This window comes from Streptomyces venezuelae, assembly GCF_008642315.1.
GTDB classification, from domain to species: Bacteria; Actinomycetota; Actinomycetes; order Streptomycetales; family Streptomycetaceae; genus Streptomyces; species Streptomyces venezuelae_D.
This window is the reverse complement of the sequence record NZ_CP029192.1, coordinates 618,855-849,540: the sequence shown is the minus strand read 5'-3', so window position 1 is coordinate 849,540 and position 230,686 is coordinate 618,855. Positions and strand designations below refer to the sequence as shown.

At 71.6% G+C, this 230,686-nt stretch carries 172 protein-coding genes, 1 pseudogene and 2 riboswitches (2 of these 175 only partly in view); of the genes and pseudogenes, 104 read left to right on the top strand and 69 right to left on the bottom strand.

The window, feature by feature from the left end; genetic code table 11:
• A protein-coding gene (locus tag DEJ48_RS03680) for an extracellular solute-binding protein (RefSeq protein WP_190537180.1) crosses the window boundary here: on the top strand, positions 1–748 show its end. Its footprint begins 884 nt before the window's first position; 748 of the gene's 1,632 nt are visible here — the last part of the coding sequence; the start codon falls outside the window, past its left edge; its stop codon occupies positions 746–748.
• Positions 749–754: 6 nt separating this feature from the next.
• On the opposite strand, the gene DEJ48_RS03675 is transcribed toward DEJ48_RS03680, so the two are convergent.
• Together DEJ48_RS03675 and DEJ48_RS03670 are read right to left on the bottom strand one after the other, a co-directional pair.
• On the bottom strand, positions 755–2,188 hold the full coding sequence (locus DEJ48_RS03675) for an amino acid permease (protein ID WP_150214410.1): 1,434 nt from the start codon (positions 2,186–2,188) through the stop codon (positions 755–757).
• A gap of 126 nt (positions 2,189–2,314) precedes the next feature.
• Positions 2,315–2,776 (bottom strand): universal stress protein, encoded by a 462-nt coding sequence (locus DEJ48_RS03670; RefSeq protein WP_150214408.1) that lies wholly within the window; start codon positions 2,774–2,776, stop codon positions 2,315–2,317.
• A 107-nt stretch (positions 2,777–2,883) separates the two neighbouring features.
• Here DEJ48_RS03670 and lysX point away from each other — a divergent pair, with 107 nt between their 5' ends.
• Together lysX and DEJ48_RS03660 are read left to right on the top strand one after the other, a co-directional pair.
• A complete protein-coding gene (lysX, locus tag DEJ48_RS03665) occupies positions 2,884–6,168 on the top strand; it encodes a bifunctional lysylphosphatidylglycerol synthetase/lysine--tRNA ligase LysX (RefSeq protein ID WP_150214406.1) in 3,285 nt (1,094 codons plus the stop codon).
• Positions 6,169–6,238: 70 nt separating this feature from the next.
• Positions 6,239–7,084 carry a polysaccharide deacetylase family protein gene (locus DEJ48_RS03660; RefSeq protein ID WP_150214404.1) on the top strand — a complete coding sequence of 282 codons (846 nt, stop codon included), beginning with the start codon at positions 6,239–6,241 and terminating at the stop codon, positions 7,082–7,084.
• 40 nt (positions 7,085–7,124) lie between these two features.
• Here the strand turns inward: DEJ48_RS03660 and DEJ48_RS03655 are convergent, their stop codons facing one another.
• Entirely contained in the window at positions 7,125–7,814 is a 690-nt protein-coding gene (locus tag DEJ48_RS03655) for a class F sortase (protein ID WP_150214402.1), read from the bottom strand.
• Positions 7,815–8,162: 348 nt separating this feature from the next.
• On the opposite strand from DEJ48_RS03655, the gene DEJ48_RS03650 reads away from it, so the two are divergent.
• Entirely contained in the window at positions 8,163–8,657 is a 495-nt protein-coding gene (locus DEJ48_RS03650; protein WP_150220933.1) for an LPXTG cell wall anchor domain-containing protein, read from the top strand.
• 142 nt (positions 8,658–8,799) lie between these two features.
• Here the strand turns inward: DEJ48_RS03650 and DEJ48_RS03645 are convergent, their stop codons facing one another.
• The 3 genes from DEJ48_RS03645 to DEJ48_RS03635 form a co-directional block, all read right to left on the bottom strand.
• Complete coding sequence (locus DEJ48_RS03645; protein WP_150214400.1) at positions 8,800–9,345, bottom strand: hypothetical protein; 546 nt, start codon at positions 9,343–9,345, stop codon at positions 8,800–8,802.
• A 245-nt stretch (positions 9,346–9,590) separates the two neighbouring features.
• Positions 9,591–10,895: an alpha/beta hydrolase gene (locus DEJ48_RS03640; protein ID WP_150214398.1), complete on the bottom strand. Its 1,305-nt coding sequence runs from the start codon at positions 10,893–10,895 to the stop codon at positions 9,591–9,593.
• Between the two features lie 173 nt (positions 10,896–11,068).
• Entirely contained in the window at positions 11,069–11,281 is a 213-nt protein-coding gene (locus tag DEJ48_RS03635) for a hypothetical protein (protein WP_150214396.1), read from the bottom strand.
• Positions 11,282–11,445: 164 nt separating this feature from the next.
• Here DEJ48_RS03635 and DEJ48_RS03630 point away from each other — a divergent pair, with 164 nt between their 5' ends.
• Complete coding sequence (locus tag DEJ48_RS03630; protein ID WP_150214394.1) at positions 11,446–12,216, top strand: polyprenol monophosphomannose synthase; 771 nt, start codon at positions 11,446–11,448, stop codon at positions 12,214–12,216.
• Between the two features lie 30 nt (positions 12,217–12,246).
• Here DEJ48_RS03630 and DEJ48_RS03625 read toward each other — a convergent pair whose 3' ends face one another.
• Both DEJ48_RS03625 and DEJ48_RS39605 read right to left on the bottom strand, forming a co-directional pair.
• Positions 12,247–13,011: a DUF4239 domain-containing protein gene (locus tag DEJ48_RS03625; RefSeq protein WP_150214392.1), complete on the bottom strand. Its 765-nt coding sequence runs from the start codon at positions 13,009–13,011 to the stop codon at positions 12,247–12,249.
• A gap of 15 nt (positions 13,012–13,026) precedes the next feature.
• A complete protein-coding gene (locus DEJ48_RS39605; RefSeq protein WP_223831877.1) occupies positions 13,027–13,590 on the bottom strand; it encodes a hypothetical protein in 564 nt (187 codons plus the stop codon).
• Between the two features lie 326 nt (positions 13,591–13,916).
• Between DEJ48_RS39605 and DEJ48_RS03615 the strand changes: the two genes are divergently transcribed.
• From DEJ48_RS03615 to DEJ48_RS03600, 4 genes are all read left to right on the top strand, one after another.
• A complete protein-coding gene (locus tag DEJ48_RS03615) occupies positions 13,917–14,888 on the top strand; it encodes an SCO0930 family lipoprotein (RefSeq protein WP_150214390.1) in 972 nt (323 codons plus the stop codon).
• Between the two features lie 214 nt (positions 14,889–15,102).
• A complete protein-coding gene (locus DEJ48_RS03610) occupies positions 15,103–15,915 on the top strand; it encodes an SAM-dependent methyltransferase (protein ID WP_150214388.1) in 813 nt (270 codons plus the stop codon).
• A complete protein-coding gene (locus DEJ48_RS03605) occupies positions 15,912–18,047 on the top strand; it encodes a putative bifunctional diguanylate cyclase/phosphodiesterase (RefSeq protein ID WP_150214386.1) in 2,136 nt (711 codons plus the stop codon). Before DEJ48_RS03610 ends, DEJ48_RS03605 begins: the two co-directional genes overlap by 4 nt.
• A 47-nt stretch (positions 18,048–18,094) precedes the next feature.
• Positions 18,095–18,835 (top strand): VOC family protein, encoded by a 741-nt coding sequence (locus DEJ48_RS03600; RefSeq protein ID WP_150214384.1) that lies wholly within the window; start codon positions 18,095–18,097, stop codon positions 18,833–18,835.
• Positions 18,836–18,845: 10 nt separating this feature from the next.
• Here the strand turns inward: DEJ48_RS03600 and DEJ48_RS03595 are convergent, their stop codons facing one another.
• Positions 18,846–19,721, bottom strand: coding sequence for a LysR family transcriptional regulator (locus DEJ48_RS03595; RefSeq protein WP_190537176.1), 876 nt, complete (start codon positions 19,719–19,721; stop codon positions 18,846–18,848).
• Positions 19,722–19,816: 95 nt separating this feature from the next.
• Here DEJ48_RS03595 and DEJ48_RS39600 point away from each other — a divergent pair, with 95 nt between their 5' ends.
• From DEJ48_RS39600 to DEJ48_RS03580, 4 genes are read left to right on the top strand one after another with little or no spacing between them, the layout of a single operon-like run.
• Complete coding sequence (locus tag DEJ48_RS39600; protein ID WP_190537174.1) at positions 19,817–20,524, top strand: succinate dehydrogenase; 708 nt, start codon at positions 19,817–19,819, stop codon at positions 20,522–20,524.
• Positions 20,525–22,474, top strand: coding sequence for a fumarate reductase/succinate dehydrogenase flavoprotein subunit (locus tag DEJ48_RS03590; RefSeq protein ID WP_150216581.1), 1,950 nt, complete (start codon positions 20,525–20,527; stop codon positions 22,472–22,474).
• A complete protein-coding gene (locus DEJ48_RS03585; protein ID WP_150214380.1) occupies positions 22,471–23,217 on the top strand; it encodes a succinate dehydrogenase/fumarate reductase iron-sulfur subunit in 747 nt (248 codons plus the stop codon). The genes DEJ48_RS03590 and DEJ48_RS03585 overlap by 4 nt, the downstream gene beginning before the upstream one ends.
• 41 nt (positions 23,218–23,258) lie before the next feature.
• Entirely contained in the window at positions 23,259–24,773 is a 1,515-nt protein-coding gene (locus tag DEJ48_RS03580) for an acyl-CoA synthetase (protein ID WP_150214378.1), read from the top strand.
• 23 nt (positions 24,774–24,796) lie between these two features.
• Here DEJ48_RS03580 and DEJ48_RS03575 read toward each other — a convergent pair whose 3' ends face one another.
• The 6 genes and pseudogenes from DEJ48_RS03575 to hppD all read right to left on the bottom strand — a co-directional run bounded on the left by DEJ48_RS03575 (position 24,797) and on the right by hppD (position 30,781).
• Positions 24,797–25,102, bottom strand: a complete 306-nt coding sequence (locus tag DEJ48_RS03575; protein WP_223831876.1) for a hypothetical protein — start codon at positions 25,100–25,102, stop codon at positions 24,797–24,799.
• On the bottom strand, positions 25,099–25,635 hold the full coding sequence (locus DEJ48_RS03570) for an ATP-binding cassette domain-containing protein (protein ID WP_190537172.1): 537 nt from the start codon (positions 25,633–25,635) through the stop codon (positions 25,099–25,101). Before DEJ48_RS03570 ends, DEJ48_RS03575 begins: the two co-directional genes overlap by 4 nt.
• Positions 25,636–25,768: 133 nt before the next feature.
• Positions 25,769–25,903: pseudogene (locus DEJ48_RS03565) on the bottom strand (LacI family DNA-binding transcriptional regulator); the annotation flags it as partial.
• A gap of 181 nt (positions 25,904–26,084) precedes the next feature.
• Positions 26,085–28,433, bottom strand: coding sequence for an ATP-binding cassette domain-containing protein (locus tag DEJ48_RS03560; RefSeq protein WP_150214374.1), 2,349 nt, complete (start codon positions 28,431–28,433; stop codon positions 26,085–26,087).
• Between the two features lie 178 nt (positions 28,434–28,611).
• Entirely contained in the window at positions 28,612–29,736 is a 1,125-nt protein-coding gene (locus tag DEJ48_RS03555; RefSeq protein WP_223831875.1) for an alpha-hydroxy acid oxidase, read from the bottom strand.
• Complete coding sequence (hppD, locus tag DEJ48_RS03550; protein ID WP_223831874.1) at positions 29,717–30,781, bottom strand: 4-hydroxyphenylpyruvate dioxygenase; 1,065 nt, start codon at positions 30,779–30,781, stop codon at positions 29,717–29,719. The genes DEJ48_RS03555 and hppD overlap by 20 nt, the downstream gene beginning before the upstream one ends.
• 281 nt (positions 30,782–31,062) lie before the next feature.
• Between hppD and DEJ48_RS03545 the strand changes: the two genes are divergently transcribed.
• From DEJ48_RS03545 to DEJ48_RS03425, 25 genes are all read left to right on the top strand, one after another.
• Positions 31,063–32,319 carry a prephenate dehydrogenase gene (locus DEJ48_RS03545; protein ID WP_190537170.1) on the top strand — a complete coding sequence of 419 codons (1,257 nt, stop codon included), beginning with the start codon at positions 31,063–31,065 and terminating at the stop codon, positions 32,317–32,319.
• Between the two features lie 157 nt (positions 32,320–32,476).
• Positions 32,477–34,723 (top strand): aminotransferase class I/II-fold pyridoxal phosphate-dependent enzyme, encoded by a 2,247-nt coding sequence (locus DEJ48_RS03540; protein WP_150214368.1) that lies wholly within the window; start codon positions 32,477–32,479, stop codon positions 34,721–34,723.
• 61 nt (positions 34,724–34,784) lie between these two features.
• Positions 34,785–35,870 carry a 3,5-dihydroxyphenylacetyl-CoA synthase DpgA gene (gene dpgA / locus DEJ48_RS03535; protein WP_150214366.1) on the top strand — a complete coding sequence of 362 codons (1,086 nt, stop codon included), beginning with the start codon at positions 34,785–34,787 and terminating at the stop codon, positions 35,868–35,870.
• A 14-nt stretch (positions 35,871–35,884) separates the two neighbouring features.
• On the top strand, positions 35,885–36,565 hold the full coding sequence (gene dpgB / locus DEJ48_RS03530) for an enoyl-CoA-hydratase DpgB (protein WP_150214365.1): 681 nt from the start codon (positions 35,885–35,887) through the stop codon (positions 36,563–36,565).
• Positions 36,562–37,944, top strand: a complete 1,383-nt coding sequence (gene dpgC / locus DEJ48_RS03525; protein ID WP_150214363.1) for a (3,5-dihydroxyphenyl)acetyl-CoA 1,2-dioxygenase DpgC — start codon at positions 36,562–36,564, stop codon at positions 37,942–37,944. The genes dpgB and dpgC overlap by 4 nt, the downstream gene beginning before the upstream one ends.
• A 12-nt stretch (positions 37,945–37,956) precedes the next feature.
• Positions 37,957–38,766, top strand: coding sequence for an alpha/beta fold hydrolase (locus tag DEJ48_RS03520; protein ID WP_150214361.1), 810 nt, complete (start codon positions 37,957–37,959; stop codon positions 38,764–38,766).
• A gap of 89 nt (positions 38,767–38,855) precedes the next feature.
• A complete protein-coding gene (locus tag DEJ48_RS03515; protein ID WP_150214359.1) occupies positions 38,856–39,080 on the top strand; it encodes an MbtH family protein in 225 nt (74 codons plus the stop codon).
• A 47-nt stretch (positions 39,081–39,127) separates the two neighbouring features.
• Positions 39,128–41,290 (top strand): ABC transporter ATP-binding protein, encoded by a 2,163-nt coding sequence (locus tag DEJ48_RS03510; RefSeq protein ID WP_150220930.1) that lies wholly within the window; start codon positions 39,128–39,130, stop codon positions 41,288–41,290.
• A 181-nt stretch (positions 41,291–41,471) separates the two neighbouring features.
• A complete protein-coding gene (locus tag DEJ48_RS03505) occupies positions 41,472–42,125 on the top strand; it encodes a response regulator transcription factor (protein WP_150214357.1) in 654 nt (217 codons plus the stop codon).
• Positions 42,126–42,271: 146 nt separating this feature from the next.
• Positions 42,272–43,552, top strand: a complete 1,281-nt coding sequence (locus DEJ48_RS03500; protein WP_150214355.1) for a sensor histidine kinase — start codon at positions 42,272–42,274, stop codon at positions 43,550–43,552.
• A 226-nt stretch (positions 43,553–43,778) separates the two neighbouring features.
• Entirely contained in the window at positions 43,779–55,046 is an 11,268-nt protein-coding gene (locus DEJ48_RS03495) for a non-ribosomal peptide synthetase (protein ID WP_150214354.1), read from the top strand.
• Complete coding sequence (locus DEJ48_RS03490) at positions 55,043–59,737, top strand: non-ribosomal peptide synthetase (protein ID WP_150214352.1); 4,695 nt, start codon at positions 55,043–55,045, stop codon at positions 59,735–59,737. The genes DEJ48_RS03495 and DEJ48_RS03490 overlap by 4 nt, the downstream gene beginning before the upstream one ends.
• Before the next feature lie 117 nt (positions 59,738–59,854).
• A complete protein-coding gene (locus DEJ48_RS03485; protein WP_150214350.1) occupies positions 59,855–73,993 on the top strand; it encodes a non-ribosomal peptide synthetase in 14,139 nt (4,712 codons plus the stop codon).
• 52 nt (positions 73,994–74,045) lie between these two features.
• On the top strand, positions 74,046–85,310 hold the full coding sequence (locus DEJ48_RS40155) for an amino acid adenylation domain-containing protein (protein ID WP_150214348.1): 11,265 nt from the start codon (positions 74,046–74,048) through the stop codon (positions 85,308–85,310).
• Between the two features lie 117 nt (positions 85,311–85,427).
• Positions 85,428–86,648, top strand: coding sequence for a cytochrome P450 (locus tag DEJ48_RS03475; protein ID WP_150214346.1), 1,221 nt, complete (start codon positions 85,428–85,430; stop codon positions 86,646–86,648).
• Between the two features lie 79 nt (positions 86,649–86,727).
• Positions 86,728–87,843: a cytochrome P450 gene (locus DEJ48_RS03470; RefSeq protein WP_150214345.1), complete on the top strand. Its 1,116-nt coding sequence runs from the start codon at positions 86,728–86,730 to the stop codon at positions 87,841–87,843.
• A gap of 31 nt (positions 87,844–87,874) precedes the next feature.
• A complete protein-coding gene (locus tag DEJ48_RS03465; RefSeq protein WP_150214343.1) occupies positions 87,875–89,080 on the top strand; it encodes a cytochrome P450 in 1,206 nt (401 codons plus the stop codon).
• A gap of 39 nt (positions 89,081–89,119) precedes the next feature.
• Entirely contained in the window at positions 89,120–89,332 is a 213-nt protein-coding gene (locus DEJ48_RS03460) for a ferredoxin (protein ID WP_150214341.1), read from the top strand.
• A gap of 56 nt (positions 89,333–89,388) precedes the next feature.
• Positions 89,389–90,951 carry a tryptophan halogenase family protein gene (locus DEJ48_RS03455; protein ID WP_150214339.1) on the top strand — a complete coding sequence of 521 codons (1,563 nt, stop codon included), beginning with the start codon at positions 89,389–89,391 and terminating at the stop codon, positions 90,949–90,951.
• A gap of 9 nt (positions 90,952–90,960) precedes the next feature.
• A complete protein-coding gene (locus DEJ48_RS03450; protein WP_150214337.1) occupies positions 90,961–91,482 on the top strand; it encodes a flavin reductase family protein in 522 nt (173 codons plus the stop codon).
• A gap of 5 nt (positions 91,483–91,487) precedes the next feature.
• On the top strand, positions 91,488–92,852 hold the full coding sequence (locus DEJ48_RS03445; protein ID WP_223831873.1) for a cation:proton antiporter: 1,365 nt from the start codon (positions 91,488–91,490) through the stop codon (positions 92,850–92,852).
• Between the two features lie 169 nt (positions 92,853–93,021).
• Entirely contained in the window at positions 93,022–93,615 is a 594-nt protein-coding gene (locus DEJ48_RS03440; RefSeq protein WP_150214336.1) for a hypothetical protein, read from the top strand.
• A complete protein-coding gene (locus DEJ48_RS03435; RefSeq protein ID WP_223831872.1) occupies positions 93,612–95,138 on the top strand; it encodes a peptidoglycan-binding protein in 1,527 nt (508 codons plus the stop codon). Before DEJ48_RS03440 ends, DEJ48_RS03435 begins: the two co-directional genes overlap by 4 nt.
• On the top strand, positions 95,135–95,917 hold the full coding sequence (locus DEJ48_RS03430; protein ID WP_223831871.1) for an ABC transporter ATP-binding protein: 783 nt from the start codon (positions 95,135–95,137) through the stop codon (positions 95,915–95,917). The genes DEJ48_RS03435 and DEJ48_RS03430 overlap by 4 nt, the downstream gene beginning before the upstream one ends.
• A complete protein-coding gene (locus DEJ48_RS03425; RefSeq protein ID WP_150214334.1) occupies positions 95,914–97,164 on the top strand; it encodes an ABC transporter permease in 1,251 nt (416 codons plus the stop codon). Before DEJ48_RS03430 ends, DEJ48_RS03425 begins: the two co-directional genes overlap by 4 nt.
• Positions 97,165–97,356: 192 nt before the next feature.
• On the opposite strand, the gene DEJ48_RS03420 is transcribed toward DEJ48_RS03425, so the two are convergent.
• Complete coding sequence (locus tag DEJ48_RS03420; RefSeq protein ID WP_150214332.1) at positions 97,357–98,361, bottom strand: LLM class flavin-dependent oxidoreductase; 1,005 nt, start codon at positions 98,359–98,361, stop codon at positions 97,357–97,359.
• 79 nt (positions 98,362–98,440) lie between these two features.
• On the opposite strand from DEJ48_RS03420, the gene DEJ48_RS03415 reads away from it, so the two are divergent.
• Complete coding sequence (locus DEJ48_RS03415; RefSeq protein ID WP_150214330.1) at positions 98,441–98,974, top strand: HAD family acid phosphatase; 534 nt, start codon at positions 98,441–98,443, stop codon at positions 98,972–98,974.
• 12 nt (positions 98,975–98,986) lie between these two features.
• On the opposite strand, the gene DEJ48_RS03410 is transcribed toward DEJ48_RS03415, so the two are convergent.
• Entirely contained in the window at positions 98,987–99,208 is a 222-nt protein-coding gene (locus DEJ48_RS03410; protein WP_150214328.1) for a dodecin, read from the bottom strand.
• A 305-nt stretch (positions 99,209–99,513) separates the two neighbouring features.
• On the opposite strand from DEJ48_RS03410, the gene DEJ48_RS03405 reads away from it, so the two are divergent.
• Positions 99,514–100,719 (top strand): extracellular solute-binding protein, encoded by a 1,206-nt coding sequence (locus DEJ48_RS03405; protein WP_150220926.1) that lies wholly within the window; start codon positions 99,514–99,516, stop codon positions 100,717–100,719.
• A gap of 39 nt (positions 100,720–100,758) precedes the next feature.
• Here DEJ48_RS03405 and egtD read toward each other — a convergent pair whose 3' ends face one another.
• The 4 genes from egtD to egtA are packed head-to-tail and all read right to left on the bottom strand — an operon-like array spanning position 100,759 to position 105,168.
• Positions 100,759–101,721, bottom strand: coding sequence for an L-histidine N(alpha)-methyltransferase (gene egtD / locus DEJ48_RS03400; protein ID WP_150214327.1), 963 nt, complete (start codon positions 101,719–101,721; stop codon positions 100,759–100,761).
• Positions 101,718–102,473, bottom strand: coding sequence for an ergothioneine biosynthesis protein EgtC (egtC, locus tag DEJ48_RS03395; protein ID WP_150214325.1), 756 nt, complete (start codon positions 102,471–102,473; stop codon positions 101,718–101,720). Before egtC ends, egtD begins: the two co-directional genes overlap by 4 nt.
• The gene (egtB, locus tag DEJ48_RS03390; protein WP_150214323.1) at positions 102,473–103,831 is read right to left on the bottom strand and encodes an ergothioneine biosynthesis protein EgtB; all 1,359 of its coding nucleotides are present in this window, start codon (positions 103,829–103,831) and stop codon (positions 102,473–102,475) included. Before egtB ends, egtC begins: the two co-directional genes overlap by 1 nt.
• Positions 103,828–105,168, bottom strand: coding sequence for an ergothioneine biosynthesis glutamate--cysteine ligase EgtA (gene egtA, locus DEJ48_RS03385; protein ID WP_150214321.1), 1,341 nt, complete (start codon positions 105,166–105,168; stop codon positions 103,828–103,830). The genes egtB and egtA overlap by 4 nt, the downstream gene beginning before the upstream one ends.
• Before the next feature lie 159 nt (positions 105,169–105,327).
• Here egtA and DEJ48_RS03380 point away from each other — a divergent pair, with 159 nt between their 5' ends.
• A complete protein-coding gene (locus DEJ48_RS03380) occupies positions 105,328–106,209 on the top strand; it encodes a TIGR02452 family protein (protein ID WP_150214319.1) in 882 nt (293 codons plus the stop codon).
• Here DEJ48_RS03380 and DEJ48_RS03375 read toward each other — a convergent pair.
• Both DEJ48_RS03375 and DEJ48_RS03370 read right to left on the bottom strand, forming a co-directional pair.
• Complete coding sequence (locus DEJ48_RS03375; RefSeq protein ID WP_150214318.1) at positions 106,184–106,639, bottom strand: type II toxin-antitoxin system PemK/MazF family toxin; 456 nt, start codon at positions 106,637–106,639, stop codon at positions 106,184–106,186. The genes DEJ48_RS03380 and DEJ48_RS03375 overlap by 26 nt on opposite strands.
• A 22-nt stretch (positions 106,640–106,661) precedes the next feature.
• Positions 106,662–108,074: an amidase gene (locus DEJ48_RS03370; protein ID WP_150214316.1), complete on the bottom strand. Its 1,413-nt coding sequence runs from the start codon at positions 108,072–108,074 to the stop codon at positions 106,662–106,664.
• A 249-nt stretch (positions 108,075–108,323) separates the two neighbouring features.
• Between DEJ48_RS03370 and DEJ48_RS03365 the strand changes: the two genes are divergently transcribed.
• Positions 108,324–109,361, top strand: coding sequence for a LacI family DNA-binding transcriptional regulator (locus tag DEJ48_RS03365; protein WP_150214314.1), 1,038 nt, complete (start codon positions 108,324–108,326; stop codon positions 109,359–109,361).
• A gap of 28 nt (positions 109,362–109,389) precedes the next feature.
• Here DEJ48_RS03365 and trxA read toward each other — a convergent pair whose 3' ends face one another.
• Positions 109,390–109,773, bottom strand: a complete 384-nt coding sequence (trxA, locus tag DEJ48_RS03360; protein WP_150214312.1) for a thioredoxin — start codon at positions 109,771–109,773, stop codon at positions 109,390–109,392.
• Positions 109,774–109,939: 166 nt separating this feature from the next.
• Between trxA and DEJ48_RS03355 the strand changes: the two genes are divergently transcribed.
• Both DEJ48_RS03355 and DEJ48_RS03350 read left to right on the top strand, forming a co-directional pair.
• Complete coding sequence (locus DEJ48_RS03355) at positions 109,940–111,364, top strand: dihydrolipoyl dehydrogenase family protein (protein ID WP_150214310.1); 1,425 nt, start codon at positions 109,940–109,942, stop codon at positions 111,362–111,364.
• Positions 111,365–111,441: 77 nt separating this feature from the next.
• Positions 111,442–113,559 carry a nuclease-related domain-containing DEAD/DEAH box helicase gene (locus tag DEJ48_RS03350; protein WP_150214308.1) on the top strand — a complete coding sequence of 706 codons (2,118 nt, stop codon included), beginning with the start codon at positions 111,442–111,444 and terminating at the stop codon, positions 113,557–113,559.
• Here DEJ48_RS03350 and DEJ48_RS03345 read toward each other — a convergent pair.
• Positions 113,544–116,810 carry a bifunctional cytochrome P450/NADPH--P450 reductase gene (locus DEJ48_RS03345; RefSeq protein ID WP_150214307.1) on the bottom strand — a complete coding sequence of 1,089 codons (3,267 nt, stop codon included), beginning with the start codon at positions 116,808–116,810 and terminating at the stop codon, positions 113,544–113,546. The genes DEJ48_RS03350 and DEJ48_RS03345 overlap by 16 nt on opposite strands.
• Before the next feature lie 773 nt (positions 116,811–117,583).
• On the opposite strand from DEJ48_RS03345, the gene DEJ48_RS03340 reads away from it, so the two are divergent.
• The 5 genes from DEJ48_RS03340 (at position 117,584) to crcB (DEJ48_RS03320) (ending at position 121,721) form a co-directional block, all read left to right on the top strand.
• Positions 117,584–118,315 (top strand): helix-turn-helix transcriptional regulator, encoded by a 732-nt coding sequence (locus tag DEJ48_RS03340; protein WP_150214305.1) that lies wholly within the window; start codon positions 117,584–117,586, stop codon positions 118,313–118,315.
• 28 nt (positions 118,316–118,343) lie between these two features.
• Positions 118,344–119,450 (top strand): M20 family metallopeptidase, encoded by a 1,107-nt coding sequence (locus tag DEJ48_RS03335; protein WP_150220925.1) that lies wholly within the window; start codon positions 118,344–118,346, stop codon positions 119,448–119,450.
• Between the two features lie 104 nt (positions 119,451–119,554).
• Positions 119,555–120,667 (top strand): glutamate--cysteine ligase, encoded by a 1,113-nt coding sequence (locus DEJ48_RS03330; RefSeq protein ID WP_150214303.1) that lies wholly within the window; start codon positions 119,555–119,557, stop codon positions 120,665–120,667.
• A gap of 230 nt (positions 120,668–120,897) precedes the next feature.
• Positions 120,898–121,350 (top strand): fluoride efflux transporter CrcB, encoded by a 453-nt coding sequence (crcB, locus tag DEJ48_RS03325; RefSeq protein WP_223831869.1) that lies wholly within the window; start codon positions 120,898–120,900, stop codon positions 121,348–121,350.
• Entirely contained in the window at positions 121,347–121,721 is a 375-nt protein-coding gene (gene crcB, locus DEJ48_RS03320; protein ID WP_150214301.1) for a fluoride efflux transporter CrcB, read from the top strand. Before crcB (DEJ48_RS03325) ends, crcB (DEJ48_RS03320) begins: the two co-directional genes overlap by 4 nt.
• A gap of 25 nt (positions 121,722–121,746) precedes the next feature.
• On the opposite strand, the gene DEJ48_RS03315 is transcribed toward crcB (DEJ48_RS03320), so the two are convergent.
• Positions 121,747–122,088: a tetratricopeptide repeat protein gene (locus DEJ48_RS03315; protein WP_150214300.1), complete on the bottom strand. Its 342-nt coding sequence runs from the start codon at positions 122,086–122,088 to the stop codon at positions 121,747–121,749.
• 160 nt (positions 122,089–122,248) lie between these two features.
• Here DEJ48_RS03315 and DEJ48_RS03310 point away from each other — a divergent pair, with 160 nt between their 5' ends.
• From DEJ48_RS03310 to DEJ48_RS03300, 3 genes are all read left to right on the top strand, one after another.
• Positions 122,249–123,214: a pirin family protein gene (locus DEJ48_RS03310; RefSeq protein ID WP_150214298.1), complete on the top strand. Its 966-nt coding sequence runs from the start codon at positions 122,249–122,251 to the stop codon at positions 123,212–123,214.
• Between the two features lie 292 nt (positions 123,215–123,506).
• On the top strand, positions 123,507–124,100 hold the full coding sequence (locus tag DEJ48_RS03305; RefSeq protein WP_223831868.1) for a TetR/AcrR family transcriptional regulator: 594 nt from the start codon (positions 123,507–123,509) through the stop codon (positions 124,098–124,100).
• 137 nt (positions 124,101–124,237) lie between these two features.
• Positions 124,238–124,945 carry a M24 family metallopeptidase gene (locus DEJ48_RS03300; RefSeq protein ID WP_411757416.1) on the top strand — a complete coding sequence of 236 codons (708 nt, stop codon included), beginning with the start codon at positions 124,238–124,240 and terminating at the stop codon, positions 124,943–124,945.
• Positions 124,946–125,021: 76 nt separating this feature from the next.
• On the opposite strand, the gene DEJ48_RS03295 is transcribed toward DEJ48_RS03300, so the two are convergent.
• Positions 125,022–126,164, bottom strand: a complete 1,143-nt coding sequence (locus DEJ48_RS03295) for an FAD-dependent monooxygenase (protein WP_150214295.1) — start codon at positions 126,162–126,164, stop codon at positions 125,022–125,024.
• A 152-nt stretch (positions 126,165–126,316) separates the two neighbouring features.
• Between DEJ48_RS03295 and DEJ48_RS03290 the strand changes: the two genes are divergently transcribed.
• Entirely contained in the window at positions 126,317–126,652 is a 336-nt protein-coding gene (locus DEJ48_RS03290; RefSeq protein WP_150214293.1) for an ArsR/SmtB family transcription factor, read from the top strand.
• Between the two features lie 47 nt (positions 126,653–126,699).
• Here the strand turns inward: DEJ48_RS03290 and DEJ48_RS03285 are convergent, their stop codons facing one another.
• Positions 126,700–127,761: a bifunctional NAD(P)H-dependent oxidoreductase/GNAT family N-acetyltransferase gene (locus tag DEJ48_RS03285; RefSeq protein ID WP_150214291.1), complete on the bottom strand. Its 1,062-nt coding sequence runs from the start codon at positions 127,759–127,761 to the stop codon at positions 126,700–126,702.
• 30 nt (positions 127,762–127,791) lie between these two features.
• Between DEJ48_RS03285 and DEJ48_RS03280 the strand changes: the two genes are divergently transcribed.
• The 3 genes from DEJ48_RS03280 (at position 127,792) to DEJ48_RS03270 (ending at position 130,220) form a co-directional block, all read left to right on the top strand.
• A complete protein-coding gene (locus DEJ48_RS03280; protein WP_150214290.1) occupies positions 127,792–128,310 on the top strand; it encodes a MarR family winged helix-turn-helix transcriptional regulator in 519 nt (172 codons plus the stop codon).
• 372 nt (positions 128,311–128,682) lie between these two features.
• Entirely contained in the window at positions 128,683–129,726 is a 1,044-nt protein-coding gene (locus tag DEJ48_RS03275) for a WD40 repeat domain-containing protein (protein ID WP_223831867.1), read from the top strand.
• 77 nt (positions 129,727–129,803) lie between these two features.
• Complete coding sequence (locus tag DEJ48_RS03270; RefSeq protein WP_150214288.1) at positions 129,804–130,220, top strand: hypothetical protein; 417 nt, start codon at positions 129,804–129,806, stop codon at positions 130,218–130,220.
• Here DEJ48_RS03270 and DEJ48_RS03265 read toward each other — a convergent pair.
• The 3 genes from DEJ48_RS03265 to DEJ48_RS03255 form a co-directional block, all read right to left on the bottom strand.
• Positions 130,206–130,691 (bottom strand): HIT family protein, encoded by a 486-nt coding sequence (locus tag DEJ48_RS03265; protein ID WP_150214286.1) that lies wholly within the window; start codon positions 130,689–130,691, stop codon positions 130,206–130,208. The genes DEJ48_RS03270 and DEJ48_RS03265 overlap by 15 nt on opposite strands.
• Before the next feature lie 106 nt (positions 130,692–130,797).
• Positions 130,798–132,513 carry a TIR domain-containing protein gene (locus DEJ48_RS03260; protein ID WP_150214285.1) on the bottom strand — a complete coding sequence of 572 codons (1,716 nt, stop codon included), beginning with the start codon at positions 132,511–132,513 and terminating at the stop codon, positions 130,798–130,800.
• Complete coding sequence (locus tag DEJ48_RS03255) at positions 132,510–133,601, bottom strand: toll/interleukin-1 receptor domain-containing protein (RefSeq protein ID WP_150214283.1); 1,092 nt, start codon at positions 133,599–133,601, stop codon at positions 132,510–132,512. The genes DEJ48_RS03260 and DEJ48_RS03255 overlap by 4 nt, the downstream gene beginning before the upstream one ends.
• Positions 133,602–134,132: 531 nt before the next feature.
• Between DEJ48_RS03255 and DEJ48_RS03250 the strand changes: the two genes are divergently transcribed.
• The 6 genes from DEJ48_RS03250 to DEJ48_RS03225 all read left to right on the top strand — a co-directional run bounded on the left by DEJ48_RS03250 (position 134,133) and on the right by DEJ48_RS03225 (position 143,255).
• Entirely contained in the window at positions 134,133–135,344 is a 1,212-nt protein-coding gene (locus DEJ48_RS03250; protein WP_150214281.1) for an FxsB family cyclophane-forming radical SAM/SPASM peptide maturase, read from the top strand.
• Positions 135,341–136,120, top strand: a complete 780-nt coding sequence (locus DEJ48_RS03245) for a hypothetical protein (RefSeq protein ID WP_150214279.1) — start codon at positions 135,341–135,343, stop codon at positions 136,118–136,120. The genes DEJ48_RS03250 and DEJ48_RS03245 overlap by 4 nt, the downstream gene beginning before the upstream one ends.
• A 26-nt stretch (positions 136,121–136,146) precedes the next feature.
• Positions 136,147–140,067 carry an FxSxx-COOH system tetratricopeptide repeat protein gene (fxsT, locus tag DEJ48_RS03240; protein ID WP_190537164.1) on the top strand — a complete coding sequence of 1,307 codons (3,921 nt, stop codon included), beginning with the start codon at positions 136,147–136,149 and terminating at the stop codon, positions 140,065–140,067.
• A gap of 82 nt (positions 140,068–140,149) precedes the next feature.
• Positions 140,150–140,977, top strand: a complete 828-nt coding sequence (locus DEJ48_RS03235) for a hypothetical protein (protein ID WP_150214275.1) — start codon at positions 140,150–140,152, stop codon at positions 140,975–140,977.
• Positions 140,974–142,023, top strand: a complete 1,050-nt coding sequence (locus tag DEJ48_RS03230) for a hypothetical protein (protein ID WP_150214273.1) — start codon at positions 140,974–140,976, stop codon at positions 142,021–142,023. The genes DEJ48_RS03235 and DEJ48_RS03230 overlap by 4 nt, the downstream gene beginning before the upstream one ends.
• 80 nt (positions 142,024–142,103) lie before the next feature.
• Positions 142,104–143,255 (top strand): hypothetical protein, encoded by a 1,152-nt coding sequence (locus DEJ48_RS03225; RefSeq protein WP_150214271.1) that lies wholly within the window; start codon positions 142,104–142,106, stop codon positions 143,253–143,255.
• Here the strand turns inward: DEJ48_RS03225 and DEJ48_RS03220 are convergent.
• From DEJ48_RS03220 to DEJ48_RS03210, 3 genes are all read right to left on the bottom strand, one after another.
• The gene (locus tag DEJ48_RS03220) at positions 143,171–143,443 is read right to left on the bottom strand and encodes a helix-turn-helix domain-containing protein (RefSeq protein ID WP_150214269.1); all 273 of its coding nucleotides are present in this window, start codon (positions 143,441–143,443) and stop codon (positions 143,171–143,173) included. The genes DEJ48_RS03225 and DEJ48_RS03220 overlap by 85 nt on opposite strands.
• Before the next feature lie 25 nt (positions 143,444–143,468).
• Positions 143,469–144,026 carry a DUF2975 domain-containing protein gene (locus DEJ48_RS03215; RefSeq protein ID WP_223831866.1) on the bottom strand — a complete coding sequence of 186 codons (558 nt, stop codon included), beginning with the start codon at positions 144,024–144,026 and terminating at the stop codon, positions 143,469–143,471.
• 424 nt (positions 144,027–144,450) lie between these two features.
• A complete protein-coding gene (locus DEJ48_RS03210; protein ID WP_150214266.1) occupies positions 144,451–146,031 on the bottom strand; it encodes an amidase family protein in 1,581 nt (526 codons plus the stop codon).
• A 309-nt stretch (positions 146,032–146,340) separates the two neighbouring features.
• Here DEJ48_RS03210 and DEJ48_RS03205 point away from each other — a divergent pair, with 309 nt between their 5' ends.
• Positions 146,341–148,014 carry a class I adenylate-forming enzyme family protein gene (locus tag DEJ48_RS03205; RefSeq protein ID WP_223831865.1) on the top strand — a complete coding sequence of 558 codons (1,674 nt, stop codon included), beginning with the start codon at positions 146,341–146,343 and terminating at the stop codon, positions 148,012–148,014.
• Between the two features lie 107 nt (positions 148,015–148,121).
• On the opposite strand, the gene eno is transcribed toward DEJ48_RS03205, so the two are convergent.
• Positions 148,122–149,438, bottom strand: a complete 1,317-nt coding sequence (gene eno / locus DEJ48_RS03200; protein WP_150214262.1) for a phosphopyruvate hydratase — start codon at positions 149,436–149,438, stop codon at positions 148,122–148,124.
• Positions 149,439–149,673: 235 nt separating this feature from the next.
• Between eno and DEJ48_RS03195 the strand changes: the two genes are divergently transcribed.
• Positions 149,674–150,123: a MarR family winged helix-turn-helix transcriptional regulator gene (locus DEJ48_RS03195; RefSeq protein ID WP_150214260.1), complete on the top strand. Its 450-nt coding sequence runs from the start codon at positions 149,674–149,676 to the stop codon at positions 150,121–150,123.
• Positions 150,124–150,142: 19 nt separating this feature from the next.
• Here DEJ48_RS03195 and DEJ48_RS40145 read toward each other — a convergent pair whose 3' ends face one another.
• The 4 genes from DEJ48_RS40145 to DEJ48_RS03180 form a co-directional block, all read right to left on the bottom strand.
• Complete coding sequence (locus DEJ48_RS40145; RefSeq protein WP_263399477.1) at positions 150,143–150,271, bottom strand: hypothetical protein; 129 nt, start codon at positions 150,269–150,271, stop codon at positions 150,143–150,145.
• Positions 150,272–150,368: 97 nt separating this feature from the next.
• Entirely contained in the window at positions 150,369–150,674 is a 306-nt protein-coding gene (locus DEJ48_RS40140; RefSeq protein ID WP_223831864.1) for a hypothetical protein, read from the bottom strand.
• 54 nt (positions 150,675–150,728) lie between these two features.
• On the bottom strand, positions 150,729–151,859 hold the full coding sequence (locus DEJ48_RS03185) for a CU044_5270 family protein (RefSeq protein ID WP_150214258.1): 1,131 nt from the start codon (positions 151,857–151,859) through the stop codon (positions 150,729–150,731).
• A complete protein-coding gene (locus DEJ48_RS03180) occupies positions 151,856–152,515 on the bottom strand; it encodes an RNA polymerase sigma factor (protein WP_190537162.1) in 660 nt (219 codons plus the stop codon). The genes DEJ48_RS03185 and DEJ48_RS03180 overlap by 4 nt, the downstream gene beginning before the upstream one ends.
• A 137-nt stretch (positions 152,516–152,652) precedes the next feature.
• Between DEJ48_RS03180 and DEJ48_RS03175 the strand changes: the two genes are divergently transcribed.
• The 3 genes from DEJ48_RS03175 to DEJ48_RS03165 all read left to right on the top strand — a co-directional run bounded on the left by DEJ48_RS03175 (position 152,653) and on the right by DEJ48_RS03165 (position 154,898).
• Complete coding sequence (locus DEJ48_RS03175; protein WP_150214256.1) at positions 152,653–153,027, top strand: VOC family protein; 375 nt, start codon at positions 152,653–152,655, stop codon at positions 153,025–153,027.
• A gap of 51 nt (positions 153,028–153,078) precedes the next feature.
• Complete coding sequence (locus DEJ48_RS03170) at positions 153,079–153,990, top strand: alpha/beta fold hydrolase (RefSeq protein ID WP_150214254.1); 912 nt, start codon at positions 153,079–153,081, stop codon at positions 153,988–153,990.
• A gap of 98 nt (positions 153,991–154,088) precedes the next feature.
• Positions 154,089–154,898 carry a MerR family transcriptional regulator gene (locus DEJ48_RS03165; RefSeq protein ID WP_150214252.1) on the top strand — a complete coding sequence of 270 codons (810 nt, stop codon included), beginning with the start codon at positions 154,089–154,091 and terminating at the stop codon, positions 154,896–154,898.
• Here the strand turns inward: DEJ48_RS03165 and DEJ48_RS03160 are convergent.
• Positions 154,876–155,778: an aminoglycoside phosphotransferase family protein gene (locus DEJ48_RS03160; RefSeq protein WP_150214250.1), complete on the bottom strand. Its 903-nt coding sequence runs from the start codon at positions 155,776–155,778 to the stop codon at positions 154,876–154,878. The two genes, DEJ48_RS03165 and DEJ48_RS03160, sit on opposite strands and share 23 nt — an antisense overlap.
• Positions 155,779–155,890: 112 nt before the next feature.
• Positions 155,891–156,739, bottom strand: a complete 849-nt coding sequence (locus DEJ48_RS03155) for a LysR family transcriptional regulator (RefSeq protein WP_150214248.1) — start codon at positions 156,737–156,739, stop codon at positions 155,891–155,893.
• A 127-nt stretch (positions 156,740–156,866) separates the two neighbouring features.
• Between DEJ48_RS03155 and DEJ48_RS03150 the strand changes: the two genes are divergently transcribed.
• On the top strand, positions 156,867–157,592 hold the full coding sequence (locus DEJ48_RS03150; RefSeq protein ID WP_150214246.1) for an SDR family oxidoreductase: 726 nt from the start codon (positions 156,867–156,869) through the stop codon (positions 157,590–157,592).
• A 43-nt stretch (positions 157,593–157,635) separates the two neighbouring features.
• Here DEJ48_RS03150 and DEJ48_RS03145 read toward each other — a convergent pair whose 3' ends face one another.
• Both DEJ48_RS03145 and DEJ48_RS03140 read right to left on the bottom strand, forming a co-directional pair.
• The gene (locus DEJ48_RS03145; RefSeq protein WP_150214244.1) at positions 157,636–159,057 is read right to left on the bottom strand and encodes a helix-turn-helix domain-containing protein; all 1,422 of its coding nucleotides are present in this window, start codon (positions 159,055–159,057) and stop codon (positions 157,636–157,638) included.
• An 84-nt stretch (positions 159,058–159,141) separates the two neighbouring features.
• A complete protein-coding gene (locus tag DEJ48_RS03140; protein WP_190537160.1) occupies positions 159,142–159,684 on the bottom strand; it encodes a sugar O-acetyltransferase in 543 nt (180 codons plus the stop codon).
• Here DEJ48_RS03140 and DEJ48_RS03135 point away from each other — a divergent pair.
• Complete coding sequence (locus tag DEJ48_RS03135; RefSeq protein ID WP_150214242.1) at positions 159,683–160,627, top strand: endonuclease/exonuclease/phosphatase family protein; 945 nt, start codon at positions 159,683–159,685, stop codon at positions 160,625–160,627. The genes DEJ48_RS03140 and DEJ48_RS03135 overlap by 2 nt on opposite strands.
• 20 nt (positions 160,628–160,647) lie before the next feature.
• Here the strand turns inward: DEJ48_RS03135 and DEJ48_RS03130 are convergent, their stop codons facing one another.
• From DEJ48_RS03130 to DEJ48_RS03120, 3 genes are all read right to left on the bottom strand, one after another.
• Positions 160,648–161,127, bottom strand: coding sequence for a hypothetical protein (locus DEJ48_RS03130; RefSeq protein WP_150214240.1), 480 nt, complete (start codon positions 161,125–161,127; stop codon positions 160,648–160,650).
• On the bottom strand, positions 161,124–161,870 hold the full coding sequence (locus tag DEJ48_RS03125) for an alpha/beta fold hydrolase (RefSeq protein WP_150220919.1): 747 nt from the start codon (positions 161,868–161,870) through the stop codon (positions 161,124–161,126). Before DEJ48_RS03125 ends, DEJ48_RS03130 begins: the two co-directional genes overlap by 4 nt.
• A gap of 100 nt (positions 161,871–161,970) precedes the next feature.
• Positions 161,971–162,768, bottom strand: a complete 798-nt coding sequence (locus DEJ48_RS03120; RefSeq protein WP_223831862.1) for an NPP1 family protein — start codon at positions 162,766–162,768, stop codon at positions 161,971–161,973.
• Between the two features lie 398 nt (positions 162,769–163,166).
• Here DEJ48_RS03120 and DEJ48_RS03115 point away from each other — a divergent pair, with 398 nt between their 5' ends.
• The 4 genes from DEJ48_RS03115 to DEJ48_RS03100 all read left to right on the top strand — a co-directional run bounded on the left by DEJ48_RS03115 (position 163,167) and on the right by DEJ48_RS03100 (position 166,102).
• Positions 163,167–163,361, top strand: coding sequence for an antitoxin (locus DEJ48_RS03115; RefSeq protein ID WP_150214238.1), 195 nt, complete (start codon positions 163,167–163,169; stop codon positions 163,359–163,361).
• A gap of 109 nt (positions 163,362–163,470) precedes the next feature.
• On the top strand, positions 163,471–164,100 hold the full coding sequence (locus tag DEJ48_RS03110) for a hypothetical protein (RefSeq protein WP_150214236.1): 630 nt from the start codon (positions 163,471–163,473) through the stop codon (positions 164,098–164,100).
• 186 nt (positions 164,101–164,286) lie between these two features.
• Positions 164,287–165,708 carry an NAD(P)/FAD-dependent oxidoreductase gene (locus tag DEJ48_RS03105; RefSeq protein WP_190537158.1) on the top strand — a complete coding sequence of 474 codons (1,422 nt, stop codon included), beginning with the start codon at positions 164,287–164,289 and terminating at the stop codon, positions 165,706–165,708.
• A gap of 124 nt (positions 165,709–165,832) precedes the next feature.
• Positions 165,833–166,102 (top strand): hypothetical protein, encoded by a 270-nt coding sequence (locus DEJ48_RS03100; protein WP_150214234.1) that lies wholly within the window; start codon positions 165,833–165,835, stop codon positions 166,100–166,102.
• A 621-nt stretch (positions 166,103–166,723) separates the two neighbouring features.
• Here DEJ48_RS03100 and DEJ48_RS03090 read toward each other — a convergent pair.
• The 6 genes from DEJ48_RS03090 to DEJ48_RS03065 all read right to left on the bottom strand — a co-directional run bounded on the left by DEJ48_RS03090 (position 166,724) and on the right by DEJ48_RS03065 (position 173,786).
• A complete protein-coding gene (locus DEJ48_RS03090) occupies positions 166,724–166,972 on the bottom strand; it encodes a helix-turn-helix domain-containing protein (RefSeq protein ID WP_150214231.1) in 249 nt (82 codons plus the stop codon).
• Positions 166,972–167,730, bottom strand: coding sequence for a hypothetical protein (locus DEJ48_RS03085; protein ID WP_150214229.1), 759 nt, complete (start codon positions 167,728–167,730; stop codon positions 166,972–166,974). The genes DEJ48_RS03090 and DEJ48_RS03085 overlap by 1 nt, the downstream gene beginning before the upstream one ends.
• Before the next feature lie 127 nt (positions 167,731–167,857).
• Positions 167,858–168,223, bottom strand: coding sequence for a hypothetical protein (locus tag DEJ48_RS03080; protein ID WP_150214227.1), 366 nt, complete (start codon positions 168,221–168,223; stop codon positions 167,858–167,860).
• Positions 168,220–168,681, bottom strand: a complete 462-nt coding sequence (locus DEJ48_RS03075; protein WP_150214225.1) for a hypothetical protein — start codon at positions 168,679–168,681, stop codon at positions 168,220–168,222. Before DEJ48_RS03075 ends, DEJ48_RS03080 begins: the two co-directional genes overlap by 4 nt.
• A 202-nt stretch (positions 168,682–168,883) precedes the next feature.
• The gene (locus DEJ48_RS03070) at positions 168,884–171,190 is read right to left on the bottom strand and encodes a M12 family metallopeptidase (RefSeq protein ID WP_150214223.1); all 2,307 of its coding nucleotides are present in this window, start codon (positions 171,188–171,190) and stop codon (positions 168,884–168,886) included.
• Positions 171,191–171,731: 541 nt separating this feature from the next.
• Entirely contained in the window at positions 171,732–173,786 is a 2,055-nt protein-coding gene (locus tag DEJ48_RS03065; RefSeq protein WP_150214221.1) for an ATP-binding protein, read from the bottom strand.
• A 256-nt stretch (positions 173,787–174,042) separates the two neighbouring features.
• Between DEJ48_RS03065 and DEJ48_RS03060 the strand changes: the two genes are divergently transcribed.
• Positions 174,043–176,778 (top strand): discoidin domain-containing protein, encoded by a 2,736-nt coding sequence (locus tag DEJ48_RS03060; protein WP_150214220.1) that lies wholly within the window; start codon positions 174,043–174,045, stop codon positions 176,776–176,778.
• A 28-nt stretch (positions 176,779–176,806) separates the two neighbouring features.
• Here the strand turns inward: DEJ48_RS03060 and DEJ48_RS03055 are convergent, their stop codons facing one another.
• Positions 176,807–177,670, bottom strand: coding sequence for an alpha/beta hydrolase (locus DEJ48_RS03055; RefSeq protein ID WP_150214218.1), 864 nt, complete (start codon positions 177,668–177,670; stop codon positions 176,807–176,809).
• A gap of 81 nt (positions 177,671–177,751) precedes the next feature.
• On the opposite strand from DEJ48_RS03055, the gene DEJ48_RS03050 reads away from it, so the two are divergent.
• On the top strand, positions 177,752–178,279 hold the full coding sequence (locus DEJ48_RS03050; protein WP_150214216.1) for a MarR family winged helix-turn-helix transcriptional regulator: 528 nt from the start codon (positions 177,752–177,754) through the stop codon (positions 178,277–178,279).
• 37 nt (positions 178,280–178,316) lie between these two features.
• Here the strand turns inward: DEJ48_RS03050 and DEJ48_RS03045 are convergent, their stop codons facing one another.
• From DEJ48_RS03045 to DEJ48_RS03035, 3 genes are all read right to left on the bottom strand, one after another.
• Positions 178,317–178,736: a hypothetical protein gene (locus DEJ48_RS03045; RefSeq protein ID WP_150214214.1), complete on the bottom strand. Its 420-nt coding sequence runs from the start codon at positions 178,734–178,736 to the stop codon at positions 178,317–178,319.
• Between the two features lie 144 nt (positions 178,737–178,880).
• A complete protein-coding gene (gene metE / locus DEJ48_RS03040; protein WP_150214212.1) occupies positions 178,881–181,205 on the bottom strand; it encodes a 5-methyltetrahydropteroyltriglutamate--homocysteine S-methyltransferase in 2,325 nt (774 codons plus the stop codon).
• A 163-nt stretch (positions 181,206–181,368) separates the two neighbouring features.
• Positions 181,369–181,588, bottom strand: a riboswitch (cobalamin riboswitch).
• A gap of 140 nt (positions 181,589–181,728) precedes the next feature.
• Positions 181,729–182,955, bottom strand: a complete 1,227-nt coding sequence (locus DEJ48_RS03035) for a phospholipase D-like domain-containing protein (protein WP_150214210.1) — start codon at positions 182,953–182,955, stop codon at positions 181,729–181,731.
• Positions 182,956–183,124: 169 nt separating this feature from the next.
• Here DEJ48_RS03035 and DEJ48_RS03030 point away from each other — a divergent pair, with 169 nt between their 5' ends.
• Positions 183,125–183,367 carry a DUF6411 family protein gene (locus DEJ48_RS03030; RefSeq protein ID WP_150214208.1) on the top strand — a complete coding sequence of 81 codons (243 nt, stop codon included), beginning with the start codon at positions 183,125–183,127 and terminating at the stop codon, positions 183,365–183,367.
• Between the two features lie 23 nt (positions 183,368–183,390).
• Here the strand turns inward: DEJ48_RS03030 and DEJ48_RS03025 are convergent, their stop codons facing one another.
• The 4 genes from DEJ48_RS03025 to DEJ48_RS03005 all read right to left on the bottom strand — a co-directional run bounded on the left by DEJ48_RS03025 (position 183,391) and on the right by DEJ48_RS03005 (position 188,527).
• Positions 183,391–185,616, bottom strand: a complete 2,226-nt coding sequence (locus DEJ48_RS03025; protein WP_223831860.1) for a hypothetical protein — start codon at positions 185,614–185,616, stop codon at positions 183,391–183,393.
• A gap of 77 nt (positions 185,617–185,693) precedes the next feature.
• The gene (locus DEJ48_RS03020) at positions 185,694–186,491 is read right to left on the bottom strand and encodes a hypothetical protein (RefSeq protein WP_150214207.1); all 798 of its coding nucleotides are present in this window, start codon (positions 186,489–186,491) and stop codon (positions 185,694–185,696) included.
• 164 nt (positions 186,492–186,655) lie between these two features.
• Positions 186,656–187,879: a hypothetical protein gene (locus DEJ48_RS03010; RefSeq protein ID WP_150214205.1), complete on the bottom strand. Its 1,224-nt coding sequence runs from the start codon at positions 187,877–187,879 to the stop codon at positions 186,656–186,658.
• A gap of 105 nt (positions 187,880–187,984) precedes the next feature.
• Positions 187,985–188,527 carry a GNAT family N-acetyltransferase gene (locus tag DEJ48_RS03005; protein WP_223831859.1) on the bottom strand — a complete coding sequence of 181 codons (543 nt, stop codon included), beginning with the start codon at positions 188,525–188,527 and terminating at the stop codon, positions 187,985–187,987.
• A 110-nt stretch (positions 188,528–188,637) separates the two neighbouring features.
• On the opposite strand from DEJ48_RS03005, the gene DEJ48_RS03000 reads away from it, so the two are divergent.
• Complete coding sequence (locus tag DEJ48_RS03000) at positions 188,638–189,510, top strand: LLM class flavin-dependent oxidoreductase (protein ID WP_150214203.1); 873 nt, start codon at positions 188,638–188,640, stop codon at positions 189,508–189,510.
• A gap of 77 nt (positions 189,511–189,587) precedes the next feature.
• Positions 189,588–190,595, top strand: a complete 1,008-nt coding sequence (locus tag DEJ48_RS02995) for a LysR family transcriptional regulator (protein ID WP_150214201.1) — start codon at positions 189,588–189,590, stop codon at positions 190,593–190,595.
• Between the two features lie 44 nt (positions 190,596–190,639).
• Here DEJ48_RS02995 and DEJ48_RS02990 read toward each other — a convergent pair whose 3' ends face one another.
• Both DEJ48_RS02990 and DEJ48_RS02985 read right to left on the bottom strand, forming a co-directional pair.
• Positions 190,640–191,290, bottom strand: a complete 651-nt coding sequence (locus tag DEJ48_RS02990) for a TetR/AcrR family transcriptional regulator (protein ID WP_223831858.1) — start codon at positions 191,288–191,290, stop codon at positions 190,640–190,642.
• 54 nt (positions 191,291–191,344) lie between these two features.
• Positions 191,345–192,286, bottom strand: a complete 942-nt coding sequence (locus DEJ48_RS02985; RefSeq protein ID WP_150214199.1) for an alpha/beta fold hydrolase — start codon at positions 192,284–192,286, stop codon at positions 191,345–191,347.
• A gap of 119 nt (positions 192,287–192,405) precedes the next feature.
• Between DEJ48_RS02985 and DEJ48_RS02980 the strand changes: the two genes are divergently transcribed.
• From DEJ48_RS02980 to pstS, 4 genes are all read left to right on the top strand, one after another.
• On the top strand, positions 192,406–193,113 hold the full coding sequence (locus DEJ48_RS02980) for an HAD family hydrolase (RefSeq protein ID WP_223831857.1): 708 nt from the start codon (positions 192,406–192,408) through the stop codon (positions 193,111–193,113).
• Between the two features lie 24 nt (positions 193,114–193,137).
• The gene (locus DEJ48_RS02975) at positions 193,138–194,358 is read left to right on the top strand and encodes an acyl-CoA dehydrogenase family protein (protein WP_150214197.1); all 1,221 of its coding nucleotides are present in this window, start codon (positions 193,138–193,140) and stop codon (positions 194,356–194,358) included.
• On the top strand, positions 194,355–195,125 hold the full coding sequence (locus DEJ48_RS02970; protein WP_150214195.1) for an SDR family oxidoreductase: 771 nt from the start codon (positions 194,355–194,357) through the stop codon (positions 195,123–195,125). Before DEJ48_RS02975 ends, DEJ48_RS02970 begins: the two co-directional genes overlap by 4 nt.
• Before the next feature lie 149 nt (positions 195,126–195,274).
• Positions 195,275–196,432: a phosphate ABC transporter substrate-binding protein PstS gene (gene pstS / locus DEJ48_RS02965; protein WP_150214193.1), complete on the top strand. Its 1,158-nt coding sequence runs from the start codon at positions 195,275–195,277 to the stop codon at positions 196,430–196,432.
• 34 nt (positions 196,433–196,466) lie between these two features.
• Here pstS and DEJ48_RS02960 read toward each other — a convergent pair whose 3' ends face one another.
• Positions 196,467–196,862, bottom strand: a complete 396-nt coding sequence (locus DEJ48_RS02960; protein WP_150214191.1) for a RidA family protein — start codon at positions 196,860–196,862, stop codon at positions 196,467–196,469.
• Positions 196,863–196,923: 61 nt separating this feature from the next.
• Between DEJ48_RS02960 and DEJ48_RS02955 the strand changes: the two genes are divergently transcribed.
• Positions 196,924–197,934 carry a helix-turn-helix transcriptional regulator gene (locus tag DEJ48_RS02955; RefSeq protein ID WP_150214189.1) on the top strand — a complete coding sequence of 337 codons (1,011 nt, stop codon included), beginning with the start codon at positions 196,924–196,926 and terminating at the stop codon, positions 197,932–197,934.
• On the opposite strand, the gene DEJ48_RS02950 is transcribed toward DEJ48_RS02955, so the two are convergent.
• Positions 197,883–199,076 carry a cytochrome P450 gene (locus DEJ48_RS02950; protein WP_150214187.1) on the bottom strand — a complete coding sequence of 398 codons (1,194 nt, stop codon included), beginning with the start codon at positions 199,074–199,076 and terminating at the stop codon, positions 197,883–197,885. The two genes, DEJ48_RS02955 and DEJ48_RS02950, sit on opposite strands and share 52 nt — an antisense overlap.
• A gap of 273 nt (positions 199,077–199,349) precedes the next feature.
• Here DEJ48_RS02950 and DEJ48_RS02945 point away from each other — a divergent pair, with 273 nt between their 5' ends.
• The 5 genes from DEJ48_RS02945 (at position 199,350) to mmsB (ending at position 204,835) form a co-directional block, all read left to right on the top strand.
• Positions 199,350–199,697 carry an SCO0607 family lipoprotein gene (locus DEJ48_RS02945; protein WP_411757415.1) on the top strand — a complete coding sequence of 116 codons (348 nt, stop codon included), beginning with the start codon at positions 199,350–199,352 and terminating at the stop codon, positions 199,695–199,697.
• A 68-nt stretch (positions 199,698–199,765) separates the two neighbouring features.
• A riboswitch (cobalamin riboswitch) is annotated at positions 199,766–199,945 on the top strand.
• A gap of 210 nt (positions 199,946–200,155) precedes the next feature.
• Positions 200,156–201,655: a CoA-acylating methylmalonate-semialdehyde dehydrogenase gene (locus tag DEJ48_RS02940; RefSeq protein WP_150214185.1), complete on the top strand. Its 1,500-nt coding sequence runs from the start codon at positions 200,156–200,158 to the stop codon at positions 201,653–201,655.
• 5 nt (positions 201,656–201,660) lie between these two features.
• Positions 201,661–202,815 carry an acyl-CoA dehydrogenase family protein gene (locus DEJ48_RS02935; protein WP_150214183.1) on the top strand — a complete coding sequence of 385 codons (1,155 nt, stop codon included), beginning with the start codon at positions 201,661–201,663 and terminating at the stop codon, positions 202,813–202,815.
• Positions 202,816–202,832: 17 nt separating this feature from the next.
• The gene (locus tag DEJ48_RS02930) at positions 202,833–203,912 is read left to right on the top strand and encodes an enoyl-CoA hydratase/isomerase family protein (RefSeq protein WP_150220911.1); all 1,080 of its coding nucleotides are present in this window, start codon (positions 202,833–202,835) and stop codon (positions 203,910–203,912) included.
• Positions 203,906–204,835, top strand: a complete 930-nt coding sequence (gene mmsB, locus DEJ48_RS02925; protein WP_223831856.1) for a 3-hydroxyisobutyrate dehydrogenase — start codon at positions 203,906–203,908, stop codon at positions 204,833–204,835. The genes DEJ48_RS02930 and mmsB overlap by 7 nt, the downstream gene beginning before the upstream one ends.
• A gap of 222 nt (positions 204,836–205,057) precedes the next feature.
• On the opposite strand, the gene DEJ48_RS02920 is transcribed toward mmsB, so the two are convergent.
• Positions 205,058–206,098 (bottom strand): hypothetical protein, encoded by a 1,041-nt coding sequence (locus DEJ48_RS02920; RefSeq protein WP_150214181.1) that lies wholly within the window; start codon positions 206,096–206,098, stop codon positions 205,058–205,060.
• 286 nt (positions 206,099–206,384) lie between these two features.
• Here DEJ48_RS02920 and DEJ48_RS02915 point away from each other — a divergent pair, with 286 nt between their 5' ends.
• From DEJ48_RS02915 to DEJ48_RS02870, 10 genes are all read left to right on the top strand, one after another.
• Positions 206,385–206,834 (top strand): ferredoxin, encoded by a 450-nt coding sequence (locus tag DEJ48_RS02915; protein WP_317850898.1) that lies wholly within the window; start codon positions 206,385–206,387, stop codon positions 206,832–206,834.
• A 123-nt stretch (positions 206,835–206,957) separates the two neighbouring features.
• Complete coding sequence (locus DEJ48_RS02910; RefSeq protein WP_150214178.1) at positions 206,958–207,725, top strand: class I SAM-dependent methyltransferase; 768 nt, start codon at positions 206,958–206,960, stop codon at positions 207,723–207,725.
• Positions 207,726–207,781: 56 nt separating this feature from the next.
• A complete protein-coding gene (locus DEJ48_RS02905; RefSeq protein ID WP_150214176.1) occupies positions 207,782–208,906 on the top strand; it encodes a FecCD family ABC transporter permease in 1,125 nt (374 codons plus the stop codon).
• The gene (locus DEJ48_RS02900; RefSeq protein ID WP_150214174.1) at positions 208,907–209,749 is read left to right on the top strand and encodes an ABC transporter ATP-binding protein; all 843 of its coding nucleotides are present in this window, start codon (positions 208,907–208,909) and stop codon (positions 209,747–209,749) included.
• Entirely contained in the window at positions 209,746–210,774 is a 1,029-nt protein-coding gene (locus DEJ48_RS02895) for an ABC transporter substrate-binding protein (RefSeq protein WP_150214172.1), read from the top strand. The genes DEJ48_RS02900 and DEJ48_RS02895 overlap by 4 nt, the downstream gene beginning before the upstream one ends.
• A gap of 8 nt (positions 210,775–210,782) precedes the next feature.
• Positions 210,783–211,979 carry a pyridoxal-phosphate dependent enzyme gene (locus tag DEJ48_RS02890; RefSeq protein WP_411757521.1) on the top strand — a complete coding sequence of 399 codons (1,197 nt, stop codon included), beginning with the start codon at positions 210,783–210,785 and terminating at the stop codon, positions 211,977–211,979.
• Positions 211,976–213,217: an ATP-grasp domain-containing protein gene (locus tag DEJ48_RS02885; RefSeq protein ID WP_150214168.1), complete on the top strand. Its 1,242-nt coding sequence runs from the start codon at positions 211,976–211,978 to the stop codon at positions 213,215–213,217. The genes DEJ48_RS02890 and DEJ48_RS02885 overlap by 4 nt, the downstream gene beginning before the upstream one ends.
• Complete coding sequence (locus DEJ48_RS02880; RefSeq protein WP_150214166.1) at positions 213,214–214,512, top strand: MFS transporter; 1,299 nt, start codon at positions 213,214–213,216, stop codon at positions 214,510–214,512. Before DEJ48_RS02885 ends, DEJ48_RS02880 begins: the two co-directional genes overlap by 4 nt.
• Positions 214,513–214,678: 166 nt before the next feature.
• The gene (locus DEJ48_RS02875) at positions 214,679–215,878 is read left to right on the top strand and encodes an acyl-CoA dehydrogenase family protein (RefSeq protein WP_150214164.1); all 1,200 of its coding nucleotides are present in this window, start codon (positions 214,679–214,681) and stop codon (positions 215,876–215,878) included.
• A 91-nt stretch (positions 215,879–215,969) separates the two neighbouring features.
• The gene (locus DEJ48_RS02870) at positions 215,970–216,923 is read left to right on the top strand and encodes a hypothetical protein (RefSeq protein ID WP_150214162.1); all 954 of its coding nucleotides are present in this window, start codon (positions 215,970–215,972) and stop codon (positions 216,921–216,923) included.
• Between the two features lie 157 nt (positions 216,924–217,080).
• Here the strand turns inward: DEJ48_RS02870 and DEJ48_RS02860 are convergent, their stop codons facing one another.
• Complete coding sequence (locus tag DEJ48_RS02860) at positions 217,081–217,740, bottom strand: CatB-related O-acetyltransferase (RefSeq protein ID WP_150214159.1); 660 nt, start codon at positions 217,738–217,740, stop codon at positions 217,081–217,083.
• A 388-nt stretch (positions 217,741–218,128) separates the two neighbouring features.
• On the opposite strand from DEJ48_RS02860, the gene DEJ48_RS02855 reads away from it, so the two are divergent.
• Positions 218,129–218,701, top strand: coding sequence for a TetR/AcrR family transcriptional regulator (locus DEJ48_RS02855; RefSeq protein WP_223831855.1), 573 nt, complete (start codon positions 218,129–218,131; stop codon positions 218,699–218,701).
• Positions 218,702–218,839: 138 nt separating this feature from the next.
• Here the strand turns inward: DEJ48_RS02855 and DEJ48_RS39575 are convergent, their stop codons facing one another.
• Positions 218,840–218,986 (bottom strand): hypothetical protein, encoded by a 147-nt coding sequence (locus DEJ48_RS39575; RefSeq protein WP_190537156.1) that lies wholly within the window; start codon positions 218,984–218,986, stop codon positions 218,840–218,842.
• A gap of 390 nt (positions 218,987–219,376) precedes the next feature.
• On the opposite strand from DEJ48_RS39575, the gene DEJ48_RS02850 reads away from it, so the two are divergent.
• The 3 genes from DEJ48_RS02850 (at position 219,377) to DEJ48_RS02840 (ending at position 222,511) form a co-directional block, all read left to right on the top strand.
• Positions 219,377–219,835: a hypothetical protein gene (locus DEJ48_RS02850; RefSeq protein WP_150214157.1), complete on the top strand. Its 459-nt coding sequence runs from the start codon at positions 219,377–219,379 to the stop codon at positions 219,833–219,835.
• Between the two features lie 364 nt (positions 219,836–220,199).
• Positions 220,200–220,946 carry a dienelactone hydrolase family protein gene (locus DEJ48_RS02845; protein ID WP_223831854.1) on the top strand — a complete coding sequence of 249 codons (747 nt, stop codon included), beginning with the start codon at positions 220,200–220,202 and terminating at the stop codon, positions 220,944–220,946.
• Between the two features lie 188 nt (positions 220,947–221,134).
• A complete protein-coding gene (locus DEJ48_RS02840; RefSeq protein WP_150214155.1) occupies positions 221,135–222,511 on the top strand; it encodes an erythromycin esterase family protein in 1,377 nt (458 codons plus the stop codon).
• Positions 222,512–223,632: 1,121 nt separating this feature from the next.
• Here the strand turns inward: DEJ48_RS02840 and DEJ48_RS02835 are convergent.
• Together DEJ48_RS02835 and DEJ48_RS02830 are read right to left on the bottom strand one after the other, a co-directional pair.
• Complete coding sequence (locus tag DEJ48_RS02835; protein ID WP_223831853.1) at positions 223,633–224,292, bottom strand: hypothetical protein; 660 nt, start codon at positions 224,290–224,292, stop codon at positions 223,633–223,635.
• 334 nt (positions 224,293–224,626) lie between these two features.
• Positions 224,627–226,720 carry an ATP-binding cassette domain-containing protein gene (locus DEJ48_RS02830; RefSeq protein ID WP_150214153.1) on the bottom strand — a complete coding sequence of 698 codons (2,094 nt, stop codon included), beginning with the start codon at positions 226,718–226,720 and terminating at the stop codon, positions 224,627–224,629.
• A 316-nt stretch (positions 226,721–227,036) separates the two neighbouring features.
• Between DEJ48_RS02830 and DEJ48_RS02825 the strand changes: the two genes are divergently transcribed.
• On the top strand, positions 227,037–230,210 hold the full coding sequence (locus tag DEJ48_RS02825; protein ID WP_411757414.1) for an NACHT domain-containing protein: 3,174 nt from the start codon (positions 227,037–227,039) through the stop codon (positions 230,208–230,210).
• A 268-nt stretch (positions 230,211–230,478) separates the two neighbouring features.
• Positions 230,479–230,686, top strand: the 5' end (the start) of a protein-coding gene (locus DEJ48_RS02820) for a type III effector protein (protein WP_150214149.1). It continues 452 nt past the right edge of the window; 208 of the gene's 660 nt are visible here — the first part of the coding sequence; the start codon lies at positions 230,479–230,481; its stop codon lies off the right edge, out of view.

Below are 230,686 nucleotides of genomic sequence, written 5' to 3'. Positions count from 1 at the left end.
GAAGCTCAAGAAGGCGGGCGTCTTCTACCCCGGCAACCCCAAGATGGCCGACGCCTACATCAAGATGGCGCAGGGCACGATCGGCGCGACCGTCCACGCCAACCCGTACAACGCGCGCAAGGAGATCCGCGTCCAGGACCCCGCCCTCGCCGCCGAGATCCTCATCCCCTTCGCCGCGGGCGGCAACAAGCCCAACCACCACTACCACCTGGGCACCATCGGCTACACCGCCATCAAGAAGGGCGACGAGAAGCGGGTCCGCATGCTTCTGCGCGTCCTCGACTACCTGGCCGCGCCGTTCGGCAGCAAGGAACGACAGTTCCTGGAGTACGGCACCGAGGGCGAGGACTTCACGTACGACAAGAACGGCTTCCCCGACCGCACCAAGCAGGGCAAGCAGCAGGTCGAGGGCCTCTTCAGCGGCCTGCAGACGTCGACGACCTCCCCCTTCGCGCTCATCGCGTCCAGCTTCCCCGGCACCGACCGCGTCCAGGACGTCAAGGACGTCTACGCGGCCGAGCAGAAGCTCCTGGAGACCGCGATCCGCAACCCCACGGTCGGCCACTACTCGGACGCGTACACCCAGCACTACGGGCGCATGTCCACCGAGGCGACCGACCTGGTCAACGACATCGTCAGCGGGCGCAAGAAGATCGGCGAATGGCGGCCCTTCTGGGCCGAGTGGAAGAACAAGGGCCTGGAGCAGATGGCCCGCGAGTACCAGAAGTCCATCGAGCGGAGCTCCTGACCCGCCTCACTTCCCGGTGGTGGTCCCGTCCGTCTTCGCCAGCTCCGACCTGCGGTACGAGTAGCCGAAGTAGACGACGAGGCCGAGCAGGAACCACACGGCGAACCGCACCCAGGTCTGCCACTGCAGGAACGTGATCAGCCAGATCGAGAAGACCACCCCGATGGCGGGCACCACCGGCATGCCGGGGCAGCGGAACGTGCGCGGCAGCTCCGGCCGCTTGTAGCGCAGCACGATCACCGCCACGCACACCACGACGAACGCCAGCAGAATGCCGATGTTGGTCAGCTCGGCCGCCTCGCCGATGGGCAGGAACCCGGCGATGGCGGCCGACGCGATCCCGACGATCCACGTCACGCGCGTCGGCACGTGCCGTGTCGGATGGGTCTTGGCGAACCACTTGGGAAGGAGACCGTCCCGGCTCATCGAGAACCACACGCGCGTGCAGCCCAGCATGAACGTGAACATCACGGTGAGGATGCCGATGATCGCGCCGACCGCGATGACGTCCGCGAGGCCGCCGAGGCCCACGGACTTGAAGGCCGTGGAGAAGCCGCTCTCCGGGTCGACGTCCTTGTAGCTCTGCATGCCGGTGAGGACCAGGCACGCGAGGACGTACAGCACCATCGAGATCGCGAGGGAGTAGAGGATCGCCTTCGGCATGTGCCGCTGCGCGTCCTTGGACTCCTCGGCCGCCGTCGACATGGCGTCGTAGCCGAACACGGCGAAGAACACCGTCGCCGCGCCCGTGAACGCGCCGCTGACCCCGTAGGGGAAGAACGGGTCGTAGTTCCCGGTCTCGATGTGGAAGAAGCCGACCGCGATCACGACGAGGACCACGATCACCTTCAGGACGACCACGATCATCTCGAAGCGCGCGGCGTTCTTGATGCCGAGCGTGAGCAGGTACGCGATGAACAGGCACAGGACAGCGGCGAACAGGTCGACCTTGTGCCCGTCGCCGGTGCCGGGCGCGCCCATCATCCAGTTCGGCAGCTCGGCGCCCATCTCCTCCACGAGGAAGCCGAAGTAGCCGGAGATGCCGATCGCGACCACCGCGACGATCGCGGTGTACTCCAGGAGCAGGTCCCAGCCGATGAACCAGCCGGTCAGCTCGCCGAGCACCACATAGCCGTAGGTGTAAGCCGATCCGGCCTTCGGGATCATGCCGGCGAACTCGGCGTACGAGAAGGCGGCGGCCGCGCTCGCGACGCCCGCGATCAGGAAGGAGATCAGTACCGCGGGGCCCGCCGTGCCGTTGGCGACGGCCCCGGCGAGGCTGAAGATGCCGGCGCCGATGATGCCGCCGACGCCGATGGCGGTGAGCTGCCAGAGCCCGAGGGACTTGGCGAGTCCGCCGCCCGCCCCCGCCTCGGTCTCCTCGATCTGCTCGATGGGCTTGCGGCGCAGCACGCCGTGTCCCATCCGTAGTCCCGACATGAGCTCCACCTCTTCGCAGACGGCCGTCGGCTGATGGCGGATCATGATGGCCCAGTGCGGGGCACTACGGAAGGAGCCACACCAGGCCGTGTCATGCGGGTCTCGCGGAGGATGCGGACGCGGGTCCTACGGCACCACTGTGACCGGCCAGCGGCCCGCCTTCACCAGGCGGACGGCGACCGAGCCCACGATGCGGTGGCCCGCCTGCTCGGAGGCGCCCACGACGACGGCGTCGGCCTTGAGGTCGTCGGCGGCGGTGACCAGACCGGTGTAGGGGTCCCCGCGGAAGGTGTGGAACTCCCAGCGGACGTCGAATATGTCCTTCACCCGCTCGGTCGCGGCCCGGATCTCCGCGATGAGACCCTCGGCGATCTCGTCGGTGGTCTCGGCGACCGGCACCCCGAACGCGGCGCCCGCCGCCATCACCGGCTGGACGTACACGACGGCGAGCAGGGCCCGCTGGCGACGGGCCAGGCCACCGGCATATGCCGCCGCTCTCAGTGAGGAGTCGGAGCCATCTACTCCGGCGACGATCACCTTGGGCCCGTCGGTGCCGCGTTCGAACTGCTGGGACTGGTCTTCACTCACGCCGGAAGATTAGCGGAGGCAGTCATACCGCCCGCGTTCCGGGCGGCCGTGCCCCGTCCCGCCGCGCTCGACCTGCGCGTCGGCACACCTCTTCCTAGAGTCGTGCCATGACGGTCAGCACGGAGGAGCCCGAGGCCAGAGGACGGATACGGGCCCGAGGCGGTTTCCTCGGCCGCGTCCCGGAGGGCTTCGCCGCCTTCTTCGGCGCACTCGGCGTCTTCTGCGCGGTCCTCGCGGTCATCTCGCCGCTGCGCCGCCTCCTCATGCCGGTCGTCCGTGTCCTCGACCTCCTCACGGTCCCGGTCAGCGCGAACCTCGCGTACGCCGTCTTCCTCTTCCTGCTCGCCGCCGCGACGGCCGCCCGCAAGAAGGTCGCCTGGTGGCTCGTCATCAGCTATCTGGGCCTGCTCCTCGCCTTCGACGTGCTCGGCGCGGCCCTCGGCTTCTGGGCGGAGTCGCTGCCCTCCTTCGTGATCTGCGGCGCCGCCTTCGTGCTGCTGATCCTCGCCCGCAAGGAGTTCTCCGCCGACTCCCGGCGCGGCGCCGTCCGGCGGGCCGTCGCGGTCCTCGCCGCGGGACTCGGCATCGCGATCCTGGCCGGCTGGGGCCTGGTCGAGCTGTTCCCCGGCACCCTGGTGCGCGGCGAGCGGCTGCTGTGGGCGGCGAACCGGGTCTGCGGCGGGCTGATCCACGGCCGCGACTACTTCGACGGCACCCCGCCGCGCGGCCTCTACTTCTGGCTCGGCCTGTTCGGCGCCCTCGCCCTGCTGAACGCCGCCGCCACCCTCTTCCGCTCCCAGCGCATGGAAGCCGCCCTGCACGGCGACGAGGAACCCCGCATCCGCGCCCTCCTCGGGGCCTACGGCGCGCAGGACTCCCTCGGCTACTTCGCGACCCGGCGCGACAAGGCCGTCGTCTTCTCGCCGAGCGGCAAGGCCGCCGTCACCTACCGCGTCGAGGCCGGCGTCTGCCTGGCCAGCGGCGACCCCGTCGGCGACCGCGAGGCCTGGCCGCACGCGATCGGCGCCTGGCTGGACGTGGCCCGGCGGTACGCGTGGGCCCCCGCCGTGATGGGCGCGTCCGAGGACGGCGCGACCGCGTACGCCCGCGCAGGGCTCGGCGCGCTGCAACTGGGCGACGAGGCGATCCTGCACGTCGCCGACTTCGACCTGGACGGCCGCGACATGCGCGTCACCCGCCAGGCCGTCAACCGCGTCCGCCGCACCGGCGCCACCGCCCGCATCCGCCGCCACTCCACCCTCACCGACGAGGAAATGGAGGAGATCGTCGACAAGGCCGACGCGTGGCGGGACACCGAGACCGAGCGGGGCTTCTCCATGGCCCTCGACCGCCTCGGCGACCCCGAGGACGGCGACTGCCTCCTCGTCGAGGCCCTGGATGCCGAAGGGAAGCTCCTCGCGCTCCTCTCCCTGGTCCCCTGGGGCAGGGACGGCATCTCCCTGGACCTGATGCGCCGCGACCGCACCGCACCCAACGGCGTCATGGAGTTCATGGTCGCCGAACTGTGCGCGGCCGCTCCCCGCTCCGGGGTGCGCCGCATCTCCCTGAACTTCGCCGTGTTCCGCTCGGTCTTCGAGGAGGGCGGACGCATCGGTGCGGGCCCGGTGCTGCGCCTGTGGCGCAAGCTGCTCCTCTTCTTCTCCAAGTGGTGGCAGCTGGAGGCCCTCTACCGCTCCAACGCCAAGTACCACCCCGAGTGGTACCCGCGCTTCATCTGTTACGGCGACAGCGGCGCCCTCGCCCGCATCAGCCTGGCCTCCGGCATCGCCGAGGGCTTCGTCTCGGTGCCGTCCCTGCGCAAGCTCTGGGGGAAGGGCCACAAGCCCCGGGGCGTCACCCAGCCCACGACCACCGAGGGCCTCCCTTCGATCGCCGCGCTCGGCCTGTCCGGCGCGGACGACGCCACCGACGCGGACCCGGCGTCGAGGCTCCCCGAACAGATCCGCATCCGGCACCGCAAACTCGACCGCCTGCGCGCCGAAGGCGTCGACCCCTACCCCGTGGGCATCCCGCCGCGCACGCACGAACTCACGTCCGTGCACCGCGACATGACGGGTTCCCAGGTCACCGTCGCGGGCCGCGTCATGCTCGTACGCGACTTCGGCGGCATCGTCTTCGTCGTGCTGCGCGACTGGTCCGGCGACCTTCAGCTCGCCCTCACCCGTGACGCCTCGGGACCCGACGTCCTGGACCGCTTCACCGCGGGCACCGACATCGGCGACCACATCACCGCCACCGGCACGGTCGGCACCAGCGACCGGGGCGAGCTCACCGTCTTCGTCACCGACTGGCACCTCACCGGCAAGTGTCTGCGCCCGCTGCCCGACAAGCGCCGCGGCCTGACCGACCCCGAGGCCAAGGTCCGGCGCCGCTACCTCGACCTGGTGGCGAGCCCCGGCGCGCGTGATGTGGTGCGGGCCCGCTCCACCGCCGTCCAGGCGCTGCGGCAGGGCCTGCTGGACCGGGGCTATCTGGAGGTCGAGACGCCGATGCTCCAGCAGATTCACGGTGGCGCCAACGCGCGGCCCTTCACCACCCACATCAACGCCTACGACCTCAATCTGTACCTGCGCATCGCCCCCGAGCTGTATCTGAAGCGGCTGTGCGTGGGCGGCATGGAGAAGGTCTTCGAGATGGGCCGCACCTTCCGCAACGAAGGCGTCTCCTACAAGCACAACCCCGAGTTCACGATGCTGGAGGCCTACCAGGCCTTCGCCGACTACGACGTGATGCTCGACCTGACCCGCGAACTCATCCAGGGCGCCGCGACCGCCGCGTTCGGCCGTCCGGTGGCCCACAAGGACGGCGTCGAGCACGACATCTCCGGGCCCTGGCCGGTCAAGACGGTGTACGGCGCGATCTCCGAGGCGCTGGGCGAGGAGATCGACGCGGACACACCGGTGGAGGCCCTGCGCCGTCACTGTGACCGGGCGGACGTGCCGTACACGACGGATGACGGCCGGGGCGATGTCGTCCTGGAGATGTACGAGCGGCTGGTCGAGGAGAAGACCCAGCTGCCCACCTTCTACAAGGACTTCCCGACCGACGTCTCGCCGCTCACCCGCCAGCACCGCGCCGACCCGCGCCTGGCCGAGCGCTGGGACCTCGTTGCCTTCGGCACGGAACTGGGCACCGCCTACTCGGAGTTGACCGATCCGGTCGAGCAGCGCCGCCGCCTCACCGCGCAGTCGCTGCTGGCCGCCGGGGGCGACCCCGAGGCCATGGAGATCGACGAGGACTTCCTCGACGCCCTGGAGTACGCGATGCCGCCCACCGGAGGCCTCGGCATCGGCGTCGACCGGCTGGTCATGTTCCTCACCGGACTCACCATCCGCGAGACCCTGCCCTTCCCCTTGGTCCGCCGCGTCTGAACGGGTGCTTTCGGGGGCCGCCCCGGTGTTGGTGTCCCGCCCCGGCCTGCCGCCATGCGACGGATTAGTCATGAAAGATGATCAGCTGACGCCAGGGCGGCGGGTCCTGCTCCGCGCCGCCGCGGTCCTCGGCCTGGGCACGACCGCGGCGTGCGGGGGAGCGGAGGGCGCGTCCGCCCCCGGCCCCTCCGCCTCCGCGGGCGGACCCGCCGGGGGCCCGCCCGCGGCACGCCGCCTCAAGCCCTCCGCGTACCGCCTGCAGCCCATCACCGGATACGGCCCTCAACGCGCCGGACGGGCCCTGCCCCAGGTGCGCAAGGCACCGATCCTGCGCATGCCGGGGCGTGAGCGGTCGATGGTGCTTTCGTTCGACGACGGGCCCGACCCGCGCTACACCCCGGACATCCTGCGCACGCTCCGCAAGCACGATGTGCGGGCGATGTTCTTCGTCTGCGGCGAGATGGCCGTCGACAACGCGGACCTGCTGCGCCGGATGGTCGACGACGGCCATGTCATCGGCAACCACACCTGGAGTCACCCGCTGCTGCCCCGCCTCGGCCGGGCGGCGATGCGCGCGGAGATGGAGCGCACCTGCGACGTCATCGAGGAGGCCACCGGAGAGCCTCCCGAGTGGTTCAGGGCCCCCTACGGCGCGTGGAACCGCAACGCCTTCCAACTGGGCGCCGAGCTCGGCATGGAGCCGCTCGCCTGGACCGTCGACACCCTCGACTGGACCGAGCCGGGCGCGGCGACCATCGTGCGGCGCGTCCGGGCCGGCGCGGCGCCCGGCGTCGTGGTGCTCTCGCACGACGCGGGCGGCAACCGCTCGGGCAGCGTCGAGGCGCTGCACGCGTACCTGCCGGAGCTGCTCGACTCCGGCTACCGCCTCACGGTGCCGAGCCGCTACATGTCCTGAGGCCCCGGGTTCCGAGTCCCCGCCCGTCCGGTCGCCCCGCTCAGCGCACGGCGACCAGACGGGCGAACACCACGACGTTCCCGTCGTATCCGGACTGCTTGGAGAAACCGCCGCCGCAGGTGATGACCCGCAATTCGGGAGTTCCGCTGTTCCCGTAGACGCGCTTTCCGGGGAACTTGTTCTTGTCGAAGACCTCGATGCCGTAGATTTCGAAGATCGCCGTCTTCTTGTCGGCGCGGCCGACCTCGATGTGGTTCCCCTTCTTCAGCGAACCGAGGCCGTAGAAGACGGCGGGGCCCCGCTGGTTGTCCACGTGGCCGACCACCACGGCCGTGCCCTTCTCGCCGGGCGACACGGCGCCGGTGAACCAGCCCGCGAGGTTCGGGTCCTCGGGCGGCGGCGCGTCCACCCATCCCTCGGAGTCCAGCCCCACCTGCATGATGGGCGCGTCCACCCGGATGCCCTTGATGCGCACGCGCTCGGCCGGCGAGAACGTGAGCGGCACCGGTGCGGCGGCCCTCGCGTCGGGCGCGCGGTCCGCGGCCGCGGCGGAGGCGGGCTGCGGCGGGCCCACGTCGAATTCCCCGGAACCGTTGCGGATCAGCGCCAGTCCGGTCAGCAGGACAAGCGCCATCACACCCCACGGGGCACGCTTCTTCTGCTTCTCCTCCTCCTGGAAATCCTGCAGGTCCTGGAATTCGAACTCATCGGCCGGATGGGACGAAGGCATGCTCTATCCCCTCTCGAACACGGCGGAGAGCCGTGTCCGTTGCGCGTACCGAAACGCTAAGCGCGGCGCGCGCGGCGTGCGAAAGGGCGGGAGCGAACGGGTGGCACCGGGCGCGGCGTGCGCCATCCGAGTCGCGCCGGACAGGATTTTTCTGACGGTCCGTGACCTGCGGAGATGTCGGGTTGCGCGGACGCGCCCCGGCGTGTCGTCTCACCAGGACGGCCGAGCCCCGACATGCGGGTCCACGCAGGTCATCTGAGGGTCAGTCTGGGAGGCGCTCTCGCCGATCGACCGGGGACGGTATCCCCGGGGCGTCTTCCGCGGAGGATTGCCATGCGTACTTCTCGTATGCGGACCACACGTGCCCTCGCGGTCGCCGCGGCGGCCGTCGGTGCCGTCGGGCTCGCCGCCCCGGCCGCGTCCGCCTGGGCCGACCCGACCAACATCGTGGCGATGCCCAGCGTGATCCCGAGAGGGGGGCATCTGACGGTCACCGTCGACGGGACGTCCTGCCAGACGGCCGGCAGCAAGATCACGTCGCCCGCCTTCCCGGACACGAACCTGCACCCGATCGCGGGTGGTTCGACGGCCAGCGGGACCGCGATCGTCCACAAGCACGCCCGCCCCGGCGCCTACGACATCACGGCCCACTGCGGCGGCAAGACGCTGACCCGTCCGGCCGCCTTCACCGTCATCCACGGCGGAGTCCGCGGTGGCGTCGGCGGCAGCGCGCAGTCGGGCGCGACCGGCACGGACATGGCGATCGGTGGCGCGCTGGTGGCCGCGGCGCTGCTCGGTGGCGGTGTGTTCTGGATGCGCCGCCGCTCGGAGAACAGGATCTGACACGCGGTCCCGTACCGCAGTCGGGCCGGCGCGACCCCCTTCCGCTCCCCGCCCGGCACCACCCTGCTCGCACGGCAGGTGAACGGCGTCGCGCCCCCGGGATCCGGAGACATCCCGGGGGCCGCGCGCTGCCCGGTCCCGATCAGGAGTTGTCCTCGCCGGTGCGCCGACGGGCCTTGTAGTACGCGGTGCCCAGCGTGCCGAGGATCAGGGCGCTGCCGAGGGCGATCTCGTGCAGGTCGAGCCCGCCGAGGCTGCCGCCGATACCGGCCTTGACGCCCTTGTTGTGCTGGTTGTGCTGGTTGTGGTGCGAGTTGTTGTCGGGGCGGCCCGTGGCGATGGTCAGATCGGTCTTGTCGCTGCCGGGGTTGCTGCCGTTGCAGGTGAACGTTACCTCGTACATCGCGCCGGGCTTCGCGTCCCAGAACACGTGGGCGGTGGCGGACTTCTGCCCCTTGGGAATGGTGGTGTCGTCGAAGACGCCCGAGGTGACCTTGGTGTCGCCGTCGTCGCACCCGTCGACGTTGAGGGTGACCTGGCCGCCCGCGGCGACCGTCTTGGGGGTGATGCTGAAGCCGAACGCGGTGACGTTCTCCTCGCCGACGGCGGCAGCGGAAGCGGCCGGTGCGGAGAGGGCCAGCGCGGAAGCGGTGAGCAGAGCGGCCGAAGCGACGCGTATCGCGCGCATGGTGAATCCTCCGGGTCTCCGAGGAGCAGCTGCGGACCTTCTTCCGCTGGCGCCTGGAATGCACCTCGATGCCCGAAACGCTAGGTACGGTCCCGGCGCGCCGCGATCCGTGTCGCGCGAACGGGGCAATCACGTGGGCCGGTCGGGCGAACGGCGCGGCGCGGCGCGGACGACGGGGGCCGGTGGTGTGCGAGGGCGCGTCCGGCGGGGACGGCGGCTCGCGGGCGAGCCTTTCAAGGGTGGCTTCAGGGGGTCAGGCCGGTGCGGGACGCGAGCCACGGGAGCTGCCTCTCCAGACCGGGGCGCCACACCTGCCAGCTGTGCCCGCCGGGCAGCTCGACGAGCTCGACCCGCATCCCCGCCTTCTTCGCCGCCGCGTACACCTTGAGCGCCTGTGGCCGGTACGTCGAGTCGTCGGTCCCCGCGACGACGGCTCCGGAGGTGTCGGGGAACTTCGTCCTCGCGAGCACGTCCATCGGGTTGACCTTCTCGTACGCCGCCTCGTCGCCGCCGAACGCCGCGTCCACGGTCTCCTTGCGGCTCCCGAGGGTCGGCTCGTCCTGGCCGGAGATGTCGAGGAAGGTGCCGTAGCGCCGCGGCGCGTTGACCGCCATCTGCAGGGCGCACGTACCGCCATTGGAGAGGCCGGAGACCGCCCAGTGCGCCCGGTCCTTCGCCGCCTGCAGATGGCTCGCCGCCCAGCCGGGCACGTCGTCGGCGAGATACGTCTGCACGTTGCCGAGCTTGGAGTCCATGCACAGCGGATTGTCGAAGGGGGAACCCAGCGGGTCCACCACCAGGACGACCGGCGCGAGCCCCGCGTGGCGTCCGGCGAAGTCGTCCATCATGTCCGGCAGCTGGCCCGAGGTGATCCAGTCCTGCGGGGAGCCGGGCTGCCCCGCCATGAGGACGAGCACGGGCAGGAGCGGCCGGGGCGAGGCGCGGTAGGCCGGCGGCAGATAGACGTAGGCGTCGCGGGCCTTGAATCCCGACTTCTTGCCCGGGATCGAGACCGTGGAGACGGTGCCCTTGCCGGGCAGCCCGGCCGGCGCCTTCCAGACGTCCGACAGCGCCTTGCCCTCCGGCACGTCGAGCGTCGGTTCGTTCTTGCCCGTCGCGTCCTTGAGGCTGACGGTGTCCTGCGGGCCGAGCATGGTCCGCAGCGTCGGGTAGTTGTCGAAGTGGATGTTGACCTCGGAGAGGCCCAGCACGACGACGAGCACCCCCGAGAGCAGTGCGCCCGCACGCCCGCGCCAGCGGAGCGTGGGCATCCGGAACAGCGCCAGACATACCCCCAGGATCGCCACCCCGAGCCACACGACGACATCACCGGGCAGCTTGTCGGGGAAGGGCTGCCACCAGTCGTCGACGGTCAGCTCGACCAGCAGGGTCAGCAGCGCCGCCGCGGCCACGGCGAGCGGGAGCAGCCGGGTCCACCAGCGGCGGTCGCGGGAGAGGATGAGCGCGGCGAGGGCGAGAGCGCCGAGGATCTTGACGGCGAGCGGAACCGCCCCGTCGACCAGCGACCAGTCCAGCGGCCCGACGGCCATCGGCACCCGCTCCACGCGCGTCCCCGTTCCGTATCTCGCTTCCCAGGAACGATAACAATTGGGGTGAATGCGGCAAATCAGACCGCCGGGTGGCGCGCGTGCCGCGCGGACGGGGGCGTGCCGCGCGGGCGGGGGCGTGTCCGGTGCGGGGCGGCGTGTGTCAGGAGGTGGCTTCAGGCGTGCGGCCATACGTGCGGGCCGCCGCGCCACTCGACGAGGTGCGGGTCGTCGAGCGCGATGTCGGCCTCGCCGAGCCCGGCCCGCCGCAGGAGTTGTGTCAGCTCGTCGTCGCTGCGGGCGACGCCCGCGTCCTGTCCGCGCACAGTGACCTGCCGGCCACCGTCGGCGGCGGGCGGGTGGACGACGATCGGTGATTGCCAGGCCATGGGACCAGAGTGCGCCGTTTCGGGCCGCGGCGCACTGCGGTTCACGGCCATCGCGGGCGATCGGCCACACAACTGAGCCTGTCCAGCGCGGAGTTGGCGGAATTCCGTGAGCCCTGCCGTAGGGTGAGGCCGACCGCACGGTGCGTCGCATTGGGGGGGTGATCGTGAGCCAGGCGTCCCGGGCCGCCGACACGCCCTCCCCGAAGGTCGTGGTGGTCGTCCCCACGTACAACGAGCGGGAGAATCTGCCCCTACTCGTCGGCCTGCTCACCTCGCTCGCCCTGCCGAACCTGCACGTCCTGGTGGTCGACGACGGTTCGCCCGACGGCACCGGCGCCCTCGCGGACCGGATCGCGGCGGAGTCCGCCGGAACCGTCACCGTCCTGCACCGGACGCACAAGGACGGCCTCGGCCGTGCCTACGTGGCCGGAATGACCCGCGCCCTCGCCGACGGCGCGGACGTCGTGGTCCAGATGGACGCGGACCTCTCGCACCCTGCGGAGACGCTCCCGCTGATGGTGCGCACCCTGCTCGCGGGCGGCGACGGCCCGGCCGTCGTGATCGGCTCGCGGTACGTGGCGGGCGGCGCGCTCGCCACCGCCTGGTCCTGGCACCGCAAGGCGCTCTCCGCCTGGGCGAACTTCTACGTCAACGCGGTCCTGCGGCTCGGCGTCAAGGACGCCACGGCCGGGTTCAAGGCGTGGCGCGGCACGGCGCTGGAAGCGATCGACCTGTCCTCGGTGCGGAGCAACGGCTACTCCTTCCAGGTCGAGATGAACCACCGCGTGATCCGACGCGGCCTGCACATCGTCGAGGTGCCGATCACCTTCGAGGAGCGCGTCAACGGCGAGTCGAAACTCAGCCTGCGCGTGCAGGCCGAGTCGGCGATCACCCCGTGGAGACTGCGGTTCGGCCGCAAGAGCGCGGGGAGTTGAGGTCTCTCCGCGCCCTTGCGGCCGGCCGGGTCAGCCCCCGAGGCCGGGGAAGAGCGCCTTGAACGGCTCCGCCGTCGCCGCGATGCCCCGGCTGTAGGGGGCGTCGAAGTCCCAGATGAGGAAGAGCAGGAAGGCGAAGAGGGCGGAGAACAGTCCGGCGAGGACCAGTTCGCGCGGCGTGCGGCGGATCTGCAGGGCGAAGATCATGCCGATGGTGACGAGGCCGCCCGTGATCAGGCCGAACCAGACCACACCGGGCATCGTCGCGCCGACGCTGTCGGCACGGGCGCTGCGCGCGTCGTCGGCGGCCGCCACCGAGTCGACCAGCGGCTGGTACGCCTGCGCCTCGAAGTCCGACTTCGGTTCGTAGTCGGTCACGTCATGACGTACGCGCGACAGGAGCTCCGCGCCCCGGTCGGTGAGCTCCCCCTTGGACTTCATCGCGTCCCACTCCGTGGTCACGACATGGCTGACATAGGTGTGGACGTCGTCCCGAATGCGCTCCCGCACATCCTCCGGATAGATCCGGGCACGCTCCGAGACCTCGTGCAACGACTGCGCCTCGACGCGGACGTGTTCCTGGGCGGCGCCGCGTGCCTCCCAGACACCCGCGATGGCCAGGCCCAACACGATGGCGTACACGACACCGATCATCATCGTCATGTACTCGATGACGTCCGGTGTCTCCGAGGCGTCGTAGTCCGCGCCGGTCCTCCGGTGCCGCAGCAGGGTCACGATGAGCACGACACCGCAAGCGGCCACCATCGCGAGGGTGAGAACAAGCCATTCCGACATGAATTCCTCCGGCGGTCAGCGCGGGCGCAGCGCGGCGACGGCGAGCACCGCGGGTGCCGTGACGAGCAGGGTGAGCGAGACGAGGGACGGGCCGTGGCGCGGCGGCCGCTTACGAGGCGGAGCGTGGTACTCCGGATATGTGACGGGCTTGGGCTCGGCCTTGGGCGGCTTCGGCGGGCGGGCGGAGGGCTTGGGTTTGGGCTTCGGCGCGGGGGCCGGTGCCGCGGCCTGCCTGGGAGGCGGAGGCGGTGGCGGTGGCGCCGCGGGGCGGACGGACGGCTCGGGCGGTGCGGGAGCCGGGGGCGGCGGGGGCGGTTCCGGGGCGGGCGGCTTGGGCGGCGGAGGCGGAGGCGGTGGTTCCGGGGGTGGGGGCGGAGGGGGCGGTTTCGGGGGATGGATGGGCCCGGCATGGCAGTCGGCGCCGTCGCCCGCGACGGCCACCGTGCCGCCACCCGTGGCGCCCTGGTCCACCGACGCGTAGGCACAGGCGTCGGCGGACGCCGAGCCGACGGCCGACGACGCGCCGAGCAGCAGGGCGAGCGCGACGAGCGCCAACACGCGTGTGACGAGGGGCGACAAGGCTCGCGGAGTTCCGTGCACGACGAGGAGCATGAGCCCCGCGCACGCCCGCTACGCCATCCGAGCCACCGAATGACCCGAAGGGAGGACGCGTGGGCGTCAGGTGTTTGACGCGGGGCGCGCGGGGCCCGGCTGGTGTTCGAACAGGGCCCGCGCGACGAGCCCGCACCCACCGCACCGGCCCCACGCACCGCACCCGCGCCACCCGCGCCGCGCAAAGAATCTTGTACCGCGGTTGAACGCGCCGCCCGGCCCGCCCCGTACCTAGGGCCATGTTGTGGCGCAACCGGGCGTCACGACACCTCTGCGGACAGTGGGAGTCAACGATGCTGTATCCAAGTGGGGGTTCCCCCAGGGCCTGGCGGAGCGCCTCGCTCGTGGCGACAGCCGCGGCCCTGCTGGCGCTGACGACGGCGTGCGGCCAGGAGAAGGGGGACCAGTCCCCGAACGGGCAGAACGTGGGCAACGAAGCGCCGGCGAAGGGCGACGGCTACGGCGGTTACGGAGACGACTCCGGCGCCGCGGACAAGGGCGCGGGCGCCAAGGCGAAGGCGGCCGGGCAACTCGCGGTGTGGGACAGCAAGAAGCTCGGGAAGGTCGTCACCGACAGTGAGGGCCGCACCCTGTACCGCTTCGACAAGGACACCGCCCAGCCGCCCGAGTCCAACTGCGACGCCGCCTGCCTCAAGGCGTGGCCCGCCGTCGCCGCCGACGGCGCCAAGGCCGCCCCCGGCGTCGACGAATCCCTGCTCGGCGAGGTCACCGCCGCCGACGGCACCAAGCAGCTGACCATCGACGGCTGGCCGATGTACCGGTACGCGCAGGACGCCGAGGCGGGCGACGCCAAGGGTCAGGGCGTCGGAGGCACTTGGTACGCGGCCGCCCCGGACGGCAAGAAGGCGGCGCCCGCCGCGGCCGAAACCGCCCCCGTGGACCCCGCGGGCCTGTCCACCCGCAAGGACCCGAAGCTCGGCGAGATCGTCGTCGACAAGAACGGCATGACGGTCTACCGCTTCACCAAGGACTCCGCCTGGCCGATGAAGTCCGCCTGCACCGGCGCCTGCCTCGACAAGTGGCCCGTGGTGGCGCCCGTGGACAAGAACGACACTCGAGGAATCCTCAAGAAGGGCTTCACCGTGTTCGACCGGCCGGACGGCGCGAAACAGCAGACGATCGACTGCTGGCCGCTGTACACCTTCTCCGGCGACAAGAAGCCCGGAGACACCAACGGGCAGGGCGTGGGCGGCACTTGGTACGCGGCGAGCCCCCAGGGCAAGCCCGTGGGCGCCTCCAAGTAGCCCGGCACGGCGCACGGACAGACCGGCCCGTCCCCTCCCATATCACAGGGAGGAGGCGGGCCGGTCGACGGTGTGGGACACGGCACTTGCCAAAGGCAGTGACCGAGAACGGACGGCCAATTTCCGTTTTGACTCGCTCCCTTGGCAGACGATCAGTAGCCTCACCCTCGAACACCGGATCGCCTGCGCCGTCCCCCTACGCCTTGGAGTCTTGATGGAGCGTCCCGCCTGGGCACCGCCCGGCATCGACCTCTCGATGCCCAGCGTCTCCCGCATCTACGACTACTACCTGGGCGGCTCGCACAACTTCGAGGTGGACCGGGAGGCGGCCCGCAGGGCGATGGAGTTCATGCCGGGGCTCCCGAAGATCATGCAGGCGAACCGCGCCTTCATGCGCCGGGCGGTGCACCACGCCGTGCGCGAGGGCGTCACCCAGTTCCTCGACATCGGCTCCGGGATCCCGACGTTCGGCAACGTCCACGAGGTGGCGCAGCAGGCCAGCCCCGAGGCCGCCGTCGTCTACGTGGACCACGACCCGGTGGCCGTCGCGCACAGCCGCGCCGTGCTGGAGGGCACCGAGCGCACTGCCGCCGCCTTCGCGGACCTGCGCAAGCCCCGGGACATTCTGGGCAGTTCGGAGGTCACATCGGTCCTCGACCTGGACCGTCCGGTGGCTCTTCTCCTCGTCGCCGTCCTCCACTTCGTCGAGGACGCGTACGATCCTTACGCGGCGGTCGCCGAACTGCGGGACGCACTCGCGCCCGGCAGCCTCGTCGTCCTCAGTCACGCCTCGTACGAAGGGATCCCCGTTCCCCCCGAGCAAGCCGGCCGGACGGTCGGTGTATACAAGGACATCCGCAATCCACTGATCATGCGCTCGCGCGACGAGATCGCGCGGTTCTTCGAGGGATACGACATGGTGGAACCCGGCCTGGTGCCGATGCCGCACTGGCGGCCCGACACGGCGCCCGAGGAGGAGGATCCGTACTCCTTCTCGGGATACGCGGGCGTGGGACGGAAGCGTTGAGCGGCGAGCAGGACGGACCCGAGGGCAGACTGCGCCGGTTCGCCACTATCTGGAGCCGTGCGATCTTTCCCGTGACGGCCACCTCGCTGACCCGTCCCGAATTCGAACAGCAACTGGTGCCGCTCGCCAGGCGGTTGAGTGACGCGCTCCAGGAGCGGGTCTTCGACGCGGCGGAGAGCCAGGCCGTCGGCGCCGCGCTCATCGGCACGCACTGCACGGACCCCGAGGCGCTCAGCCGCACGCTCGACTGCGTCGACGCCTACCTGGTCCTGTACTGCGGCGGCGACGGACCGCGCGAAGAGCTGCGGGCCCGCTCCGCCCGGATCCAGCACGCCATGGCCGCGGGCTTCGCCCAGGCCCTGCGCGAGCGCACCCTCGCCGAGCAGGAGGCCATCTCCCGGGCCGCGCTGAACGCGCGCAGCGCCGTCGCGGAGGCCCTGCACGCCAGCGAGGCACGCTTCCGCGCCGTCTTCCAGGGCGCCGCCATCGGCATCGGCATCGCCGACCTCGACGGCATGGTCCTCGAGGTCAACGACGCGCTGATCCGTATGTTCGGCGGCCTGGAACACCAGCTCCGCGGACGCAACGTCGGGGAGTGGACCCACCCCGACGACTCGCCGCACGTCTGGAAGCTCTACGAGGAGCTGGTGCGCGGCGAGCGGGAGCACTACCGCGTGGAGAAGGCTTTCTACCGCCCCGACGGCACGGTCCTGTGGACCAACCTCACGGTGTCGCTGCTGCGCGACGCGGACGGGGTGCCGCAGTACCAGCTGGCGCTGATGGAGGACACCACCGAGCGCAGGCTGCTCAACCTCCGCCTGCGGTACGAGGCGACCCACGACGCACTCACCGGGCTGCCCAACCGCACCCTGTTCTTCGAGCGCCTGGACAAGGCGCTCTCCGCGGGTCAGAACGCCCGGTTCGGGCTCTGCTACCTCGACCTCGACGGCTTCAAGACCGTCAACGACAGCCTCGGGCACGCCGCCGGCGACCGGCTGCTCGTCGAGGTCGCCGACCGGCTGCAGTCCTGCGCGACGGCACCCGGCGAGATGGTGGCCCGGCTGGGCGGCGACGAGTTCGTGGCGCTCACCACGGGTCCCGACACCGAGACCGAGGTGGACGAACTCGCCGGGCGCATCATGCACGCCCTGGCCACCCCGATCCGCGTCGACGGGCGTGAACTGACCGTGCGCGGCAGCATCGGCATCGTGGAGGGCCCGGCCGGTGAGCGCGGCGCGGCGGAGGTCCTGCGCAGCGCCGACATCACGATGTACCGGGCCAAGTCGGCGGGCGGCAACCGCTACGAACTCGCCGACCCCGAGGCCGATGCCCGCGCCATCACCCGGCACGGCCTCACCACCGCGCTGCCCGCCGCGCTGGAGCGCGGCGAGTTCTTCATCGAGTACCAGCCGCTCGTCCACCTCGGCGACGGCAGCGTGCGCGGCGCCGAGGCGCTGGTGCGGTGGCTGCACCCGCAGCACGGCATCATCGGCCCGGACCGCTTCATCCCGCTCGCCGAGCACACCGGCCTGATCGTGCCGCTCGGCCGCTGGGTCCTGGAGGAGTCCGTCCGCCAGGCCCGCCGCTGGGAGGCACGCCACAGCGAGGCCGGCCCGCTGCGCGTCAACGTCAACCTGTCGCCGATGCAGCTGACCCACCCCGGCCTGGTCTCCGACACGGTCGACATCCTGGAGCGCGAGGGGCTCGAACCGGGCGCCCTGTGCCTCGAGGTCACGGAGTCCGCGCTGATAGGAGCCGACGACGACCTGCTCAAGCCGTTGCGCAGGCTCGCCGAGATGGGCGTGGACATCGCCCTCGACGACTTCGGCACGGGCTACTCCAACCTCGCCAACCTGCGCCGCCTGCCGGTGAGCGTCCTCAAGCTGGACCGCTCGTTCACCCAGGGCATGCAGCACTTCCCCGCCGACCCGGTCGACCTCAAGATCGTCGAGGGGATCGTGGCGCTCGCCCACAGCCTCGACCTGGCGGTCACCGTCGAGGGCGTGGAGACGGGCGCCCAGGCGGACCAGCTGCGGGAGCTCGGCTGCGACACGGCACAGGGCTGGTACTACGCCCGCCCGGGCCCGCCGGACCGGCTCCACGAACTGGCACTCGCGGACGCGACGGGCTGAGCGGTGAGGACGAACGCGCCGATCACGACGGCGATCGGGGCCGCGGCGTGATCCGCTGGGCGTACGCGTTCATCGACCGGCCGCGCGACCGCTTCGCCGAGGCGGCCGCCTTCTGGGCGACGGCCACGGGCTCGCGCCTCTCCGCACCCCGCGGCGAGGCCGGCGAGTTCGTCACACTGCTGCCCACGGACCCCGCCGACGCGTGCGTGAAGGCGCAGGCCGTGGCGGGTCCGGGCGGCACACACCTGGACCTCGCCGTCGACGACATCGCCGTCACCGCGGCCGAGGCGCGCGCCCTCGGCGCCGCCCCGGTCCACGCGGAGGACGGCCTCGAGGTGCTCCGCTCCCCGGCCGGCCTCCTCTTCTGCCTGGTCCCCTGGTCGGGCGAGACCTCACGCCCGGCACCGCTCACCGCCCCCGACGGCGCGGTGAGCCGCCTGGACCAGGTGTGCGTGGACATCCCCCCGGAGTCGTACGAAGCGGAGATCACCTTCTGGGCGACCCTCACGCGCTGGGACTCCACGCCGGCCGCCCGCCCCGAATTCCATCGCGTGACACCCCCACCGACCCTCCCGCTCCGCCTCCTCCTCCAACGCCTGGACACCCCGGGCCCCACCGGAGCCCACCTGGACCTGGCCTGCTCGAACCCGAACGCGACCCGCACCCGGCACGAACAACTCGGCGCCACGTACGTGTCACGCGGCCCCAGCTGGCTCGTCATGCGGGGCCCGGCGGGCGTCGCGTACTGCCTGACGGGCCGCGATCCGGAGACGGGCAGGCTGCCGTAACCGGAGCCTCTCAGTGCTCCAGCAGCATCCGCTGGAGTTCCCGGGCCGCCCGCGGTGGTGCCACGTCGCTGCGGTGGGCCAGGGCGATGGTGCGGTGGAGGCTCGGTTTGGCCAGGGGGGTCATGCGGAGGTCGGGGCCCGAGCGTTCCGCGACCATGCGGGGGACCACCGCCACGCCGAGGCCCGCGCGGACGAAGCCGAGTACCGCGTCCATTTCGCCGCCCTCCACCGCGAACTCGGGCTCGAAGCCCTCGGCGCGGCAGGCGGAGACGGTGAGTTCCCGCAGGTCGTAGCCGTGCCGGAACATCACGAGGCGTTCGCCCTGGAGGTCGGCGATGCGGACCGTGTTGCCGAGGGAGCGCGAGCCGGGTGCGGAGACCACCACCAGGTCCTCGCGGAGCAGTTCGAGGGTGGTCAGGGCCGGTGAGGGGGAGGGGAGGGGGAGAACGACCAGCGCCAGGTCCAGGGCGCCGCGTGCCAGTTCGCGGACGAGGTCGTGCGAGCCGCCCTCCTCGATGAGGAGCTGGATGCCGGGGTGGCGGTCGTGGAAGGCGCGCAGGACGTCGGGGAGCAGGCCCGTGCACACGCTCGGTGTCGCGCCGAGCCTGATCCGGCCGCGCCGCAGCTGCGCCAGTTCCTGCACTTCGATGCGGGCCGTGTCCGCGTCGGCGAGGATCCGGCGTGCCAGGGGCAGCAGCGCCTCGCCCGCGTCGGTGAGCGTGATGTTGCCGCGCGCCCTGCTGAAGAGCTCGGCGCCCAGTTCCTTCTCCAGTGCCCGGATCTGCTGCGAGAGGGAGGGCTGGGAGACGTGGACCTCCTCCGCGGCCCGCGTGAAGTGCCGGGTCTCGGCGACGGCCACGAAGTAGTGGAGCTGCTGGAACTGCATACCCTGAGGGTACGGGCTTTCATAGGACCGGGCTATGGAGATGAGCCGAACCATCTCTTGGACCGATCGGGACCTTCGGCCGTAGCGTCGCTGGCATGGCTCTGGCAACCCGGACGGACAAACGGCCGTCCACGCCCCGCACGCTCTGGGACTCCACCATCGGCAAGAAGACGGTGATGGCGGTCAGCGGCTTGATCATGCTGCTCTACCTGTTCCTGCACATGATCGGGAACCTGAAGATCTTCTTCGGCCCCGCGGAGATCAACCACTACGCGCACTGGCTCCGCACCCTCGGCGAGCCCGTCATGCACTACGAGTGGTCACTCTGGCTGTTCCGCGTCGTGCTCGTCGTCTCCGTGGTGGCGCACGGCGTCTGCGCGTACCAGTTGAGCCGCCGCGACATCAAGGCGCGCCCCACCCAGTACGTGCACAAGCGGCGCGAGGCGAGCTTCGCGACCCGCACCATGCGCTGGGGCGGCATCATCATCGCCCTCTTCATCGTCTGGCACATCCTCGACCTGACGACCGGCACCGTGCACCCCGGCGACTACGAGCACCTGAAGCCGTACCAGAACGTCATCGACACCTTCTCCACCTGGTACAGCAACGTCGTCTACATCGTCGCCGTGGTCGCCGTCGGCTTCCATGTGCGGCATGGACTCTGGAGCGCCGCGCAGACCCTGGGCGTCGGCACCGCGACCCGCGACCGCGTCCTCAAGCCCCTCGCCAATGGGCTCGCGTTGGTGCTGACGGTCGGTTTCGTTTCTGTTCCCGTGGGTGTCATGACCGGAGTGGTGAGCTAGATGAGTGCCTTTGCCGAGTATGTGACTGGTGAGCCGGTCGTGGATGCCAAGGCTCCTGCCGGGCCGATCGCCGAGCGGTGGGACACTCGCCGTTTCGAGGCGAAGCTGGTCAACCCGGCCAACCGGCGCAAGCACACGGTGATCGTGGTCGGCACCGGTCTGGCGGGCGGGTCGGCCGGGGCGACGCTGGCCGAACAGGGCTATCACGTGGTGCAGTTCTGCTATCAGGACTCCCCGCGCCGGGCGCACTCGATCGCCGCGCAGGGCGGCATCAACGCGGCGAAGAACTACCGCAACGACGGTGACTCGGTGCACCGGCTGTTCTACGACACCGTCAAGGGCGGCGACTTCCGCGCCCGGGAGTCCAACGTGCACCGCTTGGCGCAGATCTCCGTGGAGATCATCGATCAGTGCGTGGCGCAGGGTGTGCCCTTCGCCCGCGAGTACGGCGGCCTGCTCGACACCCGCTCCTTCGGCGGCGTCCAGGTGTCGCGGACGTTTTATGCCCGCGGGCAGACGGGCCAGCAGTTGCTGCTGGGGGCCTATCAGGCGCTGTCGCGGCAGATCGCGGCGGGGAATGTGGAGTTGCATCCGCGCACCGAGATGCTGGATGTGATCGTCGTTGACGGGCGGGCGCGCGGCATCGTGGCCCGGGATCTGGTCACGGGGAAGATCGAGACGTATTTCGCGGACGCGGTGGTGCTGGCCTCGGGCGGTTACGGCAACGTCTTCTACCTGTCGACCAACGCGATGAACTCCAACGCGACCGCGGTGTGGCGGGCGCACCGGCGCGGCGCGTACTTCGCCAATCCGTGCTTCACCCAGATCCACCCGACCTGCATTCCGCGTACCGGTGATCACCAGTCCAAGCTGACGCTGATGAGTGAGTCGCTGCGCAACGACGGCCGGATCTGGGTGCCCAGGGCCAAGGGTGATGACCGGCCGGCCAACGAGATCCCCGAGGCCGAGCGCGACTACTACCTGGAGCGCATCTACCCCTCCTTCGGCAACCTGGTGCCCCGTGACATCGCCTCGCGCGCGGCGAAGAACGTGTGCGACGAGGGCCGCGGGGTGGGCCCGGGCGGGCAGGGCGTCTACCTCGACTTCGCCGACGCGATCAAGCGGATGGGCCGCAAGGCGGTCGAGGCCAAGTACGGCAACCTCTTCGACATGTACGCGCGGATCACCGACGAGGACCCGTACAGCACGCCGATGCGGATCTATCCCGCCGTGCACTACACGATGGGCGGCCTGTGGGTGGATTACGACCTGCAGACCACCGTGCCGGGCCTGTTCGCGGTCGGCGAGGCCAACTTCTCCGACCACGGCGCCAACCGGCTCGGCGCGAGCGCGCTGATGCAGGGCCTGGCCGACGGCTACTTCGTGCTGCCCTCCACCATCAACGACTACCTCGCCCGCAACCCCCACACCGACGAGGTGACCTCCGATCACCCCGTGGTCCGCGAGGTGCTGGACGAGACCGAGGACCGGCTGGCCAAACTCCTGGCCGTGGACGGTGACCGTACTCCGGACTCCTTCCACCGGGAGCTGGGGGAGGTGATGTGGGAGTTCTGCGGGATGGCGCGCACCGAGGCGGGGCTGCGCAAGGCGCTGGAGCGGATCCCGCAGATCCGCCAGGAGTTCTGGCGGCGCATCAAGGTGCCCGGCACGGGTGAGGAGTTCAACCAGTCGCTGGAGAAGGCCAACCGCATCGTCGACTACCTCGAACTCGCCGAGCTGATGTGCCTGGACGCGCTGCACCGCGCCGAGTCCTGCGGCGGCCACTTCCGCGAGGAGTCCCAGACTCCCGACGGGGAGGCGGCCCGCGTGGACGAGGAGTTCTCCTACGCCGCGGCCTGGGAGTTCACCGACACCGGCACCGCCCCCGTCCTGCACAAGGAAGACCTCCTCTTCGAGTACGTCCACCCCACCCAGCGGAGCTACGCATGAAGCTCACCCTGCGCGTCTGGCGCCAGAAGAACGCCGACGCCGACGGAGCGATGTCCACCTACCAGGTGGACGGCATCTCCTCCGACATGTCCTTCCTCGAAATGCTCGACACCCTCAACGAGACCCTCATCGTCCAGGGCGAGGACCCCGTCGCCTTCGACCACGACTGCCGCGAAGGCATCTGCGGCGCCTGCTCGCTGGTCATCAACGGCGACGCGCACGGCCCCGAGCGCACCACCACCTGCCAGCTGCACATGCGCTCCTTCCGCGACGGCGACACCATCGACATCGAGCCCTGGCGCGCGGCGGCCTTCCCCGTCGTCAAGGACCTGGTGGTGGACCGCTCCTCCTTCGACCGGATCATCCAGTCCGGCGGCTACATCAGCGCCAACACCGGCTCCGCCCCCGAGGCCCACGCCGCACCGGTGCCCAAGCCGGACGCCGACTACGCCTTCGAACACGCCGAGTGCATCGGCTGCGGCGCCTGCGTGGCGGCCTGCCCCAACGGCTCCGCGATGCTGTTCACCTCCGCCAAGGTCAACCACCTCAACGTCCTGCCACAGGGCGCACCCGAACGCGAGACCCGCGTCCTGGACATGGTCGCCCAGATGGACTCCGAAGGCTTCGGCGGCTGCACCCTCACCGGCGAATGCGCCACCGCCTGCCCCAAGGGCATCCCCCTCTTCTCCATCACCGGCATGAACAAGGAGTGGCTCCGGGCCAACCGGAAGGTCAGCCGGTAGGCACGGTTCCACCCGTCGCGGGGGGCGCGTAGCTTCGGACCATGTATCCGGGAGCGTACGACCCCGCCAGGCCGGCCGTCGTCACCGCCGACGGCACACGGGCCATCGGCTACGGACAACTCGAAGATCGTTCCCTGCGGCTCGCGGATCATCTGCGGGCCGCGGGTCTGCGCCGGGGTGATCACCTCGCCCTGCTCTGCGACAACGACCCGCGCGCCCTGGAGGTCTACTGGGCGGCCATGCGCTCCGGGCTCTATCTCACCGCCGTCAACCACCACTTGAGGGCGGACGAGGCGGCGTACATCGTGCGCGACTGCGGCGCGGGCGCGCTCGTCGTCTCCGGCTCGCTCGACGAACTGGGCCGGAGGGTGAGGGAGTTGGCGGGAGGACCGTCGCTCGTGCTCGGGCTCGACGACGGATCGTACGAGAAGGCACTGGACGCCGCCTCAGCCGTGCCGCCCGAACGGCAGCCGCTCGGCACCGACATGCTCTACTCCTCCGGCACCACCGGCCGTCCCAAAGGCATCGAACCGAGGCTTCCCGAAGGGGACGTACGGGATCAGCCGACGACATACACGGTGGTCTTCCAGACGATGTACGGCTTCGGCGAGGACACCGTCTATCTCTCGCCCGCGCCGATCTACCACGCGGCGCCGCTGCGGTTCTGCGGTGTGGTGACCGCGCTCGGCGGCACCGTCGTCCTCATGGAGTCCTTCGACGCAGAGGCGGCCCTCGCGGCGGTCCAGCGCCATCGGGTGACGCACAGCCAGTGGGTGCCGACGATGTTCGTCCGCATGTTGAAGCTCCCCATGGAGGTGCGCGAACGCTACGACCTGTCGTCGATGAAGACGGCCATCCACGCCGCCGCGCCCTGCCCCGTCGAGGTCAAGCGGCGGATGATGGAGTGGTGGGGGCCGGTCCTGTACGAGTACTACTCGTCGACCGAGGGGAACGGCATCACCTTCATCTCGCCCGAGGAGTGGCTGCGCAAGCCAGGGTCCGTCGGGCGCGACGGGTTCCTCGGAACGCTGCGGATCTGCGACGAGGAGGGGCGCGTCCTGCCGCCCGGCGAGACCGGCACGGTCTATTTCGAGCGCGAGGAACCCTCCTTCCGCTACCACGGCGACGAGGCCCGCACCCGCGAGGCCCGGCACCCCGAGCACGAGAACTGGACGACCACCGGCGACATCGGCCATGTCGACGACGACGGCTATCTGTTCCTCACCGACCGCAAGGCCTTCATGATCATCTCGGGTGGTGTGAACGTCTACCCGCAGGAGGCGGAGGACGTCCTCGTGCTGCACCCGGCCGTCGCCGACGTCGCGGTGGTCGGCGTGCCCGACGCCGAGATGGGGGAGGCGGTCAAGGCGGTCGTCCAGGTCGAGCGGGGCGTGGAGGCGGGCCCGCGACTGGAGCGCGAGCTCATCGACTTCGCTCGCGAACGGCTCGCGCACTACAAGGCCCCGCGCACCGTCGACTTCACCGACAGCCTGCCGCGCACACCCACCGGCAAGCTCGCGAAGGCGCGGCTGCGGGACGCCTACCGGGGCGGGTGATCCGCGGAACGCGCGGGGAGCGATCAGCCGAGCCGGGTGAGGACGTCGCCCGCGACGAGCGCGGAGAGCGCCATCACCGAGCCCACCGACAAGTCGATGCCGCCGACCAGGATCACGAAGGTCAGGCACACCGCCAGCATCGTGTTGAGGGTGATCTCGGTGGCGATGTTGGTGAAGTTGCCTGTCGTGGCGAACTTGGGCGCGGCGAGTGTGAAGACCGCCACGAGGGCGAGCAGTGCGATCCCGGTGCCGGCCTCGCCCATCGCCCGGCGGGTGAGGGAGCCGACGGTGGACCGGTCGTCGATGGGGCACGGGGGAGCGGAGGTCACGCGCGGGCCCCCTTCGTCGTGCCGGTCGTCCCGGTCGTGCCGTCCGTGCCCGTCGTGCCGTCCGTGTGGGTCGTACCGTCAGCGGCAGTCGTACCGTTCGTGTATCCGGAGTACGCCAGCTCCAGGATGTGCGAGCTGTCGAAGTCGGCGCGGGCCACCTCGCCCGCCACGCGGCCCCGCGAGAAGACGAGCAGGCGGTCGCAGATGCCCATCAGCTCCGGCAGGTCGGAGGAGACGACCAGGAGCGCCTTGCCGTCGGCGGCGAGGTCGACGAGCTGCTGGTGGATCTCGTACCGCGCGCCCACGTCGATCCCGCGCGTCGGCTCGTCCACCACCAGCACGTCGGTACCGGCGAGGAGCCAGCGGCCGAGGACGACCTTCTGCTGATTGCCGCCGGACAGCGTACGGACGACGGCGCGCACCCCGGGCGTCCGTACCCGCAGCCGCTCGACCGTCCCGCGCGCGATCCGGTCCTCCGCACGCCGCCGCAGCAGCCCCGCCCGTGACACCCGCCCGGTCGCGGCCGGCGTCACGTTCGCCGCGAGGGACAGGTCGAGGACCAGCCCCTGCCGCTTGCGGTCCTCCGTGAGCAGGCTCCGGCACGACCAGGCCGAGCGTCATCGTGTGGCGCATGCGCAGCGACCTGGCGACTCCGTTCGGCCGGTAGTCGAGCGCCCGGACGGCCGCGAGGACGCGCTCCCTCGTGGCGGGCGCGACGGACCGCGGCCCGTTGTTCACCACGTAGCTGACGACCGAGGGCGATGTGCCCGCGAGCCGCGCCACGTCCAGTCTCGTCGCCATGCGGGGCCTCCCGCGTGCGGGTGGGCGTGCACCAGAACCTGCTGACTGGCAGGTGGGCAACACGAGTTGACAACACGTGTTGCGTCAGGATCGGCCGGGCCCGCCGTTCGCCACAAGGCGCCGTTTCGGCCCTGTGCGGAGGTGCTGCGGTCCCGGCCGGCAGCGCTCGGCCCCGTTCGGATCAGGCGCCGCCCGCCAGCGCCCGTGCCAGATACGGCGCGGTGCGGCTGCCCTCCGCGCGTGCCACCTCCGTAGGTGGGCCCGCCGCCACCACGAGTCCGCCCCGGTCGCCGCCCTCCGGTCCGAGGTCGATGACCCGGTCCGCGCCCGCGACGACTGCCATGTCGTGCTCGACGACGACCACGGAGTTGCCGCCGTCGACCAGTTCGTGCAGACGGTGGACGAGGACTTCCACGTCGGCGGGGTGCAGGCCCGTCGTGGGCTCGTCCAAGAGGTAGAGCGTGTGGCCGCGCCGGACACGCTGCAACTCGCCGGCCAGTTTGATGCGTTGGGCCTCGCCTCCCGACAGCTCCGTGGCGGGCTGGCCGAGGCGCAGATAGCCGAGGCCGACGTCGAGGAGCGTGCGCAGGCTGCGTACGACGGCCGGGGTGTCGGCGAAGAAGTCCGCGGCGGCCTCGACGGTCAGGTCGAGCACCTCCGCGATGTTCCTTCCCCGGTACGTCACTTCGAGCGTCTCGGGGTTGTAGCGGGCGCCCGCGCAGTCGGGGCAGGGCGCGTAGGTGCTCGGCAGGAAGAGCAGCTCGACGCTGACGAAACCCTCGCCCTGACAGGTCTCACAGCGGCCGCCCGCCACGTTGAAGGAGAAGCGGCCGACCCCGTAACCGCGTTCCTTCGCCGTGTCCGTCCCGGCGAAGACCTTGCGCACGACGTCGAAGAGCCCGGTGTACGTGGCGAGGTTGGAGCGCGGGGTGCGCCCGATCGGCTTCTGGTCGACGCAGACCAGCCGCCCGACTCCCGGCAGGTCCTCGGTGATCTCACCGACGAGCGTGGACTTGCCCGAACCCGACACGCCCGTGACGGCCGTGAAGGCGCCGAGCGGGATCTCCGCCGTCACCCCGCGCAGGTTGTGCCGGGTGACCGGGCCGACCTTCAACCAGCCCTGCGGGGCGCGCACTTCACGTACGGGCGGGGCGGCACGGTCGAACAGGAAACGGCCCGTCGCCGACTCCTCGACGCCTTCGAGCTCCGCCACCGGGCCGCTGTGCAGGACCCGCCCGCCGTGCTCGCCCGCGTGCGGCCCGACGTCGACGAGCCAGTCCGCGTGCCGTACGACATCGAGGTGGTGCTCCACGACGAAGACCGAGTTGCCTGCCGCCTTGAGCCGGTCGAGGACCGTCAACAGGGCTTCCGTGTCGGCCGGATGCAGTCCCGCCGACGGCTCGTCCAGGACGTACACGACTCCGAAGAGCCCCGAACGCAGCTGCGTCGCGAGGCGCAGGCGTTGCAGTTCGCCCGCCGACAGGGTGGGCGTGGCGCGGTCCGGGCTGAGGTAGCCGAGACCGAGCTCGGTGACGGTCGCGATGCGGGCGAGCAGGTCCTCGGTCAGGACGTGCGCCGTCTCGGACGTGTCCGCCGCCCCGGTCAGGGCGTCGGCGAGCTCGGACAGCGGCAGCGCGGCGAGCTCGGCGATCGTGCGGCCCGCGAACGTCACCGCCATCGCCTCCGGACGCAGCCTGCTCCCGCCGCACGCCGGACACGGCGCGCTCGCCAGGAACCGTTCGGCCTTGGTGCGCAGCGTCTGGCTCTTGGAGTCCGAGAAGGTCTTCATGACATAGCGCCGTGCGCTCATGTACGTGCCCTGGTAGGGGCGGTGGATGCGGCCCGCCTCGCGCACCGGGTGCACGGTCACGACCGGCTGCTCGTCCGTGAACAGGATCCAGTCGCGCTCCGTCTGAGGGAGCTCGCGCCACGGCCGGTCCACGTCGTACCCGAGCGCGTCGAGCACGTCGCGGAGGTTCTTGCCCTGCCACGCGCCGGGCCAGGCCGCGATGGCGCCGTCCCGGATGGACAGCGAGGCGTCGGGGACGAGCAGCTCCTCCGTGGTGCGGTGCACGCGGCCCAGACCGTGGCACTCGGGGCAGGCGCCGGCCGCCGTGTTGGGCGAGAAGGCGTCCGAGTCGAGCCGCTCCGCGCCTTCCGGGTAGCGGCCCGCACGCGAGAAGAGCATCCGCAGGGAATTGGAGAGGGTGGTGACCGTGCCGACGGACGAGCGGGACGTCGGCGCCGAGCGGCGCTGCTGGAGCGAGACCGCGGGCGGCAGACCGGTGATCTCGCCGACCTTCGGCGCTCCCACCTGATGGATCAGACGCCGGGCGTAGGGGGCGACGGACTCGAAGTACCGCCGCTGCGCCTCCGCGTAGATCGTGCCGAACGCGAGCGAGGACTTCCCGGAGCCGGACACACCCGTGAAGACGGCCAGGACATCGCGCGGAATGTCCACGTCGACACCCCGCAGATTGTGCTCCCCGGCACCCCGGACACGTACGAACGGATCGTGGGGGCTGTGCATGGGCGGGGCTCCGTACGCGGCTCGGGGGCAAACCCCACGATTCTAGGCCGCGCTCTCGGCCGACTGCCAATCGTGCCGCTGTTCGCCGCGCCGCCGCCGGTCGGTTGTTTCGGGGAAGCATTTCTCCGTGCCGGGGCGAATCGATTCCGGCATTCCGCGGCGGCCGTTCGCATTTCCTTCAGCCGTCGTGCCGTACCGTCCGCAGTTCGCGCGCGGCGGCCGCGTTCACGCACCCCGCGAGGCCCAGGGCGTCCCGGAACTCGTCCGCCAGCAGGTCGAGGACTCGCCGCACCCCGCCCTCGCCGCCGACGGCCAGGCCCCAGAGCGCGGGCCTGCCCACCAGGACGCCGGACGCGCCGAGCGCCAGCGCCCGCAGCACGTCCGTACCGCTGCGGATGCCGCTGTCCAGGAGGACCTCGCAGCGTCCGGCGACAGCGGCCACCACCTCCGGCAGCGCGTCGACGCTCGGCACGGCACCGTCCAGCTGGCGGCCGCCGTGGTTGGACACCACCACGGCGTCCACCCCGCACGCGGCGGCGCGCACCGCGTCCTCGGCCGCCAGGATCCCCTTCAGGACCAGCGGCAGCCGGGTGCGCTCCCGCAATGCCTCCACCGACGACCACGTCAGGGCGGGTGAGAACACGGCCGCCGTGTGCGCGGCCAGCGCCGACGCGTGACCGGGACCGGACGGCGTCCGGTGTGCCGCGGACGGGCCCTGCGCCAAGTGGGCGGCGCGCACGCGGCCGGGCAGCGCGAACCGGTTGCGCACGTCGCGCAGTCGCCGTGCCATCCACGGCACGTCGACCGTGAGCATGATCGCCTCGGCGCCGGCGTCCTCGGCCCGCCGCACCAGGTCGAGGGAGCGGCCCGCCTCGCGCAACCAGTAGAGCTGGAACCAGACGGCCCCGCCGAGCGCCGTGAGCCGCTCGACGGGGACGCTGCTGAGCGTGCTCGCGGTGAACGGCACCCCGGCCTCCCGCGCCGCCCGGGCGGCGGCCAGCTCCCCCTCGGCGTGCACGAGCCGCTGGTAGGCGACCGGCGCGAGCGCGAGGGGCAGCCGGGCCGGGCGCCCGAGCAGCGTCGTCCCCGTCGTGCACGCCGACACGTCCCGGAGCACGCGAGGGACCACGAAGACCCGGTCCAGCGCCGTGCGGTTGGCGTCGAGCGTCACCTCGGCGCCGCTGCCCCCGGCCAGGAAGTCGCGGACGGCGGCGGGCAGTACGGCGGCGGCGGCGCGTTCGGCGTCGGCGAGGCAGTGCAGGTGCTCGGGGTGCACGGCGCGGTCATCGCTGGTCGAAGCCACGCTGCTTGGTCCGCTCCAGTTCCACCGCTTCGTAGAGCGCCTTGATGTTCGCGCTGCCGAAGGTCGCGGCGCCTTGGCGCTCGATGACCTCGAAGAACAGCGTCTTCCGCGGATGGGTCGAGGCGGTGAAGATCTGGAAGAGCCGCCCGTCGTGGTCCTCGTCCGCGAGGACGTGCGTCGACCGCAGGTCGGCCAGCCGCTCCTCGCCGAGCTCCACGCGCTGCCCGAGGAGGTCGTAGTACGAGGCCGGGGTGCGCAGGAACGAGACACCACGCCCGGACAGCGCCCGCACGGAGTCGACCGCGTCCCGCGAGGAGAACGCCAGGTGCTGGACGCCCGCGCCCTGGTGGCCCTTGAGGAACTCGTCGATCTGGCCCGTGGCGGCCGAGGTGTCGGGCTCGATGAGGGTCAGGGTCACCGTGCCGGAGCGGCTCTGCACGACCTTCGACTCCATGGCCTGCGTGCCCACGACGATGTGTTCCTCGAAGACGAACCGGAAGCCCAGGGCATCGCGGTAGTACGCGACCATCGCGTCGAGGTCGCCCGCCGGCAGGCACACGGCGACGTGGTCGAGCTCCAACAGGCCGACCGCGTCTGACCGTTCGGTGTCCGACTCCGCGCCATGCACCGGAACGTGGCCGACGGGCAGTCCGGGACCCTCGTCGGGACCCTTCCGCACGAGCGTGTGGACCAGGTCCCCGAAACCGCGGAACGCCGGGGACCCGGCCGTACCGCTCTCCGTGCGCCGGCGGGGGAACCGGTGGGCGATCGCGCCGCGTGCGAGCCCGGCGTGGAAGGCGGCATCGGGGTCGGCCGTGCGCAGCGCGATGTCCGCGACGCCGTCCCCGTGGCTCATGACGTACGCGGACGCGGGGTGCAGCTCCGACGTCGCCTGGGTCAGGACGAGCGTGATCCGCCCGTGCCGCACGGTCGCGCCGCGGTGGTCCGCGGACGTGCCGGTGCCGACGACCGTGAAGGCGTACCGGTCGGTCCAGTGCGCGACGGCCGCCTCCAGGTCCTCGACGTACATCTCCACGTAGTCCATGGAGAGATCCGCGAGCGGATCCGCTGCTTCTGGTGATTCCGCTGATTCTGCTGCTTCCGGTAAATCCCTCATGGGTGTCTCCAGATCCGGAGATAAATGAGCTTCTGGACTCTACGATCCGCTTTCGGATTTGGCCAAGCGCGCAATGGACGGCCAGCCGGTGTCCAGGACGCACACCGTCCAAGAAGTCGGCGGTGAAATACAGGGGCGAGATTCCGGCCGTAAAATCGGCGGGCCTTTCCGTTTATGGTCGGTGCCTTTCGAGCGGGTGATGACTAGTGATGCGCACCATGGCCGTCATCGGCACGGGCCTGATCGGGACCTCCGTCGCCCTGGCGGTGAGCCGGCACGGCGTCACGGTGTTCCTCGCCGACCGCGACCCCGCCGCGGCCCGCACCGCCGCCGCCCTCGGCGCCGGCATCGCGGACGTCCCGGGGGAACCGGTGGACCTGGCCGTGATCGCCGTCCCGCCCAGCCAGGTGGGCGCCGTGCTCGCCGAGGCGCAGGAGCGCGGGCTCGCCGCGACGTACACCGACGTGGCGTCGGTGAAGGCGGGCCCCGAGCGGGCCGCCCTGAGCCGCGCCCCCGACCCGCACCGCTACATCGGCGGGCATCCGCTCGCGGGCCGCGAGCGCTCCGGCCCCCTCGCCGCCCGTGCCGACCTCTTCCGCGGCCGCAACTGGGTGCTCACCCCGTCCCGGCTGACCTCCGACGATGCCTTCGACCGCGCCCTGGAACTGGTCGCCCTGTGCGAGGCCGTCCCGGTCGTGATGCACAGCCGGGATCACGACGCCGCGGTGGCAGTGACCTCCCACGTGCCTCACTTGATGGCCAGTCTGATGGCCGCGAGGCTGCGCGAGGGCCCGGCCGACCTGCCGAGCCTCGCCGGACAGGGCCTGCGCGACGCCACCCGTATCGCGGGCGGCGACTCGCGGCTCTGGGGCGACATCCTGCAGGCCAACGCCCCGGCGATCGCCGGCGTCCTGAAGGACCTGCACACGGACCTCTCCCGGCTCGTGCCGGCGCTGGACGCGCTCGCCAGGCCCGGCGACAGCGGGCGCGACCACGGCATGCGCACGCTCGTGGACCTCCTCGACCGGGGCATCTCCGGCCTCGCGGAGATCCCGGACACCCGGCACGGCGGGGCGTCCGGGGGCTCTCGGGTGCGGGTCGCCGTCGCGGACCGCCCCGGAGAGCTGGCGCGGCTGCTCGCCGCCGCGGCGGAGGCGGGGGTGGCCGCGGACGACGCCTGTGTCGAGAGCGTGGGCCCCGCGGGCGTCCCGGCCCTCTCGGGGTTCGCCGTACGCTTCGGCGTTCCGGCGCGCACCGCCGACCGCCTCGTGGCCGTGCTCGACGCCGGAGGCTGGGATGTCGTACGAGAAGGGGACCGCGACCCCGAGGACACGCCCGGCCGCGACCCGGAGGACATGCCCGGCCGCGACCCCGACAACGCGCTCGACCGCGCCCGCGACCTCGACCGCGATCTCGATGGAGTGCTGCTCGCCGACACGGTCCGATCCGGCCGTCGCCCACAGTGACCATCGGCGAGCATGTTCCGGCGTGTCCGTGCGTGTCCGCGCCTGTCCAACTGTGCGAATCGGCCGGTTGGACGCGTTGTTGGTCCGTCGAGAACCGTGTGACTCTGAGCGACGGATAGCACTTTCCCGATAACTTCCGGACGCCGGGGAGACATTCATGCCGGAACAGACGGCCGACAGCGGCGCATCGGCCGCGAACCGCGAGGCGTTCGAGCGCAGAGGGCTGCGACAGGGCGGTACGGGAACCGCCGGGCCGCCCGACACCACCGTGAAGGTCCTCGGCCGCGCGTGGCCGGCACCGCTGATCGTCGGGCCGCTCCACGCCCCCGCACGTCCCGGCGGCGAACTCGCCGTGGTCCGTGCGGCCGGAGCGGCCCAACTTCCGTGTGTCGTGGGCGCCTTCGCCGAACGGACCTTCACCGAGCTCGCCTCCGCCACCGAGGTCCCGCCGTGGCTGCGCACCTACGCCTTCCGGGACCGGACCACCGAGCGGCAGCTCGCCGAACACGCCGAGGGCGCCGGGTTCGGCGCCGTGCTCCTCGCGCTGGGCGGCCTCGACGACACCCGCTTCAAGAGGGCCGCGGCCCCCGCCAACCTCGCGCGCCAGGGCGCGCTGAGCGACGTACGCTCCCTGCTCGACGCCCGCGCCGACTGGCCCGACGTGGACCGTCTCCGCGCCGCGACCGCCCTGCCGCTGCTCGTCGCCGGCGTGCGCACCACGAGCGACGCGCTGCGCGCCCTGGACAGCGGCGCCGACGGCGTCGTCGTCACCTCCCTCGACGCGCTCCCCGGTATCGCGGAGGCCGTGGCGGGACGCTGCCCGGTCCTGCTGAGCGGTGGGGTGCGGCGCGGCGCCGACGTGCTGACGGCGGTCGCCGCCGGAGCCGACGCGGTGTTCGCGGGACGCCCGGTCCTGCACGGGCTGCGGGCCGGCGGGCGCGCGGGCGTGGCGGAGGTGCTCGACGTCCTCGTACGGGAGCTGGGCGACGCGATGACGTTCACCGGCACCGCCACGGTCGCGGACATCGGCCCCGGCCTCGTCCGCACCGGACCCCGCCCCGCCGATCCGGCGCCGCCCCCGGCCGCACGGCCGCTGCACAGGAGCGAACTGCACGCCAGCGTGTCCGACCCGGTCCTGGACACGATGACGTTCCTCAACGAGATCACCACCCGCTACCCCGAGGCGATCTCCTTCGCGCCGGGACGCCCCTACGACGGGTTCTTCGACAGCGAGCAGATCTTCACCCACCTGCGCCGCTACCTCAACCACCTGGAGGAACAGGGGAGTTCGCCCCAGCAGGTGCGGACCGCCATGTACCAGTACGGGCCCACCGCCGGCCTGATCCGCGAGATCATCGCCGACTCGCTGCGCGCCGACGAGAACATCGACGTACCGGCCGAGTCCATCGTGGTGACGGTCGGCGCGCAGGAAGCCATGCTCCTCGTGCTGCGCGCCCTGATCACAGGACCCGACGACGTGCTCCTCGTCTCCAGCCCCTGCTACGTCGGCATCACCGGCGCCGCCCGCCTCCTGGACATCGCCGTGACCCCCGTGGAGGAGCGGGAGGACGGCGTGTCCTGCGCCGACCTGGAGGCGGCGATCAGGAACGAACGGGCCCGCGGACGCAGGCCCCGCGCCTTCTACGTCGTCCCCGACCACTCGAACCCGTCCGGGACCACCATGGGCCCGCGGGCCCGCGCCGAGCTCCTCGAACTCGCCGCACGGCACGGCATCCTGATCCTTGAGGACAGCCCGTACCGCCTGGTCAGCCCCGGCCTGCCGCTGCCGACCCTGAAGTCGCAGGACCGCGCCCACACGGTCGTCCACCTCGGCTCCTTCTCCAAGACGGTGTTCCCCGGCGCCCGCGTCGGGTTCGTCGTCGCCGACCAGCCCGTCGTCGACGCGTCCGGGCGCACCGGCCTGCTCGCGGACGACCTCGCCAAGATCAAGAGCATGGTGACGGTCAACACCTCGTCGCTCAGCCAGGCGGCCGTGGCGGGCACGCTCCTCGCGGCGGGCGGCAAGATCTCTGAGCTCAACAGCGCGGCGTCCGCGTACTACGGAGACGCCATGCGCGCCACGCTCAGGGAGCTCGACGCCCACCTGCCGCCGGAGCGCCGCGAGGCCCTGGGCGTGCGGTGGAACGAGCCCACCGGCGGCTTCTTCCTCACCCTGCGGGTGCCCTTCCGCGCGGACAACGCCGCGCTGATCCGCTCGGCGCAGGACCACGGCGTCATCTGGACGCCGATGACGTACTTCCACCCCGGCGGCGGAGGCCTGCACGGCATCCGCCTGTCGACCAGCTATCTGACGCCCGCCCAGATCGGCGAGGGCGTCGCACGGCTCGTGCGGTTCATCGAGTCCGAGAGCGCACGAGCCTCCGCCACACGAGAGGGGACCTGACCGTGAACGGCAGCACGCGGCATCCGCGCAGCAAACCACGCATGTGGGGGTGGACCTTCCGATGACCACCACGTCCCTCGCCACCCGCCCTCGCCTCACCGGAGTGGGCACGGCCGTCACCCCCGCCTCCTACACGCAGCGGGAAGTGCTTGACGCCTTCGGGATCACCGACCCCAAGGTGCGCTCCGTCTTCCTCAACAGCGCCATCGAGCGCCGCAACCTCACCCTCCCCGCACAGGACGCACACGGCGTCCGCACCCCCGAGTCCCAGGGCGACCTGCTCGACAAGCACAGGGCACTGGCCCTGGAGATGGGCGGCGAGGCACTGCGCGCCTGCCTCAAGGAGGCGGGCGCCGAGCTGTCCGACCTGCGCCACCTGTGCTGTGTGACCTCCACCGGTCTCCTCACGCCCGGCATCAGCGCCCTGCTCATCCGCGAACTGGGCATCGACCGCCACTGCTCGCGCACCGACATCGTCGGCATGGGCTGCAACGCGGGCCTCAACGCCCTCGGCGTGGTGGCCGGCTGGGCCACGGCCCACCCCGGGGAACTCGCCGTCGTGCTCTGCGTGGAGGCATGCTCCGCCGCCTACACGGTCGACTCGACGATGCGGACCGCGGTCGTCAACAGCCTGTTCGGCGACGGCGCGGCGGCCGTCGCGCTGCTGGCCGACGAGAGCCCCGCGCCCTCCGCGACGGGCGCCGAGCCCCCGACCGTCCTGAAGTTCGCGAGCCGCGTCATCCCCGAAGCGGTCGACGCCATGCGCTACGACTGGGACCGCGCCCAGAGCAGGTTCAGCTTCTTCCTCGACCCGCAGATCCCGTACGTGGTCGGCGCGCACGCCGAGCCGGTCGTCGACCGCCTGCTCGCGGGCACCGGTCTGCGCAGGAGCGACATCCGGCACTGGCTGGTGCACTCCGGGGGCAAGAAGGTCATCGACGCGGTCGTGGTCAACCTCGGCCTCACCCGCCACGACGTGCGCCACACGGTCGGTGTGCTGCGCGACCACGGGAACGTGTCCAGCGGCTCGTTCCTGTTCTCCTACGAACGTCTCCTCGAAGAGGGCGTCGCACGGCCCGGCGAGTACGGAGTGCTCATGACGATGGGCCCGGGCTCCACGATCGAGACGGCGCTGATCCGATGGTGAGGACGGAAGAAGCCATGCACCCTCTGTACGCACTGGAGTTGGACGGCTCCGAGCCGATGTCGGCCACCGCCGTCAAAGCGGTCGCCGCCCTCTGCGAACGGGCCGAGGACGCGGCGGGCACAGGCGCAGACGGCCCCGTCGTCGCCCTCCGCGTCACGGGCGCGCCGGACGACGGCTGGTCCGGGAACCTCGACGTCATGCTGGTCACCAAGTGGGAACGTGTGCTGCGCCGCCTGGAGCGGCTGCCCCTCGCCACGGTCGCCGTGGCGCACGGCGACTGCGGAGGCACCGCGCTCGAGGCGTTCCTCGCCGCCGACGTCCGCGTCGCCGCCCCGGACACCCGGCTGCTGCTCCCGCACGACGCGACGGCGACCTGGCCAGGGATGGCCGGCTACCGCCTGGTCCGCCTCGCCGGGGTCGCCCGGATCCGCAGAGCGCTCCTGTTCGGCCGTCCGGTCGAGGCCGCCGACGCACTCGCCCTCGGCGTCGTGGACGAGCTGACCGACGACCCCACGGCGGCGGTGGCCGCCGTGGCCGGGATGGCCGGGAAGCTGTCGGGCAAGGAGATCGCGATCCGGCGGCAGCTGATGTTCGACGCCGCGACCACCGGATTCGAGGACGCGCTCGGCGCGCACCTCGCCGCCTGCGACCGCGCCCTGCGGCAGCGCGCGACGCCGGAGGTGCGCACCTCATGACGACGGTCCTGCCGTCCGGACAGCGCTCCGCGCGCGAAGCCGGCGGACAGCGGTGCGCGCACGGGTCCCGGAGCGACTCCGTCCAGGACGCGTGGTCCGGTCTCGTCGCATCGTGCGGAGCCCCGGCGCGCGTGGACGACCTGGTGGCCGCCTCGCCGGAACCGTCCGCGCGCACCCCTGGGCAACGCGCCCGGATCGCGGCGGCGAAAGACGCGGCACGCGCCCTGCGGTCCGCCTTCCTCGACGCCCACGCGGACGCCGTGTACGCCCTGCTGACCGAGGACCGCGCCGAGTCCCCGCGTATCGACGCACTCCTCGACGCGGCAGCCGCGGCCTTCCCGGGCTTGGTGCCCGACGAGACGCTGCTCGCCGCCGAACGGAGCAAGCCGCAGGCGGCCAAGGAGGGGCACGAGATCGACCAGGGCATCTTCCTGCGGGCCGTGCTCCGCTCGGCGTACGCGGGACCGCACCTGCTCGACGCCATGCTCCGGCCGACCCCCCGCGCCCTGGCGCTCCTGGACGAGTTCACGCGCACCGGCACCGTGGAGATGGACTCCGTGCGCGTCGAGCGGGGCGCCGACGGCGTGGCACGCCTGACCCTGTGCAGGGACGACTGCCTGAACGCCGAGGACGTCCGGCAGGTCGACGACATGGAGACCGCCGTCGACCTCGCGCTGCTCGACCCGGCCGTCCGGGTCGGCCTCCTGCGCGGCGGCGAGATGCGCCACCCCCGCTACCGGGGCAGGCGCGTGTTCAGCGCCGGCATCAACCTCAAGAGCCTCAGCTCCGGCGACATCCCGCTCGTCGGCTTCCTGCTGCGCCGCGAACTCGGCTACCTCCACAAGCTCGTCCGCGGCATCCGGACCGATCACCCCGGGCAGTGGCACTCGCCCTTCGTGGAGAAGCCGTGGGTCGCCGCCGTCGACGGCTTCGCCATCGGCGGCGGCACCCAGATCCTGCTGGTCTGCGACCACGTGCTCGCCGCGTCGGACGCCTACCTCAGCCTCCCCGCGGCCAAGGAGGGCATCATCCCCGGCGTCGCCAACTTCCGGTTCGGCCGGTACGCGGGTCCGCGCCTGTCCCGGCAGGTCATCCTCGAAGGTCGCAGGATCAGGGCGGCCGAACCCGACGCGCGGCTCGTCGTCGACGAGGTCGTGGAGCCCGAGGACATGGACGCCGCCGTCGAGGCGAGCCTGACGCGCCTCGACGGTGACGCGGTCCTCGCCAACCGGCGGATGCTGAACCTCGCGGAGGAGCCGCCCGACGCGTTCCGCGCGTACATGGCGGAGTTCGCGCTCCAGCAGGCCCTGCGCATCTACGGACAGGACGTCATCGACAAGGTCGGCCGGTTCGCCGCGGCCGCGCCGAGCGCCGGGTGAGGAGAGACCGCGATGCCGATCGCCCGGATCAACGGGACCCACCTCGGCTACGACGAGTACGGCACCGGTGAGCCGGTGGTCATGGTCACCGGCACCGGCGCGCCCGGCCGCATGTGGCGGACGCACCAGGTGCCGGCCCTCACCGTCGCCGGCTACCGAGTGATCACCCTCGACAACCGGGGTATTCCGCCGAGCGATCCGTGCCCGGAGGGCTTCACGCTCGCCGACATGGTGGCGGACGTCGCCGGGCTCATCGAGCACCTGGGGGAGGGTGCGTGCAGGGTCGTGGGCTACTCGCTCGGCGCGATGGCCGTACAGGAACTCCTGCTCGCCCGCCCCGACCTCGTCCACCAGGCCGTCCTGATGGCGACGAGCGGCCGCACGGACACCCTGACCGCCGCGATGACCGCCGCCGACATGGAACTCAGCGACACCGGCGGCAAACTCCCGCCGCGCTTCGCCGCCTACGTACAGGCCCTGCAGAACCTCTCCCCGCGCACCCTCGACGACGAGGAGCGGCTGCGGGACTGGCTCGCCGTCTTCGAGATGTCCGCCGTCGACGTGACGGGCGTACGCGGGCAGCTGGGCCTGCAACTCGTCCCCGACCGGCTGAGCGCGTACCGGAACATCACCAGCCGCTGTCTCGTCATCGGGTTCCAGGACGACCTCGTCATCCGCCCGCACCTCTCCCGCGAGGTCGCGCGGTCCATTCCCGGCAGCTGCTATACGGAGATCCCCGGCTGCGGCCACTACGGATATCTGGAGCGGCCAGCCGAAGTGAATTCCGCGATCACCGGATTCTTCGCCGGCCGGCAACCGTGAAAAGCGTGCTCTCTGGACGGCCTTGTCGGCCCTGAACCACCCGGCTAGCGTGAAACACGTCCTGCCGACGGAAATTGATCGGAGTGGTTATGCCGAACCCGTTCGACGACGAAAACGGCACGTTCCTGGTTCTCGTCAACGACGAGAACCAGCATTCGCTCTGGCCCGCCTTCGCCGAAGTCCCGGCCGGCTGGCGGACCGTGTTCGGAGAAGACACGCGGAAGGCCTGCCTGGACTATGTCGAGGAGAACTGGACGGACATGCGTCCGCAGAGCCTCATCGACGAGATGGAGAAGTCCGAAGCCGCACGCTAGGTGTTCCCCGACCGAAACGACAACGAAAACAGGAGGTTTTCGTGGCCATGATCGGCGGCCCGGGGCCGGTACTGATGCGGGGGATGGGTCCCGACGAGGCGGTGACCAAGCAGAAAATCAAGCGTGGCACGGCCAGGCGAATCCTCCCCTATACGAAACCGTATCGCTTCAACATAGGCGTTCTCCTGGTCGTCACCGTGCTCAACGCATGCAACGTGGTGGCCACTCCCATTCTCTTCAAGTACCTCATCGACGACGGCATCGTCGCCAGGGACACCTCGGTGGTCGTGTGGATCGCCGTGGCGGTCGCCGTCCTCGCGCTGTTCAGCACCGTCTTCGGCTTCGCGGAGGCCTGGTACTCGGGCCGCGTCAGCGAAGGGCTCATCTACGACCTGCGCACCAAGATCTTCGACCATGTGCAGCGTCAGCCGCTCGCGTTCTTCACCCGCGCCCAGACCGGGTCCCTCGTCAGCCGCCTCAACACCGACGTCGTCGGCGCCCAACAGGCGGTGACCGCGCTGCTGTCCACGGTGGTATCCGCCGGACTGACCCTGATCCTCGTCCTCGGCGCCATGTTCTACCTCTCCTGGGTGGTCACCCTGGTCTCCCTCGTGGTGATCCCGCTCTTCATCCTGCCGGGCCGCGTCGTGGGCCGCAGGCTGCAGCGGATCATGCGCGAGCACATGCAGGTCAACGCCGAGGTCGGCTCGTTCATGAACGAGCGCTTCAACGTCACCGGCGCCCTGCTCGCCAAGCTGTACGGCCGTCCCGCCAGTGAGACCGGCATGTTCTCCCGGCTGGCCCGCAAGGGACGCGACCTCGGGGTCCTGACCTCCGTCTACGGCAAGATGCTCTTCCTGACGATGACGCTCGTCGGCGCCATCGCCACCGCCCTCGTGTACGGCATCGGCGGCGCCCTCGTCATCGAGGGCACGTTCCAGATCGGCACCCTGGTGGCCCTGGCGACCCTGCTCACCCGGCTGATGGGCCCGATCAACCAGCTGTCCAGCGCCCAGACGAGCGTCCTGACGGCCCTCGTCAGCTTCGACCGGCTCTTCGAGATCCTCGACCTCAAGCCGCTCATCTCCGAGAAGGAGAACGCGGTGCCCCTGCCGGCCGCCTCGGCCACGGCAGCGGCGGACGGCAGCCGCATGGCGCCGGAGGTCAGCTTCGAGAACGTCTCGTTCCACTACCCGCAGGCCGCGGACGTCTCGCTCGCCTCACTGGAGTCCATCGCCCTGCCCTCGCAGGAGCGCACGCAGAACACCTGGACCCTGCGCGACCTGACCTTCACCGTCCCCGCGGGCAAACTCACCGCGCTGGTCGGCCCGTCGGGCGCGGGCAAGACCACCATCACCCACCTCGTGCCGCGCCTCTACGATCCCGTCGAGGGCGTCATCCGCATCGGTGGCCACGACATCCGCGACGTCACCCTGAAGTCGCTGAACGACACCGTCGGCATGGTCACGCAGGACGCACACCTCTTCCACGCGACCATCCGCGACAACCTCACCTACGCCCGGCCCGAGGCCACCGAGCAGGAACTCGTCGACGCGTGCAGGGCGGCGCAGATCTGGGACCTGATCTCCTCCCTGCCCGACGGCTTCGACACCGTCGTCGGCGACCGCGGCTACCGCTTCTCCGGCGGCGAGAAACAGCGCGTCGCGATGGCACGGCTGCTCCTCAAGGCCCCGCCCATCGTCGTGCTCGACGAGGCCACCGCACACCTCGACTCGGAGTCCGAGGCGGCACTCCAACGTGCCCTGCAGTCCGCGCTGAAGGGCCGCACCTCCCTGGTGATCGCGCACCGCCTCTCCACCATCAGGGACGCCGACCAGATCCTGGTCGTCGACAAAGGCCGGGTCCAGGAGCGGGGCACGCACGAGGAGCTCATGCAACTGGATGGGCAGTACGCGGAGTTGTACCGCACGCAGTTCTCCCGGCAGCCCGCCGAGAACAGCTCCGAGAACGGCGACGCTCCTGTTCCCGAGCCGGTCGGCGGCCCGCACGGCGGCCCGGGACCGGTGCTCACCGGCGGACCCGGGGGCCCGATGCCGGGCGGCCCGAACGGCGCCTTCCCCGGCGGGCCGGGCGTCTTCCTCGCGGGACCGGGCGGACCCGGTGGACCAGGCGGGCCCGGTGGGCCGGGAGGTCCACGTCACCACCACGGTCCCGGCCCCGGCGGCCCACCGCCGCCCGGCCACGGATGAGACCAGCCCTCCCCTCCCGCGGCATCCGCGGCGCGGCACCCCGCGCCGCGGATGCCGTACCGCCGTACCGGTCCCGCGCGGGCGCCCCGCCGGTACGCTGAGTGCGGGCGGCGGGCTGTGACCAGTGTGTGACCCCCGCTCGGAGATCCTGGTCAGCCATGATCCATCGGGGGGTGGGGCTGTGCGGGTGCTGGTGGCCGAGGACCAGACCGAACTGGCGGACTCCGTGGCCAGAGTGCTGCGCAGAGAAGGCATGGCCGTCGACGTCGTCTATGACGGAGAGGACGCGCTGGAGCGCGCGTCGGTCGTCGACTACGACGTGGTGGTACTCGACCGCGACCTCCCCACCGTGCACGGCGATGAGGTGTGCGGAGCCCTGATGGCGGAGCCCGCCCGCACCCGCGTCCTCATGCTCACCGCGTCCGGCACGATCGCGGACCGCGTCGAGGGTCTCAGTCTTGGCGCCGACGACTACCTCCCCAAGCCGTTCGCGTACGCCGAACTCGTCGCTCGCATCCGGGCGGTGGCACGTCGCGCCCAGCCGGCCGTCCCGCCGATCCTCGTCCACGGCGACCTGCGGCTCGACCCCGCCCAGCGGATCGTGACCCGCGCCGGGGACCGACTGGCGCTCACCCCGAAGGAGTTCGGGGTCCTCGAATACCTGCTGGCCGCCCGCGGCCGCGTCGTATCGGCCGAGGAGCTCCTGGAACGCGTGTGGGACGAGGCGACCGATCCGTTCACCACGACGGTCAAGGCGACCATCAACAGGCTGCGGCCGAAGCTCGGTTCCCCGCCGGTGATCGAAACCGTGCCCCGCGGCGGGTACCGGATCTGACGATGTGAAGCGAGATGACGATGCGCCTGCGCAGCGCGGCCCGCACGGCCCGGTCACGTAACGCCCGCTCACACGCGGCCCGTTCAGGTACAGCCGGGTCCCGCGCGGCCCGGTCACGCGAGGTCCGCCCTCGTACCGTCGCGGGGATGCGCTCGCGCCTCGTGCCCCGGCGGGTCCGCATGCGGCTCACCCTCCTGTACGGCCTGCTCTTCGTCATCTCCGGCGCCGTCCTGCTCACGATCACCTACCTGCTGGTCAACCGCCCCACCAGCACGGTCCTCGTCAGCCGCCGCGGCGGCTCCGGCTCACCCGGCGACGCGGGCGTCCACATGTACACGCGCGACGAGGTCCCCGGAGCGGTCGACAGCTTCGCGCACGCCCAGCAACAGCAGGCGATGCGCCAGCACGCAGCCGAAATGCAGCATCTCCTGACCCAGTCCGGCATCGCACTGGCGATCATGTCGGTGATCGCCATAGGCCTCGGCTGGCTCGTCGCGGGCCGGGTCCTGCGCCCCCTGCGCACCATCACCACCACCGTCCAGCGCATCTCCGCGCACAACGTGCACGAACGCCTCGCCGTCGAGGGGCCCGGCGACGAACTGAAGGACCTGGCCGACACCGTCGACGGCCTCCTCGGCCGCCTCGAAGCGGCCCTGGACTCCCACAAACGGTTCGTCGCCAACGCGGCGCACGAACTGCGCACCCCCCTGACCGTGGAACACGCGCTCCTGGAGGAGTCCCTCATCGACCGTGACGCCACGGTGGACTCCTTCAGGTCGAACTTCGAGCGCCTCCTGACCCTCAGCGAACAGCAGGCCCGCCTCCTGGAGTCGCTCCTGACCCTCTCCGGCAGCGAACGCGGCCTCGACCGCAGGGAGCCGCTGGACCTGGCCGAGCTGACCGGCAACGTGCTGGTCGGCGCCCAAAAAGAGGCCGAACACCGGAACCTGCGGGTCGAGGCGCACGTTCACCCCGCGGGCCTGTGGGGCGACGACGCCCTCGTCGAACGCCTCGTCGCCAACCTCGTGGACAACGCCATGGGGTACAACGTGCCCGACGGCTGGGTGACGGTCGTGACCGGCGTACGAGGCGGCTGCGCCTTCGTACGCGTCTCCAACACCGGCCCGACCATCCCGGCCGCGGGCGTCAGCCGACTCTTCGAGCCCTTCCAGCGCATCGGCAGGAAAGCCGACAACGGACACCACGGGCTCGGCCTGTCGATCGTGCGCTCCATCGCCGCTGCCCACGACGCGACGCTGAACGCGCACGCACGTCCGCAGGGCGGCCTCGTCGTGGAAGTGGGCTTCCCCTTGCGGACGACGGCACCACCCCTGCCGACCCCGCCGCAGACGCAGGGCCGGCCGTCGGCCCCGGCCACCGAGTCGTACGACACCGGGCCCCACTCCCTGAGCACCGCCTCGGAATAGGAATGGCCGGGCGCGCGCACCGGTGAATGCCAATCCCGGACGGTCGCGCCTTTTCCCGCCGCGGTCCTAGCATCTAATTCTCCGTGCGAGGCCGCGCGCATTTTCCCGGGCATGCCTTCCGGCATGCCCCGAGCGTGCTTTCCGCCTCTCCGTCCAAGTGCGGAAACTGAGCGGTTGGACGGCTCTCGCCCTCGTACGACTCAGCCGGTAGGAACGGCCCGGACAGATGGAACAGCCGAGGGACACCGCTCGGCCAGGGGGAATGATGAACGGCAACGCTGCTCGCACTCTGCCCCTCCTCGAGGCCCAGGAGGGAATCTGGCTGGCTCAACGCGTATCGGGCTCACGCCGGTTGTACAGCGTCGGGCAGTACGTCGACATAAGCGGGCCCGTCGAGCCGCACCTGTTCGAACGTGCGCTGCGGCAGTTGACGGACGAGACGGAAATCCTCCGCGCGCGATTCGAGGACGACGGCGCGGGCGGAGCGCACATGACGTTCTCCCTCCCGAAATCCGGAGACCTGAGCAGCCCACGCCCCCTCCTCGACTTCCACGACCTCACCGCGCACAAAAACCCGAAGAAGGCCGCCGAGGCGTGGATGCGGGCGGAACTCGACCAGGAGATCACCTCCCACGCCGACCGCCTCTTCTGTCACGCACTGTTCCGCCTCGCCCCGGATCACCACATCTGGTACCAGCGCTACGACCACCTCCTGATGGACGCCTACGGCTGCTCCCTGCTCGCCGACCGCGCAGCGGACATCTACACGGCGCTCCTCACCGGACGGCCCCACCCCCCGGCACGACACGCCCCGCTCCACGCCCTGCTGGAGGACGAATCGGCCCGCCGCACTGCGGAACGCCACGAGACCGACCGGCGGTACTGGCACGAGCGCTTCGCGGACCGCCCCGACCTGACCGGCGTCCCGGGCCACGCCACGCCCGGCGTGAGCGACGGCGAGATCCTGCGCGAGACCGGCCACCTGCCGTCGCACGCCGTCGCGGCACTGCGCGCGGCGGCCGCCCGCGCCGAGGCGAGCTGGCCACGCCTCGTCGTCGCGGCGGTCGCCGCCTTCGTCGGCCGCCTCGGCGGAACGGACGAGGCGATCCTGAGCCTCCCCGTAGCGGGCCGCACCGGCGACCGAGCCCGGCGCACGCCCTGCACGATGGCGAACATCCTGCCGCTCCGCGTCCCGGTGACCGCGGCCACGAGCCTCCTGGACCTCGCACGGACGACGGACGGGGAGATCGGCGCCCTCCTCGACCACCAGGGCATGCGAGGAGAACGGCTGCGCCGCGAACTCAACTGGCCGTCGGGCGACCGCTGGCACTTCGGGCCGTACGTGAACGTCATGCCCAGGGCCGGCGAAACCCTGTCGTTCGGCGGCCACCGGTCCGTCGTGCGCGACCTGTCGAGCCGCCGCGTCGAGGAGTTCGGCGTGCTGGTGAGCGGTGCGTCGGAGGGCCAGGACATGGAGATCACGTTCGAGGCCAACTCCGCGCTGTACGAACGAGATTGGCTCCGGGCCGCACTCGGTGCCTTCCTGTTCTTCCTGGAACGATCGACGGCCGACCCGTCGCTGCCGGTCGGGGCGGTACCTCTGATGGACGGGGCTGAGAGCGCCCAGGTGCTGAATCGCTGGAACGCCACGGAAGGGCCGTCCGCTCCCGCGGCGGACTCCGTGCCGAAGCTGCTGGCCCGCCACCTCGCCTGGTCGGCGGACGCGGTGGCGGTGGAGGACAGCGAACAGCGCCTCACCTACGTGGAGTTGGACCGCGCCGCGGGACGCCTGGCGTCGCATCTCGCGCACCAAGGAGTGGTCCGGGGCGACCGTGTCGCGGTCGTGATGGAGCGTTCCGTGGATCTGATCGTGGTGTTGCTGGGGGTGTGGCGGGCGGGGGCGGCGTTCGTGCCGGTGGATGTGGAGTATCCGGCGGAGCGGGTGGCGCTTCTGCTGGAGGACTCGGCGCCGGCAGCGGTGGTGTGCACGGAGGCGTATCGCGGTGTGATCCCTGCGGTCTTTGGCGGGCGGCGGGTGGTGGTGGACGACCCGCGTGTCCGTGCGGCTGTCTCGGCGTGCCGTGCGGACGGGCCTGCGGTGGAGGTGGGCGGCGGCGATGCGGCGTATGTGATGTACACGTCCGGGTCGTCGGGGGTGCCGAAGGGGGTGGTGGTGCCCCACGGCTCCGTGGCGGGCTTGGCCGGGGACTCCGGATGGTCGCTGACTCCCGGTGACGCGGTGCTGATGCATGCCCCTCACGCGTTTGACGTGTCGTTGTTCGAGGTGTGGGTGCCGTTGGTGGCGGGCGGCCGGGTGGTGGTCGCGGGTCCGGGGCCGGTGGGTGCAGGCCGTATCCGAGCGGCAGTTCGTGACGGTGTGTCGGCGGTGCATGTGACGGCGGGGATGTTCCGGGTGCTGGCGGAGGCGTCGCCGGAGTGCTTCGCGGGTCTGCGTGAGGTGTTGACGGGTGGGGACGTGGTGCCCGCGGGTGCGGTCGCACGGGTGCGGGAGGCCTGTCCTGAGGTGGCCGTACGGCACTTGTACGGGCCGACGGAGATCACCCTCTGCGCGACCACCCACCTGCTGGGCCCGGAAGCGGAGGCGAGCCGGACGTTGCCCATCGGCCGCCCACTGGCCAACCGGCAGGCATACGTCCTCGACGCGGCGCTGCAACCGGTGCCCGCCGGCCTGGTGGGGGAGTTGTACGTCGCCGGGTCGGGGCTGGCGCGGGGCTACTCGGGGCGGCCGGGGCTTTCGGCGGAGCGTTTCGTGGCGTCTCCGTTCGGTGATGGGGTCGGGCGGCGGATGTACCGCACGGGTGACTTGGTGCGGTGGACGGCGGGTGGTGAGCTGCTGTTCGTGGGGCGTGCGGACGAGCAGGTCAAGGTCCGTGGGTTCCGGGTGGAGCCGGCTGAGGTGGAGTCGGTGCTCGCCGGGCACGAGGGGGTCGGTCAGGCCGTGGTGGTGGCGCGGCAGGACGTGCCGGGCGGTGAGAAGCGGCTCGTTGGTTACGTCGTGCCGGACGGCGGCGGGTGTGCGGTGTCCGCCGAGTCGCTGCGCGCATACGTGGCGGGGCGGCTGCCGGAGTACATGGTGCCGGCGGCCGTGCTGGTCCTGGACGCGCTGCCGCTCACCGTCAACGGCAAGCTCGACCGGGCTGCTCTGCCGTCGCCCGACTTCGCGGGCACGGGGACGGTACGCGGCCCCGCGACCCCCGTGGAGGACGTCCTGAGCGGACTCTTCGGCGAGATCCTCGGCCTGGGCCGGGTCGGCACCGACGTCTCGTTCTTCGACCTGGGTGGGGATTCGCTGTCGGGGATGCGGTTGGTGGCTCGGGTGCGTGCGGTGCTGGATGTTGAGGTGGGGATCGGGGAGTTGTTCGGGGCGCCGACGGTTGCGGGGTTGGCGCGGTGGGTGGGTGAGCGTGCGGGCACGGCGGGGGGCCGTCCGGCGTTGGCGGTGCGGGTGCGGCCGGATGTGGTGCCGTTGTCGTTCGCTCAGCAGCGGATGTGGTTCTTGAACCGGTTGGAGGAGACGGTTCCGGGGGCGGCGTCCGCGTACAACCTGCCGGTGACCCTACGGATCTCGGGCGCGTTGGACGCGATCGCGTTGCAGGCGGCACTCGGGGACGTCGCGGATCGGCACGAGAGCCTCCGGACGGTCTTTCCCGAGACGAACGGCGTTCCCCGTCAGCAGGTCCTGGAGGGGGAAGCGGGCCGGCCTCCCTTGCTGATCGTGGAGTGCACCGCGTCCCGGACCGAGGAAGTGCTGGCGGAGGAGGCGGGCCACGGCTTCGACCTGCGCACCGAACTGCCGTGGCGCGTCTGCCTGGTGACGGCCGGTGTGGGTGAGTGTGTGTTGTCGGTGGTGGCGCATCACGTGGCGGTGGACGGCTGGTCGATGGGGGTGTTGGCCAGGGATTTGGAGGCGGCCTACGGGGCGCGGTGTGAGGGGCGGGCTCCGGGGTGGTCGGGGCTGCGGGTGCAGTATGCGGATTACGCGTTGTGGCAGCGGGAGGTGTTGGGTGAGCTGGATGACCCGGCGAGTGTCCTGAGCGGTCAACTGGCGTACTGGCGCGACACTTTGGCCGGGGTGTCGCAGGAACTGACGTTGCCGGTGGATCGGGTGCGTCCTGCCGTGCCGTCGTTCCGGGGGCGGTTGGTGCCGGTGGCGGCGGACGCGGAGACGCACGCTCGGCTGGTGGGGGTGGCGGGGCAGGGTCGGGCGACGATGTTCATGGTCGTACACGCCGCGCTCGTCCTGCTGTTGTCCCGTCTGGGTGCGGGCGATGACATCACGGTCGGTACGCCCACCGCGGGCCGTGAGGATGCGGTTTTGGAGGAGCTGGCGGGCTTCTTCGTGAACACGCTGGTGCTGCGCGCCGATGTGAGTGGTGATCCGACGTTCGCCGAGCTTCTTGAGCGGGTGCGGACCGCGGATCTGGCCGCGTATGCCCATCAGGACGTCCCCTTCGAGCGCCTCGTCGAAGAGCTGAACCCGACGCGGTCGGTGTCCCGCAACCCCCTCTTCCAGGTGATGCTCGCCCTGGACCACGTGCCCGAACCGCGGTGGCGGCTCCAAGGCGTGGAGGTGCGCTCCGCGTCGATGAAGGCGCCGGCCGCACGCTTCGACCTGGCGGTGACCCTGACGGAGCGCCGCGACGAGCGCGGGGTCCCGGCGGGCCTCGACGGCGAGATCCTCTACGCGTCCGACCTCTTCGACCACGACACGGCCCAGTCCCTGGCGGACCGGCTCGCCCGCGTCCTGGAACAGGTCGCCGCCGAGCCGAACCTCCGCCTCAGTGAGATCGACCTCCTGGCACCCGCCGAGCGCATGCGGATCGTGCGGCGCTGGAACGACACGGCGACCGACGTGCCGGAGGCGTCGGTGCCCGAACTCTTCGAGGGGTGCGCGTCCCGTGCGCCGGGGGCGGTCGCAGTGAGGTGCGGCGAGACGTCCCTGACGTACGGGGAGTTGGAGGTGCGGGCGAACCGGCTGGCTCGGTATCTGGTGGCACTGGGGGTCGGTCCCGAGTCGCGGGTGGGGTTGTGCCTGCCTCGGGGCGTCGTCATGGTCGTTGCGGAGCTGGCGGTGTGGAAGGCGGGCGGTGCGTTTGTCCCGCTGGACCCGGAGTATCCGCCGGACCGTCTCGGTTACGTGCTCGCCGACAGTGGGGCGTCCGTGGTCCTGGGCGTCGCGGACTCCCTCGCGGCGGTGCCCGTGGGCGGGGCGCACGTGGTGCTGCTGGACGACGCGGACGTCGCAGGGGCGCTGGAGGCCGAGTCGCCGTCCACCCCCGGTCGGCGGCCGACCCGAGACCAGCTTGCGTATGTGATCTATACGTCGGGTTCGACGGGTCGCCCTAAGGGTGTGGCTGTTGCGCATGGGGGCGTGGCGAATCTGGTGGCGGCGATGGGTCCGGTGCTGGGTGTGGGCGAGGGTGTCTCGGTGTTGCAGTTCGCGTCGTTCAGTTTCGATGCGGCGGTGCTGGACGTGGCGGTGACGTTGTCCGGTGGCGGCACGTTGGCGATCGCTTCCGCCGCTGAGCGGGCCGAGCCCTCCGCGCTGGCGGCGATGATCGAGTCGGCGGGGGTGACGACGGCCAGCGTGGTGCCTTCCCTGCTGGGTGTGCTGGATCCGGCCTCGGTGCCTGGCGTACGCAACTGGGTCCTCGGCGCCGAGCTGCTGACCGCCGACCTCGCGAGCCGGTGGACGCCACAGGCACGCGTGTGGAACACCTACGGCCCGACCGAAGCCACCGTGATGACCACCGCGGGACCCGTGCACGCCGGGATCCTGCCCGACGACGAGGCGCCGCCCATCGGACGCCCGCTCGGGAACGTACGGCTGTACGTGCTGGACGAGTTCCTGCACCCGGTCCCGCCGAAGGTCGTCGGCGAGCTGTACATCGCGGGGCCGGGCCTCGCACGAGGGTATGTGGGGCGCCCGGACCTGACGGCGGAGCGGTTCGTGGCGTGCCCGTTCGCCGAGGGCGAGGACGGGGGCGGCGGCGGGCCGCGCATGTACCGCACCGGTGACCTGGCCCGCTGGACGACAGACGGGCAGCTGTCGTTCGCCGGACGCGCGGACGACCAGGTGAAGGTACGCGGGTTCCGCGTCGAGCCCGGTGAGGTCGAGGCGGTGCTGACCCGGCACGAAGCGGTGGGCCAGGCGGTCGTCATGGCCCGACAGGACGGCGGACCGGGCAGCGACAAACACCTGGTCGCCTACGTCGTGCCCAACGAACGACTGCGTGAGGGCCAACAGCAACGGCAACGCTGCGACATCGATCCCCAGGAACTGCGCGCGTACGCGGCCGAAGCCCTGCCCGAGTACATGGTGCCGGCGGCCGTGCTGGTCCTGGACGCGCTGCCGCTCACCGTCAACGGCAAGCTCGACCGCGCCGCCCTCCCGGCCCCCGACTTCGCCGCCCGCGTCACCCGGCGCGAACCGAGGACGCAGACCGAGGAGATCCTGTGCGGCCTCTTCGCGGAGGTCCTCGGACTGGAGTGGGTCGGGATCGAGGACGGCTTCTTCGATCTGGGTGGGGATTCGCTGTCGGGGATGCGGTTGGTGGCTCGGGTGCGAGCGGTGCTGGATGTTGAGGTGGGGATCGGGGAGTTGTTCGGGGCGCCGACGGTTGCGGGGTTGGCGCGGTGGGTGGGTGAGTCCGCGGGTTCGGCGGGGGGCCGTCCGGCGTTGGCGGTGCGGGTGCGGCCGGATGTGGTGCCGTTGTCGTTCGCTCAGCAGCGGATGTGGTTCTTGAACCGGTTGGAGGAGACGGTCCCGGGGGCGGCGTCCGCGTACAACCTGCCGCTGGTGTTACGCATCTCCGGTCTGCTGGACGTGGCGGCGCTGGAGGCGGCGCTCGGGGATGTGGCGGATCGCCACGAGAGCCTGCGGACCGTCTTCCCCGATATCGACGGCGTCCCCCACCAGCAGGTGAGGCATGGCGACGCGGGACGCCCACCTCTGACCGTGCTGCGGGTCGATGAGGTGCAGGGCGAGGTGCGGGACGCGGACGGGACCGACAACGGCCCCGGCATCGGCATCGACCGCACGCTCGCCGCCCAGCTGGCGACGGGCTTCGACCTGCGCACCGATCTGCCGTGGCGGGTGTGCCTGGTAACGGCCGGTGTGGGTGAGTGTGTGTTGTCGGTGGTGGCGCATCACGTGGCGGTGGACGGCTGGTCGATGGGGGTGTTGGCCAGGGATTTGGAGGCGGCGTATGGGGCGCGGTGTGAGGGGCGGGCTCCGGGGTGGTCGGGGCTGCGGGTGCAGTATGCGGATTATGCGTTGTGGCAGCGGGAGGTGTTGGGTGAGCTGGATGACCCGGCGAGTGTTCTGAGCGGTCAACTGGCTTACTGGCGCGACACGTTGCAGGCCTTGCCACAGGAGTTGCTGCTGCCGGTGGATCGGGTGCGTCCTGCGGTGCCGTCGTTCCGGGGGCGGTTGGTGCCGGTGGCGGCGGATGCGGAGACGCATGCGCGGCTGGTGGGGGTGGCGGGGCAGGGTCGGGCGACGATGTTCATGGTCGTACACGCCGCGCTCGTCCTGCTGTTGTCCCGTGTGGGTGCGGGTGATGACATCACGGTCGGTACGCCCACCGCGGGCCGTGAGGATGCGGTTTTGGAGGAGCTTGCGGGCTTCTTCGTGAACACGCTGGTGCTGCGCGCCGATGTGAGTGGTGATCCGACGTTCACCGAGCTTCTTGAGCGGGTGCGGACCGCGGATCTGGCCGCGTATGCCCATCAGGACGTCCCGTTCGAGCGCCTCGTCGAAGAGCTGAATCCGACCCGCTCGCTCTCGCGCAACCCCTTGTTCCAAGTCATGCTCGCCCTCCAGAACATTCCCGAGGTCACCTGGGACCTCCCGGGCGTCGACGTCCGCCCGGCGCCCCTGCCGCCCGAACTCGCCGCCCGGTTCGACCTGGCCGTGTCCGTCGTCGAACGCCGCGACGAACACGGAGCTCCTGCCGGCCTCGACGGCGAGATCCTCTACGCCACCGACCTCTTCGACCACGACACGGCCCTCTCCCTGGCGAACCGGCTCGCCCGCGTCCTGGAACAGGTCGCCGCCGACCCGAACCTCCGCCTCAGCGAGATCGACCTCCTGGCACCCGCCGAACGCACGCGGATCGTGCGGAGCTGGAACGACACGGCGGCACCCGTCTCGGACGCACTGGCCCCCGAGTTGTTCGCCCGGCAGGTGTGTGTGTCGTCGGGTGGGGTGGCGTTGGTGTCGGGTGAAGTGCGTTTGACATACGAGGAGTTGGGGGTGGGGGCGGGGCGGTTGGCGCGGTTTTTGGTGGGGTTGGGTGTGGGGCCTGAGGTGCGGGTGGCTGTGGTGGGTGAGCGGTCTGTGTCTTTGGTGGTGGCGTTGTTGGGGGTGTCGTTGGCGGGGGGTGTGTTCGTTCCGGTGGATGGGGGTTATCCGGTGGAGCGGGTGGGGTTTGTGGTGGGTGATGTGGGTCCGTCGGTGGTGGTGTGCACGGTGGGGTCGCGGGGGGTGGTGCCGGAGGGGTTCGGGGGTCGGGTCGTGGTGGTGGATGACCCGGTGGTGGCGGCGGAGATCGGGCGGTGTGCGCCGGGTCCGTTGGAGGAGGGGGAGCGGTTGGGGGTGTTGTTGCCGTCGCATGCCGCGTATGTCATCTACACCTCGGGTTCCACCGGCACCCCGAAAGGCGTCACTGTCTCGCACGAAGGCCTGCGCAACCTCATCGCGGAGAACGTGCGGCGCTACGCCATCGACCCCGACAGCCGGGTCCTGCAACTCGTCTCGCCGAGCTTCGACGTCTCCCTGGCGGACATCTGGCCCACCCTGTGCGCGGGCGGCCGTCTCGTGCTCGCCCCCACCCGCCTCGACATCTCCGGCGACGAACTGTCCCGTCTCCTGCGCACCCGCCGCGTCACCCACGCCGCGATCCCCCCGACCTACCTCTCGCAGATGCCACCGGAAGAACTGCCCGACCTGGGCCTGCTCATCACCGGTGGCGAGGCCGTGCCGGCGGAGGTGCGCAGGCGCTGGTCGACCGGACGCGCCATGTACAACCAGTACGGGGTCACGGAGTCGACGATCATCTCGACGACCGCCCTGATCCGCGACAGCGAAGGGCCGCCCCCGATCGGGCGCCCGGTCTCCAACACCCAGGCGTACGTCCTGGACACGTCCCTGCGCCCCGTGCCCGCGGGCGTGGCGGGGGAGCTCTACGTCGCCGGTGCCGGGCTCGCCCGCGGCTACCTGGGCCGCGCGGGCCTGTCCGCCCAGCGGTTCGTGGCGAACCCGTTCGGTCCCGGCAGCCGGATGTACCGCACCGGCGATGTCGTCCGCTGGACCAACGAGGGTGAGCTCGTCTTCGCCGGCCGCGCCGACGACCAGATCAAGATCCGGGGACACCGCATCGAGCCCGGCGAGATCGAGACCGCCCTCGCGAGCTGCCCCGGGGTGCACCACGCGGCCGTGACGATCAGGGAGGACCGGCCGGGCGAGCGGCGCCTCGTCGGCTACGTCGCCGCGGACGGCGAAGCGGTCGACGGCCGGACGGTGCGCGAGTACGTCACCGGCGTACTCCCCGAGTACATGGTGCCGACGGCCGTGGTGGTCCTGGACGCCCTGCCCCGCACCGCCAACGGCAAGGTCGACCGGGCCGCGCTGCCCGCCCCCGACTTCGCGGGCCGCGTCACGAGCCGGGAGCCGAGGACCGCCACCGAGGAGATCCTCTGCTCGCTGTACGCCGACATGCTGGGGCTCGACCGGGTCGGTGCCGAGGACAGCTTCTTCGAGCTGGGCGGCGACTCGATCAGCTCGATGCAGCTGGTGTCCCGGGCCCGCCGCGCGGGTCTCGTCGTGACGCCCCGGCAGGTCTTCGAGGAGAAGACGCCGGAACGTCTCGCGGAGGTGGCCGAGCTAGCCGGACACGAGACCGCGGCGGACGACGTCGGCATCGGCGAGGTGCCGTGGACGCCGGTGATGCGGGCCTTCGGGGAGAAGGTCGTGGGCCCGGACTTCACCCAATGGATGACGTTGGGCGTACCGGCGGGGCTCGGCCTCGACGTCCTCACGGCCGGTGTCGCCGCGCTCCTGGACACCCACGACATGCTGCGGGCCCGCACGGTGCCCGGCGAACCGAAGCTGATCGTCGGCGAGCGCGGCTCGGTCGAGGCAGGGGCGGCGGTGTCCCGCGTCGACGCGGCCACCGCCGGGACCGGGGCCGGGGTCCTGGACGGACGCGTCTCCGACACCGGGGCTTTGGACGAGCTCGCCTCCGACCCGCGGACCCTGGACGAGATCGCAGGCCGGGCGGCACGGGAAGCGGCCCGCGGGCTCGACCCGGCGGCAGGAACGATGCTGCGGGCGGTATGGGTGGACGCGGGCCCGGACCGCACCGGCCGGGTGGTCCTCGTCGCCCACCACCTCGTGGTGGATGGCGTGTCCTGGCGCGTGCTGATCCCGGACCTGCGCGCCGCGTGCGAGGCGGCGGCCGCGGGCCGGACACCACGGCTCGACCCGGTGGGCACGTCCTTCCGCCGCTGGTCCGAACTGCTGACCGCGCAGGCGGCCGACGAGTCCCGGCTCGCGGAGCTGCCGGACTGGCTGACCTTGCTGGGAGAGCGGCAACAGCCCATGTGGGGCGGCCAGTTGGACCCGGCCGTCGACACGTCCCGTACCCTGTGCCGCCGCTCGTGGACCGTCCCGCCCGAGCACGTCGAGACGCTGGTCGGCCGGACACCGGCCGCCTTCCACTGCGGTGTGCACGAGCTGCTCCTCGCCACCCTCGCGGGCGCGGTGACGCACTGGCGGCCCGGCACCGCATCCGGGCTGCTGCTCGACATCGAGGGGCACGGGCGCGAGCCGCTGGACGGGACCGACCTGCTGCGGACCGTGGGCTGGTTCACGAGCTCGCATCCGGTGCGTCTCGACGTGACCGGCGCGGACCTGGACGACGCTATGGCCGGTGGCAGGGCTGCCGGTACGTTGGTGAAGGCCGTCAAGGAGCAGGTGAGGGCGGTCCCGGGCGACGGACTCGGCTACGGCCTGTTGCGCCATCTGAACCCCCGTACGGCCCCGGTTCTGCGGGCCGCACCGGCGGCGGAGATCGGCTTCAACTACCTCGGCCGGTTCGCCGCGGCGGCCGAGGCGGAAACCGCGGTCGGTGCCTGGCAGCTCGCGGGACCCGCCGGGGCCGGCGGCACCGACGGCTCGGACACACCGGCCCCGCACGTACTGGAGGGGATCGCGGTCGTCCGGGACACACCGGAAGGCCCGGAACTCACCGTCACGCTCAGCCGGCCGCGACGGCTCCTCGCCGAGGCCGACGTCGAGCGGATCGGCAGGACCTGGGTACGGCTGCTCGCCGGTCTCGCCGCCCACACCGACGACCCGGCCGCGGGCGGACACACCCCGTCCGACTTCCACCTCCTCGACCTGGAGCAGGACGAGGTCGACCAGTTCCAAGCGATAGCAGCGAAGCTCGAGGGAGGCCTGTCCCGGTGAAGTCTTCAACCGCCGCCCACGGCTCGGCCCTGGCCGAAGTGTGGCCCCTGTCGCCACTGCAGGAAGGGCTGCTGTTCCACGCGGACTTCGACGACCGGGGCCCCGACGTCTACGCCGTCCAGTTCCTCCTGGAGGTGACGGGCCCCCTGGACCCGGACCGGCTGCGCGCCTCCTGGGAGACGCTGCTCGACCGGCACGCGGCGCTGCGGGCCAGTTTCCACCGCAGGAAGTCCGGCGAGGCGGTACAGCTCATCACCCGCAACGTGCCGCTGCCCTGGCGTGAGGTCGACCTCTCGGACCTCACCGAGCCGCAGGACCTGGCCGACCAGGCCGGCAAACTGGCCGCACAGGAACGCGACCAGCGCCTGGACCTGACCGTCCCCCCACTGCTCCGCCTCCTCCTGCTCCGACTCGGCACGGACCGCCACCGCCTCGTCGTGACCTCCCACCACCTCCTGATGGACGGCTGGTCGATGCCGGTCCTCCTGAACGAGCTCTCACAGGTGTACGAGGCGGGCGGCGGCCCGTCCGTACTGAAGCGCGCGGCCTCCTACGGTGCATACCTGGCGTGGCTGGGACGCCAGGACAAGGAGGCCGCGCGCGCGGCATGGCGGGCGGAGCTGGCCGGAACCGACGAGCCGACGCTCGTGGCACCGGCCGACCCGAGCGGCGCGCTCGTCCTGCCGGAAGAGACACCCCTGCGCCTGTCCGAGGAGGACACACGGGCCCTGACGGAGACGGGCCGCGCCCACGGTCTCACCGTGAACACGCTGGTGCAGGGCGCGTGGGCGCTGGTCCTCGCCCGCCTCACCGGGCGCACGGACGTCGTCTTCGGTGCCACTGTCGCGGGCCGCCCCGCCGAACTGCCGGGCGTGGAGTCGATGGTCGGCCTGCTGATCAACACGCTCCCGGTCCGCGTACGTCTCGACGGCGCGCAGCCCATGACCGAGCTGCTGACCGGCCTCCAGGAGCGCAGCTCCGCCCTCATCGCCCACCAGCACCTGGGTCTCGCCGAGATCCAGAAGCTCGCGGGCCCCGGATCGGTCTTCGACACCCTCGTGGTCTACGAGAACTACCCCACGCCGCCCGTCCGCCCGACCCCCGCCGACCTGCCCGTCTTCACCGCGTCGGCGGGCCACCAGGCGACCAACTACCCGGTGACCCTCGGCATCCTCGCCACCGACCGCCACCTCCACGTGCACGTCACGTCCCGGCCGGACCTCATCCCCCAGGAGAAGGCCGCCGAACTGGGGCGGCGCCTCATCCGTGTCCTCCGACAGATCGCGGCCGACCCGACGACCCCGACGGCCCGCGTCGACATCCTGGACGCACCGGAACGCGAACGCGTCGTCCGGGAGTGGAACACCACCGCTGTGTCCCACCCGGACACCCTCGTCCCTGAGCTGTTCACGGCCCATGCGCGGAACGCGCCTGATGCGGTGGCGGTGCGGTGTGGTGGGGAGGCTTTGTCGTACGGGGAGTTGGAGGTGCGGGCGAATCGGCTGGCTCGGTATCTGGTGGCACTGGGGATCGGTCCCGAGTTACGGGTGGGGTTGTGCCTGCCTCGGGGTGTCGTCATGGTCGTTGCGGAGCTGGCGGTGTGGAAGGCGGGCGGTGCGTTTGTCCCGCTGGACCCGGAGTATCCGCCGGACCGCCTCGGTTACGTGCTTGCCGACAGCGGTGCGTCCGTGGTCCTGGGCGTCGCGGACTCCCTCGCGGCGGTGCCTGTGGGCGGGGCGCACGTGGTGCTGCTGGACGACGCGGACGTCGCAGGGGCGCTGGAGGCCGAGTCGCCGTCCACCCCCGGTCGGCGGCCGACCCGAGACCAGCTTGCGTATGTGATCTATACGTCGGGTTCGACGGGTCGCCCTAAGGGTGTGGCTGTTGCGCATGGGGGCGTGGCGAATCTGGTGGCGGCGATGGGTCCGGTGTTGGGTGTGGGCGAGGGTGTCTCGGTGTTGCAGTTCGCGTCGTTCAGTTTCGATGCGGCGGTGCTGGACGTGGCGGTGACGTTGTCCGGTGGCGGCACGTTGGCGATCGCTTCCGCCGCTGAGCGGGCCGAGCCCTCCGCGCTGGCAGCGATGATCGAGTCGGCGGGGGTGACGACGGCCAGCGTGGTGCCTTCCCTGCTGGGCGTGCTGGATCCGGCCTCGGTGCCGGGCGTACGCAACTGGGTCCTCGGCGCCGAGCTGCTCACCGCCGACCTCGCGAGCCGGTGGACGCCACAGGCGCGACTGTGGAACACCTACGGCCCGACCGAAGCCACCGTGATGGCCACCGCGGGACCGGTGGACGCCACGACCGGGTCCACCGATGAGCCGCCGCCCATCGGCCGCCCGCTGGACAACGTGCGGACCTACGTCCTGGACGGCTTCCTGCACCCGGTTCCGGTCGGGGCGACGGGGGAGCTGTATGTGGCCGGGCCCGGGGTGGCCCGTGGGTATGTGGGGCGGTCGGATCTGACGGCCGAGCGTTTCGTGGCGTGCCCGTTCGCCGAGGGCAGGGACGGGGGCGGCGGCGGGGAGCGGATGTACCGGACCGGGGATCTGGCCCGTTGGACGGACGACGGGCAGTTGTCGTTCGTGGGGCGTGCGGATGAGCAGGTGAAGGTGCGCGGGTTCCGGGTGGAGCTGGGTGAGGTCGAGGCGGTGCTGGCCGGGCATGAGGCGGTCGGTCAGGTGGTTGTGGTGGCTCGGCAGGACGTGTCGGGCGGTGAGAAGCGGCTGGTCGGGTATGTGGTGCCGGACGGCGGGCGTGAGGTGGATGCCGGGGCGTTGCGCGTGTATGTGGCGGGGCGGTTGCCGGAGTACATGGTTCCGGCGGCGGTGGTGGTGCTGGATGCGTTGCCGTTGACGGTGAACGGGAAGGTGGACCGGTGCGCGCTTCCCGCGCCGGACTTCGCCGGGCGGGTTACGGGGCGTGAGCCGCGTACGGAGACCGAGCGCGTGCTGTGCGGGCTGTTCGCCGAGGTGTTGGGGTTGGAGCGGGTCGGCGTCGGGGACGGGTTCTTCGAGCTGGGCGGGGATTCGATCAGCTCGATGCAGCTGGCTTCGCGGGCGCGCCGCGCGGGGCTCGTGATCACGCCCCGGCAGGTGTTCGAGGAGAAGACGCCGGAAGGTCTGGCGGCCGTCGTGCAGGTGCCCGAGGCGGCGCGTCCGGAGGTCGACGTCGGCGTGGGCGACGTGCCGTGGACGCCGGTCATGCGGGCGTCAGGGGAGCGGGCGGCGCGGCCGGGGTTCGCGCAGTGGGTGGTTCTCGGTGTGCCGGGCGGTCTCGGGCTGGATGTTCTGGTGGCGGGTCTGGCGGCCGTGCTGGACACGCACGACATGTTGAGGGCCCGCACCGTTCCCGGTGAGGCGCGGTTCGTGGTGGGGGAGCGAGGGTCGGTCGACGCGGCCTCGTCGGTGACGCGCGTGGATGCGGTGGGGGCCGGGCCCGCCGCGGTGCGGAGGCTGGCGGCCGGAGCCGCGCGGGACGCGGCGGCGCGGCTGGATCCGGTGTCCGGCGCGATGGTGCGGGCGGTGTGGGTGGACGCGGGACACGACAGGCCCGGTCAACTAGTTCTCGTAGTCCATCACTTGGTGGTGGACGGTGTGTCGTGGCGGGTGCTGGTGCCGGATCTGCGGGCGGCGTGCGAGGCGGTGGCCGGGGGGCGGGTGCCGGAGTTGGATCCGGTGGGTACGTCGTTCCGGCGCTGGGCGGAGTCGTTGGCGGCGGAGGCTGTCGATGAGGGGCGGGTCGCGGAACTCGACGGCTGGCTGGGCCTGCTCGGTGAGGCCGGGGCCCGAGTCCCGCTCGCGCGGCGGGGGTTGGACTCGCGCATCGACACGGTGGGCACCTTGCGGCAGCAGTCCTGGGTGGTGCCGCCGAAGGAGACGGAGACGTTGCTCGGCAGGACACCGACCGCCTTCCACTGCGGTGTCGAAGACGTCCTGCTGGCCGCCCTGGCCGGTGCGGTCGCGCACTGGCGGCCGGAGGCGGCCGCCGGCCTCCTGATCGACGTGGAGGGCCACGGCCGTGAGCCGCTCGGCGACAGCGGCATGGATCTGTCCCGTACGGTCGGCTGGTTCGCCGCCACCCACCCGGTCCGCCTGGACGCCTCGGGCATCGACCTCGTCGAGGCCCGCGCGGGCGGCCCTGCGGCGGGTGCGCTGCTGAAGGCGGTCAAGGAGCAGCTGCGCGCGGTCCCTGGCGGTGACGGGCTCGGCTACGAGTTGCTCCGCCACCTCAACCCGGAGACCGCACCCGTCCTCCGTGCCCGTCCCGCCCCCGAGATCGGCTTCAACTACATGGGCCGGTTCGCCCGCCATACGGACGGGTCCGCATCCGACGTCAGTGCATCCTCCGCAGGCGGTGCCTGGCAGTTGCAGGGCGAGACGGCCATCGGAGGCTCGGCAGACCCCGACACACCCCTGTGCCACCTTCTGGCCGCGGGCGCGATGGTCCAGGACGCCCCGGGAGGAGGACGGCCGGAACTCACCGTCACTCTCGGCCGGCCCGCGCACCTCGTGACGGACGACGAGGCCGAAGAGCTCGGCCGAACCTGGGTGGAGCTCCTGTGCGGCCTGGCCGCGCACACCGACGCGCCCGCCTCGGGCGGTCACACGCCCTCCGATTTCCCTCTTCTCGATCTGGCGCAGGACGAAGTCGACGAATTCGAAGGACCGCCGGGCCAGGCCGAGGGCTCCTGACCCTCCCGACGCACTCGTCACCCGCCGCCTCCGTGCCCCCTTCCTTCTTCCTTTTCCCTCTTCTTTCCACCCCGCTCGCGCACATCTCGCCGTTGCCGCTGTGAGGAGACAGAGACGATGACCCGATCCGTAGTCGAGGATGTCTGGCCGCTGTCGCCGTTGCAGGAAGGGCTCCTGTTCCACGCGGCCTTCGACGACCGGGGGCCGGACGTCTACCAGGGGCAGCGGATGCTGGAGCTGGTCGGCCCCCTGGACGTGGACCGGCTGCGCAGGACGTGGGAAGCGCTCCTGGCGCGGCACGGCGCGCTGCGGGCAAGCTTCCGGGGCCGCAAGTCCGGCGAGGCCGTGCAGGTCATCGCGCGCGAGGCGGAACTGCCCTGGAGGCTGGTGGACGTCTCTGGTCGCGGTCTCGCGGAGGACGAGGCTCTCGCCGAGACCGACCGGCTGGCCGCGGGCGAACGCGCCCGGCGTTTCGACCCGGCGGTCGCCCCCTTGCTGCGGCTGCTCCTGGTACGACTCGGCGAGGAACGACACCGCCTCGTCGTCACCAGCCACCACGTCGTCATGGACGGCTGGTCCATGGCGGTGCTGTTCAACGAACTGCCCGCCGTGTACGCGGACGGCGGCCACACGCGCGGCCTGCCCCGAGTGACGTCCTACCGGGAGTACCTGGCCTGGCTGAACCGCCAGGACAAGGAAGCCGCCCGGGACGCCTGGCGTGCGGAGCTCGCCGGGGCCGACGAGCCGACGCTCGTGGCACCGGCCGACCCGGGCCGGACACCCGTGACCCCGGAGAGCCTGATCACCTACGTCTCCGAGGAGCTGACCGCAGGCCTGGCGCAGGTGGCCCGCAAGCTCGGGGTGACGGTGAACACCGTGATCCAGGGGGCGTGGGCGCTGGTCCTGGCCCGCCTGGCCGGGCGCACGGACGTCGTCTTCGGCGCGACGGCGGCGGGCCGCCCGGCCGAACTGCCGGGCGTGGAGTCGATGATCGGCCTGTTCATCAACACCCTCCCGGTCCGCGTACGCCTCGACGGCGCGCAGCCCGTGTCGGGCATGCTCACCGCCCTGCAACGGCGCCAGGCCGGTCTCATGGCCCATCAGCACCTCGGACTGCCCGAGATCCAGCGACTCGCCGGGGCCGGATCGGTCTTCGACACGATCATCGTGTACGAGAACTATCCGCGGCCCCCGGAGCGGGAGCCCGCACCCGACACCTTCGCGATCCGCTTCCTCGGCGGCGAGGAAGCGGCGCACTATCCGCTGACGCTGGTCGTCGCCCCCGAGGGCGACCGCATGGGCTTCAAGCTCGACCACCGCCCCGACCTCTTCGACCGCGCACACGCTCGGTCGGTCGTCGACCGACTGACCAGGGTTCTTCAGCAGGTCGTGGCCGATCCGTCGGTACCGGTGGGCCACATCGACGTGGCCGGCGAGACCGAACGGTCGTTGGTCGTCGAGGAGTGGAACGCGACCCGGCGGCCGGTGACGGCCACGTCGGTCCCCGAGCTGCTCGCCCGACAGACGCACCACACGCCTGACGCACCGGCCGTGACGGACGGCGAACAGACCATGACCTACGCCGAGTTGAACGCAGCCTCCGCGCGCCTGGCCCGGCATCTGACGCACGTCGGAGTGCGGCGCGGGGACCGCGTCGCGGTGGCGATGGAGCGTTCCGCGGATTTGGTCGTGGTGTTGCTGGGGGTGTGGCGGGCGGGGGCGGCGTTCGTGCCGGTGGATGTGGAGTATCCGGCGGAGCGGGTGGCGTTCTTGCTGGCGGATTCGGCGCCGGTGGCGGTGGTGTGCACCCGGCACACGAGCCGGTTGGTCCCGGAGCGGGCAGCGGCCGGCCGCCGCGTGGTGGTCGACGACCCGGAGACCGTGTCGGTGATCGCCGCGTGTCATGGGGATGGGCCCGGGGTGTGGGTTGGTGCGGGGGACGCGGCGTATGTGATGTACACGTCGGGGTCGTCGGGGGTGCCGAAGGGTGTCGTGGTGCCGCATGGGTCGGTCGCGGGTCTGGTGGGTGATTCGGGTTGGTCGATGGGTCCCGGTGATGCGGTGTTGATGCATGCGCCGCATGCGTTTGATGTGTCGTTGTTCGAGGTGTGGGTGCCGTTGGTGGCGGGCGGCCGGGTGGTCGTCGCTGGTGGGGGTGTGGTGGATGCGGGGGGTGTGAGGTCGGCCGTTGCTGGTGGTGTCTCGGCCGTGCATGTGACGGCGGGGATGTTCCGGGTGCTGGCGGAGGGGGACCCGGGGTGTTTTGCCGGTCTGCGTGAGGTGTTGACGGGTGGGGATGTGGTGCCGGCGGCAGCGGTGGCGCGGGTGCGGGAGGCTTGCCCGGGGGTGGCGGTACGGCACTTGTACGGGCCGACTGAGATCACCCTCTGCGCGATCACGCACCTTCTGCCGCCGGGTGCGCCGATGGACGGCGTCCTGCCGATCGGCCGTCCGTCGGCCAACCGCCACGCATACGTCCTGGACGCCTTCCTCCGCCCCGTCCCGCCCGGCACGACGGGCGAGCTGTACCTCGCCGGGTCCGGCCTGGCGCGCGGCTACTCGGGGCGGGCGGGGCTGTCGGCAGAGCGGTTCGTGGCGTGCCCATTCGGTGATGGGGGCGGTGCAGGTGGTGGGGGCGGTGCCGGTCGGCGGATGTATCGCACGGGTGACTTGGTGCGGTGGACGGCGGATGGCGAGTTGCTGTTCGTGGGGCGTGCGGATGAGCAGGTGAAGGTCCGTGGGTTCCGGGTGGAGCTGGGTGAGGTCGAGTCGGTGCTGGCCGGGCATGAGGCGGTCGGTCAGGTGGTCGTGGTGGCTCGGCAGGATGTGCCGGGGGGCGAGAAGCGGCTGGTCGGGTATGTGGTGCCGGACGGCGGGCGTGAGGTGGATGCCGAGTCGCTGCACGTATACGTGGCTGGAGTGCTGCCCGAGTACATGGTCCCGGCGGTGGTGGTGCTGGATGCGTTGCCGTTGACGGTGAACGGGAAGGTGGACCGGTCCGCGCTTCCCGCGCCGGACTTCGCCGGGCGGGTTACGGGTCGTGAGCCGCGTACGGAGACCGAGCGGGCGTTGTGTGCGGTGTTCGCCGAGGTGCTGGGGCTGGAGCGGGTCGGTGTCGGGGACGGGTTCTTCGAGCTGGGCGGGGACTCCATCAGCTCCATGCAGCTGGCTTCGCGGGCGCGCCGCGCGGGGCTCGTGATCACGCCTCGCCAGGTCTTCGAGGAGAAGACCGTGGAGCGGCTGGCGCTGGTCGCGGAGGCGGCGGGGCGCGAGGTCGCGCCGGTCGCCGACGTCGGTACCGGAGTGGTGCCGTGGACGCCGGTCATGCGGGCGTTGGGGGAGCGGGCGGCGTGGCCGGGCTTTGCGCAGTGGGTGGTCGTGGGAACCCCGGCGGGGCTCCGTCCCGAGGTTCTGGCGGCGGGCCTGGGCGCGGTCCTTGACCGGCACGACATGCTGCGGGGCCGTGCGGAGCCGGGTGCGTCGCGGTTCATCGTCGACGAGGCGGGGGCGGTTGACGCCGGAAGCCTGATCGAGCGTGTGGACGCGTCGGCGGGTGGCGTGGGCATGGGCGCGTCGGCGATGGGCGTGGACATGGGCGAGCTGGCTCGCGAGGCGGCCGGGCGGCTCGATCCGGTGCGCGGTGAGATGGTACGGGCCGTGTGGGCGGACGGCGGGCCCGACCGTCCCGGTCAACTCGCCCTCGCACTGCACCACTTGGTGGTCGACGGCGTGTCATGGCGCGTACTGGTACCGGATCTGCGGGCGGCGTGCGAGGCGGTGGCCGGGGGGCGGGTGCCGGAGTTGGATCCGGTGGGTACGTCGTTCCGGCGCTGGGCGGAGTCGTTGGCGGCGGAGGCTGTCGAGGAGAGGCGGGCTGCGGAACTCGACGGCTGGCTCGGTGTGGTCGGTGAGGACAACGGCCAGACGCCCCTCACAACGCGGGAGTTGGACTCGCGCATCGACACGGTGGGCACCTTGCGGCAGCAGCTTTGGGTGGTGCCGCCGAAGCAGGCGGAGGTGTTGCTCGGCAGGATGCCGGCCGCCTTCCACTGCGGTGTCGATGACGTCCTGCTGGCCGCGTTGACGGGTGCGGTCGCGCACTGGCGGCCGGAGGTGGCCGCGGGGCTCCTGATCGATGTGGAGGGGCACGGGCGTGAGCCGTTCGGTGACAACGGTGTGGACTTGTCCCGCACGGTGGGCTGGTTCACCCGTGCGCACCCGGTGCGGACGAGCACGTCCGGGATCGACCTGACCCAGGTCCTCGACGGCGGACCTGCGGCGGGTGCGCTGCTGAAGGCGGTCAAGGAGCAGTTGCGCGCGGTCCCGGGCGGTGACGGGCTGGGCTACGAGCTGCTGCGCCACCTCAACCCGGAAACGGCGCCCGTCCTCGGTGCCCGTCCCGCCCCCGAGATCGGCTTCAACTACATGGGCCGTTTCGCGACGGCCGCCCCGACCTCGGGACCGGGTGCTGCCTGGCAGCTGACCGGCGAGACCACCGCCATCGGCGGCACCGTCCCCCCGGACATGCCGCTCCAGCACGCTATTGAAGCCAACGTCTCCGTCCGCGACACCCCCGACGGCCCTGAGCTGGAGCTGCGGCTTAGTTGGCCCGACGGCGTGCTGGCGCAGGGCGAGGCCGAGCGGCTCGGCAGTACGTGGGCCGCGATGCTGGGCGGCCTGGCCGCCCATGCGGCGGACGACCCCGGCGCGGGCGGGCACACGCCCTCCGACTTCCCGCTGCTCGGCGCCGCCGCACTCACGCAGGGCGACGTCGACAGGGTGGAGGCGGCGGTGCCGGCCCCGGCCGACGTATGGCCGCTGTCGCCGCTTCAGGAAGGCATGCTCTTCCATGCCACCTATGACGCGGAGGGTCCGGACGCCTATCAGAGCCAGCGCGTGCTCGCCGTCGACGGACCGCTGGACGCCCGGCGGCTGCGCGCGGCCTGGGAGTCGCTGGTCGCGCGGCACGACGCGTTGCGCGCCGGCTTCCACCGTCTCGCTTCCGGCGAAGCCGTGCAGGTCGTGGCCCGGGACGTACAACTGCCCTGGACAGAGGTCGACGTGTCGCATCTCGACCCGGACGAGGCACTCGCCGAGGCCGACCGCCTTGCCGAGAACGAGGCGGCGCAACGACTCGACCTGACGACCGCCCCCCTCCTGAGGCTTGTTCTGATCCGCCTGGGCGCGGAACGGCACCGGCTCGTCGTCACCAGCCACCACATCGTGGCCGACGGCTGGTCGACGCCCCTCATGCTCAACGAGGTGTCGGCGATCTACGCGGCGGGCGGCGCCGCGGCCGCTACGGCCAGGCCGGCCTCGTACGGGGACTACCTCGCGTGGCTGCGGCGGCAGAGCAAGGAGGCCGCGCGGGACGCCTGGCGGGCCGAGCTCGCCGGAGCCGACGAGCCGACCCTCGTGGCACCGGCCGACCTGCCCGGCGGCCTCGTCCTGTCCGAGGAGCGCTCCGTACGGCTGTCCGGCAGGGCCACGCGCGCCATCACCGCACTCGCCCGCTCGCACGGGCTGACCGTCAACACCTTCGTCCAGGGCGCATGGGCGCTCGTCCTCGCACGGCTCTCCCGGCGCACGGACGTCGTGTTCGGCACGACCGTGGCGGGACGGCCCCCGGAGCTTCCTGGCGTCGAGTCGATGATCGGGCTGTTCATCAACGCCTTGCCGGTGCGCGTACGCCTGGACGCGCGAGCATCCGTCCTGACACTTCTCACTCAACTGCAGGAGCGTCAAGCATCCTTGATGCCCCATCAGCACACGGGCCTCGCCGAGATCCAGGCACTCGGCGGACCCGGCGCCGTCTTCGACACGATGCTGATGGTCGAGAACTACCCCCGGAACGCCTCCCGCCTCTCAGATTCCGTCGATTCCGTCGCCCCGGTCACGCTCACCCAGCTCAGCAGTCAGGCGGGCACGCACTACCCCCTGGCCATCGGTGTCGTCCCCGAGGACCGCATCGAGGTCCGCGTGACGTACCGGCCCGACGTGTTCGACGGACAGCGCGCCCTCCAAGTGGGGCGGCAGCTGACGCGCGTCCTCGAACAGATCGCCGCCGACCCGACGACGCGGGTCGGTGACATCGACGTACTCGGAACGGCGGAGCGCACCGCCGTCGTGGAGCGGTGGAACGACACGGACCGGCCGGTCGCGGCCGGCACGCTGGGTGAACTGTTCGACGCCCAGGCGCGCCGCACCCCCGACGCGCCCGCCGTGATCGGGGCGGACCGGCGGTGGACGTACGCGGAACTCGGCCGGGCCGCCGACCGCGTGACGCAGGGCCTGCGTGCGCGCGGGGTGGGCAGGGGCGACCTGGTCGGCGTGGTCATGGAACGTTCCGTGGACGTGGTCGCGGTGCTGCTGGGCGTGGTGCGGGCCGGAGCGGCGTTCGTGCCGGTCGACCCGGCGTATCCGGCCGAGCGGATCGCCCACGTTCTCGCCGACGCGGATCCCGCGCTCGTGGTGTGCACGACCGCGACGGAGCCGGTGATACCGGAGACGCATGCGAGGACGGAGCGGTGGGTGTTCGACGCCCACGAGTCGGACGGCGGGTCGGGGAACGCCCACACCGCCGGGTCGGCCACCGAGACGGCAACGCTCCCCTCGCCCGCCGCCTGCCACCTGTCGGATCCCGTGTACGTCATCTACACGTCCGGCTCGACGGGCACGCCCAAGGGCGTCGTCGTCACGCACGGCGGCATCGGCAACCTCGCCGCCGGCCAGATCGAACGCTTCGCCGTACGCCCGGACTCACGCGTCCTGCAACTGGCCTCCTGGAGCTTCGACGCCGCGATCTCCGAAATGTGCATGGCCCTGCTCTCCGGCGCGGCACTCGTCGTGGCCGACGGCGACCGGTTGCCGCCGCACGGCTCCCTGGAGGAGATCGCCGCCGAGTTCGGCATCACGCACATGACGGTGCCGCCGTCCGTCCTGGGAACCGTGAACGCGCTGCCGGACACCGTGGAGACGCTGGTGGTGGCCGGCGAGGAGTGCCCGCCCCGGCTGGCGCGGCGATGGTCGGACCGCCGCCTCGTCAACGCCTACGGTCCGACGGAGGTGACCGTCTGCGCGGCCATGAGCGAGCCGCTCCGCCCCGGACGCGGACGAGGGCAGGCGACGGAGGACGTGCCCGTGCCGGTCGGCCGCCCGCTGATCAACACCCGGGCGTACGTGCTCGACGACTTCCTGAAACCCGTGGGGCCGGAGACCGTGGGCGAGCTGTACGTGACGGGGCCCGGTCTGGCGCGCGGGTACCTGCACCGGCAGGGGCTGTCGGCCGAGCGGTTCGTGGCGTGCCCGTTCGGTGATGGGGGTGGTGCAGGTGGTGGGGGCGGTGCCGGTCGGCGGATGTATCGCACGGGTGACTTGGTGCGGTGGACGGCGGATGGCGAGTTGCTGTTCGTGGGGCGTGCGGATGAGCAGGTGAAGGTGCGCGGGTTCCGGGTGGAGGCGGGTGAGGTCGAGGCGGTGCTGGCCGGGCATGAGGCGGTCGGTCAGGTGGTTGTGGTGGCTCGGCAGGATGTGCCGGGGGGCGAGAAGCGGCTGGTCGGGTATGTGGTGCTGGACGGCGGGCGTGAGGTGGATGCCGGGGCGTTGCGCGTGTATGTGGCGGGGCGGTTGCCGGAGTACATGGTTCCGGCGGCGGTGGTGGTGCTGGACGGGCTGCCGTTGACGGTGAACGGGAAGGTGGACCGGTCCGCGCTTCCGGCGCCGGACTTCGCCGGGCGGGTTACGGGGCGTGAGCCGCGTACGGAGACCGAGCGCGTGCTGTGCGGGCTGTTCGCCGAGGTGTTGGGGCTGGAGCGGGTCGGCGTCGGGGACGGGTTCTTCGAGCTGGGCGGCGACTCCATCAGCTCCATGCAACTGGCCTCCCGCGCACGTCAGGCAGGTGTGATCCTCACGCCACGCCAGGTGTTCGAGGAGAAGACCGCGGAGCGGCTGGCGCTGGTCGCGGTGACGGAAGCATCCGGGGCCGCCCCGCCGGTCGCCGATGTCGGGGTCGGCGCGCTGCCGTGGACACCGGTCATGCGGGCGTTCGGCGAGCGCGCCACGAGTGCGCAATTCGCGCAGTGGGTGGTGCTCGGCACACCGGCGGGGCTACGGCCTGACGTTCTGACGGCAGGCCTGGGCGCGGTGCTCGACGGGCACGACATGCTGCGGGCCCGTACGGTTCCGGGCGAGCCGACGCTGATCGTCGAAGAGCCCGGGTCGATCGACGCGGCGAGTCTGATCGAGCGTGTGGACGCGTCGGCGGGTGGCGTGGATGTGGGCGAGCTGGCACGTGCGGCGGCCGGGCGGCTCGATCCGGTGCGCGGTGAGATGGTGCGGGTCGTGTGGGCGGACGGCGGGCCCGACCGTCCCGGTCAACTAGCCCTCGTACTGCATCACTTGGTGGTCGACGGTGTGTCATGGCGCGTACTGGTATCGGATCTGCGGGCGGCGTGCGAGGCGGCGGCCGCGGGGCGCGAGCAGACGGTGGACGGCGTAGGTACGTCGTTCCGTCGCTGGTCGGAACTGCTGACCGCGGAGGCAACCGGCGAGCACCGGGTCGCCGAGCTCCCGGACTGGCTGGCCCTGCTCGGCGACGACGTACCGCCGTTGACGCACCGAGCGTTGAACCCGGCCGTCGACACCGCCCGTACCCTGCACCGGAGTTCCTGGGTGGTGCCGCCGGAGCAGGCGGGGGCGTTGCTCGGCAGGATGCCGGCCGCCTTCCACTGCGGTGTCGATGACGTCCTGCTGGCCGCGTTGACGGGTGCGGTCGCGTACTTGCGGCCGGAGGTGGCCGCGGGGCTCCTGATCGATGTGGAGGGGCACGGGCGTGAGCCGTTCGGTGACAACGGTGTGGACTTGTCCCGCACGGTGGGCTGGTTCACCCGTGCGCACCCGGTGCGGACGAGCACGTCCGGGATCGACCTGACCCAGGTCCTCGACGGCGGACCTGCGGCGGGTGCGCTGCTGAAAGTGGTCAAGGAGCAGTTGCGCGCGGTCCCGGGCGGTGACGGGCTGGGCTACGAACTACTGCGCCACCTCAACCCGGAAACGGCGCCCGTCCTCGGCGCCCGTCCCGCCCCCGAGATCGGCTTCAACTACATGGGCCGTTTCGCGACGGCCGCCCCGACGACGGAACCCAACGCTGCCTGGCAGCTGACCGGCGAGACCACCGCCATCGGCGGCACCGTCCCCCCGGACATGCCGCTCCAGCACGCTATTGAAGCGAACGTCTCCGTCCGCGACACACCCGACGGCCCTGAGCTGACGCTCACCCTGAGCTGGGCGGGCGATCTGGTGCCGACAGCGGAGGCCGAGCGGCTCGGCAGCACCTGGGTCGCCATGCTGGGCGGCCTCGCCGGGCACACCGTCGCCGACGCCACCGCGGGCGGCCACACCCCGACCGACTTCCCTCTCCTCGGCACCGCCCTGACACAGGCGGACGTGGAGGAACTGGAGGCGGCGGTGCCGGCCCCGGCCGACGTATGGCCGCTGTCGCCGCTGCAGGAAGGGATGCTCTTCCACGCCACGTACGACGAGAGCGGCCCCGACGTCTACGAAGGCCAGCGGGCCCTGGAGCTCGAAGGCCCGCTGGACGCCGCCCGCCTGCGCGCGGCCTGGCAGGCGGTGCTGCGCCGACACCCGATCCTCCGGGCGAGCTTCCACCGCCTCACCTCGGGCGAGGCGGTACAGATCGTGGATGGCGACGTCGAACTGCCGTGGCGCGAAGCCGACTTGTCCCACCTGTCGCCGACCGAGGCACACGCCGAGACCGAGCGCCTCGCCGAGCGCGAGCGGGCGCGGCGGATCGACGTCACCACGCCACCGCTGATGCGGCTGCTGCTGATCCGGCTCGCCGAGCAGCGTCACCACCTGATCATCACCAGCCACCACCTCATCATGGACGGCTGGTCCCTGCCCGTCCTCATCGGCGATCTGACCGCCGTGTACGAAGCGCCGGCCACGGGCGGCGACCAACGGGACCTCCCGGCGGCGACGTCCTACCGCGAGTACCTCGCCTGGCTCGGGCGGCAGGACGGTGACGTGGCCCGGCAGGCCTGGTGTGCGGAGCTCGCGGGCCTGGACGAGCCGACCCTCGTCGTGCCCGCGGACTCGGTGCGCGTGCCGGTCGTGCCCGAGCGCGTGCGGTTCGCGTTCCCCGAGGACCTGTCACGCGACGTCGCCGCGCTGGCCCGCGATCGGGGCCTGACGGTGAACACGCTGGTGCAGGGCGCCTGGGCGCTGCTGCTCGCCCGTCTCGCCGGGCGCGACGACGTGGTGTTCGGCGCGACCGTCGCGGGGCGGCCCACCGATCTGCCGGGCGCCGAGTCGGCGGTAGGCCTCTTCATCAACACGTTGCCGGTGCGCGTGCGACTCGACGCCCGGCAGCCCGTGGCCGACATGCTGGCGGAACTCCAGGATCGACAGGTAGCACTGATGGCCCATCAGCACGTAGGGCTGTCGGAAATCCGCCGACTCTTCGGCCCCGGAGCGGAGTTCGACACCCTCGTGGTCTACGAGAACTACCCTCACCCACCCTCCGCAGGCACCAGGCCCGCCTCCCTGACCATCCGCCCCACGGGCGCGCCGCAGGACATGGGCCACTACCCGCTGACCTTCGTCGTGTCGCCGGGCACGCCCATGCAGGGCGATCTCGTCCACCGGCCGGACGTGTGCGACCGCGCCCGTGCCGAGCAGATGATCGCCTCACTGACACGGATCCTCGAGCAACTGGTCGCCGATCCGCAGTCCCCCGTCGGGCAGTTGGACGTGGCCGACACCGCCGTGCGCGCGACGGTCGTACGGGAGTGGAACGCCACGGACGAGTCGGTCGCGGGGGTGCCGCTTCCCGAGTTGTTCGCCCGGCAGGTGGGTGTGTCGCCGGGTGGGGTGGCGTTGGTGTCGGGTGAAGTGCGTGTGACATACGAGGAGTTGGGGGTTGGGGCGGGGCGGATGGCGCGGTTTTTGGTGGGGTTGGGTGTGGGGCCTGAGGTGCGGGTGGCTGTGGTGGGTGAGCGGTCTGTGTCTTTGGTGGTGGCGTTGTTGGGGGTGTCGTTGGCGGGGGGTGTGTTCGTTCCGGTGGATGGGGGTTATCCGGTGGAGCGGGTGGGGTTTGTGGTGGGTGATGTGGGTCCGTCGGTGGTGGTGTGCACGGTGGGGTCGCGGGGTGTGGTGCCGGAGGGGTTCGGGGGTCGGGTCGTGGTGGTGGATGACCCGGTGGTGGCGGCGGAGATCGGGCGGTGTGCGCCGGGTCCGTTGGAGGAGGGGGAGCGGTTGGGGGTGTTGTTGCCGTCGCATGCCGCGTATGTCATCTACACCTCTGGTTCCACCGGCACCCCGAAAGGCGTCGTCGTCACCCACGCGGGCCTGCAGAACCTCGCGCGGGCCCAGATCGACCGCTTCGGTGTGCGGGCGGACTCGCGCGTCCTGCAGTTCGCGTCGCTCAGCTTCGACGCGGCCGTCTCGGAACTCTGCATGGCGCTGTTCTCGGGCGGCACGCTGGTCCTCGCCCCGGCGGACGAACTCCCGCCGAGGGTTTCGCTGGACGCCGCCCTCCGCGCCTCGCGCGCCACCCACGTGACGGTGCCGCCGAGCGTCCTCGCGGTCGAGGACACGCTGCCGGAGACCCTCGAAACCCTCGTGGTGGCCGGCGAGGCCTGCCCGCCCGGTCTGGTCGACCGGTGGTCGGCCGGGCGGCGCATGGTCAACGCGTACGGGCCGACCGAGACGACGGTCTGTGCCGCCATGAGCGAGCCGCTGGTGCCGGGGCGCGACATCGTGCCCCTGGGCCGCCCGATGGCGAACACGCAGGTCTACGTTCTGGACGACTTCCTGCTGCCCGTGCCGCCCGGCGTCACCGGTGAGCTGTACGTGACCGGGGCGGGGCTCGCCCGCGGCTACCTGGCGCGCCCCGGGCTCTCCGCGCAGCGCTTCGTGGCCTGCCCGTTCGGGGCGGGGGAGCGGATGTACCGCACGGGTGACGTGGCCCGGTGGACCGACGGCGGCGAACTGGTCTTCGCCGGCCGCGCCGACGACCAGATCAAGATCCGGGGACACCGCATCGAGCCGGGTGAGGTCGAGGCCGTGCTCGCCACGCACCCGGAGGTGGCCCAGGCCGTCGTCGTGGCCCGCCGCGACCGCACCGAGAACGCCCACAGCCTGATCGCGTACGTCGTCACAGGCGCGGCCGGGGCGGCCGGAGGGGCCGGGGGTACGGCAGCCACCGAAGTCACCAACCCCACCGCAGCCACCCGCAGCAACACCTCACCCCCCGCCCCGGTACCCCCTGGCCTCGCCGCGTACGTGCGCGACCGGCTGCCGGAGTACATGGTCCCGGCGGCGTTCGTCCCGTTGGAGCGGCTGCCGCTGACCCGCAACGGGAAGGTGGACCGGGCCGCCCTCCCGGCGCCCGACTTCGCCGAGCGGGTCACGGGACGTGCCCCGCGCACGGCGACCGAGCGGGCCCTGTGCGACCTGTTCGCCGAGGTGCTCGGCCTGGAACGGGTCGGTGTCGACGACGGCTTCTTCGAGCTGGGCGGCGACTCGATCATGTCCATGCAGCTCGCCTCGCGGGCGCGCGGGGCCGGGCTGCTGCTGACCTCACGGCAGGTGTTCGAGGAGAAGACCCCCGAACGTCTCGCGCAGGTCGCGGAGGCCGCCGAACCGGAGGAGGCGCCCGACGACATCGGCGTCGGCGAGGTGCCGTGGACCCCCGTGATGCACGCGCTGGGCGAACGGGCCACGAGCCCCGGCTTCGCGCAGTGGGTGGTCGTCGGCGCCCCGGCGGGCCTGGGCCTCGACACGCTGGCCTCGGGCCTCGCGGCCCTCCTCGACACCCACGACATGCTGCGCGCCCGCACGGTGCCCGGTGAGCCCCGGCTCGTCGTCGGCGAGCGGGGCTCGGTCGACGCGACGCCGCTCGTCTCACGCGTCGACGCGACAGCCCTCACCGCACGCGCCGACGCGGCCACCGGCATCCCACGCGTCGACGCGAACGACCCCACCGCGCCCGACGACCGCACCACCCCCGCCCCCTCACTCGACGCCACCGCCGCCCGAGCAGCCCAGGAGGCAGCGCGGCAGCTCGACCCCGCCGCCGGGGTTCTGGCCCGCGCCGTATGGGTGGACGCCGGGCCGGACCGCACCGGACGCCTCGTCCTCGTGGTGCACCACCTCGTCGTCGACGGCGTGTCGTGGCGCATCCTCGTCCCCGACCTGCGGGCGGCGTGCGAAGCCGCGGCCGAGGGGCGGGCGCCCCGCCTCGAAGCCGTCGGCACCTCGTTCCGGCGCTGGGCGGAGCTGCTTGCCGCCGAAGCCGTCGACGCGCGGCGCACCGCGGAGGCCGAGGAGTGGCTGGCGCTCCTCGGAACCGAGCAACAGCGCGTCTCCGTACATGCGTTGGACCCGGCCACGGACACCGTACGCACTCTGCGCCACCGCTCCTGGACCGTGCCGCCCGAGCACGCCGCCACGCTCGTGGGCCGTACGCCCGCCGCCTTCCACTGCGGCGTCGACGACGTGCTGCTCGCGGCCCTGGCCGGGGCGGTCGCGCGGGCACGGCCCGGTACCGCGTCCGGGCTCCTGGTCGACATCGAGAGCCATGGCCGCCACCCCCTCGACGGCGTCGGCACCGGCGTCGACCTGTTGCGGACGGTGGGCTGGTTCACCGGCGTGAGGCCGGTCCGCCTCGACGTGACCGGTGTCGACCTGGACGGCGCTAGGGCCGGTGGCAGGGCTGCCGGTACGTTGGTGAAGGCCGTCAAGGAGCAGGCGCGGGCGGTGCCCGGCGACGGACTCGGCCACGAACTGCTGCGCCACCTCAACTCCACGACACGCGCCGGATTCGAGGCCGCGCCGACGGCACAGATCGGCTTCAACTACCTGGGCCGGTTCGCCGCGGGCGGCGGTCGCGCCGCGGGCCCGCCCGGCCCGTGGGAGATGGCCGGCGACACCGCGATCGGCGGCTCGGTCGACCCGGACATGCCCGCCACCCACGCACTGGACGCCGGCGCGGTGGTCCGGGACACCACCGAAGGACCCGTACTGACGATCACCCTGAGCTGGGCGAACCGGCTGATCGAGGACGCCGACGCCGAACGGCTCGGCAGGGCCTGGCTGGACATGCTGGCCGGACTCGCGGACCACACCGCCGACCCCACGGCAGGCGGCCACACCCCGTCCGACTTCCGCCTCCTGGACCTGGCACAGCACCAGATCGAGGAGCTCGAAGCCGGATTCGCAGGCGAGAAGCCATAGATGCCATAGAAGCCGTGGCCGACAGGCCCGGGCGCTGTGAGGAGACAGAGCGATGACGACCCGACCCCGATCCCTCGTCGAGGACGTGTGGCCCCTCTCACCGCTGCAGGAGGGGATGCTCTTCCACGCCTCCTACGACGACCAGGGCCCGGACGTCTACACCGTGCAGTCGACCCTCGACGTCGAAGGGCCCGTGGACACGGACCGGCTCCGGACGTCGTGGCAGGCGCTGCTCACCCGGCACGCGGCGCTCCGCGCCTGCTTCCGCCCGGTGACCGGCGCCCGCATGGTCCAGGTGATCCCGCGCAAGGTCACGCTCCCCTGGAACGAGGCGGACGTCAGCGCACTCGTGGAGCCCGAGGCGCTCGCCGAGATCGGCCGGCTCGCCGCACGGGAACGCGCGCAGCGCTTCGACCTCGCCGTGCCGCCGCTGCTGCGCCTCCTGCTCGTGCGTCTCGGCGAACGGCGGCACCGACTCGTGGTGACGTTCCATCACATCCTCATGGACGGCTGGTCGATGCCGGTCCTCCTGAAGGAACTGGCCGAGGTGTACGCGGCGGGCGGCGACGCCTCCGTGCTGGGGCGGGTGGCGCCCTACGGCGAGTACGTGGCGTGGCTCGGCCGTCAGGACAAGGAAGCCGCGCGTGACGCGTGGCGGGCCGAACTCGCGGGAGCGGACGGGGCGACGCTCGTCGCACCGAAGGACCCGGGCCGCGCCCCGGTGCTGCCCGACCAGGTGCACAGGGAACTCTCGGCCGAACTGACGCGATCCGTGGGCGAGTTGGCGCGTACCAACGGGCTGACGGTCAACACCGTGGTGCAGGGTGCGTGGGCCCTCGTCCTCGCCCGCCTCGCCGGACGCACGGACGTCGTCTTCGGCGCCACCGTCGCGGGCCGCCCCGCCGAACTGCCGGGCGTGGAGTCGATGATCGGCCTGTTCATCAACACCCTGCCGGTCCGCGTGCGCCTCGACGGCGGACAGCCCGTCGCCGGACTCCTCGCGCGGCTTCAGGAGTCCCAGTCCGGCCTGATCGCGCACCAGCACGTCGGGCTCGCCGAGGTGCAGAAGCTCGCCGGGCCCGCCGCGGTCTTCGACACACTCGTCCTGTACGAGAACTATCCGCTGCCGCCCGCGGGCCCCGAGCCAGGGCCCGACGCCGTGACGATCAGGCCCGCGGAGGCGTCCCGCGACGCCTCGCACTATCCGCTCACCCTGGTCGCCGTCCCGGGCGGCGACCGCATGCGCTTCAAACTCGACCACCGGCCCGACCTGTTCGACCACGCCGCGGCGGAGTCCGTCGTCCGGCGCTTCGTACGGGTCCTCGAACAGATCACGGCCGACCCGACGGCCCGCGTCGGCGACATCGACGTACTGGAACCGGCGGAGCGGTCCGCGGTGACCGAGCGCTGGAACGCGACCGGTCGCCCGTCGGAGGCCGGGTCGGTCGTCGAGGCGTTCGAGGCGCGGGCGCGCAGGGCGCCGGACGCGGCCGCCGTGCGTTGCGGCGAGGACGTCCTGACGTACGGCGGACTGGAGGAGCGCGCGAACCGGCTCGCCCGCCACCTCGCGGGACTCGGCGTCGGCCGCGAACGCCGTGTGGGCCTCTGCCTGCCGCGCGGCACCGACATGATCGTGGCGGAGCTCGCGGTGTGGAAGGCCGGCGGCGCCTTCGTCCCGCTGGACCCCGACCACCCGGCCGACCGGCTGCACCACATGATCACGGACAGCGGCGCCGACATCGTCCTGGCCACCGGGACGACCCGCGCCGACGTGCCGGTGGGCACCGCCCGCCTCGTGGTCCTCGACGAGGAGCGGACCGCGCGGATGATCGCGGCGGAGCCCGCCGAACCGCTGGGCCTGCCCGTCGGCACCGAGCAACTCGCGTACGTCATCTACACATCGGGTTCCACCGGCGGCCCCAAAGGCGTCGCCCTCGCGCACCGGGGCGTCATGAACCTGGCTGAGGCGATGCGGCCCGCACTCGACCTGCGCGACGGCGTCGTGATGCTGCAGTACGCCTCCTTCAGCTTCGACGGAGCGGTCCTCGACGTGGCCGTCACCCTGGCCGCGGGCGGCACCCTGGCCATCGCGTCCGCCGAGGAGCGCACCGAACCCGACGCGCTCGCGGGCATGATCCGCGCGACCGGCGTCGCGGCGGCCAGCGTCGTGCCGTCCGTGCTGCGCACCCTGGACCCCGCAGCGGTCGCGGGCGTACGCAACTGGGTGCTCGGCGGCGAGTGGCTGACCGCCGACCTCGCGAGCCGCTGGGCGGGACGGGCCCGGCTGTGGAACACCTACGGCCCCACCGAGGCCACCGTGATGGCGACGGTGGGCCGCGTCGACGAGGGCATCAAGCCCGTGGACGCCCCGCCCCCCATCGGGCGCCCGCTCGGCAACATGCGGACCTACGTCCTCGACGGCTTCCTGCGGCCGGTGCCGCCGGGCGTCAGCGGCGAACTGTACGTCGCGGGGCCGGGCGTCGCGCGCGGCTACGTGGGACGGTCCGACCTGACGGCGGAGCGGTTCGTGGCGTGCCCGTTCGGCGAGGGCGGACGCATGTACCGCACCGGCGACCTGGCCCGCTGGACCGAGGAGGGACAGCTGTCGTTCGCGGGCCGCGCGGACGAACAGGTCAAGCTGCGCGGCTTCCGCATCGAACCCGGCGAGGTCGAGGCCGTCCTCGCCGCGCACCCGTCCGTGCGCGAAGCGGCGGTGATCGCCCGCGAGGACCTGCCCGGCGACAAGCGCCTCGTCGCGTACGTGGTGCCGGCGGCCGGGGACGCGCAGCCCGGCTCCGGAGCGCCGCGTGCGCTCGACACCGAAGCCCTGTGCGCCTTCGCCGCCACCCGCCTCCCCGCCTACATGGTTCCGGCGACGACGGTCGTCCTCGCCGCCCTGCCCCTCACCGTCAACGGCAAGCTCGACCGCTCCGCGCTGCCCGCCCCCGAGCTGGCCGTGCGCGGCGGCCGTGCCCCGCGTACACCCGTCGAGACCGTCCTGTGCGACCTGTTCGCCGAGGTGCTCGGCATCGAACGGCCCGGCGCCGACGACTCGTTCTTCGCGCTCGGCGGCGATTCCATCTCGTCGATGATGCTGGTGTCCGGCGCCCGCCGCGCCGGTCTCGCCGTCACCGCGCGCCAGGTCTTCGAGCACCGCACCCCGGCAGCCCTCGCGCTGGTCGCCGTCCCCACGCAGGCCACGCCCGCGGGCGGCGGCGACTCCGGCACCGGCGAGGTCCCGCTCACACCGGTCATGCACGAACTGCTCGACCGCGTCGGCGTGGAGGCGGCGGGCCGGGTCTTCCAGACCGCCGTCGTCGAGGCACCGGCAGGCCTCACCGCCGAGACCCTGGCCGACGCGGTGCGGGCGGTCGTCGACCACCACGACGTGCTGCGCGCCCGACTCGAAACGGAACCGGAGCGGCGCCTCGTCGTGTCCGGGCCGGGCACCGTACCCGCCGGGTCGTTCGTACGCCGCTACGACGCGACCGGCACGGTCCCCGAAGACCTGCCCCGCGTCATCGCCGAGGAGACCCGCGCGGCGGTGGCGCGGCTCGATCCGCGCGCCGGAGTCATGCTCCAGGCGGTCTGGATCGACCCGGGCCCCGACCGTCCCGGGCGGCTCGTCCTGGTCGTCGACCACCTCGTCATGGACGCCGTGTCGTGGCGGATCCTGCTGCCCGACCTGGAGCAGGCCTGCGCCGCGACCGCGGCCGGCCGCACACCCGAACTGCCCCCCGTGCCCACGTCGTTCCGGCACTGGGCCCGCGCCCTCGCCGACCGGGCGACGAGCTCCGAACGGACGGCGGAGCTCGACGCGTGGACGCGACTGCTCCAGGGCCCCGACCCGCGGCTGACCGCCCTGCCCCCGGACCCGGCGCTCGACCTCGCCGACACCGTGCGGCGCGTATCGGTCACCGTCCCCGCCCCCGTCACCTCCGCGCTCCTGACCGGCGTACCGGAGGCGTTCCACGCGGGCGTCGACGACGTGCTCCTGACCGGACTCGCCGCGGCCGTCGCGGAGTGGGCCGACGACGGCGTGCCCGAGGGCGGCTTCCTCGTGGACGTCGAAGGGCACGGGCGTGTCGCCCTCTCCGAGACCATGGACCTCTCGCGCACGGTCGGCTGGTTCACCGGCACCCATCCCGTGCGGCTCGACGTCGGAAAGCCCGACTTCGAGGACCTCCGGGAAGGCGGCCCCGACGCGGGCATCGCCGTCAAACGCGTGAAGGAACAGGTGCGCGCGGTGCCCGGCGACGGCCTCGGCCACGGCCTGCTGCGCCACCTCAACCCGGAGACCGCCGCAGGCCTCGCGGCCCTGCCCACCGCCCGGATCGGCTTCACCTACCTCGGCCGCCTCCCGTCAGGACCGGCGGACGGCGGCGCCGACGCACCGGTGGGCGACGACCGGGGCCCCGCGGACGGCCGGTTCCCCGTGGCGCACCCGCTGGAGCTCGCGGGCGTCGTCCACGACGGCCCCGAAGGACCACGCCTCACTCTCACCCTCGACGCACCGGACCGTCTGCTCGACGAGACGGCCGCCCGGGCTCTGGTCGAGGCCTGGGCCGCCATGCTGACCGGCCTGGCCGCTCACGTCGAAGAGCCCACCGCGGGCGGCCACACCCCCTCCGATTTCCCGCTCGTCACGCTCGACCAGCCGCAGATCGACAAGCTGGAGACGGCCGCACCGGACCTGGTCGACATCTGGCCGCTCTCACCGCTGCAGGAAGGCCTCCTCTTCCACGCCCTGTTCGACCGGCAGAGCACCGACGTGTACGTCGAGCAGATGATCGTGGGCCTGGAAGGGCCGCTCGACCCCGCACGCCTGCGCGCCTCCTGGCAGGCGCTCCTCGACCGGCACGCCAGCCTGCGGGTCGGCTTCCGCCAGGTGGCGGGCTCCGGGCAGTCCGTACAGGTCGTCGCGGACCGGGCGACTCTGCCGTGGCGCGAGGAGGACTTGTCCGAGCTCGATGAGGACGCGGCGTGGGAGGAGTCCGAACGGCTCGGCAAGGAGGACCGCGCCAAGGGCTTCGACCTGGCGAAGCCACCCTTGGTGAAGGTGCTCCTGGCCAAGACCGGCGAGAACCGCCACCGCATGATGGTGACGTTGCATCACATCGTGCTCGACGGCTGGTCGTTGCCCGTCCTGCGCCGCGAACTGTGGGCGTGCTACGAAGCCGGCGGCACCGCGGCCGGTTTGCCGCCCGTGACCCCCTATCGCGACTACCTGACCTGGCTGGGACAGCAGGACAAGGAAGCGGCGCAGGAAGCCTGGCGCGCCGAGCTGGCCGGAGCGGACGAGCCGACGCAGGTCGTGCCGATGGCGCCGGGCGCGGTCGCCGCGCCGGACCCGGACGCCGCGTCCGGCGAGGTCTTCGCCGTGGCGGGACCGGCGCTCGACCGCGGTCTCGGCGAACTGGCCCGCGCCCAGGGCGTGACGCTGAACACCGTCGTCCAGACCGCCTGGGCCCTGGTCGTCGGGCAGCTCGCGGGCCGCCAGGACGTCGTGTTCGGCGCCTCCGTCGCCGGCCGCCCGGCCGACCTGCCGGGCATGGAGAACATGCTCGGCCTGTTCATCAACACCGTGCCGGTACGGGTGTGGTTCGCGCCCGCACTCACCGTCGCCGAGGTCCTCGCGGACGTCCAGGGTCGGCAGTCCGCCCTGATGGACCACCAGTACTTGAGCCTGGGCGACATCCAGCGCGTGGCGGGACGCGGAGCGACGTTCGACACGCTCATGGCGTTCGAGAGCTTCCCCACCGGGGCCGACGCGTCCACACAGGAAGACGGCGGCACCCGCGAGCCGGGCCCCGCCGGAGTGGAACTCACCGAAGCGGGCATGCGCGAGTCGATCAACTACCCGCTCGGCCTGGTCGTGGACCCCCTCAACGGCCTGCGCATGCGCCTGACCTACCGCCCGGACGCCTTCGACGAGCCGACGGCCCACGCGCTCCTCGACCGGCTCCTGCGGGCACTGCGGCAGATGGCCGCCGATCCCGGGACACTCGTCGGCAGGCTGCAACTCTCCGACGCCTCCGACCGAGCACGCGTCCTGGAGGAGTGGAACACCACCGCCGTGTCCCACCCGCACACCCTCGTCCCTGAGCTGTTCACGGCCCATGCGCGGAACGCGCCTGATGCGGTGGCGGCGCGATGTGGTGAGGAGGCTCTGTCCTATGGGGAGTTGGAGGCGCGGGCGGATCGGTTGGCTCGGCGTCTGGTGGGGCTTGGGGTTGGTCCCGAGTCTCGTGTGGGGCTGTGTCTGCCGCGTGGTGTGGAGATGATCGTAGGGGAGTTGGGGGTGTGGAAGGCGGGCGGTGCGTTCGTTCCGCTGGATCCGGAGTATCCGGCTGATCGGTTGTCGTTCATGGTGGCCGACAGTGGTGCGCGGGTTGTGGTGGGTGCGGGGGAGAGTCTGGCGGGGGTGTCGGTCGGTGATGTGCGGGTCGTGTTGCTGGACGAGGAGGACGTCGGGTGCTCGGAGGCGCCCCTTGATGTGAGGCTGTCACCTGACCAACTCGCGTATGTGATCTATACGTCGGGTTCGACGGGGCGTCCCAAGGGTGTGGCTGTCGCGCACGGGGGCGTGGCGAATCTGGCGGCGGCGATGGGTCCGGTGCTGGGTGTGGCTGAGGGTGTCTCGGTGTTGCAGTTCGCGTCGTTCAGTTTCGATGCGGCGGTGCTGGACGTGGCGGTGACGTTGTCCGGTGGCGGCACGCTGGCGATCGCCTCCGCCGACGAGCGGGCCGAGCCCTCCGCGCTCTCGGACATGATCGAGTCGGCCGGTGTCACCACGGCCAGTGTCGTGCCCTCCCTGCTCACCATGCTCGACCCCGCCTCAGTGCCCGGCATCGGCACCTGGGTCCTCGGTGCGGAACTCATGACCGCGGCCCTGGCGAGCCGGTGGACGACACAGTCACGCGTGTGGAACACCTACGGCCCCACCGAAGCCACCGTGATGGCCACCGCGGGACCGGTGGACGAGAACATCAGGCCGCAGGACAAGCCCCCGGCGATCGGCCGCCCGCTGGACAACGTGCGGACATATGTCTTGGACGGCTTCCTGCACCCGGTTCCGGTCGGGGCGACGGGGGAGCTGTATGTGGCCGGGCCCGGGATGGCCCGTGGGTATGTGGGGCGGTCGGATCTGACCGCTGAGCGGTTCGTGGCGTGCCCGTTCGCCGAGGGCAGGGACGGGGTCGGCGGCGGGGAGCGGATGTACCGGACCGGGGATCTGGCCCGTTGGACGGACGACGGGCAGCTGTCGTTCGTCGGGCGCGCGGACGAGCAGGTGAAGGTACGCGGATTCCGCGTCGAGCCCGGTGAGGTCGAGGCGGCGCTGGCCGCCCATCCCGAGGTGCGGCAGGCCGCCGTGATCGCCCGCGAGGACCGGCCCGGCGACAAACGCCTCGTCGGCTACGTCGTGGCCGAGACCGAGGACCTGGACATGCAGTCGGTGCAGGACCACCTGGCGCGGGTGCTGCCCGACTACATGCGGCCCGCCTCCGTCGTGATGCTGGAGACGCTGCCGCTGACCGCCAACGGCAAAGTCGACCGCGCGGCCCTGCCCCGGCCCGACTTCGCCGGCCGCATCTCCGGCCGGGAGCCGGAGACCGAGCTCGAAGCGACCCTGTGCGCGCTCTTCGCCGAGGTGCTCGGCCTGGAACGGGTGGGCGTCGACAACAACTTCTTCGACCTGGGCGGCGACTCGGGCCTGGCCATGCGCCTCGCCGCGCGGATCCGTGAGGAGCTCGGCAGCGAGCTGAGCATGCGACGGTTCTTCGGCGAGTCCACGCCGCTCGGCGTGGCCCGCATGCTCACCTCCAAGGAGCTCCCGGAGCTGCGGCCCGTCGACCATCCGGAGGAAATACCCGTCACCGCGGGGCAGTTGCGGACGTGGCGGCTCGCCGCCGCCAACCCCGGCTCGGCCGCCCAGCGGGTGTCGATCGCGCTGAGCCTGGGCGGCAGGCTCGACCGGGACGCGCTGGCGGCGGCGCTCGGAGACGTCGCGGCACGGCACGACATCCTGCGCACGGTGTTCGTCGGCCCGGACACGGGTGCCGGCGGCCCGGACGAGGGTGCCGACAGCACCAACGCGTCGCTCGGCGCCGACGACGTACGCCAGTGCGTCCTGGAACCCGGCGCCGAGGCGGCCCGCCCCGCCCTGCCCGTGACCGACGCGACCGGGGAGGAGCTGCCCCGCCTGCTCGCCGACCACGCGGGGCACGAGTTCGACCTCGCCCGTGAGACGCCGTGGACGGCACGCCTGTTCGCGGTCACGGAGACCGAGCACGTGTTGCTCCTCGTCGTGCACCGCATCGCCACGGACGACGCGTCACTGATCGTCCTGGTCCGCGATCTGGCGGCCGCGTACGGCGCCCGGAGGGAAGGACGTGCACCCGAACGGGCGCCGCTGCCCCTCCAGTTCGCCGACTACGCCCTCTGGGAGCAGGAGATGCTGCGGGACGAGGAGGACCGCGACAGCCTGATCGGCGAGCAGTTCGCCTACTGGAAGAAGGCCCTGGCGGACGCCGGAGCCGAGCAGGAGCTCCCGGCCGACAGGCCCCGGCCCGCGCTGCCTTCGCACCGCGCCGACGAGGTGCCGCTGGAGCTCGACAGCGCCACCCACGTCCGCCTCACGGAGATCGCCGAGGCCGACGGCGCCACCTTCTTCATGGTGGTGCAGGCCGCGCTCGCGCTGCTCCTCTCCGGCCTCGGCGCGGGCACCGACCTCACCCTGGGCACGGTGCTGCCGCGCCGGGACGAGGAGGGCGACCTGGACGGCGTCGTCGGCCCGTTCGCCGACCCGCTGGTCCTGCGTACGGACGCGTCCGGCGACCCGACGTACCGCGAACTGCTGGGCCGCGCACGGGACTCGTACCAGCGCGCGGTCCAGAACCCGGACGTGCCCTTCGGGCGGCTCGTCGACGCTCTCGCGCTGCCCGCCGGGCACCGGCACCCGCTGTTCCAGGTGGTCCTGGAGATCCTCAGCGACTCCGCCGAGATGTGGGAGTCGCCGGAGCTGCCTGGTCTGCGCACCACACGTCTGCCGGTGGGCACCCCGGCAGCCCACCCCGATCTGGTCGTCGCCCTCACCGAGCGGCACGGCTCCGACAGCGGCCCGGACGGGGCCGACGGCGCGCTCCGCTACGCCACCGAGCTGTTCGACCGGTCCACGGCGTCCGCGCTCGCCCGGCGGCTGACCCGCGTCCTCCAGCAGGTGTCGGACGACCCCGAACTGCGGCTCAGCCAGGTGGAACTCCTCCTGGACGAGGCCGAGCGCGGCCAGGTCCTCGACGCCCGCGAAGCCACCGCGGCGCCGAACCCGGACGGCACGGTCGTCGAGCTGCTCGCCGAACAGGCGGCGCTGGCCCCCGACGCCGTCGCCGTCATGGACCACGACGGGCTGCTCACCCACGGCGCGCTGGACACCGCCTCCGAACGGCTGGCCCGGCGCCTCGCCGACCAGGGCATCGGAGCGGAGGACGTGGTCGTCCTCGCGCTGCCGCCCACCTCGGGGCTCGTCGTCGCGGTCCTCGGTGTGCTCAGGTCCGGTGCCGCCTGCCTGATCGCCGACCCGAACCGGCCCATGGAGGACGTGGCGTCGTGCCTGCGGCAGGTCACACCCGCCGCGCTCGTCTGCACGTTCGCCCTGGCCCCGCTCCTCGGCGACGGCGTGACCGTGCCCTTCCTGCTCCTCGACGACCCGAGGCTCCCCGCCGTCGACGGCGCGGCACCGCAGTCCGGCCCACCGCTGCCGGCGCCCCTGCCCCGGCAGGCCGCACTCGTCCTCGGCGCCCCGGCACCGGACGGCGCGGACGGCACCGTCGCGGGCGCCGTCGTCGAACACCGGACGCTCGTCGACCACGCCGTGCACCACCAGCACGCGGCGCCCACGCACGACGGGGTGACGTTCCTCGACGTACGGGCTCCTGTGTCCGCGCTCCTGACACCGTTGCTCTCCGCCCTGTGCGCGGGCGGCGGGGTCCGGCTCGGCGTACCGGGCGATGCCGCGGCACCGGCCGCCGGCCCGGCAGGCGCACAACGTCTGGTCACCTCCCGGGACCTGCTGGCCACTGCCGACGAGGTGTCCTTCGCCGAGGTGACCGTCGTCGACGGCGAAGGCGAAGCGGCCGTCGACGACACCCGTACCTGGCTGGCCGCACACCCGCGCACCACCCTCGTCACCGCCCGCGGCGCGGCGGAGACCGGCGGCCCCTGGCTCGACCACCGGACAGAGCCGGGGGAAGCCCTGCCCGGCCGCGCCCCCGCCGGCACCCCGGTGCCGAACACGCGCGCCTACGTCCTCGACGACTACCTCCGCCCGGTCCCGCCCGGCGGCACCGGCGACCTGTACATCGCGGGTCCGTCCCTCGCCCGCGGCTACGCGGAGGCGCCCGGCCTCACCGGTGAACGCTTCGTCGCCTGCCCCTTCACGGCGGCCGGAGGCGAGCGGATGCTGCACACCGGTGAACGCGCGAGGCGGGGCGCCGACGGTCTGCTCACCCTGCACGGCAGGGGGCGCGGCGGAACCCGCACGGTCGGACGTCGTGCGGGCGGCGACCACGGCGACCTGGAGATGCTGCTGCCGCTGCGGCCCAAGGGCGGTCTTCCGCCGCTGTTCTGCATGCACACCGGTACGGGACTGAGCTGGGCGTACGCGGCGCTGCTGCGGCACCTGCCGCAGGACCGGCCCGTGTACGGCGTGCAGGCCCGCGGGCTCGCCGAACCGGAGCCGCTGCCGCAGAGCCTGGAGGAGATGGCGGCCGACTACGCGGAGCGCATCAGGACCGTCCAGCCCGAAGGCCCCTATCACCTGCTCGGCTGGTCCCTCGGCGGCCTGATCGCCCAGGCCGTCGCCACACACCTGGAGGAACAGGGCGAACAGGTCGCGCTCCTCGCGGTGATCGACGGATATCCCGAGGAGTTCGGCGGGGCCCAGTACAGCGAGGTCCAGGCCGAGGGCGGCCGGGGCGACACCACGACGCCGCGCGCGAGCAACCTGGGGCTGCCGCCCGACGAGAACATCGGCCAGGACATGGACGAGGGACTCAGGGCCAACATGCGCGAGGTCATCGACAACGTGGGGCGGCTCACCCCGCGCCACACGCCGCGCCGCTTCGGGGGCGACCTGCTGCTCTTCGTCGCGACCGAGGACCGGCCCGCGGACACCACCGCGGCGCTCTCGGGCCAGAGCTGGCGGCCCTACATCGCCGGCGACATCGAGTCCCACGACATCGCCGCGAGCCACTACACGATGCTGCAGCCCGCGCCTTCGGCACGGATCGGAGGCATCGTCGCGGAAAAACTCCGGTGACGGAAACGGAATTCCCGGCACGGCAGGGCGGCGCTGTCACCGCCACGCGGAGAAAGAAAGAACGAAAGAGCCGAAGAACGAACGAGCCGAAGAGTGAAAGGGCGAAAGGGCCCCGGAATGTCGAAGGCAGTGAGCACGTCCGCGCACACCCGCAGGAACGGCATCGAACCCGTGCCGGAACTCGTCGAACTCGGCGCGCACACCCCGCTCGTGGAACTGGACACCGGCGGGCGCGCCCCGAGCCGTCACTGGCTCGCGACCGGATACGACGAGGTGCGGGCCGTCCTCGGCGACGACCGGTTCAGCATGCTGCCGGCCGACGACGGCAGGACCGGCGGCAAGCGCCAGATCGAGGTCGGCAACCTGCGCCAGTACGACCCGCCCGAGCACACGCGGCTGCGCAGGATGCTCACCCCCGAGTTCACGATGCGGCGCATCCGCAGGCTGGAGCCCTTCATCGAGGAGATCGTCGAGCACTGCCTCGACGCGCTGGAAGGGGCGGGCAGGCCCGCCGACCTCGTCCGGCACTTCGCCTGGCCCATCCCCGGCCTGGTCGGCTGCGCGCTCCTCGGAGTGCCCCGTGACGACGCGGCCGAGATCGCCCGAAACCTCAACATCAGCAGGACCGGCACCGGCTTCGGCCGGCACACCAGCCGTGAGGAACGCGAACGCCAACGGGCCGCGGTGAACGCGTACATGACGTACATGAACAGGCTGGTGCGGCAGAAGCGCCGCGACCCCGGAGACGACCTGCTCGGCATGCTCATCCGGCGGCACGGCGACGACCTGACCGACGAGGAGCTGGCCGGCATGTCCGCCGCCATCATGGGCTCGGGCCTGGAGGACATCGGCGGCATGCTCGGCCTCGGACCGCTCGCCCTCCTCGAACACCCCGACCAGCTCGCCCTGTTCCAGGACCGGCCCGACCTGCTCGACTCCGCGGTGGAGGAACTCATCCGGTACGTCTCGTCGGTGCAGAACGCCACACCCCGCACCGCCCTGGAGGACGTGACCGTCGGCGGGCAGCTGATCAGGGCGGGCGAGTCCGTGATCTGCTCGCTGCTCGCGGTGAGCCGCGACCCGGCGGGCGGCGCCCCGTCGAACGGCGTACCGCAGGGCACGCTCGACATCACCCGCGACAACTCCGGGCATCTGGCGTTCGGCCACGGCGTCCACCACTGCATCGGCGCGGTCCTTGCCCGCGTGGAACTCCGCATCGCGATTCCGGCGCTCCTGCGCCGGTTCCCCGAACTGACCCTCGCGGTGCCCGCCGAAGAAATCCGCTTCCGCACCTGGACGCCCAATTACGGCGTCGACGAACTCCTCGTGCGGTGGTGAGTGCGGCTTCCTGGACATCCTTGACGGGTGCGCGGAGCCGAATTCAAACTCGTGAGAAAGGGCGAAAGGATTCCGAGAAATGCCCAAGCCACTGGACGAAACCGAGCAGTCGCCGCTCGTCGAGACCACCCCTCCCGGGACACTGGACCGCGCATGGCTCGCCACCGGATACGACGAGGTGCGGGCGATCCTCGGCGACTCGGACCGCTTCACCACACTGCCGCCCGCCGACAACATCGAGGACTCCCGGCGCCTCGTGCAGCCCGGCAACCTGCTGCACTACGACCCGCCCGAGCACACCCGCCTGCGGAAGATGCTCACCGGCGAGTTCACGCTCCGCCGGGTGCGCGTCCTCGAACCCCTCGTCGAAGGCATCGTGACCGAGCGCCTCGACGCCATGGAGGGCGCCGCCCAGCCCATCGACCTCGTACCGCACTTCGTCTGGCCCACCACCAGCCTCATCGGGTGCGCGCTGCTCGGCATACCCCGCGACGACCAGGCCGAACTCGCCCGCCACCTCGACACCAACCGCATCGACAACCCCGACAGGGACCAGCGGGACGCGGCGGGCAACTCCTACCTCGTCTACCTCAGCAAGTTCACGGCACGAAAGCGCCGCGACCCCGGTGAGGACTTGCTCGGCCGACTCATCCAGCGCCACGGCGACGACCTCACCCCCGCCGAACTGACCGGAACCGCCGCGACCCTCCTCGCCTCCTTCATCCAGAACGTGGGCGGCACACTGGGTCTCGGCATCCTCGCCCTCCTGGAACACCCGGACCAGCTCGCCCTGCTCAAGGAGCGCCCGGACCTCATCGACCACGCGGTGGAGGAGCTGATCCGGAGCGTCTCGATCATCTCGCACGCCTCGCCGCGCACCGCCCTGGAGGACGTCACCCTCGCGGGCAGGACGGTCAAGGCGGGGGAGCCCGTGGCCTGCTCCCTGCTCGGCGCCAACAACACCCACTCGCCGGGGGAACCGACGGAACCCATCGACATCACCCGGGACAACAGCCGTCACATGGCGTTCGGACACGGCATCCACTACTGCCTCGGCGCGCCGCTGACCAGGATGGAACTGCGCATCGCGATCGCGGAACTGCTCCGCAGGTTCCCCGGGGTGCGGCTCGCCGCGCCGCGCGACGAACTCCGCTTCACGTCGAAGGCCGTGGAGACGCTGCCGGTGGCCTGGTAAGGGCGACATGCCGCACGAGGTAAGGGGCGACATGCCGCACGAGAGCGCACCGGTACCGCTGCACACCCGCCGCACCCACTTCGACCCTGCCGACGACCTGCGGCGCCTCGCCGCCGACGGGCCCGTCACCCGTGTCAGCCTGGCGCCCGGGGCGGGCGGTGAGCCCCTGTGGCTGGTCACGGGGCACGAGGAAGTGCGCCGGGTCCTCGGCGACCACACCAGGTTCTCCACCCGCCGCCGCTTCGGCTCGCGCCGAGCGGCCGAGGACGACGGGGAACGGCCCGACGAAGGCGTCGGGCTCCTGATGGACTACGACCCGCCCGAGCACACCCGGCTGCGCAAGATGCTCACGCCGGAGTTCACGGTACGGCGGATGCGCAGACTCCAGCCGCGCATCGAGGCCATCGTCGCCGAACGCCTCGACGCCGTGGAACGGGCCGGGCACCCCGCCGACCTGGCGGAGCTCTTCGCCTCGGCGATCCCGGGGCCTGTGCTGTGCGAACTCATCGGCGTGCCCCGCGACGACCGCGACGACTTCCTGCGCCGCTGCCACGCCCACCTCGCCACGGGACGCGGCCGCCAGGAGCGCACGGCCGCCGGCTCCGCCTTCACCCGCTACCTCGCCGCCCTGGTGGCACGGCAGCGCAAGAACCCCGACGACGGCTTCCTCGGCATGCTGGTGCGCGACCACGGAAGCGAGTTCACCGACAAGGAGCTGCGGGGCATCTGCGTCCTGCTGATGCTCGCAGGCCTCGACAACATCTCCGGCATGCTCGGCCTCGGAGCGCTCGCCCTCCTGGAGAACCCGGACCAACTCGCCCTGGTGCGCGACGATCCCGCCGCCCTGGACCGCGCCGTCGAGGAACTGCTCCGCTACCTGTCGGTGCCCCACGCCCCCACGCCCCGCACCGCCGTCGAGGACACCACCCTCGGCGGGCGGCTGATCAGAGCGGGCGACACCGTCGTCTGCTCGATCCCGCTGGCCAACCGCGACCCGCACCTGACCGCCGAGCCCGACCGGCTCGACCTGGCCAGGGATCCCGTGCCGCACGTCGCGTTCGGGCACGGCATCCACCACTGCATCGGCGCCGCCCTCGCCCGGATGGAACTGCGCATCGCGTACACGGCGCTGCTGCGGCGCTTTCCCGGCCTGCGGCTCGCGGTGCCCGTACAGGACGTGGCATTCCGCGTCCGGTCGACCGCCTACGGGGTGGAACGGCTGCCCGTCACCTGGTGAGAACAGAACACCTGGTGAGAACAGAGAGGAGGCAGAGGGATGGAGGTACACGTCGACCGCGGCCGGTGCGCGGGCTCCGGCCTGTGCATGAGCTACGTACCCGCCGTGTTCGACCAGTCGGACGACGACGGAAAGGTGCTGCTCAAGGCGGCGCGGCCCGCATCGGGAGCGGCCGCCGCGGTGCGCGGCGCCGCCGCGAGATGCCCGGCAGGCGCGATCACGCTGAGCGGCGGGGACGCGCGCGGCCGCTAGGACTTCATCACGAACGGTGCTCACACATCGCTCAAACATCACAGTGGGGTGGGGAAATGACGCATGCTCCCGTACGCGACGTCGTCATCGTCGGCGGCGGCACGGCCGGCTGGATGACCGCCGCGTATCTGACGGCGGCCTTCGGCGACCGGATCAACGTCACGCTCGTGGAGTCGGCGGACGTCGGCACCATCGGCGTCGGCGAGGCCACGTTCAGCGACATCAGGCACTTCTTCGAGTTCCTCGGTCTGGCCGAGCGGGACTGGATGCCCGCCTGCAACGCCACGTACAAACTCGCGGTCCGCTTCGAGAACTGGCGCGAACCCGGGCACCACTTCTACCACCCCTTCGAGCAGCTCAGGTCGGTCAAGGGCTTCCCCCTCACCGACTGGTGGCTGCGGTACCCCACGAGCGACCGGTTCGACGTGGACTGCTTCGTGATGGCCTCCCTCATCGACGGCAACCGCAGCCCCCGCTACCTCGACAACCGGCTCCTGGAACAGGACTTCGTCGAGGGCGAGGCCGCGCCGAACACCATCGCCGAGTACCAGGGCGCCCAATTCCCTTACGCCTACCACTTCGAGGCGCACCTGCTCGCCAAGTACCTGACGAAGTACGCCACTCAGCGCGGGGTGCGGCACGTCGTCGACAACGTCGTGGACGTGGGACTCGACGAGCGCGGCTGGCTCTCGCACGTGCAGACCGCCGAGCACGGACGCCTGGACGGCGACCTCTTCGTCGACTGCACCGGCTTCCGCGGCCTCCTGATCAACAAGGCCCTCGAGGAACCCTTCGTCTCCTACCAGGACACCCTGCCCAACGACAGCGCGGTCGCCCTCCAGGTCCCCATGGACATGGACAAGGAACCGCTCCGCCCCTGCACCACCGCGACCGCCCAGGACGCCGGATGGATCTGGACCATCCCGCTCATCAGCCGGATCGGCACCGGCTACGTCTACGCACGCGACTACATGGACCCCGAGGAGGCCGAACGCACCCTGCGCGAGTTCGTCGGACCCGCCGCGGCCGACGTGCCCGCCAACCACATCCGGATGCGGATCGGCCGCAGCCGCCGCTCCTGGGTCAACAACTGCGTGGCCATCGGCCTGTCCAGCGGCTTCGTCGAGCCGCTGGAGTCGACCGGGATCTTCTTCATCCACTACGCGATCGAGCAGCTCGTCAAGTACTACCCGGCGACCGACTGGGACCTCCCCCTGCGCGAGCAGTACAACAGCGCGCTGGCGAACGTCATGGACGGCGTACGGGAGTTCCTCGTCCTGCACTACCGCGGTGCGAAGCGGGCGGACAACCAGTACTGGCGGGACACCAAGACGCGTGCAGTGCCCGACGCGCTAGCCGAGCGCCTGGAGCTGTGGGAGAGCAAGGTCCCCGACGCCGGTACGGTCCACCCCCGCTACCACGGCCTGCCGTCCTACTCGTACAACTGCATCCTGCTCGGCACCGGCGGCATCCCCGTCCGGCCCTCGCCCGCCCTCGACCTGATCGACGAGAAGGCCGCGCTCGCCGAGTTCCAGGCCATCAAGGACAAGGCGCGGTCGCTGGTCCGCACCCTGCCCACGCAGAACGCCTACTTCAAACGCATGCGCGACGGGGTGTGACCGAGGCACATGGACATCGAGTTCCGCGACATGATGGCGTCGTTCCCGACCGGAGTGTCGGTCGTGACGGCCCGGGACGGCAGCGCGGGGCCACGGGGGATGACCTGCTCCTCGCTGTGCAGCCTCAGCGTGAACCCGCCGACGCTCCTGACGTGTCTGCGCAGCGGCAGCCCGACGCTGAGAGCCGTGCTCGACAGCGGCGCGTTCGCGGTCAACCTGCTGCACGGCGAGGCGGGCTGGGTCGCCGCGCTCTTCGCGTCGGGGGCGCCCGACCGCTTCGAGCGCGTCGCCTGGCGGCCCTTCGGACGCGGCCGCAGCCCCGCGCTCGTCGAGGCGGCGCACGCCGTCGCCGAGTGCGCCGTCGAGCGCACCCACCCCTCGGGCGACCACGTGATCGTCGTCGGAGCGGTGCGCTCGGTCGAGCGGCTGCGCCACGAGAGCGCCCTGCTCTACGGCTTCCGGCGCTACAGCGAACTCGCCCCGTCCCCGGGTGAACCGGCCGTGGGAGCCCTCTCCGAACAGGGCGGCTGAACGCCGTGCCCGCCGCCGGCCCGACCGCGGCCACCGAGATGCTCCTCGCCGCCCCCGTGCCGCCGATCGAGGCACACCCCCTGCTCATCTTCCTGCTCCAGATCGGTGTGCTGCTGCTCCTCGCCATCATGCTCGGCAGGCTGGCCTCGCGCTGCGGACTCCCGGCCATCGTCGGGGAGTTGAGCGCAGGAGTACTCCTCGGCCCGTCCCTCTTCGGGTGGGTCGCGCCGGACGCGGCGGCCTGGCTCCTGCCGTCGGACCCGGCCCAGGTGCACCTGCTCGACGCCGTCGGACAGATCGCGGTGCTCCTCCTCGTCGGGCTCACCGGCATCGAGATGGACCTGCGGATGATCCGCCGCAGGGGCGGCACGGCGCTGCGCGTCAGCCTCGCCGGGCTGCTCGTGCCCCTCGCCCTGGGGGTCGGGCTCGGCCATCCGGTGGCGCACATGCTCGGCATCGACACGTCCGACCGGCCGATGTTCGCGCTCTTCCTCGGCGTCGCCATGTGCGTCAGCGCCATTCCTGTCATCGCCAAGACGCTGATGGACATGGACCTCATCCACCGGGACGTGGGGCAGCTGACCCTTGCCGCGGGGATGATCGACGACACCTTCGGCTGGCTGATGCTCTCCGTGGTCTCCGCGATGACCGTGGGCGGCCTGACGGCGGGCGTGTTCGCCGAGGCGATCGGATCGCTCCTGCTGGTCCTCCTGGTCGCGCTGTTGATCGGCCGCCCGCTCGTGCGCAGAGCCCTGCGTCTGTGCAAGGGATCGGACGAGCGGACCGTGTCCGCGGCCGCCGCGATGATCCTGCTCGCGGCGGCGGGCACTCAGTCGCTCGGTCTCGAAGCGGTCTTCGGGGCGTACCTGTGCGGCATGCTCATCGGCTCCAGCGGGGAGTTCGACCGGGCCCGCACGGTGTCGCTGCGGATGGTCGTCCTCGCCGTCCTCGCGCCTGTCTTCTTCGCCACCGCGGGGCTCCGCATCGACCTGCGCGCGCTCACCGAACCTGCGGTGCTCGGGGCCGCGCTGATCGTCCTCGCCGTCGCCGTCCTCGGGAAGTTCGCCGGCGCCTACATCGGCGCGCGGCTGAGCAGACTGAGCCGCTGGGAGGCCCTCGCGCTCGGCGCGGGCATGAACGCCCGCGGCGTCATCGAGATCATCGTCGCGATGGTCGGGCTGCGGCTCGGCATCCTCGACACGAGGACGTACACGATCGTCGTGCTGGTCGCGGTGGTTACCTCCGTCATGGCGCCGCCCCTGCTCAAGGCGGCCGTGAAACGCATCGACTGCACGCCGGAGGAGCAGCGCAGGCACACCGCGTGGCGCGGGACGCCGGTGCGGGGGAGCCCGGAGCGGGCGGAGACCTGACCTGCCCTCGGCGCCCCCGGCGTCGCGGGCGAACCGGAACGGCCGCACACCCCGGGTGCGCGGCCGCTCCGGCCTGCCCGGGCGCACGGTCCCGCACCCTTCAGGGCACTGTGCGGACGGCCCGCTTTGTGCCCGCCGTGTGACCGGCCGCCGCGTAGAAGTTGGGTCCATGTCCACCTCATACAAGCGAGCATTCGCCCGCAGGCGAGCCATCGCCCCCGCACTCTTCGCCGCGTCCGCTCTCGTCACCGGAGCCGTCCTCACGGGCTGCTCGGGTGACTCCTCGGCCGCCTCGTCGGACAAGGATCCGTCCGCGTCCCCGACCAGCCCCTTCGACCAGGGACTCGCGTACTCCAAGTGCATGCGCGAGAACGGGGCGCCCGACTATCCCGACCCGCAGCAGGACACCGGCGGCGTCAGGCTCACGCCCGGAGAGGGCGTCGATCCGAACTCCGAGTCGTTCAAGAAGGCCGAGGAGGCCTGCCGCGACAAGGCCCCGCAGGGCCTCGGCGGTGGTGGCGGCGGTGGCGCCGCCCTCGACTCGGCGAAGGTGTCGGCCTGGGCGAAGTGCCTGCGCGAGAACGGGCTCCCCAAGTTCCCCGACCCGGAGATCGAGGGCAGCAACATGAAGATCGACATCAACGGCACCGGCATCACCCCGGGCAGCGCGGAGTTCACCAAGGCCATGGGCGCCTGCCAGAGCAAGTACCCCGGCGGCGGCATGATGATGAACAACGGTCAAGGGGGAGGCGTCCCGCAGTGACCAGCCGCGACGAGACCGAAGCGCTGTCCGTGGCCGCCGAGTCGTCAGGCGCGCTGGAACGGCACGGCTCCGGCTCCGGCTCCGGTGAGGTGTCGACGCAGCGGCACAGTTCCGGTGAGGTGTCGACGGAGCGGCACAGTTCGGGCGAGGTGTCGACGAAGCGGCCCGGCGCGGTCGACACCGCCGAGGAACCCTCCCCGGGCACCCGCCCCCGGACCCGCGACCTCGACACCTCCCTCATCGCGGAGGCCGCCACCGCGCCGGACACCGCGGCGGGCGGCGGTTCCGACGACGGTTCCGACGACGACGGGGCGCCACCCGGCGGCCGTAAGCGCCGCCCGCTGCGCACCTCGCTGATCGCCCTCGCCGCCATCACCGTGGCCGCGGCCGCCGGCGTCGCCGCCACCGGCACCATCGGCGGCGACGGCGGCGGCTCGGGGGGCTCCGCGCCCTCGGGCCCACCGGCCACGGCGAAGGTGGAACGCACGACGCTGACCGACACCGAGACCGTCGACGGCAACCTCGGCTACGGCGACGCGACCACCGTGCAGGCACCGGCCTCGTCCTCCGGCACGGGCGACGGACAGTCGGGCCAGGACCAGTCCGGCCAGGGCCAGTCAGGTCAAGGCTCCTCCGCCGCGGGGAGCGCGGGCGACGGCATCGTCACCTGGGTGCCCGAGGAGGGCAAGAAGATCGAGCGCGGCGACACCGTGTACCGCGTCGACCAGCAGCGGATCCCGCTCCTGTACGGCTCGTTTCCGCTCTACCGGACGCTGCGGTCCGGCAGCGAGGGAGACGACGTCAGGATGCTGGAGAAGAACCTCCGCGCCCTCGGCTACACGGGGTTCACCGTCGACGACACGTACAACTCCGCGACCGCCGAGGCCGTCAAGGAGTGGCAGGACGACCTGAACCGCGAGGAGACCGGCACCGTGGCCGCCGGGGACGCCGTGGTCGCCGACGGCGCGCGGCGCGTGGCCGACGTGAAGACCTCGCCCGGCGCCGCCCTGAGCGGCAGCATCCTCTCCTGGACCGGCACCGAGCGGATCGTCGGCGTCGACCTCGACGTGCAGTTCGAGGACCTGGTCGAGAAGGGCACCAAGGTCACCGTCGAACTCCCCGACAACACCACCGTCCAGGCCGAGGTCACGGACATCGGGACGCCGTCCACCTCTCAGGGCGACGACTCCGCGGACGGCTCCGGCTCCGGCGACTCCGGCTCCGGGGACTCCGACGACAAGGCCACCCTGCCCGTCGAGCTGACGGTGAAGGACCAGAAGGGCCTCGGCCGCTACCAGGCCGCCGCCGTCCAGGTCACGCTGAAGGCCGAGTCCCGCGAGGACGTCCTCGTCGTCCCCGTGAGCGCCCTGGTGGCGCAGCGCGGCGGAGGATACGCGGTGGAGGTCGTCACCGCGGACGGCACCGAGTACCGCCCGGTCAAGCTCGGCATGTTCGCGGACAGCAGGGTCGAGGTGTCCGGCAAGGGCATCAAGGAAGGCACCGTCGTGGGGGTCCCCAAGTGACCTCGTCCACCCCGGAGCTTCCCGCCGCCTCCGCCTCCGCCACGGACCGTCCCGTGGTCGAGCTGACGGGCGTCTCCAAGACGTACGAGGACGTCGCCGCCCTGCGCGGCGCCGACCTGGTCATCCGGCGCGGCGAACTCCTCGCCATCGTCGGCCCCTCGGGGTCCGGCAAGTCCACGATGCTCAACATCATGGGCACCCTGGACCGCCCGTCGGCGGGCCGCGTCCGCATCGACGGGCACGACGTGGCCGACCTGACCGACCGTGAACTGTCCGCGCTGCGCGCCGACACCATCGGCTTCGTCTTCCAGCAGTTCCACCTGGCCTTCGGCGTACCGGCGTTGGACAGCGTCGCGGACGGACTGCTCTACAGCGGCAGGCCGCGCGGCGAACGCCGCCGTCTCGCCGAGCTGGCACTGCGCAGGGTCGGCCTCGGCCGCCGGCTCCACCACCTGCCGCACCAGCTGTCCGGCGGCGAGAAGCAGCGCGTGGCCATCGCCCGCGCGGTGCTCGGCGACCCGCCGCTGCTGCTCGCCGACGAACCGACCGGCGCGCTCGACTCACGGTCGGGAGCCGTCGTCATCGAGCTGCTCCACGAGCTGCACGAGGCCGGGACGACCGTCGTGGTCATCACCCACGACCGGGACATCGCCGCGACCCTGCCCCGCGAGGTGCGCCTCAAGGACGGCCGGATCGAGCACGACTCGGTCACCGCCGACGGTGGCTCCTCCGCCCTCGTTGCCCAGGACGCCCGCCTGCCCCAGGAGGCCGTGCGATGACCGCGATCAAGGAGCTGGAGCGCGGCGCGGCCCCCGAGCCTTCCGGGCCCCCGCGGCGGCCGAAGCCCGCCCGGATGAACCCCGCGGACGTGCTGCGGGTCGGCGGCTCGGGGCTGCGCTCCCGGCCGATGCGGGTGTTCCTCTCGGCGCTCGGCATCGCCATCGGCATCGCCGCGATGGTCGGCGTGGTCGGCATCTCCACCTCGTCCACCGAGGACCTCAACCGCAGGCTGCAGGACCTGGGCACCAACCTCCTGACGGTGACCCCGGGGCAGAACTTCAGCGGCGGCGAGGCCCATCTGCCAAAGGAGTCGGTCGACATGATCGCGGCGATGGACGACGTCGAGTCCGTCTCCGCCATCGGAAAGACCGGCGCCAAGGTGTACCGCAGCGACTACACGCCCGTGGAGGAGACCGGCGGCCTCAACGTGTCGGCGGCCCGCACGGACCTGCCGAAGTCGGTCGGCGCGGAGATCGTCGACGGCCGCTGGCTGAACGCCGCCAACAGCCGCTACCCGGCGGTCGTCCTCGGGCCCAAGGCCGCCGAGCAGCTCGGCGTGCACCGGGCGGGGGACGACGTGAAGGTCTGGATCGGCGGCCGCTGGTTCACCGTCGTCGGCCTGCTCGCCCCCAACGAACTCGTGCCCTCCCTGGACTCGTCCGCCCTCGTGGGCTGGTCCGTCGCGGAGAGCGAACTGGACTTCGACGGCTCGCCGACCACCATCTTCACGCGCGCCGACGAGTCGTCCGTGAACGACGTGCAGGAAGTCCTCGGCGCCACGACCAACCCCGAGAGCCCCAACGAGGCCAACGTCTCCCGGCCCTCGGACGCGCTGGCCGCCAAGGAAGCCACCGACGACACCCTCAGCGGGCTGCTGCTCGGCCTCGGCGGGGTGGCCCTGCTCGTGGGCGGCGTCGGCGTCGCCAACACCATGGTCATCTCGGTCCTGGAACGGCGCTCCGAGATCGGCCTGCGCCGCTCGCTCGGCGCCACCCGGGGCCAGATCCGCACCCAGTTCCTGGCCGAGGCGCTGCTCCTGTCTGCACTCGGCGGCGTCGGCGGCGTCCTGCTCGGCATCGCCGTCACCGGCGGCTACGCCTCCTACCAGGGCTGGCCCTCCGTCGTCCCCGTCTGGGCGATGGCCGGCGGCGTCGGCGCCACGCTCGTCATCGGCGGCCTCGCCGGCTTCTACCCGGCGGTACGCGCGGCACGACTGCCCCCGACCGAGGCCCTGGCGACCACATGAGACCGCCACCACTCACCTGAAGACCCTCAAGACCCTCCGCGAGGCACCCGAGAAGCGCCTCAGGGACCGCGGTGCTCCTGCTGGAGCCATCCCCCGTGCCACAGGCGCACCGCGCCCGTCCGCGCCGCCTCCGGGCCGATCCCGGAACGCGACGCGGGCGGGACCCGGCGCTGTCCGGCCACGGTCAGGAAGTCAGGCGGTCAGGCCCGCCACCCGTGCCAGCCGCCGGAACGAGTCGAGAAGCCCCTGCCGGTCGTACGTACTGGTCGTGACCAGCACCTCCTGCGCCCCGCTCTCCTTGATCACCCGCTCCAGCTCGTCGGCCACCTGCTCCTCCGTGCCGTGCACGTGGCCGGTCAGCCCCGACTCGTAGAAGCCGCGTTCCTTGTCCGTCATGGTCAGGGACTCCACGCGCTCGGCGGGCGGCAGCGGCGGGAACGTGCCGTGCGTGCGCGAGTACGCCATCGACCAGGCCTCCGGCACGAGCAGCCGCCGCGCCGCCTCCTCGCTCTCCGCCACGGCGATGCTGCCCGCGATCATGACGTACGGCTCCGCGAGCCACGGCGAGGGCCGGAACCCGCTCCGGTACTGCTCGATGCCGCGCAGCATCTTCTCGCGGCCCCGGATGTCCCCGATGACCAGCGGAAGGCCCGCGTCGGCGGCGATCGTCGCGCCCTCGCCCACCGCGAGGACGTACGGCGGGACGCTCAGACCCTCGGCCGGCCGGGCCCGCACCCCCGTGTCCGACGTGCCGCGGAACCAGTCGAGGAGCTCCCCGAGCTGCGCCGCGAAGTCCGCCGCGTCGTGCTTGTCGCGCCCCAGCGCCTTGCGCACCCCGTCGGTGAAGCCGACCGAACGGCCGAGCCCCATGTCGATCCGGCCGGGGAAGAGCGATGCGAGCACCCCGAACTGCTCGGCCACCACCAGCGACTGATGGTTCGGCAGCATCACGCCGCCCGTGCCGACCCGGATGGTGCGGGTCGCCGCCGCGACGGCCGACGCGAGGACGGTGGGCGCCGAACCCGCGACCCCCGGTACCCCGTGGTGCTCGGAGACCCAGAAGCGGTGGTAGCCGAGCGCCTCGACGTCCTGCGCCAGGCGCACGGTGTCGCGCAGGGCCTCGGGCCCGTCGTGCCCCTCACGGGTGCGCGATCGGTCGAGGACGGAGAACCGGGTTGCCGCGATCACTGAGCTCACACAGGGTTCAACGCACGCGGCCCGCCAGGATTCCCGGCCCGCCTCGCGGATCCCCTCCGTACGCTCCTACGCTGTCGACGTGACGGAAGACAGCGGATCGCGCACACGGAACAGCAGGGCGTCCCGTACGGCGAACAGCCGGCCCCTGGCCGTGTTCGACCTGGACGGCACCCTCGCGGACACCGGGCACCGGCAGCGTTTCCTGGAGCGCAAGCCCCGCGACTGGGACGCGTTCTTCGCCGCGGCTCCCCAGGACCCGCCGCTGGCACGCGGCGTCGAGCTGGCCCTGGAGAGCGCGGGGGAGTGCGAGGTCGTCTATCTGACCGGCCGCCCCGAGCGCTGCCGCGCCGACACGGTCGACTGGCTGGCAGGTCAGGGGCTGCCGGAAGGGCGGATCTGGATGCGCCGCAACAACGACCGGCGCCCCGCACGCCGCACCAAGCTGGAGACCCTCCAGGAGATCGCCCGCAAGCGGACGGTCCGCATGCTCGTGGACGACGACGAGCTGGTCTGCGCCGAGGCGGAGCGTGCGGGATTCACCGTCGTCCGGGTGACGTGGGCGAACACGCCGGAGGCGTTGAAGGACGCCCAGGAACGCGAAGGGCGCACCTGAACGCCCCGGTTCTCACACCTCCGCGTCGTCCTCCAGCCGGAACCCCACCTTCAGGCCGACCTGGTAGTGCTGGATCTCGCCGTCCAGGATGTGGCCGCGGACCTGCGTGACCTCGAACCAGTCCAGTGAACGGAGCGTCTGCGAGGCCCGCGCGATGCCGTTGCGGATCGCCTGGTCGACGCCCTCGTGCGAGGTGCCGACGATCTCGGTGACACGGTACGTGTGGTCTGACATGAGGATGTTCCTCCGGGCCGTCGGATGAGGCCGCGCGGCACGGTGCCGCACGGCGCCGAGAAGTGCCGTCACTCCACCGTGCCCCAGTCCCTCCCGTGGCGCGAGACGGCGTACCCCCTTGACCAGCTCATTGGTACGGACCAAAATCCAGCCAGTACCCGTTCGAGCAGCGCTGCTCACCCCCCGCGTCGGGCTGACCTTCCCCTGTCCGCAGGCAGAAAGTGACCCACGTGAGACCGCACCACCGTGCCGCCGTGTCCCTGGCGCTCGCCCTTTCCTCCACCGTCCTGGTCGCCGGGTGCGGCATGCTCCCGGGCGGTGACGACACCCGGACCGTCACGGTCTGGCTGATGAAGGACAGTGCTTCCCCGGAGTTCGTCGAGCGCTTCACGTCGGAGTTCGAGAAGGAGCACGACGACATCGAGCTGGACATCCGCATCCAGGAATGGACCGGCATCGGCGCCAAGGTGAAGAAGGCGCTCAAGGAGGAGGGCGGCGACGGGCCCGAGGTCATCGAGGTCGGCAACACGCAGGTCGCGCAGTACGTCGACGAGGGCGGCCTGTACGACCTGACCCTGGAGTCCGCACGCGACCTCGGCATGGACGACTGGCTGCCGGGCCTCGCCGAGCCGGGCCGCTACCGCGGCGCCCAGTACGGCATCCCCTGGTACGCCGCCAACCGCGTCGTCATCTACAACAAGGACCTGTTCGCGGCGGCAGGCATCAAGACGCCACCCCGCACCCGCGAGGAGTGGCTGGAGGCCACGGAGAAGCTCAACACCGGCGGCAAGCAGGGCATCTACCTCGCGGGCCAGGACTGGTACACCCTCTCCGGCTTCATCTGGGACGAGGGCGGCGAGCTCGCCAAGGAGACCAAGGAGTCCTCCGGCGACTGGCGCGGCACTCTGCACACGCCCGAGGCGCTGCGCGGCATGGAGTTCTACCGGCAGCTGCAGGCGCTCGGCGAGGGCCCGCGCGACGCCGACGAGGAGCACCCGGCGCAGGCCGGGGTGTTCGCGGGCGGCGACGTCGCGCAGATCGTCGCGGTGCCCGGCGCGGCCCGCGCCATCGAGGAGAAGAACCCCGACCTCAAGGGCAAGCTGGGCTACTTCCCCATTCCGGGGAAGAAGGCCGGCAAGCCCGCCGCGGTCTTCACCGGCGGCTCCGACCTCGTGGTGCCCGAGCACAGCGACGACCACAAGGGCGCGGTCGAGGTGATCGAGGCGCTGGCGGGCAAGAAGTGGCAGACCGATCTCGCGCGGACCATGAACTACGTGCCGAACAAGGCCAAGCTGGCCCCTGCGGTCGCCGACGAGGAGGGCGCGGCGGCGATGGCCGTCGGCGCGGCGAACGGCCGGGCCACCCCCAACTCCCCGCGCTGGGCGGGGGTCGAGGCGGACAACCCGATCAAGGGATACATGACGAAGGTCCTGACCGGCGGCGACCCGGCGACCGAGGCCCGCAAGGCCTCGGCCCGGATCACCAGGGCCCTGGACGTCGGCGGCCTGTGACCGACGTCCAGTAGCCCCGCGGGCGCTACGCCGCCGCCGTCATGCCACGGTGCTCAGCGACAGGGCGAAGCGCCCCCTCTCGTCCGTCCACCAGTGCGCCAGCTCGAGCCCGGCGGCGGCCAGCTCGGAACGTACGCCGTCCTCGCGGAACTTCGCCGATATCTCCGTGCGGAGCTCCTCGCCCGCGACGAAGTCGACCGCGAGGTCGAGCGCGTGGATCTTCACCGTCTGGTCGGCCGTGGAGCGCAGCCGCATCTCGATCCACTCGTGCTCGCGGTCCCAGACGGCCACGTGCTCGAACGAGTCCGGGTCGAAGTCCCCGGCCAGCTCGCGGTTGATGACCGTCAGGACGTTCTTGTTGAACGCGGCCGTCACGCCCGTCCCGTCGTCGTACGCGGAGACGAGGACCGACTCGTCCTTGACCAGGTCCGTGCCGAGGAGCAGCGCGTCGCCGGGGGAGAGGAGGTCGCGTACGGACGAGAGGAACGCGGTGCGCTCGGCGGGCAGCAGGTTGCCGATCGTGCCGCCGAGGAAGGCGACCAGGCGCGGTCCGGGTGTGCCCGGCAGCGCGAGGCCGCGGGTGAAGTCGGTGATCAGGGCGTGCACGTCGAGCGAGGGCCGCTGCGCGAGCAGGGCGTTCGCGGCGCCGGTCAGCGCGCTCTCGCTCACGTCCACGGGGACGTAGGTGTGCAGGGACTCCATGGCGTCGATGAGGTGGCGGGTCTTCTCCGACGAGCCCGAGCCCAGCTCGATCAGTGTCCTCGCCCCCGTGATCGCGGCGATCCGGTCGGCGCGGGCGACGAGGATCTCGCGCTCGGCGCGGGTGGGGTAGTACTCGGGCAGGGTGGTGATCTCCTCGAAGAGGGCGCTGCCGCGCGCGTCGTAGAACCACTTGGGCGGCAGCGTCTTCGGGGTGCGGGTGAGGCCCTGGAGGACGTCGGCGCGCAGGGCGGCGCCCGTGGCGTCCTCGGGCAGGGTGCGGGTCAGCAGGAACGGGCTCACGCGGGGGGCTCCTTGAGCGGGGTCAGCAGTACGTCGGTGCGGCTGGCGGCGAGCAGGGTGCGGTCGGGCACCTCGCGCCAGTGGGGGTCGTCGTCGTAGGGCTCGGAGGCCACGACGGTGCGGCGGCCGGGCTCCGCGAGGTACCAGAGGGTGTCGCCCCAGGCGGTCGCGGCGATCGTGTCGCCATTGGTGAGCAGGAGGTTGAGGCGCGACCCTGGCGCGGCCTCGGCGACCTCCAGGACGGTGTCCGCGAGGGCCTGCGCCTCCTCGTCGCCGCGGCGCAGCCGGTTCAGGACGAGTGCCCACACCAGTGCGGAGTCGCAGCGCGCCTCCATCGAGAGCAGTCCGGCGGGCGGCAGGCCCTGGGCGAGCGGGGCGAGGGAGCGGGGCCAGCCGGTGATCGCGCCGTTGTGGCTGAAGAGCCACGGCCCTGCGGCGAAGGGTGCGGCCGCGGCCTCCCCGTCCGCCCCGGAGAGCGTGGCGTCACGCACCGCGCCGAGCACCGCCCCGGAGCGTACGACCCGCGCCAGATCGGCGAACGAGCCGTCGCCCCAGATCGGCCCGGAACGGCGGTAGCGGGCGGGCACGGGGTCCCCTTCGGCGTACCAGCCCACCCCGAAACCGTCGGCGTTGACGGTCCCGTGGCGCTGCATCCGGGGCGCCCACGACTGCCGGAACAGGCTGTGCGCGGGCGCCACGAGGAGACTCCCCAGCGTCTCGGGCGGTCCGAGGCAGGCGATGTGACGGCACATCAGGCGGGTCCCGGGGACGGCGTCTCGGTGGGTCCTGCGTCCCGCGCGGTGCGGAACCCGGCGAAGATCTGCCGCCGCACCGGGTGGTCCCAGTTGCGGAACGTGCCGCGGCACGCCACCTCGTCGACGGAGAACGCGCCGCCGCGCAGCACCTTGTAGTCGCCACCGAAGAACACGTCCGAGTACTCGCGGTAGGGGAACGCGGCGAAACCCGGATAGGGCAGGAAGTCGCCGGACGTCCACTCCCACACGTCGCCGATCAACTGGCGTACGCCGAGCGGCGATTCGCCGGCCGGGTAGCTGCCGGCGGGCGCGGGGCGCAGGTGTCGCTGGCCCAGGTTGGCGCGTTCCGGAGTGGGGTCCGCGTCGCCCCACGGGTAGCGCATCGACCGGTCGGTCACCGGGTCGTACCGTGCGGCCTTCTCCCACTCCTCCTCGCTGGGCAGGCGCCGGCCCGCCCACCGCGCGTACGCGTCGGCCTCGTACCAGCTGACGTGCAGCACCGGCTCGTCGTCAGGCACCGGCTCGACCGTCCCGAAGCGCCGCCGCAGCCACTGCCCGCCCTCGCGCCGCCAGAACAGCGGCGCGCTCAGGTTGTGACGGCGGACCATCGCCCAGCCCTCCGGGTCCCACCAGCACTGGTGCTCGTAGCCGCCGTCCTCGATGAAGCGCCGGTACGCGCCGTTCGTCACCGGAGTCGTGTCGATGAAGAACGGCGGGACGATGCGGTGGTGCGCCGGGCGTTCGTTGTCGAGGGCCCACGGCTCGGTGGACGTCCCCATGGTGAACGGGCCGCCGGGGACGAGGACTTCGCCAGGACCGGTGAACGGCTCGCCGGGCGGCGGGTCGGGGGCGGTGAGCGCGGTCCGCCCCGACCGCAGCTGATGCGTGATCAGCATCGTCTCGTCGTGCTGCTGCTCGTGCTGCGCGATCATCCCGAACGCGAAGCCCGCGTCGGTGAGCCGTGAGCCGCGGAACGGGGTTCTCTCCAGCACGTCGAGCGCGCGGCCCCGCACCTCGGCCGCGTAGCCGCGGGCCTCGGCGGGCGCCAGCAGCGGCAGGCTCGGACGCTCGGCGCGGGGATGCTCGAAGGCGTCGTACAGCGGATCGATCTCGGGCCGCATGGCCTCGCGCCCCGCGACCGCGCGCAGCAGCCACTGCTCCTCCTGGTTCCCGATGTGGGCCAGGTCCCAGACCAGCGGTGACATCAGCGGCGAGTGCTGCGCGGTCAGTTCGTCGTCCTCCACACAGGAGGTGAGGAGCGTCGTACGCTCCCGGGCGGCGAGGAGCGCGGCCAGGGCGCGCTCCCGCAGGGCTTCGGGGTCGGTCGCTTCCGGGTCGGTGGTGGAGCCGGTCATCGGCGGACATCCTTCCCAGGTGTGTCGTGGGGGGTGAGGTCGTCGCGCACCGCGTCGAGGAGGTCGTCGGCGGGGCAGCGGCCGTGCGCGACGTACTGCGCGGCGTACGTCGCCACGGCGTCCCGCACGGACGCGTCGGCGCCGAGCCGGGGCAGCGCGTCGACGGCGACGGCGAAGCACGCGGTCGCGGCCTCGCGCAGTTCGGGGTCGGCGAGGCCGTGGCGTGCCGCGTCCAGCCAGAGCGGATTGTGCGGCGCGGCGGTCGCGCCCGGCGGCCCGTACCGCTCGGCGAGCGGTTTCACGGCGCGGTAGGCGGTCTCGGCCGCCTCGGGATCGTCGAACAGGGCGCTCGTCACGGCGAGCGGCACGATCCAGCCGTCCTCGCCGGGCTGGGCGTCGACCATGCGCAGCTCCAGGTGGCCGCGCGGGCGCACCGGAGGGAACAGCGTGGTCAGGTGGTAGACGAGGTCCTCCCGGGTGGGTCTGCGGGACGCGCCGGTACGGGCCCACGCCCGGAAGCTCATCCCTTCCGGAACGCTCCACGGACCTTCGCCGGGCTCTCTCCTGACGCACATGACGGGCGCGTCCAGAGCGTGTCTGGTCCAGGTCTCGCGCGGCTCCCCGTCCAGCGGCGGGGCGCCGGACCTGCCGGGTTCGATGCCCGCCCACACGGCCTGCCGGGTGGAACGCCAGCCGGTGGGGCGGCCGTCCTGCAGCGGTGAGTTGGCGAACGCGGCGACCAGGACCGGGCCGAGCAGATGCGCCAGACGCCAGCGGCGCGCGTAGCCGAGCGGGCCCGGCTCCTCGTATCCGGCGTCGAGGCAGATCTGCACGGACGCCGTCGAGCACATCATGCGGCGTCCGGCGGGGCCGCCCCGGTCGAGGCACGACTCCAGCGCGTCGTAGCGGGGCTCGCGCAGGATCCGCGACGGCGGGCGCCACGGGTCGGCGCCGACCCCGCTGAGGGTGAGGCGGTGGGGACGTAACGCGTCGCGTACGACGTCGAGATCGGCCTGCATGGCCGAGATGCACTCCGTCAGCGAGTCGGCGGGCAGCGAGCTGAGCTCCAGCTGGCCGCCGGGTTCGACGGTGACGGACGAGTGCAGGGGCAGGGCCCGCAGTGCGGCGTAGGCCGCTTCGAGGCGGGCGACGGGTACGGGCAGGTGGGGCAGGCCCGGTTCGTGGACGAGCCATTCCAGTTCGACCCCGATGGTGCGGGGTGGCCCCGTCTTGAAGCAGATGCCCTGGACCAGGGCTTCCACTTCGGCTTCGGACACCGTGTCACGCGCCGTTGTGCGGCCCGCCGTCCGGTGTTTCCTACAGTCTCCCTCAGGCATGCGGGGATCCTTCCATCCGGTGCTGCTCGTCACACCCAAAACCTTCGAGGGCGTCCGCACAAGAGTGCCCCTCAGGCCGTTCACGTACCGGGAATTTCTGTTGCGCCGCCAGACGCATGCGGCTCACCATGCGTTCATGAACGACACGGGGGCGTGCACATGAGCGCCCGGCTGCGCGGACAGGCGCAGGAGACGGAGCGGATCGTCGCGGCGGGGGCGTACGTGACGCGGGACGGCCGCGAGACGGTGATCGCCGACGAGGTGGCCGCGGCACGCGCCGGCACGCGCATGTTCGGTCCTGACCCGGTGGAGGCGCCGCCCCGCGAGCGCGTGGAGCACACGCGCTTCGAGGTCACCGGCGAGAGCAGCCTGGAGGCGGCCCGCAGACTGACGGCCGGGCAGCCCCCGCAGCCGGACGGCTCCCCACTCGCGGTGCTGAACTTCTCCTCGGCGCGCAACCCCGGCGGGGGCTATCTGAACGGCGCGCAGGCACAGGAGGAGGCGCTGTGCCGTGCCTCCGCGCTGTACACCTGCCTGCTCGAAGTCCCCGAGTTCTACGCCCACCACCGAGCCGACCGGGACCCCTTCTACAGCGACCGCGTCACCCACTCACCGGGCGTACCCGTCTTCCGCGACGACCGGGGCGGCCTCCTCGACGAGATGTACACCGTCGGTTTCCTCACCTCCGCGGCACCCAACGCCGGGGTGATCCGACGCCAGGCACCGGAGCGTGCCGTCCACATCGGGCAGGCGCTGGCCGCGCGCGCCGAACGCGTCCTGGAGACGGCGGTCGCGTGCGGCTACCGTCGCCTGGTGCTCGGCGCCTGGGGCTGCGGCGTGTTCATGAACGACCCGGCGCAGGTGGAAGGCGCCTTCCGGGCACTGCTCGGCGAAGGCGGCCGGTTCGCCGGGCAGTTCACGCACGTCGTGTTCGGGGTGCTCGACCGGACGAAGGGCGCGGTGACGCGCGGCGCGTTCGAGACGGCGTTCGCGCACGAGCGGGGCGCGGGCCCGCTCAGCGCCAGCCGTAACGCTCCTTGAGACGCAGCACGACGAGGTTGAAGCGCATGCGGTCCAGCGCGCACGCCTCGCGCCGCATCCCGCGCTCGTGCACCCGCAGCACCCGGTCCACGTCCACCCAGGAGTCGCGCCCCTCCCGGTCCCACGGACCGCTCCCGATCGGCACCCACTCCCTGCCGTTGTGACGCTTGCTCGACAGCGGCACGGCGAGCAGCGTCCCCGAGGCCTCGCGGGCGACCACGAGCACCGGGCGGTCCTTGCCGCGGCCGTCGTTCTCCTCGTAGGGCACCCACGTCCAGACGATCTCCCCCGGGTCGGGGTCGCCGTCGCGGTCGGGCGCGTACTCCGTGCGGACCCGGCCCACTTCGCGCGGTTCCACCTCGGTGGTCGCGGTGGCGCCCGAGCGGCCGGGCGTCGCGGACAGGTGCGGGTCATCGGTGAAGGCAGTCACACAGGTCACCGTAGAACACGGATCACGGCAGAGGCGCGGGCCACTGCTCGTGCCAGCGCCGGTCCGCCTCCAACTGCGCCGCCAGGGAGACCAGAAGCGGTTCGCTCCCGGCGGGCCCGAGCAACTGGGCGCCGACGGGCAGCCCGCCCGGGGTGTGCCCCGCGGGCACGTTGACGCCCGGCCAGCCGAGAACGTTCCACGGCCACGCGTAGGGACAGGCGGCAATCATGGTCCGGTCGGTCTGCCAGCCGCTCAGCGCTGCGAACGTGCCGATGCGCGGCGGCGGCGCGGCCGTCGTCGGGGCGAGCACCACGTCGTACGTCGAGAAGATCGCGCCGACCCGGCGGTGCAGGACCGCCTCCGCGCGGCGGGCGAGCCGCAGCGGCGCACCCCCCAACACCCGCCCCATACGGGCCGCTTCGCGCGTCCGCCGGTCCAGGAGGGAGGCGTCGGGCACCTGCCGGGTCCACTCGGCGATGCCCGCCGTGGCACGCGGCACGAACGCCAGGCCGACCTGGCCGTAGCGCGGGTCGGCCGCCGCGACGTCGTGGCCCAGCGCGGCGAGCCGCTCGGCGAGGGCGACCACCCGGTCGCGCACCACGGGATGCAGCCGCTTGGGCGTCGCCGTGAACGGCATCCGCAGCGAGAGCGCGATCCGCAGCCGCCCCGGATCGCGGGTCGCTGCCTCGGCCGCCCGTACGGCGGGCGGCCGGTGGAGATCGCCCGCGTGGTTGCCGCTCGCCGCGTCGAGGAGCAGTGCCGCGTCCGCGACCGTCCTCGCGAGCGGACCGTTCACGGTGATGCCCTGGAACGCCTCCGGCCACGGCCAGGTCGATATCCGCCCGCGCTGCGGCTTGATCCCCACGAGGTGGGTCCAGGCGGCCGGGATCCGCACCGAGCCCGCGCCGTCCGAGCCCAGCGCCGCGGGAACGAGCCCGGCCGCGACGGCGGCCGCCGAACCGCCCGAGGACCCGCCCGGCGTGTGCCCGGTGTGCCACGGGTTGCGTGTGTCGCCGAAGCCGGGCCCCTCCGTGAACGGCCACTGCCCCAGCTCGCACGTGTTGGTCTTGCCGACGATCACGGCCCCGGCCGCCCGGAGCCGGCGCACGGCTTCCGAGTCCGCCGTCTTCGGCGGAAAGTCGCCCCTGCATCCGAACGCGGTCGGCTCACCCGTCACGTCCATGTCGTCCTTCACCGCCAGCGGCACCCCGAGCAGCGGCCGCCCGGGACCTGCTCCGCCGTCGGCGAGCCGCCGGTCGGCGGCGTCCGCCTCGGCCAGCGCCGCCTCCGCCCGCACCAGCTTGAAGGCGTTCAGGACGGGCTGCGCGGCCTCGATCCTGGCCAGCGTCCGCTCGGTCAGCGCACGCGAGGTCACCTCTCCGTCGGCCAGCGCGCGGGCGGTGCGCGTCAGGCCTTCGGCACGGTCGGCAGTCATGTGGGGGACACCTTCGCTCGACGACGGGTGCCCGAACGTTAACCGGCGAGTAGCTTGCGGGGGAACGGCACCACCGCCGGACGAGCGGCGCCCACGGAGATCGCACGCCGGACCAACGCGGCGCTTGAGCAGGGGAGTTCGTACCGGCCGCCCGCGCCACGCCCCCGCACCGCGCGCCCGCTCCCGCACCGGTCGGCTCCACCGCCCGCCTCAAGCGCCCCCGGCACCGTCTGCAAGGATTGCCCTGCCATGGTGCAGATACCGAAGCAGCCGCAGCCCGCACAGCCCTCCGTGCCGACGAGCGCCGACGTCGCCCGCCTGGCGGGGGTCTCCCGCGCGACCGTCTCGTACGTCCTCAACAACACCAGCGCCGTCCGGATCAGCGAGCCCACCCGCCGTCGCGTCCACGAAGCGGCCAAGGAACTCGGCTACGTCCCGCACGCCGCCGCCCGCAGCCTCCGCGCCGGACACAGCCGCATGGTGCTCATGCCGACGCCGGAGATCCCGATGGGCCCGCTCTTCAGCCAGTTCTTCAACGAGCTGCAATGGGCGCTCAGCAGGTTCGACTACACCGTCGTCCAGTACGCCAGCCTCGGCCTGACCGGCGAGGACGCGGCCCGCGCCTGGGCCGAACTGCGCCCCGTCGCCGTCCTCGCACCCGACGCCTCCGCGCTCAACCCGCGCGGTGTGACGGTACTGAAGCGGTCCGGCGCCAAGGCCGTCTTCACGCTCGGCCCGCACCGCGTCGAGGGCGCACACGCGCTGCTCATGGACGGCCGCAGGGTCGGCGAGGCGGCGGCCCTGCACTTCCTGGCCCGCGGCCGACGCACCATCGGCGTCGTCGTGCCCGAGGAAGAGGGCCTGGAGCCGTTCTGGGAGCCCCGCCTCGAAGGGATCCGCCAGACGGTCGAGCGGGCGCGCACCGCGGGCGCCTCGGTCACCGAGCTGCCCCTCGCCTACGACGAGGCGTCCGCCGCCCGGCTCGCCGCGCGCTGCCGCGCCCGGGGAATCGACGCCGTCTTCGCCTACAACGACGAGTACGCGATGCTCCTGATGCGCGCGTTGCAGGACGAGGGCATCGACATACCCGAGGACACCGCCGTGCTCGGCTCGGACGACCTGATGCTCGGCAGGCTGCTACGCCCCCGCCTCAGCACGGTCCGCATAGAGCTGCCGTCGGGCCGCGGCCTGGCCGAACTGGTCGACCGCGTGGTCCGCGACCCGGGTGCGGAACCCGAGGTGCACGACGTCCTCGGAGCGGACGTCGTGCACCGCGAGTCCAGCTAGCCCGCAGCCCCCACTGCTCCTGCCGGTCCTACTGCTGCTGGCCCTGCTGCTTGGCCTGCTCCTCGGCGACCTGACGGCGGACCTCGTCCATGTCCAGGTTCCTGGCCTGCCCGATGACGTCCGTGAGCGCGGCCTCCGGCAGCGCGCCCGGCTGGGAGAACACCGCCACCTGGTCGCGGACGATCATCAGCGTCGGGATGGACTGGATGTTGAAGGCCTGGGCCAGCTCGGGCTGGGCCTCCGTGTCGACCTTGGCGAAGACCAGGTCGGGATTGGCCTCGGCCGCCTTCTCGTAGACGGGGGCGAACTGCTTGCAGGGCCCGCACCACTCCGCCCAGAAGTCGATCAGGACGAATCCGTTGTCCGTGACCGTCTGGTCGAAGTTCTCCTTGGTGAGCTCCACAGTGCTCATGGTGTGTCCCTACTTCCTCATATGGGGCGTGGCCGCTGTGCACAACGGCCGATCGTGCGGACCTATTCCGCCTGGTCGCACGCGCGGAAGGTGCCGCGCGCGCAGGGGCGTGTCCGGCGCGCGTACCCATGTGGCCACGGCGCACACCTGCCGACACACTGTCCTCATGACGGATGCCATCACGTACGACGTTGTAGTCATCGGAGCCGGCCCTGTGGGGGAGAACGTGGCGGACCGGGCCCGCGCCGCGGGACTCAGTGCCGCGATCGTCGAGAGCGAGCTCGTGGGGGGTGAGTGCTCCTACTGGGCCTGCATGCCCAGCAAGGCCCTGCTGCGCCCCGTCATCGCCCGGGCAGACGCCCGCCGCGTCCCCGGCCTGCGCGATGCCGTGCAGGGCGCACTGGACACGTCCGCGGTCCTCGCGCACCGCGACGACTACACCTCGCACTGGAAGGACGACGGCCAGGTCGGCTGGCTCGAAGGGGTCGGCGTCGACCTGTACCGGGGCCACGGCCGCCTCACGGGCACCCGCGAGGTCACGGTCACCGGCACGGACGGCACCGCGCACACGCTCCGGGCCCGCCACGCCGTGGCCGTCTGCACCGGCACCCGCGCGGCCCTGCCCGACCTGCCCGGCCTCGCCGACGTCAAGCCGTGGACCAGCCGTGAGGCCACCAGCGCCGATCATGCGCCCGGCCGCCTCCTGGTGATCGGCGGCGGCGTCGTCGCCGTCGAGATGGCGACCGCGTGGCAGGCCCTCGGCTCGCAGGTCACGGTTCTCGTGCGCGGAGGGGGCCTGCTGCCCCGCATGGAGCCCTTCGCCGGGGAACTGGTGCAGGAGGCCCTCACCGAGGCGGGCGCCGAGGTCCGCTCGGGCGTCTCGGTCACCGCGGTGCGGCGCGAGGACGGCGTGGTGACGGCGACCCTGGACGACGGCTCCACCCTCCAGGCCGACGAGATCCTGTTCGCCACCGGCCGCGCCCCGCGCACCGACGACATCGGCCTGGAGACGGTCGGCCTTGAGCCGGGCTCCTACCTCAAGGTCGACGACAGCCTCCGCGTCGAGGGCAGCGACTGGCTCTACGCGGTCGGCGACGCCAACCGCCGCGCGCTCCTCACCCACCAGGGCAAGTACCAGGCCCGCATCGCGGGCGCCGCCATCGCCGCCCGCGCCCAGGGCGTCCCGCTCCTGGAGACCGACCGCTGGGGCGCCCACTCCGCCACCGCCGACCACGCCGCCGTCCCGCAGGTCGTCTTCACCGACCCCGAGGCGGCCTCCGCGGGCCTGACCCTCGCGGAGGCGGAAGCGGCGGGCCACCGCGTCCGCGCCGTCGACTACGACATGTCCGGAGTGGCGGGAGCGGGCCTCTACGCCGACGGCTACCGGGGCCGCGCCCGCATGATCGTCGACCTGGACCGCGAGATCCTCCTCGGCGTCACCTTCGTCGGCCCCGGAGTGGGCGAACTCATCCACTCGGCGACGATGGCGATCGCGGGCGAGATCCCCCTCAGCCGCCTGTGGCACGCGGTCCCCGCGTACCCGACGATCAGCGAGGTGTGGCTGCGGCTCCTGGAGACGTACAGGGGCTGAGTGCACCCTACGCACCCTGCCGTACCGGTGGCGGATCGTCCTATGATCGCTACTCCGCGTACGAGGGGGGTACTCGCATGACGGCAGGCGGGTCGGCGTCGCGTCGGGCACAGGACGCGCGACGCCAGGAGCGGCTGCTGCGGGAGCAGTGGCAGGCGGCCCGCCGCCAGGCGCTCAGGTGGGAGGCGGCGAGCGAGGGCGAGCAGCGCGTCGCCGCCCAGCTGCTCATTCTCACCGAGCGCGGGTGGCGGCTGCTCGTGGACCGGCGCTGGCCCGGCACGCGCGGCGCCAACGTCGACATGCTGCTCGTGGGACCGGGCGGAGTCTTCGTCATCGACGTCAAGAACTGGCGGTCCGCGCCGGAGGCACGGGACGGCGCACTGCGCGCCGGCGGCGAGCCGCGCGACGAACACGCCGCCAAGCTCCTCGCCGTCACCAAGACCGCGGAGAGCGCGGTGGCGTCCCTCGGCATGTCCCCGGTCGCCGTCCAGCCGCTCATGGTCTTCGCCGGGCGGCGCGTGGACGCCCGGCTCGGCAGGATCAGACTCCTCGGCGAGCACGAGGTCGGACCCGCGCTGCTCGCGGAGCCCCGCCGACTGGGCGCCGAGTCGGTCCGTGCCATGGCCGACCACCTGGAGCGCGCCTTCCCCGAACACGAGGGCTCGGCGGTGGAGCGACAACGGACGACACAGGTGCCCGCCCCGCGCCGACCCGCCGAACCCGACGGCCTGTTCGACCTCGAAGGCCTGCGGGACGCGGCGCTGGAAGACGCCCTGCGCGCCCCGATCGAACAGTGGATGACGTTCCTCCACCCCGACCAGGTCGCCCTGGTCCGCCGCAACTGGTCGGGACCGGCCCGCACCAGCGGCCCCGCGGGCACCGGCAAGACGGTCGTCGGCCTGCACCGCGCCGCCCACCTCGCCCGCCGCACCAACGGCCGCATCCTGTACGTCACGTACGCCAACAACCTGCCCCGCGTCCAGGGCACCTTCCTCAGGACCATGTCCCCGTCGATCGCGGACAAGGTCGACTTCAGCAGCCTGCACGCCTGGGCGCAGGAATTCCTGCGGGCACGCGGCGTCCAGGTGCGGCTGCACAAGGACAAGGCCGAGACGGCGTTCAGCCTGGCCTGGACCCACGTCGGCCGCACCGGCCCGCTGGCGGAGATCGACCCGGCGCCGCTCTACTGGCGGCAGGAGATCGACTACGTCATCAAGGGCCGCGGCATCACCACCTTCGACGAGTACGCGAACGTGCCGCGCCGCCGCCGCAGGACGGTCCTGCGCCGCCCCCACCGCCAGGCCGTGTGGGAGCTCTACGAGGCGTACGAGGCATTACGCGTCGAGAAGGGCGTGCACGACTTCAACGACGTCCTGTCCCTCGCCCTGGCCGAGGCGGCACGCGGCGTCGAGCGGCCGCCGTATTCGGCGGTCGTCGTGGACGAGGTCCAGGACCTCACCCTGGTCGGCGTGCGCCTGCTGCACACGCTGGTGGGCGACGCCCCCAACGCACTGCTGCTCGTCGGCGACGGCCAGCAGGCCGTCTACCCCGGCGGCTTCCGGCTGACCGACGCGGGCATCGACATCCGCGGCGACCGCGGACAGGTGCTGCGCACCAACTACCGCAACAGCGGGCCGATCCTCGACGCGGCCCTCGACGTCGTCGCCGACGACACGTTCGACGACATCGACGGGCTGCGCACCCTCGGCCGCAGGGACGTCGAACTCACCTACCACGACGGGCAGGTGGTCCGCGTCTCCAAGCCGACCGTGGCCGAGCACGACGAGGCGCTCCTGACCGCCCTGCGTGAACTGTCCACGGCCGAACTGGCCGATGCCGCCGTGCTGTGCCCCTCGGTGCGCGCCATCGGCGACTACCAGCGCCTGCTCACCCGCGCGGGCATCACGGTCTGCATGCTGGAGCAGTACGACGGACGCCCGGTCGACGGGGTCAAGCTCGGCAGCTACCGCAGGGCCAAGGGTCTCGAGTTCAAGCGGGTGTACCTGCCCCGCCACGACACCGCCCTCGGCCCGGCGGCGCCGGCCGCCGGCCCCGCCGCCCCACGGACCCCCGAGACGGCCGCGGAACACGAAGAGCTGCGCCGGAGCCAGCTGTTCGTGGCGATGACGAGGGCCCGTGACGTCCTGTGGCTGGGCAGTGTCGTGACGCCTCCGTCTCCTCAGGCGCTCACATAGACGTCCTCCACGTACCGCCCCTCGGCGACGAGCCCCTGCCACCACGCCTCCGCGGCCGTTCGGGCCGCCTCCCGGGACCCGTCGCCGCCCGCGTGTTTCCTGTGCAGGTCGTGGAACGCCTCGCGGACGCCGGGAGCCATGCGGGCGCCGTCTCCGCAGACGTGGACCCGGGCCCCGGCCTCCAGCAGGCGCCAGATCTCCTCGGACTCGGCCGCGATGCGGTGCTGGACGAAGAGGAGTTCGCCCTCGGGCGCCCTGGAGTACGTCGGGCGCATCGACACCGCTCCGGCGCGTTCCGCCGCTTCGAGTTCCGTGCGGTGCAGGTAGTCGACGTCGGGGTGGTCGCAGCCGAAGTAGCAGAGTGCCGGGGCCAGGCGTCCGCCGCCGCGGAGGATTTCCAGGCGGTCGGCGACGGCACCGCGGAAGGGGGCGAGACCCGTGCCCGCGCCGATCATGATGACCGGGGTGTGCGCGTCCGTGGGGATGCGGAACGCGTCGCGGCAGGGCTGCACGCGCGCGTGGAGCGTGTCGCCGGGCCGCAGACCGTGCAGGTACGAGGAACCGGTGCCGCGGAAGGTGCCGCGTCCGGAGCGGTCCGGTGCCGACAGGAGCGACACCATCAGGTCGGCGTGGCCCGGTGCGGCGGCGGGTGACGACGAGATCGAGTAGTGGCGGGGGCGGCGGGGCGGAAGCAGTTCGAGCAGGGCGGGCCAGGGGAGTTGGCCGCGCAGGGCCGGGTGGTCCTCGACGAGGTCGAGGAGGCTGTCGTGCCGTGCGGACAGCTCCTCCGGGGCGGCCGCCAGACGCTCCAGGGCGGCGCGCTCGGGCGGGCACGGGTTGTGCTCCGCGAGCAGGGCGACCTGAGCCGCCGTAGGCCTGTCACCCAACTCCACGTGACGAGACAGGAGTTCACGTACGGCTACCGGTCGGTCCAGCGGCAGGGTGGTGCGGCCGGGGCGGTGCGCCCGGATGTTGAGGACCACATCGAGGTCGACGCCCAGCACCGACGCCGCGCGCTCGATCGACGCGGGGTCGTTGGCCGGCAGCACGGCGAGGTGGTCGGCGGTGCGGTACGTGATGCCCTCGGGGAGCGCCACCCGCAGGAACCGCTTCGGGCGGCCCAGTGGATGGGCGAGGTCGACGAGGTCGGCCGCATCCGTGACGGTCATCGGCACCGTGCCGTGCCGGGCGTCCAGCGCGTCCAGCGGACCGCCGGACACCTCGACGACGTCGTAGACCCTGGCCTCCTCCGGCACGGCGGCGGTGGCCCCCGCACTCTCCGGGTCCCCGTACTCCCGCAGCAGCGTCTCGTGGAGCGCCGACGTGAAGCGCTCCACGGACCCGGTCAGGTCGCCGGACGCGTCGGCCTCGGCGCGCGCCAGGAGACGGGTGGCACCGGCGGCGGCGAGCCCGTCGTCGACGAGCGTGGGCACCTGCTGGTACGTCGCCGCCCAGTTGCGGTCGCCGACGCCGAGGACCGCGTACCGCACACCGTCCGCCGCGCCCGGCGCGGCCCCGCTCAGCCAGGACACGAACGCCCGCGCGTCGTCGGTGGGCCTGCCGTTGTAGGAGGCGGTGACGATCACGACGGGGGAGCCGGCGGGCAGCGCGCCCGCGGCGTCGTCCAGCGGGGCGACGCGCGCGTCGAAGCCGAGGCCTGCGGCGAGGTCAGCGAGCTGTTCGGCGTACCCGCGACAGGTCCCGAAGTTGGAACCGTGCAGCAGCGTCAGGGGAGTGCCGGGGACCGCGCGCGTGGGCAGGCCGTCCTCGGCAGGACCGGCCTGCGGCGTGACGGACCCGCCCTGCGTGCTCCCCGTCGCCGCCCGGCTCCGCGCCCGGTCCTCGGGGGTACGCGCCGCCAGCGTCATGGTGAAGCCGTCGGGCTTGAGGGTGAGGGTCTCCTTGACCTTCAGGCGGTAGTCGGCGCGGTCGATGAAACGGTAGCGGTGCACCAGCATGCCGAGCAGCATCGTCGCCTCGTGCAGGGCGAACTGCCGCCCGATGCAGGCGCGTTCACCCGTACCGAAGGGCTTGTACGCGTGCGGGGAGCGGGCGGCCTCCGTCTCCGGGGCGAAGCGTTCGGGGTCGAACGCCTCGACGTTGTCGCCCCAGACGGGGTCCCGGTGCAGCATGGGCGTCAGCACCACCACGTACTGCCCCGCCTTCACCGGGTGCCCGCCGAGCGTCGTGTCGACGCGGGCCCTGCGCTGGAACGCGGGCGCCGTGGGCCACAGCCGCAGCGCCTCGTTGAGCACCTGCCGCACGTACCGGAGCCTCCCCACGTCCTCGTACGTCGGCTCGGGGTCCGGCTCGTCGCCCCACAGGGCGTCGACCTCGGCCTGTGCGAGACGCAGGACCGTCGGGTTCTTCACGAGGTGGTGAAGGGCGAAGGCGAGCGTGCCGGACGTGGTCTCGTGCCCGGCGATCAGGAACGTGATGACCTGATTGCGGATGTTCGCCTCGTCCAGGGTCTCCCCGCTGCCGGGGTGCGGGGAGTTGAGCATCAGGCCGAGCAGGTCGTCGGCGGAGGTGTCGCCCGACGCCATGCGGGTCTCGATCACCTCGTCGACGACCCGGGCGAGGAAGGCGGCGTCGTCCTCGAACGCGGCGTCGTCGGCGGTGTGGTCATCGGCGGGATCCCGGGCCAGCTTCGCCTGACTGTGCGCCAGGCCCCGCACGAGAGCCTGCACGAAGGGGTGCGGATCGGTGCGGCCGAACGACTCGAAGTCGTAGCCGAAGCCGGACAGGCCGATGGTGTCCAGGGTCATCCTGGTCATGTCCTCCGAGACCTCCACCGGCGCGGACTCGGCCGCGCCCGGCGCGAACCGGCCGTCCCAGGAGGCGATGAGACGCCGGGCCACGCGCAGCATGTGCGGGTGGTACGTCCGCATCGAGTTCATGGCGAAGGCGGGGAGCAGGATGTCGTGCGCCTTGGCCCAGTTCGGCTCGTCGTTGTACGCCGTGAACAGGCCGTCGCCCGCGATGCCGCGGACGTTCTCCAGGGCGGGCCCGACCCCCTTCGCGAACCGCGTCTCGTCGGACAGCTCCTCGACGAGCTCGAGCGAGGACGCCCACACGGAATCGCGCCCGTGGTACCGGCGGACGAACAGGGGCCCGTGCCGCCGCGCGAGCTCCACGGCCTGCTGAATGGGGGTGGCGGTCAGCCCGACGGCCGTCACGTCGACGGTGGGCAGGACGAGATCCGGATCATCCCGGAGACCGCAGACCTCGACGATGTGTTCTTCGCTCATGGCGACAGGGCCCCTTCCCTTGGACACGGAGGAGTTGGGCGCCCGGCAGGTGGGGCGCGCTCTCCACGGTGGCGTCCGGCGAGCGGCGGTTCAGGGCGAGGACTACATAATCTTGTAGGGCGCTTTTCCGCCCCGGCGCTTGCGCGGCGGACGCGCATGCGTTGTGCGCGGCGGACGAGGGCGCGGATGTGAAGAGAGGGAGGAGCGGCGGTGAGGAGGCAGCCGAGGGGCACGCCGGCCCACGGGTCGGAGACACCGGCGACGAAGCACGGGGAGGCGGACGGCGCGGTGGCGGGGTCTGGGGAAGTCGGTGCGGCGGTGGTGAGGTCTGGGGAGGCCGGTGCGGCGGTGGCGGGGTCTGGAGCGACCGGCGCCACGGGGGCGAGGCCTGGGGAAGTCGGTGCCGTGGTGGCGGGGTCTGGAGAGGCCGGTGCCGCTTTGGCGGGGCCTGGAGCGGCTGGCGCCACGGTGGCGAAGCCCGGAGAGGCTGGTACCGCGGTGGCGAAGCCCGGAGAGGCGGCAAAGCCCGGAAAGGCGGCGAAGCCCGGAGGAGCCGGTGCCGCTGAGGCAAGCCCGGGGAGGCCGGTGCCGCCGTGGTGAGGCCCGGAGAGGCCGACGCCGCCGTGGTGAGGCCCGGGGAGGCCGGTGCCGCCGTGGTGAGGCCCGGGGAAGACGACGCCGCCGTGGTGAGGCCCGGGGAGGCCGGTGCCGCCGTGGCGAAGCCGGGAGGAGCCGGTGCCGTTGCGGCGAAGCCCGGAGAGGTCGGTACCGCTGTGGCGAAGCCCAGGGAGGCCGATGCCGTCGTGTGGCGTGGGCGGTTCCTCACCCTGCTGGATCGTTCCCCGACGCCGACCGCCATCGCGGGCACGAACGGGCTCGTCTCCGTCGCCAACCCCGCCTTCGCCGGCGCCCTGGGACTCCAGCCGGGCCGCGTGGCGAACCGGCTCCTGCTCGACCTGCTCACCCCCACCAACAGCGCCCAACTCCGCAAACTGGACGAGGCCATGCGCTCCGGCCGCCGGTCCCGCTACCCGGTGGAGGCGTGCTGGACGGCAGGCGGAGCCCTCCGTCACGGACAGGTCACCGTCGAACCCGTCACCGACCCGCTGGAGGACACCCCGCCCCTGATCGTGACGCTGCGCGTGGCGGAGGCGCGGGAGGAGGCCTCGGGGAACCGCGCCGCGGACCGCACCGGGCGGCCCGGAGGCGCCGGGGACGACGCCGAGGAGGAGCTCGCCCACCCCGCCCTCAGCGCACAGGAGGCCCGCATCCTGCGCCTGGTCGCGGGCGGCGCCACGACGGCCGTCGTCGCGCGCACGATCGGCATCGGCACCGACGGCGTCAACTACCACCTCACGCGCCTCTGCCGCCGCCTGCGCGTCCCGAACCGCACGGCGCTGGTGGCCAGGGCGTACGTACTCGGGCTGCTGGCCCCGGAGGCATGGCCGCCACAGGTGTCCGGTCCCGCCGGGCGCAGAGGCGGTCCCACCCGGGGCGGCGCGTGACCGCGCACGTACCCTGGCGGGCGTGACGATGTGCGAGCCGGTCGACGTCAGTGTCGGCGCGATGATCGAAGACCTCAGGACACTCGTAGAAGTCGAGTCGCCGTCGCGCGACCGCGACGCCCTGACGGAGTCGGCGAAAGCCGTCGCGGGCGTCATCGAGGCCCGCCTCGGCGGTAAGGCCACCCTCGTCGACAGCGAGGCGGGCCCCCACGTCCACTGGTCCGGAGGCGGCGACCCGCGCGTCCTGATCCTCGGCCACCACGACACGGTGTTCCCGCTCGGCACCCTCGCCCGCCGCCCGTTCCGGGTCACGGACGGCCACGCGACGGGCCCCGGCGTTTTCGACATGCTGGGCGGTCTGGTGCAGGCCGTGCACGGCCTCGCCGCGCTCGACGACCGCTCGGGCGTGGAGATCCTGGTGACGGCGGACGAAGAGGTGGGCTCCGGCTCCTCCCGCGCCCTCATCGAGGAACGCGCCCGTGCCTGCGGCGCGGTCCTGGTGTGCGAAGGCGCCGCCGACGGCGGGGGAGTGAAGACGGGACGCAAAGGCTGCGGCACGTTCGAGGTCTCCGTCACCGGCCGCGCCGCGCACGCGGGCCTCGAACCCGAGGCCGGTGTCAACGCGTTGGTCGAGGCGGCCCACCAGGTCCTCGCCATCGAGGCGCTCGGCGCCTCCGCCATCGGCACGACCGTCACCCCGACCGTCGCGTCCGCGGGCACGGTGGACAACGTGGTTCCCGCGGAGGCGACCGTCGTCGTCGACGTCAGGGTCGAGTCCCCGCAGGAGACGGAACGTATCGAGGCCGCGTTCGCCGCCCTGACTCCCCGCCTCGAAGGTGCGGAGATCACCGTCAGGGGAGGCGTCGACCGCCCCCCGATGCCCGAGTCGGCGGCGGCCGGGCTCTTCGCCGCCGCCCAGCGGCTGATCCCCGGCCTCGAGGGCAGAGCGGTCGGCGGCGGCAGCGACGGCAACCTGACGGCCGCGCTCGGCGTACCGACGCTGGACGGCCTCGGGGCGGTCGGCGGCGGAGCGCACGCCGACCACGAGTACGTGGTGGTCGAGGCGATGACCGAACGGGCGAACCTCGTGGCGGGCCTGGTGCGCGCGATCCGCGACGGCGAGGTCGCGCCGTAACCGGTCGGCGGAACCACCGGGTGGCCGTGCTGTCCCTGTGACCGCGCCCCAGTGACCGTGTTGCCCCCTGTGACCGTGCCGCCCGCCGTGAGAAGCTCCCGTTCATGAGAGCCGAGGGGCGGATGTCGTTCGGGGTGGAGGAGGAGTACCTCGTCGTCGACCCGGCGTCGCGCGAGGTACGGCCGTACGGCGCACAGGTGGCCGCGCTGGCCGCCGAGCGGCTCGGCGAGGAGCGGGTGGGCGACGAGATCACCCGCTTCCAGGTCGAGGCGAGGACGAGCCCGCACACCCGGCTCGCCGATCTCGCCGACGACATCACGGCGATGCGCGGCGCGGTGGCGGACGCGGCACGGAGGCGCGGGCTCGCGGTCGTGTCGTCCGGCGCGCCGGTGCTGGGGGAGGTGTGGCCGCTCCCGCTCACCCGCGGGCCGCGCTACGCCGACAGCCTGGCGGCGTTCCGCGCGCTGGACGACGAGCAGTGCGCGGCCGCCTGCCACGTCCACGTCGGCATCGCGGACCGGGCGGCGGCCGTCAAGGTGAGCAACAGGCTGCGTCCGTGGCTGCCGGTGCTGGTGTCGCTCACGGCTAACTCCCCTTACTGGGCGGGCCGTTGGACCGGCTACGCGAGCTGGCGCACCCTTTCCTGGGCGCGCTGGCCGGCGGCCGGGCCACCGCCGTACCTCGACTCCGTGGCGCACTTCGAGGACCTGGTGGGCCACCTGCACGCCGCCGGAGCGGTCATGGACCAGGGCGGCCTGTACTGGGACGTACGGCCCTCGGCGCACGTGCCGACGCTGGAGATCCGGGTGGCGGACGCGCAGATGACCGCGGGGGAGACGGTTCTGTACGCGGCGCTGGTACGGGCGTTGGCCCTGACGGAACTGCGTGCCGTCCACGCGGGCGACCCGGTCGTGAATCCCGCGCCGGAAGTGCTGCGGGCGGCGTACTGGCGGGCGGCCCGCGACGGCCTGCGCGGCCACGGCCTCGACGTGCACACCCAGCGGCTCCGGCCCGCTACGGTCCTGGCCGAGCGCCTCTACGCGCATGTCCGACCGGCCCTGGAGGACAACGGGGACGACGCCTGGATCCGGGCCGCCTGGGCGCGCCTCCGCGTACGCGGCACGGGCGCCGAACGGCAGCGGGCGGCCCACGGTGACGGCGACCGTCTGGAGGACACGGTGGACGCTCTCGTCGGCTGCTTCCGCGACGTGGCGTGATCCGGTGCCGGTGGGTGACGGTCGGTGCCGGTTAACCTGATCGAGCCGGTTAACCTGAACGAAGCGGTGCTCTCCCGGCAGCCGGACCAGGCACTTGCCCCCGGCCTCGGTCCGGGCGCGTCGCGCGGCGGTGGGGCTCGCCGTACCCGAACCGCGGCGACGACGCCGCCAACGGTCCCTACTTGCGAACGAGTGCGCCTCGCGAGGGGCGCCGGCGAGTAGGAGGAACGGTGAAGCGGGACGAGTCGGCCGCTGAGACGGCATATGTGACGCGGGGTGAAGGGAAGGTCGTCGCGGCGGTGGCCGTGGGCGGCGGCATGGGCGCGGTCGCCCGGTACGCCGTGTCGCTGTGGTGGCCGACGGCCCCCGGCGGATTCCCCTGGACGACGCTCGTGGTGAACGTCGCGGGCTGCGCCGCGATCGGCGTCCTCATGGTGCTGGTCACGGAGGTGCGGCCGACCCATCCCTTGGTGCGGCCGTTCCTCGGCACGGGCTTCCTCGGCGGCTTCACCACGTTCTCGACGTACGCGGTGGACATCGAACGCCTCGTACGCGAAGGCCACGCCCGTACGGGCCTCGCCTACCTGGCCCTGACCTTGATCGCGGCGCTCGCGGCGGCGTGGGGCGCGATGTGGGCGACGCGCCGGGCAGCGGTGTCCGTATCAACGGGGTGGCGGGCATGAACTGGCTGCTGGTGATCGTGGGTGGCATGATCGGCGCGCCCCTGCGCCACCTGACCGACGCGGCCCTGCGGAAGCGGTACGGCACCGGCTTCCCCTGGGGCATCCTCGCCGTCAACGTGGCGGGCAGCCTGATCCTCGGCGTGCTGACGGGCGCGGTGGTGGCGGGCGCCGCGTCGTCACACGTCCAGCTGTTCCTCGGCACGGGGCTGTGCGGGGCGCTGACCACGTACTCGACCTTCTCGTACGAGACACTGCGCCTCGCCGAGAACGGCTCGCGCTGCCACGCGGCGGCCAACGCGCTGGGAAGCGTGGCGGCGGGCCTCGGCGCGGCCTTCGCGGGGATGGCCGCTGCCGAGGCCCTGTGGGGGTGAGCGGGGGGAGAGGTGCCGCTGCCCCTCATACCTGCGTGAAGTCCCCGTCCAGCGCCGCGGCCATGCGCAGGTGGGGCGCCGCCTCGTCGGGACGGTTCTGCCGCTGCAGTGTGCGCCCGAGCATGAGCCGGGCGTAGCTCTCGACCGGGTCGAGCTCGATCACCTCGCGCAACGCGGTCTCGGCGCGCCCCAGTTGGGCGGAGTGGTAGTAGGCGCGGGCGAGCAGCAGACGCGGGGCGACCTGCTCCGGCGCCTCGTCGGCCAGGGTGTCGAGGATCCGGGCCGCGGTGGCGTACTCCTTGGCGTCGAAGAAGAGCTGCGCGCGCTCCCAGCGCTCGGCCGCGGTCCCGTGGTCGTAGTAGGTCATTACTTCCTCCTTGGTGGCCTGTAACGAGCCCTGATGGTTGAATATTCCACGACTGTGACGACCGTGGTGACGGCCGTGACTGCACCCAGGGATTCCGGCCGGAAGCGATGGCCGGACAGCCGACTGCCTCCCGAGCGCCCGTGGGGCTAGGTTGTGCGGCATGAGCAATCTTGACCGCGATGCGGTGCCCTCCCTCTGCGGCGGCCGGGGATTCGTCGTCGCGGAACCGGTACGGGAACTCCTCAGCCCGCGGCGCGTCACGCTCGGCGAGTCCACCGAGGTCCGTCGTCTGCTGCCGAACCTCGGGCGCCGTATGGTCGGAGCCTGGTGCTTCGTCGATCACTACGGCCCCGACGACATCGCCGACGAGCCCGGCATGCAGGTGCCGCCCCACCCGCACATGGGCCTGCAGACCGTCAGCTGGCTGCACGACGGCGAGGTGCTGCACCGCGACTCCACCGGCAGCGTGCAGACCGTCCGCCCCCGCGAGCTGGGCCTCATGACCTCGGGTCGCGCGATCTCCCACTCCGAGGAGAGCCCGCGCTCGCACGCCCGCTTCCTGCACGGCGCCCAACTGTGGGTGGCCCTCCCCGACAGCGACCGCCACACGGCCCCACACTTCGAGCACCACGCGGACCTCCCGCAGATCACGTCCCCGGGCCTGACCGCGACGCTCCTCCTGGGCACCCTGGACGGCTCGACGTCGCCCGGCACGACGTACACGCCGATCCTCGGCGCGGACCTCGCCCTGTCCCGCGGCGCGGACGTACGCCTCCCGCTGGAACGGGACTTCGAGTACGCGGTCCTCGCCATGTCGGGCGAGACCCACGTCGACGGCGTCCCCGTGCTCCCCGGCTCGATGCTCTACCTGGGCTGCGGCCGCACGGACCTCTCCCTGCGCGCGGAGTCGGACGCGGGCCTGATGCTCCTGGGCGGAGAGCCGTTCGAGGAGGAACTCGTCATGTGGTGGAACTTCGTCGGCCGCACGAACGAGGACATCGCACGGGCACGTGCAGACTGGATGAACGGCGACCGGTTCGGTGCGGTGCGAGGCTACGACGGCGACCGGTTGAGCGCTCCGGAACTTCCGGCGGTACCGCTGAAACCGCGCGGGCGGGTGCGCTGAGCCGGACCTCCTGCCCGTCCGCCGACCGGGCCGTACCGGCTCCCGCGACCCTCGACGCAACGGGGGAAAGGGAAGACACCCTTGCGGATGCGACGGGGTCTCAGCGCATGGCCCACTTCAGCCGTAGGTTCAGGGGAAGCCGCACATCCTCCAAAAGGAGGTGCGCACATGCGGCACTTTCTGGTCGATCAGCCAAGTATTCGTCAGGGTCGTACGGGATAGCATCTTGCAGATGCAAGATAGATAAGCCTGTGCACGACAAGGCGTATCCCGCGGAAGTGAGGCCGGACCCGTGCCCGATTCCCGTCCCGGCAGCGGCCAGTTGGCGCCACCCCGAGCGCGCCCGAGACGCTCGGACGCCGAGGGCAACCGGGCCCGCATCGTCGAGAGCGCCCGGACGGCGTTGACCAGCGCGCCGGACACGCCCCTGCACGCGATCGCGAAAGCGGCCGGTGTGGGCCAGGGGACCATGTACCGGCACTTCCCCAGCCGCGAGGCACTGCTCCTCGCCGTCTACCGGACTGACGTCGAAGCACTCATCGCGGCTGCGGCACGCCTGCTCGCCGAACACGAGCCTCTGGAAGCGCTGCGTCTCTGGCTCACCCGTCTCGCCGCCTACGGCCACGGCGATCGCGGGGCGTCCCAGGCCATGGAGGCCGCGACGCGCCCCGATCTCCGGAGCCACTTCCACCCACCGGTCGCCGCGGCCCTGGACCAGCTCCTCACCGCCTGCGGTGACGCGCAACAGGTGAGGCCGGGAACCGATGCCGATGAGGTCCTGCTGCTCGTGTCGTTCCTGTGGAAGGCCGGCAGCGGTCCTGACCGGCAGGGGCGCACCGAACGCCTGCTTCGCATCGTCATCGACGGGCTGCGCCCCTTTGAGTGAGGGGTTAGCCCCCCCGCATGGGGCGGGCCACCCTCTGTGAGACAGCTCGCACATGCGACGATGTCCGAAAGATCGGGCCGGCGGATGCACCCCTCAACCAGGGGTGTGCGCGGCCGAGATGGAGGGGGAGCTCAGCGGTGGAGGACAGTCGCACCGAGGTGACGGAGACGGACCGTGTGGCCGGTCTCGTGGCCGCGCAGGAGAACGCGATCGCTCTGTTCGCCGAGGTCGAGGCCCGCGAAATCGTCGCGCCCGGCGTCGGCGAGCGCGAGGCGAGCGACCGCATCCGTGACCTGGCCAACGAGATGTTCGGCACGACCAAGCACTGGCACAAACGCATCATCCGCTCCGGGCCCAACACCCTCGCCCCCTACCGGGACAATCCGCCGGACCGCGTGATCGCCGAGGACGACGTGGCCTTCGCGGACTTCGGGCCGATCTTCGAGGAGTACGAGGCGGACTTCGGCCGGACCTACGTCTTCGGGCAGGACCCCGGCAAGCGCCGCCTGCTGGAGGACCTGCCGGCCGTCTTCGACGCCGGTCGCGCCGTGTTCGCCGCCGACCCGGACATCACCGGCCGGCAGTTGTACACGGCGGTGGAGGAACTCGCGGCGCGCAGGGGCTGGGAGATCGGCATCTGGCACGCGGGGCATCTGGTCGGCGAGTTCCCGCACGAGACGATCGACGGGATGAAGGCGGAGTCGTACATCACCCCGGACAACGACACTCCGCTGCGTCGCACGGACCGGCTCGGCCGGACCTGCCACTGGATCCTGGAGCTGCACTTCGTGGACCGCGGCCGCGGATACGGCGGCTTCTACGAGCAGTTGCTCGACCTGGCCTGAGAGTTGTCGCGGAGCCGGGCACCGGCCGATGACAGGCCGGTGCGCGGTCGGTGACAGGTGGCGGCGCGGACCCGGTCTACCGGTTCGCGGCTTCGCGAGGGGCGATCCGGTTCGTACGACCGAACGCGCGGCCTGCCGCGTTGCGCACCGCGAGGCCCGGCCCGGTGCGGGGCAGCAGGAGCCTGGAGAGCGGACCGACGCGTCGCTGCCGCGGTCCTACCTCACGGCGGAGCCGCGACTCGTAGGCTGCGAAGGCGCGGGAGTGGTCCCCGGGATGGGCGGCGAGTTCTTCCGCCAGGGCGTACGCGCCCGCCATCGCCATGCTGGACCCGTCGCCCAGCAGGGCTGTCGCCGCCGCCGCGTCCCCGAGCAGTACGACCCGTCCGCGGGACCACGAGGGCATCCGGACGGTGGTCAGGGGGTCGAAGAACGGGGCCGGGTGGTCGAGGAACGCCGCCACGAGTTCCGGTGCCCGCCACCGCACGTCGGCGTAGGCGTCGGCCACGGTCTGCTTGTGCAGCGCGGTGTTCTTGCGGTCGTGGGGTGCCGGCAGGGCGGCCCGGAAGGTGAAGATCGCGAGCGGAGTGGTCCGCGAGGGGTGGACGACCAGCATCCGGTTCGGCACGGTCAGCATCGTCATCTCGCTCGGGTCCTCGATGGCGTCGGGTTCCAGCGGGACGGTCGCGCCGTACAGGCCCAGACCGCTCACGAACTCCCGCTCGGGTCCGAATGCCAGGCGCCGCACGGTGGAGTGCATTCCGTCGGCACCGACCACCAAGTCGAAGCGCCGTGGCGCGGACCGCCGGAAGGTGACGTCGACCCCGCCTTCGTCCTGGTCCAGCGCGGTGATCGTGTCGTCGAACAAGAACTCTGCCTCGGTCCGCGCCGACCGGTGGAGCACCTCGGAGAGGTCGGCTCGGGTCACCTCGACCGTCGGTGCCTTGTCCGAGGTGAGCGGGAGTCGCAGGATTCGCCTGCCGTCGGGGTCGAGCAGGGTTAGTGACCGATTGCGGGTGGCGAGCCCGCGGAGCTCCGCAAGGATGCCCATGCGGTCGGCGACCGGGATCGCGGGCCCCTTCACGACGATCGCGCTGCCACCGGAGCGCAACTGCCGGGCATGTTCGACGACCGTCGGCCGGTAGCCGTGCCGGGAGAGCCAGTACGCGAGTGCGGGCCCTGCGATTCCGGCACCGACTATCAGTACCTCGGGCTTCTTCATGACGGTGACCTCTCGGAGTGTCGATGGGCGCGGTGGCATGGGGACAGCGCAGCCGGGCCAATGGATCAAGGAACCTAGGTACGAAAAATTTCGTACCTCAGTGGAGCACACGCCTCAGGTACGATTCAAGTCGTACCTGAAGGGGGTGCCACATGGCCGGGAAGAACCGGACGGGTCCGGAGGCCGATGCGCTCGATCTGGGCGCGGTGTTCCGCGCCCTCGCCGACGAGCACCGCCGTTCGGTGCTGACGGAGTTGGTCGCCGACCGCGGCGACAGCGAGCGGGGCTGCAACTCATTTGATCTTCCGATCTCGAAGCAGACCCAGACCCATCACTTCCGGGTCCTGCGCGAGGCGGGCCTCATTGACGAGATCGACTACGGCAACCGCAAGGGCATCCGTCTACGGCGCGCGGACATCGACAAGAGGTTCCCCGGGCTGCTCGCGCTCCTGGGAGCAGAGCCCCCGGGTGGTGCCGCCCCTCGCTGAACACGGGTCGGGCGCCTCGACGTGTGACGGGAGCGGGTGTCCGCCTCTCAGGAGGTGAGGTCTTTGCGGAGACTGACCTCGCCGCTGTTCGCCGCGGGAAGCGGGGCATAGCCCTGCTTCTGATAGAAGGCCAGGTTCCGGACGCTGCCGGTGCCGGTGGTCAGCAGCAGGTGGTCGCACCCCTGGTGTCGGGTTTCCGCGGTGTGCAGCAGCCAGCGCCCCAGTCCTCGTCCCCGCAGGTCGGGGGCCACGGCGAGGCGTCCGATGTGCAGTGTGCCGCCGCGGCGGATCGTGCGGATCATGCCGAGAAGGCGTCCGGCGTGCCATAGCCCGGTGGTGTGCCATTCGGCCAGCCATGCCTGCACTTGGTCAGGCGTTTCGCGCAGTGCCGGAAGACGCAGGGTGTCGTTCGCGATCGCCTCGTCGACCCAGCAGCAGCGCTGGAGCACCGTGACGTGTGGCCCGTCGTCGGGGCGAAGACGTCGTACGTAGGAGCCGGGCAGGGGGCCCGGAGTCGCGCCGTCACCGTTGAGGTCACGGAGCGGAGCCAGCGCGTGCCCCGCTCGTACCAGCTCCTCCAGCATGTCCACGGCTGCCTGGCCGTGGTGGGCGGCAGGCTGGAACACGCCCTGCCGATGAGCTTCGGCGATCCGCAGGGCCACGGTCGAGCCCACCGAGACCAGGCGCAACGTGCTGGTCACTTGCTTGGCGTGCTGGACCGCCCGGGTGCCGGCCGAGGTGTTGCCGTAGCTGACGAACCCCACCGGCTTCCAAGCCCACTCGGCACTGAGGTAATCGAGTGCGTTCTTGAGCGTCGCGGGCATCCCGTAGTTGTACTCCGGGGTCACCACGATGAAGCCGTCCGCCCCCGTGACCGTCTCGCTCCAACGCCGTGTGTGCTCGTGCTGGTAGACGCCACGCGCCGGGTGCTCCTCCTCGTCGAGGAACGGCAGGTGGAGATCTCCGATCGCGACGGACGCGAGGTCGACATCGAGTGTGCGCGCGGTCGGCGCCAAGGCCGTGGTCAGCCACGTGCCGACAGTCGGGCCGAGCGCGTTGGGGCGGGTGCTGCAGACGAGGACGAGGACGCGCAACCGTTTCATTGACATGGAAACGAAGCTAGAGAGTAGATTGGTTACATGTCAACGAAACGGTCGAGCGCCGCGGAGCCGCAGCCCGGCGTCGCCTGGCTGACAGCCGACGAGGAACGTGCCTGGCGGGCCTACCGGCGGATGACGACCGAGGTCCAGGCGCACATCGGCCAGGACCTGGCCGACCTGGGGTTGTCCGAGGCCGACTACGAGGTGCTCAGCACGCTGTCCGAACATGCGGACGCGACCAGAACGCTGCGCGAGCAGGCCGCGAAGATGCAGTGGTCTCGCAGTCGGCTGTCCCGTCACGCCACACGCATGGAGGCCCGAGGGCTCATCCGGCGGGCGCCGGACCCCGACGACGGCCGAGGCTGTCTGCTGACCCTCACCGAGGAGGGCCTGGCCGCCCTCCGAGACGCCGCCCCTGCCCACCTCGCCTCGGTGCGCCACCACTTCATCGATCTCCTGAACGCCGAGGACCTTGCCGCACTCGAGCGCATCGCGGACAAGATCAGCGCTACAGGTGGTGACCGTCCAGGCCCACCTGAAGCCGGGGCCGGCGCCTGACCGGCCGGCGCTGATTTCGTCGTGTCTCCTGAGGTGGCGTGCGGGCGGGCACGCTGACGGGTCCCGGCACCCGCCGGGCGTCTGTCCGTGGGCCGTTGTGGCCCGCTCAGGAGAAGTTGCCCATGAGCGGGATCATGGGGGACGGCCCAGCCGTCGAATCGGCGTGTGCCTCTATGGCCGAAACGACACCTCTCACATGTCATGCGCCGCATTGACCCCTCGCCGCCGTCGCGGTTGCATGCTCGAAGCCGTCCGGTGGGGAGCCGGGGGGTGACACCTCTTCCTGAGTGAGTGGGGGAAACAACAATGAGCAGAAACGTGGACCGGAGCACCAGACGCGCGCGGCGTGCGTTAGCGGTGGGGGCGGTCGTCGTGGGGGCGGTTGCCGCGACGTTGCCCGGAGTCGCGTCGGCCGAGCCCGCGGGCGGGGCACGAGACGTCGGAGCCGGTGTCGAGCGGATCAGCGTCGCGGCCGACGGGGCTCAGTTGGACCGCGATTCCACCGGTGGCGCCATCACGACCGACGGAAACCGCGTCGTCTTCTCGTCGTCGGCGACCAACCTGACGCCCGGCAACGCCGCCGGAAGCGAACGCGTGTACCTGCGCGACGAGCCGTTGGGCCAGATCAAGCACGTGGGCAGCTACCCGATCGCCTCTCCGGTGATCAGCGGCAACGGGGAGTACGCCGCGTATTGGGTACTGCTGTTCAGGGACACCAAGGTCAAGCTGGCCCAATGGACCGCGGGCAGTTCGATCGGCCTCAACTGCGACGCGCTCAACTGCAGCCAGCCGTCGGCGAGCGGCGACGGCCGCTACGTCGCCAATGTCGCCACCATCGGCCGCCCGTCGACCAGCCAGCGCATCGACGTATGGGACTGGCAGGCCAACACCAAGCAGGAACTCGTCTGGTTCGCGCACACCGCGCCGTCCAGGCCGTCCATCAGCGGCGACGGCCGTTTCGTCGCCTACCAGGACGGCAAGGTCAAGGACGTCTTCGTGTGGGACCGGGACCACGGTTCGACCTCGGAACCGATCGAGGGTCCGTCGAAGGAGGCGACGATCGTCCAGATCAGCGAGGACGGCAGCAAGGTCGTCTATCTCTCCGGTTCCGACACCTACGTCCACGACGTCGGCTCGGGCACCGCCCGACGCGTGCCGGACGTGAAGGGCTTGGCCATCGACCCGACGGGCAACTATCTGCTGTACGCCCCGAACGACACGACCGGGCCGTCGCTCGTGCTGCGCGACCTGCGCACGGACACCGACGAGGTCATCTCGGACCGGCCCGCCTCGGCCGGGGTCGACGCGGTCAGCTCCGATGGCCGCGACGTGGTCTTCGCGTCCACGGCCGACGACATCGTGCCCGGTGACACCAACGGCAAGTCGGACGTTTTCGTCCGTCGCCTCTCCTCCTGATCCAGCACTGAACGGCGTTGGCCCCGCCGCGATCTCTGACTAAGCTCCCCCGCAGGCGAGTTGTCACGGGGGGACACATGTCGGCGGGGCTGGACGAGGGCCGGATGCGGCATCTGGAGCTGATCCAGACGATTGTGACCCGGATGGGCAACAACTCCTTCCTCATCAAGGGGTGGTCGCTCACGGTCACGGGCGCCCTGCTCGCCTACGCCGTCGGCAACGACAAGAGCGCCATCGCGTTGGTGGGCTTCGTGCCTGTGCTCGCCTTCTGGGCGCTGGACGGCTACTTCCTCTACCAGGAGCGGCTGTTCAGGCGCCTGTACGAGCGGGTGCGAAGCGCCTCCGCCGCGAACGCGATCGAGCCGTTCGCCATGGACGTGGCACCGGGCAGGGAGAAAGCGGGCGTGCTGAAGGCCGCAGGCTCCTTCACCGTCGCCGGGTTCTACGGAGGCCTCGCTCTGGCCCAGGCGTTCGCGCTGCTATTCGTGCTGTAGGAACGGACCCTCGCCCCGTAGGAACGGCTTCCCCGGCGCGTCCAGCGCCGCCCGCAGGCGCCGCGCCGAGTCGTCGAGGCGGTCCGCGTCCGTCTCGGCGGGCTCGGGCCACAGCCGCGGCATCCTGTCGCCCGTAAAACGCGGTACGACGTGGACGTGGAGGTGGAACACGGACTGCGTGGCGACCGCGCCGGACGACTGGATGACGTTCAGCCCCTCGGGGCGGTGGACCGCCCTCACCGCGTGTGCGGCCCTGAGCACCGCCTTCCCGACGCCCGCCGCCGTCGCCTCGTCGAGGTCCCAGATGTCCGCGACATGGCGGCTGGGCGCGACGAGGACGTGTCCCGGGTGGACCGGGTTGAGGGGGAGGAAGGTCAGGGTGTCAGGGGTCGTGGCGACGACACGGGCGGGCTGGGTCCCCGCTTCGACCCCGCAGAAGACGCAGTCGGGGTCATGGTGTTCGGCTCTCATGGGCGAACGATAGGCACGAGGAGCGGCGCGGTCGTGCAACGAAGGACAGCACGGGCGCCGGAACTCGACGCCTGCGATGCCGCCCTCAGCCGCCCGGGCGCAGCCCTCAGCCGCCCCCGGCCACGTCGCGGAACGCCAGCGGAACCTTCTTCACCAGGTCCCTGTCCAGGTGGGGCAGGCGTGTGCCGGCCTGGGCGACCATGGACTGGGCGAGCGTCGACACGTAGTTGTTCAGCTCCCGCTCCTTGTTGTCCGCCACCAGATCGAACACGTCCCCCTCGTACTGCGGCCTGCCCTCCAAGTGCACCGAGTACTGGTACGGCGCGAAGTCGGCCGGCATCTGCCAGTCCGAGAGAGGCCTGATCCAGAACACCGGCAGGATGGCGATCGGCTCCCGGCCGGGGGCCGCGTTGAGGTTCGCCATGCGCTGCACCATGACGGCCCACTCGCGACGGCACCAGTCCCGCTGGAAGTACCCCTCCGTGATCAGGGGGACCATGAGCCGCGTGGTGCGGATGGCCTCGATCATCTTGGGCTCCCACGTCGCCCCGTGCTGCATCAGCTTGTCGAAGAAGCCGGACCTCGTCACCCGCCCGCCGAGCTTCGCCGTCACCCGCTTCTCCAGCAGGTTGTGGAACCTGAGCGCCTCGTCGAAGTCGACGTCCCGGTTGTGCCAGCTGGTGAAGAAGAAGCACGAGGGCGCCTCGGCCTGCTCCGTCGACGCCGCCTGCCCCTCCGCCTGCCGCGCCCCCTGCCAGCGCCCCGCCAGTTCCTCGGCGATGGCCCGTACGCTGTCGGCCATCTGACGACCGGTCCGCGCCGCCGCGGTCGCCTCCGCCACCGTGTCGGCCAGCGCCCGCACCAGCCCGGGCTCCTCCCGCTCGAAGACGGTGTCGAGCAGCAGGTCGACGCGCTCCGCCATGGACAGGAGGTCCATGCCGACGCACGCCGCCTCGGGCAGCACCGCCGCCGCGGGCCGCGACCGCAGGGCCGTCATCCAGCGCAGGTAACTGCCGGTGTTCTCGCACACCGTGGAACGCAGCAGGCTGGACCGCAGACTCGTGCGCGCCTTGTCGGGTGCGTCGGCCCGGTGCGGCACGGGAAGCGAGGGCGACGGCGCGGGGCGTTCGGGCGGCGGGGGAGCCATGCGGGCTATCTCCGTCACCGTGGCGACCTGTTCCACGGTGACCTTGCCCGACAGGACCGCCTCGCCGGCGCGCACGATCTGGTGCGGATGCCCGTCGAAGGTGTCCGCGAGCCGTGCGGCCTGCCGCTTGTCGAGACCCATGTTCTCCATGAGGAGCCGGACCACGTCGGCGCGGGCCAGCGCGCCCACGGGCAGCCGGGCGTCCGGCTTCCACGCGCCGGTACCGCGCGACGTGACCAGAATGCGCGCGTTGCCCTCCGGGAAGTGCTGCCGCACCTCGTCCGGGTCCGCCGCGTTGTCGAAGATGTAGAGCCAGTCGGCCGCCGTGGGGCCGTCCAGCGGCCGCCCGGAGTCTCGCTCGAACCGCTCGCGCAGCCGCTCCGTCTCCTCCGCCACCCGGTCGGCGAGCCCGGCCGGGTCCGGGTCACGGGCGCAGTCGAAGACCCACATCAGTTCGTAGTGCTGGGTGAACAGGTGCGCGTAGGAGATGGCGAGCTGCGACGTCCCGTACCCGTGCGGGCGGTCCTCCGGGTCGTGCACCAGCACGGCGCGGTGGTCCATGAGCAGCCGGTGCGCGTCCGCGATCTCCTCGTCCCTGCCGACGAACGGGGCCGGCAGCGGCGGGAGGTTGTTGATCTGCGGCAGCTCCCGGGGCGGACGCCGTGACGGGCTCACCGGCCGCTCCCACGATCCGCCGACCGCTGCGGGGTCTCGGGGAGCACCTGCTCGATCAGGTGCTCGGCCTCCGCGGGGTCCGCGCCGGCCAGGACGACGACGTTCGCGTCACGGACGAGCAGCGGACGGGGCGCCGCGTCGATCTGCACCAGGACGGCCTGGGAAGCCCTGCCAGGGGAGTCGACGAACGTGTCCGCCCACTCGGTGGGGCTCGTGTTCCCCGCAGCGAAGTAGTTGCGCGAGAAGATGACGAGCATGCGCTCGGCGGCGGCCCGCGCCTGGGCGACCGCGTCCTGGAGGCTCTCCCGGCTGGCCCGCCAGCGGCGCTGCACGACGTCGTGCCCGCGCTGGCCGAGCACCTCCGACATCCAGTCGGCCCAGGGCTGGTCGGCGCCGACGTAGCTGATGGCGACCGAGCCCGGCACCCGCCGCTGCAGCGCCCCCGCGTCCAGGATCTCGGACCAGCGAGCCCAGTTCCGCACCTCTGCGTCGGCGGGCTGCCCGGTCTGCGCGGCGCTCTCGCTGCCGAACGCGGGGTCCAGCTCCTGGGCGTCGACCGGGTTCAGTCCTTCGAGTTCCGTACGCCCCGCCTCGGCGATGGTTTTGGCCAATTGTTCGAGCAGCGCGTAGTACCGTGCTTCGTTCTCCGCGTGCGAGGGGGCCGCGAGGGACTCCAGTCCGCACCGCCGGAGCCAGTCGAAGGCTCCGGGGCCCTCCACCGATGTGCGTACGCCCTCCGGAACCTGCTCGTCGGCGACGGGCTTCCAGCACAGCGGGACCAGGCAGCCGCGCGCCGGGACGCCCCGGATGTCCTCGTGGTGGCGCATACGGGCGTCGAAGACCGCCCATTCGAGACCCGCGCCGCGGTCCGTGAAGTACCGCGGGGAGTACAGCACGATCATGACTCCGGCCCTGGTCACGGCGGACTCGCGGACCGACTCGGGCTCCGCGACCGCGCCCAGGACGCCGCTGACGCCGAACCCCTCCTGGATCCGCAGCTGGTACTCCAGATCGGCGTGGAAGCGCGTCAGCGCACGCCAGCCATCGGCACGTACACAACTCGTATAGAAGAAAGCGGCTGGATCCACGCGCCCCTCACAAACTTCCGCCAACGGTCCGGCGTGATGGACATTCGCGCAGACTCGGTGAGAACGGATGGCCGGTCGGTCAGCGGCGGCTCCTCCGAGGCCGGTTCATACTCCCTCAATACCCCAGAGGATAGGCTTACTTGGCCCCGGCCGATATACTCACAGGCATCTGGGGGGAGCGCTCGGTGAGCGCACCGACGCATTCGCGAGCGGGGGGACGACCGGACCGAGGTTGCACGAGCCCCGGACTGTAGCAGCAGTGGCACGATTCCCTTCAGAGGCACTTTCGTTCGACCGTGGCATGTTGGACGGCCTCCGCGCGTCGCGGAGCCGAGCAGTCGGGGGGAGCCTGCGTTATGGCACATGACGCGGCACAGCACACGGCACACGGCGCCGCGTTATCCGCGGACAACGCACCGCACGGCCCGCCCGACGCCCTCACCCTGAGCCGCCTCCCCCGCAGCGCCCTCGTCGAGGCCCTCCTGCGCAACGCCGGCCGAGCCGCGGGACCCGAGCGGCCGAGGTGGGAAAGTGCGGTGTGAGACCGCACCCCGCGCCACACCGCCCCCCGGCGAACCGGCGGCGGCCTTCACGCAGTTCGTGGTGAAGCTCTACAGCCGCTGCAACTTCGGGTGCCCGGACTGCTACATCTACGAGCACCGCGACCGAGGCTGGACCGACCAGCCCCTCGTCATGGGCCCCGCCGTGATGAGCCGGCTGTCCGCCAGAATCACCGAACACCTGCGCAGGCACGCCCCGGAACGGGCGCAGGTCGTCCTGCACGGAGGCGAACCCCTGCTGGCCGGGCCCGCGATCGTGGAGCGCTTCGCCCGCCGACTGCGCGCCGACTGCGAGGGCCTCGCCACCCGGGTCGAACTGCTCGTCCAGACGAACGCCTCCCGCCTCGACCGGACCTTCCTGGAGATCTTCCGCCGCCACGACGTCACCGTCGGCGTCAGCGTCGACGGCACCCCCCGCTCGCACGACCGCAGACGTCCCGACCGGGCGGGCCGGGGAACGTACACCGAAGTGGCCCGGGCGCTGACGCTGCTGCGCAGCCCGCGCTACCGGCAGCTGTACGGCGGACTGCTCTGCGTCGTGGACATCGACGCCGACCCCGTGGAGACGTACGAGGCACTCCTCGAACACGAGCCGCCCACCGTCGACCTGCTGCTCCCGCACGCCACCTGGCAGTTCCCGCCGCCCCGGCCCCCGGGCGCGGACGAGGCGCCCTACGGCCGCTGGCTCGCCGCCGTCTTCGACCGCTGGTTCGACGCCCCGCGGCGCGAGACCTCGCTGCGGCTCTTCGACTCGCTGCTCGACCTGCACCTCGGCGGCACGAGCACCAGCGAGATGTGGGGCCCCTACGGCTCGGACGTCGTGGTGATCCAGCCGTCCGGACTCATCGAGTACAACGACATCCTCAAGACGGTGAGCGCCCGCGCCGCCCGCTCCGTGCTCCACATCGGTGCCCACGACTTCGACCACGCGGCCGCAGACCCGGGATTCGCCGCCGAGCGCGCCGGGCTCACCGGACTCTGCGCGCAGTGCCGGTCCTGCCCGGTCGTCGACATCTGCGGAGGCGGGCTGCGCGCCCACCGCCACCGCCCCGACAACGGCTTCGACAACCCGTCGTGCTTCTGCGCCGACCTCCGGTTTCTCATCGACCACGTACGGAAGCGGCTCACGCACGGCGTCAGCACGTTGCGCACGCACCTTGACCGAGAGGGGTGGAGCGCATGACCGCGCACCGCAGTCCAGACGCTCCCTACTACTACATCAGCCACGCCCTGCCGGTGCCTTCGGACCCCTGGCTGCGCGCGTTCCACACCGACGTCCAGACCGAGATGCACCGCCGTCTGGGCCCGGGACCCGGCCACTCGGGCCTCCTCTCCGATCCCTGCCGCGGTCATGCGGCGGCGGAAGGCCCGGACTGGACGCCCGCGATGCGCTGCCGCACGCTGCTCGTCCTGCTCACCGAGCGCTACTACAAAGAACCGCGCACCCTTCGCGATCTGGAGGTGTTCCGGCGGCGGCTGCTGTGGGGCCAGCACCAGACCGGTGAGCGGTCGCCCGCCCTGGTGCTCGTGCCGTGGAACACCAAGGGGCTCCCGCCGCGCAAGGAACCCGACACCCTGGCCGTGCCGGTCGGCGACTACACGCGATCGGGCCTCGGCGGACTCGTAGGGGCACCCCAGGCCCGCGGCGGCTATCTGAAGGTGCTGAGGGCGGTGGTCGAACGAATCGTCACCGGAGCCCGTCACTCGCCCCCCGTCATGACGCCCGAAGACCTGTACTTCACTGTTTCCCCAAGTGTTTCGGGAATGCCGAGAATTCCGCTCTCGGCCGGGAAATTCCTAGATAGGCAGTTCGCTCCGGTGCGGGTACCGTGGCAGCCAACGCACGCCGCACCACCGTCCCGCCCTGCCGAGGCATGGTGGGAGGCAGCCCCTCACCGTTCCTGGTTCTCCGCTCCGGAGAGCGACGAGCGGCCCATCCTCCGGGGGCCTCACAGCTGACGCGCACCCACGCTGGAGCGACATCGATGAGCAGTGCCGAGCCGTCCGGTTCCGTACGTGGTGGAAACCAGGCGACCGTCGTCACCTTCTACTCGTACAAAGGCGGAGTCGGGCGGACGATGGCGCTGGCCAACGTCGCCTGGCTGCTCGCCGACGCGGGCCGTCGCGTCCTCGTCATCGACTGGGACCTGGAGTCACCCGGCCTCCACCGCTACTTGCGCCCCTTCCTGCGGAACCCCGAACTGACCGAGTCCACCGGCGTGGTGGAGATGGTCCAGGACTACGGCCGTGCCGTCGAGGCACTTGCGGCCGAGGACCTCCCCGACGCCGAGAAGGAGGCCAGACTGGCGGAACTCCTTGAGCGGCACGCACAGGTGGGCATGCACACCGACTCGCTCTCCTACCGCTTCGCGCGCCCCACCGGCCGCATCGACTTCCTCGGACCGGGCTGCCAGGACGGCCTCTACGGCCGGCGCGTCGCGACCTTCGACTGGGCCCGCTTCTACCAGGAGCAGAGCGGACGGCTCTTCGCCGAGGCACTCAGGGAGAGCCTGCGCACCGCCGACTACGACTACGTCCTCATCGACAGCCGCACCGGTCACTCGGACAACGCCAGCCTGTGCACGCTGCTCCTGCCCGACGTGGTCGTCGTCGGCTTCAACTTCAGCAACCAGTCCATCGAGGGATCCGCCGCCGTCGCCCGGCAGGTGCGCGAGCAGTCCGGGGGCCGGATCAGGGTGCTGCCGGTCCCGATGCGCGTGGACCGCTCCCATCCCGAGCAGGCCGAGCGCCGCCGCTCCCGCGCCAGGGACCAGTTCACGGGCGCGGCGAGCCCGATCCTGCTCACCAGCGAGGAGCAGTACTGGCGCGAGGTCGAGGTGGGGCACCTGCCGAACGTCGCGTACGAGGAAGTCCTCATCCCCTTCGCCCTGCAGAACTACGAACCGTCCCTCCAGAAACAGGCCTACGAACGGCTCGGCCGCGAGATCAGCGGCGACGCCGACCTGCGCTTCGCCCCCGTCGCGGCCGACGTGCGCGAGAAGCACGCCGAGATGTTCGCCGAGGTCCCCGCGGCCTCGCGGGTCGTACGGCTCGTCTTCGAGCCGCAGGAGCGCCGGTGGGCGGACTGGATCCGGGCCGAGCTCTTCGCGAACGGCGTGATGTGCGAGTTCGACCGCGGATCCGGCGAGGGAGCCCCCCGGGGCGACACGACCGTCACCTATCTCGTCCTGATGTCGTCCGTCATGGTCGGCTCCTCCCGCCTCACCGGTCTGATGGCACACCTGAACCCGGACGGGCTCATCGGCCGCCGGAAGGTCGACGTGGCCTGGCTGGAGGACGTCGAGGTCCATCCGCCGTTCCGCGACCGGCCGGGCCCCAGGCTGCACACGCTGGAGGAGGGCCCCGCCCGCAATGCCCTCCTGACGCACTTCCTGCCCGGCGACCGCCGCGGCGTCCCGTGGGCCGACCGGTCCGGGCACGGGCCGCGCTTCCCCGGCAAACACCCCCAGATCTCCCACATCCCGCCGCTCCGCCAGGGCGAGTTCCTGGGCCGGGAGGACTGCCTGCAACAGGTGCGGAACGCGCTTCCCCCGGGCCAGGCGGCGAGGAAACCCGTCGTGCTGCACGGCCCGCCCGGCGTGGGCAAGCGGACCTACGCCCTGGAGTACCTCAACCGGTTCCGCGCCGACTACGACATCGTGTGGTGGATGCCCGCCGACAGCACCGAGAGCGTCGTACGCGAACTGGTGCTCCTCAGCGCCCAGTTGGGCGCTTCCCGACGGTCGTCGCCCCGGGCCGTGGACGCGCTGCGCGAGCTCCTGGAGGGCCGGCGCGGCGGACCCGAGCGGCTGCTCCTCGTCTACGAGGACGCACGCCACCCCGACGAGATCGAGAGCCTGCTCTTCAACAGCAACCAGGTGCACGCCCTCATCACGTCCGAGAACCCGGAGTGGGGCACGCTGGCCCACCCCATCTGCATCGAGCCGCCGTCCGCCGAGGAAGCCGTACGGTACCTGCGGCGCAAGGCACCCCAGCTGACCCCCGAACTCGCCGAGCAGCTGGTCGGGTTGGGCGAGACGCTGCCGCAGCTCCTCGACCAGATGGCCGCGTACCTGCAGAGCACGGCACGTCCGCCCGACGCGGCCGTGGCCGAGTTCGTGCAGGGGGTCGGCAACCGGCAGGCCGTCGGCCTGGAGTTCTCCTCCGCGGTGTGGCAGAGCGTCGTCGAGGACCTGGGCAAGGAGCGCCCGGCCTCCCTCGACCTGCTGCGGATGCTGACGGCGCTGTCGCCGGAAGGCGCGAGCTGGGACCTGCTGGAGTCCCCGGCCTCCCTGGAGTTCCTCGGGCTGCCCGAGGGCGCGGAGGGTCGTCATCAACTCGGCTTCGCGGCCCGCGGTCTGCTCAGCAGGTCCCAGGCGCGGCGCGGCCAGGACGGCAAGCGGCTCACGGCGTCCCGGATGATCCTCGCGGCCCAGCTCAGGGAACTCGAACCGGCGGAGGCGGACGAGATCGCCGCCGGGGTGCGCAGCGTCCTCGCCGCCTACGCGCCCCCGGACGACCGGGTCGACGACCAGGACATGTACCCGCGCTACGCGGAGCTGGACCTCCACGTCGAGTCCTCGGGCGCGGTCACGGACGACAGCCCCGAGGTCCGCCGCTGGCTGGTCAACCAGGTGCGCTACCGGCGCCGCACCCAGTGCCTCGAAGCCGCGTTCGCCCTGGCCCAACGCCTGGAGGAGGCCTGGACGGCGTCGTCCGGCGACGACGAACGCCTGCTCCTCCTGCTGCGCCTGCGCGTCGAACTGGCCAACATCCACACCGACGCCGGACGGTACCCGGAGGCCAACCGGATCAACGGCGCGGCGCTGGAGGAGCTGCGCAGGCTCCAGGACCTGGACGGCGAGTTCACGCTGCGCAGCGCGCTCGGGCGCGGCGGCGAGCTGCGGGCCCTGGGCCGCCCCCAGGACGCTCTCGCCGAGGACCAGTCCACCCGGGACATCCTGCGCTACAAGTACGGCCAGGAGAATCACTTCACCCTCATGGCGGGCAGCAACCTCGGACTCTCGCTGGACATGGTCGGCCTGCCGAACGACTCCCTGGAGCAGCACCAGGAGGTGCACGAGCAGCGGGTGCGGGTCCTCGGGGACCAGCACGAGCTGACCCTGCGCAGCTCGGTGCACGTGGCCAGCAGGCTGCGCGAGATCGGCCGGTACGAGGACTCGCTGACCCGGCTCCAGGAGATCTACCGCCTCACCCAGACGAACGAGGAGCTCGGCTGGGCCCACATGACGACGCTCCTCGCGGCCTGCTCGCTCGCCTCGACCCTGCGGCACATCGCCACGCTCTCCCCGGCGCTGTCCTCGCAGGCCAGGAAGGCGAAGGCGGACTCCGCCCGCATGCTCAACGCACGGGCACGGGACGCCTTCGTGGTGTACGGCGGCCCCCGGCACCCCGAGGCCCTGGTCTCCGGCGTGGGGCTCGCGGCCGACCTGCGGTTCCTCGGCCGGATCGACGGGCCGCACGGGGCACGGGCACTCGCCGAGGAGAACCTCGCGGCGTTCCGCGAGTGGGGCGAGGACCATCTCTTCAGCCGCATCTGCGAGGTCAACCTCGCCCTGGTGCTGCGCGACGCGGAGGACGAGACCGCCGCTGAACTCAGCGAGCGGGGCCTGCGCGGCCTCAGGGAGGTCCTCTACGTGGACCCGCACCACCCGCTGATCCTGACCGCGGCCCTGTGCCACGCCAACATGCTCGTCTTCGCGGGCGATTCACGGGCGGCGCGGGAACTCGACGAGGCGACGCACCAGGGCCTGGTGGAGAAGTTCGGCCCCGACCACCCCCTCACGTTGACCGTGGCCGCGCACCTGGGCCTGCGGGCGGACATCGGGGACCACGCGAGTCCGGACAACCGGATCAGCATCGAACTGGACGTACCGAAGATCTGAGCCCTACCGACGAACTGAGCCTTACCGAGGATCTGAGCCTTACCGAAGAACCGAGCGGACAGCACGGAACGAGGAGGACCCGATGGCGTATCCGTGGACGGGATCGATCGGCGTCCCGCACGCCGTGGCGGTGCTCGCCACGGCCCGCGGGTGCGGCGCGACGCTGCTCACGGCCGCGGCCGGACTCATCGTCGACGACGCGGTGGGCCGCGTCGGGCAGACGGTGGTCCTCATGGACGCCGACACCGACGGCGGCGGTCTCACCGAGCTGACCCGGTGCTGGAACGCCACCTCCGAGGCCAGGGTCGACGGCCTCATCGGGTTCGCCGAGGACCCCATCGAGCTGGCCAACCGCTCCGTGCACGGCTATCTGCGGCACGTGCGCACCGGGGACCCGCGCCGCCAGGACATGGCGGTGTTCCCCCTGGGTCCCGGCGACAAGCCCGGCGAACACCTGCCGACGAACGGAACGCTCCAGGAGACCGTAGGCGCCGCTGTCGAACGCCTGATGGACCTCCAGGGCTGTCTGATCGTCGACTGCGGTGTCGTCCGCACCCCGGTCACGCTCGAAGTGTGCCGCCAGGTCCAGCACATCGTCCTGGTCGGCCGGTCGGGGCCGACGAGCGACATGGAGACCGCCGAGCTCATGGCGTGGCTGACGGAGCGCGGCCTGCGGGAGAAGGTCCTCGGTCGGGTGTGCAACGACCCGCACGGCGCACGACCGGGGAGGGCCGAGGCCACGGAGGCCTCTCCCGCACTGATGCGACTGCCGTACGACCAGGGCGGCGCGGCCACGATAGCCCTGGGGCGGCTGCCGGGCACCGGCAGCCCGCTGGTCCTGGCGCTGTGCGAGCAGATGCTGGCACGGTGGCCGGACGTTCTCAACGACGGCGCCATGGGGGCGAGATGAGCGATGACAGGACCGTGACCGGTACCGGTGCGCCGCCGGAGGTGCGCCGCGCGTCGCACGTGACGGACGACAGCGACGTGTTCGTGGACCTGTGCGCGAACGCGCTCAGCGAGACCGGACTGCATCATGTGGCCCAGTACCGCTGGGGAGTCTTCGGCTACTCGGCGGACATCCTGGACCGGCTGCCCGAGGCGCAGGGCGGCGGTTTCGGCGGACCCGGCGGCAAGGAACAGGACGTCAGGCGCGAACGGTTCGTACGCCTGGGCCGCCAACTCCACTATGTGCTGGGCCGGATGGACCACGTACTGCGTTCCGTCGACAGCGGCAAGCTCATCCGCAGCGTGCTCCAGGTCGGTGACGGCGCCGTCTTCCACTACTACTTCCGCGCGGACGACTGCCTGACCGGCGTCTCGCTGGGCGCCGACACCGTGGACGCGGGGGACCGGGCCATGGCCGAACTGGTGGGATCGTTCCGCCAGGAGATCGGTCTGCCCCTGATGAATCCGGGCGGCTTCGAGTCGGAGACGTCGCTGCCGGTGATCGAGCGGACGTCCCACGCGGTGCCGAAGGACCCCCACCGGGTCGTGGAGGGGTACTGGGGGACGACGGAGCCCGAGCTGCTCGACCACTGCGTCGAGTCGGTCTCGCCCGACGCCCTGCACTACGCCGGATACGTCGCACCGGGCACCGGCCGGCTCAGCGCCGACGTCTTCAACGACCCGGAGCTGTCCCGCTTCTTCGGCGGCAGCCTCACCCGCGACGAACGGCGCACCCGCTACACGGAACTCGGCGAGCGTCTCCACTACGTCGTGGCACGCCTCAACCAGTCCCTGCGCGCGGTGATGCCGGGTCGGCTCTCGCGGGTCGTCCTCGACGTCGAGGAGGGCGCACTGTTCTACGTCGACCGTCCCGATGACCACTTCCTGCTCGGCGTCACCCTCGACCAGAGCCAAGTGGCCCGCGCCGACCGTAAGATGAACGACCTGGTGCATCTGGTGTCCGGGGACTGTCCGGAACCAGACGCGGAACCGGTCGAAAAGCGCTGAACTCCTGAGCATGCGGTCCCGGCGCCGCTCCACTGCTGGGATGCTCGTCGTCGTAGCAGCCGGCCGGACGGGAGCGGGGCATGACAAGGACGCTGAGGGCGGCGTACCACCTGTGGATCATGCTCGCCGTTCTCGGTTGCGCCTGGGTGCTCTCCGCCGTGACGGGGACCGGGCTCCTCACCGACTCCGCGGCCTACCCGGTGATCGTGTCGCTGCTGCTCGCGGTCGGACTGTACGGCTCGACCTCCGGCATCGATCTCGCCGAGGCGCGCGGCGACCTGCGCACGCTGATTCTCGCGGTCACCGTCGGCGTGCTCGCCAAGGCGGCGCTGATCGTGCCGGTGCTGTGGCTCGCGGTCCGGGAACCGGCGTACCTGATCCTCGCGGTCGCGGTCGCCCAGATCGATCCGCTCTCGGTGGCGGCCCTGCGCGCACGCAGCCGTATGTCGGAGCGCGGCAAGACCGTGCTGTCCGTCTGGTCGTCCTTCGACGACCCGGTCACCGTGCTGCTCACGGCCTATCTGGCGCCGGTGGCACTGAGCGCGCTGGACGGCGGGGCGGACGCCTCCGCGCTGCCCGTCACCCCGGACGCGTACGCCTTGACGATGCTGGGGAACGTGGCGTTGTGCGTCATGGCCGCACTGGCGTGGTGGGCGCTGCGGTCGCGGCGGGGGGCGGTGGGGAGCGGGTGGCGCGCCGTTCTGCGCACGGCCGTCTGCCTGCTGGTGCTGGCCGGTTTCCTGGCAGCGGCCACCGCGTGGGGCCTGATGCTGGGTGTGGCGGTCGTCGGCCTCTTCTACCGGCCGCCCGTGCTGGTGCCGGTGGTCGGCCGGGTGCTGACCGCCGCGTACTACCTGGCGCTGGTCGCTCTGGGGCTGCTCCTGGTCGACGGCGTCGAGCCGGGGCCGGGGATCGCCCTGGGGGCGGCCGCCTTCGCCGCCCAGATGATCGTCGGATGGCTGATCGCCCGGAACCTGGACCACTACGACCGGGTGTCCCTGGCGCTCGGCCAGCAGAACGGCGTGACGGCGGTCGTTCTCGCGCTGTCCCTGCAACCGGCGTTCCCGCGCACGGTCGGGATCGTCGCGCCGGCCGTCGTCACGGTCAACGTCCTGCACTTCGTGACGAACGAGTTGTGGAACCGCCGTCAACCGGCGCCGTCCGCCGGGCCCCCGGGTGCTCGGCCCCGGTCCGCCTCACCGGCATCGTGGGTGATCAGATCCCCCGGCTGACACCGGAGCACCTCGCAGATCCGCGACAGGGTCGAGAAGCGGACGGCCTTGGCCCGCCCGTTCTTGAGCACGGACAGATTGACGACGGTGATCCCCACCTTCTCCGACAGTTCGGTGAGCGTCATGCCGCGCTCGGCCAGCAGCCGGTCGAGGTGGATCCGGATCGAGTGCAGTTCCTCTTCGGGCATCAGATGGTCTCTTCGGTCGCGGGCCTCAGATGGTCCCTTCGAGATCCTCGCGCATCCGGACGCCCTCGCGCATGATCTTCCCCATGATCACGGCGGCGAGACCGGCGAGGATGAGTGCCTGCGGCCCGGCGAAGGTCGCCTCCACCCCCACGACCGGCGCCATGCTCGAGGCGAGCCAGGACTGCGACCAGCCGACGACGAGTCCGGCGACGGGTGTGCCCACGGTGACGAGCCAGCCGAGGGCGGAGAGGCGCCGCGACACGGTCTCGGTGAACGGCCCCTGTTCGAGGACGGCCCTGAGCAGCCGGGAGAAGAGCAGCAGCGACAGGGCGCCGAACAGCAGCCAGGGCAGCTGACCTCCGAGGTCGGCGGCGCGCTGCGCGAAGGACGGGCCGTCCTGGCAGAGGCGGGCGGCGCTGCTGACGGCGTCCACGCCCTTGTCGACGGGGAGGGGTTCGTCCGACGCGAGGGAGGCGTTGGCCCAGAAGCCGGTCTCCACGCAGACGGCTCCGTCGTCGAGCATGTGCGTGACCGCCTTCCCGGCGAAGGCGAGGCCGCAGAGCACCGCCAGTGCGAAGGTCACGGATGCCAGGGTCCTCGTAAGTCGCGTGTTCACTGCTAGCCTTCCTATCGTTTTTCGATATGCCTCAGGGTAGGGGGCCATATCGATAAGCGACAAGTCCTGCTCGCGCAGCCGACCACCGGGAGCGCCGTGATCCTTCCGAAAGTTCGCGACCCACGCCTCATCGCCCTCCGTCGCGTTCGCCGCCGGGTAGGCGGCGGCGGTGGCGCGCGCGAACTCGTCCTGGAGGACCAGCGGGTGCGGAACGAGATCTGCTGGTCGGTGTTCGACTGTTGAGGTACGTTCACGACTGGCCCGTCAGAAGCCCGGGTCGTCGTGCACCCAGGCCGCGCTCCATGTTCGCGGCCTGGGTGTTCCCTGAGCGAGCGTGGTGGCCGCAACCCGTGTGCGGCGAGTGCTCAACCGGCTTTGTGGCGAGGGGAGTTCATCGCTCCGATCCCGTCGTGCCCGACGTCGGCAGATACCGCGGTGCCTGCCACGCCTTGAGCCGGTCCTCCACCGACGCTCCCAGCGACAGCAGTTCCGCGTCCTTGTGGTTGCCGGACATCAGGAGCAGGCCGACCGGGAGCTCGCCCACGGATCCGGCGGGCACCGAGAGAGAGGGGTATCCGGCGACGGCCGCGGGGGTGGAGGAGGGGATGACGTCGTTGTCGCCGCGTGCGCAGTCCGTCGTCCATGCGGGCGGGTTCGTGGGCGCGGCGATGGCGTCGAGGTGGTGCTTGGAGAGGGTCTCGTCCAGGGAGCGCTGGGACAGGTCCTTCAACTCGGCTCGCATCGCCCGGTACTTGGGATCGGTCGTGGGCGGCGCGGCGAGGGCCTGCTCGAACAGTTCCTGGCCCGCGAAGCAGCTCTGCTCCCGCGGATGGGTGCGGTTGAACTCGATGAGCTCCGCGAGGTTCCGCGGCCCCTCGCGCGTGGCGAGGTACGCGTCGATGTCCCGGTGGAACTCGCTGAGCAGCGCCGGGAATTCGAGCTCGGCGAGCCGTGCCTGGTACGGGGGTGTCACCTCGACCACCTCGGCTCCGGCCTTGCGCAGCTTCTTCGCCGTTCGCGTCATCAGCGCGTCCACGTCCGCCCCGAGCGAGGGCAGGCGCCACAGGCCGATCCGCTTGCCGCGGAGGCTGCCGGGGGCGGTGTCGCCGTACGCGCCCTCGGTCCCGCTCAGTACGGACAGCGTGAGCGCCGTGTCGGTCACGTTGCGTGCCATGGGACCCGCGGTGTCCTGCTCGGCGGAGATCGGGACCACGCCGGACTGGCTGACGACGCCGAGGCTGGGCTTGTGGCCGACGACGCCGTTCATGCCGGCCGGGCACACGATGGAGCCGTCCGTCTCGGTGCCGATCGCCACCTGCGCCAGCGACGCGGCCAGCGCGGCGGCGGAACCGGACGACGATCCGCACGGATTGCGGTCGAGGACGTAAGGGTTGTTGGTCTGGCCGCCCACCGCCGACCAACCCGAAGTCGGCTTCGCGGCACGGAAGTTGGCCCACTCGGACAGGTTCGTCTTGCCGAGGATCACGGCTCCCGCCTCGCGGAGCCGGGTCACGAGTGCGGCGTCGGTGCCGGGCGGGCTCCCGGCGAGCGCGAGCGACCCCGCCGTGGTCGGCATGTCGCGGGTGTTCACGTTGTCCTTGAGCAGGACGGGGATGCCGTCCAGCGGCCCGAGGGTCTTGCCGTGCCGGTGCCGCTCGTCGCTCGCGGCCGCCTGGCGCAGCGCCGTCGGACTGGTGCGCAGCACGGAGTGGATCTTGGGATCGACCTTCTCGATCCGTCGCAGGTACGCCCGGGTCAGCGCCGACGAGGTCAGCGAACCGCGCGCCATGCGTGCCTGTAATTCCGGGATGGTCACGGTGTCGAGGTCGACCCCGGACACCCGGTCCGTACCGTTCGACCGCGCTCCGGCACCGGAGTCCGTGGCGGCGCTCGCGCCCGTACCCGGTACGCCCGTCAGAAGGGACCCCGCGACAAGCGCGGCGGTCATCGTGGCAATGCTTCTCTTCCCCATGAGGATCAGCGCACTACACGCGCACCACTCGACGCAAGGGGTACGAGGTGTCCGCGACATGAACCGGGGCTCGGCGTACCCCATCAACGCTCACGGGATGAGGGATCGCGCGCGCACACGACCTGAGCGGTCTTCAGGACAAGGTCCGGAGGGGCAGTGTTCCGTGCCCCGCGGACCCTCCCGTACTGTCCCCACAGCGTTGGGAGGGGCGGCGATCACCCCAAAGCGGGGCATAGTACTCCGCCTGTTTCCGGCCGGACCCGCCCCCTGCGCCGCCTCGGCCCCCGCGCCGCATGTTTGCATATGTCCATGATCGACAACGCACAGCAAACAACCGAGCCGCGGACGTACGGGACGTACGTGGACCGCATCCTGGAGCACTGGCACACGGACGACAGCGCCGAAGCGCTCGTCCAGGGCGAGCAGCGGCTGACCAGGAGAGAGGCTCGGCAGCGGCTGTTCGGTCTGGGGCAGGCGCTGCGCCGGCAGGGGCTGGAGCCGGGTGACGGAGTGGGCCTGTTCCTGGCCAATCGCGTGGACTCCGTACTGGTGCAGCTCGCCGTGCATCTCATCGGCTGCCGCGTCGTGTTCCTGCCGCCCGAGCCGGGGCCCGGCGAGCTCGCCGCGCTGGTCGAGCAGTCCCGGGCGCGCGCCGTCGTCACGGACCCGCTCTTTGCCGACCGGGCCGCCGACGCGGCCGGCCGCAGCGTCCACGCCCCCACGCTGCTCAGCCTCGGGCCCTGCGCGGAACAGTGCGCGGACCTCCTGGCCCTGGCGGCCGAGTGCCCGGCGATACGTCCCGAGGGCATACCCGCCCCGGCGGCGGACGAGGCCGTCACCGTCCTCTACACCGGCGGCACCCTCGGCCGCCCCAAGCTCGCCGCGCACAGCCACCGGCTGTACGACGCGCTGGTGGGCCTGCTGGACGACGCGCAGGACTCCGAACAGGAAGCCGCCGGGAACACCTCGGCGGACCCGTCCCGCGCCTCCTCCCGGAAAGCCGGCCCCACCCTCTTCCCGTCCATGGCCCCGGCCTCGGACCGTGTGCTGGTCTCCACCCTGCTCACCCACGGCAGCGGCCACCTCACCTCGCTCCAGGCGCTGGTGACGGGGGCACCCCTCGTCGTACTCCCCGAGTTCGAGGCGGGCGCGGCGCTCACGGTGCTGCGCGAGGAGCGGATCACGGCCACGATGTTCGTACCGCCCATGCTGTACGCGCTCCTCGACCACCCGGAGTGCGAACCGGGAGCCCTCCCCGACCTGAGGCGCGTCATCGTCGGCGGCGCGGCGACATCGCCCAGCCGTCTGCAGCAGGCCGTCGAGGTCCTCGGGCCCGTGCTCGGCCAGGGCTACGGTCAGTCGGAGGCGCTCGGCATCGCCGCGTTCGGCGCGGAGGACCTCGCGTCGGAGGGGGCCCGGCGCCCCGAGCTCTGGCGCAGCTGCGGTCGCGCGATCACCGACACCGAGATCGAGATCCGTGCCGAGGGCGGCAAGGAGGCGCTGGCCGTCAGGCAGGTCGGCGAGGTGTGCGTGCGGGGCGAGACGGTGATGCTCGGCTACTACGAGGACCCGGAGCGCACCGCGGAGGCGCTGCGCGACGGCTGGCTGCGCACCGGGGACATGGGCTACCTCGACGCGGAGGGCTACCTCTACCTCGTCGACCGGGCCAAGGACATCATCGTCACCGGCAGCACCAGCGACAACGTCTACTCGCGGGTCCTGGAGGACTTCCTGCTCACGCTGCCCGGCGTGCGCAACGCGGCGGCGCTCGGCGTACCGGACGAGGAGTACGGCGAGGCCGTACAGATCTTCCTCGCCACGGCTGAAGGCGCCGACGTCGACCCGGACGTGGTCGGCGCGGCGGTGACCGCGGAGCTGGGGGACCTGTACACGCCCCGGAAGACGGTCCTGCTGGACAGGCTGCCGACGACGAAGGTCGGCAAGGTCGACAAGAAGGCGCTGCGCGCCGCGCTGGCCAGCTGACCCGCGCTCTTCGCACCCCGTGCGGGCCACCCGATCGCATCGCGGTGGCCCGCACGCCCAATTCCCGCTACCGCTAGGGACTCCCGACACAGGCCCTAGGGCCGCCCCTACCTCTGTCGCAGCACAGAACCGCCCGCGTAACGAGCCGATCCGCCCAACTCCTCCTCGATCCTGATCAGTTGGTTGTACTTGGCGGTGCGGTCGGAGCGGGAGAGCGAGCCGGTCTTGATCTGGCCGCAGCCGGTCGCCACCGCGAGGTCCGCGATGGTCGTGTCCTCCGTCTCGCCCGAGCGGTGCGACATCACGGCCGTCCAGCGCGCCTGTCGGGCCGTGGTCACTGCGGTCAGTGCCTCGGTCAGCGTGCCGATCTGATTGACCTTGACCAGGATCGAGTTGCCGACACCGGTGCGGATGCCCTCGCGCAGCAGCGCCTCGTTGGTGCAGAACACGTCGTCGCCGGTCAGCTGGCAGCGGTCGCCGACGCGGGCCGTCAGTTCGCGCCAGCCGTCCAGGTCGTCCTCGGCCATCGGGTCCTCGATGGAGACGATCGGGTAGGCGTCGATGAGTTTGGCCAGGTACTCGACGTTCTCGGACGGGGTGCGGCGCACGCCCTCGCCCGCGTAGTCGTACACCCCGTCGCGGAAGAACTCCGACGAAGCCGGGTCCATGATGAGGCCGATGTCCGCGCCGGCGCGGTAGCCCGTGCGCTCGATGGCGGACATCACGAAGTCGAGTGCCTCCTCCGCGGTGCGCAGCGCGGGCGCGAAGCCGCCCTCGTCGCCGACGCCGGTGGAGTGCCCGGCCGCCAGCAGGTCGCGGCGCAGGGTGTGGAAGACCTCGCTGCCCATGCGGACCGCTTCGGCGAAGGTGTCCGCGCCCACGGGCGCGATCATGAACTCCTGGAAATCCAGCGGATTGTCGGCGTGCGCACCGCCGTTGACGATGTTCATCATCGGCAGCGGCAGGAGGCGGGCGTCGGCTCCGCCGAGGTAACGGTAGAGGGGCGTGCGGTGGGCCGCAGCGGCGGCCTTGGCGGTGGCGAGGGAGACGCCGAGGATCGCGTTGGCGCCGAGCCGGGACTTCGTGGCGGTGCCGTCGAGATCGACGAGTGCGGCGTCGAGCCCCGCCTGGTCCGCCGCGTCACGGCCGCGCACGGCGGCCGCGATCTCCCCGTTGACGTGGGCCACCGCCTGGTCGACGCCCTTGCCGTGCCAGCGCGCGGAGTCGCCGTCACGCAGTTCCACGGCCTCGCGGGCGCCGGTGGACGCGCCGGAGGGGACGGCCGCGCGCCCCAGGGACCCGTCGGCCAGAACGACATCGACTTCGACCGTGGGATTGCCCCGACTGTCGATGATCCGGCGGGCGGTGACGGCCTCGATGGCGGCGTCGTTCCGGCCGGCGGGCCCGGTTGCCTTGCTGGACATGGGAGTTCCTCCCCGTTGTCGTGTGCCGGGCCCCGGCTGCGACAGCGCTGGCGCTGAGTCCGACAGACCAAACCCTACAGCAATGCTGATCAGTTTTGCTGCACAGCATTGCTGAGGAACATCACCACGCCTGTCGGCCAACGCCACCCCGTCCCACGCACCCGCCCACGCGGCCACCCACGCAGCCGCGCAGGTCAGATACGCGAAGCCACGGACCGTCGCGGTAAAGTGCCCTATGCCCACCTCGCCCGCATCGCCGACCGCGCGCCCCTCGGAAGCGGCCGCCATCGCCGCCGAACTGCGCACCGCGATGGGCAAACTCACCCGGCGCGTCAAGCACGAGGACCGCATTCCGCTGGGCCAGGTCGCCGTCCTGGGCGCACTCGACCGCGACGGCGCCATGACCACCAGCGACCTCGCCGCCGACCAGCGCGTACGCCCTCAGTCGATGGCCCGGGCGGTCGGGCTGCTCATGGAGCAGAACCTGATCACGCGCAGAGCGCACCCCACGGACGGCCGCAAGTCACTGGTCGAGCTGACGGACGAGGGCCGGGCGGCACTCGAGGCGGAGCGCGGCCGCAGGGTCGGCTGGCTCGCGCAGGCCATCGAGGACGAACTCACGGACGAGGAAAGGGTGTTGCTGGAACGCAGCGCGTCCTTGCTGGAACGGCTCGCCTCGCGCTGAGCGCGACGACTGAGCTTCCTCAGGGCACCGGCCCCACAGCCCGTTCCCCCACCGCCGCCAGCAGCGCCCACGCAGTGGCCTGGTTGGCGCTGATGATCGGCTTGCCCAGGCGTTCTTCGAGGTGGGGGAGGGCGTCGTACGTGGGCAGCGCCGTGCAGCTGATGAAGAGGGCGTCGGCGTCGGGGTGGTCTCAGGTTGGCGGGCGCCGGCCGCGTGGAGCGCGGCCGTGACCGCGCCGCTCGTCGTCAGCGCCCGCGCTCACCGTGGTGCCTCATCGCTTCCCGGAGCGCCCGCTCGCCCGCCGCTCCGCCGGCGAAGGTGCAGGCCGTGCACAGGTAGGCCACGGCCTGCGCCCCGCGTTCGACGAGAGTGCGGGTCGGCTCCGCCAGCAGGCCCGGGTCGCCCAGGCGGGAGACGAGCTCCAGGTTGTCCTGGTAGGGGACCCGGTCGGTGAACGTCAGCGTCAGCTCCACCCCCGGCGGGAACCAGCGGCGCAGTTCCGCCTCGCGCGTGAAGTCGTAGGACGCGACCACGCCGACGTGTGGCTTCATGTCATGGACTCCCGGGTTGCTCGGGCTCCGGGCCTTGCCGACGCCGTGTGGGCCTCAGCTCTCGCGGGACGCGGCAGGCACCTGGCCTGCCTTGTCGACCACCGCGAAGTCGATCACGGCCTCGGCCGACATGAGCGTTCCCGCCTTGCCGTATTTGGTGTCCTTGAACAGGTGGCTCCGTGATCCGAGGAACGTGAGGTCCTGGGCGTCGAAGACCCATTCGGTGCGCGCGCCGAACGTCGTGTCGTCGCGTGCGATGCCGACGCCGGTCCGGCCGGTGACGTCCTTGGCCGTGGGCACCTTCGTCACTCCGGGGATCCTGGCCGCGGCCCGGTAGAGGGCGGCGGCCGTCTCGGGCGGCGTCACTCCGCCGAGCAGGCTGCCGATGCAGTCGAAGACGGCCTGGTCGCGCTCCGCCTCGTCCGTCTTCGGCACCTTGGCGTACAGGTACGTCAGCAGCTCCTCGGGGTCGGTGGGCAGGGTGGACAGCCAGTGGTACGTGGGGCGGCCGAGGCCTGCCGGTGTGCCGTGGGTGTCGCCCAGTTGAGCGTTGATGGGGAGAGTCTCCCCTTCGCTGCGGGTGACTCCGAGCTTGCGCAGCGGGCCGGGCTTCTGCGACACCCAGGACTCCGTGTCCCTGAGCGGGCCGACGACCGCCTTGCCGCTGGTGAGGTCCGCCTCGCGGACCTTGGACCTGGTGTACGCGAACTGGTCGTCCCTGACCCGCAGCGCGTGGCCCTTGCCCGCGGCGTCGGAGATCTGGTCGAGAAGTGCGGCCGCGGGCCGCATGTTCCTCGCGTCGTGCCGGCCGGTCGACACGACGGCGGGTGCGTCGTCGCCGGACGTGAGGGCGACGCCGGTGGCGAGGATGCCGCCGAGGGCGAGGGCCGAGACGGGCACGAGGAGGGCGGGGCGCAGGAGACGGTGGGCAGGGCGGGTGCGGCTTGTGCGGTCGGTGCGGCTGGTGTGATCGGTGCGGGTGGCCTGGTCGTGGTTGTGGTCGATGCGTCGCATCAGTCGTTCCTTGTGGTGGAGGTACCGCTCGTGCGGGAGGCCCCGATGGGCCGGGGGCGGCAGCAGCCGGGCGATCTCCTCGACGTCGGCGTCCGAACGCCGGGCCCCGGTCGCAGGCGTCGCAGCGGTCGAGGGCGTCGCAGCGGTCGAGGGGGTGTCCCTGTGGTTCATGCCGTTTCCTCCCGCACGGGCAGGGCCGCGAGTGCGGCTTCACCCGTCATCTCTCCGCGAGTGAATCGCGGTTCCCTGATTCTTTCCGCTCTCTCGTCGGCGGCCGCCTCGTCGGCGAACCGGGCGAGCTTCGCCCGCGCCCGGGACAGCCGCGAGCGCACGGTGCCGACGGGAACGCCGAGCGCCTCGGCCGTCTGCCGATAGTCGAGACCGGACCACACGCACAGCGTCAGCACTTCCCGCTCGTGGCGCTTCAGCCGGCCCAGCGCGGCCTGTACGGCGTGCAGTCGGCGCGTGTCGTCGATGCGCCCTGCGATCTCGGGGGCGAAGTCGGCGACCACGGTCTGCTGTCGCTGGCGGGCCAGGAACGCCAGACGGCGGCGCAGGCCGCGCCGTGTGTTCTCCGCCTTGTGGGTGGCGATGCCCAGCAGCCAGGGGCGCAGGGAGCCCTCGTCGGCGTGGAGACGTTCTCGCCCCCGCCACGCGGCCAGGAACGTCTCCGACATGATGTCCTCCGCGGTCGACCAGTCGCCGGTGAGCCACAGCGCGTGCTGGTAGACCTGCCGGGCGTATCGGTCGTACAGCTCGGCGAACGCGTCGCGCTCGCCGGCTCTCACGCGTTCGCGCAGATCTTCTTCTGAGTCCCTCACAGTCATTCCCTCTCCGCCGCTCCGGCGGAGTTCCTGTGACCTGCGCCATACGTCGACCAGTCGACCAGTCGAGCCGTCGATCCGTCGAGCAGCCAACGGTATGCCCATGGTGTGGGTGGGGGACGCGAGGGCAGTGTGGGGGCATGACTACGACGCTCGCCGCTTACGTCCTCGGTACGCCCGATCCGCCCGCCCTGGCCGATTTCTACCGTGCCCTGCTGGGCTGGGAGGAGGTCGAGCGCGGCCCGGAGTGGGTCCGCCTGCGGCCGCTCGACTCGGAGCGGCCCGGCCTCAGCTTCCAACTGGAACCCGACCACACACCCCCGACGTGGCCGCAACGCCCCGGCGCGCAACAGATGCAGGCCCACCTGGACGTGCAGGTCGACGACCTGGAGGCGGAGACCGAGCGCGCCTGCGCGCTGGGCGCGACGCCGGAGGAGCATCAGCCGCTCGAGCACGTACGGGTTCTCCGCGACCCGCACGGCCATCTGGTCTGTCTCTTCCTCCCGGGAGCCTGAACGCGAGGAAAGGTTGACCCTGACCCTGCGTCAGGGTTGGAGGCTGGTCGCATGACGAACCACAGCACCGCCTCCGTCCGGCCCACTCCGCCGGTCGGGGAATTCCAGAAGATCGACGACCGCGACGTCTTCGTGCACCGCTCGGGCAGCGGCGGCCCCGCCGTCGTCTTCCTGCCGGGCGCTGGCGCCGTGGGCCTGGACTACTTCGGAGTCCAGCAGATGGTCGCGCAGTTCACCACCGCCGTGACGTACGACCGCGGCGGCACGGGCTACAGCGACCACGTCCCGCTGCCGCGCGGCGCCGCCGAAGTGGCCACGGAACTGCACGAGCTGCTGCGCGCCCAGGACGTCCCCGGCCCGTACGTCCTGGTGCCGCACTCCCTCGGCGGCCTGTACGCGCACCGGTTCGCGCAGCTGTTCCCGCAGGACGTGGCGGGCCTCGTCCGACTGGACGCCCTCGACCGCGACTGGGACGACTTCATGCCCGCCACGGCGACGCTCGCGGCAATCGAGCGAATGGGCCCCGGCCGCGAACAGATGGAACAGATGCGTCCGGCCTTGCGCGCCATGAGGGCCGAACTGCTCGCGGAGTACCCGGAGCACGTACGGCAGGCGTTGAGCGACGCCAAGGAGAACGAGGCGTGGACCGACGCGGGCATCGCCGAACGCACCGGCCTCGCCGATCTCGCCACCGAGCTGCGGGCCGGGCCCGGCCTGCCCGACGTCCCGGTGATCGCCCTCACCGTGGTGGGCGCCGACCCTGCCCAGAAGACGATGGCTCCGGACCGTACGTGGCAGGAGATGAACGAAGGCAAGACGAGAATGGACGCGGCCGTCGTCAGCACGGTCTCGCGCGGGGAGCAACGCGTACTCCACGACACGGCCCACCACCGCCTCTGCTTCGACCGCCCGGACGCCGTGGTCCAGGCGATCCGTGACGTCATCGCACGGGCCCACCCCTGATCGTGTTCGACCAAGATCACCGCTGATTAGACTCGACGCGACCACGGCAGAGAGCGCGACCATGGCAGCAGGCGCGACCACGGCAGAAAGAGGGAACGGTGCTCACCATCGGCCAGCTCGCCGCGACCGCCGGCGTGACCGTGCGCACCGTTCGCCACTACCACCACGTCGGCCTGTTGCCGGAGCCCCGGCGTGACGCCTCCGGCTACCGCCGCTACAGCGCCCAGGCGGCGGTCGATCTCATCCGGATCAGGACCCTCGTCGACGCGGGCGTGCCGCTGGCCCGTATCGACGCGCTGCTGCACGCCCGGCCGGCCGAATTCGCCGAGGCCATCGACGACATCGACGCCGAACTGCGGCGCAAGATCGACCAGCTCGACGAGAACCGGCGCCGGATCGCCGAACTGGCGCACGGCGAGAGGCTCGTGCTGCTGCCCGAGGTGGTCGCCGTGCTCGACCGGATGCGTGAGGTGGGGATCAGCGAACGGCGGGTCCGGCTCGAACGTGACGCGTGGATCCTCATGCAGGCGCTGGATCCCCAGCTCGTGCCGCTGCGGATAGGGGAGAAGAGCGCGGCTCTCGGCGACCCCGAGACCAGGCGCCTCCTGCTCGCCTGCGACCGTGCCGTCGACTGGGAACCGGACGATCCGCGTCTGGGCCCGCTCATCGACGACCTTGACACCTGGGAGGTCGAACACGCGCAGGAGGGCGGGGGCGGGAGCGAGGGCGATCCGGCCGGGTATCTGACGCTGGTCTCCTCCCGTATCCGCGAGTCGTCACCGGCGTGGCGGCGCATCATCGACGCCCTCGCCCACCGTGCCGAGCAGCGCAGGTCGTCGCCCAGCCGGCCGTCGCTCAGCCCGTCGTCCCTCAGCCGACCGTCCCTCAGCCGAGCAGCGCCTCGGTGATCTGGCGGGAGGTCTGCGCGGCGACTCTCGGGCTGACGGCGGCGTACGTGGTGTAGGCGTTGAGGCCCGTGGCCAGTGCCCAGCCGCGGCCCCGGGTCCAGGTGGCGTCGTCGACGCCGAGCGCGGTGCGGAAAGCGGTTCGGCTCGCGGCGGACATCAGGGTGTACGCGATGGTCAGGTCGCAGGCCGGGTCACCGATGCCGAGCCCGCCGAAGTCGATGACCGCGCTGAGGCGGCCGTCGACGGTCAGCATGTTGCCGGTGTGGAAGTCGCCGTGGAACCAGACCGGCGGACGGTCCCACGCGGGTGCGGCGAGTGCCGCGTCCCACAGCTCCGTCATGGCCGCTGCGTCGAACACGGCGTCGAGCTCGGCGATGGCGGCCCGCGTCGCGCGGTCCCGTTCCGCCAGCGGCTCTCCGAGCAGCGGCCCCTCCACCGGGAAGTCCTCCGGGAAGCCCTCCGGTACGAACGACTGCAGGGCGGCGAGGAATTCAGCCAGTTCGACGGCGGCCCGGGGCGAGTCGGCCAACGACTCCGCGGTCGCCACCTCGCCGTCCAGCCAGCGCGACACGGCCCACGGCCACGGGTAGCCGAAGTCGGGCCTGCCGACCCCGACCGGTACCGGAATCGCCAACGGCAGGTGCGGCGCGAGCCGGGGGAGCCACACGGACTCCTTCGCGGCCTGCCCGATGGCCCCCTCGTGGCGGGGCAGCCGCACGGCCAGGTCGTTCCCCAGACGGTAGATGACATGGTCCGAGCCCGCCGGCTCCAGCAGTTCGAGAGGCAGTGCGGACCACTGCGGGAACTGCGTGTCGACCAGGCGTCGGGCCAATGTGCCATCGATCGTCGGCCGGGTGTCCGCGGTGCCACCGGTCGTCAAGTGCAACTCCTGCGCTGGGCCCGCTCGTTGCCGCGGGCGATCGGAGTCATCCCAACGCCTCAGGGGGCATTTGTCGATCTGTTTTACGGCGCCCGGGGCCGTCCGTGCCCGGTCAGAGCCGTGTCGCGGTCCGCACGAGTCCTGCGACGGCCCGGGACCGGCTGTGGGGCGGCCACGCGATGACCGTCGTGACTGCCTGCGCGTCCACCACCGGCACGGCCGCGAGATCATCGCTCAACTGGGCGCGGCACGACTCCGGTGCGATCCAGCAGGCGCGGCCGAGCGCGATCAGTTGGAGCAGCTGTGCGTGATCCCGGGCCTGCGGACCCTGTCCTTCCGGGTACGTACCGTCGCGTCGGCGCCAGCGTGGCATCGGCAGGCCGGGCAGCCCCGCGACCTCGGCCGCCCGCACCTGCTCCCGGGACGCGAGGGGATGCCCGGCCGGCAGCACCACGATCTGCCCCTCGGTGTGGAGTTCCTCGACGTCGAAGCCGGCCATGTCGTCGAACGGCAGGTGCAGCAGGGCCACGTCGGCCCGGCCGTCGCGCAACATCGGTTCCTGCTCGCCCATTCCGCAGAGCAGCAGGTCGACGGTGACGGCGTCGGGTTCCGCGGCGTACGCGTCGAGCAGCTTCGCCAGCAGCTCGCTGGACGCGCCCGCCTTCGTGGCGAGGACCACGCTTGGGCTGCCGGTCGCGGCGAGGGCGGCGCGGCGGGTACGCCGCTCGGCGGCCTCGACGGCGTCCAGCGCCGCCCGGGCCTCCCGCAGGAGGACCGATCCGGCCTCGGTCAAGGTCACCGCGCGGCTCGTGCGCTCCAGCAGCACCGCGTCGAGACGCCGTTCGAGTCGGCCGATCGCCCGCGACAGCGGGGGCTGCGCGATACCGAGACGCTGAGCGGCCCTGCCGAAGTGCAGTTCCTCTGCGACGGCGACGAAGTACCGCAACTCCCTTGTCTCCACAGAGCGATGGTACCGGGGGTCACCCCACCGTCCCACGGCCCGCCGCCTGGATCGATACCCGTGAGGTATCGCCGCCCACCCGATCGGTGTTGGCCCCCTCCCGCCGTGCCCGCACAGGATGGACGGCATGAGCGAACAGACGATCGCGCTGGTCACCGGCGCGAACAAGGGAATCGGGTACGAGATCGCGGCCGGTCTCGGCGCCCTCGGCTGGCAGGTCGGGGTCGGCGCCCGGGACGAGGAGCGCCGCGAGACCGCCGTGGCAAAACTGCGGGCGGCGGGCGTCGACGCGTTCGGCGTACCGCTCGACGTGACCGACGACGCGAGCGTGACCGCCGCGGCAGAGCGGATCGAGAACCGCGCCGGACGCCTCGACGTGCTCGTCAACAACGCCGGGATCACCGGCAGCGCACCGCAGATGCCGACCACGGTCGACGTCGCGACCGTGCGCGCGGCCGTGGAGACCAACGTGATCGGCGTCATCCGCGTGACCAACGCGCTGTTGCCGCTGCTGCGCCGTTCGTCTTCGCCGCGGATCGTGAACATGTCCAGCGGCGTCGGCTCCCTCACCCGGCAGACCGCCCCCGGGAGCGACACCGGCCCGATCTCCGCCGCGTACACGCCTTCGAAGACGTTCCTGAACGCGGTCACGGTCCAGTACGCCAAGGAGCTGAGCGACACGAACATCCTGATCAACGCGGCCTGCCCCGGCTACTGCGCGACCGACCTCAACGGATTCCGCGGCGTCCGCACCCCGGAACAGGGCGCGGCGATCGCGATCCGGCTCGCGAACCTGCCCGACGGCGGCACGACGGGCGGCTTCTTCGACGACGAGGGGGAGGTGCCGTGGTGACGTGAACGCCCGGGACAGGGCGGGCCGTTCAGGGTGGTGAGGTTCAGGGTGGTTCCGTTCCCCACCCGTCGGAACCCAGCCAGGTGTACGTGGGGCGCCCCGTGTACCCGCTGGTGCGGAACGGTTTGCCCTGGTCGTCGATGCGCAGCACGCCGTGCCGCTTGCCGCTGGACCACTTCAGGTCCATGTGCCACCGCACGTCATGAAGTGCGGTGCCCGCCGTGACGAGGAAGACCTGCGGGTCGCTCTCGCTGACCTCGTACGGGAAGTCGGGCTGTCCCGTCACGGGCGTGGCGCGCGGCACCGCTTCGTCGAGGTCGACGGTGAAGGACTTGGCGTAGATCTGGTCGTCGCAGCGCGTCGGTATCGCGAAGTTGTTCCAGGCGAGTGGCGGGTTGCTGCTCCGCACGCGGACGTCCATGGAGTCCAGGACGACCGGGTCCTTCCCGGTGCCCTGCACGGTGACTTCGATGTACTGGCGACGGGCCGAGACCGCGCCGAGTTCCCCCACCCAGGCGGGCACGTCCTGCTCCGCCGGTGGCTCCGGCACCGCGCCCGGTGCCCTGTTCACCAGGAAGTCGTGTACGCAGCCGTCGTAGAGGAACGGCCTGACGCGCGTCGTCAGCGGCGTGACGGGGGCCTTGCTGCGTCCGCCGTCGGGGCCGGTGCCCTTGCCGCTGCCATGGGAAGGGCCGGTCGTCGACCGGTCGCGGTCACTCTTCTCGTGCGGGGATGCGGACGGACCGTCCTGTCTGCCCTTGCGGTCTTTGCCGTCCTTGCCTTCGCCGTCCTTGCCCTTTCCGTCTGCACGGGAGGAAGTCCCGGTATCGGGACGGTCGGTGTCGGCGCCCCGGCCGGGCCGGTCGGAGACGGAGGGGCTTGAGGTGCCCCGGAGTGGCGGAGCGGTGGGGCCGGGGACGTGCTGCTGCGTCTGCCGTTCGCCGTCACCGCTGTCGTGCACGACGAGCGTGGCGGCCCCGAGGCCGAAGACCGCGGCTGCGACGCCCGCGAGGACGAGGGTTCGCCGTCGCACGTACGGGAACAGGAACGGGCGCCGCACGTACGGGAACGGGGACGAGGGAGACGGGGCTGGTGGGGACGGGTCCGTCGGGGACGGGGGGATCGCCACCACCGCAGGCACCGCCTCCGGCACACCGGGAACGCCGGGACCGCCGAGCGCGTCGGACCGCTCCGACCTCGGCCCCCGGTCCGCATCCGCCAGCACCCACAGCCGGTGGGTCTCCACCAACTCGCGCGGCGACGCCCCGCAGAGCCGCGCGAACCGCTCCACCGTCACGTACACGGGCGGCACCGAGTCTCCGCTGCAGTACCGGTGTACCGCCGACGTACTCAAGTGGAGCCGCCGCGCCAGCACCCCGTAACTGAGGCCGGACCGTTCCTTGAGCTCCCGGAGTAACTCCGCGAGCGATTCCGCCCCCGCCCCCGCCCCTGCCCTCGTCCCCATCCGCCCCAGCGCTCCCACCGACCCGCCCCGTAACGTGTTCCTGGTCGAGACGCTAGACGTCCGGACGTGTTTCCGGAACCGGACTCACCACTGACGGTTCACGGTCGCCTTGCTTCCGGTCACCAGGCTGGCCGGTGGCACGTCGTCGGCCACCACCGCCCCCGCGGCGATCACCGCGTCGCGGCCGATGCTGACACCGGGAAGGATCGTGGCACCGGCGCCGATCCACACGTTCTCCGCCACGTCGATGGGCCCGCCGGTGAGCCAGCTCCGGCGCTCCTGGGGGTCAACCGGGTGGCCGACGGTGATGAACGTGACCTTGGGGGCGATCATCACGCGCTCGCCGATCCGGATACCGGCGTAATCCAGGAACGTGCAGTTCTGGTTGATGAACACGCGGTCCGCCAGGTCCAGGTTGAGGCCGTGGTCCGTGTAGAAGGGCGGGTAGATCGTGACCTTCGGGGGCAGTGGCCTGCCCAGGATCTGCTCGAACAGGGCCGCCTTGCCCTCGTCGTCCTCGAAGGGCAGGACGTTCAGGCGGGACGTGAGTCGGGTGGCGTGCAGCACCCGCTCGGACATGTCCTTGAACTCGGGGCTGTGGATGCGCATGAGCCGATCGCCGGACATGTCAGGGTCCCTCCTTCGTGTGATCCGATGCCGTCACATAATCTCGTGCGTGCACACGGCAGTGACTGCGGGGCATGCGGGGCGACGTCGGATAGAGGAGGCGAAGGTGTTCCGTAAGGGCACGCGGTTGCTGGCGGCCACGCTGTTCGCGGCCTTCATGCTGCTCGTCGGCCCCAGCGCCCCGAGCGGCGCGCTCTTCGTCAGGTCGCTGCCCGTGGACGCCGTCGGCGAGGTCGTGCCGAACCGGGTCATGACGTGGAACATCTGCAATCCCTGCGACGTGAGCGACATCGACCGGGCGGCGGACATCGCCACGTACGCGCCCCAGGTCATCGGTCTGCAAGAGGCGTGCGCACGGGACGTGGAGCGGATCCGGAACTACCTGCGGAGCTTCTACGGGCTGGAGTACCACGTCCGGTACGGGACGGTCCTCCAGGACTGGGGCCGTTGCGGGGGAGTGCCGTGGAACCCGGGCGGCTTCGGCCAGGCGATCCTCTCGGCCGCGCCGATGACGGACCCGGTCACCGTGGAGTATCCGGACGGCGGTTCCGAGGACCGTGGTTACATGGCCGTCACCACCACCGTGGGCGGCCGGTCCGTCCGCGTCTTCAACACGCACCTCGCCCAGCGGCAGCAGGAGACGTTTCGGGCGGCCCAGGTCGGCGTACTGGCCAAGGCGGTCGCCCGTTACGACCGTGCGATCGTGCTCGGCGACTTCAACGCGGTGCCGGACGCCCCCGAACTCGGCCGTCTCTGGGAGTTGGCCGAGGACACGGACTCCGAGTGCCACCCCGAGCCCACGGGGCCCTGCGAACCGACGACCGACTGGCACAGCAAGTTCGACTACGTCTTCCTCCGTGGCTTCGCGGCGCGCGAGCACCGCGTACAGCCCACGCCCTACTCGGACCACCACATGCTGCACACCGACGTCGAGCCGAAGTAGGCCGTTGCGGGCGGCGACGGTCAGCCGTCCTCGTCGTCCACGTCGTCGTCCGTGTCGTTCCTGGACGCGCGGCGCCCCCTCGTGACCGCGAGGACGCTGCCCGCGACGGCGATCACCGCGATGGCCAGAGCGATGCTGAACCCGCCCTGCGTGTCCCAGTACACGTCCTCCAGACTGATCAGCAGCGCCGCCTCGTCGACGACGAGTGCGAGGCCCACCCCGTACGCCAGCCCTATCCAGGCGCGCGCCCGGGCGGAGCGTTCGGCGAGGCCCGCCGCGCCCACCCCGGCGAGCAGCAGGATTCCCCACACGTAGTGGTGGATGTGCATCCCGCCGGCCTGCATGTCGCCGATCCCGGCCGCATCGATGTGGATGAGCCAGGTGAGCAGACGCATCCCGCCGAAGGTCAGGGCGAATCCCCACCAGGCCAGGATGAAGCCCCTGCGCTTCGGGGAGATGCCGGGCAGCAGGCGCAGCCAGGGAGAGGGGTGGGACGTCATCCGCGTTCTCCCGCCGTGAACTTCTCGATCAGCGCGGCGAGGGCGTCCGGCGCGCCGAAATGCGCCGCGTGGGCGGCGCCGGGGAGATCCCGTGCGTGTCCGTCGGCGACGAGGTCCGCCACGCGCCGCGTCCACGCGGCGGAGGCGATGGTGTCACCCGCTCCCCGTACGACGAGGGTGGGCGCGCGGACCCGGGACAGGTTCGACTCGAATGCCGAAGCCGCGTCCCGCAGCGCGTGGCGGAAGGAGGCGGCGCAGCGCAGGGGGCCGGTGACCAGGTAGTCGACCCCGGCCACCGCGAGCAGGCCGAGGGGCTCCCTGGGTGCGTCGGCGACGAGCCTTCCGAACTGACGCAGGCCGGAGGCGCTCGGGTCGAGGGCGGGGCCGACCAGCACGAGGTGGCTCACCAGGTGGGGGCGGCGGGCGGCCAGGGCCGCGACGACCTGGCAGCCGACGGAGTTGGCCACCAGGACGTTGGGCCCCGGCGGGAGCGCGCGGTCCAGGCCGCGTGCCAGGGCATCCGCGAGCCGTCCTACGTCAGGCGCACGGCGTACGGCGGACCGTGAGCGCCCGTTGCCCGGCAGGTCGGGCACGACGGCGGTGGCGCCGCTCGCGGCCAGCCGACGCGCGAGCGGCACGAAGTAGCGGCCCGAGAGCCCGAGTCCGTGCACGAGCACGTGGGTCGGGCGGCCCTCGCGCGGTGGGGGCCCGTACCTGCGGGCGTAGAAGCCGAGGTCAGTCATGTGATCCACGTGCCCACGATCGCTGCTCGTAGCGCCCTGAACGCGGGACACGCCTGAACGGACGAGTGCCGGGCGTCGTGAAGGGTGTGCCCCCGGCGGCTCAGCCGTCGACGTCGAACGGCACACCGGGCGGCAGCGCCGCGGCCAGGTGGGAGGGAAAGCTCGCGTCCTTCAGCCCGAAGTCGGCGCTGCCGAAGTCGTGGGCGCTCAGCTTCTCCCGGAGCCCCGCCGGATAGCCGTTCCAGCCGACGAGGGCCGGGAACTGCCAGGTGCCGCGGTGGTTCTCGGGCGGTTCGTCGCCCGCGGTCGCGGCGCGGAAGCAGTGGGTCCCGATGCCGTCCTTGTGGTAGACGACCTTCGGGTGGGTGCCGTCCCAGCGGATCTGGTCGCGCGAGTGGATGCGGAACTTGCCGTGGGCCGAGGTGGCGACGTACTCGGCGCGGCCGTCCTTCACCCACACCACGACGTGCTCCCAGTCGTGCCGGTGGCCACCGAGGCCGCTGCCTGCCACGGCCTGGTCCTTCTCGAAGTAGAGGCCGTACATGACGGCGCACCAGCCGTTGTTGCACTTGCCGCGGGCATAGCCGTTGGTGTTGGCGAGGTCGCTCGCGTCGCGGCACTGCCCGTTGACGGCGCCGCTCGGCTTGAGGCCGCCGTTCACGGTTCCGTCGGGGCCGATGGCGGGCGTCGGGTAGCAGCCGTCGCCGTCGTAGTCGTACGCGGGCTGGAATGTCTGCTCGGTGCTGTCGGCGTTCGCGGGGAGGGCCTGCGGGGGAGCGGCGACAGCCGAGCCCGCGAAGGCGACGACCAGGGCGATGGCGCCACCGAGGGAGAGGGAGGCACGGCGGATCGCTCTGGTCGACTTCGGCTTTGACTCCGACTGCAACTTCAGCTTCAAGAGGTTCTCCTCGGGCACTTCGGGACGGCTGCGGCTGCGGCTGCGGCCACGGGCGGCTTCGGCAGCTTGGGTGGCATGGGCAGCCTTGTCATGCCCGCAACATCTCCCGGTCACGCGTCCGAGGAGTTACGCGTACCGGAAGAGGAGTTGACGCATGGGCGTGGTTGCCGAGAGCCTCGCTCTGGAGGCACTCCGGCGTTCGTAGGGGGATCAGGTGGTTTGCGCGCTACGAATGGCCCTGCCTCCGGGTGGCACGGTCACGCCGTCAGGGGCGCCGACCGATGGCATGACTCACATGTTCGAATTCCACGACCCCCACAGGATGCGGATCCGGCGTCGCGCCCTGAGTCTGGAGAGGAAGGGGAGGGACGCGAAGAGTCGAGAGGCAGGTACAGCCCATGTCGGTCATGGACAAGCTCAAGCAGATGCTCAAGGGGCACGAGGACAAGGCCGGGCAGGGAATCGACAAGGCAGGCGACTTCGTCGACGACAGGACCCAGGGCAAGTACTCCAGCCAGGTCGACACCGGCCAGGACAAGCTCAAGGAGCAGTTCGGCACGGACAGGTCCCAGCAGGACCCGCCGCAGAGCTAGGACGCGGCCGAGCCGGAAAGGCAGGCAGCTGATCCGGGCGCGGCACAGGCCCCCGCTCCTCCGTAGGACACGGAGGGGCGGGGGCCTCCTGCGCGGATCCGCACGCCGCATGCGCTTCGACGGGTGGATCGCGGGCCTCGGCACCGCCACCGGCGTGCGCCTGGTCGTCGGTCACTGGCCGGTCTCCCCGCTGGGGCCCTTCGCCGATGTCATGGTGGAACACGCCGACGGCCACCGCGTGCTGATCGCGCCGACGGAAGAGGTCGCGGAGTTCGTCGCCGCCACGTACAGCTTCGACGACATCGTCATCCGTCCCGTGTCCGTCGACGCCGGGCGGGGGCGCGAACCGTGGACCGTCACCGCGGGCCCGCTGCGGCTCGCGTTCTCCCCCGGAGGGTCCACCGCGCTCGGGCGCCTGCTGCGCCTCATCCCGGGCCGCCTGGCGACCAGCCCCGGCTGGGCCGCCCTGTGCGACGTGCCGGCCCGTCTGCTGATGCCGGGCGTACGGACGCGCGGCAGCGCGGGCCGGGGGCGCAGGGAGTGGTACGCGGCCAGGGACCTGCGCACCATCACGTGGGCGCGCGCGTCGTGGGACGGGCGTGACCTGGGGGCGCTGACCGCGGTGGAACCCCCGGTCCGCTTCGGCTTCGGCTCCGTGCCGCGCAAGCCGTCCCTGACCCGTGTCGTCACCACGGTGGAACTCGCGGCCACCGAGCGCCCCCGACGGGCCGATTCATGACTACGGGCCGCTTCATGAGCACAGGCCGCTCCATGAGCACAGGCCGCTCCATGACCACAGGCTGATTCATGACTTGTGCGGACAAGCCGCCTGCCCGAAGCAGTTTGGCCTGAGGGCCCGGACGGAATGTGCTCGTACGAGCCGCCGGGGCGTCCGGCGCCGCAGCCTGTCCGGGAGGCCGTGTTCATGAACGTACGAGTCGGGGACTCCGGCGGAGGCGGACGCGCGGTCGTCCTGGGCGCGGGCATGGCGGGGGTGCTGACCGCCGGAGTCCTTGCGGGGCGGATGGACGAGGTGGTGCTCGTCGACCGGGACCGCATGCCGGAGACGGCCGGACCGCGCCGGGGGCTGCCGCAGGCCCGCCACGCGCACCTGGTGATGTCGGGCGGCGCGAGCGTCATCGACACCCTGCTGCCGGGAACCGTCGACGCCTGGGTGGCCGCGGGGGCGCGGAAGCTGGGGGTGACGGACGACATGGTCCTCCTGGGGGCCCGGGGCTGGTTCCCGCGCAGGCCCGACACCAAGTTCCTCATCTCGTGCACCCGGGACCTCCTCGACGCGGTGGTGCGCGAACGCGTCCTGGCCCTGCCGCAGGTGGCCCTGCGGGAAGGTGCCGAAGCCGTCGAGCTCCTCGGCGACCGGCGCCGGGTCGCCGGAGCGGCCGTACGGGACATCGACAGCGGCGCCGTCGAGAACCTGGACGCCGACCTCGTGGTCGACGCCTCGGGCCGGGGCTCGCAGGCCTCCCGGCACCTCGCCCGGCTCGGACTGCCCGCCGTACGGGAAGAGGTCGTGGACGCCGGGCAGGTCTACGCCACCCGGCTCTTCCGCGCGCCGCCCGGCGCGGAGGACTTCCCGCTCGTCAGCATCCAGGCCGACCCGCGCGCCGGAAGCCCCGGCTGCGGCGCCACCCTGCTGCCGGTCGAGGGCGGCCGCTGGCTGGTCACCATCGCGGGCACCCGAGGCGGCGAACCCACCAGAGACGCAGCCGACTTCGAGCCGTTCGCCCGCAGCCTGCGCGACCCGCTCCTGGCCGACCTGATCTCACGCGCCGAGCCGCTGACCGACGTCCACCTCACCCGCAGCACCGTCAACCGGCGCCGCCGCTTCGACCGGCTGCCCGCCGCGCCGGACGGGTTCATCGCCCTGGGCGACGCGACCGCCACCTTCAACCCCGTCTACGGCCAGGGCCTGTCGGTGGCCGCCCACAGCGTGGCCGGGCTGGACCGGGCCCTCGGCGAACGCCCGGCCCACCAGGAGGGATTCGCCCGCCACGTCCAGCGGTCCGTGGCCCGCGCGACGTCCGGCCCCTGGGACCTGGCGACCGGCGAGGACCTCAACTACCCCGGAACCACAGGACGCCGACTCCCGCCCGCCGCAAGGCTGTTGCGCGGATACACCCAGCGGATGATGCGAACCGCCACCGGCAACACCGTGGTCCTGCGCGCACTGACCGACCTCATGACCCTGTCCGCACCCCTGACCTGCCTCGCCAGACCACAGGTGCTGCTCGGCGTCGTCCGCGGCCCGGGCCGCGACGCCCAGACGGGCCCGTCCATCACCCCCGAGGAACTCGCGGTGTGCGGCCTCAGCAGCACGCGCCGCTGAGAACCCGACGCCGTCCGACGGCAACGTCGGCGAGCCCACTCCTGCCGCCCGTCCGCGGCCGAGTGGCCGTTAGCATCGGTGGCTCGGCCACTGCTTCGGCGCGGGACTGGTGGGGGACTTCGCGATGAGCTTCGGACTGATTCTTGCCATCGTCATGGCTGCCGTGTTCGTCTGTCTCGGCTTAGCCGATCAGCGCAGGATGTGGCGGCGCGTCAAGGCGAGATGGCTTCGCAACTGGGAGGCCCAGGAGCTCTCCGGCGCCGTGGTGGCGGGGGTACGCGTCTTCTTCTTCGCGTGGGCCGCGCTGCTGCTCTTCGCGGGGTGCCAGGCGCAGGAGGCCCAGGACGGGACGGACGGGATCGGCCGAGAGGTGAATCTCCCGTACGGGCCATGATGCCCTTCTCCCGTACGCCGCCGCCGAGCGGCTGGGCCTGCGGCTGCGGCTGGTCGGCCGGCGCACCGCCGGGCCGGGAAACCGGTACTCGACGTAACGCAAGCCCGTACGGCGCCCTAGACAGCAGCGTCTGTCGCGCGCCCATCAGTCACTGCGGCCGCCATCAGTGCCACAAGGTTGTCGGTCCAGCAATCGGACTCCTTCGTTGCTACCTCAGCGCCGCATCTGCCGCAGACGAGGTTGGGCCCGTCCTGGCCGGCGAGCCCGCAGCAACCACTGACACGACGTGGGTCGGTGTGAAGCACCGTCCCAGGGACGTCGTCCGGGTGAAGAATCAGAAGGCTGCCGTCGAAGTTGGTCTTGAAGGTCCCCAGAGGCATCCGCGGCGGAACGACCTCGTGGCCGGGCGGTCGCTCGGGGCCCCTCACTGGTTCCCCCGACACCACCTCACCGGTCATGGGCTTCTGACAGTTGGTACAGCGGAAAACAGTCATGCTGTCATTCTCTCGGGCTGCACGCGGCGCTATGAGGCCGGAACGCCAAGGCAATCGCATTGGCTGCAGGCGGCCTCCTGGCGTGGCCGCGGCACGGCCGAAGAGGCACGACAGCGTGGGCACTTGGTCAGCGTCGGCCATGGAGTGGCTGGTGGCTGAGCAGATCGCCCGGCTGGCAGTCCAGTACCTGGCAGATCCGGGTGAGCGTGGTGAAGCGGATGGCTTTGGCCCGGCCGTTTTTGAGAATGGAGAGGTTTGCGATGGTCACACCGACGCGGTCCGCCAGCTCGGTGAGAGTCATCCCTCGCTCCGTGAGGAGGCGATCAAGGTCCACTACGATCGCGTGGCCGTCCGGTGTCTGCTCGGCAGCAACCATCAAATGGTGGCCTCGACGTCTTCGCGCATCACGACGCCTGCGCGCACGATCCGGGCGAAGGTGAACAGACCCAAGGCCGTGAGGAGGGAGAGGAAGGGGATGTCCCACGCGTTGCCGAGGGCATCGGCCATGTCCTCCTTGACCAGCGTCGCCAACAGTTGGGCCCTGGCGATGGCCTGTGCGACTTCGGTGAGCAGGCTGCCGACGAGCAGCCACCAACCGAGCCCGCGCAGCCGAGAGGCGGTCTGCGCGGTGTAGACCCCGTCTCGGGCCGCTCCCCTGAGCAGCCTGTTGAGCAGCAGCAGGCCGCCGAACGTCAGGATGAACGACGGTAGGTCATGAAGGGCTTCCAGGGCATGCTGACTACGAGTGGGATCCGATGTGCAGTACCTCGGAGATGCTGCGACGTCGACCCCCTCGCGTGCACCGAACATCGCATTGGTGTCGGATGAGCCGCCTGATATTCCGTCCGCGGTGAGGCACACATCGCCTCCGATGAAGGCGACATGGATGCCGTCTACGAACAGGCTCAGGATGAAGCCCGCCACCGCCAGGCCGAGCACCACGCGAAGAACCAATGACATCGCGCTGAAGAGGGGCTCAAGCAACTTGCGGTCATCGACCATGACTACCACCCTGTTATCGAAAAACGATGTTATCGAATAACGATACGTTTGATGCTCGTCGAAGGCAACGGCGAACAACGAGCCCGCTGACGGGTCGGCCCCCACCCGACCGATGGAGCTGTGGTCGCTCAACGAGCCGTTGTTGCCGAAACCGCAATGACGTCACGCAACTCCTGCTCCTGCGCGACAAGCTCCCGGCAGAGGCGGGGCTGGTCGGCAGGGCGCGTCGACGCCCTGAAGTCGACGTTCAGGATCACGCTCACCAGATGATGACACCGCCGCCCTCGGCTTTGGCCCGCACGGAGGCGGCAAGGATGTTGTCGAAGCATCGGGTGATGTACTCAGCGTCGTAGCCGCTGACTTCAGCGAGGCGATCGAAGTGCAGGCGTATCGCTTCGCACTCGGCCAGGAAGTCGTCGATCTCGCCCGGTTCGACCTGGAGGTTGCCGCCGTCGAGCCGGGGAAAGAAGCGGGCCCCCAGCGCCCGAACCGTTTCGGAGCCCCACAGCTTGCTGCGTGTTCCCTCGAATCCGGCCATGGTCTTGCTGTAGTCGTCGTCGGGATCTTCCAGTAGGTCCCACTCGCCGTTGGCTTTGTATACGTAGGTATCCACATTGAGGCTCATGCGGTGATTCTCGGAAGCGAGGCCCTGCCGCGTCGACTGGATTGCGGTCCCCGGGGCCAGGGCTCGGGGACCGTCTTCCGGTAGTGCGCGAAGTGCGCCACCCACAAGTCGCTCCGGGCCGGGGCGGACAGTGCTCCGTAGACCGCGCGCCGGTAGTCCGCGGGATACGAGACGAACTCGGCGTAACGGGTGGGGAGTCGGGCGGCGTTGGCCTGCACCCAGCGCGACACCTTGCTCCCCTTGGCGCGGGACACCGCCTGCGCGGGTGAGGTCGCCAGCCAGCCGGTCACCAGGAACGTCCCCAGGGCCAGCCCCGGGACGGCCTTGAGGATTCCCCGACGTTCCGGTGACCGCAGCCCGTCGAGGCCGCGGAGCGCGCGCACCACCCGCAGCGAGTCCGCCGGGCCCATCAGCCGCGCCGGGCGCAGGGACAGCCCGGTGCCGGTCCAGGCCCGCACCTGATCGCCGTCGACCGCCAGCAGGGTCGGGGCCCACTCGGCGCCTCCCCCCGGGCCCGCGTGGACTTCTCCCCACGTTTGCGTGACGACCCGTTCGGTGGTGCCTGTCCGGTAAGCGTTCGCACGTCTGTCGCGGCTTCCCGGGTGGCCGGGGTGACCGCTCACCGGCAGGTGCCGACGAGGGCCACCGGCCCTGCGTGGCTCACCAGTTGGCGGCAAGCGTCCAGTTGATGGTCCCGCCGGTCACGCTGCCGCGCCACCAGTTGAGGTCACCGCGATAGTGGAACAGCAGGTCCGCCCGGCCGTCCCCGGTGAAGTCCCCTGCCCACACGGGGCGGCCGTCGGCGAAGCTGCCGAAGCCGGCCGTGTTGCCCACCAGCGACCAGACCAACTGCACGCCGCCCGGGTTGGGCGTGGCCGGGCAGGCCAGGGTGGCCATTTCGGACTGCTTCGTGGTGATGGTCTGGCGGAGCCCGGTGATCTGCCTGTTGATCTCTTTGATCTCCTCCCGGTCGAGCCTCGGGTCGAGAGCGTTCCTGGCCTGCTGGAGGGCGCGGATCGTGGCGTGGTGTCCGGCGATCTCGGAACGGAGCGCTTGGCACCGCGCGTTCTCGCCGGGGACCTGTTGGAGGGTGCCGAGCCACCAGTTCCGGTCGCCCGGGTGGTGGAAGACGAGGTCGGTGCGTCCGTCGCCCGTGAAGTCACCCGTCCAGAACGGGTTTCCGGTGACGTCGCCGAAGCCGGCCGTGTTGCCCACGAACGCCCACGTGAGCCGGCCGTTGGTCATCGTGCCGAGCCACCAGTTCTGGTCGCCGGGGTAATGGAAGAGGAGGTTGGTGCGGCTGTCTCCGGTGAAGCGCCCTGTCCAGAACGGGTTGTGGGTGACGTCTCCGAATCCGGCCGTGTTGCCGACCAGGGACCAGTTCAATTGGCCGTTGGTGATCGTGCCGAGCCACCAGTTCTGGTCGCCGGGGTAGTGGAACATGATCTCGGTGCGCCCGCCGCCGGTGAAGTCACCCGTCCAGAACGGGTTGTGGGTGACGTCTCCAAAACCGGCTGTGTTACCCACGAGTGACCAGTTCAGCTGGCCGCCTGCCACCGACCCCGACCACCAGTTCTGATCACCGGGGTAGTGGAAGAGCAAGTGCGTACGCCCGTTCCCGAGGAAGTCCCCTGTCCAGAACGGGTTGCGGGTGACGTCTCCGAATCCGGCCGTGTTGCCGACCAGGGACCAGTTCAATTGGCCGTTGGTGATCGTGCCGAGCCACCAGTTCTGGTCGCCGGGGTAGTGGAACATGATCTCGGTGCGCCCGCCGCCGGTGAAATCTCCCGTCCAGAACGGGCGACCGTCCATGGAGTCCCCGAACCCGCTGGTATCGCCGACATCGATGAAGTCCAGCGTCCCCGCCGTGGTGCGTCCCAGGAACCAGTGCCGGCGCGCCGGTGAGTAGTACAGGAGGTCGGTGCTCGCCTGCCCCTGGAAACGCCCCGGCCAGACGTTGCGTGTCGCGGGGTAGACCCCGGCGTACATCGTGGCGACCGCACCCCTGTCGCCGACGCTCAGGCCGTCGCGTTGGCCCATGCTGACGCCGGGCGGCAGGTTCTGTTCGGCCACGATGGTCGTCTTCCGGAGCCCCGTCGCCGGGTTGACGATGCCGAAGGCACGCGGCCCGTAATGCATGATCGAGCCGTAGTCGTACGGACCGACGTCGTCGCCGTCGGAGATGTGCTGCTCGAAGTTGTGCGTCTGGTCCGACTCGATGTTCTGCCAGATGACGCTGATGAACAGGTCGCGGTCCTCGCGGCTCTGCTCGTGCCAGAGGCCCACCGCGTGTCCGACCTCATGGATCGTGCCGCCCGTACCGCAGCCCGCGCCGATCTTGACGTCCTGTCCGCCGCCCTGACGTCCGATCGAGGACGCACACCCCGCGGCGTCGCGGAAGTTCACCCAGGCCGCATCGGTGTCGGTGCGCGGACGCAGGGCGAGGCGAGTCCTGTCGTGCCAGTGGTCGATGGCCTGCTGAATGGCGGTGCGCGCGGCGGGTGTCAGGGAGTCGTCCAGGAGGAACGGTACGACGCCGCCGGGCCACCGCTTGCCCTGCGAGGGGACCACGATCTCGGCCGGCTGCACAGCGCCGCGCTTGGTCAGGTCGACGGTGCTACCGGGCAGGATGCCGTCCCCGACGCCGACGGCGCCCTCCGCCGCCGCTTCCCGCAGCTCGGCGGTCCGCCGTTGCAGGTCCTCGTCGCGGCCGAGAATGATGTCGCCCTCGACGATGCCCTGACCGTCGACCACCGTGTACTGGACGGCACGTATCCCGAAAGTTTCGCCGGTGATGAGTGCCGTCCTGACGACGGTGCCACCGGCCTGTTCCTCGGCGCCGTGTTCCGGCGACCTCTCGCGGGAGTTCTCCAACTGGTTCGTGGAAGCGTTCTCCGGCTGGGTCTCGGAGGCGCGTTCCGGCTGGTTCGCGGAAGCGTCCTCTGGCTGGTTCCCGGTGTCGGTCATGACGGCCCCCTGCGCTCGCCCTCCCGAATGGTGAAAACAAGACAAGCACCGACGTCGCTACGGCGACAGCCGCGAAACTCGCCACCGTGTCGGGCGCGGAACCGCGGCACGGGGTGGGTGTGAGTGCAGTGGGGCAGTTGGGGTGCGTGAGAACGTGACCCGCGCGGCCCTCGGCACGTCACGGCCGGGTCGTGTCCGCCGCATCTGGAGTCCCTCCTCAGGTTCATGCCACGCTGGCAGTCATGGATTGGACTGCACCGGTCAGTACGGCCCTGGGCGGTTTCATCAGTGTGATCTCTGTTCTGGTGGCACATCGTGCGCAGTGGCGGAAGGAGGTCAGGAAGCAGCAGCGGGAAGAACTGCGGACTGCCTGCGTCCAGTTCTTGTCGGCGTTGACACAGGCCAGGGAGCAGATACACCGCGCGGGCCGGGACAGCGGCGACGATCGATTGCGGCTTCAGGGAACCGCGATCGGAGGACTCCCGTCACTCGTCACGCTGATGGCCCGCCCTGGCGGTGTCCTCGCGGTCGCCCGAGGGAGTCACGCTCCGCCGGGCAGCCGCCCTTCGACCGCCAGCGCCACGATGGAGACGGGGTCGGCCTGTATGCCCTGTCCGTAGGCTTGCTCGAAGAGGCCGTCGCCCACCGCCGCGCGGGCCGTCGCCCAGCAGGCCGCGCGTACGTCGCGCAGCTCGGGCATGCCGCGCTGGCTGTGGCCCACGGAGCGCCAGTACGTCTCCCCGGCCCCAGAGATCAGCGCCGCTGCCGTGCCGTCTCCCTCGGCCGCTGCCGCCGCAGCCAGCAGGTCGAGGCCCAGTGCGATGCCGAAGCTGTCACCCAGGCGGCGCTTGCCCGCCAGCATCGCTCGGACGTGCGCGCCCGCCGTGGCCGGGTCGCCCTGGGCGAGGGCGATGAGGGCGAGCTGATAGTCGGTGTAGGCCCGGGTCCAGCACTCCTCCCGTGCGGCGCAGTCCGCCCGCAGGACGGAGGCCGCACGGGCCGCTTCGTCGAGGCGGCCCAGGCTGGTGAGGGCGAACACCCGCACCAGACGGCACCGCAGGACGGAAGGCGAGGCGGCGGGCGGATCGCAGGCCTGCTGGAGCGCTGCTTGTGCCACGGTGTACGCCTCGTGCGCCTCGCCGGAGAGCAGATGTGTGATGCCGAGCAGGTAGGCCGCCGCGAGCTGCTCCTCCGCGGTGCCCGAGAACCGCGCGTCCCGTGCGCAGCGGCGCCCCAGTGCTGCCGCCCGGGAGTGCTCTCCCTGCAGGGCGACCGCGAAGCCCAGCGCCCATTGCGCCCTGGCCCGGGCGCGGCTGTGGGTACGGCAGAGCGGCAGCAGCTGTTCCAAGTAGGAGCGCGCCTCGCGCAGGTGGCCGCAGCAGCTCCAGAAGAAGCCGACCAGGCCCGCGAGTTCCGCCGCGCGGTCGGTGTCGACGGCCATGAGATGGTCCAGCGCCGCGCGCAGATCGGCATGGGCCGAGCCGATGCGCTGATACCAGCCGGCCTGGCCCGCTCCGGGCCAGCCGGCGTCGGCGGAGCGCGCCAGCGTGAGGAAGTGCTCGGCGTGCCGGTCCTGGAGCGGCCGGCGTTGGTGGAGTTCACCCAGCCACATCCAGCCGTACTCCCGCACGCTCGCCGGCAGTCGCAGCCGGCCGTCCGTTTCCTGCCTGACCACCGACTTGGCCACCAGCCCGGCCAGGGCCGATGGGACGGCACCGGCGGAAAGCGGTCCACCGGAGCAGACCGCGCGCGCGGCGTCCTCGTCGAACGTGCCGCGAAAGACGGACAGCCGTGCCCAGAGCAACCGCTCCAGTGGGGCGCACAGTTCGTGGCTCCAGCCGATGGCGGTGCGCAGCGAACGGTGCCGCCGGGGCCAGCGGGGCCAGGCGGCCGTCAGGCCCTCGTGCTGTCTGCGCAAGGTGGCGGACAGCTCCTCCACGGGGCGGTGCATCAGTTGTCCCGCGGCCAGTTCGAGAGCCAGCGGCATGCCCTCCAGCAGGGTGCAGATCGAGGTGAGGTCCTCGTCCTGCCGCGGGTGTCGCACGCTCAGGGCGGGGGCCACGGCGAGGGCCCGTTCGATGAGGAGGGTGAACGCGTCACTGTCGCCGCGGCCGTGGGGCAGCGGGCCGATGTCGATGACGGCTTCCCCCGCACTGCCCAGTCGTTGCCTGCTGGTGGTCACGACGGTGAGGCCGGGGCACGTGGTCAGCAGATCGGCTGTCAGCTCACGGCAGGCGGCGACAAGGTGCTCGCAGGAGTCCAGGACCAGGAGTACCTCCCGGTCGGCCAGCCAGCAGCTCAGGGCATCGAGAGGAGGCCTGGAGGTGTGGTCGGCGAACCCGACCGCCTGCGCCACCGCCCCGAGCAGACCCCGGGCATCGGTCAGGGCACCGAGGTCGGCCCAGCCGACACGGCCGACAGAGGCGGTCTCCGGCAGCCGGGAGTGCAACGTGTGCGCGACGAGCCGGGTCTTGCCGACGCCGGCGGCACCCGTGATGCTGATCAGCCGGTGCGAGGGCAGCGCGGAGACGAGCTCGTCCTGTTCCCTCGTACGCCCGACGAAGAGGTCACGGTATTCAGGTGCTTGGCCCCACATACAGGCAGTGTCCGCCACGCCGTCCTGCTCGATCCGCTGAACGCGTGAACACACGTCCCGAATTGGCCTCCGGGCCGCCGGTGTACTGGGGACGGCCCTCCGCAGTCTGTCGCTCGGGTCACCCGGACGGGTGTCACCTTTTACATGTTCTCCATGCCTTCGAGACTTGACCGAGAACACCCATCTATTGACGTGACTCGTTCAGGAAATTTATGGTCCCTGGACCCTCGCAGGTGAACCAGAGTGACGGAGAACAATGACGTACTCCCTCGGTGCGCGGCCGCGCACCGCCCGACTCACCGCGGTGCTGCTGGCCGGAACCCTCGTCGCCTCGGTGCCGTCGGCGGCCGCCGGAACGGCGCCGGACGGCGACAGCACCCCCGCCGCGCACTGCCGCACGGGTAACGGCTGGACCCTCGGCACCACCACGCGGGCCGACGCCAAGGACACCCACCACGCCTTCGTCGGCAACGGCTACCTGGGGCAACGCGTACCGCCCAACGGCGCCGGATACACCGACAGCGAGGCCAAGACGGGATGGCCGCTGTTCACCCCGCGCTACGACGGCTCCTTCGTCTCCGGGCTGTACGCGCACAACAAGCAGACCGCCGAGGACCGCCAGGCCGTCGCGGCCCTGCCCAACTGGACCGCCCTCACGGTCGACACGGGTGGAGCACACGGCGATACCTTCAACTCTTCTACGCCGAGCGGTCGAATCTCCGACTACCGCCAGTCACTCCTCCTGCACTGCGGTGTCGTCCGTACCTCACTGACCTGGACGGCCGCCGACGGGCGCCGCACCGATCTCGTCTACGAGGTGCTCGCCGACCGCACCGACCCGCACGTGGGCGCCGTCCGGATGAGGATGACGCCGCACTGGAGCGGCAAGGCCACCGTCACCGACATGCTCGACGGGCGCGGCGCACGCCGCATCCAGCAGACCGGCGGCGGCGACCGGACGGGCGGACACCGTGACGGATCCGGGACCGCGCCGAGCATGGACGTCGCCTTCCGCACGGACGGCACGAAGGTGGACGGAGCCGTCGCCTCCACTCTGCGCGCCGACCAAGGCGTACGGGGCGGCAAGGCCCAACAAGCCCGGAAGGCCCGGGACCTGACGGCACGGCAGAGCATCGACATGCCGGTTCGGCGTGGGCAGTCGTACGGCTTCACCAAGTACGTCGGCATCGACACGGGCCTCACCTCCCGCACCCCGCGCCGGGACGCCACCGCCACCTCACGGCGGGCCGCGGACCGCGGCTGGCGGACCATGCTGCGCTCCCACACCGCCGCCTGGGCCGAACTGTGGCGCGGCGACATCGAGGTGCGCGGGCGGCGCGAGATGCAGTCGTGGGTGCGGTCCGCGCAGTACGGGCTGCTCGCCAACACCCGGAAGGGCGCCTCCAACAGCATCGCGCCGGCAGGCCTGACCAGCGACAACTACGCGGGTCTCGTGTTCTGGGACGCCGAGACCTGGATGTACCCGGGCCTGCTCGCCACCCGGCCCGAGCTCGCCAGGTCCGTGGTCGACTACCGCTACCGCACCCGTGCGGGCGCCCGCGAGAACGCCCGGAAGCTCGGCTACGAAGGCCTCTTCTACCCCTGGAACAGCGGAAGTTCGGGGAACCTCGCCAAGGAGTGCCACAGCGTCGACCCGCCGCACTGCCGCACCCAGATCCACCTCCAGTCCGACATCTCCCTCGCCACCTGGCAGTACTACCTGGCCACCAAGGACACGGACTGGCTGCGCGAGCGCGGCTACCCCGTCATGAAGGGGATCGCCGAGTTCTGGGCGGGCCGGGTCAGCCGCAACAAGGACGGCAGCTACTCGATCAAGGACACGGCCGGACCCGACGAGTACAGCAACGGCGTCGACGACGCGGTCTTCACCAACGCGGGTGCCGTCACCGCCTTGCGCCACGCGACCCGCGCCGCCGAACTGGCCGGTGAGCGGGCGCCCGCCAAGTGGCGGACCATCGCCGACCGCATCCGCATCCCGTACGACGAGAAGCGCAAGGTCTTCCAACAGTACGACGGCTACAAGGGCAGCACCATCAAGCAGGCCGACACGGTCCTCCTGATGTACCCGCTGGAGTGGAAGATGCCCGAGGGCGCGGCGGCCGCGACCCTCGACTACTACGCGCAGCGCACCGACCCGGACGGCCCGGCCATGACGGACTCGGTGCACGCCATCGACGCCGCCGGGATCGGTGAGCCGGGCTGCGCCACGTACACCTATCTGGAGCGTTCCATCAAGCCGTTCGTCCGCGGCCCCTTCGCGCAGTTCTCGGAGGCCCGCGGCGACAAGGCGGGCGCCGAGGACCCCCTGTCGGGCTCGCCCGCGCACGACTTCCTCACCGGCAAGGGCGGCTTCCTGCAGACCTTCACCAACGGCCTGACCGGCATGCGGATGCGGGAGAACAGCCTCCACCTCGACCCGATGCTGCCCCCGCAGCTCGACCGCGGCGTCACCCTGCGCGGCCTTGCCTGGCAGGGGCGCACCTACGACATCGAGATCGGCGCCCGCCGCACGACCGTGCGTCTCGCCCACGGAGCGCCGATGACGCTCGACACGCCGCAGGGCAAGCGGACCCTCGGCAAGGGCGCCCCGGTCGTCCTGGAGACCCGCCGCCCCGACCTGACCCCCACCACCAACGCGGCGCGCTGCACCACGGCCAAGGCCTCCTCCGAGCAGCCCGGCATGTACGCGGGTGCCGCCTTCGACGGCAACTCGGCGACCGCCTGGGTCCCGGACGGTGCGAACGGGCGGCTCACCACGGACCTCACCGAGCCGGTGCGCGTCAAGAAGGTCACGCCAACCTGGAGCGACGTCAAGCCGGCCGCGCACAGCGTCGAGGTCTCCCTCGACGGGCGGAACTGGCACCGGGTGGACGCGGACGACCCGCGGCCCGCGCGGTATGTGCGGGTGACCGTGCGCGGCGAGGAGGGGGCGAAGAAGCACCCGGGAGTCGCGGAGCTGACGGTGAACTAGTCCCAGGGCGGATCGGTTCCGGCGCGCGTCAGCTCCAGAACCCGGTCAGGGCGGCGGCGAGTTCGGCGGGGGCCTCCTCGGCGATGTGGTGGCCGGACTCCACGGGGCCACCGACGGGCGGGCGGACCGCCCAGTCGCGCCAGATGCCCAGCACGTCGCCGTAGAGATCGACCATGTCGTCACGCGTGGCCCACAGCACCTGCAAAGGACACTCGATGCGCCGACCGGCCCGCCGGTCGGCGTCGTCGTGTTCCCGGTCGACACCGAGGCCCGCCCGGTAGTCCTCGCACATCGCGTGCACGGTGGCCGGGTCGTGGATCGCGCGCCGGTAGTCCTCGTACGCTTCCGCGCCCATCTGTTCGGGGGTGCCCTTGTACCAGGCGTCGGGGTCGGCGTCGATGACGCGTTCGGCGCACTTGTCGGTCTGGCCCAGGAAGAACCAGTGCCACCAGCGCGCGGCGAACCGCGCGTCGCAGCGCCGCAGTGCCTCGCCGATGGGGACGCCGTCGAGGACGGTCAGAGCGGACACGGAGTCCGGGTGGTCCAGGGTGAGGCGCGTCGCCACGTACGCGCCCCGGTCGTGCCCCACCACGGCGAACCGTTCGTGCCCGAGTCCGCGCATCACCGCGAGGCAGTCGCCCGCCATGGCGCGTTTGGAGTACGGGGTGTGCCGCTCGTCGGTCGGCGGCTTCTCGGAGCCGCCGTAGCCCCGCAGGTCCGGGCAGACGACCGTGTACCCGGCCGTGACCAGCAGCGGGGCGACGCGATGCCAGGTCGCGTGGGTGCGTGGATGGCCGTGCAGGAGCAGCACCGCCGGCCCGCTCCCTCCGTGCCGTACCCGGAGTCGCGCCCCGTCGCCCTCGCGCCGCGTCAGCTCGAAGTCGTCGAACACATGGCCTCCTGTGTCTCAACCGGTCCCTCGATCACCGTAGGGGGCGGACGAGTACCCGCCGGGAAGGGGTAGAAAGGACACATGGTCGAACCCCGGAAGTGTCGTGAGGAAGCTGACGATGTCGACGCGGTGACCCGAGCGGTCCTGAGTGCGTCGCGACTGCTGATCGCCGTGTCGGCGCGGTCCCTCGCACAGGTCGAGGAGCGTGTGACGCTCCCTCAATTCCGTATGCTCGTGGTCCTGTCGACGCGGGGAGCCACAAAACTGGTCACGCTCGCCGAACATCTGCGCGTGGCACCGTCCACCGCCATGCGCATGGTGGACCGGCTCATCGCGATGGACCTGGCCGACCGGCGGGTCAATCCCCGCAACCGCCGCGAGACGTTGCTCCAGGTAACCGAGGAAGGCCGGCGGACCGTCGAGACCGTCACGACCCGGCGCAGGCAGGAAGTCACGGCGATCGTCGAACGGCTCGCCCCCGAGCAACGCGGGGCCCTGGTCGCCGCGTTGTCCGCGTTCAACGAAGCAGGCGGTGAGCCGGAGGTGTCGGACACGGACGGCCGCGAGCCGTATCCCCTCGGCTGGGCTGAGGCGACGGCAGGGGCCTGACCGCGGCCGCGTCGGCACCGGAGGCCGGGCGGGCGCGTCAGCGGCGGTGCCCCAGCGGGCACAGTGTCGTGCCCTCGCCGGTCGCCGTCTCCTGGTGACGCCAGTGCCTGCCGCAGTAGGGGACGTCGCACTGCGCGCAGAAACCCGCGTCCCCCTTGAGGCCCGCCGTGTGGACGCGGGCGAAGGTGCGCGGGTAGCGGAAGGCTCTTCGGTAGCGGTCCGCGTCCTCGGCCGAAACGTTTTCACCCGCGCCGTTCGCGTATGCCTCGCTCTCCACGGTGAACCACCAGAGCGAGGGGTTTCTCGACGCGGCGTAGGCCGACCGGCGCCTCGCGTCCCAGCGCGGCATGCTCACGGGATGCGCACCGGGAGGGGTGAACTCGAGGTGCGCGATGTGTGCCTTGCACACGGCGCAGGCCACGTACAGGACGAACAGGAGCGAGGGGACTTGTCTCATGAGGCGGGGCCTTGGGAGAGGCGCGGAGTGCTGCTCGGTACACGCATCCTTGCACAGTGCAACGCGATGCAGAGCGCGAAAGGAAATGAGCGAGCGATACGAGCCACGCGGCGCCCCGGTCCGGACCGGGGCGCCGCACGCGCCTCAGGACGTGCTCGTCCCGATCTCCTCGCGGACCGTCCTGGCCGCAGCGACCAGGTTCTCCAGCGACGCGCGGGTCTCGGGCCAGCCGCGGGTCTTCAGGCCGCAGTCGGGATTGACCCAGAGCCGCTCGGCGGGGATGGCGTCGAGTCCCTTGCGCAGCAGGGCCGCGGCCTCCTCGGCGCCGGGGACACGCGGGGAGTGGATGTCGTACACGCCGGGGCCCGCCTCGCGCGGGTAGCCGTGGGCGGCGAGCTCGCGCGCCACCTGCATGTGGGAGCGGGCCGCCTCCAGGCTGATGACGTCGGCGTCGAGGTCGTCGATGGCCTGGACGATGTCGCCGAACTCCGCGTAGCACATGTGGGTGTGGATCTGGGTGTCCGGCCGTACCCCGCTGGTGGTGAGGCGGAAGGACTCGGTGGCCCAGGCCAGGTAGGCGGGGTGGTCGGCGGCGCGCAGGGGCAGCGTCTCGCGCAGCGCGGGCTCGTCGACCTGGATGACCGAGGTGCCGGCCGCCTCCAGGTCGCCGACCTCGTCGCGCAGGGCGAGGGCGACCTGGCGTCCGGTGTCGCCGAGCGGCTGGTCGTCGCGGACGAACGACCAGGCGAGCATGGTCACCGGGCCCGTGAGCATGCCCTTGACGGGACGGCCGGACAGGGACTGCGCGTACGTCGTCCAGCGCACCGTCATCGGCTCGGGGCGCGAGATGTCGCCGGCGAGGATCGGCGGGCGCACATAGCGGGTGCCGTACGACTGGACCCACCCGTGCTGGGTGGCGAGGTAGCCGGTGAGCTGTTCGGCGAAGTACTGCACCATGTCGTTGCGTTCGGGCTCGCCGTGCACGAGGACGTCGATGCCCGTCCTCTCCTGGAACGAGATCACCTCCTGGATCTCGGCCTTGATGCGCTCCTCGTACCCGGCGCGGTCGATCCGCCCGGCCCGCAAGTCGGCGCGGGCGGTGCGCAGTTCACCGGTCTGCGGGAACGAGCCGATGGTCGTCGTCGGCAGCAGCGGCAGGCCGAGCGCGGCGCGCTGGGCCGCGGCCCGTTCCGCGTACGGCTGGGAACGCCGTGCGTCGGCGTCCGTGACGGCGCCCGTGCGGGCGCGGACGGCCGGGTCGCGGGTGATGGGGGAGCCGGCCCGCGAGGCCAGATCGGCGCGGTTCGCGGCGAGTTGGGTGGAGATCGTGTGGGTGCCGCGGGCGATCCCGCGGGCGAGCGTCACGATCTCGGCGGTCTTCTGGCGGGCGAACGCCAGCCAGCGCAGGATCTGCGGTTCTATGTCCCGTTCGAGCCCCGTGTCGATGGGGACGTGCAGGAGGGAGCAGGACGCGGCCACGTCGACCCGCTCGGCGAGGCCGAGGAGAGTGCCGAGCGTGGACAGGGACTTCTCCAGGTCGTTGACCCAGATGTTGCGGCCGTTGACGACACCGGCGACCAGGCGCTTGCCGGGCAGTCCGCCCACGGAGGCCAGCGCTTCGAGGTTGGCGGCGGCCGCCTCGGTGAAGTCGAGGGCGAGGCCGTCGACCGGGGCCTTCGCGAGCACGGCGAGAGCGTCGCCGAGCCGGTCGAAGTAGGACGCGACAAGCAGCTTCGGGCGGTCGGTCAGGGCGCCGAGATCACGGTAGGCGCGCTCGGCCGCGTTGAGGTCGGCGGGCGTGCGGTCCTGGACGAGGGCGGGCTCGTCGAGCTGGACCCACTCGGCGCCCGCCGCGCGCAGATCGGCGAGCACCTCCGCGTACACCGGCAGGAGCCGGTCGAGCAGCGTCAGCGGGTCGAAGTCGGCGGCGACCCCGGGCGCGGGCTTGGCCAGCAGGAGGTACGTGACCGGCCCGACGAGTACCGGCCGCGCCGTCAGACCCAGCGCACGGGCCTCCTTGAACTCGGCCACCTGCTTGGAGGAGTCGGCGGTGAACACGGTTCCAGGACCCAACTCGGGCACGAGGTAGTGGTAGTTGGTGTCGAACCACTTCGTCATCTCCAGCGGCGCCACGTCCTGCGTGCCGCGCGCCATGGCGAAGTAGCCGTCGAGGGCGTCCGCGTCGGCCGCGGCGCGGTGCCGCTCCGGGATCGCGCCCACCATGACGGTGGTGTCCAGGACGTGGTCGTAGTACGAGAAGTCGCCGGTCGGTACCTCTCCGATGCCGGCGTCGGCGAGCTCCTGCCAGTTGGCACGGCGGAGTTCGGCGGAGGCGGCGCGGAGGGCGTCGGCGGTGACACGGCCCTTCCAGTACCCCTCGACGGCCTTCTTCAGTTCACGGTTCGGGCCCTGGCGGGGGTAGCCGTACACGGTGGCCCGTGCTGCCGCGGCTGCGGTCCTGGTGGTCACGGAGATCTCCTTCGCGAGACGAATCCCTGAGATCCCGGGGACGGGACGAGAGCGCGAAGGGGTGACGCACCGGACGGTCCGGGAACGCGCGCCGGGCGCGGCCGTCCGTCAGATGTGTTCGCCGACCCGCCCTCGAGGTCACCGGGATATCCGCGCACGAATGGTTCGGGCACGGACAGCGGGCAGGTCTTCGGACTCGCGGGCACGTCCTCCCAGGAGGACACCTACTGGCCGTCGCTTCCCAGGACCGGTCGTCGGTCCCAGTGCGTGTGACGGCGGTCGTTCCCGCTCACCGCTGCGGGGCAGTCCCGGATTCCCACCGGGTTCCCTCTTGCGACGCACCCGCCTGGCGGACGGGGCGAACCAGCTGCACCGATCACCTTACGGCGCCGTCCGCCTGCGGACCGGTCCGTGTCCGGCATTCGGAAGGTGAGGTGGAACACGTGCGCGACGCGGTTCGCCGGGGTCACAGGAAACGGCCGACGTCACAGGAAGCGGCCGACGTCACAGGAAGCGGCTGATGTCACAGGAAGCGGCGGATGGGCTGGACGGCCGCTTCCCGGATCCGCTGGACGGCGGAACGCCTCTTCCAGCGGTCCCGCCGGATCAGTTCGCTGACCGCGGTGTCGGCCTCGAAGTGTCTGTCCAGGGTCGCGGTGAACTCCCGGTCCAGCACGGCGAGCATGACTTCCTCGTCGTGGTCGAGGGAGCGGCGGTTGAAGTTCGTGGAACCGATCAGCGCGGCGACACCGTCGACGGTGATGATCTTGGCGTGCATCATCGTCGGCTGGTACTGGTAGATCTTGACCCCGCACGCGGTGAGCTCTTCGTAGTGGTGCTGGCCCGCCAGCTGGCAGACCCGCTTGTCGGTGTGCGGGCCGGGGAGCACGATCTCCACCTCCACGCCGCGCCGCGCGGTGGCACAGAGGAGTTCGATGAAGTACGTGTCGGGGGAGAAGTAGGCGGTGGACAGTCGGAAACGCTCCTCGGCCGACTCCAGCATCACGCGCAGCAGCGTCTGCATGTCCTGCCAGCCGAAGCTCGCCGAGCCGCGCACGACCTGCACGATGGCATCGCCCTGCGGGCGGTGGTCGATGAACCGGTCCCTTTCGTCGAAGAGTTCGTCGTGGCACTCGGCCCAGTTCTGGGCGAAGGCCGCCGCGATGCCGTCCACCGCGGGCCCGCGGACCTCCACGTGGGTGTCGCGCCACTCGTGCTCGTTGCGGGCGTCGCCGCACCACTCCTCTGCGATGCCCACCCCGCCGGTGAACGCGGTCTCCTCGTCGACGACCAGAACCTTGCGATGACAACGGTGGTTCTGCTTCAGCGGTGAGAGGTACAGCGGCTTGCGGAACCAGGCCACCTGCACCCCGGCCCGCTCCATCGCGGCCAGTTGCTCGGCCTCGATCAGCCGGCTGCCGAACCCGTCGAGGAGCAGCCGCACCCGCACGCCGGCGCGGGCCCGCTCGGCCAGCGTCTCGGCGAACCGCCGGGCGATGTCGCCCTTCCAGTACACGAACGTCATCATGTCCACCGTGTGCTCGGCGCGACGGATCGCCGCGAGCATGGCCGCGAAGATCTCGTCCCCGTTGCGCAGGGGGACGAGCGCGTTGCCCTCCGTCGCCGCGATCCCGATCAGCCGCTCCAGGCGGCGTCGTATGCGTGCGACACGGGCCTCGAAGTCGGGCCCGCCCGCTTCGTCGGGCTTCGGCGGGTTCAGCTCGGTGGGTTCTTCCTGCGTACTGGTCATGATTCTCCGGGCCGGCACACAACGCGGATGTCTCGAGGCGGCGGTGCCCGGTCCGGCGCGGGCTGAGCAGCCAGCCGACTCTACCTCCCGGTCATCGGCCGAAGGCACCGCGCATGGGCCGGCGTCCACGGGGCACGCGGTGAAGACACCTCAACCCAGGGAGCCCGTCGTGGTGGTTGTCGGAATCGTCGCCGTCTGTCTCGTTCTGGCCGTCCTCGCCTTCTTCGTGCCCCGCCTCTCCCGGCACCCCGAACGCGGTACCCAGCGCACCTTGGGGGCCGGGTCGCGGGCGGGCGGCAAGGCTCCCGGCGTCCTCGGCCGGATCCTCAGCAAGCCCTTCCGCAGCAGCTCCAAGGCGGTGGGCCGCAGCGGCTCCGCCGGACGCCGAGCCCGGGGCCGCATGCCCTTCTGAGCGGGTGGGCGCCCCACGCGCGCTCAGCGCCGCCGGTTGAGCGTCTCGACCGCGCCCAGCGCGTCGCCGATCGTCGCGAAGTCGACGGCGATGAAGTTGACCGGGCGGCCGCGTTCCTTCTCGCAGCGCCGGGCCCGGTCCAGGATGAAGTCGCGTTTGTTGACGACGGCGGCGTCGAGACGGCTGCCGCCCATGTCGGTGATGAAGTGGTTCAGCAGGAACAGACGCTTGCCGGTGCCCCCGCGGTGCGGAACACAGTTCATCTGGTCCGGCGCCGTGTACGCGAACGGGGTCTCCATGCCGTACCGGTAGAAGTTGCGGTACCAGGGCGCCGGGCCGTCGGCCTGTTCGGCGAAGACCACCAGGCGACGCCCCGAATCGATCATCTCGCCCAGCGTGGGCCAGGGGTGGTCGGGGTCGGGGTCCGGTGTGAACAGCAGCCGTTCGAGCCCCGCGGCGCGGAACGCCTCTCGCGTCTGTTCGCCGTCGATGGCGTCCTGGACGACCAGGGTGAGCAATTCCCCGGGATGGCCGTCGAGCCAGCTGCCGATCTTGCGCAGCGTCTCCACGAGGGGGATCGCCCCGGCCCGGCACACCGCGTGGCAGAGCCACATGCCGGGGCGCGGCGGGTTGGCGGCCTCGGCCAGGCGGGTGATCTGCTGCTTCATGTCGGGCGGGAAATCCGCTTCGCGGAGCCGCTCGGAGACCTCCTCGGGCGTCTCCCACGTCTGGGTGTCGATCAGGAGGCCGCGGGCCCCGGCATCCAACTGCGCGACGATGTCCGGGTCCTGCAGCGGACCGATGAACCGGTCGGCGGTCGTCGACATCGCGTTGTGCGTGGCCAGGAAGGCGACCTCGTCGTACGGCCGGTCGCAGAGCGACTCCGAACCCAGACACAGCTCACGGGCGTCCTTGCCCGCCGCGAGAGGCGCCAGCACCGCACCCACCACCGCGACGGCCACGAGGACCCCGCCCGCCGTCCCGAGGACCGCGCTGCGCCGCCGCCCGGTCAGCCGAGCCCCGCGCCGCGCCACGATCTTCTCGTACGCCCACGGCGCCCCGGCCAGAGCGAGACCTGCCACCAACGGGAGCGCCGCCGTGAGCAGTCCCACCGAGACGAGGGCGTCGGCGGCACCGTGCTGCACGTCGTCGAGGAGTCGGCCCACGGAGGGCGGCCAGCTCGACGGCGGGCGGACCATCAGGTCCCCGGCCGTCCCCCGCGCCAAGGCGACGGCCAGGAACGACAGCGCGCCTCCCGCCGCCAGTGCCGTGCCGACGCGGCGCACCCGCACCGCCCAGGACGCGGAACCGGTGAAGGCAAGCACACAGCCCGATGCGAGAGCGAGCACGCCGGCGATGCCCTGCACCCAGCCGAGCGCCAGCCTGGTGAAGTACCGGGCCTGTTCGGCCGCGCCCAGGTCGACGCCCGCGGCCTTCAGATCCGGTACGACGTTCCAGTGGCCGTCGTCCGTGAGGGCGGACAGATCCGACGCGGCGCCGGGCACCCGGTCGCCGAGCGCGTACGGCCCCACGGCGGCCAGCGCCGAGGCCACGTCCCCGGAGCCGAGCGACGTCTCCACCTGGGGGCGCAGGGCCGCTCGCCGCTTCTCGGGGACGGCCCCCATGAGCCACTCCGCCGCCTGCCGTGCCGCCGTGGGCTCGAGACGCAGCTCGGGAAGGTTGTCGGGGCGGCGGCCGCGGGAGATGTCGTCCAGAGCGGCCGTCAGCTCCCGCGTGAACGCGGCGAAGTCGGGGGACTCACGTCCCTGGGCGGAGGCGACCAGGTCACCGAGGTAGATCTCGGCGAAGCCGCCGATGTTCGTCAGGACGGGCCGCAGATCGACGGAGAGGCGAAGACGAGGCTCCTGCCCGCGCAGGTACGCCACGGCGTGACCGATCTGCTCGTCCACCAGGGTGCGGAGGGTGGCGGGTGGCAGCACGTTCTTCAGGTTCGCCGTCACCTGCGCCTCGGGTACGGGCAGCCTGCCGAGCAGGTCACGGGTGACGCGTGCCGTCGCGGGGTCGACGAGCACCTCGTCGTACAGCCTCTCGTACGCGCCCTGTTCGTCCAGAACGGCCTGGTAGAAGACCCGGTTCAGCACGGTAGCGCGGGCGCAGCCCGCGAGGACGAGGACGACGGTGGAGAGGGCCAGAACGCCCCAGGCCACCGGCCGCAGCCAGGACCGCAACCGACTCCGCCACGGCCGGCCGACGGTGTCGTCCCTGCTCTCCGCGTCGCTGCCACTCACGAAACGATCATCCTCCGGCCCGCGGCACGGCGCCACACCGGCCCCTCAGTACCGGAACCCCTCGGACAGGGCACCTCTCAGTCCAGGCACTCCCTCGCCCCGCGGCCCGGCCCGCTGAGCAGGTCGACGCGCTGACCGTCCCCCTCCTTGAGGACGTAGAGCGTGCCGTCCTCGGGCGTCCAGTCGCGCGGCACGAGGAAGACGCGGTCTCCGGAGACGTGGAACAGGCGCAGCCCCCCGTACTCGTACGCGTACTGGCTCCCCTTGTCGGTCACGCGCCGGAAACAGCTGCCGCCGCCCCGGATCATCAGGTCCTTCTCGCTGAAGACGACGACGGCGGGGAACTCGTCGCGGAGCGTCCGCTCGGTCAGCTCGGCGCGGCCCCGGCCCGCTATCGCCGCGTACGACGACACGGCCCAGAACAGCGACAGCACGCAGATGAAGAGGGTGAGCCCCCACAGCCGCAGGTCACGGCGTTCGCGCGTGCGGGCGTACGCGTTGAGCGCGAAGCCGCCGATCGCTGTGAGCGGGAGCAGGAGGTCGAACAGCCAGGGGCTGAGCGGATACAGCGGTACGAGGGCGAGCGGCACCGCCCAGGCGAACCGCAGCACACGGATCGCGCGGGCCAGTCGTTCCGGTTCGCCCGCGGTCCAGCGGAGCAGCCCGAGGGTGCCGAGCGCGACGCCGGCCGCGAGCCAGGCCGGGAGGTACAGGGCGCCGACGCTGCGCAACAGGTAATCGCTGGTGGAGAGGTGGAAGACGGTGTCGCGCAGTCCGAGCGCCTTGGTCTCGGCGTCCGTGCTCGCCCAGCCGAAGTAGAAGAGTACGGCGGTGAGGAGGGTGACGAGGGAGCCGACGGCCCCGACAATCTCCACCCACCCGATGTGGGGGTCGGAGGGGGTGGGGTCCGGTGTGGGGGGAGGTTCAGGGTCGGGCGCGGGTTCCGGATCGGGGGAGGGTGCTGGGGCGGGAGTGGGGTGCGGGGGAGGGGCAGGGGGTGGAGGCGGGTCTGGCTCCGGGGGTGTGGGGGCGGGGTCGGTCATCGGGTGGGGGTGCGTGGATCGGCGGGGCCCGGCGGGGAGGACGACCTGGACGAGCGCGAAGCCGCGGGAGGCTGTGGGATTCCGTCCCAGCTGATCGTGAACGCCGCCCGCTGCGTCACCCGTGCCCCGTTCCTCGTCACGAGCGTCACGTCGATCACCGTAGGCCGGCGGCCCCCGAACCCGTCGGGGCCCGGCAGGTCGACGGTGACGACCGCACCCTTGCAGCACTTCTCCCGCTCGTTCTCGTCGCCGTAGGGCCTCAGGACCAAGGGCTCCGCGAGCTCGGCGGCGCGCAGTTCCACGACCCGGGGCACGTCGGGCCAGGTGCCGTCGAAGCCGACGCTTCCGTCGGGTGCGACGGGGTCACGCGTGGCGGTGATGCTGTTCCCGCAGGCAGCGGTCCCTGCCGGGGCGGACCGCAGAACCACCTGCTCTGCGGGATGCTGCCGGTAGTAGGCGACGAAGCGCTGCAGGACCGTGAACGCGTCACCCTCCTTGCAGTGGTACTCGCTCGTCCGGGGCCGATAACCGCCCGCGCGCAGTCCCGCTTCGGCACGGGAGGCGATCGCCAGCCCGGTCCGTTCGCCGTGTGCGGCCTTGCAGATCCCGGCAAGCCCTTCGATGACCTTCCAAGACTGCGGGGTCGTGGACCCGTCGGCCCACCTGTCGGAGTGGGTGGCGCTGTCGTACGGCAGTTGGCACTCGCCCCTCTGGAGCGCGTCGTACAGGCTGTCCGGCTCCGGCCTGTCGTCCGTGTTCGGCGACTTGGGCCCCCACGGCAGCCAGCTGGGCGGGGTCCCGCCCCGACTGCCTCCGCCCCCACCTCCGTCGCCGCCTTTGCTCTCCTTGTCCCCGTCCGAGCCGCCCGTCTGCCAGGGCTCTCCGGAAGACCCGTCCGTGCCGCCCGTATCCCCGCCTCCGCCCGTATCTCCGCCCGAGCCCCCGCCCGACGTCCCACCGGCCGTGTCGCTCCCGCCCGAACCACCGCTCCCACCCGTGGAGTCGGAGCCACCGCCACCCGTGTTCGTCCCCGAACTCGTGCCGGTACTGGTTCCCGTACTGGTGCCCCCGTCGGGGGAACCACCGCCTCCCCGCACCCCGCCACCGGGCGAGGCCACGCCCCGTATGCCGAAGAACAACCCGACCACCAGGACGAACCCGATGACGGCGAAGGCCCATGCCGGTACCCGGTCGGTACCCGAACCGAAGCGAACAGCCATGACGGCACCCCCGTTCCGCTTCGTCCCATGATGCTGCGGTGGGGTGAAGTCCGTTGTCTTTTAAGGGATTTCAGCTGTCTCTCAGGAGATTTCGGCCCGCGCGGCTCAGTGGTGTGCTGGGCGCCAGTACAGCGCGGGGTCGGGGTGGTCGACGAAACCCAGGTCCCGGTACAGCGGCTCGCCCTGGTCGGACGCGTACAGGTCGACGCGGGAGGTGCCCTGCGTACGGAACCAGTCGAGCAGCGTCCGCATGATGGCCCGGCTGTGCCCGCGCCGCCGGTACGCGGGGTCCGTGACCACGCCGATCACATGCCCGACCCGGCCGGTGACGCTGTGCGGGCCCGGGAACCACTGTTCGACGGTGCCGATCCCGCAGGCCGCGAGTCCGTGTGCGCCGTCCACGACGAGGATGCGCGCGGCGTCGGCCGTCAGTTGCACCTCCAGCACGGAGGCGAGGTTGCGGCGCCAGTCGTCCCGGACCGGGGCGCCGCCGTTGTCCGGTGCGGAGTTGAAGTACGCCTCGTCGCGGGTCGCGAAGAGCAGCGACCGCAGGCGTACAAGTTCGGGTACGTCCGTCTGCACGGCGCGGCGCACACGGGTAACGCCTGTGCTGGGCATGGTGAGTTGTCGTCCGTCGGGCTGGTTCATGACCATCACTCTGTAGTAATGGTCGTATGCACAACAACCCTTACTGAAGTGGTGAGGAAGAGGCTGATTCCCTGTTGATCGCGGGCGAGCGACCGGGATAGGAAAGCGACATGACGACTCTCGGCGTGGTCTTCCGCCCCCAACTTCCCCCCGAGCGCCTGCGCGCCATGGTGCGCACGGCCGACGACGCGGGCCTCGAAGAGCTGTGGCTCTGGGAGGACTGCTTCCTGGAGGGCGGCATCGCGGCCGCGTCGGCGGCCCTTGCCTGGTCCGAGCGATTGCGCGTAGGGGTGGGACTGCTGCCCGTGCCGCTGCGGAACGTCGCCCTCGCCACCATGGAGGCGGCCACGCTCCACCGCCTCTTCCCCGGCCGCGTCATGCTCGGGGTCGGACACGGCGTACAGGACTGGATGGGGCAGGTGGGCGCACGGGCCGAGTCGCCGGTCACCCTCCTGCGCGAACACCTCGACGCGATGCGTGCGCTGCTGGCGGGCGAGCGCGTCACGACCGACGGGAGGTACGTACACCTCGACGGCGTGGCGCTCGACTGGCCGCCCGCGTCCGTCCCCGCGGTGTACGCGGGAGCGCGGGGCCCGCGCTCGCTGCGGCTCACGGGCGAGGCGGCGGACGGCACCATCCTGGACGCGAGCGCGACACCGGACGACGTGCGACGGGCGCGCCAACTCATCGACGAAGGACGGAAGTCGGCCGGGCGCGAGGCTGCCCACCCCGTGGTGGTCTACCTGCTCGCCGCGACCGGTCCTGACGCGGCGGCCCGGCTGCGTGCCGAGCTCCGCAGCGAGGGGTGGGACGGGATCGAGGGCCTCGGAGTCGCCGGGCCCGCGGAGGCCGTCGCGGGGGCCGTCCGGCGGCTCGCCGGGGCGGGGGCCGACACGGTCGTCCTGCAGCCCACCGCCGATGAACCGGACCCGGAGGGGTTCATCCGCTTCGTCACGGACGGGGTGGCCCCGCTGCTGCCCTGACCCTTGACCGCCACCGACCGCCCCTACTGCGTGCCCGCAGATCGCCGGAGCCATCGGCACGCCCTAAGCTCCCCTGCATGGGACATAGAAATTCCGATGTCGGTGCCGGTGTCGGTGCCGGTGTCGACGGCAACACGAGCGGGCAGGGTGACCCGGCACCCGGCGACCCGGCCGCCCCGCCCGGCACCGCCTCCCTGGACCTCAACCAACTCCGCACCTTCCTCGCCGTCTACCGCTCAGGTTCCTTCACCGCGGCCGCCCGCCTCCTGGGCCTGTCCCAGCCCACGGTCACCGCGCAGATCCGGTCCCTGGAGCGCAGACTCGACCGGGAGCTGTTCGAGCGGCTCCCGCGCGGCGCGGCCCCCGCGCCCTTCGCGGACGAGCTGGCGGCCCGCGTCGTCGAGCCCCTGGACACGCTCGCCGAGGTCGCGGGCCACGGCGGCGACAGCTCCGCCGAGCCCGTGCACCTGGCAGGACCGGCGGAGCTCCTCTCCCACTGCGTGCTGCCGCGGATCGCTCCGCTGGTGGAGCGCGGTGTGGTGCTGCGCGTCGCGACCGGTCTGACGGACGACCTCCTGGAGGAGATGCGCGCGGGCCGGCACGACCTGCTGATCGCCACGGCCCGCCCCCGCGGCCGGGCGCTCGCTTCGGTGCCCCTCGCCGACGAGGAGTTCGTCCTGGTCACCTCGGCGGGCTGGGCGGAGCGGATCGGCGGGGCGGCGCGGCTCGCCGCCGACGGCCCCTCGGTGCTGCACGGCGTGCCCCTGGTGGCGTACGCCGAGGACCTGCCCATCGTCCGCCGCTACTGGCGTCATGTCTTCGGCAAGCGCCTGGTCTGCAAGCCCGCCGTCACCATGCCGGACCTGCGCGCGGTCAAGGCGGCGGTGACGGGCGGCGCGGGCTTCAGCGTGCTGCCCCGCTACCTCTGCCTCGACGAACTGGCGTCCGGCGCGCTGGTACTGCTCAACGACCCGGACGATCCGCCCATCAACACCGGCTACCTCGTCCAGCGCCCCGGCTCCTCCGACAACCCGCACGTGGCCCTGGTCAGGGACCACTTGCTGGAGTCCGCACGCGGTTGGTAGCCGGCGGGCCCACGCCCGACCGCCGAGGTGCGCAGCGGCCGGAATCAGCGCTCGACGTCCCGAAGCCGCAGCCCGTTCTCCCAGATCGTGTTGAGCGTGGTGACGAGCCGCTCGTACGGGATGCGCTGACCGAGCACGAACACCATGTAGGCCATGCGGCTCACCATGACGGACAGGGCGTGCGCGGTGACCAGCGGGTCCAGGGACGTGTCGGCCTGGCCGTTCTCCTGGAGGGTGCGGATGAGCTTCGCGTTGCGCCGGGCGAACGCGTTGCCCCGCTCGATGCGGAGCGCCATGAACTGCTCGTCCACCTGGGCGACTTGCTCGAACAGGGCCATGAGGCGGGCATTCTTCTTGTACGCCCGGAGGTATTCACGGTTCGATGCGTCGATGAGCTGCCGGGGATCGGTGATGCCGGTGCGCTCGCGCAGGTGCGGGTGGAGCATCTCCTCCTGCACCTGCTCGACCAGCGCCTGGAAGATCTCTTCCTTGCTGTTGAAATACGTGTAGAACGACCCGGAGGCGACGTGCGCCGCCTTGGAGATGTCCGTGATGCGGGCGTCCAGATATCCGTCGCGCTCGAACACCTCGCGCGCGGCGGCGATCAGCGCGTTGCGCGTCCTGACGCCACGGGCGCTGCGGGGTGTGATCGGTTGCTTCTGACCGCCGTCTGCGGCCGGGGCCTGGGCAGCCACTGCGATCCATTCACTGTCGGTCGAACCTGTACGTATCGGTGGCAGCGGATGTTATCAGCCGACCTGGGAGAGGAAGTCGAGAAGAGCGGCGTTCACCTCGTCGGGACGCTGCTGCTGGATCCAGTGGCCGCCGCCCTCGACCACGACGTGGCCCCGCTGATCGGTCAGCATGTGGTCGAGGTCCTTCGGCGGCATGAACTGGCCGACGACGTCCTTGGATCCGGTGAGGAACAGGGCAGGCTGGGTGACGCGGCGGTCGGCGAGGTGTGCGGTGAGGTCCCAGTTGCGGTCGAGGTTGCGGTAGTAGTTGAGGCCGCCGGTGAACCCGGTGCGCTCGAACGTCTCGACGTAGTAGGCGAGTTCCTCCTCGCTGAGCCACGGCGGGGGCGACGACGGCTCGTCGTGCTGCTCGGCCCACCGGGCGGAGTAGATCTCCTTCGCCACGAGCGTCCTGCGCACGTTGCGGCTGAGGGCCGCGTCCGCCGCGCCTGGCTCCTGGAACCAGACCATGTAGAAGTCCTCGCCGAGCCGCTTGCGCAGGATCGGGATCGGGGGCGCCGGAGAGCGCCGCGTGACCGGCACGCTCATCCCGGCCACCGCCCGCACCCGCTCCGGGTGTGCCAGCGCCATCTGCCACACCACCATCGCGCCCCAGTCGTGCCCCACGAAGACGGCGTCGTCCGCGCCCACGTCGTCGAGGACCGCGGCCAGGTCGCCGCAGAGCGTCAGGATGTCGTACGCGTCGACGTCCGCGGGCCGCGAGCTCCCGCCGTATCCCCGCATGTCGGGGACGAGCACGCGGTACCCCGCGCTGGCCAGCGCGAAGACCTGGTGCCGCCAGGAGAACGCCAGCTCGGGGAAGCCGTGGCACAGGACCACCGGAGGCCTGCCCGGCCGCCCGTCGCCGTGGTCGAAGACGCGGAGCGTGATGTCGCCCGAAGTGACCTCGCGCGTCGCGACGCGTTCCCATTCGGCGGGGGTGACGTGTGTCGGCATGTGCAGAACCTCCGTGGTCCGCGCTTCGAACTTGACGTTGACTTCAATATACGAGGCGATGCCGCCCGCGGGACGTGGGGTTCCCCACACTCTTGAACCTGAACCCGGATTCAATTACGTTGACGGAACCGGAGACGACCGAAGGCGCGGTGGCGATGACGACGGGTGACGTGGACGTACGGGCACGCACGGCGGTCCTGTTCGACTTCGGCGGGGTGCTGACCACCAGCGTCGTCACCGCCTTCGAGGAGCTCGGCACGGAACTGGCCGACGATCCACGGCTGTTGCTGCGACTCCTCTCCAAGGACGAGGAGAGCAGCGCCCTGCTGGTGGCGCACGAGGAAGGCCGCATCGGCGAGCCGGAGTTCGAGAACGGACTCGCGGCGCGCCTGCGGGCCCACGGGGTGGCCGTCGAAGGCCCGGCCCTAGTGCGCCGCATCCAGAACCGGCTGCGCCCCGACCCCGACATGGTCGCCCTGGTGGCGACGCTGCGGGCCGAGGGGCGACGCGTGGGCCTGCTCTCCAACTCCCTCGGAGACCACTGCTACGACGGGTTCGACCTGCCCACGATGTTCGACGCCGTCACGGTGTCCGGGGACATCGGTGTGCGCAAGCCGTCCCGCCGTGCCTACGCCACCGCGTGCGAGCGTCTCGGCGTCCGGCCCGAGGACACCGTGATGGTCGACGACCTCCCGCAGAACATCGCGGCGGCGGAGCGGATCGGCATCGCCGGAGTCGTACACCGTGACGCGCACACGACCTCGGCGCAGCTGGCGCGGCTCCTGACCCCCTGCGCCGGGCCCCGCTCCCGGACCAAGATTGCCTGACCCACGACCGTTGGAGGACGACCGGTGTTCGACGTGACCGACAGGGCCAAGGAGTACCAGGAGCGGCTGCTCGCCTTCATGGACGAGCACGTGTACCCCGCGGAGGCGGTGTACGAGGCGCAGATGGCGGAGTCGGGCGACCCGCACTTCCACCCGCCCGTCCTGGAGGAGCTGAAGGCCGAGGCGAGGAAGCAGGGCCTGTGGAACCTCTTCCTCCCGCACCCCGAATGGGGCCCGGGCCTGACCAACCTGGAGTACGCGACGCTGGCCGAGATCATGGGCCGCAGCGCGCACCTCGCCCCCGAGGCCACCAACTGCAACGCGCCCGACACCGGGAACATGGAGGTCCTCACGCTCTTCGGCACCGAGGAGCACAAGGAGAAGTGGCTGAAGCCGCTGCTCGCCGGTGAGATCGCCTCCGCGTTCGCGATGACCGAGCCGGCCGTCGCGAGCTCCGACGCCCGCAACATCGAGATGCGCATGGTCCGCGACGGCGACGAGTACGTCCTCAACGGCCGCAAGTGGTGGACCTCCAACGCCCTGCACAAGAACTGCCGGGTGCTCATCGTCATGGGCAAGACCGACCCGGAAGGGCCGAGCCACCGCCGGCAGAGCATGATGGTCGTCCCGCTCGACACCTCCGGCGTCACCGTCCTGCGCAACCTCCCCGTCTTCGGCTACCAGGACCGTGAGGGCCACGCGGAGGTCCTCTTCGAGGACGTGCGCGTGCCCGTCACCGCGCTCCTCGCGGGCGAGGGCGACGGCTTCATGATCAGCCAGGCGCGGCTCGGTCCCGGACGCATCCACCACTGCATGCGCACGATCGGCATGGCGGAGCGCGCGCTGGACCTGATGATCGACCGCGCCCGGTCCCGTACGACGTTCGGGGCGCCGCTCGCCGACCGGGCGAACATCCAGGACTGGATCGCCGAGTCCCGCGTCGAGATCGACATGGCACGCCTGTTGACCCTCAGGGCCGCGCACCTGATGGACACCGTCGGCAACAAGGAGGCGCGGACGGAGATCGCCGCCATCAAGGTCGCCGCACCCGAGGTCGCGCTCAAGGTCGTCGACCGGGCCATCCAGGTGCACGGCGGCGGTGGCGTCAGCGACGACTTCCCGCTCGCCAGCATGTACGCCCACCTGCGCACCCTGCGGCTCGCCGACGGCCCCGACGAAGTGCACAAGCGCGCCATCGCCCTGCGTGAACTGCGCCGCCGCGAGAACGAGCGGAGCGGCCGATGAGCGCGCCGCGCGACCTTCCGGGGTCTCTGGCAGGGAAGGTCGCCGTCGTCACCGGTGCCTCGCGGGGCATCGGTCTCGCGGCCGCCGCCGCACTACGCGACCGCGGGGCGCGGGTCGTGGTCACCTCGCGCAGCGAGGAGCGGGCGAAGGAGGCGGCAGCTCGACTCGGCGACGGTGTGACGGGGTTCGGCGCCCACGCCACCGACGAGACCGCCGCGCGTGCCTGCGTCGAGCACACCGTCGCGACGTTCGGCAGCCTCGACATCCTCGTCAACAACGCCGGCACGAACCCCGCGTACGGCCCCGTCATCGACCAGGACCACGGGCGCTTCGCCAAGACGATGGACGTCAACCTCTGGGCGCCGATCCTGTGGACGTCGCTCGCGGTGAAGGCGTGGATGGGCGAGCACGGCGGCTCCGTCGTCAACACCGCCTCGATCGGCGGCCTCACGGTCGCCCAGGACGTCGGCATCTACCACGTCTCCAAGGCCGCACTCATCCACCTCACCAAGCAGCTGGCCCTGGAACTGGCCCCGAAGGTCCGCGTCAACGCCATCGCACCCGGCGTGGTCCGCACGAAGCTCGCCGAGGCGCTGTGGGAGGAGAACGAGGCGACGGTCGCCGCGGCCACGCCCCTCGGCCGCATCGGCGAACCCGAGGACCTGGGCGAGGCCGTCGCCTTCCTCGCCGGGGACGGCGCCCGCTGGATCACGGGGGAGACCCTCGTGGTGGACGGCGGCCAGCTCCTCGGCGGCGGCCCCCTGTAACGCCCTGCCGACGCCCCGACTACCGCTCGCCCTCCGTATCGCAGGACGTCGCCCGATGTTCGCCCCCGCGTCACCCGCATGCTCGGAGGCGGGTGCGAGCATCTGGGGTCAGGTCGAGATCCATTTCGCGGTACCCCGAGGGGACAACGTTGCAACGCCCACGTCCAGGACGTACGTACCACCCAGGAGGGGGAGCGCGCGCCGCGGTCTCCCTCACGGCTCTGCTGTCGCTCTCGCTGACGGGATGCGGGGTCGCGGGGCTCGGGGGCGACGACGGGGACGGTGACGCGGGGGCCGCCGCCGGTGCCGCCGCCGTCGCCGGGATCGACTGTGCCGACGCGGGCAAGGTCCAGGGGACCGGGTCGAGCGCGCAGCAGAACGCGATGAAGTACTGGATCAAGCACTATCAGCGCGCGTGCCCGAAGGTGCGGATCGCGTACAACCCGATCGGGTCCGGCGCGGGCGGCGCGCAGTTCCTGCGGGGCGCGACCGCGTTCGGGGGCTCGGACAGCGTGCTGAAGCCCGATGAGATCGAGCGCTCGAAGGACGTCTGCCGGGGCGGGCGCGCCATCGACCTGCCCATGGTCGGCGGCCCCGTCGCGATCGGCTACGACGTGCCGGGCGTCGACGACCTGGTACTGGACGCCACCACCCTCGCGAAGATCTTCGACCGGAAGATCACCGTGTGGGACGACCCGCGGATCCGGCGGCTCAACCCGGGCGCCGAACTGCCCGCGATGCCCATCCGTCCGGTGCACCGGTCGGACGACTCCGGCACCACGCAGAACTTCCAGGCCTACCTCGCGGGCGCCGCCCCCGCTGCCTGGACCCACCCGGTGGCCAAGTCCTGGCAGGGGAGGGGCGGCGCGTCCGCGAGCGGGTCGAGCGGTGTCGCCTCGGAGGTGACCTCCGGCGTCGGGGCGATCGGGTACTTCGAGCTGTCCTTCGCGCGGGCCCGCCAGGTCAAGACCGTGAGCATCGACACGGGCGCGCCCGCACCGGTCGCACCGACCCCCGCGTCGGCGTCCGCGGGCATCGCGGCAGCCCAAGTCGTCGGCACGGGCAAGGACATGAAGCTGAAGTTCCGCTACGCCGCCTCGACGCCGGGCGCTTACCCCATCGTCCAGGTCACCTACGAGATCGTCTGCGACAAGGGGAACCAGAAGGCGACCCTGCCCGCGCTCAAGTCGTTCCTGACCTACACCGCGAGCAAGGTGGGCCAGAAGGACCTGTCACGCCTGAACTACGCGCCGTTGCCGGAGTCGGTCGCCGGTCAGGTGCGCGAGGTGGTGGACACGCTCTCCTGACGTGCTGCGGTGTCCGCCGCGGCCGCCTTCACACCTACGCGACCGCGGTTCCCTCCAGCTCGACCATCTGACCGGGGATCGCGAGGCGCGTCACGCCCAGCATCGTGGTGGTCGGGGCGACTTCAGCGGCGGCGAGTTGGCCGGCCAAGACGCCGTAGTGCTGGAAGAGCAGGTCGACGTCGGTCGTGTAGACGTTGAGGCGGACGAGGTCGGCGAGGGACATGCCGGCCTCGGCGAGCACCGCCTTGAGGTTGTCGACGCTCAGCGCGAGCTGCGCCGCCATGTCGCCGTCGTGCTCGGGCTTGCCCTCCGCGCTCATCGCGGTCTGACCGGAGATGTACAGGGTGCGTGTGTGTCCGGAGACGAGTTCGCCCTGGTTGAAGCCCAACTCGGTCGACCAGGTCACTGGATTGACTGCGTTTCTTTCCATGGCCCGGAGCCTTCCAGGAATACATGACACCCCTCGTCATGTATTTCGCTAGGGTTTTCGCATGCGCGCCGACCGGCTGGTTTCCCTGGTGCTCCTCCTGCGTCGGCGCGGACAGATGACGGCGGACGCGCTCGCCCGAGAGCTGGAGGTGTCCACCCGCACGGTGCTGCGCGACATGGAGGCGCTCTCCGCAGCCGGTGTCCCCGTCTACGCCGAACGCGGCCGCCGTGGCGGGTTCGCGTTGCTGCCGGACTTCCGGACGGCGCTCACCGGACTGAACCACGACGAGGCGCTCGCCCTGCTGATCGCCGGATCACGGCGCGGCGCCCAGCTGTTCGGCCTCGGCTCGGCGCTCGCGTCCGCCATGCTCAAGGTGTTCGACGCGCTGCCCGAGAGCCTCCGGGGGACGGCGACCGGCGCGGCCCAGCGCCTGCTCATCGACCCCGAGCTGGACCTCCTCGCGCGCCGCGTGGACAGCGAGGAACTGCCCGAGCCGATCGTGGCCGAGATCCGGCGCGCGGTGTTCGCGGGCCACAAGTTGCGCATCCACTACGCGGCTGTGGACCAGACGGCGAAGTGGCGCACGGTGGACCCGATCGGACTGGTCACCGTGCGCGGCCTGGGGTACCTGCTGGCCGTGCGGGGCGGCGCCGACCGCACCTACCGGCTGTCACGGGTGCTGGCCGCCGAGGCACTCGACGAACCCGCGCAGCGACCGGACGCGGTCGACCTGGACCGCGCCTGGCAGGAACGCAACACGCGGTTCCGGAACGGCGGCGGCGACCAGGTCGCCGTGCGGGTGCGGGTGGCCCCGGACCGCCGTGAGGACCTGGTGGCCACGGCGCTCGCCGTCCGCGGCGAAGAAGCGGAGGGGGACGGCCGGCTGCGGTTGGACCTGGTCTTCCAGGACGCCCGGCACGCCGAGTGGGCCCTGTGGCAGCTCACCACGCACGCGGAAGTCCTGTCCCCGGAGTGGCTCCGCACCTCCCTGCGCGACCGCGCCGCCGCGATCGCCGCGCTCTACGCGCCGCCCGCCTCGCCCCAGGTGACCGGGAGTTCGTGGACGCCGTAGATGTTCATGCCCTCCCGCAGGGGGATGTCCTCCGGCGCCGCGGCGAGGCGCAGGGTCGGGAAGCGGTTGACCAGCTCCGGGAAGGCGACGCGCATCTCGACACGGGCCAGTTGCTGGCCCAGGCACTGGTGGACGCCGTGGCCGAAGCCCAGATGGCCGGTCGCCCCGCGGTGCAGGTCGAGCGTGTCGGGGTCCGGGAACCTCGCCGGGTCACGGTTCGCCGCCTCCATCGACAGGGCGACGGACTCGCCCTTCCTGATGAGTCGGCCCGCCACCTCCACGTCCTCGAGTGCCGCACGCAGGCCGGTCTGGGCGATGGTGGCGTACCGCATGAGTTCCTCGACGGCCCGGTCGGCGAGGTCCGGCTCCGCGCGCAGAGCGGCGAATTGCTCCGGGTGGGACAGCAGGGCGTACGTGCCGAACGCGATCATGTTGGCCGTGGTGTCCAGCCCGGCGCCGAGCAAGAAGGCGCCGATACCGGTGAGTTCGTCGTCCGTGAGGTCGCTGGAGGTCAGGTCGCTGAGGAGGTCGTCCGTCGGCGCGGCGCGCTTCTCCAGGACCAGCTTCCGCATGTACTCCTCTATCGCGACCATGGCTGCCGCGCGCTCGTCCTCGGTGGAGCTCAGCCTCATGGATGTCTCGGTGTGCCGCTGGAACATGTCCTGGTCGGCGTAGGGCACGCCGAGCAGCTCGCAGATCATGAGGGCTGGGATGGGCCGCGCGTAGGTCCGCATGAGGTCGACGACCGGCCCCTGACGCTCCATCGCGTCCAGGCGCTCGGCGGTGATCTGCTCGACGCGTTCGGTGAGCAGCCGCATGCGGCGCACGGTGAACTTGCCGATCAGCAGCCGTCGGTAGCGGGTGTGCTCGGGGGCGTCGATCCCGGTCATGTCTCCCAAGGGGGCGGGCGGCAGCGCGCCGGTGAAGCCCGTGTCGAAGGGCATGTGCAGCAGTTCGTAGCGCGAGCTGAAACGTGTGTCGCCCAGGATCGCCCGGACCGCGGCGTGTCCGGTGGCCAGCCATCCCACGTGTCCGTCGGGATACCGCAGGCGTGTGAGGGGTCGCTCCTCGCACAGCCGGGTCAGCTCGGCGGGCGGATCGAACGGACAGCTCTCGGAGCGCGCCGTCGGAAAGGCGGCCATGGGAGTCACGGGAGCTACGGGATCGGCTGACTGGTCGTTCGGCATGGGTCTGTCCCCTCGAGTTCGCGACGACATCGCAATGGCGTCAGCATGGCACATGAATGGCTCTGCCTGGCGCTGTTATGAGCCAAAGTGGCTCGGCGTGGCACAGGTGGATAGGGGAACGCGGAGTGATCAAGTACGTCGGGCGTGACGTCTGAGTACTCGTACTCATGATTCGCCCCCCTTCGCCCCCGCACGCTGGAGGCGCAACCCGATGAGAGGAAGTCAACTGTGTACAGCACCATCCGAGTTCGCCCGGCGTCCCGTGCGTCCCACGCGTCCGGCAGACGGTCGGCGCGATCCCTCGCGGCGCTCGCGCTGGCGGGCGCGGCGGCCGCAGCGGTGCTGACCGGCTGCTCCACGCAGGACGCGATCTGCGGCGGCGGCGAGTACCCGGTCCTGCACGTGGGCAGCAGTGGATCCGCCTGCCAGCCCGACGGCGAGGAGCCGCCGAAGGGCTACGCGCGCTACCCGGAGGGCAAGGTCCCCGAGCATGTCGACGACAAGTGGGACAAGTACTGGAGCGACCACACGCTCGACAGCGACGGAAAGATCATCAAGCTGAAGGACGGCCAGTAGGCGAGGCGGAGTGGACTTACGCCAGAAGGCAAGGCAGGGGTGGACTTACTAGGACGTCCAACTATATGTTCGTGACCAGAGCCCGCGGTGCAGGGAAGCCGGTGTGAATCCGGCGCGGTCCCGCCACTGTGACCGGGGAGTGCGTTCTCGCCGAGCGATACGCCACTGACGGACGAGTCCGTCGGGAAGGCGGGAGAACGCGCGCTGATCCGGGAGTCAGGATACCGGCCGCGGGGTGTTCCGTGTTGTCCACGAGGATGGAGCAGACACGCATGGCACCGGTCCGTACCCACGACCCAGGTGAACCGGCGAAGCGAGCGAAGGCTGCGGCCCGCGCCCGACTCCACGACGGCTTCTAGGCCTTCGCGTCCCACGACAGAACCGGCTGCCCACCTCACCCGGTGGCGCCGTCGGCCTGCCGTGCCATCCCCGGACTCACCTGACGAGAGCAGGCTCTCATGGTCCGTGAACTGACACATTTCATCGGCGGCAAGCATGTGCCCGGCACGTCCGGGCTCTTCGCCGACGTGTACGACCCCAACACCGGCTCCGTACAAGCGCATGTGCCGCTTGCCGGGCGGGCGGAGACCACCGCGGCGATCGCCGACGCCGAGAACGCCCAGCATGCCTGGGGCGAGTGGAATCCGCAGCGGCGCGCCCGCGTGCTGCTGCGGTTCCTGCAACTCGTCGAAGGGGAGCGGGAGTCGCTCGCGCGGCTGCTCTCCAGCGAGCACGGCAAGACCGTCGCCGACGCCCACGGCGACCTGCAACGCGGCCTCGAGGTCGTCGAGTTCGCCGCCGGTATCCCGCACCTTCAGAAGGGGGAGTTCACCGACAACGCCGGCACCGGCATCGACGTGCACTCCCTGCGCGTACCGCTCGGCGTCACCGCCGGCATCACCCCGTTCAACTTCCCGGCGATGATCCCGCTGTGGAAGGCGGCACCCGCGTTGGCCTGCGGCAACGCCTTCATCCTCAAGCCGTCGGAACGTGCCCCCTCCGTGCCGCTCCGACTCGCCGAGCTGTTCCTGGAGGCGGGCCTGCCGCCCGGCGTCCTGAACGTCGTCAACGGCGGCAAGGACGCGGTCGACACCCTCCTGGAAGACGCGCGGGTGCAGGCGCTCGGCTTCGTCGGCTCCACCCCGATCGCCGCGCGCATCTACGCCACCGCCGCCGCGCACGGCAAACGCGCCCAGTGCTTCGGCGGCGCCAAGAACCACATGATCGTGATGCCGGACGCCGACCTCGACCAGGCCGTGGACGCGCTCGTCGGGGCCGGATACGGCTCGGCGGGGGAGCGCTGCATGGCCATCTCGGTCGCCGTCCCCGTCGGCGAGGAGACCGCCGACGCGCTCGTCACCCGCCTGAAGGAACGCGTCGCCGCACTCCGCATCGGCCGCTCCGACGCCCCGGAGGCCGACTTCGGCCCGCTCGTCAGCCGTGACGCCCTCGACCGGGTCCGCCGCTACGTGGACATCGGCGTCAACGAAGGCGCCGAACTCGTCGTCGACGGACGTGACTTCACCCTGCCCGGACACGAGAACGGCTTCTTCGCCGGAGCCACCCTCTTCGACCGCGTCTCGCCGCGCATGCGGATCTACCGCGAGGAGATCTTCGGCCCGGTGCTGTGCGTGGCCCGTGCCGCGGACTACGAGGCCGCCCTGCGCCTGCCCAGCGAACACCCCTACGGCAACGGCGTCGCCCTCTTCACCAGGGACGGCGACACCGCCCGCGACTTCACACGCCGCGTCGGCGCGGGCATGGTCGGCGTCAACGTGCCGATCCCCGTCCCGGTGGCCTACCACACCTTCGGCGGCTGGAAGCGGTCCGGCTTCGGCGACCTCAACCAGCACGGCCCCGACGCCGTCCGCTTCTACACCCGCACCAAGACCGTCACCTCGCGCTGGCCCTCCGGGCTCAGGGAAGGCGCGAACTTCACCATCCCGACGATGGGATGACGGCGATGACCACGACGGCCACCTCCCTCACCAAGGACCAACTCGCCCTGGCCGAGGTCACGCTCGACTTCGCCGACGAGCACCTCGCACCGCACGCCGTCGCCTGGGACCGCGACAAGCACTTCCCGGTCGACGTCCTGCGCAAGGCCGCCGAACTGGGCCTCGGCGGTGTCTACGTACACGAGGAGCACGGCGGTTCGGGCCTCGGGCGCACCGACGGCACCCTCGTCTTCGAGGCCCTCGCCACCGGCTGCCCCTCCATCGCCGGCTACCTCTCCATCCACAACATGGTCGCCTGGATGATCGACCGCTACGGCGACGACCACCAGCGCGCCCGCTGGCTGCCGGACCTGTGCACCGCCGCGTCACTGGGCAGCTACTGTCTCACCGAGCCCGGTGCCGGATCGGACGCCGCGGCCCTGCGGACCCGCGCCGAACGCGACGGCGACACGTATGTCCTCACCGGCGTCAAGCAGTTCATCTCCGGAGCGGGCGCCTCGCACGTGTACGTCGTCATGGCCCGCACCGGCGGGGAGGGGCCCGGCGGCATCTCCGCGTTCGTCGTCGAACGGGACGACCCCGGCCTGACCTTCGGCGCCGACGAACGGAAGATGGGCTGGAACGCCCAGCCCACCCGCCAAGTGCTCCTCGACGGCGTACGCGTGCCCGCCGACCGGCGCCTCGGTGCCGAGGGCGACGGCTTCCGCATCGCCATGAGCGGCCTCAACGGCGGACGGCTCGGCATCGCCGCCTGCTCCCTGGGCGGCGCCCAGAGCGCACTGCACCGCAGCCTGGCCCACCTCGCCGACCGTGAGGCGTTCGGCGCGCCCCTCCTCGACGCGCAGGCGCTGCGGTTCCGGCTCGCCGACATGGCCACCGAGCTGGCCGCCGCCCGTGCACTGGTGCGCCAGGCCGCGGACGCGCTCGACCGTTCCGACCCGCGCGCCCCGCAGCTGTGCGCCATGGCCAAACGCTTCGCCACCGACACCGGATACACCGTGGCCGACCGTGCCCTGCAACTGCACGGCGGCTACGGCTACTTGAGCGAGTACGGCATCGAGAAGATCGTCCGGGACCTGCGGGTCCACCAGATCCTGGAAGGAACCAACGAGATCATGCGCCTCATCGTGGCCCGCGGGCTGACCGAGGCCGTCCGGTGACGGCGGTCCAGAGCCCGATGGCGGCGGCCGAGAACTCCGTGCTGACGTACGTCGAGGGCAGGGCGGGCCACGTGACCCTCAACCGCCCCGAGGCCCTCAACGCCCTCACCCACGCCATGGTGCTCCGCATCGACGAGGCGCTGACCGCCTGGGAACAGGACCCCGCCGTGGAGACCGTCGTCCTCACGGGCGCGGGGGAGCGAGGGCTGTGCGCGGGCGGCGACATCCGGTCCATCCACGAGGACGTCACGGCGGGGGACGGCGGGGCGGCGACGCGGGACTTCTGGCGCGACGAGTATCACCTCGACGCCCGCATCGCCCGCTACCCGAAGCCGTTCGTCGCCGTCATGGACGGCATCGTCATGGGTGGCGGAGTCGGCGTCTCGGCGCACGCCGCCGTGCGCGTGGTCACCGAACGGTCCAGGGTGGCCATGCCCGAGACGGGCATCGGCTTCGTGCCGGACGTCGGCGGCACCTACCTCCTGGGCCTGGCGCCCGGCAAGCTCGGCACCCATATCGCCCTGACCGGGGCGCAGTTGTCGGCGGGCGACGCGCTCAGGTGCGGACTCGCCGACCACTTCGTCCCGTCGTCGTCGCTGCCCCGTCTGATCGCCGACCTCGCCGAGGCGCCCGTACGTGCGGTCCTGGGGCGGTACGTCGAGGACGCGCCGCCCGGCCGACTCGCGGACGAGCGGCAGTGGATCGACCACTGCTACGCGGCCGAGACTGTCGAGGGGATCGTCGAACGCCTCGAAGCGGACGGCTCACGCGCCGCCAAGGAGGCCGCCGCGACGCTCCTCGGCCGCTCGCCCACCGCACTGAAGGTGACCCTGGAAGCACTGCGACGCGCACGCGAACTCGGCTCGCTCGAAGCGGTGTTGAACCAGGAGTACCGCGTGTCCTGCGCCGCCCTCGCCTCGCCCGACCTGGCGGAGGGAATCCGCGCCCAGGTCATCGACAAGGACCGCGCACCGCGCTGGAACCCCGGCACGCTCGCCGAGGTGACCGCGGACGACATCGCACGTTTCTTCGCGCCGCTCGGAGACCGGGAACTCGCCCTGGAAGGCGGCGCCGTGACGCAGGAGGTGGCGTGGTGAACGGGAGTGCGGAAACGGAGTCACCGGAGACGAGGACCGTCGCGTTCATCGGCCTCGGCAACATGGGCGGGCCGATGGCCGCGAACCTGGTCGCGGCGGGACACCGCGTGGTCGGGCACGACCTGTCGGCCGACGCACTGGCGGCAGCCGTGGACAGCGGCGTGACACCCGCTGCCTCGGCCGTCGAAGCGGTCCCGGGCGCCGACGTGGTCATCACCATGCTGCCCGCCGGGCGCCACGTCCTCGCGCTCTACCGCGACGAGGGACTGCTCGCCGCGGCCGCGCCGGGCACGCTCTTCGTCGACTGCTCCACCATCGACGTCGCGGACGCCCGCGCCGCGCACGAAGCCGTGGCCGAAGCGGGCCACCGCGGCCTCGACGCACCGGTCTCCGGCGGCGTGCTCGGGGCCGAGGCGGGCACGCTGACGTTCATGGCGGGCGGCGGCGCCGAGGAGTTCGCCGCGGCGGAACCCCTGCTCGCCGTGATGGGGAAGCGTGCCGTGCACTGCGGGGACGCCGGTGCCGGGCAGGCGGCGAAGATCTGCAACAACATGATCCTCGGCGTCTCGATGGTCGCCGTCAGCGAGGCTTTCGTCCTCGGCGAGAGTCTCGGCCTGACCCCGCAGGCACTCTTCGACGTGGCCTCCACCGCGTCCGGCCAGTGCTGGGCGCTCACCTCCAACTGCCCCGTGCCGGGCCCGGTCCCCACGAGCCCCGCCAACCGCGACTACCGGCCGGGCTTCGCGGCCGCCCTCATGGCGAAGGACCTGGGCCTGGCGGCCGGGGCGGCGCGGGCGAGCGGCGTGGATGCCACGCTCGGGCTGCGGGCGGCCGAACTGTACGAGGAGTTCGCCGCGGCGGGCGGGGCGGATCGCGACTTTTCGGCGATCGTGCGGGCGATCCGGGCGCGCTCGGAACGCTGAGTCCAGAACTCGTCGTGCTTTCACGGGTGTGAGCGTGTTCTCAGCGGGCACTCGATGTGTGGGCCCCGCCGTGTCTCCCCCGTCGCGGCGGGGCCTGTCGACTTTCCGAAGGGGCCCGGTTCCGCAGAGGGGCGGCGTGGGCAGGCGCCGGACATGGTGGTGCCCGCCCCCGGGGGATGTCGGAGCGGGCACCGGTCTCTGGGCCGCTTGCGCGGCGGGGCGTCAGCCGAACTTGACCGAGCTGATCCGGTCGTCGAAGCCGATCGCGGCCAGGTCGGCCACGTCACCGTTGACGACCTTGGACTCTCCGGTGCAGCCAGGACCCGACCAGATCTTCGCCGAGCCGTCGAGCGAGATCGACGAGGTCACCTCGGGGCGCGCGAGGTCCTGGCAGCCCTCGCCCGCGATGCCCTGGGCGGGGCCGTTGTCCGAGAAGTCCGCGTCGTCGAAGAGGATGGCGCTGGTGGCGGGCGCCTGCTGCGCCTCGCCCGGCACGGTCTCGTCGGGTGCGGGGGATTCGGGTGCGGGCGCTTCGGGCGCGGAGGCCTCGGGTGCGGAATCGTCCGTCGCGGCCTCGTCCTCCTGGCCGGCCGGCAGCCCGGACTTCTTCCCGTCGGGCTGTACGCCGAACCACGTGCCGCCGACGCCCTGCCCGTTGGTGTCGCCCGGCCGGGTGTCCTTGCTGAAGCGGTAGACCGGCCAGCCGCCGATCGTGACCTGGTGGGTGCCGTCGTCGCGGGTGATGACGCCCACCTGCGACCGTTCCACGCCCTGGACGAAGATCTTGCCGCCCGGGTCCACGAGAACAGGCGGCCACGTGGTGGCGCAGGCGTCGTTGCAGTTGGACTTGGACGGCGAGGCGGTGTCCTTGTCGAAGCGGTACAGGGTGAAGCCCGAACCGTTGACGACCACGGGGTCGAGGGCGCCCGCCCTGCCCGCCGAGAGCTGGACCCACTTCCGTTGCACGGGCTTGGTCGCGGGCTTTCCCGGCGGATTGGCCCAGTCCCCGGTGTTCTCGGGAGCCTTGTTCTGCCGCGCGGTACCGGACTTGAGGGCGAGCTCCATGGAGCCGGAGGTGTCGCGCGCCGCCGACGAGGCCTCCGAGCCCGCGTTCCTGGCGTCCGAGCCGCCGTCGTCGCCACCGCCGCACGCGGACAGGAGCAGAGCCCCTGCCGCGGCGAAGGACGCCAGCAGGGCGGCCTTCCGGCGGTACCCACCGCTCGCCGTGCCGTTGCTCTCATTGGTTCCGGTCGTGTGCGTCATCGCGTCTCCTTGGTCGGGCTCCCTGAGCGGGAGCCGCTGACTCGCTCGTCCTTTCGAGACGTGGGTACGGGGCCGGAGCGCGGCCCCGTTCAGCGCATACGGGACCGAGACCAAACCGAGACATTGTCTAAAGTGTGATCTCTTCCGGTAGTTGACCTGCTCCGTGATGGAAGAGGCTCAAGCGCATGGGTGGTACGCGAGAACCGACGCGCCGCTCCCTTGCGGAGCCCGGGGTTTCGTTCACCGTGCGGCGGCTACCCGTCCGGGACCGAAGGGAGGGGTCCCCGTGACAGCCACGACAACCCCGCCAGGCGTCCAGGCGAGGCCGACCGCGGCGTACCGCACGTCCATGCCCGCATCCGCACCCCCAGCGACGAAGGAGCCGCAGGAGCTCAGCCACGAGGATCTCGTCCGCTACCTGGAAGACCGGTTCGCCTGCGCGCAGGCTTGCGACGACTGCGCCCGCGTATGCCTCGTGCGCGAGGGTCCGGCCGCACCGGGCGAGGCCCCCCGCCTCAACACCGCCTGCGCGGACGTGTGCGAGGCGACGTCCCGCGTCCTGGCCGAACAGAGCGACCAGGACGAGCAGCGGGTGCGTATGCAGGTCGAGTGGTGCCGAGCGATCTGCCTCCAGTGCGCATCCCTCTGCGACCTGCACCCCGCCTCGGCCGCCTGCGCCGAAGCCTGCCGTCGCTGCGCGAAGGCGTGCGACGCCTTCCTGACCACGCTGGGCTGACAGCCGGGCTGCCCGCGACCGGTCGGCACGGGCCGGGAACCAGACGGGTTCCCCGCCCGACCACTGCTCCAGAGTCCCTACGCGATCACGCGCACCCACGCTCTGGAACGAGGTAGCAGCCCCATGAACTGGTACGAGGACGACGATTTCTGGTCGGACTTCGCCGAGACCATGTTCTCCGAGCGCAGGCGCGCGGAGGTGGCGGCTCTCGTCGACGGATCGCCGCTGCTCCGTTTCCCGGCCGGGAGCCGCATCCTCGACCTGTGCTGCGGACCCGGCCTCTACCTCGTCCCGCTCGCCCGCGCCGGCGCCACGGTCACCGGGGTCGACCTCAGCCCCGCCATGCTGAAGCGGGCCGACGCCGCATGCGAGGCGGCGGGCGTCGACGTCCGGCTGGTACGCGGGGACATGTTGACGCACGTCGAGCCGGAGACGTACGACGTGGTGCTCAACCTGTTCACCTCGTTCGGCTACTTCGACGACCCGCGGGACAACGAACGCGTGCTGCGCAACGCCCACGACTCGCTCGTGCCGGGCGGGCGGCTGCTCATCGACGTGATGGGCAAGGAGGTCCTCGCGGGCTGGATCGGCCGGCCCCAGGTCGTCGACCTCGACGGCGGCGCGTACGTGCTGCAGCGCGACACCGTCCTGGACAGCTGGACCCGGCTGCGCACCGACTGGACGCTGGTCCGGGGCTCAGAGGCGCGCGAAGCGTCGATCACCTCCTTCCTCTACAGCGCGGCCGAGCTGAGCACGCTCTTCGTGGCGGCCGGCTTCACCGACGTGCGCTGTTACGGCGACTTCGACGGCGGCCCGTACGACAACCGCTCCAAGCGGCTGATCGTGACCGGCACTCGTCCGGAACTCTCCTTGCACACGCGGGAACTCTGACGCACCGGCGGCCGACTACTGCTGTGCGTCAACGCGTGAGTGAACGAGGGGATTCCATGACCGAGGCGACATCCGCGACGCCGCCCGCGAGCCGCGCCGCACGCTCGCGGGGCGCACCGCGCCGGAGCCGCGAGGAACAACCAGCAGGCCGCGGGAGGCTGTTGACGACACTGGTCGCGCTCTCCGTGACGCTCGTGGTCTCCGTCCTCGCCGGCATCGCGCTGGGACCGACCGTCGTGCCGCTCGGCGACGTCGTGCACTTCCTCACCGCCGCACTCACCGGAGGCAGCATCGACGCGGACGAGGCGTCGGGCTACGCCATCGTCTGGCACGTGCGCACACCACGCGTCCTGCTGGCCGCGGTCGTCGGCGCCGGGCTGTCCGTCGTCGGCGTCGCCATCCAGGCGCTGGTGCGCAACGCCCTCGCGGATCCGTTCGTGCTCGGCATCTCGTCCGGCGCCTCCGTGGGGGCGACCGCCGTCGTCGTCTTCGGCGTCTTCGCGGGGCTCGGCGTCTACGCCCTCTCGGCCGCCGCCTTCCTCGGCGCTCTCGGCGCGACCGTGCTGGTGTACCTGGCCGCGCGCGGACCGCTCGGACTGACACCGCTGCGGCTCGTGCTGACCGGGGTGGCGCTGGCGTACGGCTTCCAGGCGCTCATGAGCGTGCTGGTGTTCCTCGCGCCGAACGGGCAGGCCGCACGGACCGTACTGTTCTGGCTGCTGGGCAGCCTCGGCTCCGCGACCTGGGAGTCCCTGCCCCTGGTGACGGCGGCGGTCCTGATCGCGGTCGTCGTACTGCTGCGGCACAGCCGGTCGCTCGACGTCCTGTCGCTCGGCGACGAGACCGCGGCCAGCCTGGGCGTGGACGCGGACGCGCTGCGCCGCGGCCTGTTCGTGCTCACCGCGGCCGTCACCGGACTCATCGTCGCCGTCAGCGGCGCGATCGGCTTCGTCGGCCTCGTCCTGCCGCACGTGGTGCGGATCTGGGTCGGCTCCACGCATCGGCGCGTCCTCGCCGTCGCCCCGCTGGCCGGCGCCTGCTTCATGGTGTGGGTCGACCTCGTCGCCCGCACCGCCTTCGCCCCCGAGGAACTGCCGCTCGGGGTGATCACCGCATTGATCGGCGTGCCGGTGTTCGTCGTCCTGATGCGCCGCCGCGGCTATCTCTTCGGAGGCCGGTAGATGGTTCTGTCCCTCCGCGACCTGACCGTCGAGGCCGCCGGACGTGCCCTCGTCGACCGGCTCAGCCTCGACGTGGCCGCCGGTTCGATCGTCGGGCTCGTCGGCCCCAACGGCAGCGGCAAGTCGACGGCGCTGCGCTGCGTCTACCGCGCGCTGAAGCCGACATCCGGGGCCGTGCTGCTCGACGGCACCGACCTGACGTCGCTGAAACTGCGCGACAGCGCCCGCTCCGTCGCCGCACTCACCCAGGAGAGCCACACCGAGCTCGACTTCACCGTCGAGGAAGTGGTCGCCCTGGGCCGCGCCCCTCACGCGCGGGGTAATCACCCCCTCACCGCCCGCGAACAGGAGCTGTGCGACGAGGCGATGGAGCGTCTGGACGTTGCCCACCTCGCCGACCGCAGCGTCCTGAGCCTCTCCGGCGGTGAGCGCCAACGCGTCCTCGTGGCACGCGCCCTCGCCCAGGAACCCCGCCTCCTGGTCCTCGACGAGCCGACCAACCACCTCGACGTACGCCACCAGGTGGAGCTGCTCTCGTTCCTGCGCGGCTCGGGCCTGACCGTCCTCACGGCGCTGCACGACCTGAATCTGGCGGCGCAGGTCTGCGACCGGATCGCCGTGCTCGGCGCGGGATGCCTGGTGGCCTCCGGCGACCCGGCCGAGGTGCTCACCCCCGAACTGGTGCGCAAGGTGTTCGGCGTCGACGCGGTCGTCGTACCGCACCCCCGAACAGGTCTGCCGCAACTGCTCTACGACCTCGCCCCGCCCCCGGCCGACATCGCCCCGCGGCCCGACGGCCCCATCCCCACCCCTGCCTCGTCCCCGGAAGGACCCCACTCGTGACCCGACCACCGTTCCCCCGCGCCCTCGCCGCCGGGCTGCTGGCCACCGGGCTCCTGCTGACCGGCTGCGGCGCCGAGGTCGAATCGGCGGCGGGCGGCAAGCCCGGCACCGGGACCGGCCAGGACGCCGACACCGTCACCGTCTCCAACTGCGGCAAGGACGTCACGTACAAGCGTCCCGAGCGCGCGATCGCCTACGACGTGAGCGGCGCGGAGAAGATGTTCGCCCTCGGCCTCGCCGACCGCATGCGCGGCTACGTCATGAACAAGCTCGGCGACCCGTCCATCAAGGGTTCGCCCTGGCGCGAGAAGTACGCCGAGGTGGACCGCCTCGGCAACGAACGCATCACCCGCGAGATCGTCGTCGACGCGAAGGCCGACTGGGTCCTCGCGGGCTGGAACTCCGGCTTCAGCGAGGAACGCGGCATCACCCCCGCCCTGCTGGACAAGGTCGGCGTCGCCAGCTACCTGCACACCGAGACCTGCTGGGACTACGGCGACAAGAGCGTCGACACGTCGCCGCTCCAGGCGCTCTACAAGGACCTGGACAACCTCGGGAAGATCTTCGGCGTGCGGAAGCGGGCCGACGAGCTGGTCGGCGACCTGAAGAAGCGGGTCGCCGCGCTGAAGAAGACATGGCCCGCGCAGGGCGACCCGGCCAAGGTGTTCGTCTACGACTCCGGCACCGACCAGCCGTTCACGGCGGGCCGGCACGCCGCGCCCGACGACATCATCACCGCCGCCGGTGGCGCCAACGTCTTCGGCGACCTCGACAAGGGGTGGACGACGGTGGGCTGGGAACCGGTCATCAAGGCGAAGCCCGACGTCATCGTGATCGTCGACTACGCCGACCAGCCCGCGAAGGACAAGATCGCCTACCTCAAGAAGCTCCCCAGCCTGAAGTCCGTACCGGCCGTGCGGAACAACCGCTTCCACGTCATGTCGTACGGCGACGTCGTCAGCGGCCCCCGCAATGTCGCGGGAGCCGAGGACCTGGGCCGCTACCTGCGTTCGGTCGGGCGGTGACGGCGACCGTGACCCCCACGCACACCGACGCCGCGCACGTCCCCGCCCCGTACGCGATCCCGGCACCGGTCCACGACCACATCACCGACGCGATAAAGGCCCCGGACCTGCTGCGGCTGTCCGGCAACGTCGTCCTCGCCCGCTTCGAGACCCTCAAGGTCTACGCAGCCCTCGGCGCGGTCCGCACCCTGCTCGAACGCGGCACCGTGAAACCGGGCCAGACCCTCGTGGACAGCTCCAGCGGCATCTACGCCCTCGCCCTGGCCATGGCCTGCCACCGCTACGGACTGCGCTGCCACATCGTCGCCTCCACCACGGTCGACGCCACCATGCGCGCCCAACTCGAGGTGCTCGGCGCCACCGTGGACCAGATGTCGCCCTCGGAGGACCTGCGGCTCGACCAGGAAGGCAGGGTCAGACGCGTCCGCGGGCTGCTGGCCGAACGGCCCGGCATGCACTGGATGCGGCAGTACCACGACGCCGTCCACTACACCGGCTACCGGGAGTTCGCCGCCCTCGTCGACCGCGCGCTGCCCGACGTACCGCTGACCGTGGTCGGCGCCGTGGGCACCGGCTCGTCGAGCGGCGGCCTCGTCGAGGCGCTGCGCGGGCGCGACCGCGACGTACGCCTGCTGGGCGTGCAGCCCTTCGGCAGCGTCACCTTCGGCAGCGAGGGGTTCAGCGACCCGGAGGCGATCATCGCCGGGATCGGCAGCTCGATCCCCTTCGACAACGTCCACCACGACCTGTACGACACGCTCCACTGGCTCGACTTCCGGCACGCCATGGCGGGTGCGGTGGGCCTGCTCCGCGACCACGCGGTGTTCGCGGGACTGTCGACCGGCGCGGCGCACTTGGTCGCGAGCTGGGAGGCGGCGCGCGACCCCGAGCGCACCCACCTCGTCATCGGCGCCGACACCGGACACCGCTACACCGACCGCGTCTTCGCCCGCCACCGCGAGGCGCTCGACCCGCGCACGCTGAAACCGCACCAGATCACCGACCTCGCGGACCTCACGCCGCCGTGGTCGGCGATGGAGTGGAACCGGCGGCGGTACGAGGTACGCAGCGGGGGAGCGGGGCCCGTACCGGCGGCGCGAGCGGTATCCGCACCGAGGGAGGCCCGACCCGTACGGGAGACAGACCCACTCACGCTTTCGAGCGACCCACTAGGAGCACCGCCCCAGGAGGCTCAGGCACGATGACCATCGCCGCACTCGAAGCACTCACCTTCGGCCTCGGCCGCCTCGTCGAGGCGGCCGGCACCGCTGGGCACCGCCTGTGCCTGCTCACCGGCGACCGCGACGTCTACCGTCACGAACTCGCCCACCTCGCCCCCGGGGCACTCGACATCGTCGACGTCGACACCCACGACGCCGGGGCGTGCGCGGCCGCACTGTCGGCCGTGCCCGACCTGAGCGGGCTCATCAACTCGACCGACACCTGGAGCGTGCCCGGCGCCGAACTCGCCGCCAAGTTCGGCCTGCCCGGGCCCGACCCGAGCGCGGTCCGGCTCCTGCGCGACAAGAGCCGGGTGCGCGCGCTCCTCCACGAGCGGGGCCTGAGCGGCAGCCGCGCCGTGGCGTTCCCCGCGACCACCACTACCGCCGCCTCCGACATCCTCCGAGAGGTCGGCCTGCCCGCCATCCTGAAGGATTCGGCGGGCACGTCCTCCCGCAACGTATGGCCGGTGCGGGACGAGCGTCAGCTGCACGCCGCGCTCACCGAAGCGGCCCAACGCCCCTTCAACGGATGGCTGTTCGCCGAGCGCTTCTTCTCCGGCCCGGTCTACAGCGCGGAGACCCTCGGCTGGGCGGGCGAGACGAGACTGCTCGGCGTCCTGAGCCGCCAGATGTCACCCGAGCCGTCCGTCCGCGAGGAGGCCGCCGCGTTCCCCGTGGCCTTCCCGCCACCCGAGCTCGACCGCATCGAGGAGTGGGCGGGACGCGTGCTCGCGGCCGCGGGCCACGACAGCGGCTTCGCCCACGTGGAGTTCGTCCTCACCGCGGACGGCCCGGAGCTGGTGGAGATCAACCGCCGTATCGGCGGCGCGCTCGTGGGCGAAGCCTTGTGCCGCGCCCTGGGCACGAACGTCTACGACGCCATGGTCGACACGGCACTCGGCCGCCGCCCCGCACTGCTGGACACCGCGCCGACAGGCCCCGCCCCCGGCCCGGCCACGGCCTTCGTCCTCGTCTACCCCGACCGCCCCGGCACGCTCACCGGCTGGACCGGCCTGGACGGCCTCTCGGCGTTCCCCGGATCGCCCGAGTGGTACCCCACCGCCGTCCCGGGACGACGCGTGGAGCACCTGAGCGACCAGCGCGGATGCACGGGCATCGTGCTGGCCGAGGCCGAAACCGCCGAACTGGCCCTGCACAGGGCCCTCAGCGCGGCCGGCAGCATACGGCCAGCGATGGCGGGCGACGACGATCGAGAATGACAGCGCCTCCGCCGCCACGCTTCCCGACCCCCACCCGCCTCACCCCCTTCACCCAGTTCACCGGGCCTCAGTACTTCCTCCTCGCAGGGTCCTTGCTCATACCCCTGGGCAGCTTCGCCGTGCTGCCCTTCATGTCCGTCCTGCTGCACGAACGGCTGGGCATGGAGCTCGGCACGGTCGGCGTGGTGCTGGCCGTCGCGTCGTTCGTACAGTTCTCGGGCGGCGTGGTCGGAGCGGCCCTCGCCGAACGCGTCGGCCTGCGGCGCACCATGCTGCTGGCCCTCGTGATCCGCACGGCGGGTTTCGCCGCGTTCCTGCCGGGGCTCAGCCGCCCGACGTGGGCGGTCGTCGCGCTGTTCCTCGTCTCCGTCGGGGCCGCGCTCTACCTGCCCGCCAACAAGGCGTACCTGGTGACGGGCGTGACGGAGGACCGCCGCGCCCCGCTCCTCTCCGCGAGCAGCTCGGCGCTCAACGGCGGTATCGCGCTGGGCCCCATCGCGGCGGCCCCCTTCGTCCTGACGGCATCGGCGGGCCTCTTCACGGCGGTCACCGTACTGTTCGCCCTGATCACGGCGGGCCATGCGGTGCTGCCGGGGGCGCCCACGGCGACGGACCCGCAACCGACCTCGGCGACGAACCCGCAACCGACCCCGGAGACGCACCCGCAGCCACCCCAACAGGCGCACCCGCAGCCACCCCAACAGGCGCCGCTCAAAGCCGACAGTCGCCGCCCGGACGCCACCCCGCCCTCGCCTCTCCTCCCCTTCGCGATCACCGTCCTGAGCGTGTACGTCTTCATGTTCTTCCAGCACTACCTCGCGCTCTACGCGGTGGGCAGGGCATCGACGTACTTCTACGGCCTGGTCCTCGCCCTCTACGCCCTCCTCCTCGTCGTCACCCAGCCCCTCCTGTCGGACTGGATAGCCCGCCTCCCCTACCCGCGCGCCCTGCGCATCGGTTTCACCGCGCTGGCCGCCGGGATGGCCGCGCTGGCCCTCGGCCACCCCGCCGCCATCCTCGGCGGCGCGCTGCTCATCTGCGTCGGCGAGATCGTCCTGTTCCTGAAGAACGACCTCGAAGCGTTGTCGCGGTCCGACCGCTCGCCCGCGGTCGTCTTCGGCCGGCAGCGCCTGGCGGCCGGGATCGGCGCGTTCGCCAGCGGGATCGCAGGGGGAGAGGGCTACGCGTGGGCCGACCGCGCCGACAACGTGGGCCTGTTCTGGCTGGCGGTCGCGGCCCAGTGCGCGCTGCTGCCGCCGCTGTTGCTACGCGCCCTGCGAGGGAGCCGCCGCTAGAACGCCGTCGCTGGGCGCCGTCGCTGAAACGCCGTCACTGGAACGCAGCCCCACCACTCATCACCACCCCACCCATTCCCTATTTCTGCAACGGGTTCTACTCTGTCCGCCGTCAGGTCCGGGACCGAGCGAGCCGAGCTTCGAGCCGGTAGAGCCTGGAGGGGCAGTGCACCTCGAATACACGCCTGAGCAGCAGCAGTTGCGCACCGAGCTGCGCGCGTACTTCGCCGAGCTGGTACCGGACAACGCCTACGCGCGGTACGGCGAACCCGCCGCTCAGAAGCGGTTCTACCGGGAGACCGTCCGTCGCCTGGGGTCGGGCGGATGGCTGGGGGTGGGCTGGCCCAAGGAGTACGGCGGGCGCGGCCTCTCGCCCATGGAGCAGTTCATCTTCTTCGACGAGGCGGCGCAGGCGGGCGTGCCGCTGCCGTTGATGGCGCTGAACACCGTGGGACCGACGATCATGCAGTTCGGCACGGACGAGCAGAAGGCCTACTTCCTGCCGCGGATCCTCTCCGGCGAACTCGACTTCGCCATCGGCTACAGCGAACCCGACGCCGGTACGGACCTCGCCTCGCTGAAGACGAAGGCCGTGCGGGAGGGCGACGAGGAGACCGGCCACTACACGGTCAACGGCCAGAAGATCTGGACGACCAACGGCGACACGGCGGACTGGGTCTGGCTCGCGGTCCGTACGGCCACCCCGGAAGAGGGCGTCCCGCTGCACAAGGGCATCACCATGCTCCTGGTCCCCACGAGCGACCCGGGCTACTCCTGCACCCTCATCAACACCCTCGCCTCGCACGACACGACAGCCAGCTACTACGAGAACGTCCGCGTACCCGCCTCGCGCCGCGTCGGCGAGGAGAACAAGGGCTGGCGCCTGATCACGAACCAGCTCAACCACGAACGCGTCACGCTCGCCGCGCACGGCACGATGGCGATCCGCGCTCTCCACAACGTCCAACGCTGGGCGATGGACACCAAGCTGGCCGACGGCCGCCGTGTCATCGACCTCACCTGGGTCCGCGGGCGCCTGGCGAGGACCCACGCGAGGCTCGACGCGATGAAGCTCCTCAACTGGCAGATGGTGAACGCCGTCCAGGAAGGCACCCTCACTCCGCAGGACGCCTCCGCGGTGAAGGTCTACGGCTCGGAGGCACGCCGCGACGCGTACGCCTGGCTGATGGAAGTCGTCGCCTCGGCCGGCGCCCTGAAGGAGGGCTCGTCGGGCGCTGTCCTCCACGGCGAACTCGAACGCGGCTACCGCTCGGCGGTGATCTTCACCTTCGGCGGCGGCAACAACGAGATCCAACGCGAGATCATCTCGTGGATCGGCCTGGGAATGCCGCGAGTGCGCCGCTGAGCACCTTCAAGTGGGCGCCGCGCAGGGCAGGTTGAGTACGCTCGGCCGACGGCATCGCGACATGGCCACGGGCCGGCGAAGGGACTCTCACGTGCGCGCACGAGGCATCAACTACGACACCGGGTTCCTCCCGGGCGAAGAACTCTCCCGCAAGGACTTCACCCCTGAAACGGTCCGACACGACATGAGAGTGATCGCCGGGGGCCTCCACTGCGACGCCGTCCGCATCTCCGGGCGGGAGCCGGAACGGTTGAGCATCGCTGCCCGCCACGCCGCTGACGCCGGCCTGGAAGTCTGGTTCGCCCCCTTCCCCGTGGACCATCCCCGCGATCAGTTGCTCCCGTACTTCGCCGATTGTGCGGCGCGAGCCGAGGCCGTCCGGGAGTCCGGAGCAGACGTCGTGTTCGTCGCCGGCTGCGAGGTCAGCGCGTTCTGCGGCGGCTTCCTGCCGGGCCAGACCTACGGCGACCGCCTGCGGGCCATGGCCGACGCCGACATGGAGTGGTGGTCCTCCCTCGGACCGGTACAGGACAGCGTCAACGCGTTCCTCTCCCAGGTCGCCGCGACCGTCCGCCGCCACTTCGGCGGACGGATCACCTACGCCTCGGCACCCTGGGAGGCCGTGGACTGGGCCCCGTTCGACGTCGTCGGCGTCGACGCCTACCGGGCCGCGTACAACGCCGACAGCTTCCGCGACGAGCTGCGCGCGCACATGAGCCACGGCAAGCCGGTCGCGGTGACCGAGTACGGAACCTGCGCGTACCGGGGCGCGGGTGAACGCGGCGGCATGGCCTGGCAGGTGCCGCGTGACGCGATCCCGGACGAGGACGAGCAGGCCCGCTACCTCACCGAACTGCTGGACATCTTCGAGGAGGAGGGCGTGGACACCGCACTCTGGTTCACCTTCGCCGGTTACAGCAGGCCCGGAGAGCACGACCCGGGTTCGTACGGCGTGGTCCGGATGCTCGACGAGAGGCGCTGGGAACCGAAGAAGGTGTTCCACACCATGGCGGCCAGGAACACCGACAAACGGGGAGAGGAGTAGGTGGGGTCGTCTCCGGGGGAGTGCCGGGGAAGTGCCGCTCAGTCGTCCATCACCTGGTAGAGCGTCGTCCAGAAGTCATGGATCGCCCGCGCCGAATCCGGCGTGGACATACCGGTCTGGGTGAGCAGGATGCCGACGTTATATGGGCGAAGGGTGCTCAGGGCGCGACGATGTCGTCGCCGGGTGCCGCGGCCTCCAGCTCGTCGACGGTGCCGGACATGACCGTGCGCAGGTGCTCGGTGAGGTGTGGCAGGGGCCAGTCCCACCAGGCCAGCGCGAGGAGGCGGTCGAGGTCGCTGTCGCTGTAGCGGCGGCGCAGCAGACGCGCGGGGTTGCCGCCGACGATGCCGTAGTCGGGAACGTCGTCGACGACGACGGAGCCGGAGGCGATGATCGCGCCGTGGCCGATGCGGACGCCGGGCATCACGGTGGCCCGGTAGCCGAACCAGACATCGTTGCCCACCGTGGTGTCGCCCCGTCCGGGCAGGCCGCTGATGAGGTCGAAGTGATCGGCCCAGGACGCGCCCATGATGGGGAAGGGGAACGTGGAGGGGCCGTCCATGCGGTGGTTGGCGCCGTTCATGATGAACCGCACGCCCTCGCCCAGCGCGCAGAACTTCCCGATGACCAGCCTCTCGGGCCCGTAGTGGTACAGGACGTTGCGAGTCTCGAACGCGGTCGGGTCCTCGGGGTCGTCGTAGTACGTGAACTCCCCGACCTCGATCAACGGCGAGGTCACCAGCGGCTTGAGCAGCACGACGCGAGGCTGCTCGGGCATCGGGTGGACTTGAGTCGGGTCGGCGGGAACGGGCGGCATCTGTGATGGCTTCCTTTCGGAGGGGGCGGACGTCAGAGGAGAGCGGATGTCCGACGGTTCGGGTGTGCGTGGTGTGCCGGGCGTGCCGGGTGTACCGGGTGTGGCAGGAATGCCGGGTGTGTCGGGTGAGCCGGAGACGGATCGTCGCATCGGACGTGCCAGAAGTATGGGACGTATCGAACGAGCCAAACGAGTCGTACGTGTCGAAGGTGCCGGAAGTGGCAAGTGAATTGGGCGACTTGCATGCGTACGCGCATGCGGAGCAAGCAGAGCAGCAGGGTCCACGCTCCTTAATATGGAACGGCACGTGTCGTGCCGCCCGCAAAGAACAGCGCATGAAACCGTCCCCCGTCAAGTACGGCACGTGCCGTGCCGTTAAGGTGGTGCCATGACCGACTCCCACCGCGGCACCGCCCGCACCGAGGCCATCATGCGGACCACGCTGGAGCTGGGTCAGGAGATCGGCTACGCGAAGCTCAGCATCGAGGCGATCGCCGCGCGGGCCGGGGCCGGAAAGCACACCATCTACCGCAGATGGCCGTCCAAGGGTGCCCTGCTCCTCGACTCCCTGCTCTCCCTGCACCGGTCAAGCCTGGACTTCTCCGACACGGGCGACATCGTGTCCGACCTGCGTACGCAGATGCACGCGGCCATCGACCTGCTGGGCACCCCGCCCTTCGGCCCGCTGTACCAGGCCCTGATCGGCGAGGCGCAGAGCGACCCCCAGGTCGCCGCCGCGCTCAACGAGCGCTTCATCACCCCACAGGCCGAGCTGACCGTCGCCCGCCTGAAGGCGGCCCGGGAACAGGGTCAGCTGTCGCCCGACTTCGACCTGGACCTGGCCATGGCCGTCCTCTCCGGCCCGCTCTACTTCCAGCTGCTCATCACCCAGGAGCCCCTGACCCACGCGTACGCGGACCGGATCGTCGACGCGCTCTTCATCGGCATGGGCAAACACTGACGCGACCTGTCGTCTCCGCCCCGGGCCTCGCCGCCAGCTCCCGGAGCAGGTCGAGATCGACGGGCGGGACAGCAGTTGTACGGCGAGCAGGGCCACCGTGGCGAGTGTGGCCGCCGCCACTTGTCCTTGCCCGGCGATTTACTCCGCGGCGTAGATCTCCGCCGCTATTTCGAAATCAGTGACCGCCCCCGGCGGAGCGGCAACACGGAATCGCTTGCCGAAGTCGGCGTACGACTCGTCGAGGTCCTTCATACGAGCCTGCCGTTTCACCCACCGGTCAGCCATGACCTTCACACGTACCGGGTCCCTTTTGGCGTCGGGCGACAACAGCAAAGCCTGCTTGCTGCCCCGCGTGTAGAGCGCGGACGTAGTGATGACCCAGCCCAGGGCGGCGGCACCCTTTCGCGCCCGTGATGCCCTCGGTTTTCATACGCCGGGTCGAGCGGAGGAAATCCTGATCCAGCGTCACGTCGATCGCCGTCTCGATGAGCTCGGCCGCCCGGCGTCAACTGGCTTGGTATTGCGCGGCGCGGCGGAGGCACCGTTGACCGGCTGTTTCGGGTCGGCTGCCGCGCGGCTCGCCTGCGAGTCGTTACGTGGAAGACCATTCCGCTTCGCCAGGGAAAGCCCATAGTGATCGCGCGGCGCAAGAGTGGCCCCATCGGGGGGATCCCCATGATTCTGGCCGCCGAGGCGTTCGGTGTCTGGGCCATGGTCGAGGGGTGGAACGGTAACGACCCCGGAGAGGCGCCTGCCTTTGGCGCCTTCCTGCTCGCGCTTTCGCGGTTCATGTGGCGCGCGGTTGTCCGGCCCCGTGTCGATGTCTATGCGGACGGTCTGCAGGTCATCGGCTTCTGGGGGCGCCCCTGGATTCCCGGTGGGGCCATCCGCCGCGTCGATACCGAGGACGGCATGACGGTCACCACCACTGGAGGCGACGTCATCGAGATATACGCGTTCTCCGCGTCCCTCATCGACCGTGGGAGGACGCCCGCCGCGGCGCAGCAGATGCGCCGTGCGAAGCCGGCCCGGCCTGGGCGCCCGGGAAGGTGCCTGATGTCCGGCGCAGTCCGGACTGGACCTGGGCAGACCTGTTGTTCGTGCCGATGCCCGTCCTCGCGGTTCTGGCGATGACCGGTGTCTACGGCACCTGAAACTGAACGATCGCGTTCGCTGGAGCCAAACATCGAGGTGAGGAGGGCACGATGAGACAGCGTGTTCTTTGCGGCTCGGGACGTCGGCGTCTTCCCACTCCGCCTTCGTCAGATGCCCACGACCCGTGCCTCCAGCCTGACCACGACAACACGGTGCCCTTCACCGTGCGGCAGACCGCGAAGAACTGCGGACGAGATCGGCCGAGACACGGGCGTCCCTCAACTCCTACGTTGCGCGGACGTTGTGCAGGCTTCAGCTCAGATCAGGTAGAGATGTGCGCGCCGCTCTGCCAGTGGCAGAACACCGGCCGTGCCAGGACCGACGATCACTACAGTCCAGCCTCATGACGACGACTACGATGATCACGACGCGTACGGTCGAGTACCAGGCGGACGGTCTGGCGATGGTCGGGCACCTCGCGCTCCCGGCCGGTGTCGATCGCCGGCCCGCGGTGCTGCTCGGGCCGGAAGGCATGGGGCTCAGTGACGTCGAGCGCCGCCGGGCCGACGCTCTCGCCGAGCTGGGATACGTGGCCCTGGCCTTCGACCTGCACGGCGGCCGCTACTTGGCCGACCCCGAGGAGATGCTGGCCCGTTGCCTGCCACTGCTCGCCGATCCCGACCGGATGCGGGACATCGGCCACGCGGCGCTCGACGTGTTGCTTGCCGAACAACGGGCCGACCCCGACCGGATCGCCGCCATCGGTTACGGCACCGGGGGCGCCATCGGACTGGAACTCGGGCGCGATGGGGCCAGCCTGCGCGCGATCGGGACCGTCAACGCGACCACCACGGGCCGACCGGGCGAGGCCGCACGCATCCGCTGCCCGGTGTGGGCCGGAGTCGGGTCGGAAGACCCGATCATGTCGCCCGCGCAACGGAATGCGTTCACCGCCGAGATGCAGGACGCGGGCGTCGACTGGCGCCTGACGGTCTACGGCGGCGCCTTGCACGCCTTCCACCACCCGCCGGTCGACCACCCCACTGTCCCGGGCGTCGGCTACCACCCACAGCACGCGCAGCGAGCCTGGCGCGACGTCGTCGACCTCCTCGCCGAGTGCCTGCCCGTGACGCAGAGCCTGGGGGCATGACTCGAACAAAGGCGCGCAGAACCAAGCTACTTGACCCCCGCGCCCCTTCAGGGCCAGGACCAAGTCCAGGACCTGGACCAGGACCGCAGTACTGGTCATGGCCCCTGGAGGGGTGTAGCTAGCGCCCGGGGCGTTCGGGGGGCGCGCTGGATGGTCCGAGGCACCACCGCCCGGCGAGGGTTGGGCACATGAGAACGCACAAGGCCCTGCTCGCCGCCCTCCTCATCCCGATCGGCGCCACCCTGGCCGTCGCCCCGGCCGCCTCCTCGGCTACCCCGCCCGCCCCGCCAGCTGCCGCGGCCCCCGACGCCAACGCGGCCCGCTCCCCGAAGGCAGCCCTTGACCGGGTGGCCCACCCCCTGCGCACCACCGAGCCCCGCGGCAGCCTGACCGACCTCCGCCCGTTCGGCCGGATGGTCGGTGACGCCAAGGTCGTGGGCCTGGGCGAGGCCACCCACAACTCGCACGAGTTCTTCACCGTCAAGCACCGCATCCTGCGGTACCTGGTCGAGAAGAAGGGTTTCCGGGCTTTCGCCCTCGAAGCCCCCTGGAGCACCGGACTGCGCCTCGACGCCTACCTCCTGCGCGGCGAGGGCGAGTTGAAGCAGATCATGGACGAGGAGTTCCAGGGCAGCTACCAGTTCTGGAACAACGCCGAGTACCGCGATCTGCTCCAGTGGATGCGCGCGTACAACGTCAAGCATCCCAAGGACCCGGTCCACTTCGTCGGCGACGACAACGGGTTCGCCGGTGGTGAGCTGTACGACAAGGTGAGTGCCTACGCGGCCGCGGAACGCCCCGAACTCAGCGCGAAGCTCACCGAGCTGTACCAGGGCCTGCGGCCCACCACCGACGCCGACACATATGTCGAGGACTACCTGTCGAAGCCGCTGGCTGAACGCAAGGAGCTCGCCGAGCGGACCGGCCGGGCACTGAACCTGCTCAAGCAGCGGTCCGGCAGGGGCACCGACGCCGACGCGCGTGCCTGGGCGATCCAGCACGCCACCGCGATCCACCAGATGACCACCATGTACGCCTTCGACTGGGACGATCCACAGGCCGTCTCCGCCGCCATGCGCTACCGCGACCAAGTCATGGCGCAGAACGTCGCCTGGTGGCAGCAGCAGACCGGCGACAAGATCGCGCTCTCCGCCCATAACAGCCACGTTGCCCTCAGGACCTACACCGCCAGAACCCACCCGAAGGTCCAGGGCGACTTCCTCCGCGAACAGTTGGGCCGCGACTACCTGAGCACCGGGCTCACCTTCGATCAGGGCTCGTTCAACGCCCTGGGCCAGGACGGCGCCGTCCACCGCTTCACCGTCGGCCCGTCCGCACCCGGCACCACCGAGCACACCCTGGACCGGGTACGCCACCGCGACTACATGGTGGACCTCCGTACCGCCCCCGCCCCGGCCCGCGCCTGGCTCGCCGAGCCGCGCACCGTCAAGAACATTGCCGCCACCTACCCCTGGAACGACAATGCCGCACAGATCCGGCTCGCCAAGACCCACGACATCGTGATCCACCTCCACCGGGTGGAGGCGGCCGACATGCTCAAGTAGCACCGGACCCGCACGGCGGGGCGGCGGCGCGGTAGGTCGGCCGGTCCGACGTCCCGCGCCGCCAGAGCCTGCGTGGTCGGCGGAGGTGCCGTGCCCTCAGCAGCCTGCGGCGTTACCAGCGTCTGGGCGCACCGCCGGATCCCCTGGGACGGCGCCCTTCGCTGTCTGCAGACAACCGCGACGGCTGCCAGACAGGACGATCCTCAGCTTCCCGGCCCCGGTGTCGAACTGCGGCGTCAACGCGAGGACCTCGAGCTCGTCAGCGCCTTCGGCAGCAGCGAACGCGGCCACGTCGTGGCCGGACTGCGTGCCAGAGCCGAGGCGGATGCTCGCGGATGGAAGCAAGCCACCGAACAGCTAGACCTTCTGCACGACCGATCGACGACGCCAGGCGCAGTCGTGGGGATCGACTCGCGGTGCGTCGAGGTCGCCGTCCCGCCACCAGTCCCGCCGACACGTCATCGTGGGCGGGGGTGGTCATCGAGCGTGCCCTCGCCGCCTCGCTTCAAGGCCCGACAACGGCCGGCGTCTACCGCGGTGGTTGGAGACCGTTGGTTGGAGACCGTCCGACTCGTACGGCCCCGGTTTCGTCCGTTGTCAAACCAGCAGGGGATGTCGCCCCACCCTGAGGTGGGCGGCCAGAGCCTGGAGCAGCGCCGCGGCCGCCATGCGCGTCAGGGGCTGAGTGGGGGAGTGGTCAGGTGACCGCGTCCGTCGTCCCTTCGGGGGCGACGGGCGCGGGGTGTCTCCGGTGTCTGCGGTGTCTGCGTTCCTCAGACACCCGCCCTCTCGCTCACCTCCTTCTGCGGCCGCGCGGCCGCAGAAAGAGGTGTCCGCCTGAATGACGAGGAGGGTGATGAGCCCGGCGGCCGCCGCGACGAACGCTGCGCGCGACACCGCGCTCGGCCTGTGCGGACCGTTCCGAGAGACCGTCCCGTGCGCACGAGGGTCCGTAACCCTCCTCGGGGCAGGGGGAATTAGGGGTACGGGCGTGTGTCGGCCCTACCTACAGCGCGGTGATATTCCCCCTGAGCGTCCGTGGCGAACCCATGCGCGTCCGTGGGCCTGATCGATCTGACCCTCGCGAGGAATCGCCCGACGTGCACCTCGTGCCCGGCGGCCTACAGACTCCTCGGAACGCTCTGCGTGGCGGCGGTTCGGGCAGACGCCACGTCATTGGCGTAGGCGTCCCCTACCGCCGCGGCGACACGGTTGGCCAGGTCCTCCCACGGACGCGGGGCGATGACAGGCACACCGGCCGCCCGCGCCTGCGCGGCGAGCCACCTGCCGTACAGCACGCTGACTCGTGCGCGATGGCGCTGCGGTCCGGCCTCCGGCTCCCGGCGCAGGTAGTTGGCCGTGACCTGTTCCTCGTCGTCCTCGTGGAGGAAGACGGCCCGGACCGGACCGTCGGGTGTCGCCGGTCCGGGCAGGACGTAGTCCCCTTCCAGGATGACTGGGGTGACCGTGTCCACATGGTTGGCCACCACCGCCTTGATCGCCGGGTCCAGCGCCTTGGCGATGGCGATCTGCCACTGGACCACCGACTCGGGCGCCTGGTGGGCGGCCTCCGGGTGCGTGCGCCAGAAGTGGATCTCCGGCAGGTGCTCGGGCAGTGTCACCGCGAGGACGGCCTCCACGATGTCGTCGACCTCCACGACGGGGACGTCGTACCGTCGCGCCAACGCCCGCCCGACACCGGTCTTCCCCATCCCCGACGCACCCCCGACGACGAGCACTCGCCAGTCGGGAAGGCTCTTCACCTCATCCGTACCGTCCACGCGGGCAGAGTACTTCAGCCACTTCGTTCACCTGGGTGCGTGTGGCGTCACACCCAGGCCGGGTCGGTGTCGGACTCCGTGAGCTTTCTCAACAGGCTTGCCTGCGGTGGGCGTCAGGTGCTGGGCGATCCGCGCGGTTATGGCTTCGCAGGCTGGAAGCGACCATTCTGCGGTGGTCTGTACTTCCTCGGAGCACACTGTGGGGCGTCACGTCGCGGGAGAGGGACGTTTCCGCGTGCACCCCACTGTGGTTCCCGGGCGGGCCGGCCACCTGGGGCTGGAACCCGCCTGCACATCCTGGAAACTCGGCCTGCTGGAAGTCGTGGGGGGTGGGTCAGCTCGCCGTTCGGTGATCGGAGGGGTGGGGGCCCCGGGGGCCGGGGAGGGGGTCGGGCGCCGGAGCTAATCCGTACTGGGCGGCCTGAGCGGTGAACATGCCTTTGTACAGGCCTCCTTCGCGGTTCATCAGGTCCCCATGGCGGCCGTCCTCGACCACGCGTCCGCGGTCGAGGACGTAGATGTGGTCGGCCTTCATGGTCGCGGCGAGCCGGTGGGTGACCAGTACCACCGCGTGCCCCTGCTCGGCCAGGGACCACAGCCCCCGGAAGGAGGCGATCTCGGCGTGCGGATCAAGGGCGCTGGTCGGTTCGTCGACCAGCAGGAACGGTGCCTGCCGGTAGCGAGTTCGCGCGGTACCGAGCTTCTGCCACTGCCCGCCCGAAAGCTGAACACCGCGTTCGTAGCCCTTGAACACGATCGAGTCCCAGCCGTGCGGCAGGCCTTCGATCAGGTCGAGCACACTCGCCTCCTGAGCGGCCCGGCGGACGCGGACCATGTCGCGGGGCCGGTCACCGGCGCCGATCGCCACGTTCGCGGCCGCCGTCATCTCCCAGCGCGGGAAGTCCTGCGTCAACAGCCCGACGGCGCCGAAGACCTGGGCGCGGTCCGCCTCACGCAGCTCGACGCGCTCGCCCGACTCACCCACCCACCACACGTCGCCTTCCGAAGGCAGCAGCAGCCCGGCCAGCACCTTCGTCAAGGTGGTTTTGCCCGAGCCGTTCGCGCCGACCAGGGCCGTCACCTTCCCCCGGGGCACCCGCACGCTCACCCCGCTCAGAGCAGGAGAGTCGGCGCCCGGATACGTGAACGACACCGCCTCCGTCCGTACCTCGACGGGCGAAGGCAGCGGCGTACCGGAGATCGGGATGGCGTACTCATCTGCCACCTTGATGGCGTCCTCCGTGTCGGTGAGGAACAACAACTCCTCATACAGGCGGTTGACCTGCTGCACCAACGACGTCAACCGCGCCGTCGAAGTACGGATGGCGATCACCGCTGTCCCGCCCACGGCGAGCGGCAGACCACCGCTCGCCAACAGCCACCACAGCACCCCGTAACAGGCCAACGACGCCACGCCCGCGAACGCCCCGGCGACCAGGTCCGTGGACGCCTGCGCCCGCGCGAGGCGCCGCTGCTCCGTCTCCGTCTGCCGTGACATCTCCTCGTAGCTGGACAGCAGCTTCCTGCCGGCGGCATGCACGCGGATCTCCCCGGCGGCATGCGGGCGGGTCAGATAGGCCAGCAGGGACGCGATCGCCCTGCGGTGATCGATCCAGTTCATCCGCGAGAGGTAGTCCCGGCGTGCGGAGCGAACCGCGCCCCACCCTTTGGGCAGGGCGATCGCCAGCAGCATCGGCAACAGCGCCCAGTGCAGCGCCGCGAGCACGACCGCGGCCGCGACCATGCCGATCACCACGCTGCCCACGCCGACCGACAGGCGCAGCATGCTGCGGGCCGAGTCGACGCCGAACCTCCCCGCCTCCAGCACCCGTTGGACCTCGGGTCGTTCGGCGGCCTCCGCTTCCACGCCGGTGACGGCTGTGTAGTACCGGGCGGAGACCGCCCGCTCCACCTGCGGCTCGAGACGGCCGGACATGGCCGTCGACCAGGCCGCCAACACTGCGGTGGCCACCGCCGCGACCGCGAGCACCACCAGCGACGGCACGGCGTCGCGAAGTTTGTCCGCCGTGGGGCCGTCCGCGAACAGCTGCGTGAGGACGCTGTTGACCGCCACCAGCCCCCACCCGGCCGACACTCCCTGCCCGAGCTGCGCCGTCACGACCCCGGCCAGCGCCCGCGGGTCCGTCTGCCATCCGGTGCGCAGCACCATGGCCACCATGCGGGGGAGCGCGGCGGCCATGTGCCCGAACTTCAGGCGGGTGAGCGGGCGTTCGTGGCGGACGTAGGACTGGTCGTAGCGAAGACGGCCGCCGTACAGCTCCTGCTCCGCGTCGGAGATGCTGTCCTGCGCCGGCTTCTTCGTCGGTTCCTGCGGCGGTTTCTGTGCCCGTTCCTGCGGCGGTTCCTGCGGCGGTTCCTTCGCCGGGCCCGCTGGCTCGTCATCGCTGCCTGCTTCGACAGACGTCAATGTGTTCCCCCTCCTGTGTGCGAGTGCACGAGTGCGCGAGTGCGCGTTGGTGGCGTCGGCGTGTTCAACGACGCCGCCACCATTTCGAACACGTGTCTTTCGGTCGGGTCGCGTGCCCAGCGAGTGGGCGGCTTTTCGAAGGTGTGTGCTGCACCGACCGTTGCCGCGCAAGAGCACGCGCTCAGCGCCGCATTGGCCGAAACGCCGACGCTCAGGCAACAGGAGCCGATGACGGGTCGAGGGTGGGGATCAAGGGGCCCGTCCGGGAGACTGGTCGGCGTGCGGAGGTCGGCACCGGTGCCGGGGGGGGAGACGTGTGGGGCTGAGTTATCAGGACGCTGTCCGGTTGCTCGGGGGTCGCGAGGACGCCACCGTCGCCGCGCTCGACCGGCTGACCGGAGGGCTGCTGCTCGCGTCGACGGCCACCGGGGCCGGGTTCGCCGCCGGCCTGTTCGACGTCAGGGGCGAGCTGTCCAGGCTCGGCGCCGTCCTCGTGCACGGCCTCGGCACACGGGCGCGCGGCCTCTCCCGCTTCGAGCGCGGTGAACGGCTGGCGGCAGCCCACGCCGTGGTGGTGCTGTCCGCGTACTTCGAGGTGCTGGCCGAGGCCCAACTCACGGGCACGGTACGGGACCTGGAGCTGAGCCGCGCCGAACAGGCGGCGCTGGCCACGGGAGAGCGGACCGACTCTCGGCGCCTGCGTGCCCTGGCCGACGCCCTGCTGCGGTCGGACGTGCCGATGCCTTCACCCCACCGTTCGTACGAGGAGACCCTCACAACGCTTGGTGGCTTCTACCGGCGGTTGTCGGGCGAGGTGACCCGCTTCGTGACCGGGCTCGCCCTCTGGGACGAGCTCGACGAAACCCGCAGGGACCGCCTGGAACAGATGCTGTCAGAGGGCCTGCCGGGCCGGGCCTGCACCCGGTACGAGGAGTTGTTCCGGCAGCTCGCCCTGGACTTCCCGGAGGTCGCCTTCTGGGCGAACCTGGTCGACCACCAGGCAACGCGGACCCAGCTCCGGTCGCTGCGGGCCGGCCTCGACGAGCTGGGCCGGGCGCTCTCGGAGCTCGCCGCACCCCGGACTCCCGACCCCTGGCTCGCCGGGCTGGCCCGCGCCCACGCCGCGGTCCTCGACCGGCCCATCCTCACCTCACGGGACGTCCTGGACGGGTTGAGCCTCCCGGCGCTCGCCGCGGCATACGTGAGCCCGGACTTCCGAGTGGCCGAAGTCGGCCCCGCCGACCGCTTCGCCGAGGAGGAGTGGTGGGTCGAACAGCGGGTCCGCGAAGATCTCGACCACTTCCTGCTCGGCCACCTCACCTCGCCGCGGGCCGTCCGTGCCCCGCTGGTCGTCCTCGGCCAGCCGGGGTCGGGCAAGTCCGTCTTCACCCACGTCCTCGCGGCACGACTGCCGCCCGCGGACTTCCTCGTCGTACGAGTGGAACTGCGCGACGCGGCCGCTGAGGCGGATCTGCAGACACAGATCGAGCAGGCCGTGCGGTCGGCCACCGGAGAGGCCGTGACCTGGCCGGAGCTGGTGCGGCGTGGAGCGGGCGCGCTGCCGGTCGTCCTGCTCGACGGCTTCGACGAACTGCTCCAGGCCACGGGCGCCGGCCAGAGCGACTACCTCCAGAAGGTCGGCGACTTCCAGCGGCGCGAGGCGGCCCAGGGGCGGCCCGCCGTGGTCGTCGTCACCAGCCGCACCGCGGTCGCCGACCGGGCCCGGCCCGCGGAGGACATGCTCGCCCTGTGCCTGGAACCGTTCAGCGACGCCCAGGTCACCTGGTGGCTGCGGATGTGGAACGCCACCAATGCCACCGGCTTCGCCGCCCGCGGTCTGCGCCCGCTGGAGCCCGAAGTGGCCCTGCGGTACCCAGCCCTGGCATCCCAGCCACTCCTGCTGCTGATGCTCGCGCTCTACGACGCCGACGGCAACGCGTTGCAACGGCGCGACGCGTCACTGGGGGAGGGCGAGCTCTACGAACAGCTGCTCACCAGCTTCGCCGCCCGAGAGGTCCGCAAGACCGCCGCGGGGCTCGCCGAGGAAGAGCGCGACGCCGCGGTGGAACGGCAGCTCGACCAGCTGTCCCTGGTCGCGTTCGCCATGTTCAACCGCGGACGGCAGTGGATCGGCGTGGCCGAACTCGACGCGGACCTCTCCGCGCTCGCCCCGGATGCCCACCGGGCCCGCGCCGCACCCGGTCTGCGGGCCACGCTGTGCGCGGCGGACATCGTGCTCGGCCAGTTCTACTTCGTCCACGAGTCGCGGGCGAACCGCGACGGCCTGCGCCTTCGGACCTACGAATTCCTGCACGCCACCTTCGGGGAGTACCTGGTCGCCCGGCTCGTCACGAAGGAACTGGAGGATCTGCAGGATCTGACCGCGGCGTCGAGCTCCCCGGCGCGCCGCACCCGGCCCGCGGTGATCGACGACGCGTACCTGCACGCCCTGCTCTCCTTCATGCCCCTGACCACCCGCAGCACCGTCGTCTCCTTCGCCTGCGAACGGTTGCGCGCTCTGCCGGAGCCGCGCCGCCACGGCGTGCGCGAGGTGCTGCTCGACCTGTTCCGGCATGCGGGGCAGGCACGGCACGACACTCGATACGGCGACTACGTACCCAGCAGGCTCCCGGTGACCGCCGGTCCCGCCAGGTACTCCGTGAACCTGCTGGTGCTCGCCGTCGCGACGGCGGGACGACTCACCGGCAGCCAGCTGTTCCCGCAGGAGCACGACGTCATACCGGCGTGGCGGGCCGCCGCGCTGCTGTGGCGTTCGCAGTGCCCCGAGGAGGCGTGGGAGGGGCTGGTCGCCACGCTGGCGCTCGAACGCGGCTGGGACGGCGACCGACGGGAGATCCGACTGGCGCTGCGGTCCGACTCGGAGCCTGTCCCCGGGCCGCTGGACACGCACTGGACGTACGACCGCAACGCGGACAACCACTTTCGGCAGAGCGCGAGGCGGGACGGCGGCTGGTTCTCCTGGATCTCGCACCCGAACTTGTGGCTGCGGATCCAGTCCCACTTTCTGTGCGATGTGCTGGACGACGTCTTCGCCCATGGCCTGGAACCGTTGGCGGGTCCGTGGGACACAGCGGTCACCACGTTCTACGACAACGGTGACGAGCTGCCCGTCTCGGCGGTCCACGCGATGATCACCCTGTGGCTTCGCGTCGACCAGGACTGTACGCAACGGGAGCTGACCACGGCCTTCGACACCTGTCTACAGACGGCCCTCAACAGCTTCGCCCCCAACGACCGCGAGACCCGGCGACGCTTCCGCCTGATGTTTCTGCGGCGCCTCGCGGCGGACTGGCCGCGCCTGGAACCGGAGTGGGTGGAGCGGGCGATGCGATCCATCCACGACGGAGGCAAGGACACAACGGTCGACGACGGCTCACTCTTCCGCGACGTCGCCGATGAGGTGCTCCCCGCCGTCCTGAAGGCGGCACATTGGACGGACGAGGGGGCGGGCGGGGGACGTGTCGATTGACCGAGGTGAGTCCGCCCGCGACGCGGGTCGGCCTTAATGGTGAGCACGTTCTGCCCGACGTTGGTGCCGGTGCCGGTGCCGGTGCCGATGCCGATGCCGATGGCGTCCGCGGTCACGCCGGGGATGAGACCACCAGGTACCTGTCGCCAGCAGGTTCAAGCGATTGCTGCCAACGCGCTGCGGCGCAATGACCCCGTTGTAGCATGTCATCCAATCGATGACAGAGGTCGTGTCGTCGACCTGATGACAACCCCCGCGGGAGGTGCCCGTGACCGTAGCCGACCAGCCGCAGCCGTCCACGACCCGTACCGACACCCACAGCCCGGCGTCCTTCCTCGCCGCCGCGGCGGCGCTCACCGCCATCGACGACGCGCTGCGCGGCGCCCAGTGCGAAGCCCCCGACGACAAAGGGCCCGGTCCCGCACAGGCACTGGCCTCCTTGATGTTGCTGCGGCAGGTGCGCGAGCAGCTCGCCG

Coding starts and splice junctions, on each gene's coding strand:
- DEJ48_RS03135 (WP_150214242.1), top strand. CDS start 159,683: ATGTCAGGGTCCCTCCTTCGTGTGATCCGATGCCGTCACATAATCTCG.
- DEJ48_RS02840 (WP_150214155.1), top strand. CDS start 221,135: ATGAGAACGCACAAGGCCCTGCTCGCCGCCCTCCTCATCCCGATCGGC.
- DEJ48_RS02845 (WP_223831854.1), top strand. CDS start 220,200: ATGACGACGACTACGATGATCACGACGCGTACGGTCGAGTACCAGGCG.
- DEJ48_RS03230 (WP_150214273.1), top strand. CDS start 140,974: ATGAGCGATGACAGGACCGTGACCGGTACCGGTGCGCCGCCGGAGGTG.
- trxA (WP_150214312.1), bottom strand. CDS start 109,773: ATGAGCACTGTGGAGCTCACCAAGGAGAACTTCGACCAGACGGTCACG.
- DEJ48_RS03080 (WP_150214227.1), bottom strand. CDS start 168,223: ATGAGCCTCAATGTGGATACCTACGTATACAAAGCCAACGGCGAGTGG.
- DEJ48_RS02955 (WP_150214189.1), top strand. CDS start 196,924: ATGCGCGCCGACCGGCTGGTTTCCCTGGTGCTCCTCCTGCGTCGGCGC.
- DEJ48_RS02850 (WP_150214157.1), top strand. CDS start 219,377: ATGATTCTGGCCGCCGAGGCGTTCGGTGTCTGGGCCATGGTCGAGGGG.
- DEJ48_RS03380 (WP_150214319.1), top strand. CDS start 105,328: ATGAGCGCCCGGCTGCGCGGACAGGCGCAGGAGACGGAGCGGATCGTC.
- DEJ48_RS03150 (WP_150214246.1), top strand. CDS start 156,867: ATGAGCGAACAGACGATCGCGCTGGTCACCGGCGCGAACAAGGGAATC.
- DEJ48_RS03345 (WP_150214307.1), bottom strand. CDS start 116,810: ATGAGCGAAGAACACATCGTCGAGGTCTGCGGTCTCCGGGATGATCCG.
- DEJ48_RS03410 (WP_150214328.1), bottom strand. CDS start 99,208: ATGTCAGACCACACGTACCGTGTCACCGAGATCGTCGGCACCTCGCAC.
- DEJ48_RS03470 (WP_150214345.1), top strand. CDS start 86,728: ATGCCCAAGCCACTGGACGAAACCGAGCAGTCGCCGCTCGTCGAGACC.
- DEJ48_RS03615 (WP_150214390.1), top strand. CDS start 13,917: ATGCTGTATCCAAGTGGGGGTTCCCCCAGGGCCTGGCGGAGCGCCTCG.
- DEJ48_RS40155 (WP_150214348.1), top strand. CDS start 74,046: ATGACGACCCGACCCCGATCCCTCGTCGAGGACGTGTGGCCCCTCTCA.
- DEJ48_RS03180 (WP_190537162.1), bottom strand. CDS start 152,515: ATGACTGTGAGGGACTCAGAAGAAGATCTGCGCGAACGCGTGAGAGCC.
- DEJ48_RS03110 (WP_150214236.1), top strand. CDS start 163,471: ATGCGCTTCGACGGGTGGATCGCGGGCCTCGGCACCGCCACCGGCGTG.
- DEJ48_RS02860 (WP_150214159.1), bottom strand. CDS start 217,740: ATGCCGCCCGTTCCCGCCGACCCGACTCAAGTCCACCCGATGCCCGAG.
- egtA (WP_150214321.1), bottom strand. CDS start 105,168: ATGCCTGAGGGAGACTGTAGGAAACACCGGACGGCGGGCCGCACAACG.
- DEJ48_RS03335 (WP_150220925.1), top strand. CDS start 118,344: ATGTGCGAGCCGGTCGACGTCAGTGTCGGCGCGATGATCGAAGACCTC.
- dpgA (WP_150214366.1), top strand. CDS start 34,785: ATGACCACCACGTCCCTCGCCACCCGCCCTCGCCTCACCGGAGTGGGC.
- DEJ48_RS03115 (WP_150214238.1), top strand. CDS start 163,167: ATGTCGGTCATGGACAAGCTCAAGCAGATGCTCAAGGGGCACGAGGAC.
- DEJ48_RS03145 (WP_150214244.1), bottom strand. CDS start 159,057: ATGGGGACGAGGGCAGGGGCGGGGGCGGGGGCGGAATCGCTCGCGGAG.
- DEJ48_RS03280 (WP_150214290.1), top strand. CDS start 127,792: ATGTCAACGAAACGGTCGAGCGCCGCGGAGCCGCAGCCCGGCGTCGCC.
- DEJ48_RS39575 (WP_190537156.1), bottom strand. CDS start 218,986: ATGGCTGACCGGTGGGTGAAACGGCAGGCTCGTATGAAGGACCTCGAC.
- DEJ48_RS03540 (WP_150214368.1), top strand. CDS start 32,477: ATGCCGGAACAGACGGCCGACAGCGGCGCATCGGCCGCGAACCGCGAG.
- lysX (WP_150214406.1), top strand. CDS start 2,884: ATGACGGTCAGCACGGAGGAGCCCGAGGCCAGAGGACGGATACGGGCC.
- DEJ48_RS03475 (WP_150214346.1), top strand. CDS start 85,428: ATGTCGAAGGCAGTGAGCACGTCCGCGCACACCCGCAGGAACGGCATC.
- DEJ48_RS03295 (WP_150214295.1), bottom strand. CDS start 126,164: ATGAAGAAGCCCGAGGTACTGATAGTCGGTGCCGGAATCGCAGGGCCC.
- DEJ48_RS03460 (WP_150214341.1), top strand. CDS start 89,120: ATGGAGGTACACGTCGACCGCGGCCGGTGCGCGGGCTCCGGCCTGTGC.
- DEJ48_RS03625 (WP_150214392.1), bottom strand. CDS start 13,011: ATGTCGGAATGGCTTGTTCTCACCCTCGCGATGGTGGCCGCTTGCGGT.
- DEJ48_RS03520 (WP_150214361.1), top strand. CDS start 37,957: ATGCCGATCGCCCGGATCAACGGGACCCACCTCGGCTACGACGAGTAC.
- DEJ48_RS03330 (WP_150214303.1), top strand. CDS start 119,555: ATGAGAGCCGAGGGGCGGATGTCGTTCGGGGTGGAGGAGGAGTACCTC.
- DEJ48_RS02910 (WP_150214178.1), top strand. CDS start 206,958: ATGAACTGGTACGAGGACGACGATTTCTGGTCGGACTTCGCCGAGACC.
- DEJ48_RS03220 (WP_150214269.1), bottom strand. CDS start 143,443: ATGCCCGAAGAGGAACTGCACTCGATCCGGATCCACCTCGACCGGCTG.
- DEJ48_RS03065 (WP_150214221.1), bottom strand. CDS start 173,786: ATGTGGGGCCAAGCACCTGAATACCGTGACCTCTTCGTCGGGCGTACG.
- DEJ48_RS39600 (WP_190537174.1), top strand. CDS start 19,817: ATGGCTCTGGCAACCCGGACGGACAAACGGCCGTCCACGCCCCGCACG.
- DEJ48_RS03465 (WP_150214343.1), top strand. CDS start 87,875: ATGCCGCACGAGAGCGCACCGGTACCGCTGCACACCCGCCGCACCCAC.
- DEJ48_RS03035 (WP_150214210.1), bottom strand. CDS start 182,955: ATGACCAGTACGCAGGAAGAACCCACCGAGCTGAACCCGCCGAAGCCC.
- DEJ48_RS03205 (WP_223831865.1), top strand. CDS start 146,341: ATGATCGACAACGCACAGCAAACAACCGAGCCGCGGACGTACGGGACG.
- DEJ48_RS02950 (WP_150214187.1), bottom strand. CDS start 199,076: ATGGCCGCCTTTCCGACGGCGCGCTCCGAGAGCTGTCCGTTCGATCCG.
- DEJ48_RS03045 (WP_150214214.1), bottom strand. CDS start 178,736: ATGAGACAAGTCCCCTCGCTCCTGTTCGTCCTGTACGTGGCCTGCGCC.
- DEJ48_RS03675 (WP_150214410.1), bottom strand. CDS start 2,188: ATGTCGGGACTACGGATGGGACACGGCGTGCTGCGCCGCAAGCCCATC.
- DEJ48_RS03650 (WP_150220933.1), top strand. CDS start 8,163: ATGCGGACCACACGTGCCCTCGCGGTCGCCGCGGCGGCCGTCGGTGCC.
- dpgC (WP_150214363.1), top strand. CDS start 36,562: ATGACGACGGTCCTGCCGTCCGGACAGCGCTCCGCGCGCGAAGCCGGC.
- DEJ48_RS03175 (WP_150214256.1), top strand. CDS start 152,653: ATGACTACGACGCTCGCCGCTTACGTCCTCGGTACGCCCGATCCGCCC.
- DEJ48_RS03245 (WP_150214279.1), top strand. CDS start 135,341: ATGACCGCGCACCGCAGTCCAGACGCTCCCTACTACTACATCAGCCAC.
- DEJ48_RS03285 (WP_150214291.1), bottom strand. CDS start 127,761: ATGTCAATGAAACGGTTGCGCGTCCTCGTCCTCGTCTGCAGCACCCGC.
- DEJ48_RS03660 (WP_150214404.1), top strand. CDS start 6,239: ATGAAAGATGATCAGCTGACGCCAGGGCGGCGGGTCCTGCTCCGCGCC.
- DEJ48_RS03590 (WP_150216581.1), top strand. CDS start 20,525: ATGAGTGCCTTTGCCGAGTATGTGACTGGTGAGCCGGTCGTGGATGCC.
- DEJ48_RS03225 (WP_150214271.1), top strand. CDS start 142,104: ATGACAAGGACGCTGAGGGCGGCGTACCACCTGTGGATCATGCTCGCC.
- DEJ48_RS03545 (WP_190537170.1), top strand. CDS start 31,063: ATGCGCACCATGGCCGTCATCGGCACGGGCCTGATCGGGACCTCCGTC.
- DEJ48_RS03170 (WP_150214254.1), top strand. CDS start 153,079: ATGACGAACCACAGCACCGCCTCCGTCCGGCCCACTCCGCCGGTCGGG.
- DEJ48_RS02935 (WP_150214183.1), top strand. CDS start 201,661: ATGACCACGACGGCCACCTCCCTCACCAAGGACCAACTCGCCCTGGCC.
- crcB (WP_150214301.1), top strand. CDS start 121,347: ATGAACTGGCTGCTGGTGATCGTGGGTGGCATGATCGGCGCGCCCCTG.
- DEJ48_RS03655 (WP_150214402.1), bottom strand. CDS start 7,814: ATGCCTTCGTCCCATCCGGCCGATGAGTTCGAATTCCAGGACCTGCAG.
- DEJ48_RS03495 (WP_150214354.1), top strand. CDS start 43,779: ATGGAACAGCCGAGGGACACCGCTCGGCCAGGGGGAATGATGAACGGC.
- DEJ48_RS03210 (WP_150214266.1), bottom strand. CDS start 146,031: ATGGGGAAGAGAAGCATTGCCACGATGACCGCCGCGCTTGTCGCGGGG.
- DEJ48_RS40140 (WP_223831864.1), bottom strand. CDS start 150,674: ATGAAGCCACACGTCGGCGTGGTCGCGTCCTACGACTTCACGCGCGAG.
- DEJ48_RS03290 (WP_150214293.1), top strand. CDS start 126,317: ATGGCCGGGAAGAACCGGACGGGTCCGGAGGCCGATGCGCTCGATCTG.
- DEJ48_RS03125 (WP_150220919.1), bottom strand. CDS start 161,870: ATGACTGACCTCGGCTTCTACGCCCGCAGGTACGGGCCCCCACCGCGC.
- DEJ48_RS03610 (WP_150214388.1), top strand. CDS start 15,103: ATGGAGCGTCCCGCCTGGGCACCGCCCGGCATCGACCTCTCGATGCCC.
- DEJ48_RS03270 (WP_150214288.1), top strand. CDS start 129,804: ATGTCGGCGGGGCTGGACGAGGGCCGGATGCGGCATCTGGAGCTGATC.
- DEJ48_RS03310 (WP_150214298.1), top strand. CDS start 122,249: ATGAGCAATCTTGACCGCGATGCGGTGCCCTCCCTCTGCGGCGGCCGG.
- DEJ48_RS03315 (WP_150214300.1), bottom strand. CDS start 122,088: ATGACCTACTACGACCACGGGACCGCGGCCGAGCGCTGGGAGCGCGCG.
- DEJ48_RS02995 (WP_150214201.1), top strand. CDS start 189,588: ATGGGACATAGAAATTCCGATGTCGGTGCCGGTGTCGGTGCCGGTGTC.
- DEJ48_RS03100 (WP_150214234.1), top strand. CDS start 165,833: ATGAGCTTCGGACTGATTCTTGCCATCGTCATGGCTGCCGTGTTCGTC.
- DEJ48_RS03595 (WP_190537176.1), bottom strand. CDS start 19,721: ATGCAGTTCCAGCAGCTCCACTACTTCGTGGCCGTCGCCGAGACCCGG.
- DEJ48_RS03580 (WP_150214378.1), top strand. CDS start 23,259: ATGTATCCGGGAGCGTACGACCCCGCCAGGCCGGCCGTCGTCACCGCC.
- DEJ48_RS02900 (WP_150214174.1), top strand. CDS start 208,907: ATGGTTCTGTCCCTCCGCGACCTGACCGTCGAGGCCGCCGGACGTGCC.
- egtC (WP_150214325.1), bottom strand. CDS start 102,473: ATGTGCCGTCACATCGCCTGCCTCGGACCGCCCGAGACGCTGGGGAGT.
- DEJ48_RS03265 (WP_150214286.1), bottom strand. CDS start 130,691: ATGAGAGCCGAACACCATGACCCCGACTGCGTCTTCTGCGGGGTCGAA.
- DEJ48_RS03425 (WP_150214334.1), top strand. CDS start 95,914: ATGACCGCGATCAAGGAGCTGGAGCGCGGCGCGGCCCCCGAGCCTTCC.
- DEJ48_RS03485 (WP_150214350.1), top strand. CDS start 59,855: ATGACCCGATCCGTAGTCGAGGATGTCTGGCCGCTGTCGCCGTTGCAG.
- DEJ48_RS03370 (WP_150214316.1), bottom strand. CDS start 108,074: ATGACTGCCGACCGTGCCGAAGGCCTGACGCGCACCGCCCGCGCGCTG.
- DEJ48_RS03195 (WP_150214260.1), top strand. CDS start 149,674: ATGCCCACCTCGCCCGCATCGCCGACCGCGCGCCCCTCGGAAGCGGCC.
- DEJ48_RS02940 (WP_150214185.1), top strand. CDS start 200,156: ATGGTCCGTGAACTGACACATTTCATCGGCGGCAAGCATGTGCCCGGC.
- DEJ48_RS02855 (WP_223831855.1), top strand. CDS start 218,129: ATGACCGACTCCCACCGCGGCACCGCCCGCACCGAGGCCATCATGCGG.
- DEJ48_RS02880 (WP_150214166.1), top strand. CDS start 213,214: ATGACAGCGCCTCCGCCGCCACGCTTCCCGACCCCCACCCGCCTCACC.
- DEJ48_RS03440 (WP_150214336.1), top strand. CDS start 93,022: ATGTCCACCTCATACAAGCGAGCATTCGCCCGCAGGCGAGCCATCGCC.
- fxsT (WP_190537164.1), top strand. CDS start 136,147: ATGAGCAGTGCCGAGCCGTCCGGTTCCGTACGTGGTGGAAACCAGGCG.
- DEJ48_RS02885 (WP_150214168.1), top strand. CDS start 211,976: ATGACCATCGCCGCACTCGAAGCACTCACCTTCGGCCTCGGCCGCCTC.
- DEJ48_RS03560 (WP_150214374.1), bottom strand. CDS start 28,433: ATGCACAGCCCCCACGATCCGTTCGTACGTGTCCGGGGTGCCGGGGAG.
- DEJ48_RS03645 (WP_150214400.1), bottom strand. CDS start 9,345: ATGCGCGCGATACGCGTCGCTTCGGCCGCTCTGCTCACCGCTTCCGCG.
- DEJ48_RS02930 (WP_150220911.1), top strand. CDS start 202,833: ATGGCGGCGGCCGAGAACTCCGTGCTGACGTACGTCGAGGGCAGGGCG.
- DEJ48_RS03060 (WP_150214220.1), top strand. CDS start 174,043: ATGACGTACTCCCTCGGTGCGCGGCCGCGCACCGCCCGACTCACCGCG.
- DEJ48_RS03500 (WP_150214355.1), top strand. CDS start 42,272: ATGCGCTCGCGCCTCGTGCCCCGGCGGGTCCGCATGCGGCTCACCCTC.
- DEJ48_RS03070 (WP_150214223.1), bottom strand. CDS start 171,190: ATGACCGACACCGGGAACCAGCCAGAGGACGCTTCCGCGAACCAGCCG.
- DEJ48_RS02985 (WP_150214199.1), bottom strand. CDS start 192,286: ATGCCGACACACGTCACCCCCGCCGAATGGGAACGCGTCGCGACGCGC.
- DEJ48_RS03455 (WP_150214339.1), top strand. CDS start 89,389: ATGACGCATGCTCCCGTACGCGACGTCGTCATCGTCGGCGGCGGCACG.
- DEJ48_RS03350 (WP_150214308.1), top strand. CDS start 111,442: ATGACGGCAGGCGGGTCGGCGTCGCGTCGGGCACAGGACGCGCGACGC.
- DEJ48_RS03515 (WP_150214359.1), top strand. CDS start 38,856: ATGCCGAACCCGTTCGACGACGAAAACGGCACGTTCCTGGTTCTCGTC.
- hppD (WP_223831874.1), bottom strand. CDS start 30,781: ATGGACTACGTGGAGATGTACGTCGAGGACCTGGAGGCGGCCGTCGCG.
- DEJ48_RS03405 (WP_150220926.1), top strand. CDS start 99,514: ATGCTCCCGGGCGGTGACGACACCCGGACCGTCACGGTCTGGCTGATG.
- DEJ48_RS02970 (WP_150214195.1), top strand. CDS start 194,355: ATGAGCGCGCCGCGCGACCTTCCGGGGTCTCTGGCAGGGAAGGTCGCC.
- DEJ48_RS03010 (WP_150214205.1), bottom strand. CDS start 187,879: ATGGCTGTTCGCTTCGGTTCGGGTACCGACCGGGTACCGGCATGGGCC.
- DEJ48_RS03635 (WP_150214396.1), bottom strand. CDS start 11,281: ATGGCCTGGCAATCACCGATCGTCGTCCACCCGCCCGCCGCCGACGGT.
- DEJ48_RS03640 (WP_150214398.1), bottom strand. CDS start 10,895: ATGGCCGTCGGGCCGCTGGACTGGTCGCTGGTCGACGGGGCGGTTCCG.
- DEJ48_RS03355 (WP_150214310.1), top strand. CDS start 109,940: ATGACGGATGCCATCACGTACGACGTTGTAGTCATCGGAGCCGGCCCT.
- DEJ48_RS03585 (WP_150214380.1), top strand. CDS start 22,471: ATGAAGCTCACCCTGCGCGTCTGGCGCCAGAAGAACGCCGACGCCGAC.
- DEJ48_RS03130 (WP_150214240.1), bottom strand. CDS start 161,127: ATGACGTCCCACCCCTCTCCCTGGCTGCGCCTGCTGCCCGGCATCTCC.
- DEJ48_RS03140 (WP_190537160.1), bottom strand. CDS start 159,684: ATGTCCGGCGATCGGCTCATGCGCATCCACAGCCCCGAGTTCAAGGAC.
- DEJ48_RS03235 (WP_150214275.1), top strand. CDS start 140,150: ATGGCGTATCCGTGGACGGGATCGATCGGCGTCCCGCACGCCGTGGCG.
- DEJ48_RS03450 (WP_150214337.1), top strand. CDS start 90,961: ATGGACATCGAGTTCCGCGACATGATGGCGTCGTTCCCGACCGGAGTG.
- DEJ48_RS03365 (WP_150214314.1), top strand. CDS start 108,324: ATGGTGCAGATACCGAAGCAGCCGCAGCCCGCACAGCCCTCCGTGCCG.
- DEJ48_RS03510 (WP_150220930.1), top strand. CDS start 39,128: ATGATCGGCGGCCCGGGGCCGGTACTGATGCGGGGGATGGGTCCCGAC.
- DEJ48_RS03005 (WP_223831859.1), bottom strand. CDS start 188,527: ATGAACCAGCCCGACGGACGACAACTCACCATGCCCAGCACAGGCGTT.
- DEJ48_RS03105 (WP_190537158.1), top strand. CDS start 164,287: ATGAACGTACGAGTCGGGGACTCCGGCGGAGGCGGACGCGCGGTCGTC.
- DEJ48_RS03050 (WP_150214216.1), top strand. CDS start 177,752: ATGGTCGAACCCCGGAAGTGTCGTGAGGAAGCTGACGATGTCGACGCG.
- DEJ48_RS02960 (WP_150214191.1), bottom strand. CDS start 196,862: ATGGAAAGAAACGCAGTCAATCCAGTGACCTGGTCGACCGAGTTGGGC.
- egtB (WP_150214323.1), bottom strand. CDS start 103,831: ATGACCGGCTCCACCACCGACCCGGAAGCGACCGACCCCGAAGCCCTG.
- dpgB (WP_150214365.1), top strand. CDS start 35,885: ATGCACCCTCTGTACGCACTGGAGTTGGACGGCTCCGAGCCGATGTCG.
- DEJ48_RS03185 (WP_150214258.1), bottom strand. CDS start 151,859: ATGAACCACAGGGACACCCCCTCGACCGCTGCGACGCCCTCGACCGCT.
- DEJ48_RS03090 (WP_150214231.1), bottom strand. CDS start 166,972: ATGGTTGCTGCCGAGCAGACACCGGACGGCCACGCGATCGTAGTGGAC.
- DEJ48_RS02920 (WP_150214181.1), bottom strand. CDS start 206,098: ATGACGCACACGACCGGAACCAATGAGAGCAACGGCACGGCGAGCGGT.
- DEJ48_RS03000 (WP_150214203.1), top strand. CDS start 188,638: ATGACGACTCTCGGCGTGGTCTTCCGCCCCCAACTTCCCCCCGAGCGC.
- eno (WP_150214262.1), bottom strand. CDS start 149,438: ATGTCCAGCAAGGCAACCGGGCCCGCCGGCCGGAACGACGCCGCCATC.
- DEJ48_RS02905 (WP_150214176.1), top strand. CDS start 207,782: ATGACCGAGGCGACATCCGCGACGCCGCCCGCGAGCCGCGCCGCACGC.